General features: G+C 68.6%; 188 protein-coding genes, 3 tRNA genes and 1 other RNA gene (1 of these 192 cut by a window edge). 102 read left to right on the top strand and 90 right to left on the bottom strand.

The genetic code is table 11. The annotated features are described in order from the left end of the window. The 8 genes from KUV67_09620 to KUV67_09585 all read left to right on the top strand — a co-directional run. A protein-coding gene (locus KUV67_09620; GenBank protein MBY6205138.1) for an HAD family hydrolase crosses the window boundary here: on the top strand, positions 1 to 543 show its 3' portion. It extends 12 nt beyond the left edge of the window; only the last 543 of its 555 coding nucleotides appear in the window; its start codon lies off the left edge, out of view; it ends in the stop codon at positions 541 to 543. Further along, positions 540 to 1,157, top strand: a complete 618-nt coding sequence (lptC, locus tag KUV67_09615; GenBank protein MBY6205137.1) for an LPS export ABC transporter periplasmic protein LptC — start codon at positions 540 to 542, stop codon at positions 1,155 to 1,157. Before KUV67_09620 ends, lptC begins: the two co-directional genes overlap by 4 nt. Continuing rightward, positions 1,099 to 1,935, top strand: coding sequence for a lipopolysaccharide transport periplasmic protein LptA (gene lptA, locus KUV67_09610; GenBank protein ID MBY6205136.1), 837 nt, complete (start codon positions 1,099 to 1,101; stop codon positions 1,933 to 1,935). Before lptC ends, lptA begins: the two co-directional genes overlap by 59 nt. After that, on the top strand, positions 1,935 to 2,654 hold the full coding sequence (gene lptB / locus KUV67_09605) for an LPS export ABC transporter ATP-binding protein (protein ID MBY6205135.1): 720 nt from the start codon (positions 1,935 to 1,937) through the stop codon (positions 2,652 to 2,654). Before lptA ends, lptB begins: the two co-directional genes overlap by 1 nt. An 11-nt stretch (positions 2,655 to 2,665) precedes the next feature. Further along, on the top strand, positions 2,666 to 3,610 hold the full coding sequence (locus tag KUV67_09600) for a class I SAM-dependent methyltransferase (protein MBY6205134.1): 945 nt from the start codon (positions 2,666 to 2,668) through the stop codon (positions 3,608 to 3,610). After that, the gene (locus tag KUV67_09595; protein MBY6205133.1) at positions 3,592 to 4,485 is read left to right on the top strand and encodes a glycosyltransferase family 2 protein; all 894 of its coding nucleotides are present in this window, start codon (positions 3,592 to 3,594) and stop codon (positions 4,483 to 4,485) included. Before KUV67_09600 ends, KUV67_09595 begins: the two co-directional genes overlap by 19 nt. Then, on the top strand, positions 4,482 to 5,348 hold the full coding sequence (locus tag KUV67_09590; GenBank protein ID MBY6205132.1) for a hypothetical protein: 867 nt from the start codon (positions 4,482 to 4,484) through the stop codon (positions 5,346 to 5,348). The genes KUV67_09595 and KUV67_09590 overlap by 4 nt, the downstream gene beginning before the upstream one ends. A gap of 390 nt (positions 5,349 to 5,738) precedes the next feature. After that, positions 5,739 to 6,401 carry a DUF480 domain-containing protein gene (locus KUV67_09585; protein ID MBY6205131.1) on the top strand — a complete coding sequence of 221 codons (663 nt, stop codon included), beginning with the start codon at positions 5,739 to 5,741 and terminating at the stop codon, positions 6,399 to 6,401. 64 nt (positions 6,402 to 6,465) lie between these two features. Here the strand turns inward: KUV67_09585 and ettA are convergent, their stop codons facing one another. Further along, the gene (ettA, locus tag KUV67_09580) at positions 6,466 to 8,136 is read right to left on the bottom strand and encodes an energy-dependent translational throttle protein EttA (GenBank protein MBY6205130.1); all 1,671 of its coding nucleotides are present in this window, start codon (positions 8,134 to 8,136) and stop codon (positions 6,466 to 6,468) included. Positions 8,137 to 8,303: 167 nt separating this feature from the next. Here ettA and KUV67_09575 point away from each other — a divergent pair, with 167 nt between their 5' ends. Beyond that, entirely contained in the window at positions 8,304 to 9,284 is a 981-nt protein-coding gene (locus tag KUV67_09575; GenBank protein MBY6205129.1) for an NAD-dependent epimerase/dehydratase family protein, read from the top strand. 193 nt (positions 9,285 to 9,477) lie between these two features. Here the strand turns inward: KUV67_09575 and KUV67_09570 are convergent, their stop codons facing one another. Then, the gene (locus KUV67_09570; GenBank protein ID MBY6205128.1) at positions 9,478 to 10,176 is read right to left on the bottom strand and encodes a hypothetical protein; all 699 of its coding nucleotides are present in this window, start codon (positions 10,174 to 10,176) and stop codon (positions 9,478 to 9,480) included. Between the two features lie 131 nt (positions 10,177 to 10,307). Between KUV67_09570 and KUV67_09565 the strand changes: the two genes are divergently transcribed. From KUV67_09565 to KUV67_09550, 4 genes are all read left to right on the top strand, one after another. Next, positions 10,308 to 10,631 carry a zinc ribbon domain-containing protein gene (locus KUV67_09565; protein MBY6205127.1) on the top strand — a complete coding sequence of 108 codons (324 nt, stop codon included), beginning with the start codon at positions 10,308 to 10,310 and terminating at the stop codon, positions 10,629 to 10,631. An 85-nt stretch (positions 10,632 to 10,716) separates the two neighbouring features. Further along, complete coding sequence (gene aspS, locus KUV67_09560) at positions 10,717 to 12,480, top strand: aspartate--tRNA ligase (protein ID MBY6205126.1); 1,764 nt, start codon at positions 10,717 to 10,719, stop codon at positions 12,478 to 12,480. A gap of 134 nt (positions 12,481 to 12,614) precedes the next feature. Then, complete coding sequence (locus tag KUV67_09555; protein ID MBY6205125.1) at positions 12,615 to 13,433, top strand: DUF4397 domain-containing protein; 819 nt, start codon at positions 12,615 to 12,617, stop codon at positions 13,431 to 13,433. A gap of 141 nt (positions 13,434 to 13,574) precedes the next feature. After that, positions 13,575 to 14,219: an alpha/beta fold hydrolase gene (locus KUV67_09550; protein MBY6205124.1), complete on the top strand. Its 645-nt coding sequence runs from the start codon at positions 13,575 to 13,577 to the stop codon at positions 14,217 to 14,219. Between the two features lie 508 nt (positions 14,220 to 14,727). On the opposite strand, the gene KUV67_09545 is transcribed toward KUV67_09550, so the two are convergent. Further along, positions 14,728 to 15,243 carry a DUF456 domain-containing protein gene (locus KUV67_09545; protein MBY6205123.1) on the bottom strand — a complete coding sequence of 172 codons (516 nt, stop codon included), beginning with the start codon at positions 15,241 to 15,243 and terminating at the stop codon, positions 14,728 to 14,730. Between the two features lie 80 nt (positions 15,244 to 15,323). On the opposite strand from KUV67_09545, the gene KUV67_09540 reads away from it, so the two are divergent. The 5 genes from KUV67_09540 to KUV67_09520 all read left to right on the top strand — a co-directional run bounded on the left by KUV67_09540 (position 15,324) and on the right by KUV67_09520 (position 18,720). Then, positions 15,324 to 15,923 carry a carboxymuconolactone decarboxylase family protein gene (locus KUV67_09540; protein MBY6205122.1) on the top strand — a complete coding sequence of 200 codons (600 nt, stop codon included), beginning with the start codon at positions 15,324 to 15,326 and terminating at the stop codon, positions 15,921 to 15,923. A gap of 158 nt (positions 15,924 to 16,081) precedes the next feature. Next, positions 16,082 to 16,897: a pilin gene (locus KUV67_09535; GenBank protein ID MBY6205121.1), complete on the top strand. Its 816-nt coding sequence runs from the start codon at positions 16,082 to 16,084 to the stop codon at positions 16,895 to 16,897. Between the two features lie 109 nt (positions 16,898 to 17,006). Next, entirely contained in the window at positions 17,007 to 18,173 is a 1,167-nt protein-coding gene (locus KUV67_09530; protein ID MBY6205120.1) for a cystathionine gamma-synthase, read from the top strand. Positions 18,174 to 18,218: 45 nt separating this feature from the next. Continuing rightward, positions 18,219 to 18,509: a coiled coil domain-containing protein gene (locus tag KUV67_09525; protein ID MBY6205119.1), complete on the top strand. Its 291-nt coding sequence runs from the start codon at positions 18,219 to 18,221 to the stop codon at positions 18,507 to 18,509. Continuing rightward, the gene (locus KUV67_09520; protein ID MBY6205118.1) at positions 18,502 to 18,720 is read left to right on the top strand and encodes a hypothetical protein; all 219 of its coding nucleotides are present in this window, start codon (positions 18,502 to 18,504) and stop codon (positions 18,718 to 18,720) included. Before KUV67_09525 ends, KUV67_09520 begins: the two co-directional genes overlap by 8 nt. 394 nt (positions 18,721 to 19,114) lie before the next feature. On the opposite strand, the gene rpiA is transcribed toward KUV67_09520, so the two are convergent. The 6 genes from rpiA to KUV67_09490 all read right to left on the bottom strand — a co-directional run bounded on the left by rpiA (position 19,115) and on the right by KUV67_09490 (position 22,295). Continuing rightward, entirely contained in the window at positions 19,115 to 19,768 is a 654-nt protein-coding gene (rpiA, locus tag KUV67_09515; protein MBY6205117.1) for a ribose-5-phosphate isomerase RpiA, read from the bottom strand. Continuing rightward, positions 19,765 to 20,241 (bottom strand): EVE domain-containing protein, encoded by a 477-nt coding sequence (locus KUV67_09510; protein MBY6205116.1) that lies wholly within the window; start codon positions 20,239 to 20,241, stop codon positions 19,765 to 19,767. The genes rpiA and KUV67_09510 overlap by 4 nt, the downstream gene beginning before the upstream one ends. Before the next feature lie 586 nt (positions 20,242 to 20,827). Further along, complete coding sequence (locus tag KUV67_09505) at positions 20,828 to 21,418, bottom strand: 5-formyltetrahydrofolate cyclo-ligase (GenBank protein MBY6205115.1); 591 nt, start codon at positions 21,416 to 21,418, stop codon at positions 20,828 to 20,830. Positions 21,419 to 21,459: 41 nt separating this feature from the next. Next, a non-coding RNA gene (gene ssrS, locus KUV67_09500) (6S RNA) lies at positions 21,460 to 21,646 on the bottom strand. A 116-nt stretch (positions 21,647 to 21,762) separates the two neighbouring features. Beyond that, complete coding sequence (locus KUV67_09495; GenBank protein MBY6205114.1) at positions 21,763 to 22,074, bottom strand: cell division protein ZapA; 312 nt, start codon at positions 22,072 to 22,074, stop codon at positions 21,763 to 21,765. Then, positions 22,074 to 22,295 (bottom strand): TIGR02449 family protein, encoded by a 222-nt coding sequence (locus tag KUV67_09490; GenBank protein MBY6205113.1) that lies wholly within the window; start codon positions 22,293 to 22,295, stop codon positions 22,074 to 22,076. Before KUV67_09490 ends, KUV67_09495 begins: the two co-directional genes overlap by 1 nt. A 185-nt stretch (positions 22,296 to 22,480) precedes the next feature. Here KUV67_09490 and KUV67_09485 point away from each other — a divergent pair, with 185 nt between their 5' ends. The 5 genes from KUV67_09485 (at position 22,481) to hrpA (ending at position 31,190) form a co-directional block, all read left to right on the top strand. Next, positions 22,481 to 23,011 carry a UPF0149 family protein gene (locus tag KUV67_09485; GenBank protein MBY6205112.1) on the top strand — a complete coding sequence of 177 codons (531 nt, stop codon included), beginning with the start codon at positions 22,481 to 22,483 and terminating at the stop codon, positions 23,009 to 23,011. Then, positions 23,011 to 24,384 (top strand): aminopeptidase P N-terminal domain-containing protein, encoded by a 1,374-nt coding sequence (locus KUV67_09480; protein ID MBY6205111.1) that lies wholly within the window; start codon positions 23,011 to 23,013, stop codon positions 24,382 to 24,384. Before KUV67_09485 ends, KUV67_09480 begins: the two co-directional genes overlap by 1 nt. Then, a complete protein-coding gene (locus KUV67_09475; protein MBY6205110.1) occupies positions 24,381 to 25,580 on the top strand; it encodes an FAD-dependent monooxygenase in 1,200 nt (399 codons plus the stop codon). Before KUV67_09480 ends, KUV67_09475 begins: the two co-directional genes overlap by 4 nt. Further along, a complete protein-coding gene (locus KUV67_09470) occupies positions 25,577 to 26,809 on the top strand; it encodes an FAD-dependent monooxygenase (protein ID MBY6205109.1) in 1,233 nt (410 codons plus the stop codon). The genes KUV67_09475 and KUV67_09470 overlap by 4 nt, the downstream gene beginning before the upstream one ends. 520 nt (positions 26,810 to 27,329) lie before the next feature. Further along, positions 27,330 to 31,190 (top strand): ATP-dependent RNA helicase HrpA, encoded by a 3,861-nt coding sequence (hrpA, locus tag KUV67_09465; protein MBY6205108.1) that lies wholly within the window; start codon positions 27,330 to 27,332, stop codon positions 31,188 to 31,190. Positions 31,191 to 31,326: 136 nt separating this feature from the next. Here the strand turns inward: hrpA and KUV67_09460 are convergent, their stop codons facing one another. Beyond that, on the bottom strand, positions 31,327 to 32,376 hold the full coding sequence (locus KUV67_09460; protein MBY6205107.1) for a glycosyltransferase family 9 protein: 1,050 nt from the start codon (positions 32,374 to 32,376) through the stop codon (positions 31,327 to 31,329). A 39-nt stretch (positions 32,377 to 32,415) separates the two neighbouring features. On the opposite strand from KUV67_09460, the gene KUV67_09455 reads away from it, so the two are divergent. Beyond that, positions 32,416 to 33,063, top strand: a complete 648-nt coding sequence (locus KUV67_09455) for a 3-deoxy-D-manno-octulosonic acid kinase (GenBank protein ID MBY6205106.1) — start codon at positions 32,416 to 32,418, stop codon at positions 33,061 to 33,063. A 163-nt stretch (positions 33,064 to 33,226) separates the two neighbouring features. On the opposite strand, the gene KUV67_09450 is transcribed toward KUV67_09455, so the two are convergent. Next, a complete protein-coding gene (locus tag KUV67_09450) occupies positions 33,227 to 33,871 on the bottom strand; it encodes a sterol desaturase family protein (GenBank protein ID MBY6205105.1) in 645 nt (214 codons plus the stop codon). A gap of 211 nt (positions 33,872 to 34,082) precedes the next feature. On the opposite strand from KUV67_09450, the gene KUV67_09445 reads away from it, so the two are divergent. Further along, on the top strand, positions 34,083 to 35,741 hold the full coding sequence (locus tag KUV67_09445) for an acetolactate synthase large subunit (protein ID MBY6205104.1): 1,659 nt from the start codon (positions 34,083 to 34,085) through the stop codon (positions 35,739 to 35,741). Positions 35,742 to 35,836: 95 nt separating this feature from the next. Here KUV67_09445 and KUV67_09440 read toward each other — a convergent pair whose 3' ends face one another. After that, positions 35,837 to 37,801, bottom strand: coding sequence for a S8 family serine peptidase (locus KUV67_09440; GenBank protein MBY6205103.1), 1,965 nt, complete (start codon positions 37,799 to 37,801; stop codon positions 35,837 to 35,839). A gap of 75 nt (positions 37,802 to 37,876) precedes the next feature. On the opposite strand from KUV67_09440, the gene KUV67_09435 reads away from it, so the two are divergent. From KUV67_09435 to KUV67_09415, 5 genes are all read left to right on the top strand, one after another. Beyond that, on the top strand, positions 37,877 to 39,694 hold the full coding sequence (locus KUV67_09435) for an integrin alpha (GenBank protein MBY6205102.1): 1,818 nt from the start codon (positions 37,877 to 37,879) through the stop codon (positions 39,692 to 39,694). 129 nt (positions 39,695 to 39,823) lie between these two features. After that, on the top strand, positions 39,824 to 40,471 hold the full coding sequence (locus KUV67_09430; protein ID MBY6205101.1) for an isochorismatase family protein: 648 nt from the start codon (positions 39,824 to 39,826) through the stop codon (positions 40,469 to 40,471). Then, the gene (pncB, locus tag KUV67_09425; protein MBY6205100.1) at positions 40,468 to 41,634 is read left to right on the top strand and encodes a nicotinate phosphoribosyltransferase; all 1,167 of its coding nucleotides are present in this window, start codon (positions 40,468 to 40,470) and stop codon (positions 41,632 to 41,634) included. The genes KUV67_09430 and pncB overlap by 4 nt, the downstream gene beginning before the upstream one ends. Before the next feature lie 971 nt (positions 41,635 to 42,605). Next, positions 42,606 to 44,363 carry a M28 family peptidase gene (locus tag KUV67_09420; GenBank protein MBY6205099.1) on the top strand — a complete coding sequence of 586 codons (1,758 nt, stop codon included), beginning with the start codon at positions 42,606 to 42,608 and terminating at the stop codon, positions 44,361 to 44,363. 119 nt (positions 44,364 to 44,482) lie between these two features. Beyond that, positions 44,483 to 46,189, top strand: coding sequence for a diguanylate cyclase (locus KUV67_09415; GenBank protein MBY6205098.1), 1,707 nt, complete (start codon positions 44,483 to 44,485; stop codon positions 46,187 to 46,189). A gap of 583 nt (positions 46,190 to 46,772) precedes the next feature. Here the strand turns inward: KUV67_09415 and KUV67_09410 are convergent. The 4 genes from KUV67_09410 to KUV67_09395 all read right to left on the bottom strand — a co-directional run bounded on the left by KUV67_09410 (position 46,773) and on the right by KUV67_09395 (position 49,964). Further along, complete coding sequence (locus KUV67_09410) at positions 46,773 to 47,072, bottom strand: hypothetical protein (GenBank protein MBY6205097.1); 300 nt, start codon at positions 47,070 to 47,072, stop codon at positions 46,773 to 46,775. A gap of 618 nt (positions 47,073 to 47,690) precedes the next feature. Further along, positions 47,691 to 48,629, bottom strand: coding sequence for a patatin-like phospholipase family protein (locus KUV67_09405; GenBank protein MBY6205096.1), 939 nt, complete (start codon positions 48,627 to 48,629; stop codon positions 47,691 to 47,693). A 175-nt stretch (positions 48,630 to 48,804) separates the two neighbouring features. Continuing rightward, positions 48,805 to 49,419: a YceI family protein gene (locus KUV67_09400; GenBank protein ID MBY6205095.1), complete on the bottom strand. Its 615-nt coding sequence runs from the start codon at positions 49,417 to 49,419 to the stop codon at positions 48,805 to 48,807. Beyond that, positions 49,410 to 49,964, bottom strand: a complete 555-nt coding sequence (locus KUV67_09395) for a cytochrome b (GenBank protein MBY6205094.1) — start codon at positions 49,962 to 49,964, stop codon at positions 49,410 to 49,412. Before KUV67_09395 ends, KUV67_09400 begins: the two co-directional genes overlap by 10 nt. Before the next feature lie 45 nt (positions 49,965 to 50,009). On the opposite strand from KUV67_09395, the gene KUV67_09390 reads away from it, so the two are divergent. The 4 genes from KUV67_09390 to KUV67_09375 all read left to right on the top strand — a co-directional run bounded on the left by KUV67_09390 (position 50,010) and on the right by KUV67_09375 (position 55,133). After that, the gene (locus KUV67_09390) at positions 50,010 to 50,792 is read left to right on the top strand and encodes a YceI family protein (GenBank protein ID MBY6205093.1); all 783 of its coding nucleotides are present in this window, start codon (positions 50,010 to 50,012) and stop codon (positions 50,790 to 50,792) included. 165 nt (positions 50,793 to 50,957) lie between these two features. Beyond that, positions 50,958 to 52,553: an AbgT family transporter gene (locus KUV67_09385; GenBank protein MBY6205092.1), complete on the top strand. Its 1,596-nt coding sequence runs from the start codon at positions 50,958 to 50,960 to the stop codon at positions 52,551 to 52,553. Beyond that, positions 52,550 to 52,918 carry a DUF971 domain-containing protein gene (locus tag KUV67_09380; GenBank protein ID MBY6205091.1) on the top strand — a complete coding sequence of 123 codons (369 nt, stop codon included), beginning with the start codon at positions 52,550 to 52,552 and terminating at the stop codon, positions 52,916 to 52,918. Before KUV67_09385 ends, KUV67_09380 begins: the two co-directional genes overlap by 4 nt. A gap of 73 nt (positions 52,919 to 52,991) precedes the next feature. Then, a complete protein-coding gene (locus KUV67_09375; GenBank protein ID MBY6205090.1) occupies positions 52,992 to 55,133 on the top strand; it encodes a bifunctional (p)ppGpp synthetase/guanosine-3',5'-bis(diphosphate) 3'-pyrophosphohydrolase in 2,142 nt (713 codons plus the stop codon). 638 nt (positions 55,134 to 55,771) lie between these two features. Here the strand turns inward: KUV67_09375 and KUV67_09370 are convergent. Continuing rightward, positions 55,772 to 60,163: a glycosyltransferase gene (locus tag KUV67_09370; protein MBY6205089.1), complete on the bottom strand. Its 4,392-nt coding sequence runs from the start codon at positions 60,161 to 60,163 to the stop codon at positions 55,772 to 55,774. A gap of 220 nt (positions 60,164 to 60,383) precedes the next feature. On the opposite strand from KUV67_09370, the gene mrcB reads away from it, so the two are divergent. The 6 genes from mrcB to KUV67_09340 all read left to right on the top strand — a co-directional run bounded on the left by mrcB (position 60,384) and on the right by KUV67_09340 (position 69,249). Then, positions 60,384 to 62,726, top strand: coding sequence for a penicillin-binding protein 1B (gene mrcB, locus KUV67_09365; GenBank protein ID MBY6205088.1), 2,343 nt, complete (start codon positions 60,384 to 60,386; stop codon positions 62,724 to 62,726). Positions 62,727 to 62,917: 191 nt separating this feature from the next. Beyond that, entirely contained in the window at positions 62,918 to 63,385 is a 468-nt protein-coding gene (locus KUV67_09360) for a tetratricopeptide repeat protein (protein MBY6205087.1), read from the top strand. Between the two features lie 62 nt (positions 63,386 to 63,447). After that, the gene (locus KUV67_09355; GenBank protein ID MBY6205086.1) at positions 63,448 to 65,352 is read left to right on the top strand and encodes an ATP-dependent DNA helicase; all 1,905 of its coding nucleotides are present in this window, start codon (positions 63,448 to 63,450) and stop codon (positions 65,350 to 65,352) included. Then, a complete protein-coding gene (gene tsaB, locus KUV67_09350; GenBank protein ID MBY6205085.1) occupies positions 65,349 to 66,002 on the top strand; it encodes a tRNA (adenosine(37)-N6)-threonylcarbamoyltransferase complex dimerization subunit type 1 TsaB in 654 nt (217 codons plus the stop codon). The genes KUV67_09355 and tsaB overlap by 4 nt, the downstream gene beginning before the upstream one ends. Positions 66,003 to 66,223: 221 nt before the next feature. Next, entirely contained in the window at positions 66,224 to 67,126 is a 903-nt protein-coding gene (locus KUV67_09345) for a serine/threonine protein kinase (GenBank protein MBY6205084.1), read from the top strand. Beyond that, entirely contained in the window at positions 67,123 to 69,249 is a 2,127-nt protein-coding gene (locus tag KUV67_09340; protein MBY6205083.1) for a hypothetical protein, read from the top strand. The genes KUV67_09345 and KUV67_09340 overlap by 4 nt, the downstream gene beginning before the upstream one ends. Before the next feature lie 254 nt (positions 69,250 to 69,503). Here KUV67_09340 and KUV67_09335 read toward each other — a convergent pair whose 3' ends face one another. The 4 genes from KUV67_09335 to KUV67_09320 form a co-directional block, all read right to left on the bottom strand. Further along, the gene (locus tag KUV67_09335; protein ID MBY6205082.1) at positions 69,504 to 70,658 is read right to left on the bottom strand and encodes an acyltransferase; all 1,155 of its coding nucleotides are present in this window, start codon (positions 70,656 to 70,658) and stop codon (positions 69,504 to 69,506) included. After that, on the bottom strand, positions 70,658 to 71,716 hold the full coding sequence (locus tag KUV67_09330) for a hypothetical protein (GenBank protein MBY6205081.1): 1,059 nt from the start codon (positions 71,714 to 71,716) through the stop codon (positions 70,658 to 70,660). The genes KUV67_09335 and KUV67_09330 overlap by 1 nt, the downstream gene beginning before the upstream one ends. A gap of 74 nt (positions 71,717 to 71,790) precedes the next feature. Further along, positions 71,791 to 72,213: a pilin gene (locus KUV67_09325; protein MBY6205080.1), complete on the bottom strand. Its 423-nt coding sequence runs from the start codon at positions 72,211 to 72,213 to the stop codon at positions 71,791 to 71,793. 493 nt (positions 72,214 to 72,706) lie between these two features. Further along, positions 72,707 to 73,555: a methylated-DNA--[protein]-cysteine S-methyltransferase gene (locus KUV67_09320; GenBank protein ID MBY6205079.1), complete on the bottom strand. Its 849-nt coding sequence runs from the start codon at positions 73,553 to 73,555 to the stop codon at positions 72,707 to 72,709. A gap of 287 nt (positions 73,556 to 73,842) precedes the next feature. Here KUV67_09320 and folP point away from each other — a divergent pair, with 287 nt between their 5' ends. The 4 genes from folP to KUV67_09300 all read left to right on the top strand — a co-directional run bounded on the left by folP (position 73,843) and on the right by KUV67_09300 (position 77,189). After that, on the top strand, positions 73,843 to 74,637 hold the full coding sequence (gene folP / locus KUV67_09315) for a dihydropteroate synthase (protein MBY6205078.1): 795 nt from the start codon (positions 73,843 to 73,845) through the stop codon (positions 74,635 to 74,637). A 269-nt stretch (positions 74,638 to 74,906) separates the two neighbouring features. Continuing rightward, positions 74,907 to 75,512 carry a hypothetical protein gene (locus tag KUV67_09310; protein ID MBY6205077.1) on the top strand — a complete coding sequence of 202 codons (606 nt, stop codon included), beginning with the start codon at positions 74,907 to 74,909 and terminating at the stop codon, positions 75,510 to 75,512. A gap of 464 nt (positions 75,513 to 75,976) precedes the next feature. Further along, on the top strand, positions 75,977 to 76,402 hold the full coding sequence (locus KUV67_09305) for a DUF4124 domain-containing protein (GenBank protein ID MBY6205076.1): 426 nt from the start codon (positions 75,977 to 75,979) through the stop codon (positions 76,400 to 76,402). Between the two features lie 406 nt (positions 76,403 to 76,808). Then, entirely contained in the window at positions 76,809 to 77,189 is a 381-nt protein-coding gene (locus KUV67_09300; GenBank protein ID MBY6205075.1) for a transposase, read from the top strand. A 166-nt stretch (positions 77,190 to 77,355) separates the two neighbouring features. On the opposite strand, the gene KUV67_09295 is transcribed toward KUV67_09300, so the two are convergent. From KUV67_09295 to KUV67_09280, 4 genes are all read right to left on the bottom strand, one after another. Next, the gene (locus KUV67_09295; protein MBY6205074.1) at positions 77,356 to 77,976 is read right to left on the bottom strand and encodes a hypothetical protein; all 621 of its coding nucleotides are present in this window, start codon (positions 77,974 to 77,976) and stop codon (positions 77,356 to 77,358) included. A 325-nt stretch (positions 77,977 to 78,301) separates the two neighbouring features. After that, a complete protein-coding gene (locus KUV67_09290; protein MBY6205073.1) occupies positions 78,302 to 79,471 on the bottom strand; it encodes an ABC transporter permease in 1,170 nt (389 codons plus the stop codon). Then, positions 79,468 to 80,208, bottom strand: coding sequence for an ATP-binding cassette domain-containing protein (locus tag KUV67_09285; GenBank protein ID MBY6205072.1), 741 nt, complete (start codon positions 80,206 to 80,208; stop codon positions 79,468 to 79,470). Before KUV67_09285 ends, KUV67_09290 begins: the two co-directional genes overlap by 4 nt. Beyond that, positions 80,205 to 81,695: an alpha/beta hydrolase gene (locus KUV67_09280; protein MBY6205071.1), complete on the bottom strand. Its 1,491-nt coding sequence runs from the start codon at positions 81,693 to 81,695 to the stop codon at positions 80,205 to 80,207. The genes KUV67_09285 and KUV67_09280 overlap by 4 nt, the downstream gene beginning before the upstream one ends. Positions 81,696 to 81,775: 80 nt before the next feature. On the opposite strand from KUV67_09280, the gene KUV67_09275 reads away from it, so the two are divergent. Then, on the top strand, positions 81,776 to 82,714 hold the full coding sequence (locus KUV67_09275) for an ABC transporter ATP-binding protein (GenBank protein ID MBY6205070.1): 939 nt from the start codon (positions 81,776 to 81,778) through the stop codon (positions 82,712 to 82,714). Continuing rightward, complete coding sequence (locus KUV67_09270; protein MBY6205069.1) at positions 82,711 to 83,496, top strand: ABC transporter permease; 786 nt, start codon at positions 82,711 to 82,713, stop codon at positions 83,494 to 83,496. The genes KUV67_09275 and KUV67_09270 overlap by 4 nt, the downstream gene beginning before the upstream one ends. A gap of 400 nt (positions 83,497 to 83,896) precedes the next feature. Here KUV67_09270 and KUV67_09265 read toward each other — a convergent pair whose 3' ends face one another. Beyond that, positions 83,897 to 84,430, bottom strand: a complete 534-nt coding sequence (locus tag KUV67_09265) for a hypothetical protein (protein ID MBY6205068.1) — start codon at positions 84,428 to 84,430, stop codon at positions 83,897 to 83,899. 73 nt (positions 84,431 to 84,503) lie between these two features. On the opposite strand from KUV67_09265, the gene KUV67_09260 reads away from it, so the two are divergent. From KUV67_09260 to KUV67_09250, 3 genes are all read left to right on the top strand, one after another. After that, complete coding sequence (locus KUV67_09260; protein MBY6205067.1) at positions 84,504 to 85,688, top strand: sensor histidine kinase; 1,185 nt, start codon at positions 84,504 to 84,506, stop codon at positions 85,686 to 85,688. Positions 85,689 to 85,736: 48 nt separating this feature from the next. Then, positions 85,737 to 86,393 (top strand): response regulator transcription factor, encoded by a 657-nt coding sequence (locus KUV67_09255; protein MBY6205066.1) that lies wholly within the window; start codon positions 85,737 to 85,739, stop codon positions 86,391 to 86,393. A 333-nt stretch (positions 86,394 to 86,726) separates the two neighbouring features. Beyond that, the gene (locus tag KUV67_09250; GenBank protein ID MBY6205065.1) at positions 86,727 to 87,989 is read left to right on the top strand and encodes a serine hydroxymethyltransferase; all 1,263 of its coding nucleotides are present in this window, start codon (positions 86,727 to 86,729) and stop codon (positions 87,987 to 87,989) included. Between the two features lie 749 nt (positions 87,990 to 88,738). Here KUV67_09250 and metG read toward each other — a convergent pair. Continuing rightward, positions 88,739 to 90,760, bottom strand: coding sequence for a methionine--tRNA ligase (gene metG / locus KUV67_09245; protein MBY6205064.1), 2,022 nt, complete (start codon positions 90,758 to 90,760; stop codon positions 88,739 to 88,741). A gap of 146 nt (positions 90,761 to 90,906) precedes the next feature. Between metG and KUV67_09240 the strand changes: the two genes are divergently transcribed. After that, positions 90,907 to 91,641: a peptidase gene (locus KUV67_09240; GenBank protein ID MBY6205063.1), complete on the top strand. Its 735-nt coding sequence runs from the start codon at positions 90,907 to 90,909 to the stop codon at positions 91,639 to 91,641. Positions 91,642 to 91,876: 235 nt separating this feature from the next. Here KUV67_09240 and KUV67_09235 read toward each other — a convergent pair whose 3' ends face one another. The 3 genes from KUV67_09235 to KUV67_09225 are packed head-to-tail and all read right to left on the bottom strand — an operon-like array spanning position 91,877 to position 95,297. After that, positions 91,877 to 92,920: a putative zinc-binding peptidase gene (locus tag KUV67_09235; GenBank protein MBY6205062.1), complete on the bottom strand. Its 1,044-nt coding sequence runs from the start codon at positions 92,918 to 92,920 to the stop codon at positions 91,877 to 91,879. After that, positions 92,917 to 93,855 carry an alpha-E domain-containing protein gene (locus KUV67_09230; GenBank protein ID MBY6205061.1) on the bottom strand — a complete coding sequence of 313 codons (939 nt, stop codon included), beginning with the start codon at positions 93,853 to 93,855 and terminating at the stop codon, positions 92,917 to 92,919. The genes KUV67_09235 and KUV67_09230 overlap by 4 nt, the downstream gene beginning before the upstream one ends. After that, positions 93,852 to 95,297 carry a circularly permuted type 2 ATP-grasp protein gene (locus KUV67_09225; protein MBY6205060.1) on the bottom strand — a complete coding sequence of 482 codons (1,446 nt, stop codon included), beginning with the start codon at positions 95,295 to 95,297 and terminating at the stop codon, positions 93,852 to 93,854. Before KUV67_09225 ends, KUV67_09230 begins: the two co-directional genes overlap by 4 nt. 132 nt (positions 95,298 to 95,429) lie before the next feature. Between KUV67_09225 and rlmE the strand changes: the two genes are divergently transcribed. The 13 genes from rlmE (at position 95,430) to KUV67_09160 (ending at position 107,263) form a co-directional block, all read left to right on the top strand. Then, on the top strand, positions 95,430 to 96,038 hold the full coding sequence (rlmE, locus tag KUV67_09220; GenBank protein MBY6205059.1) for a 23S rRNA (uridine(2552)-2'-O)-methyltransferase RlmE: 609 nt from the start codon (positions 95,430 to 95,432) through the stop codon (positions 96,036 to 96,038). Positions 96,039 to 96,107: 69 nt separating this feature from the next. After that, complete coding sequence (ftsH, locus tag KUV67_09215; GenBank protein MBY6205058.1) at positions 96,108 to 98,000, top strand: ATP-dependent zinc metalloprotease FtsH; 1,893 nt, start codon at positions 96,108 to 96,110, stop codon at positions 97,998 to 98,000. 121 nt (positions 98,001 to 98,121) lie between these two features. Further along, positions 98,122 to 98,700 carry an electron transport complex subunit RsxA gene (gene rsxA, locus KUV67_09210; GenBank protein MBY6205057.1) on the top strand — a complete coding sequence of 193 codons (579 nt, stop codon included), beginning with the start codon at positions 98,122 to 98,124 and terminating at the stop codon, positions 98,698 to 98,700. Beyond that, positions 98,697 to 99,278, top strand: coding sequence for an electron transport complex subunit RsxB (gene rsxB, locus KUV67_09205; protein MBY6205056.1), 582 nt, complete (start codon positions 98,697 to 98,699; stop codon positions 99,276 to 99,278). Before rsxA ends, rsxB begins: the two co-directional genes overlap by 4 nt. Continuing rightward, on the top strand, positions 99,271 to 100,821 hold the full coding sequence (gene rsxC, locus KUV67_09200) for an electron transport complex subunit RsxC (GenBank protein MBY6205055.1): 1,551 nt from the start codon (positions 99,271 to 99,273) through the stop codon (positions 100,819 to 100,821). The genes rsxB and rsxC overlap by 8 nt, the downstream gene beginning before the upstream one ends. Then, complete coding sequence (locus KUV67_09195) at positions 100,818 to 101,861, top strand: RnfABCDGE type electron transport complex subunit D (protein MBY6205054.1); 1,044 nt, start codon at positions 100,818 to 100,820, stop codon at positions 101,859 to 101,861. The genes rsxC and KUV67_09195 overlap by 4 nt, the downstream gene beginning before the upstream one ends. After that, a complete protein-coding gene (locus KUV67_09190; protein ID MBY6205053.1) occupies positions 101,858 to 102,535 on the top strand; it encodes an RnfABCDGE type electron transport complex subunit G in 678 nt (225 codons plus the stop codon). Before KUV67_09195 ends, KUV67_09190 begins: the two co-directional genes overlap by 4 nt. Positions 102,536 to 102,603: 68 nt before the next feature. After that, positions 102,604 to 103,356: an electron transport complex subunit E gene (locus tag KUV67_09185; protein MBY6205052.1), complete on the top strand. Its 753-nt coding sequence runs from the start codon at positions 102,604 to 102,606 to the stop codon at positions 103,354 to 103,356. 28 nt (positions 103,357 to 103,384) lie between these two features. Further along, positions 103,385 to 104,026, top strand: coding sequence for an endonuclease III (gene nth / locus KUV67_09180; protein MBY6205051.1), 642 nt, complete (start codon positions 103,385 to 103,387; stop codon positions 104,024 to 104,026). A gap of 391 nt (positions 104,027 to 104,417) precedes the next feature. Then, complete coding sequence (locus tag KUV67_09175) at positions 104,418 to 104,759, top strand: hypothetical protein (GenBank protein MBY6205050.1); 342 nt, start codon at positions 104,418 to 104,420, stop codon at positions 104,757 to 104,759. 55 nt (positions 104,760 to 104,814) lie between these two features. Then, positions 104,815 to 105,678 (top strand): DUF692 domain-containing protein, encoded by an 864-nt coding sequence (locus KUV67_09170; protein ID MBY6205049.1) that lies wholly within the window; start codon positions 104,815 to 104,817, stop codon positions 105,676 to 105,678. Then, positions 105,662 to 106,450, top strand: a complete 789-nt coding sequence (locus tag KUV67_09165) for a putative DNA-binding domain-containing protein (protein ID MBY6205048.1) — start codon at positions 105,662 to 105,664, stop codon at positions 106,448 to 106,450. Before KUV67_09170 ends, KUV67_09165 begins: the two co-directional genes overlap by 17 nt. Before the next feature lie 156 nt (positions 106,451 to 106,606). Beyond that, on the top strand, positions 106,607 to 107,263 hold the full coding sequence (locus tag KUV67_09160) for a DoxX family protein (protein ID MBY6205047.1): 657 nt from the start codon (positions 106,607 to 106,609) through the stop codon (positions 107,261 to 107,263). 25 nt (positions 107,264 to 107,288) lie between these two features. On the opposite strand, the gene KUV67_09155 is transcribed toward KUV67_09160, so the two are convergent. After that, positions 107,289 to 108,239, bottom strand: a complete 951-nt coding sequence (locus KUV67_09155; GenBank protein ID MBY6205046.1) for a TraB/GumN family protein — start codon at positions 108,237 to 108,239, stop codon at positions 107,289 to 107,291. A 20-nt stretch (positions 108,240 to 108,259) separates the two neighbouring features. Between KUV67_09155 and rnt the strand changes: the two genes are divergently transcribed. Further along, complete coding sequence (gene rnt / locus KUV67_09150; protein MBY6205045.1) at positions 108,260 to 108,889, top strand: ribonuclease T; 630 nt, start codon at positions 108,260 to 108,262, stop codon at positions 108,887 to 108,889. A 19-nt stretch (positions 108,890 to 108,908) separates the two neighbouring features. Here rnt and KUV67_09145 read toward each other — a convergent pair whose 3' ends face one another. After that, positions 108,909 to 110,483 carry a hydantoinase B/oxoprolinase family protein gene (locus KUV67_09145; protein ID MBY6205044.1) on the bottom strand — a complete coding sequence of 525 codons (1,575 nt, stop codon included), beginning with the start codon at positions 110,481 to 110,483 and terminating at the stop codon, positions 108,909 to 108,911. Positions 110,484 to 110,593: 110 nt separating this feature from the next. Here KUV67_09145 and KUV67_09140 point away from each other — a divergent pair, with 110 nt between their 5' ends. From KUV67_09140 to KUV67_09130, 3 genes are all read left to right on the top strand, one after another. Then, positions 110,594 to 111,175, top strand: coding sequence for a superoxide dismutase [Fe] (locus tag KUV67_09140; GenBank protein ID MBY6205043.1), 582 nt, complete (start codon positions 110,594 to 110,596; stop codon positions 111,173 to 111,175). A gap of 170 nt (positions 111,176 to 111,345) precedes the next feature. Continuing rightward, the gene (locus KUV67_09135) at positions 111,346 to 112,545 is read left to right on the top strand and encodes an aspartate aminotransferase family protein (GenBank protein MBY6205042.1); all 1,200 of its coding nucleotides are present in this window, start codon (positions 111,346 to 111,348) and stop codon (positions 112,543 to 112,545) included. Next, positions 112,542 to 113,633 carry an ABC transporter ATP-binding protein gene (locus tag KUV67_09130; protein MBY6205041.1) on the top strand — a complete coding sequence of 364 codons (1,092 nt, stop codon included), beginning with the start codon at positions 112,542 to 112,544 and terminating at the stop codon, positions 113,631 to 113,633. Before KUV67_09135 ends, KUV67_09130 begins: the two co-directional genes overlap by 4 nt. Before the next feature lie 46 nt (positions 113,634 to 113,679). On the opposite strand, the gene KUV67_09125 is transcribed toward KUV67_09130, so the two are convergent. Together KUV67_09125 and purE are read right to left on the bottom strand one after the other, a co-directional pair. Further along, entirely contained in the window at positions 113,680 to 114,825 is a 1,146-nt protein-coding gene (locus KUV67_09125; protein MBY6205040.1) for a 5-(carboxyamino)imidazole ribonucleotide synthase, read from the bottom strand. Then, positions 114,822 to 115,319 carry a 5-(carboxyamino)imidazole ribonucleotide mutase gene (gene purE / locus KUV67_09120; protein ID MBY6205039.1) on the bottom strand — a complete coding sequence of 166 codons (498 nt, stop codon included), beginning with the start codon at positions 115,317 to 115,319 and terminating at the stop codon, positions 114,822 to 114,824. The genes KUV67_09125 and purE overlap by 4 nt, the downstream gene beginning before the upstream one ends. Positions 115,320 to 115,432: 113 nt before the next feature. Between purE and KUV67_09115 the strand changes: the two genes are divergently transcribed. Then, complete coding sequence (locus KUV67_09115) at positions 115,433 to 115,699, top strand: hypothetical protein (protein ID MBY6205038.1); 267 nt, start codon at positions 115,433 to 115,435, stop codon at positions 115,697 to 115,699. A 66-nt stretch (positions 115,700 to 115,765) separates the two neighbouring features. Here the strand turns inward: KUV67_09115 and KUV67_09110 are convergent, their stop codons facing one another. After that, positions 115,766 to 117,292 (bottom strand): cryptochrome/photolyase family protein, encoded by a 1,527-nt coding sequence (locus tag KUV67_09110; GenBank protein ID MBY6205037.1) that lies wholly within the window; start codon positions 117,290 to 117,292, stop codon positions 115,766 to 115,768. 308 nt (positions 117,293 to 117,600) lie between these two features. On the opposite strand from KUV67_09110, the gene KUV67_09105 reads away from it, so the two are divergent. After that, entirely contained in the window at positions 117,601 to 117,924 is a 324-nt protein-coding gene (locus KUV67_09105) for a tetratricopeptide repeat protein (protein MBY6205036.1), read from the top strand. Here KUV67_09105 and KUV67_09100 read toward each other — a convergent pair. After that, on the bottom strand, positions 117,890 to 118,777 hold the full coding sequence (locus tag KUV67_09100) for a hypothetical protein (protein MBY6205035.1): 888 nt from the start codon (positions 118,775 to 118,777) through the stop codon (positions 117,890 to 117,892). The genes KUV67_09105 and KUV67_09100 overlap by 35 nt on opposite strands. A gap of 50 nt (positions 118,778 to 118,827) precedes the next feature. Here KUV67_09100 and dtd point away from each other — a divergent pair, with 50 nt between their 5' ends. Next, positions 118,828 to 119,268 carry a D-tyrosyl-tRNA(Tyr) deacylase gene (dtd, locus tag KUV67_09095; GenBank protein ID MBY6205034.1) on the top strand — a complete coding sequence of 147 codons (441 nt, stop codon included), beginning with the start codon at positions 118,828 to 118,830 and terminating at the stop codon, positions 119,266 to 119,268. Between the two features lie 42 nt (positions 119,269 to 119,310). Here dtd and KUV67_09090 read toward each other — a convergent pair whose 3' ends face one another. From KUV67_09090 to KUV67_09075, 4 genes are all read right to left on the bottom strand, one after another. Further along, positions 119,311 to 119,889, bottom strand: coding sequence for a DUF4124 domain-containing protein (locus KUV67_09090; protein ID MBY6205033.1), 579 nt, complete (start codon positions 119,887 to 119,889; stop codon positions 119,311 to 119,313). 276 nt (positions 119,890 to 120,165) lie between these two features. Then, complete coding sequence (gene glnA / locus KUV67_09085; protein MBY6205032.1) at positions 120,166 to 121,575, bottom strand: type I glutamate--ammonia ligase; 1,410 nt, start codon at positions 121,573 to 121,575, stop codon at positions 120,166 to 120,168. Between the two features lie 106 nt (positions 121,576 to 121,681). Continuing rightward, positions 121,682 to 122,476: an undecaprenyl-diphosphate phosphatase gene (locus KUV67_09080; GenBank protein ID MBY6205031.1), complete on the bottom strand. Its 795-nt coding sequence runs from the start codon at positions 122,474 to 122,476 to the stop codon at positions 121,682 to 121,684. A 113-nt stretch (positions 122,477 to 122,589) separates the two neighbouring features. Beyond that, on the bottom strand, positions 122,590 to 123,237 hold the full coding sequence (locus KUV67_09075) for a YbhB/YbcL family Raf kinase inhibitor-like protein (GenBank protein ID MBY6205030.1): 648 nt from the start codon (positions 123,235 to 123,237) through the stop codon (positions 122,590 to 122,592). 105 nt (positions 123,238 to 123,342) lie between these two features. Here KUV67_09075 and KUV67_09070 point away from each other — a divergent pair, with 105 nt between their 5' ends. Then, positions 123,343 to 125,913 carry a hypothetical protein gene (locus tag KUV67_09070; GenBank protein ID MBY6205029.1) on the top strand — a complete coding sequence of 857 codons (2,571 nt, stop codon included), beginning with the start codon at positions 123,343 to 123,345 and terminating at the stop codon, positions 125,911 to 125,913. Positions 125,914 to 125,977: 64 nt separating this feature from the next. On the opposite strand, the gene fnr is transcribed toward KUV67_09070, so the two are convergent. The 12 genes from fnr to ccoN all read right to left on the bottom strand — a co-directional run bounded on the left by fnr (position 125,978) and on the right by ccoN (position 137,661). Further along, entirely contained in the window at positions 125,978 to 126,736 is a 759-nt protein-coding gene (fnr, locus tag KUV67_09065; GenBank protein ID MBY6205028.1) for a fumarate/nitrate reduction transcriptional regulator Fnr, read from the bottom strand. A gap of 93 nt (positions 126,737 to 126,829) precedes the next feature. Next, entirely contained in the window at positions 126,830 to 128,290 is a 1,461-nt protein-coding gene (gene hemN, locus KUV67_09060) for an oxygen-independent coproporphyrinogen III oxidase (protein MBY6205027.1), read from the bottom strand. A 123-nt stretch (positions 128,291 to 128,413) separates the two neighbouring features. Then, the gene (locus KUV67_09055; protein ID MBY6205026.1) at positions 128,414 to 129,127 is read right to left on the bottom strand and encodes a sulfite exporter TauE/SafE family protein; all 714 of its coding nucleotides are present in this window, start codon (positions 129,125 to 129,127) and stop codon (positions 128,414 to 128,416) included. After that, positions 129,124 to 129,312 (bottom strand): cbb3-type cytochrome oxidase assembly protein CcoS, encoded by a 189-nt coding sequence (ccoS, locus tag KUV67_09050; GenBank protein MBY6205025.1) that lies wholly within the window; start codon positions 129,310 to 129,312, stop codon positions 129,124 to 129,126. Before ccoS ends, KUV67_09055 begins: the two co-directional genes overlap by 4 nt. Next, positions 129,309 to 131,822 (bottom strand): cadmium-translocating P-type ATPase, encoded by a 2,514-nt coding sequence (gene cadA / locus KUV67_09045; GenBank protein ID MBY6205024.1) that lies wholly within the window; start codon positions 131,820 to 131,822, stop codon positions 129,309 to 129,311. The genes ccoS and cadA overlap by 4 nt, the downstream gene beginning before the upstream one ends. Before the next feature lie 30 nt (positions 131,823 to 131,852). Further along, a complete protein-coding gene (locus KUV67_09040) occupies positions 131,853 to 132,377 on the bottom strand; it encodes a FixH family protein (GenBank protein MBY6205023.1) in 525 nt (174 codons plus the stop codon). A gap of 96 nt (positions 132,378 to 132,473) precedes the next feature. After that, positions 132,474 to 133,865, bottom strand: a complete 1,392-nt coding sequence (gene ccoG / locus KUV67_09035; protein ID MBY6205022.1) for a cytochrome c oxidase accessory protein CcoG — start codon at positions 133,863 to 133,865, stop codon at positions 132,474 to 132,476. 216 nt (positions 133,866 to 134,081) lie between these two features. Beyond that, entirely contained in the window at positions 134,082 to 134,447 is a 366-nt protein-coding gene (locus KUV67_09030; GenBank protein MBY6205021.1) for a hypothetical protein, read from the bottom strand. Then, positions 134,444 to 135,400 (bottom strand): cytochrome-c oxidase, cbb3-type subunit III, encoded by a 957-nt coding sequence (ccoP, locus tag KUV67_09025; GenBank protein ID MBY6205020.1) that lies wholly within the window; start codon positions 135,398 to 135,400, stop codon positions 134,444 to 134,446. The genes KUV67_09030 and ccoP overlap by 4 nt, the downstream gene beginning before the upstream one ends. Further along, entirely contained in the window at positions 135,397 to 135,582 is a 186-nt protein-coding gene (locus KUV67_09020; GenBank protein ID MBY6205019.1) for a cbb3-type cytochrome c oxidase subunit 3, read from the bottom strand. The genes ccoP and KUV67_09020 overlap by 4 nt, the downstream gene beginning before the upstream one ends. Continuing rightward, positions 135,579 to 136,217, bottom strand: a complete 639-nt coding sequence (ccoO, locus tag KUV67_09015) for a cytochrome-c oxidase, cbb3-type subunit II (protein ID MBY6205018.1) — start codon at positions 136,215 to 136,217, stop codon at positions 135,579 to 135,581. The genes KUV67_09020 and ccoO overlap by 4 nt, the downstream gene beginning before the upstream one ends. 22 nt (positions 136,218 to 136,239) lie before the next feature. Next, positions 136,240 to 137,661: a cytochrome-c oxidase, cbb3-type subunit I gene (gene ccoN / locus KUV67_09010; GenBank protein ID MBY6205017.1), complete on the bottom strand. Its 1,422-nt coding sequence runs from the start codon at positions 137,659 to 137,661 to the stop codon at positions 136,240 to 136,242. Between the two features lie 136 nt (positions 137,662 to 137,797). Here ccoN and KUV67_09005 point away from each other — a divergent pair, with 136 nt between their 5' ends. From KUV67_09005 to KUV67_08985, 5 genes are read left to right on the top strand one after another with little or no spacing between them, the layout of a single operon-like run. Beyond that, positions 137,798 to 139,183 carry a DUF2868 domain-containing protein gene (locus KUV67_09005; GenBank protein MBY6205016.1) on the top strand — a complete coding sequence of 462 codons (1,386 nt, stop codon included), beginning with the start codon at positions 137,798 to 137,800 and terminating at the stop codon, positions 139,181 to 139,183. Position 139,184: 1 nt separating this feature from the next. Continuing rightward, entirely contained in the window at positions 139,185 to 140,585 is a 1,401-nt protein-coding gene (locus KUV67_09000) for a GTPase/DUF3482 domain-containing protein (protein MBY6205015.1), read from the top strand. Further along, positions 140,582 to 142,477 (top strand): ATP-binding cassette domain-containing protein, encoded by a 1,896-nt coding sequence (locus KUV67_08995; protein ID MBY6205014.1) that lies wholly within the window; start codon positions 140,582 to 140,584, stop codon positions 142,475 to 142,477. The genes KUV67_09000 and KUV67_08995 overlap by 4 nt, the downstream gene beginning before the upstream one ends. Positions 142,478 to 142,534: 57 nt before the next feature. Next, positions 142,535 to 144,433: a hypothetical protein gene (locus KUV67_08990; protein ID MBY6205013.1), complete on the top strand. Its 1,899-nt coding sequence runs from the start codon at positions 142,535 to 142,537 to the stop codon at positions 144,431 to 144,433. After that, positions 144,433 to 145,650, top strand: coding sequence for a hypothetical protein (locus tag KUV67_08985; GenBank protein ID MBY6205012.1), 1,218 nt, complete (start codon positions 144,433 to 144,435; stop codon positions 145,648 to 145,650). Before KUV67_08990 ends, KUV67_08985 begins: the two co-directional genes overlap by 1 nt. Here KUV67_08985 and KUV67_08980 read toward each other — a convergent pair. Both KUV67_08980 and KUV67_08975 read right to left on the bottom strand, forming a co-directional pair. Next, positions 145,640 to 146,341: a M48 family metallopeptidase gene (locus KUV67_08980; GenBank protein MBY6205011.1), complete on the bottom strand. Its 702-nt coding sequence runs from the start codon at positions 146,339 to 146,341 to the stop codon at positions 145,640 to 145,642. The two genes, KUV67_08985 and KUV67_08980, sit on opposite strands and share 11 nt — an antisense overlap. A gap of 52 nt (positions 146,342 to 146,393) precedes the next feature. Further along, complete coding sequence (locus KUV67_08975) at positions 146,394 to 149,174, bottom strand: hypothetical protein (GenBank protein MBY6205010.1); 2,781 nt, start codon at positions 149,172 to 149,174, stop codon at positions 146,394 to 146,396. A gap of 145 nt (positions 149,175 to 149,319) precedes the next feature. Here KUV67_08975 and KUV67_08970 point away from each other — a divergent pair, with 145 nt between their 5' ends. Next, positions 149,320 to 152,457 (top strand): hypothetical protein, encoded by a 3,138-nt coding sequence (locus KUV67_08970; protein MBY6205009.1) that lies wholly within the window; start codon positions 149,320 to 149,322, stop codon positions 152,455 to 152,457. Between the two features lie 32 nt (positions 152,458 to 152,489). Here KUV67_08970 and KUV67_08965 read toward each other — a convergent pair whose 3' ends face one another. Continuing rightward, a complete protein-coding gene (locus KUV67_08965; protein ID MBY6205008.1) occupies positions 152,490 to 153,113 on the bottom strand; it encodes a sigma-70 family RNA polymerase sigma factor in 624 nt (207 codons plus the stop codon). A gap of 84 nt (positions 153,114 to 153,197) precedes the next feature. Between KUV67_08965 and KUV67_08960 the strand changes: the two genes are divergently transcribed. From KUV67_08960 to KUV67_08945, 4 genes are read left to right on the top strand one after another with little or no spacing between them, the layout of a single operon-like run. Next, a complete protein-coding gene (locus KUV67_08960) occupies positions 153,198 to 155,594 on the top strand; it encodes a serine/threonine-protein kinase (GenBank protein ID MBY6205007.1) in 2,397 nt (798 codons plus the stop codon). Positions 155,595 to 155,604: 10 nt separating this feature from the next. Beyond that, positions 155,605 to 156,507 carry a cation diffusion facilitator family transporter gene (locus KUV67_08955; GenBank protein ID MBY6205006.1) on the top strand — a complete coding sequence of 301 codons (903 nt, stop codon included), beginning with the start codon at positions 155,605 to 155,607 and terminating at the stop codon, positions 156,505 to 156,507. Positions 156,508 to 156,525: 18 nt separating this feature from the next. Continuing rightward, positions 156,526 to 157,773 carry a metallophosphoesterase gene (locus KUV67_08950; GenBank protein MBY6205005.1) on the top strand — a complete coding sequence of 416 codons (1,248 nt, stop codon included), beginning with the start codon at positions 156,526 to 156,528 and terminating at the stop codon, positions 157,771 to 157,773. Continuing rightward, complete coding sequence (locus tag KUV67_08945; protein ID MBY6205004.1) at positions 157,770 to 161,171, top strand: hypothetical protein; 3,402 nt, start codon at positions 157,770 to 157,772, stop codon at positions 161,169 to 161,171. Before KUV67_08950 ends, KUV67_08945 begins: the two co-directional genes overlap by 4 nt. A gap of 517 nt (positions 161,172 to 161,688) precedes the next feature. Here KUV67_08945 and KUV67_08940 read toward each other — a convergent pair. Genes KUV67_08940 through KUV67_08930 form a run of 3 tightly spaced genes read right to left on the bottom strand, consistent with a single transcriptional unit; the run spans position 161,689 to position 164,664 of the window. After that, a complete protein-coding gene (locus KUV67_08940) occupies positions 161,689 to 162,381 on the bottom strand; it encodes a polysaccharide deacetylase family protein (GenBank protein ID MBY6205003.1) in 693 nt (230 codons plus the stop codon). Between the two features lie 7 nt (positions 162,382 to 162,388). Next, positions 162,389 to 163,483, bottom strand: coding sequence for a glycosyltransferase (locus KUV67_08935; GenBank protein ID MBY6205002.1), 1,095 nt, complete (start codon positions 163,481 to 163,483; stop codon positions 162,389 to 162,391). After that, complete coding sequence (locus KUV67_08930) at positions 163,480 to 164,664, bottom strand: sulfotransferase (protein MBY6205001.1); 1,185 nt, start codon at positions 164,662 to 164,664, stop codon at positions 163,480 to 163,482. Before KUV67_08930 ends, KUV67_08935 begins: the two co-directional genes overlap by 4 nt. Before the next feature lie 319 nt (positions 164,665 to 164,983). Between KUV67_08930 and KUV67_08925 the strand changes: the two genes are divergently transcribed. Then, positions 164,984 to 165,187, top strand: a complete 204-nt coding sequence (locus tag KUV67_08925; protein ID MBY6205000.1) for a cold-shock protein — start codon at positions 164,984 to 164,986, stop codon at positions 165,185 to 165,187. 279 nt (positions 165,188 to 165,466) lie between these two features. On the opposite strand, the gene KUV67_08920 is transcribed toward KUV67_08925, so the two are convergent. Both KUV67_08920 and KUV67_08915 read right to left on the bottom strand, forming a co-directional pair. Then, a complete protein-coding gene (locus tag KUV67_08920) occupies positions 165,467 to 166,012 on the bottom strand; it encodes an alpha/beta hydrolase (protein ID MBY6204999.1) in 546 nt (181 codons plus the stop codon). An 8-nt stretch (positions 166,013 to 166,020) separates the two neighbouring features. Then, positions 166,021 to 166,791, bottom strand: coding sequence for an NRDE family protein (locus tag KUV67_08915; protein MBY6204998.1), 771 nt, complete (start codon positions 166,789 to 166,791; stop codon positions 166,021 to 166,023). Positions 166,792 to 166,907: 116 nt separating this feature from the next. Here KUV67_08915 and KUV67_08910 point away from each other — a divergent pair, with 116 nt between their 5' ends. From KUV67_08910 to KUV67_08900, 3 genes are all read left to right on the top strand, one after another. Continuing rightward, entirely contained in the window at positions 166,908 to 167,630 is a 723-nt protein-coding gene (locus tag KUV67_08910; protein ID MBY6204997.1) for an SIMPL domain-containing protein, read from the top strand. A 92-nt stretch (positions 167,631 to 167,722) separates the two neighbouring features. Beyond that, positions 167,723 to 169,177, top strand: a complete 1,455-nt coding sequence (locus KUV67_08905) for a nodulation protein NfeD (protein MBY6204996.1) — start codon at positions 167,723 to 167,725, stop codon at positions 169,175 to 169,177. A 71-nt stretch (positions 169,178 to 169,248) separates the two neighbouring features. Next, complete coding sequence (locus KUV67_08900) at positions 169,249 to 170,001, top strand: slipin family protein (protein MBY6204995.1); 753 nt, start codon at positions 169,249 to 169,251, stop codon at positions 169,999 to 170,001. A 493-nt stretch (positions 170,002 to 170,494) separates the two neighbouring features. Here the strand turns inward: KUV67_08900 and KUV67_08895 are convergent, their stop codons facing one another. The 3 genes from KUV67_08895 to KUV67_08885 all read right to left on the bottom strand — a co-directional run bounded on the left by KUV67_08895 (position 170,495) and on the right by KUV67_08885 (position 175,933). After that, entirely contained in the window at positions 170,495 to 172,453 is a 1,959-nt protein-coding gene (locus KUV67_08895; protein ID MBY6204994.1) for a S9 family peptidase, read from the bottom strand. 51 nt (positions 172,454 to 172,504) lie between these two features. After that, positions 172,505 to 173,485, bottom strand: a complete 981-nt coding sequence (locus KUV67_08890) for an NADPH:quinone oxidoreductase family protein (GenBank protein MBY6204993.1) — start codon at positions 173,483 to 173,485, stop codon at positions 172,505 to 172,507. A gap of 117 nt (positions 173,486 to 173,602) precedes the next feature. Beyond that, complete coding sequence (locus KUV67_08885) at positions 173,603 to 175,933, bottom strand: nitric-oxide reductase large subunit (GenBank protein ID MBY6204992.1); 2,331 nt, start codon at positions 175,931 to 175,933, stop codon at positions 173,603 to 173,605. Between the two features lie 209 nt (positions 175,934 to 176,142). Between KUV67_08885 and KUV67_08880 the strand changes: the two genes are divergently transcribed. From KUV67_08880 to KUV67_08870, 3 genes are read left to right on the top strand one after another with little or no spacing between them, the layout of a single operon-like run. Then, positions 176,143 to 176,511 (top strand): YbaN family protein, encoded by a 369-nt coding sequence (locus KUV67_08880; GenBank protein MBY6204991.1) that lies wholly within the window; start codon positions 176,143 to 176,145, stop codon positions 176,509 to 176,511. Beyond that, positions 176,508 to 177,659 carry an NnrS family protein gene (locus tag KUV67_08875; GenBank protein MBY6204990.1) on the top strand — a complete coding sequence of 384 codons (1,152 nt, stop codon included), beginning with the start codon at positions 176,508 to 176,510 and terminating at the stop codon, positions 177,657 to 177,659. Before KUV67_08880 ends, KUV67_08875 begins: the two co-directional genes overlap by 4 nt. A 13-nt stretch (positions 177,660 to 177,672) precedes the next feature. After that, positions 177,673 to 178,128 carry an Rrf2 family transcriptional regulator gene (locus tag KUV67_08870; protein ID MBY6204989.1) on the top strand — a complete coding sequence of 152 codons (456 nt, stop codon included), beginning with the start codon at positions 177,673 to 177,675 and terminating at the stop codon, positions 178,126 to 178,128. Here KUV67_08870 and KUV67_08865 read toward each other — a convergent pair. Beyond that, a complete protein-coding gene (locus tag KUV67_08865) occupies positions 178,121 to 179,065 on the bottom strand; it encodes a YeiH family protein (protein ID MBY6204988.1) in 945 nt (314 codons plus the stop codon). The two genes, KUV67_08870 and KUV67_08865, sit on opposite strands and share 8 nt — an antisense overlap. A gap of 113 nt (positions 179,066 to 179,178) precedes the next feature. Between KUV67_08865 and KUV67_08860 the strand changes: the two genes are divergently transcribed. Further along, entirely contained in the window at positions 179,179 to 179,604 is a 426-nt protein-coding gene (locus KUV67_08860) for an OsmC family protein (protein MBY6204987.1), read from the top strand. A gap of 9 nt (positions 179,605 to 179,613) precedes the next feature. Here the strand turns inward: KUV67_08860 and KUV67_08855 are convergent, their stop codons facing one another. The 4 genes from KUV67_08855 to KUV67_08840 all read right to left on the bottom strand — a co-directional run bounded on the left by KUV67_08855 (position 179,614) and on the right by KUV67_08840 (position 183,234). After that, positions 179,614 to 180,099 (bottom strand): GNAT family N-acetyltransferase, encoded by a 486-nt coding sequence (locus tag KUV67_08855; protein MBY6204986.1) that lies wholly within the window; start codon positions 180,097 to 180,099, stop codon positions 179,614 to 179,616. After that, entirely contained in the window at positions 180,092 to 181,702 is a 1,611-nt protein-coding gene (locus KUV67_08850; GenBank protein ID MBY6204985.1) for an integrin alpha, read from the bottom strand. The genes KUV67_08855 and KUV67_08850 overlap by 8 nt, the downstream gene beginning before the upstream one ends. Before the next feature lie 331 nt (positions 181,703 to 182,033). Beyond that, positions 182,034 to 182,110: transfer RNA gene (locus tag KUV67_08845), tRNA-Arg, on the bottom strand. A 38-nt stretch (positions 182,111 to 182,148) separates the two neighbouring features. After that, complete coding sequence (locus KUV67_08840; protein MBY6204984.1) at positions 182,149 to 183,234, bottom strand: alkane 1-monooxygenase; 1,086 nt, start codon at positions 183,232 to 183,234, stop codon at positions 182,149 to 182,151. Between the two features lie 182 nt (positions 183,235 to 183,416). Between KUV67_08840 and KUV67_08835 the strand changes: the two genes are divergently transcribed. The 6 genes from KUV67_08835 (at position 183,417) to KUV67_08810 (ending at position 191,174) form a co-directional block, all read left to right on the top strand. Continuing rightward, the gene (locus KUV67_08835) at positions 183,417 to 184,640 is read left to right on the top strand and encodes an alginate export family protein (protein MBY6204983.1); all 1,224 of its coding nucleotides are present in this window, start codon (positions 183,417 to 183,419) and stop codon (positions 184,638 to 184,640) included. Positions 184,641 to 184,797: 157 nt separating this feature from the next. Further along, entirely contained in the window at positions 184,798 to 186,864 is a 2,067-nt protein-coding gene (locus KUV67_08830) for a c-type cytochrome (GenBank protein MBY6204982.1), read from the top strand. 114 nt (positions 186,865 to 186,978) lie between these two features. Further along, positions 186,979 to 189,180, top strand: a complete 2,202-nt coding sequence (locus tag KUV67_08825) for a TonB-dependent receptor (GenBank protein ID MBY6204981.1) — start codon at positions 186,979 to 186,981, stop codon at positions 189,178 to 189,180. 46 nt (positions 189,181 to 189,226) lie between these two features. Further along, entirely contained in the window at positions 189,227 to 189,562 is a 336-nt protein-coding gene (locus tag KUV67_08820; GenBank protein MBY6204980.1) for a DUF4281 domain-containing protein, read from the top strand. Positions 189,563 to 189,603: 41 nt separating this feature from the next. Beyond that, positions 189,604 to 189,957, top strand: coding sequence for a DUF4281 domain-containing protein (locus KUV67_08815; protein MBY6204979.1), 354 nt, complete (start codon positions 189,604 to 189,606; stop codon positions 189,955 to 189,957). 86 nt (positions 189,958 to 190,043) lie between these two features. After that, positions 190,044 to 191,174 (top strand): beta-lactamase family protein, encoded by a 1,131-nt coding sequence (locus KUV67_08810; GenBank protein MBY6204978.1) that lies wholly within the window; start codon positions 190,044 to 190,046, stop codon positions 191,172 to 191,174. A 70-nt stretch (positions 191,175 to 191,244) separates the two neighbouring features. On the opposite strand, the gene KUV67_08805 is transcribed toward KUV67_08810, so the two are convergent. The 12 genes from KUV67_08805 to pcnB form a co-directional block, all read right to left on the bottom strand. After that, positions 191,245 to 191,454, bottom strand: a complete 210-nt coding sequence (locus KUV67_08805; protein ID MBY6204977.1) for a cold-shock protein — start codon at positions 191,452 to 191,454, stop codon at positions 191,245 to 191,247. Between the two features lie 424 nt (positions 191,455 to 191,878). Then, entirely contained in the window at positions 191,879 to 193,021 is a 1,143-nt protein-coding gene (locus KUV67_08800; GenBank protein ID MBY6204976.1) for a PQQ-dependent sugar dehydrogenase, read from the bottom strand. Positions 193,022 to 193,594: 573 nt separating this feature from the next. Then, positions 193,595 to 193,684: transfer RNA gene (locus tag KUV67_08795), tRNA-Ser, on the bottom strand. Positions 193,685 to 194,430: 746 nt separating this feature from the next. After that, positions 194,431 to 194,521, bottom strand: a tRNA-Ser gene (locus tag KUV67_08790). A 504-nt stretch (positions 194,522 to 195,025) separates the two neighbouring features. Beyond that, positions 195,026 to 195,889: a methyltransferase domain-containing protein gene (locus tag KUV67_08785; protein ID MBY6204975.1), complete on the bottom strand. Its 864-nt coding sequence runs from the start codon at positions 195,887 to 195,889 to the stop codon at positions 195,026 to 195,028. Next, the gene (locus tag KUV67_08780; protein ID MBY6204974.1) at positions 195,886 to 196,773 is read right to left on the bottom strand and encodes a class I SAM-dependent methyltransferase; all 888 of its coding nucleotides are present in this window, start codon (positions 196,771 to 196,773) and stop codon (positions 195,886 to 195,888) included. The genes KUV67_08785 and KUV67_08780 overlap by 4 nt, the downstream gene beginning before the upstream one ends. A 278-nt stretch (positions 196,774 to 197,051) precedes the next feature. After that, entirely contained in the window at positions 197,052 to 198,542 is a 1,491-nt protein-coding gene (locus KUV67_08775; protein ID MBY6204973.1) for a hypothetical protein, read from the bottom strand. A gap of 29 nt (positions 198,543 to 198,571) precedes the next feature. After that, positions 198,572 to 198,952, bottom strand: coding sequence for an aspartate 1-decarboxylase (locus tag KUV67_08770; protein ID MBY6204972.1), 381 nt, complete (start codon positions 198,950 to 198,952; stop codon positions 198,572 to 198,574). A gap of 215 nt (positions 198,953 to 199,167) precedes the next feature. After that, complete coding sequence (gene panC / locus KUV67_08765; GenBank protein ID MBY6204971.1) at positions 199,168 to 200,037, bottom strand: pantoate--beta-alanine ligase; 870 nt, start codon at positions 200,035 to 200,037, stop codon at positions 199,168 to 199,170. A gap of 1 nt (position 200,038) precedes the next feature. Further along, positions 200,039 to 200,839 carry a 3-methyl-2-oxobutanoate hydroxymethyltransferase gene (gene panB / locus KUV67_08760; protein MBY6204970.1) on the bottom strand — a complete coding sequence of 267 codons (801 nt, stop codon included), beginning with the start codon at positions 200,837 to 200,839 and terminating at the stop codon, positions 200,039 to 200,041. Beyond that, positions 200,836 to 201,375 (bottom strand): 2-amino-4-hydroxy-6-hydroxymethyldihydropteridine diphosphokinase, encoded by a 540-nt coding sequence (gene folK, locus KUV67_08755; GenBank protein ID MBY6204969.1) that lies wholly within the window; start codon positions 201,373 to 201,375, stop codon positions 200,836 to 200,838. The genes panB and folK overlap by 4 nt, the downstream gene beginning before the upstream one ends. Next, complete coding sequence (pcnB, locus tag KUV67_08750) at positions 201,372 to 202,733, bottom strand: polynucleotide adenylyltransferase PcnB (GenBank protein ID MBY6204968.1); 1,362 nt, start codon at positions 202,731 to 202,733, stop codon at positions 201,372 to 201,374. The genes folK and pcnB overlap by 4 nt, the downstream gene beginning before the upstream one ends. Before the next feature lie 107 nt (positions 202,734 to 202,840). Here pcnB and KUV67_08745 point away from each other — a divergent pair, with 107 nt between their 5' ends. Beyond that, positions 202,841 to 203,164 (top strand): ferredoxin family protein, encoded by a 324-nt coding sequence (locus tag KUV67_08745; protein ID MBY6204967.1) that lies wholly within the window; start codon positions 202,841 to 202,843, stop codon positions 203,162 to 203,164. 889 nt (positions 203,165 to 204,053) lie between these two features. Here the strand turns inward: KUV67_08745 and bamC are convergent. Both bamC and dapA read right to left on the bottom strand, forming a co-directional pair. After that, positions 204,054 to 204,563 (bottom strand): outer membrane protein assembly factor BamC, encoded by a 510-nt coding sequence (bamC, locus tag KUV67_08740; GenBank protein ID MBY6204966.1) that lies wholly within the window; start codon positions 204,561 to 204,563, stop codon positions 204,054 to 204,056. Positions 204,564 to 204,710: 147 nt separating this feature from the next. Continuing rightward, positions 204,711 to 205,595 carry a 4-hydroxy-tetrahydrodipicolinate synthase gene (dapA, locus tag KUV67_08735; GenBank protein ID MBY6204965.1) on the bottom strand — a complete coding sequence of 295 codons (885 nt, stop codon included), beginning with the start codon at positions 205,593 to 205,595 and terminating at the stop codon, positions 204,711 to 204,713. A 150-nt stretch (positions 205,596 to 205,745) separates the two neighbouring features. Between dapA and KUV67_08730 the strand changes: the two genes are divergently transcribed. From KUV67_08730 to KUV67_08720, 3 genes are all read left to right on the top strand, one after another. Further along, positions 205,746 to 206,207: a peroxiredoxin gene (locus KUV67_08730; GenBank protein ID MBY6204964.1), complete on the top strand. Its 462-nt coding sequence runs from the start codon at positions 205,746 to 205,748 to the stop codon at positions 206,205 to 206,207. A 44-nt stretch (positions 206,208 to 206,251) separates the two neighbouring features. Then, on the top strand, positions 206,252 to 207,643 hold the full coding sequence (locus KUV67_08725) for a PhoH family protein (protein MBY6204963.1): 1,392 nt from the start codon (positions 206,252 to 206,254) through the stop codon (positions 207,641 to 207,643). 63 nt (positions 207,644 to 207,706) lie between these two features. Beyond that, positions 207,707 to 208,627 carry a DMT family transporter gene (locus KUV67_08720; GenBank protein ID MBY6204962.1) on the top strand — a complete coding sequence of 307 codons (921 nt, stop codon included), beginning with the start codon at positions 207,707 to 207,709 and terminating at the stop codon, positions 208,625 to 208,627. A 43-nt stretch (positions 208,628 to 208,670) separates the two neighbouring features. On the opposite strand, the gene KUV67_08715 is transcribed toward KUV67_08720, so the two are convergent. From KUV67_08715 to KUV67_08705, 3 genes are all read right to left on the bottom strand, one after another. Then, positions 208,671 to 211,460 (bottom strand): insulinase family protein, encoded by a 2,790-nt coding sequence (locus KUV67_08715; GenBank protein MBY6204961.1) that lies wholly within the window; start codon positions 211,458 to 211,460, stop codon positions 208,671 to 208,673. A 154-nt stretch (positions 211,461 to 211,614) separates the two neighbouring features. Continuing rightward, positions 211,615 to 213,858, bottom strand: a complete 2,244-nt coding sequence (parC, locus tag KUV67_08710) for a DNA topoisomerase IV subunit A (protein ID MBY6204960.1) — start codon at positions 213,856 to 213,858, stop codon at positions 211,615 to 211,617. Between the two features lie 62 nt (positions 213,859 to 213,920). Further along, the gene (locus KUV67_08705) at positions 213,921 to 214,964 is read right to left on the bottom strand and encodes a sodium:calcium antiporter (protein MBY6204959.1); all 1,044 of its coding nucleotides are present in this window, start codon (positions 214,962 to 214,964) and stop codon (positions 213,921 to 213,923) included. Between the two features lie 250 nt (positions 214,965 to 215,214). On the opposite strand from KUV67_08705, the gene KUV67_08700 reads away from it, so the two are divergent. Beyond that, complete coding sequence (locus KUV67_08700) at positions 215,215 to 216,354, top strand: alcohol dehydrogenase catalytic domain-containing protein (protein ID MBY6204958.1); 1,140 nt, start codon at positions 215,215 to 215,217, stop codon at positions 216,352 to 216,354. Here KUV67_08700 and KUV67_08695 read toward each other — a convergent pair. Then, positions 216,279 to 217,112, bottom strand: a complete 834-nt coding sequence (locus tag KUV67_08695) for a polysaccharide deacetylase family protein (GenBank protein ID MBY6204957.1) — start codon at positions 217,110 to 217,112, stop codon at positions 216,279 to 216,281. The two genes, KUV67_08700 and KUV67_08695, sit on opposite strands and share 76 nt — an antisense overlap. Before the next feature lie 13 nt (positions 217,113 to 217,125). Beyond that, complete coding sequence (locus KUV67_08690) at positions 217,126 to 218,004, bottom strand: NYN domain-containing protein (protein MBY6204956.1); 879 nt, start codon at positions 218,002 to 218,004, stop codon at positions 217,126 to 217,128. Positions 218,005 to 218,093: 89 nt separating this feature from the next. On the opposite strand from KUV67_08690, the gene mnmC reads away from it, so the two are divergent. Further along, a complete protein-coding gene (mnmC, locus tag KUV67_08685) occupies positions 218,094 to 219,902 on the top strand; it encodes a bifunctional tRNA (5-methylaminomethyl-2-thiouridine)(34)-methyltransferase MnmD/FAD-dependent 5-carboxymethylaminomethyl-2-thiouridine(34) oxidoreductase MnmC (protein MBY6204955.1) in 1,809 nt (602 codons plus the stop codon). A gap of 87 nt (positions 219,903 to 219,989) precedes the next feature. Here the strand turns inward: mnmC and KUV67_08680 are convergent, their stop codons facing one another. After that, positions 219,990 to 221,360 (bottom strand): HD-GYP domain-containing protein, encoded by a 1,371-nt coding sequence (locus KUV67_08680; GenBank protein MBY6204954.1) that lies wholly within the window; start codon positions 221,358 to 221,360, stop codon positions 219,990 to 219,992. A gap of 127 nt (positions 221,361 to 221,487) precedes the next feature. Between KUV67_08680 and KUV67_08675 the strand changes: the two genes are divergently transcribed. Continuing rightward, positions 221,488 to 222,129, top strand: a complete 642-nt coding sequence (locus tag KUV67_08675; GenBank protein MBY6204953.1) for a glutathione S-transferase family protein — start codon at positions 221,488 to 221,490, stop codon at positions 222,127 to 222,129. A gap of 9 nt (positions 222,130 to 222,138) precedes the next feature. Here the strand turns inward: KUV67_08675 and KUV67_08670 are convergent, their stop codons facing one another. Then, entirely contained in the window at positions 222,139 to 223,785 is a 1,647-nt protein-coding gene (locus KUV67_08670; GenBank protein MBY6204952.1) for a DUF11 domain-containing protein, read from the bottom strand. A 76-nt stretch (positions 223,786 to 223,861) separates the two neighbouring features. Further along, positions 223,862 to 230,686: DUF11 domain-containing protein (locus KUV67_08665; GenBank protein MBY6204951.1), on the bottom strand; the 6,825-nt coding region annotated here is incomplete at its 5' end.

Raw genomic sequence — 230,686 nt, 5'->3', positions numbered from 1 at the left:
ACGCCGACGCCCACCCCGGTCGACGAGGCCCTGCTCGAGCGTGCGAAGCCGGTCCGTCTTGCCGTGTTCGACATCGACGGCGTGATGACCGACGGTCGCCTGTACCGCGACGACGCCGGCCAGGAGATCAAGGCCTTCTATTCCCGCGACGGCCTCGGCCTGAAGGCGATCATGCGCTACGACGTCAAGGTGGCCGCGCTGACCGCGCGCGACTCGAGGCTCGTGCGCAAGCGGATGTCGGAACTCGGCATCGAGCACCTGATCCAGGGCCGGCACGACAAGGGCGTGGCCCTCGGAGAACTGCTCGAAGCCACCGGCGTTGCCGCCGAACACACCGCCTACATGGGCGACGACCTGGTCGACTGGCCCGCCATGAAGACCGTCCACCTCAAGTGCTGCCCGCTGGACGCGGACGCCTGGATCGCCGGGCAGTGCGACTTCGTCGCGGCGCACGCCGGCGGCCGCGGCGCGGTTCGCGACCTCTGCGAACTGCTGCTCGCCGCCCGCGGCAAGCTGTCGGAGTGGCGGACCTCGTTCGGGTGAAGCGCAAGCGCACCTGGCTGCTGGCAAGCGTGGCGCTGCTGCTTGCGGTGCTGGGCAACTGGTGGCTGAACCAGCGCGGCGACCGCGACGCCGACGCGACCGATCGACCCGAGGCTACCTTCGACTACGCGCTCAGCGACTACCGGGCCACCCTGTTCGATGCCGAGGGCCGGGTCTCGCTGCGAGTAGCCGGTCCGCGCCTGGAGCACGACCCGGCCACGCGCGAGGCCCGGCTCGAGCAACCGCGTTTCGAACTGCCGACAGACGATGCGGCCTGGACGGGCCGGGCCGACCGCGGCGTGCTGTACCGCGACGACGAGACGCTGGCCCTGATCGGCAACGTCGTCGCCGAGCGGCCGCACCCGCGCGGGACGGTGAGGATCGACGCCGAGCGTCTCGACCACGACCGGCGTGCCGGGGAGCTGCGGTCCGACCGCCCCGTGCGTGTACGACAGGCAGGCGACGAACTGACCGGTGGTACTCTTGTCTACTTCATGAACGATGACCGGGTGGAGCTTGAAAACGATGTGCACGCGATCTATCGCGACGCTTCTGATGATGAGTCTCTGGGCGACCGCGACCCCGCTCCTGGCGCAGGAACGGACGACCGCTGAATCGACCCCGGCTCGCCAGGCAACCGGTCCGGCGACCGGTCCGACCATCCGTCCGGCGATCGTCATCGACGCCGAGCGAAATTTCTACGACCTCCGCTCCGGCGTGACCCGCTTCGAGGACAACGTGTCCATCACGCGCGGCGCGATGGAGGTGCAGGCCGATCGAGGCATCATCCGCCAGGCCGAGGGGCAGATCACGGAGGTCGAGCTCGAAGGGCAGCCCAGCACGTGGCGGGACCGGCTGGAGGACGGCTCGGTGGTCACCGGGGAGGCCCGGATGATCCATTTCGACGTCATCGCCAACATCGTCACCCTGACCGGCAACGCGATCATCCGCCACGAGCAGGGCGAGTTCACCGGTGACGAACTGGTCTACGACCTGACCGCTGAAAGCCTGGCGGGGCGCAGCACCGGCAACGAGCGCGTCCGCGTGGTCATCGAACCCGACGCCATGTCCGATCCGCGCCCGGCGCCCGCCCCGAACGGCGGCGAGCCCGAAAGCGAACAGGATGCCGAAGGTGGAGCCGAAGGGCCGGCAGCAAGCAATGCGGACACCGGGGAAGAGACCGCCGAGCCCCCCGGCACCGGATCGACCGATCCCGAGGCCAGCGGGGTCGAGTCCGCGGCCCCGGATTCGTCGGACCCGGCGTCGACGGACCCGCAATCGATCGACTCCGAACCGTCCGATTCGGAATCGCCGGACGCGACCGATGACGACGTCGAGGACGACTCCGACGGCGAAGGCGGCGGCAACGAACCGGACTCGGACGGCCGCTGATGCTGGTCGCGGAGAACCTGGTCAAGCGCTACCGCGGCCGCGCCGTCGTCCACGGCGTGTCGCTCGAGGTCCGGCGCGGTGAAGTCGTCGGCCTGCTCGGACCGAACGGCGCCGGCAAGACCACCTGCTTCTACATGGTCGTCGGCCTGGTGCCCGCCGACGGCGGCACGATCCGGCTCGACGACACCGACATCACCCGGGCCAACATGCACCGGCGCGCGAGGCTGGGCCTGGGCTACCTGCCCCAGGAAGCCTCGATCTTCCGCAGGATGACCGTGCGCGACAACATCGTCGCCATCCTCGAACTGCGCAAGGACCTCGACCGCGACGGTCGCGAAGCCGAACTGAGCCGGCTGATGGACGAGTTCAGCATCGGGCACCTCACCGACCAGCTGGGCGTGAGCCTGTCCGGCGGCGAACGGCGCCGGGTCGAGATCGCCCGCGCCCTGGCCGCGGACCCGCGCTTCATCCTGCTCGACGAGCCCTTCGCCGGCGTCGACCCGATTTCCGTCGGCGAGATCCAGCGCATCGTCGCGCATCTCCGCGACCGGGACATCGGCATCCTGATCACCGATCACAACGTGCGCGAGACGCTGGGCATCTGCGATCGTGCCTACATCATCTCCGAGGGCCGCGTCCTGACCCAGGGGCCGCCCGACGCGGTGCTCGCCGACGAGGACGTGCGCAACGTCTACCTCGGCAAGGAATTCCGCCTCTAGGGGCCGTCTCGATGTCCGCCGAGCCAGAACACGACGACGCGCTGGAGTTCACCGGCGAACGGTTCACCCCCGAGTGCGTCCGCGAGATCGTCTACGAGCACTGGCACCGCTACGCCTGGGCGCGTGGCCTGGTGGCCGGCAAGGACGTGCTCGACTGCGCTTGCGGCGAAGGCTACGGCAGCCGCTTGCTCGCCGGCCGCGCGCGCTCGGTCGTCGGCGTGGACGTTGACCCGGAGGCGATCGCCCATGCCCGCCGGCGGTATTCGGCCGACGGGCTCGAATTCCTCGAAGCCGACGCGCTCGACCTTCCGTTCGAGGACGATCGCTTCGACGTGGTGGTCTCCTTCGAGACCCTCGAGCACCTCGCCGGACACGACGAGCTGCTGGCCGGCTTCCGGCGCGTGCTCAGGCCCGGCGGCGTGCTGCTGCTGTCCTCGCCGGACAAGCGCACCTACTCCGACCTGACCGGCTACGACAACGAGTTCCACGTCCGCGAACTCTACCGCGACGAGCTCGAAGCCCTGCTCGGTCGCCATTTTCCGAACCATCGCCTGCACGGCCAGAAGCTGATGTTCCATTCGCTGCTCTGGTCCCTGGACGACGACTCGGGCACCGAACACCTGACCTTGTCCGACGACGGTACGGTGACCAAGGATCGGCGCCCGGCCGCCGAGCCGCTGTACTTCCTGGCCATCGCTGCCGCCGACGGCGTGGACCTGCCGGAACCGCCGGCGCTGTCGCTGTTCACCGACGAAGCCGAGAGCGTGTACGCCCACTACAACGAGGAAGTGCGCAAGCACATCGCTGCCGGTCACCTGCTGGCCGAGCGCGAACGCGAGATCGAGCGGCTGCGCGCGGCGCTCGAGCTCGCTCGATCGAACTCCGACGCCCCGGACGCTTCTACGGACACCTCCTCCACCTGGACGCGGCTCCGCCGGTGGCTGACGAAGCGCTGAGCCTGCGCGACGCGCTCCGACGGGTCGGCGTGCTGATCGTCAACTACAACGCCGGACCGTGGCTCGAGCGCGGAGCCCGACGACTCGCCGAGGGCCACGGCGCCGCGCTCGAAATCGTCATCGTCGACAACGGTTCGACCGACGACAGCCTTGCCGGCCTTTCCGGTCCGAACCTCCGCATCGACCGGGCCAAGGCGAACCTGGGGTTCGGCCCGGGCATGAATCGCGCCGCGCGCCTGACCGAACGCGAACTGTTGCTGCTGCTCAATCCCGACGCCGCGATCTCGCACGACGACCTGGGCCGGCTGGTCCGGGAGCTCGATGCCCACCCGGAGTCCGTGCTGGTCTCCGGACGGGTGATCGACGACGCGGGCCGCGAGCAGCGCGGCAGCCGACGCCGAGCGCCGACAGCGGGCCGAGTCCTCGCCGAGCTGCTGCCCGGCGCCTCCGGGCGCGGTATCGACCTGACCGGCACACCGGCGCCGGACCGGCCGACCGAACTCGACGCCGTGTCCGGGGCCTGCATGCTGGTTCGCGCCGCCGCCTTCCGCGCGGTCGGCGGCTTCGACGAGGGCTATCCGCTGCACTTCGAGGACCTGGACCTGTTCGCCCGCTTGCGCGCTGCAGGCGGCCGCCTGCGCTGGGTCCCCGACGTGACGATCCGCCACGTCGGCGGCGTCTCGTCCCGCGGCCGATCACTGCACGTCATGCGCTCCAAGCATCGCGGCCTCATGCGCTACATCCGGCAGCACATCGCGACCGGCGCAAGCGCCTGGCAGCGCCCCTTCTGGTGGCTGGCCCTGACCGGCAGCCGGCTCCTCCGTACGCCGTTCGCCGCTCTCCGGGATCGCCGCTTCCGGCCGGAGGCCGCGTGATCCCCGGCCTGGCAAGCGGACCGGCCCCGGTCCTGGTGCTCGGCGCCACCGGCGCGGTCGGCCGGTGCCTGCTCGCTCGCCTGGCCGAGGCCGCGGTGCCCGTGATGGCCGTTTCGCGCCGGGTGCCGGATGCCGATTGGCCCGGCGTGCTGTGGTTGCAGCACGATCTCGCCCGGGAACCCCTGCGCGCCGAGTCGCAGGTGATGCTCAGCGCCGGCCCCCTGACGCTGGCGCGCCGCCAGCTCGAGCGCCTGCCGTCGGTCCGCCGGGTCGTGGTGCTGGGCTCGGCCAGCGTGCGCTTCAAGCAGGACTCCCCGGACCCGGCCGAGCGCGCGATGATGCGCGAACTGGCCGACGCCGAACTGCGGCTGGCCGAGTGCGCGGAGCGCCGCGGTATCGACGTCACCCTGCTCCGGCCGACCCTGATCTACGGCGGCGACCACGACCGCAACGTTTCGGTGATCGCCGAGGCGGCCCGGTCGCGACGGGTGCTTCCGATCGCCGGCCGCGGACTGCGCCAGCCGGTCCACGCCGAGGACCTGGCGCGGCTGATGACCCGGCTGGTCGCGCGCCGCGGGCACGGCTTCGAGCCCTTCGACCTCGGCGGCGGCGAGACCCTCCCCTACCCCGACTTCGTCCGCCGCATCGCATCCGCGGCCGGCGCCGACCCGAACATCGTCCAGGTGCCCGGTCCCTTGCTGACGGCGCTCGTGCGCACCGGCCGGGCCTTCGGCCGATTCCGGTCCGTGACCCCGACCATGATCCGCCGCCAGCGCATGGACCTCGTCGTCGACGACACCCCCGCGCGCGAACACCTCGCCTGGAACCCCCGCCCGTTCCGGCCATCCTTTTCGTCGGACTGATACGGCTTCGGTCGAACGGAATCGCCAGCGACCTGTAGAGGATGGGCGCGAATGCGCGAAGGAGCAAAGGACGCGACGAAAGAGATTGAAAGAATCCGGACAGCGTTTTCTCGCAGAGACGCGGAGCCGCAGAGGAACAGCACGAGGGTCCCGAAGCCAGGACGCCTGTGGGAGTGAGCTTGCGAGCGATCTTGTTCTCTACCCGAACTCTTCGCTCGCAAGCTCACTCCCACAGACGTTCGCTCTACGGTCTTGTCTACCGGCCCGACAGCCTATGCGAGACATCGCCTTCCGATCTTTCCATACGATGCTTCGCGCCCTTCGCTCCTTTTTCTCCTGGCGTCTATCATCTACAGGACGCTGCCCCTTGAACCGAACGGAGCTCCGACCATGATCGACGATGCGCCGCTGCCGCTGGACGAGCCGCTTTCGCAGCAAGAAGCCCGGGTGCTGGGTTGCCTGATCGAGAAGGAGGCGACGACGCCGGAGACGTATCCGTTGACCGAGAACGCGGCGCGTACGGCCGCGAACCAGAAGACCAGTCGGCACCCGCAGATGAACCTGAGCGAAGGCGAGGTGGGTCAGGCGCTGCGCAGGCTGGAAACCCGCGGCCTGGTCAAGAGCGAGTACGGCGCGCGGGCCTCCCGCTACGCCCACCGCGTGGAATCGGGCCTGAAGCTGACGCGTGAACAGAAGGCGCTGCTTGGCCTGATGCTGCTGCGCGGGCCGCAGACCCTGGCCGAGCTGTTCAGCCGGTCGTCCAGGCTGCACCGCTTCGACGAGCTCGAGGACGTGGACTACGCGCTGGAGCGCCTGTGCTCCGGCGAAGCGCCGATGGCCGTCCGCATTCCGAAGGGCCCGGGCCAGCGCGAGGACCGCTACATGCACCGCCTCTGCGGCCCGGTGGCCGCCGATGCGGGTCGCGCGGCGCCGGGCGCCGACAGCCGCCCCGCGGAGGCGTCGGGTGCGCCGTCTGCCGACGCCGACCTCATCGCCCGCCTCGAAGCCCTCGAAGCCCGCGTCGCCGACCTCGAATCGAAGCTCGACGACTGAGGCCTCGCTCGAGCTCGGCGCCAGAGTCCTCTAAGGAAATCGGCCACAAAGCCGAAACGAAGCCCTACCCGTCGATGCGCTTGTACTTGATGCGATGCGGGCCGGCCTGGTCGCCTTTCCGGCGCTTGAGGTCCTTTTCGTAGTCGGAGAAGTTGCCTTCGAACCACTCGACGTGCGAATCGCCCTCGAAGGCCAGCACGTGGGTGGCGATGCGGTCCAGGAACCAGCGATCGTGCGAGGTGACCAACACGCAACCGGGGAAGGCCAGGATGGCCTCTTCCAGCGCGCGGAGCGTCTCGACGTCGAGGTCGTTGGTCGGCTCGTCGAGCATCAGCACGTTGCCACCGGAGCGCAGTACCTTGGCCAGGTGGACACGGTTGCGCTCACCGCCCGACAGCTGGCCGACCCGCTTCTGCTGGTCCGAACCCTTGAAGTTGAAGCGGCTGGCGTAGGCGCGCGCCGGGATCGAGTAGTTGCCGACCTGGATGGTCTCGGCGCCTTCGGCGATCTCTTCCCACACCTGGCGGTCATCGGCGAGGCTGTCGCGCTTCTGGTCCACGTAGCCGATCTCGACCGTCGAGCCGATCGTGATGCGTCCCGAGTCCGGCTGCTCCTCGCCGGCGATCATCCGGAACAGCGTCGACTTGCCGGCGCCGTTGCCGCCGATGATGCCGACGATCGCGCCCGGCGGCACCTGGAACGAAAGGTCCTCGATCAACAGCTTGTTGCCGAAGGCCTTGGTCAGGTTCTCGACCTCGATGACCTGGTCGCCGAGACGCGGACCCGGCGGAATGTAGATCTGCTGGGTCTCGTTGCGCGCCTGGAACTCCTTCGAGTTGAGTTCCTCGAACTGCTTCAGGCGGGCCTTGCTCTTGGCCTGGCGGCCCTTCGGGTTGCTGCGCACCCACTCCAGCTCTTCCTTCAGTGCGCGCTGGCGCGACTGCTCCTGCTTCTCTTCGCGGGCCAGGCGGGCTTCCTTCTGCTCCAGCCAGCTGGTGTAATTGCCCTCGAAGGGGATGCCGTGACCGCGGTCCATTTCGAGAATCCAGCCGGCGACGTTGTCCAGGAAGTAGCGGTCATGGGTCACCGCCATCACGGTGCCGGAGAAATCGTGCAGGAAGCGCTCCAGCCAGGCCACCGACTCGGCGTCGAGGTGGTTGGTCGGCTCGTCGAGGAGCAGCATGTCGGGCTTGGACAGCAGCAGGCGGCACAGCGCGACGCGGCGGCGCTCGCCCCCCGACAGCACCTTGATCTCCGTGTCCCAGGCCGGCAGCCGCAGCGCATCGGCGGCGACTTCGAGCGTGCGGTCCAGGTCCCAGCCGTCGGCCGAATCGATCCTGTCCTGCAGTTCGGCCTGCTCGGCCAGCAGCTCGGTCATTTCCTCGTCGGACATCGGCTCGGCGAACTTCTCCGAGATCTCGTCGAAGCGCTTGAGCATGTCGCGCAGTTCGCCGAGGCCGTCCATCACGGCCTCCCGAACCGTCGCCTCCTCGGGCAGTTCGGGCTCCTGCGGCAGGTAGCCGATGTTGATCCCGGGCTGCGGACGCGCTTCACCGTCGAACTCGGTGTCGACCCCGGCCATGATTCGGAGCACGGTCGACTTGCCGGCCCCGTTCAGGCCGAGCACGCCGATCTTGGCGCCGGGAAAGAACGACAGGGAGATGTCCTTGATCAGCGTGCGGTTCGGTGGAACCACCTTGCTGACGCGATTCATGGTGTAGACGTACTGAGCCATTGGGTAAACCTTCGGAGTTGCAACGGGAGGGGCCGGCATCGTGTCGAGCGGACTTGCCGACCGGGCAAACCGCGTAGCATACGAAATCCCGGCGCGCGGCGGGGCGATCGGCGGAAAGATCGTTCCCGGCCAGCCGTTGACAGCCATCGACAACGGAGAGGCATCGAATGAAGATCCTGATCACCGGAGGCGGCGGCTTTCTCGGCCAGGCCGTGGTCCGAGCGCTGCTCGACCGCGGTCACGAGGTCGCCACGCTGAATCGCTCGGCCTACCCCGCGCTGGAGGCGCTGGGTGTGGCCCAGCATCGCGGCGACATCGGCGATGCCGACGCCGTGGATGTCGCCTGCCGCGGGTGCCAGGCAGTGATCCACGTCGCGGCCAAGGCCGGACCCGGCCTGCACGCCCCGGACTTCGTTCGCGCCAACGTCGACGGCACCCGCAACGTGGTCGACGCCTGCCGCCGGCACGGCATCGGCGTGCTCGTCCACACGTCCTCGCCCAGCGTGGTCCACGCCGGCGGCGACATCGAGGGGGGCGACGAATCGCTGCCGCTGGCCGACCACCACCCGGCGCCCTACCCGGCGACCAAGGCCGAAGCCGAGCGGATCGCGCTGGGCGCGAACGACGACGACCTGCGGGTCGCCGCACTCCGGCCGCACCTGATCTGGGGGCCGGGCGACAACCACCTGCTGCCCCGCCTGATCGAGCGCAACCGCAGCGGACGGCTGCGCCTGCCTGCGCCCGGGAAGAAGATCGACACGGTCTACATCGAGAACGCCGCCGCGGCCCACGTCGCCGCCCTCGACGACCTCGCCGGCCCGGGCCGCTCGGCCGGGCGCGCCTACTTCATCACCAACGGCGAACCCCGGCCCGTGGCCGACATCCTGCGCGGCCTGCTCGACGCCGCCGGCGAACCACCCCGGATCGGGACCGTCAGCCCGAAGGTCGCGACCGCCGCGGCCTACGCGGTCGAAGGCGTCTGGCGCGCGCTGCGCCTCAGGCGCGACCCGCCGATCTCGCGCTTCGTCGTCGAACACCTCGCCACCGCCCACTGGTTCTCGATCGACGCGGCGAAGCGGGACCTGGGCTGGACCCCGACCGTCTCCATCGACGAGGGCCTGGAACGCCTGCGTCGATCATTCGAATGAAAGCCGATGATTTACCGCGGATGATCGCGGATGGACGCAGATCAGTGCGAGAAACGGAAGAGCGAGAATGCGGCCCGGCGTTCGAGAGACGAGGGAGATGGGGCCAGGGGCTAGTGGATCGACCCCATCAAAGAATCGTTTTTCATCTGCGTTCATCCGCGTTCATCTGCGGTAATCCAGCGTTGCCCAGTTTTCATCTCCGTCGGAAGCGACGCGCGATCCGTTCGGGCCAGGTCGGCCGGAAGAGGTGTCGATCGGCCTCGTCGATTCCCTCGTAGCCTCCGTACTTGAGCTTGACCCAGGCGTTGAGGTCGGTCTGGGCCAGGGTCCGGAACAGCGCGTGGTTGAGCGGCGCGAAGCGATCCCGGCGCAGCACGGCGGTGCCGAGGTCGACGATGCGGGGCCGGCCGTCGTCGCCGACCAGCAGGTTGGACTTCCGCTTGAGGTCGCCGTGGGCCACGCCGCGGGCGTGCATCGCGCGGATCGTCTGCAACAGGCCGTCGAAGAAGCCGTCGTCGGGCTCGACCTCGCGGTAGGGGCGAGCGACGAGTTCGTCGAGCACCAGCCACCGACCGTCGAACAGGCCGTGACAGGTCGCGAAGCCGGACAGCCCCTGCAGCCGCGCGTAGGCACGCGCCTCGCGGGCCAGCGCGCGTCGATGCACGGCCGAGGCCACACCGCCCGCCGGGGTCTTGACGATCAGGCGCCGGCCGTCGATCGACAGCCCGAACACCCACCCCTGGTTGCCGCGCGCGAGCGGCCGCGCCGATTCCATCGCGCCGGCGCGCAAGGCGTTCCGGACCCGTTCCGGATCGAGCCGGTCGCCGTCGGCATGCGCGTTGGCCGAGGCGACGGCATCGCGGGACGACCGGTCGGCGGGGGCATCGTCCACGGGCGGCAGGCTCCGGAGGCGTGGAAAAGCCGTCATAATAGCGGGTTGACGGATTTCCGCGTCGCGCCGGACTCGAAAACGGTGCGCCGGGACCCCAGATTGGCGCCACCTGTCAGGAGGAACCGACCGCCATGCCGATCTACGAATACGAATGCAAGAACTGCGGCCACCGCCTCGAGAAGCTCCAGAAGATCTCGGACGCCCCGCTGACCACCTGCCCCGACTGCGAGGCCGACGCCCTGGCCAAGCTGGTCTCGGCCGCCGGTTTCCGGCTGAAGGGCGGCGGCTGGTACGAGACCGACTTCAAGAAGGACGGCAAGAAGAACCTGGCCGGCGACGACAAGGCGGGCAAGCCGGCCGACTCCGGCGACGGCAAGTCGTCCGGCTCGGACGCCCCGGCCAAGCCCTCGAAGTCCGACGCGGCCTCGAGCAGCACGTCCACGGCCGCCGCCTGATTCCACCCTTCATCGCGAGCCGGACCGCCGGCTCGCGCGCTTTCTCGAGGGCGCGGCTCCGCGCCCGACGAACCAGGAGTTTTCCATGCGTAGCCATCTCTGCGGCCAGGTCAACGAATCCCTCGACGGCGGGACGGTCACTCTATGCGGCTGGGTCGACCGCCGTCGCGACCTCGGCGGACTGGTCTTCATCGGCCTGCGCGACCACGCCGGCATCGTCCAGGTCGTGGTCGAGCCCGACAACCGGAGTGGCTTCGAGGTTGCCGAGACGTTGCGCAACGAGTTCTGCGTGAAAGTCGTGGGCCGGGTCCGGATGCGTCCCGAGAGCCAGTGGAACGCCGACATGAAGACCGGCAAGGTCGAAGTCGTCGCCGAATCCATCGAACTCCTGAACGCCTCGGCCGCACTGCCGCTGCTGATGACCGACGAGGACGGCGAAGAAGTCCGCCTGAAGTACCGCTACCTCGACCTGCGCCGTCCGCGCATGCAGAAGAACCTGCGGCTGCGCTCGAAGCTGACCTCGGCGATCCGCCGCCATCTCGAGGACCGCGACTTCCTCGACCTGGAGACCCCGATCCTGACCCGCGCCACGCCCGAGGGCGCGCGTGACTACCTCGTTCCCAGCCGGGTCAACGGGGGCCGCTTCTACGCGCTGCCGCAGTCGCCGCAGATCTTCAAGCAGCTGTTCATGATGAGCGGCATGGACCGCTACTACCAGATCGCCCGATGCTTCCGCGACGAGGACCTCCGCGCCGACCGGCAGCCCGAATTCACCCAGCTCGACATCGAGATGGCCTTCGTCGAGGAAGCCGACGTGCAGGGCCTGGCCGAGGGGCTGGTTCGCGATGTGTTCTCCGACGTGCTCGACGTCGAGCTCGCCGATCCGTTCCCGCGCATGACCTGGGCCGAGGCGATGCGCCGCTACGGCTCCGACAAGCCCGACCTGCGCATTCCGCTGGAACTGGTCGACGTCGACGACCTGGTCGTCGAGTCCGACTTCAAGGTCTTCTCCGGCCCGGCCGCGGACGAAAGCGGACGCGTTGCCGCGCTGCGCGTGCCCGGCGCGGCCGACCTGTCGCGCAAGCAGATCGACGAACTCGCCGCCCATGCCGGCAAGTACGGCGCGAAGGGCCTGGCCTGGATCAAGGTCAACGTCGCATCCGCCGGCCTCGACGGCCTGCAGTCGCCGATCGCGAAGTTCCTCGACGCCCCGACCGCCGCCGGCATCCTGGAACGCACCGGCGCCGGTGACGGTGACCTGTTGCTGTTCGGCGCGGGTCCGGCGCTGACCGTCGCCGCCTTCATGGGCGCGGTCCGGCTCAAGGTCGGCCGCGAACGGGGACTGGTCGAGGACGGCTGGAGGCCGCTCTGGGTGGTCGACTTCCCGATGTTCGAGTTCGACGAGGACGACCAGCGCTACTACGCGCTGCATCACCCGTTCACCGCGCCGTCCGAAGCCGATCCGGACGCGCTTCGCGCAGAGCCGGCCGATGCCCTTTCGCGCGCCTACGACCTGGTCCTCAACGGCGCCGAGATCGGCGGCGGCTCGATCCGTATCCACGATCCTGCGCTGCAGCAGGCGGCCTTCGACATCCTCGGCATCGACGAGACGGAGGCCAGGGCCCGCTTCGGTTTCCTGCTCGAAGCGTTGCGCTACGGCTGCCCGCCGCACGGCGGCATCGCCTTCGGCATCGACCGGATCGCCGCGCTGATGGCCGGTGAGGATTCGATCCGCGAAGTGATCGCGTTTCCGAAGACGACCACGGCGGGCTGCCCGCTGACCGGCGCACCGTCGGTGATCGAGCCGCAGACGCTGACCGAACTGTCGATCCGCACCCTCGCCGACTGAGCGCCGCCCATCGCTTGCGTCGGCCATCGACGCAAGTGAAGGTAATTTCACGTTTTTTTGCCGCGGGATTCACGCTCGGCGGCGATTCTCCATGCTCGCGTTCCCAACGAACTCAAGCTTGCGTGGAGACCCCGATGAAGCCATTTGCCCGTTCGATCGCCGCCGCCGGAGCGGCTCTGATGCTCGCCGCCGGCGCCCAGGCCCAGACCCGTGTCAACGTGGCGCATCTCGCCCCGTTCGCGCCCGACCTGTCCGACACCGCAGTCTCGGTCGATGTCGACGGCACCGAAGTCCTGACCGGTGTCGAGTTCAACCAGACCTCCGGCTACCTGACCCTGACGCCCGCCGGCACGGCGCCCGGCGTGACCCAGGTCGACGTGCGCACGCCGCCGGGCGGTCCCGTCGCGATCACCGCCTCGCCGGACCTGGCGGCCGACACCGACTACACCGTCGCCGCGATCGGCGACGGGGCCAACCAGCCGCTGGCGCTGCTGCCGCTCGTCGACGACCTGTCCGCACCGGCGGCCGGCAACGCGAAGCTGCGCATCGTCCACACCGCACCGTTCGCCGACACCTCGGCGGCGACCGAAGTCTCGATCCGTCTGCAGGACGGAACCGTCGTCGCCGGCCTGACCAACGTGCCCTACGGTGCCGACTCCGGCTATCTGGAGTTGCCGGCCGGCGTGTACGACCTGGTGATCGCCACGCCGGACGGATCGACCGAGTTGATCGACCCGGAGCCCGTGCGCCTGAACGACGGCGATGTGATTTCCGTCTTCGCGGTCGGCGACGGCTCGAACCAGCCGCTGGGCGTGACCGCGGTCTTCGCCGACGGCACCTCGGCCGCACTGCCGCTCGATTTTCCCTACGAACCCATCCCGGTGCTCGACCCCTGGGGCCTGGCGCTGCTGATCCTCGTGCTCGCCGGTCTGGCAGTGCGTCGCCTGGCCTGATCGCCCGACGGGCAACGCCATTGCATCTGAAAACGGCCGCGCCCCGCGCGGCCTTCTTCGTTCCGGAAGACTGCGTTCCGGCAGACTGCCATCGGCCTGCTAGGCTGGAGCCACCGTCTTCCCTGAACGCGCGCCCGATCGATGCCCGGAACCGCTCACGTCGTCCTGATCCACGGCCTCTGGTACGGGCGAATCAGCCTGAAGCCGATGGCCTCGCGTCTGCAGTCCCGGGGTCGGTGCATTCACCGATTCGGCTACCCCACCGTCCGCCGTTCGATCGACGCCAATGCCGAGGCGCTGGCGTCGTACCTGAAACGGCTGCTGGCCGACGACCGGGCTCATGACGGGCCCGTCCACCTGGTCGGACACAGCCTGGGTGGCCTGGTTGCCTTGCACGCGATCGAGCGATTCGACATCCGCCCGGCTCGCCTCGTGCTGCTGGGCAGCCCGGTCAACGGCTCATCGGTCGCGCACCGGCTCGGGCGACTCGGTCCGCTGAAGCGGCTGGTCGGTCGCGCCGCCGGCCCGCTGGAGACGGGAGGGCGACGTGCCCCGGCCGGCTGGGAGGTCGGCATCGTGGCCGGTAAGCAGGGGCTGGGCGCCGGCCGCCTCATCGCCTCCTTGCCGTGCCCCCACGACGGCACCGTGGCCGAGGCGGAAACCCGACTGGAGGGCGAAACCGACCGGCTCCTTCTGCCCGTCTCCCACACCGGCCTCGTCCTCTCCCCCACCGTCGCCGACGCCGTCGCCCACTTCCTCGAGCACGGGTTCTTCGAACGAGGTTAACGGCTGGTGTCGTTTGGAGGATGGACGCAACGGCGCGAAGGAGCGAAGGAACGCAAAGAAACGAGAAGCGAAAAAATCAGGGGCCAGAGAAAAGCAGGAACCGAAGAGGGTCAGAAGCGATTTCTCGCAGGGACGCGGAAATCGGTACAGACTCGGACAGGCTCCCGATTCATCAATGACTCCGTCATCCCGGGGCCGGCGAAGCCGGAACCCGGGACCTCGTGACGAAACTCCAGCGCCTCGATACCCGCACTGTCTTTCCCTGCGTCTCCGCGCCTCTGCGAGAAAACAGAACGCTTGTTGTTGGTTGTTGGTTGTAGGTTCTGGCTTTTCCTGAAACCTGAAACCCGAACCCTGTTTTCCGTTCTTTCTCTCTGCGCCTTTGTTTCACTGCGCGAGATCGCTTTTCTAATCCACTTTAAGGCTTTTCCTTCGCGTTTCTTCGCTCCTTCGCGCCTTCGCGTCCATCCTCTAGGAACATGGCACGACGTCCGGTACGTCGCGAGAGCTAGAACCACCAGGCGAGGGCGAACCAGAGGATCATGACCACGCTGATGACGACCTTGGCCAGGGTGCCGACGAGGACGCCGACGCTGGCGCCGACGCCGGCGCGGAGGGAGTCGTCGACCCGCGCGCGGCCCGCCAGGTGACCGAGGACGGCGCCGACGAACGGGCCGAGCAGCAGGCCGGGCAGACCGAAGAAGATCCCGACCAGTACGCCCAGGGTGGCGCCGAGGATCGCGCCGCGGCCGGCGCCGAAGCGGCGTGCCCCCTCCGCGGTGGCGATGAAGTCGACCAGTATCGAGAGGATCGTGAGCAGGGTCAGCCACAGCAGCGTGCCGGCGCCGACGTGGGCGAAGTCGTCCAGCCAGGCCATCAACACCAGTCCGCCGAGCACCAGCGGCGTGCCCGGAAGCGCCGGCAGGATGGCCCCGGCCACCCCGACCAGCACCAGCACGACGGCGACCAGCCAGCCGAACCAGACACCGCCCTGCGCCAGCCATTCAACCAGTGCGTCGATCATTGGACCGCTTCCATTGCAAACCCGGGTCCATTCTCGCATCCTGACCGACCCGAATCGAATCACGCCGACGGAGACCACGCATGGCTTTCATGGAACCGCTGCCCCCCGAGACCACCCCCGAGCTGGCCGAGACCTTCGACCACTTCGCCGACATCCTGGGTTTCGTGCCGAACAGCCTGCTGACGATGCAGCGCCGGCCCGAAATCGTGAAGGCCTTCGGCGTATTGACCTCGGCCGTCATGGACCCGGAGGGCGCGGTCGACCCGGCCACCAAACGCCTTCTTGCGCACTTCGCCAGCCGCGCGGCCGGCTGCCAGTACTGCGAGGCGCATTCCCTGATCGCCGCCGGCATCAGCGGCCTGTCGCAGGAAAAGCTCGACGCGATCTGGGACTACCAGAGCAGCGAGCTCTACAGCGATGCCGAGCGCGCCGCACTGGACTTCGCGCTCGCGGCCGGCAGCGTGCCGAACGGCGTCGACGCCGAACTGATGGAACGGCTGCGGAAGCACTGGAGCGAGGACCAGATCGTCGAGATGCTCGGTGCGATCTGCCTGTACGGCTTCCTGAACCGCTGGAACGATTCCATGGCCACGGACCTCGAGGATGCGCCGCGCGAGCTCGGCGAGCGACTCCTCGACCGGGGCGGGTGGACCGGGGAGCGCCACGGCGTCAAACGCTGACGCTCAGCGTCGGTCGGGGCGCGCTCCGCGCGCGCACGTCCGCTGGAAACCACGGCCCGTGCAGCGCTTTCGTGCCCGGCAGGGATGCGCTGGAACGCAACTTGCATTGATCGCCGCAGAGATTCAATCTGCGGTTCGATCCGCCAAGGGGTTCCAGCATGCAGCATCCATCGTCTTCGTCCGTTCGGGGGTTCACCCTGATCGAACTCATGGTCGTGGTCGGCGTGATCGCGATCCTGCTCGGCATCGCGGTGCCGAGCTACACCAACTACTCGATCCGCGCCAAGGTCTCGGAATGCCTGGGCCTGGCCGGCCCCGCGCAGGCCGCGGTGGCCGATGTGGCAACGCGCCGGGGCCGCGCACCGACCGGGTCCGACGAGGCGGGTTTTTCCTTTACCGCCACCGAGAACTGCGCGGATGTCCGCGTTGCCGGCGACGGCTCGGTCGTGATCGAAACGCAGAACACCGGGGCGACCATCGACCCCGTCGTCCAGTTCCGACTGAACTTCGAGAATGCCTTTTCCGGGATCGACTGGAACTGCCAGCTGGTCTCGGGTGACCCGGCGCACGTGCCGGGCGGATGCCGTGAACAGGGAACCGCCGCACCGGGCGGTTCGGGCGGTTCGGGTGGCTCGGGTGGCTCGGGTGGCTCGGGTGGCTCGGGTGGCTCGGGTGGCCCGGGTGGCTCGGGCGGCGCGGGCGGCGCGGGCGGCTCGGGCGGCTCGGGCGGCTCGGGCGGCTCGGGCGGCTCGGGCGGCTCGGGTGGCTCGGGTGGCTCGGGTGGCTCGGGTGGCTCGGGTGGCTCGGGTGGCTCGGGTGGCTCGGGTGGCTCGGGTGGCTCGGGTGGCTCGGGTGGCTCGGGTGGCTCGGGTGGCTCGGGTGGCTCGGGTGGCTCGGGTGGCTCGGGTGGCTCGGGTGGCGGTAGCAATCACCCTGCGTGCCAGCGGCCCAACCCGCCTCCGTTCTGCCGCTAGGCAACTCCTGCCCGGCGCACCGGCCCTCGAGGTCCGGTAAAGGATCGGCGTCGCCCGTTCGACGCCGATCCAGTACGATACTCGGCTGCCTCTCAACGCCGAGTTTTCCATGTCCCAGAACAGCACGCACGACAAGCTCGCGACCCGCGTGATCCACGCCGGCCAGACGCCGGACCCGTCGACCGGCGCGATCATGACGCCGATCTACACCACCAGCACCTACGTGCAGTCCTCTCCCGGTGACCACCAGGGCTACGAGTACTCGCGGACCCATAACCCGACCCGCAAGGCCTGGGAAGCCTGCATCGCCGATCTCGAAGGCGGCGCGGCCGGCTTCGCGTTCGCTTCCGGCATGGCCGCGGTCGATACGCTGATGCACCTGCTCGAGCCGGGCGACCACGTGGTCGCCATGCACGACCTCTACGGCGGCACATGGCGCCTGTTCGAGCGTGTCCGCCGGCGCTCCTCGGGGCTGGACTTCACCTTCGCCGACCTGGGCGATCCCGACGCTGCCGCAGCCGCGATCACCGACCGGACGAAGATGATCTGGGTCGAGACCCCGACCAACCCGATGCTGCAGCTGGTGGACATCGCCAGGATGGCCGAGCTGGCCCACCGCCACGACTGCAAGCTGGTGGTCGACAACACCTTCGCCACGCCGATGCTGCAACGTCCGATCGCATTGGGTGCCGATATCGTGCTGCACTCGGTCACCAAGTACCTCAACGGCCACTCGGACATGGTCGGGGGCGCGCTGGTGGTCAAGGACGACGACCTCGCCGAGCAGATCGGCTTCCTGCAGAATTCCGCCGGCGGCGTCCAGGGCGCGTTCGACGCCTGGCTGGCCATGCGCGGGGCAAAGACGCTGGCGCTGCGCATGAAGGCGCACTGCGAGAACGCCCAGCGGATCGCCGAGTGGCTGGTCGAACAGCCCAAGGTCGGCAAGGTGATCTACCCCGGCCTCGACAGCCACCCGCAGAAGAAGCTCGCAGAGCGCCAGATGGCCGGCTTCGGCGGCATGGTCAGCTTCGATCTGCAAAGCGACCTGCCGACCGCTCGACGGTTTCTCGAGAACACCCGCCTGTTCGCCCTGGCCGAATCGCTCGGCGGCGTCGAGAGCCTGGTCAACCACCCGGCGATCATGACCCACGGCACCGTGCCGAAGGATCGGCGCGAGGAGCTGGGCATTACCGATTCGCTGATCCGCCTGTCGGTGGGCATCGAGGACATCGACGACCTGATCGGCGACCTAAAGACGGCACTGGCCGCGGTCTGAAGGCCACGCTAGACTCGGAGTCCGTCCCTTCGCTGGAGGCAGGAGATGTCCAAACGCGACGCATGGATCGACAAGATCAAGGCCCGGCTCGACGAGGCCAATGCCGAGATCGACAAGTACGAGGCCAGGGCCCGGCGTGCCCACGCCGATGCGCGGATGAACTACGAGGACCAGGTCGACGAACTGCGCCAGCGGCGCGACGGCCTGAAGAGCAAGCTGCGCGAACTTCGAGATGCCAGCGACGACGCCTGGGACGAAGTGAAGCACGGCGCCGAATCGGCCTGGGACCATCTCTCCGAGGGCCTGAAGCGAGCCAGGGACCGCTTTCGTGACTGACCCGACCCGCACCCTTTCCGGTGCCGCCGCCCTGGCGGCACTGGTCCTGCTGCTGACCGCCTGTGCCGCCACCGACACCCAGGGCCCGCCCCCGCTCGACGAGGACAGCGCGCGAAGCCTCGAGATGATCGAGTGCCAGCAGCGGGCCCAGAACCGCCCCGACGAAGCCCAGCGCCTCGCCGAATGCAACCACCCCCGCATCGGCGGCTAGCGCCCTTGCTCATAGCGGTTATTGCGGCAAGTTCCTTTAGAGGATGGACGCGAAGGCGCGAAGGAGCAAAGGGCGCGAAGAAAAAACAAGAAATGGTTGAAAAGCGGTAAAGCAAAGAACGTGGAAAAGGCGTTCTCGCGCAGAGACGCGGAGGCGCAGAGAACGGCAAGCATGGTTGAGAGCCTCAAACCCATTGCCCCGGACTTGATCCGGGGCGACGGGTTTGGAATATCTTCCAATTTTTTTGAAGTTCTCTGCGTCTCTGCGTCTCCGCGAGAAAACGCTTTTCCGCAGTTTTAAAGATTCAGAATCCTCGTTGCGTCCTTCGCCCCTTCGCGCCTTTGCGTCCATCCTCTAAAGGGTCGAGGCACCGAAGCCGAACGAAGCCCGAGCCTCAGATCGTCTCGATGCCGCTTTCGGTGGCCATGAGGACGAGATCGGCCGGGCGGTGGGCGAAGAGGCCGCAGGTGACGACGCCGGGGACCTGGTTGATCTTCGTTTCCATCTGCACCGGGTCGACGAGGTCGAGGTTGCGCACGTCGAGGATGACGTTGCCGTTGTCGGTGGTGAAGTCCTCGCGCAGCTCGGGCTGGCCGCCGAGCTTGATCAGCTGCCGGGCCACGAAGGACCGGGCCATCGGCAGGACTTCCACCGGCAGGGGAAACTCGCCGAGCACGTCGACCTTCTTGCTCGCATCGACGATGCACACGAAGCGCTTGCTGGCGCCGGCGATGATCTTCTCGCGGGTCAGCGCGCCGCCGCCGCCCTTGATCAGTCGGCGATGGCCGTCGAACTCGTCGGCGCCGTCGATGTACAGCGCCAGGTCGCCGGTGCGATTCAGTTCCAGCACGTCGACGCCGATCGACTTCAGCTTCCCGGTCGTCGCTTCGGACGAGGACACGGCACCCTCGAGGCGGATACCGCTGGCACCGAGTTCGTCGATGAACGCATTGACGGTGGATCCGGTACCGACGCCGAGCAGCATGCCGTCCTCGACGTGCTTCAGCGCGGCACGGGCCACTTCGATCTTCAGGCGTTGCTGGCTCATGCAGGGTTCTCCTTTTCCATTTTCAGGACCTGGTCCCACTGGTCTTTCGACACCGGAAGGATCGACAGGCGGTTGCCTCGGGCGAGCAACTGGAAATCGCCGAACTCATCGGCGCGCGCCTTCATTTCCTTGAGCGTCACGGTTCGCTTCAGGTCACGCACGTGCTGGATGTCGACCAGCACCCAGCGCGGATCGTCCGGGTCGGATTTCGGGTCGAAATAGTTCGAGCCGGCATCGAACTGGGTCGGGTCGGGATACGGCTGCGAGGCCACCTTCGCGATGCCGACGATGCCCGGCGTCGTGCAGTTCGAGTGGTAGAAGAAGACCTTGTCACCCTTCTTCATGTCGTCCCGGATGAAGTTCCGGGCCTGGTAGTTGCGGATTCCGTCCCAGGGCTCGGTCTTGTCCTTGCAGGCCTTGAGGTGCTCGATGCCGAACACGTCCGGCTCGGACTTCATCAACCAGTAGTTCATGCGGGGCGGACTCCATCGACAACGGTCCACGATGGTAACGCGTGTCCGGTGGACGGGCAGTGGCTTCGTTCCGAACCCTGGCCAGATTCCCTTGAATGATCGGCACGAAGAGGAGCAAGGAGCGAAGAACGCGAGGAACGTACCGGACCGAACGCCCGAACCGAATCAGAAGGCCCTGTGGGAGTGAGCTTGCGAGCGAAGGGTGGAGCGGCCGGCTCGCGACCGGGGGCTGAATCGTTCGCCTGCGAGGCAGGCTCCTACAGACCGGGGTCAGAAGGCAACGGCGATCCTGTAGGAGCGGGCCTTGCCCGCGAACGCGCCCGATTTCTTCTCGCCTGCAAGGCTGGCTCTCGTTGGCGGTTCGGATAAAGCCTTCGCGCGCAAGCGCCCTCCAACAGACTCGAGCCCCCGATCACGGGCCCATCTGTGGGAGTGGGCTTGCGAGCGAACGAGCGAATCGAATTCGCTCGCAAGCTCACCCCCAAAGTCGGTTCGATCCGCGTTCAGTCATGGCCCTTCGCGTCTTCGCGTCTTCGCGCCCATCATCTGGAGGACCGGGCACGAGGCCAGCAAAGAACGCAGAGCTCTACTCGCGGAAGACCTGCAGGCCGCGCTCGGTCAGCACGGCGGCGAGCGGGACGTCCCACGGGTCGGCGGGGAGGCTGTCGACCTGCTGCAGGGCGTAGGCCACGCCGACCAGCCAGGGGCCGGCTTCTGGATCGCGACGCAGGAAGTCGAAGGCACGGTCGTAGTACCCGGCCCCCATGCCGAGGCGCATGCCGGTGGCGGAGAACGCGACCAGCGGCGTCAGTACGATCTCCAGGCGTTTCGGGTCCCGGAACGGGCCCTCGGCGGGCTCGGGGATGCCGAAGCGGTTCTTCGTCATCGCACTCCCGGGCTGCCAGCGCCGGAAGCGCATGTCGCGGCCGTCGACGACCGGCAACCAGATGCGCCGGCCCGCCTCGGCCAGCACGTCCAGGGCGGGGGTGAGGTCGGGCTCGCCGCGAAAGGGCTGGAACGCGGCGAGGTCCACGCAATCGCGCTCGCCGAGCACGCGCAGCAGGTGGCTGGCGATCTGACGGTCGGCGCGGCGTCGCTGGTGCGGATGGAGTGCGGTCCTCGTTTCGAGGACCCGGGTGCGCAGAGCCTGTTTGCGGGCGTCGGGCGTCTCGGTCACGGGCTCGTGCCGGGGCCGGCTGCAAGGTGCAGGGAAAGGGGGTGCTCTCCGCAGATGCCGCTGCGAAACCGGGGACCTTGAACCAGAGGTTCAGGTGGGACAGCTCTTCGCGCCTTCAGGCGATTCGCATTCAGCGATTCGCACACCAGCATCGAAAGGCACCGTCCCGAGGTCGATAAGTAGGGACAAGGCATAATGCGATTCCGCTGGCGAACACCGCAGAGAGCACCACGGGAGAAACTATACCACCGCGACGGCAAGGCTCGGGAAAATCCCTTCACTCCGGCGTGACTTCCCGGTTGGAATCGGATCGCGAGGGCGGGGAACCGCAGGCCCCGAGGCGGTCAATCGCCCGTGCCGTCGGCCCGGGGCGCGGCCTGCTCGAGGCGTGTGGCGAGGTCCAGGAGGCGCTGGTCGATCTGCTCGTCCCGGGCTTCGTTCTCCTGGCGGATCTTCAACAACTCGTCGGCCAGGTTCAGGGCGCACATCACCGCGACCTTCTCCATCGAGGTCAGCTTGCCGCTGTCGCGGATTTCCCGCATCTGGCCATCGAGAAACAGCGCCGCCTCCATCAGTGCACGCCGCTCCCCCGGCTGGCACATGACCTTGAATTCGCGGTCCAGGATGCGGACCGATACCGGCTCCGAGTCGGCCATCAGGTTGCATTCTCCAGCGATTTCAGCCGTTCGATCATGGCTTCGACCCGGGTCCGCGCCTCCTCGTTGCGCTTGACCAGCCCGGCGCGTTCGGCGACCAGCGACTCCTGCCGGGCCAGCAGGGAACGGTTCTCGCGCTCGAGGGCATCCACGCGATCGATCAGGCTCGACAGCCGCGACTCGATCGTGTCGAGCGCCGCCCGGGTCCGTTGCATGCTCATCGGAAGATCCCCCGAATTTCACTGGAAATACAACGCAATGATAGAACTTCATCAGGCGAATTGCCAAGTGGCACGTCGCGGGCGGTCGAAAACCGGCTCACGGGCCGCGCTGGACGCCGCACCCCGCGACGCTCGACCGCACCCCCCGGTGCTACCATGACGCGCTGCTCGCAACTCCTTCTGGCATGAACGACAACGAATCCAAACTGGCCTGGCTGCTCGCCCTGTCCGCCGACGCCGACCCGGCGCGCGTGGCCGAGACCCACGGCGTGGTCATCGGCCTGCTGGTCGCCGGTCCGAAGCAATCCGACCAGGAACTCGCCGACCAGCTCGCGGCGCTGCAGGTGGGCGACTGGGACTCGGAGAAGATCCAGCAGCAGCTCGGACCCGCGATCTCGACGCTGCGCAGCGAACTCGGTTCGCCCGACATGGACTTCAAGCCGCTGCTGCCGACCGACGACCGTCCCCTGGAGGAGCGCACCCGCTGCCTCGCCACCTGGGTCACCGGCTTCCTCGCCGGCTTCGGGACCTCGGGTCGCCGCATCGATGGCGGAGATGCCGCCGAAGCGCTGCGGATGCTGGAGCAGATCGCCCGCGCCGGCCTCGACCCGGAGGCCGACGACGAGGCCCAGGAAGAAGCCTTCGCGGAACTCAGCGAATTCGTCCGAATCGCCACGCTGCTGCTTCGCGAGGAGAGCCTGCGGCAGTCCGCCTGATGAGCGCTCGGCCCCGTCACGTGCCTGCCGCGACGGCGCCGAAGAGCGCCGAACCGCACATTCGACGCCGCCGCGACCTGATGTCGCTGGCGGAGCCCGGGTCGGTCGTGATCGTGCCCGGCGCGCACGAGGTGCTGCGCAACGGCGACAGTCACTTCGCGTTCCGCCAGGACAGCGACTTCCTCTACCTGACGGGCTTCGACGAACCCGATGCGGTGCTGGTCCTGGTGCCGGGTCGGGAGGCGGGCGAACAGCTGCTGTTCTGCCGCGAGTCCGATCCCGATCGGGAGCGTTGGGACGGTCCACGCCTGGGGCTGGACGCCGCCCGCGAGCGGCTGGCCGTCGACGACTGCTTCCCGATCGACGATCTCGACGAGATCCTCCCCGGCCTGATGGAAGGGCGGGAGCGCATCTACCACGCGGTCGGACGCAACCCCGCCTTCGATCGGCAGGTCATCGAGTGGCGAAACGAACTGCGCAACCAGAAGCGCAACGTCCGGGCCCCCGAGGAGTTCATCGGCCTCGACCACCTGCTGCATGAGCTGCGCCTGATCAAGTCGCCGGACGAGCTGCGCTCGATGCGTCGTGCCGCCCGCATCTCGGCCGATGCGCACGCCCGGGCGATGCAGGCCTGCCGGCCGGGCCTGAGCGAAGCGGAGCTCACCGCCGAACTGCTTCACGAGTTCGCCCGCAACGGCTGCCCGCCCTCGTACCTGCCGATCGTCGCCAGCGGGGCGAACGCACTCATCCTCCATTACGTGAAGAACGACCAGCCGCTGCCCGACGACGGCCTGGTCCTGATCGACGCCGGCTGCGAGGTCGACGGGTACGCTGCCGACATCTCGCGGACCTTTCCCGTCTCGGGGCGGTTCACCCCGGCCCAGCGCGCGATCCACGACCTTGTCCGGGCCGCGCAGCTGCAGGCCATCGACCAGGCCCGTCCGGGCCGGGCCTTCGACGACATCCACGACGCTGCCTGCCGGGTACTGACCGAGGGCCTGATCGACCTGGGCCTGCTGACCGGCTCGCTCGACGCCAACCTCGAGCAGCAGGCCTACCGCCGCTTCTACATGCACAAGACCGGGCACTGGATCGGACTCGACGTTCACGACGTCGGCGACTACCGGATCGACGGCCAATCGCGCCAGCTCGAGAAGAACATGGTCACCACCGTCGAGCCGGCGCTCTACATCGGCTTCGACGACGACATCCCCGAGGAATTCCGCGGCATCGGCGTGCGCATCGAGGACGACATCCGCGTGACCGACGACGACCCGGAAAACCTGACCGGATCGGTCCCCGCCGATGCCGCGGCGATCGAGACGCTGATGGCGTCCAGCAACCGCGCGGACGGTCGCGGAGGCGGTCGGTGAGCGCCCGCATCGAACACGACGTGGTCATCGCCGGCGGCGGCCTGGCCGGCGCATCGCTGGCCGTGGGGCTGGCCCGGCAGGGCTTCGACGTGGCCGTGATCGAGGCCGTCGACCGCGAAGCCGATCACCAACCGAGCTATGACGACCGCACCCTGGTCATCAATCGCGCGTCGCTGAACATTCTCGGCGCCCTCGAGATCATCGACGACGACCTCGCGCGCTGCCCGATCCGCACGATCGAGATCACCCGCGCCGGCGGCTTCGGTCGCGTCCGGCTCGAGGCCGAGCGGCACGGCGTCGATCGCTTCGGCGAGGTGGTGGTCGCGCGCGAACTCGGCAACCGGCTGCTCGCCGCGATGAAGGCCTGCGCGGAAATCACCGAATACTGCCCCGAACGGCTCGAGACCTTTGCCGCCGACGACGACGGCGTCGACGTGCGGCTGGCCTCCGGGACCCAGCTGCGGGGGCGCCTGCTGGTCGCCGCGGACGGTACACGCTCGTCGATCCGCCAGGCCGCGGGCATGGCCTCGGACCTGCACGACTACCGGCAGTCCGCGATGATCTTCAACGTTCGACCCCGTTCCGCGGCCGAAGCGACCGCCCACGAGCGCTTCACGCCGGCCGGGCCCCTGGCCTTCCTGCCGCAACCCGAAGGGCGGCTTGGCGTGGTCTGGATCGACGCGAACGAGCGGATCGACGAGGCGATGGGCTGGTCCGACGACGAGCTGATCGCCCGCCTGGTCGAACGCGCCGGCTCCGCCTTCCAGGGCTTCGAGCGGCCCGGCAAGCGCGCCCGCTATCCGCTCGTCCTGCTGCGCACGCCGACCCCGATCGGCGCGCGCACGGTCGCGATCGGCAACGCGGCGAACACGGTCCACCCGGTCTCGGCCCAGGGGTTCAATCTGGGCCTGCGCGACGTCGCCGGCCTCCTCGATGCGCTGGCCGACGCCCGCGACCCCGGCGCGCCGGCCTGGCTCGCCCGCTACGTAAAGCTGCGGGCCGACGACCAGGCCGAGACCGTGCGCTACACCGACACGCTGGCGCGGACCTTCACCAACCCCAGCCTGCCGTTCCGTCTCGGCGCCGGCCTGGGACTTGCCGCCCACGGCGTGCTGCCCGGCCTGCAGCGCCGCTTGGTGCGGGCGGCGATGGGCTTCCGCGAACCGGTCCCGACGCTGGCCCGGGAGCGCGCGTGACCGACCGCTGCGACGTCCTGGTGGTCGGCGGCGGAACCGCCGGGGCCGCGGCCGCCCTGGCGCTTGCCGAGCTCGGCCGCGACGTTGCCCTCGTCGACCGGCGCGAACCGGCCGGCATCGGACGCGATGCACCGCTCGACCCCCGAGTGGTCGCGATCAGTCCGGGCTCGCGCGCGCTGCTCGAGACGCTCGGCGCGTGGGACCGTCTCGACACCGAGCGGATCGCGTCCTATCACCGCATGCAGGTCGCGGCCGGGCGCGGCGAAGTCACCTTCCAGGCCGGCGACCACGGGTTCGACGCGCTGGGCTGGATCGTCGAGATCCCGGCCCTGGTCGATGCCCTGTGGGCCGGCCTGCGCGGTCACCGGCGCATCCGGATCCATGCGCCGGCCGAGCTCGAGTCGATCTCGCTTCTCGACGACTCGACCGGCGCAACGGATTCGCGAGGCGCCCGCGGCGGCGCCCGGGTCCGGCTCGCCGGCCGGACCCGGATCGAGGCCGACGTGCTGATCGGTGCCGACGGCGCGCGCAGCCGGGTCCGCGCGGCGGCGGACATTCCGGCGACCGTCGACGACTACAACCAGCGCGCCCTGGTCACCCACCTGACGACGCAACGGGCCAACCCGGGCACCGCGTGGCAACGCTTCACCGCGCTCGGCCCGATGGCCCAGCTTCCCCTGCCGGACGGGCGATCCTCGCTGGTCTGGTCGGTGCCGCGAATCGACGCCGATCGCCTGATGTCACTGGACGATGATGCGTTCCTCGAGCAATTGAACGGCCACGCCCAGGGCGCGCCCTTCGGCGAGGTCATCGCCGCCGAGCCGCGCCACGCCCTTCCGCTGATCCGCCGCCGGGCCGAGACCCTTGCGGTCGGCTGCATCGGCCTGGTCGGCGACGCCGCCCGCACCGTTCATCCGCTGGCCGGACAGGGGCTGAACCTGGGCCTGGCCGACGTCGCGGTCCTCGCCGAGACCTTCGGCCGCCACCGCAGCGATCCCGTGCAGGCGCTGCGCAGCTACGCGCTGCGGCGCGGTTCCGACGCCGCCCTCGTCGCCGGCGGCATCCATGTGCTGACCGAACTGCGCGGCTTCGGGCCGATGGCCCTCGAAGGCCTCGGTGCGGGGTTTTCGGTCATGAAGCGCTCTCGCTTCGCGCGCGGCCTGTTCGTCCAGCGGGCCTGCGGCATGGCCGAGATCGAAGGCGGCGTGCGGGCGTTGCAGGGCCGCTGAGCCTCCCGGGCTTCCCGACACGGATCCCCCGGTCCTGGACTCGCCCGAGGTAATCGACCCTCCAGGGCAAGACGAGGGGCGCTCGCACGCTCTTTCCTACAGGCGCCCTTTCCATCCCGTCGCCCCGGGGCCCGACCCCGAGGCCTGATCCCGGTTCGGTGCGAGAGGCTGGCGAACCGGCCGAGGCGGTGCGACTTTGCCTTTGACTTGTCCCGCCGTCAGCGCCGCCGAGAAGCGGAGGGGCGAGCGGACGGAGGCAAAAAGGTGTCTGAGCGAAGCGAGTTCTTTTTGCCCCGCTCGCACCGAGCATCGCAGGGGACCCGCGCAGCGGGCGGCGATGTTCGCGCAGCGATTTTGGTTACTTTTGGCGCCACAAAAGTAACTCGCAGAAGCCAGCGAAGCAGGCGTGCGAAAGGCCTTTGACACTCAGAGCCGAAGCTGGAGACAGCGTCAGATCGATCGGCGACGACTTTGCCCACCTCGAGAAAACTCCCGATCCATCTGCAAGAATACGCCGGCCATGACCCTCCCCGAACTCAACCCCGACGAGCTCCTGCAGCGCGACGTGGGCCGCCTGGTCGGCCAGCGCAAGCGCCTGCGGAAGATGGCCGCCGACGACCCGAAGCGCGCGAAGTCGCTGGCCGACTTCGAGGCGAAGGTCGCTTCCTCGAAGGCGCGCGTGGCGGCGAGGGACCAGGCAGCGCCGACGCCCGCCTACGACCCCGACCTGCCGATCACCGCGCGCCGCGCCGACATCGTCGAGGCGATCCGCGAGCACCGCGTGGTCGTCGTCGCCGGGGCGACCGGGTCGGGCAAGTCGACCCAGCTGCCGAAGATGGTGCTCGAGGCCGGGCGCGGCCGGCGCGGGCTGATCGGTTGCACCCAGCCGCGGCGGATCGCGGCGCGCAGCGTGGCGCGCCGGGTCGCCGAAGAACTCGGCACCGAGCTCGGCGACGCGGTCGGCTTCCAGGTCCGGTTCACGGACCGGGTGTCGGACGCCACCTTCGTCAAGTTCATGACCGACGGCATCCTGCTCGCCGAGGTCCACGGCGACCGGCGGCTCGACCGCTACGACACGCTGATCATCGACGAGGCGCACGAGCGCAGCCTGAACATCGACTTCCTGCTCGGCTACCTCAGGCAGCTGCTCGACCGCCGGCCCGACCTGAAGATCGTCATCACCTCGGCGACGATCGACACGGCGCGCTTCGCCGAGCACTTCGGCGACGCGCCGGTGATCGACGTCGAGGGCCGCAGCTACCCCGTGACGGTCGAATACCAGCCGCCGAACGAGGGCGAGGCGCTCGAGCAGCAGGTCCGGCGCGCGGTGGCCCGGGCCACGAAGATCGATCCGCGCGGCGACATCCTGGTGTTCCTGCCCGGCGAGCGCGAGATCTTCCAGGCCTCGCGCGCCCTGTCGAAGGCGGGCCTGGCCGACACGGAGATCCTGCCGCTCTACGCGCGCCTGCCCGCCGGCCGCCAGGACGCCATTTTCAAGCCCGGCGCCGGCCGCCGCATCGTGCTGGCGACCAATGTCGCCGAGACCTCGCTGACCGTGCCCGGCATCCGCTTCGTGATCGACTCGGGCCTGGCGCGCATCTCCCGCTACGCCAGCCACTCGAAGGTGCTTCGCCTGCCCGTGGAACCGGTCTCGCAGGCGTCCTGCAACCAGCGCGCGGGCCGCTGCGGCCGGGTCGGGCCCGGCACCTGCATCCGGCTCTACGACGAGGCCGACTTCGACGCGCGGCCCGAGTACACGGAACCGGAGATCCAGCGCGCCGGGCTCGTCGGCGTGGTGCTGGAGATGCTGGCCCTGGGCCTCGGCGACCCGGAGGACTTCCCCTTCATCGACCCGCCGCCGCGCAAGCTGGTCAACGAGGCCTGGTCGACGCTGGTCGAACTCGAAGCTGTCGACGATGCACGGTCGCTGACGCCGCTGGGCCGGCAACTCGCCGCACTGCCCGTCGACGCCCGTCACGGCCGGATGCTGATCGAGGCCGCCGAGCGCGGCGCGCTGGCCGAGGCGCTGGTGCTGGTCGCGGCGCTCGGCGTGCAGGACCCGCGCGAACGCCCGCCCGACCAGCAACAGGCCGCCGACGAAGCGCACGCGCAGTTCCGGGTCGCCGGCTCGGACTTCCTCGGCCTGCTGAAGCTCTGGTCCTGGTGGCAGCAGCAGCGCAGCGAGAAATCGCGCAACCAGGCCGACAAGCTGGCGAAGCGGACCTTCCTGTCGCCGCTGCGGCTGCACGAGTGGGGCCAGCTGGTCGCCCAGCTCAAGGAACTGTGCCGCAGCAACGGCTGGACGACCGGCCGTGTGCAGAACCTCGATGACGCGGTGGCCGAGTCGGTTCACCGCGCCCTGCTCTCGGGCCTGCTGGCGCAGGTCGGCCGTCACGACGAGGACGGCGAGTACGTGGGCGCGCGGGGCCACCGCATGCGGATCTTTCCCGGATCCACCCTCGGCCGCTCCCGCCCGGGCTGGATCATGTCCGCCGAACTCGTCGAGACCAGCCGGACCTGGGCCCGCACGGTGGCGGCGATCCGGCCCGAGTGGCTGGAGCAGCAGGCGAAGCACCTGACCCGCTCGCGCGTGTTCGACCCGCACTGGGACCGGCGCTCCGGTCGGGTCATGGGCTACCAGCAGGTCACGCTCTACGGCCTGACCCTGGTCGAGAAGCGCCGCGTGCACTACGGGCCGCACGATCCGGCAACGGCGCGCGAGTTGATGATCCTCCATGCGCTGGTGCGCGGCGAGATGAACCTGCAGGCCGGTTTCCTGAAGCGCAATCGACGGCTGGTCGAGGAGCTCGCCACCCACGAGCACAAGCGCCGGGCCCGGGACGTGCTGGCCGACGAGTCGGCGCGGGTCGCGTTCTTCGACCGGCGCGTCCCGCCGCAGATCTTCACCGTCAAGGCCTTCGGCCGCTGGTACGAGGGCCTGGACGAGAAGGAGAAGAACCGGCTGCTCTACGACCATGCCACGCTGCTGCGCGAAGATGCCGAGACCTCCGGCGAGGAGTACCCGGACCGGCTCGAGCTCGACGGCGAAGTGTTCGCCCTGGACTATCGCTTCGAGCCGGCCCACCCCGCCGACGGCGTCACCGTCGTCTGCCCGCTCCACCGCCTGAACCGCCTCGACGGCGATCGGCTGCAGTGGCTCGTGCCCGGCCTGCGTGCCGACGCGGTCAAGGGGCTGATCGGCACGCTGCCCAAGTCGAAGCGGCGCGCCTTCGTGCCCCTCGCCGACTACGCGCAGGCTGCCCTGGAGGCCCTCGGCGAACCCGCCGGCAGCCTGCACGAGCGCCTGGCCGCCGAACTGACCCGGATCGGCGGGCTCGAGATCGCGCCCGGGGACTTCCAGCTCGACCGCCTCGACGACCACCTGCGCTTCAACGTCCGGGTCCTCGGCGAGGGCGGAAAGGTGCTGACCGAATCGCGCGACCTCGAGGCGCTCCAGGACGACCTGGGCGAACGGGCCCGGCGCGAGTTCATGGCCCGCCAGGCCGACGAGTGGCAGCGCGACGGCCTCGCGGGCTTCGACGATCTCGAACTCCCGACGCATGTCCGGACCCGCGCCGGCGACCCCGCCTGGCCGGCGCTGATCGACCAGGGGACGAGGGGTCAACGGCCTGCGGTCGGCCTGCGCCTGTTCGACGACGAGGGCGAGGCCCGCACGGCGCACCACGGCGGCATCCACCGGCTGCTTCTGGGCCGACTGGGCGACAAGCTCAAGTACATCGCGAAGAGCCATCGGCTTTCGCAGCAGGCCGCGCTGGCCTGGACGCGCATCGAGGACGTTTCCGTGCTGGAGCGGGCATCGAACGAACGGGTCGTCGGCGACGCGATCGACGACGCCTGGTCGATCCGGTCCGACACCGATCTCGACGCGCTGGAGGCCAGGCTCCGGCCGGAGATCGTCGATCGCTGCCGAACGGCGATCGACGCCCTGGACCGGACCGTCCTTCGCTGGCACGAGGTCCGTCGCAGGCTCGACGCGATCGGCCCCGCCCAGCCGTCGGCCCACGAGGACATCCAGTCGCAGCTCGACGACCTGGTCTACCCGAGTTTCGTGACCGACGTGGCCAGCGACCGCCTGCCCCACTACCCCCGTTACCTCGACGCCGTCGACGCCCGGCTCGACGCGCTGGAACTGGATCCGCGGCGAGACGTCCAGCGCCAGGCCGAGATCGACCCCTGGTGGCAGCGCTACCTCGACCACCTCGCCGGAGGCCACGCGTGGACCGAGGCGCTGGATCGCTACCGCTGGCTGGTCGAGGAATACCGCGTGCAGGTCTTCGCCCAGCAGCTGGGGACGGCGGAGAAGGTGTCGAAGAAGCGGCTGGAGGAGGCGTGGGAGGCCGTCCGGGCCGAATCCGGCTAGCCGGGCTCCCGCAGACAAGCGCCCGCTAACTTACCGACAACCCCGCCCACGGACGACTCTGCCGGTTTCCTTTACCGCGGTCCGGTGCTGAACAACCGGGTCGAGACCGGAAAAGCGGACTCGATGAACGCTCGGACTACGCCAGCAGCGCATCGATCCGTTCAACGACGTCGTCCACCGTGACCAGGTCCATCACCCCGTCCCGTTCGATGCGCTTGCCCCACCTGACGTCCTCGGGCGCCTTGCCGAGGAACTGCCGCGCCGCCTCGGGAAAGCGATCGACGCAGTGCTCGAGGCTGCCGAGCGGACCCGTGCGCTTCGACCAGGTCGCCGCGTACAGCCCCACCACCGGCGTGCCCAGAGCGGCGGCGAAGTGGGCCGGGCCGGAGTCCGGTGCGACGAGGCAGGCGGCCCGCTCCATCATCGCCAGCGCCTGGCCCAGGGTGTCCTGGCCGACCAGGTCGACCAGGGGACGCTTCGCCCAGGCCTTGATCCCGTCGGCCATCGTCCGCTCGATCGCCGACGGTCCACCGACCAGGATGACCGGCCGGCCGTGCCGCTCGATCACGTGGTCGGCGATCGCCGCGTAGCGATCGGCCGACCAGTTCCGCTGCGGATGACTCGAGCAGGGACTGATCAGCACCGCCCGGCCCGGATCGGGTTGGTGGGTGCGGGCGAATTCCCGGTCCGTATCGTCGATCGGCGGCGCACGGTCGATGCCTTCCGGGTCCGCACCGAGCACGCGGGCGAACTCCAGCATCGCCAGGGCCTGGTGCTGGAACGGGACGGCCCGGATTCGCTCGTTGATCACCAACCCGTGGCCCTCCCGGGAACGCGCCCGATCGAAGCCGACCCTGCGCTTCGCCCGAACGGACAGCGACAACCAGTTGGCGCGCGCCGACACCTGGGCCAGCAGCAGCACGTCGAAGCGCCGGCCGCGAAGCGCGCGTCGCAGCGCCTTGCGACCGGCGCGGCCGGCCGTCTTGTCGAGGACGACGAAGTCGACGCCGTCCAGGCCGTCGACGAGCCGGTGCTCGGCCTTGCCGATGATCCAGGTGATGGACGCGTCCGGGAAGGCGCGACCGAGCGTTCGGACCAGCGCGATGCAATGGCAGACATCGCCGAGCGCCGAAAGGCGGAGCAGCGCGATCGAACGCGGCGGGTCACCGGGCGCCGGTTCGCTCAATGGACAGCCCGACGGGCAGCGGAGACAATGCGATACATCATGGAACGCATTCTACGTACCGGCCCCGACACGGTGCTGTTCGATTCCGAGCGCCTGGACGCGCCGGCCATCGACTGGTTCGATCCCGCCCACTGGCAGGCGCAGGGCGCCGTGGTCGAGCGATTCGGCGGCCGCGGCGAAACCGTGGCGATCGACGGCCCGTTCGGTAAGGCCGTCCTGAAGCGCTACCATCGGGGAGGCCTGGTTCGTCACGTCGTCCGGCGGCGCTACGCCTGGGCCGGCCTGGAGCGAGCGCGAAGCGTGCGCGAGCTGCGCGTCCTGCGCGCCCTGTTCGACGCCGACCTGCCGGTGCCCGAGCCGCTCGCCGCCCACGTCCGGCGCGTCGGCCCGGTCTACGAGGCCGCCCTGCTGACCGCCAGGATCGAGGGGGCCCGCCCACTGAGCGAGGTCGCATCGGACTTCGATGCAGCGCGCTGGGCCGACGTCGATGCCCTGGTCGAACGCTTCGCCCGTGCCGGCCTGCGGCACCCCGACCTGAACGCCACCAACCTTCTCGTCACCCCGGACGACCGACTGTGGATGGTCGATTTCGATCGGGCGACCATCACCCACCGCCCCGTCAACCCCGCCCCGATGCATGCGAGGCTGGCGAGGTCGCTGGACAAGCTAGGGATCCATCGAAACTAGGCGCTCACCGGAGCCGCCGGACTGTGGGAGGCCGCTTGCGGGCGAACCGCCAGACCGCAGCCCTGTGGGAGTGAGCTTGCGAGCGAACCGCCAAGCCGCAGGCCTTCGCTCGCAAGCTCACTCCCACAGCCTGGGCCTACTCGAGGCTTGCGGAATCGGGCGCTCAGCGTCGCGTCCGAAATACCCAGTCACAGATCGGCCAGGTGATGTTGAAGTTGCCGTGTGCCATCACCGTCGGATCATGGTGCGTGCGGTGCAGCCGCTGCAGGCGTCGCAGGCCGGGAACACGGAACACCCGCGAGTCGCCCGGCAGGTGGTAGGCCAGGTGCAGCACTTCGTAGCTGAAGTAGTAGCCCAGCGCGGTGACCACGAACAGCCAGGCGACGTTGGCCGACAACAGCCAGGTCAACAGCAGCCCGGCCGGCAGCGCGAAGGCGCCGAAGAAGAACACCAGCAGCGACGGCGGAAACAGGATCGCGCGCAGGTCCGTCAGCCCGTCCATGTCCATCTCCTCGGCGGTGAAATAGCGGTGGTGCTGCACCGTGTGCCGTTCGTGGATCAGCCCCAGGCCCCGGCGACGCCGGTGCATCACGAAGCGGTGGCCGAGGTATTCGGCGAGGTTGGCGTAGAGGAAGGTCAGGGGAACGGCCAGCCATTCCCGGGGCTCGACGGCGTCGAGCATCACGATGCCGGCCGTCATGCCGCCGATGCAGAACACGGCGATGAACAGCATGTGGCGCAGCCCCGAGTAGCCGGGCGGCAGATAACGCGCGCAGTACTCCGGTCGATAGGCGCGGCCAGTGGCCATCGGACGCTCGTTGCGTTGAATCCCCCGGCGATGCTGCCACGGCCGACCCCGCCGGGCAAGCCGTGCCGTGAGCGGCGCGCCCCGGCAGCGTCCATCCGGCCCGAAGCTTCGCTTGCCGGCACTCGGTGAACGCGCGCCGACCGGCGAAGGCCGAGGCGCGCCACCCACGGTCGCCCGCTACACTGGGCCCATCATCGCAACGGAGTCGACCATGTCCCAGTCCGTCAGCGGCGCGAAGCGCCTGGTCGAATGCCTGGAGGCGGAGGGGGTCACGCGCATCTACGGCGTGCCGGGCGAAGAGAACCTGGACCTGCTCGACGCCCTGCGCGAGTCGTCGATCGACGTGGTGGTCACCCGCCACGAGCAGGCCGCGGGCTTCATGGCCGCCGCCGAAGGCCGCCTGACCGGCCGACCCGGCGTCTGCCTGTCCACGCTCGGACCGGGCGCGACCAACCTCCTCACCGCGGCCGCCTACGCCCAGCTCGGCGCCATGCCGATGGTGATGATCACCGGCCAGAAGCCGGTCCGCACCTCCAAGCAGGGCCACTTCCAGATCCTCGACGTGGTCGACTTGATGCAGCCCGTGTCCCACTACACCCGCCAGATTCCATCCTCGGAGCTGATCCCGTCCCACGTCCGCGAAGCCTTCCGCAAGGCGTCGGAAGAGCGGCCGGGCGCCGCGCACCTCGAACTGCCCGAGGACATCGCCCGCGAAGCGACCGACGCGCCGGTCATCCGGACCAGCCTGACGCGCCGGCCCGTGGCCGAGGAGAAGGCCGTCGCCGCTGCGGTCGAGGCGATCGAGAAGGCCGAGCGTCCGCTGCTGATGGTCGGCGCCGGCGCCAATCGCAAGCGACCCTCGCGGATGCTCCGCGCCTTCGTCGAAAAGACCGGCATCCCCTTCTTCTCGACCCAGATGGGCAAGGGCGTGGTCGGCGAGACCGAGTCCTGGATGGGCACCGCCGCGCTGTCGGACGGCGACTACGTCCACCGCCTGATCGACCAGTCCGACTGCATCGTCAACGTCGGCCACGACGTGATCGAGAAGCCGCCCTTCTTCATGCACGAAGACGAGACGCGCACGGTCATCCACGTCAACTTCTTCACCGCCGAGGTCGACCCGGTGTACTTTCCCCAGCTCGAGGTCACCGGCGACATCGCCAACGCCATCTGGCAGATCACCGAGCGCATCGAGGTCCAGGACCACTGGGACTTCGGCTTCGCGAAACAGGTTCGAAAGGCGCTGCTCGAAGACCTGGAAGCCGGCCGATCGATGGACGATTTTCCGATCCACCCGCGCCGCCTGGTGCACGCGGTGCGCGACGCGCTGCCGGAAGACGGCATCGTGTCGCTGGACAACGGCCTGTACAAGGTCTGGTTCGCCCGCAACTTCCGCACGATCCGGCCGAACACGCTGCTCCTCGACAACGCGCTGGCCACCATGGGCGCCGGACTGCCGGTCGCGATGAGCGCAAAGATGGCCCTTCCCGACCGCAAGGTGCTGGCGGTCTGCGGCGACGGCGGCTTCATGATGAACTCGCAGGAGCTCGAGACCGCCGTCCGGCTCGGGCTGGACCTGGTCGTGCTGATCCTCAGGGACGACGCCTACGGCATGATCCGCTGGAAGCAGGCCGACATGGACCTGCCCGACTTCGGCCTCCAGTTCGGCAACCCGGACTTCGTGCGCTACGCGGAAAGTTACGGCGCCCACGGCCACCGCGCCGAGAGCGTCGAGCATCTCGAGCGGCTGCTCGCCGACGCGCTGGGCGGCTCCGGCGTCCACGTCATCGACTGCCCGATCGACTACGCCGACAGCCAGCACGAACTGTTCGAGGCGCTGCCCGAGCGCAGCGAGAAACTCAGTCCATAATCGACGATCTTGCGACAAACAAAGTCGATTGCTTTTTGTGGGGGAGGCTCAACAGCGATGCGCAGTTTGAGCTGCGCATCGCCTTAGAACCGAGGTCAGCTCGACGATTGACCGGAACAAAGCACTGTGATTTGGTCACCATCATTCGCACTCACAGGATCGTTCAGCAGACCCAGCAACGCTGCGTCGGAATCGAGCTGGAACGACTCGTTCGGGCCGCATTGAACCTCATGCTGAATGATGAACTGCTGGCCACGGGCGGCATTATCGAAGGTGCACTCAAGCAAGCTGGGGCATTGGCCGAGACAGGAATGACCCGGAGGAATCGGCGGGTTCGGATTCCACTGACACCCTGCCGGGACGGTAACCGGCGAAAGCGTATAGGCTGTGACCCCGCCGAATACGATGTCCACGTCGATGGTTTCCGCTTCGCGCGGGCCATGATTTATTACCGTCGTCGTTATAGTCACTCCGGACTGAGCATTGGCGATCGATACATCGGCATCCGCGACTTCCGTCACCGCTCGGCGCACATCCACAAATGGCCCGACGTTTCCTGTAATTGAGGTGCCCTGCGGAATCCCGGTGGCTGCCAAGAACGACCTCATCTGCCGTGAATCTAGCGCCGGAATGCCCAAAGAAAGCGCGGATTCCTGAGCCAGAACTGCGGCACCGGCCACCATGGGCGTCGCCGAACTGGTCCCGTTGAAAATCCCGGTATACGCTCGGTTGATGTCTCCGCCAACCTGCGCGAGCTCCCCGTAGCCGGCGGCGACTACACTCTCTCCCCACCCCTGCAGGTTGACTCGACTACCGAAAGTGGAGAAAGAGAGTCGATCGTGATTGGTATCGGCACTCCCTGCTCCGACGATAATTGCCCCGGAATCCGGCCGTGCTCTCCAGCTTTGGATCAGGGACTCGTTGCTTGTATCCAGATTGGTTGCCCCGTTGCCCGCGGGAGCGAGAACAACAACGCCAGCATCTGTGCCAACCACAGTGATCATGTAGATGCTCGAAAGCACTTCCAGTGGCGCCAACCATGACCCCGGCGTGCCTACCTGAAACTCGAGATAAACCACTTGCCCATCTCCGGCAACTATCGAATCACCAAGGGCATTGCAGAACGCCTCCTCAATCTGGAAGTCAATATCCGTGCCCGTCCAGACACCCGCGCGATAGAATTGCCCATCGGCACCTCGCGTCATCCCAGTAACACCGAACCCGTTGCCCGGGGCCAGGTTTTGGCTTAGCGTCGCAGTTCCGTGATCGACCCAGCCATCCCACAATGAGTTCCCCACGTACCGATCAAGACCGGTCGCTGGATGGCTGATCAAATTTCCCCCAATATCCTCATGCTGAAAGTTATAGGCAATTGACACCTCTGAAAGCCGAACCCCAGTTCCGATTAAGCCGAGATTGTTAGCAAAGTCGAAGTCGCCGCCCGGGTTCGGACCGCGATACAAGGTTTGACTCGGCGGCGGTCCGCTGGAGAAATCTGGAGTTGTGCCGCCACTGGGTGGCGGCCCAGGCGAGGCCTCACGAAGTTCAACAAATTCGACATCGCTATGGAAGACAAGATCATCATATAAGTCCAGCAGCTGCTGCCCACTGAGGGTTGGCGGAAACTCGACCTGGTGCAAGCCTTCAAGGTCCGGCTGAGCCCGACCGGAACGAGTCTCTGCCTGACCCAACAGCGCGTTGATATTCGGGCAAGCACCGCCATTGAGGAGCTGTTCAAAACTAGCCCCGTAATTGGCCGCGATACTTTGCAGTTCTGCCATTGGGGCTTTCGAAGTCAAGGAAACCAACGCCCCTTGCTGCACCCGAGCCTCGACCGAATCGTCGAATTTGACCAGGAGCTCGTATTCACCATTGACCGCCGAAAGCGGCGTGATATCGTTGACGAGTTGCGAGGGGATCGGGACCTGAGGGATTGGCTGGCGCGGCGAAGAAGCGTGCGCGAGCCCAATCGTGATTAGCAGGGTCGAGAGGAGGCAGTAATGTCTAAGCGTTGCGAAGCGTTGCGAAGCGTTGCGAAGCGTTGGATGCCTGAGATTCATGCGAAAATCCTCCGAAGGCGGCAGCGGGCCTGCGGAACTGTCGCAAGATGTGTATTCAACAAGAAAACGATATCGATGACCATTGCCATGGTTATCGCTGCAAGCCCCATTTTTGAGAGTAGCGCCGCAGTAAACCGAACGCAAGTTCATACGTTTCCGCCATCCCTAGGCGGAACCGATTTTCTGCCAGCGCAGAACCCCGGCGGGAGCACCGGGCTCGTCATCAACGGTGCCTTCGGCGTGCAGGAGTTTGGTTGGGGCCTGGCCGCTGGCGATTTCAACGCCGACGGCGTCGACGACCTGCTCGCTGGTTTCGCGCCGAATTCCCCGAACCCGGGCCAACCGCCCGGCGGGGCGGCGCTGATTTTTGGCGGTTCGGATTTGTCCATGGGCCCGGACGGTGTCGAGCTGCTGAACGCATTCCAGGGAACCATCGGCCCGGAGCAGATCGCACTTGCGCTGCATCCGGAGCAGACCGGCTATCGCGTTCGCAACCTCGGTGATCTCGACAACGACGGCATCGACGACCTGGGCTTCAACAAGCGCACGCCGGTTGTCGGCGGTGGATTCCAGGACGGACAGGTGTTCGTCGTCTATGGGGGCCCGACCGTGGCGCAGGACTTTGCCGACTATGAAGCCCTGCTGCCCGAGAACGGCGGCGACGGCACGCGCGGCTTCGTCCTGAGCGGTAGCGACGCCGAGTTCCTCGGCCGCGACTTTTTCGGCGGCGAGGACATCAATGGCGACGGGTTGGACGATTTGATCGTGCTGAGCAACCGCGAATTCGAAACAAATCGGGGAATGGGGATGGCGTGGGTGATTTACGGCTATGGCGACCGAACCTGGCCGGCACAGATCGACCAAGCGGCCCTGAGCACTCTACCTCCGGAACGCGGGTTCGCAATCGTGCCGCCAGTTCTCGAACACATCCCGGCGAGTGACGATGGTTTTTACGACGCCCGATTTGTCGACGATCTGAATCAAGACGGCATTGGCGAGATTGTCTTGTGTCGATCAATCTCGCAGTACCCGGGAACGGATTTCAACGGCAGCTGCTTCTTGTTATTCGGACGGACCGGATCGCAACCGTTTCCCAGCGTTGTGGACCTTGGCATGCTTCTAACTCAGAACGGCGGCGATGGGGCTTCCGGCATGGTGCTGACCGGCGCGAATCGGGCCGCGCTTGGCTCGAACAGTTTGAGTAAAGAGCGTGGTGGATTTGATGTTGGCAATGCCGGCGATTTCGACGGTGACGGTTTCCCGGATCTGGTTATCAACGCGCCGGGCGTCAATGTTCAGAGCGAGGCCTACCTGATCTTCGGCGGTCAACCCTTTCCGGCCGAAATCGATTTTCGCGACGGTTTCGATGCTGTGGCCGGCCAGATTCGGCTGACTCGCTTTCGCTCTGACCAAGAGGCCCCAAGCTCGCTGCTTCACTTCGGCACTGCCATCCAGGGGATCGGCGACGTGAACCACGATGACTTCGATGATGTGGCCATGACCGGCGAATTCGGAATTGACTTGGAAAACACGGGCGCCTGGATCGTGTTCGGCCAGCCGTCGCCGCCGCAGGAGTTCGTCGTCGACAGCTTGCTGGCGCATAACGGCGGTGATGGTCAAGGCGGGTTGTTCGTCCGGGATTTTCCGGACGAGGAGGGCCTTGGCGTTGGGCTGGCGCACGGAGACTTCAACGACGACGGCATCGACGACGTTGCGATCGGCGGGCCTTTGTCCGATCCGGGCGGACGATCCAATGCCGGCAGGGTAGTGATTCTCTACGGCCGCGGGGGCGCAAGGGGCGTTCCCTCGCTGAACAGCCTCGGATTGCTGATGCTGGCCGCCTTGCTTGGACTGCTCGCGGTGGGCGCTCTGCGACGATTCAATACGCTGTAGCCGAGGCATCGGCCGAACGGCGACTTTCAGACTCTGCGCTCACTGCGCCGTCGGCGTTCTGGTGTACATTTCACGACCATTCACTCGAATGACTCGAAGACCATGAGCGCATTCTTCGAGTCAAGTCCCATGCAGCTACCCCCGAAGGACCGCATCGCGAGTTTCGACGTCGACGCCCAGCGGACCTTCACGCCGCTGTGCCCGGACGAGCTTCCCGTGCCCGATGGGGATGCGATCACCTGGGAGCTGAACCGGCAGGCCGAACTCGCCCGCGTCCGCGTCGGCTCGAAGGACGCGCACAGCCCGAAGGCCGCCTGGGTGACCGACGACGCGACAAAGATCGGACAACCCGGCGTCGAGGGCGACAACGTCGAGGAGCACTGGCCGGTTCACGCCGTGCCCGGCACCGAGGGATTCGAGCTCCTGCCGGGCCTGCCCCGCCCCGCCGACTACGACTTCTTCGTCTGGAAAGGCGTGGAGCTCGACATGCACCCCTACGGCGCCTGCTATCACGACCTGGCCGAAACGATGAGCACCGGCGTGATCGAGTGGCTGAAGGCCAGGGGCGTCACCCACGTGCTGGTCGGCGGGCTGGCCACCGATTACTGCGTGAATGCCACCGCGCGCCAGCTTGCCGGGGCCGGCTTTCGAACGATCCTGAACCGGGCCGCCTGCCGCGGCATCGCGCCGGAGACGACCGAAGCCGCCCTCGCCGAGCTGCGCGCCGCCGGCGTGGAGATCGTCGAGTCCAGCGACCACCTGGAACCTTCGACATGATCATCGAATCGCTGCTCGATACGGACATCTACAAGTACTCGATGATGCAGGCGGTGCTGCACCAGTTCCCGGGGGCGGAGGTCGAATACACCTTCAAGTGCCGCAGCGAAGGTGTCGACCTGCGGCCGTTGAAGAAGGACCTGGAGCGCGAGATCGAACACCTCTGCTCCCTGACGCTCGATCCCGACGAGCTGAACTTCCTCGCCTCGCAGCGCTACTTCAAGCGCGACTTCATCGAGTTCCTGCGCCTGTTCCACCTCCAGTCGCGTTTCGTCGAGGTCGGCGAAGCGGACGGGCAGCTGACGATCGCCATCCGCGGTCCATGGCTTCACACGATCCTGTTCGAAGTCCCGCTGCTCGCCATCGTCAGCGAGCTGTACACCCGGCACAGCCACCCGGACCTCGACTTCGCGGACGCACGCGAACGCCTGAAGACGAAGATCGAACAGGTCCGCGCGCTGGATCGCCCGGACGACTTCGTGTTTGCGGACTTCGGCACGCGCAGGCGGTTTTCCCGCGAATGGCACGACGAGGTCGTCGAGACCCTGGCCGACTCGATCCCGAACAGCCTGCGCGGCACCAGCAACGTCCGCCTGGCGCGCGAACTCGGCCTGGTGCCGATCGGCACCATGGCCCACGAGTTCATCCAGGCCGCCCAGGCGCTGGGCCCGCGCCTGGCCGAGACCCAGCGCTTCGCCTTCGAGGTCTGGGCGCGCGAGTACCGCGGCGACCTCGGCGTCGCGCTGTCGGACACCTACAGCCTCTCGGCCTTCCTGAGGGACTTCGACATGTACTTCTGCAAGCTGTTCGACGGCGCCCGGCAGGACTCGGGCGACCCGTTCGAATGGGGCGAGGCCATGATCGAGCACTACCGGAACAACCGCGTCGACCCGAATACCCGCAACCTGATCTTCTCCGACTCGCTCGACATCCCGAAGGCGGCCGAGATCTGGCACCGCTTCCGCGACCGGATCAACGTGTCCTTCGGCATCGGCACCAACCTGACCCACGACACGGGCACCGCGCCGATCAACATCGTGATCAAGATGACCCGCTGCAACGGCCAGCCCGTCGTCAAGCTGTCCGACTCGCCGGGCAAGGTGGTCTCGACGGACCAGCACTACCTGGCCTGGGTGCGCCAGGCCTTCGACGTCCCGGAATAGGTCGACAACCGGGCGGACGCTCGAATCCCGCAGACCATGGCGGCCTGTGGGAGTGAGTTTGCGAGCGAATGCTGGCGAGTGAGCGACACCCGAAGTCGCTGGATCCCGCATCAAGTGCGGGACGACCGGGAGAAGCATCCTGCTCTATCTCCCCGGCCCCCGAGCCGGTCCCAGCGACGCTTTCCTTTCGGTTTCGATCAAAGACACTGCCCCGCATCGAGCGCGGGACGACAGAGTAAAGCCACCCCCTACTCCGTCGCCCCGGCCCCCGAGCCGGGGCCCAGCGACGTTTCAGGATTCAATCAAAGACACTGGGTCCCGCATCGAGTGCGGGACGACAGCAGAGCACCTGTGGGAGCCTGCCTGCAGGCGAACGGGGAATCCGGACCAGCCATCGCGGGCAAGGCCCGCTCCCACACGAGTCTCCCCCGCCTGTCGGGCAGTGGACCAGCATCCAGCAACGGCCCCCTGCATTCGTCGCCCTGAGCTTGACTCAGGGCCCAGTGTCTTCGCGGGTCCGCGTCGCCCCGGCCCCCGAACCGGGGCCCAGCGACGTTGCAGGTTTCGATCGAAGACACTGGGTCCCGCATCGAGTGCGGGACGACAGGGAGAAGCTTCCTGCTCCGTCGCTCCGGCCCCCGAGCCGGGGGCCAGCGACGTTTCAGGTTCGGATCAAAGACACTGGGTCCCGCATCGAGTGCGGGACGACGGGGGACAGCAGTCCTCCCACTCCGTCGCCCCGGCCGACGAGCCGGGGCCCAGCGACGTTTCAGGATTTGATCATAGACACTGAATCCCGCATCAGGTACGGGACGACAGCAGGGAGCCTGTGGGAGCGAGCCTGCTCGCGAACGCCAACATGGCCGGCACCATCGCCCGATTCCGACCTCGACCGGCGGTGCCGGCGGCCGACCCGCGCCGCGTTAGAATCGGAGACTTGTCACTATTGCCTTCGCACGCGGAGAACCCCGATGAACCGATTCACGATCCCGGCCGCCCTGGCCGCGCTGATGCTGCTGTTGACCGCCTGCGACCGGACCCCGCCCGACGAGCCGGCACCGGCTGCCGACGCGGCCGGCACCGTCGCTGCGACCAGCGAAGACGCTGCCGGAGCCGATGGCGAAGCGAGCGGCGACATCGCCATCGATCTGCCCGAGCCGCCGGAATCCGGCTTCGTCACCGACCGCTTCGTCGAGGACCTCGAGACCCTGTCTTCCGACGAGTTCGAGGGTCGGGCGCCCGGGTCGCGCGGCGAGCGCCTGACCGTCGACTACCTGGTCGACCAGTTCGCCGAGGCCGGCCTGGCGCCGGGCTACGGCGACAGCTACCTGCAGCCGGTGCCGATGGTCGAGCTGACCAACCAGGCGCGTTCGGCGCTGTTGATCGAACGCGACGGCGAAGCGCGGGAACTGACCTTCCCCGAGAACATGATCGTCGGCAGCCGCCGCCTCGGTACCGATCCGCACGGCGTGACCGATTCGGAACTGGTCTTCGTCGGCTACGGCGTGGTCGCTCCCGAGTACGACTGGAACGACTACGAGGGCCTGGACGTGGCCGGCAAGACGGTCGTGATCCTGGTCAACGACCCGGGTTTCGCGAATCCGGACGGCGAGCGCTTCAACGGCCGCGCGATGACCTACTACGGCCGCTGGACCTACAAGTACGAGGAAGCCGCCCGCCAGGGTGCGGCCGCGGCGCTGATCGTCCACGAGACCGAGCCGGCCTCCTACCCCTGGGAAGTCGTGACCAACTCCTGGTCCGGGCCGCAGTTCGAGCTGGCCGAGCGCGGCGACGACCCGATCATGGCCCTGGAAGGCTGGATCAACGTCGAGGCCGCCCGCGAACTCTTCGCCAACGCGGGCCTGGACTACGAGGAACAGAAGGCGCGCGCCGCCGAGCCCGGGTTCGAGGCCGTACCGCTCGGCGCGACGGCGACCGCCGAGGTCCGCAACTCCGTTCGCGAGGGCATGTCCTACAACGTGCTGGCCAGGCTCGAAGGCACCGAGCGTCCGGAGGAGACCGTCGTCTACATGGCGCACTGGGACCACCTCGGCCGAAACATGGCCCTGCCCGGCTCGGCCGGCATCTTCAACGGCGCGATCGACAACGCCTCCGGCACCGCCGCCGTGCTGGAACTGGCCCGCATGCACGCCGCGGCCGGTGCGCCCGAGCGCAGCGTGCTGTTCCTGGCCGTGACGCTGGAGGAATACGGCCTGCTCGGTTCCCGCCACTACGTCAACGACCCGATCGTGCCGCCTTCCGAGCACGTCGCGGCGATCAACCTCGACGCGGTCAACTTCATGGCCGGGCCGACCGAGGACATGGTCGTGGTCGGCATCGATTCCTCCGAGCTGGAGCCGATCCTGGAGGCCGCCCTCGACGAGGACGGCCGCGTGATCGTCCCCGAGCCCACCCCGGAAGCCGGGTACTACTACCGCTCCGATCATTTCAACTTCGCCCGCGCCGGCATCCCCGCCCTGTACGCCAAGAGCGGCTTCACCCATGTCGAGGAAGGTGAGGACTACGTGCTGGCGATCGAGCGCGAGTACCGCGACAACCGCTATCACAAGGTCGGCGACGTGTTCGACCCCGACTGGGACTTCCGCGGCGTGGCCGAGGACGCCACCGTGCTGTACCGCGTCGGCCGCTACCTGGCCGAAAACGATGTCTGGCCGAACTGGTACGACGGCAACGAGTTCCGCGCCATTCGCGATCGGCAGCGCCCCTGACCGCCGGCCCCGTCGTCTCGCGTCGGTTCCCGGGCCCGCTCCCGGGAACCGCAGTCCGTCGAGTGTGGCCGATCGATGCCGCGCCGGCGTTCCCTTGAAACACGCCGTGAGCTCCGTCCATGAGTAGCGAATTTCTCGATGCCTTGTCGAGAGTGACCCTGCGCGCCAGCGTGGGGATCGGCAGCATTGACGTCGTCGGCCGTTGGCTGGGCGGCAACCCGGCGCTGCGCGAGCTGTTCGGCGGCCCCGGCAAGGCCGGCGGGGCTCAGGGACACGACGACGGCGCACTGCCCGGCAACCTCCCCGACCTGTTCGAGGGCGAGCATCGTCGAACCGTTCTGGACGCGCTGGAGGGCCTGCGCTCCGGCCGGCGGCTGGCCGACGTGCGCGACCTGGAGTGCCGCCGGCCCGACGGCAGGATCGTCCAGCTGAGACTCGACCTGAGCGTGATCGGCGAGCGCGAGGGCGCGGCCCCCGAGGCGCTACTCGTGCTGGTCGAGGACATCACGGTCGCCAACCGCATCCAGCGCGAGCTGGAGACCAGCGAGGTCCGGCTGCGATCCGTCATCCGGGCCATGGCCGACGGTGTCCTGCTGATCGGCGCCGACGCCTCGGTGGAACTGGCCAACGACCGCGCTGCCGAACTCCTGGGCCGTCCCCTCGACACGCTGCGGGCTAGCTCGCTGGGCGATTTCAACGACCTGGAGTTTCTCGACGCCGAAGGGCGCACCCTGGCCCAGGAAGAGCGTCCCGTCGCCAGGACGGTGCTGACTCGGCAGCCGCAACGGGACGTGCCGCTGGGTCTGCGCCACAGGGACGGCTCCGTTCGCTGGATCGAGATCAGCACCGAGGTGATCGAACTCCAGGGCACCGATCAGCCCTTCTCCGTGGTCGCCACCTTCTCCGACATCACGCGCCGCTACAACGCCGAGCGGCAATTGCGCGACCGGGAAGAGCAGCTGTCGCTGGTCATCGAGGGCGCCAAGCTGGGCTTCTGGGACTGGGACCTGGAGAGCGGGGAGTTCGCCTTCAGCGACGCGGCCGCCGAGCGCCTCGGCTATTCGCCCGACGATGTCGCCCCGCATCGCGACGCGCTGCTCGACCTGGTTCACCCGGACGATCGGCAGGCCCTGATCGAGCGCTGGGCGGCGCACCTCGACGGCTCCAAGCGCGAATTCCAGATGGACGTGCGCCTGCGGCGAAAGTCCGGTGGCTACGAGTGGCGCCTGGTGCGCGGCCGGGTGGTCCGCCGGAACGAGAACGACGAGCCGAGCCGCATGGCCGGCACCGTGATGGACATCGGCGAGCGCAAGCAGCTCGAGGCCAAGCTGCAGGAACTGGCCACCGTCGACGGCCTGACCGGCGCGTTCAACCGCCGGTACGGCCAGGAACGACTCGAAGCGGAGGTGGACCAGTCCCATCGACTGGGCCACCCGGTCGGCTTCGTCCTGCTCGACATCGACCATTTCAAGCAGGTCAACGACCGTTTCGGGCACGGCGTCGGCGACCGGGTCCTTGCGCGCGTGTCCGAGTTGCTGCGCGATCGCGTCCGCCGGACCGATACGGTGGCGCGCTGGGGCGGAGAGGAGTTCGCGATGATCCTGCCCGGCACGGACGCCGACGGTGCGGCCGGCTTCGCCCAGACCGTGCTCGACGGCATGGCGGCGATCGAGACGCCCGACGGCGTGCCGCTGTCGGCCTCGCTGGGCGCGGTGTCGCTGCGCAAGGACGAGAGCGCCACCGAGCTCGTCCGGCGTGCCGACCGGCTCATGTACCGGGCCAAGCAGTCGGGGCGGGCGCGCGTCGAGGTCGAGAAGGACGACTGAGCGCCGGCGCCGCACCAGCCGCGCGACCCCAGCACAGAGCCTGTGGGAGCCTGCCTGCCGGCGAACGGGGAATCAGGACCTTCCATCGCGGGCAAAGCCCGCTCCCACACGGGTCTCCCCGGCCTCTCGGGCAGTGGACCAGCATCCAGCGACGGCCCCCTGCATCCGTCGCCCTGGGCTTGACTCAGGGCCCAGTGTCTTTCCGGATCCGCGTCGCCCCGCCCCCGAGCCGGGGTCCAGCGACGTTTCAGTTACCGATCAAAGTCACTGGGTCCCGCATCGAGTGCGGGACGACAGGGTTCAGGAGATCTCGGCACTGCAGCACGCACGCGTCGACGGAATGGCTTCCATCGGCCCTCTTGCACCGTCGCGCCGGCCCCGAGCCGGGGTCCAGCGACGTTTCAGGTCTGGATCGAAGACACTGGGTCCCGCATCGAGTGCGCGACGACAGCAGAGCGCCTGTGGGAGTGAGCTTGCGAGCGAAAGATTCTTCCCGGGAGGCGAGCAAGGGCCTTCGCTCGCAAGCTCACTCCCACAGAGCCCTTCTCCTGGATGCCGCAGATCCTGGGTGCCGGAGCCGACCTCAGGCGCGGCCGGCGTCGGCGTCGTGCGGCGAGTGGAGGTATTCGCTTTCCAGCGCCGATTCATGCAGCAGGCGGGTCAGCGTTTCCAACCGCTCGGCGGCGGTCCGGTGGCCCTCGAGATCGTCTTCGTGGCTGATCGATTCCGGTTGGTGGGCATAGAGCCAGAAATGCACGGCCCCGGCGATCAGCCCATCGGCGATCGCCCAGAGGTCGGCATCGGGGTTGGCGTCGGCAATCTCGTTACCGAGATCGACCACCTGGTCGGCGGCGTCATCGAAGAGCTGGTCGTCGTCATTCATGCCGCTAGTGTACCCCCGGGATCGGGCGGGCGACGCGTGCCGAATCGATCGTCGCATCGAGCGTCGTTGGGTCGCCTAATCGGTCCTCGAACACGACAGCGCCTGCAACACCGCATGGGGTGCGGCTCGAAGGAGCAGGAGCGAGTGATACCCCTACGCCTTCGCCCATGGCCTCGATCCGGATCCCGCATCGAGTGCGGGACGACAGGTTGCAGGAGAGAACGCCACCCCGCACGTGCCGACGGAATCGCATCCGCCGGTCCCCTTGCTCGGTCGCCCCGGACCCGGATCCGGGGCCAGTGACCTATGCAGTCTCGATCGAAGTCACTGGATCCCGCATCGAGTGCGGGATGACAGAAAGCCTGATCACCTGCCCGGGCCCATTGCTTCGGACCCGGATCCCGGGCCAGTGACCCATGCAATCTCGATCGAAGTCACTGGATCCCGCATCGAGTGCGGGACGACAGAAAACCCGATCACCTGCCCGGTCCCCTTGCTCCGTCGCCCCGGACCCCGATCCGGGGCCAGTGACTTCTTCGGGATCGACGCGTTGTCGCTCGGAATGACGCATCGATGTCCGGCCGGGTCCGCGCCGCGTTCCGCATGCCCTCCCCGGGCTCAGCGCGCGGGCGCAGCGCCGGTCGCCGCTAGGGCCTCGAGCGTGACCCGGGTCCGTTCGCGACCCAGCTCGATCAGCTCGCCGGCGCGGTGGAACTCGTGGATCATGCACGCATCGCGGGGAATCTCGACCACCAGGTCGGGGTGGAAGACCGCCAGGTGCTGGCGCGTGATGACCGATTCCATGGTTTCCAGCGATTTGATCAGCACCGCGACCAGGCCCGGCGAGTCGGGCTCCGGCTCGTCGTCCCGATCGGTCAGCCCCGAGAAGAACCGGCGCATCCTGCCCATCATGCCGTCGTCGTCCGGAGTTGCGGCGGCCTTCGATCCGCGTTCACCACCGCGGGTCCGGGTCGCCCGCTCGGGCGTGCCGCGCGGGCGGCCGTTGCAGTTGACCACGAAGGTCGAATCGGTCAGGCAGCGCAGGGTCGGTGCAACGGGGATCGGGTTGAGAATCCCGCCGTCGACCAGCAACCGGCCCCGGTGGCGATGCGGCGTGAACAGGCCCGGAATGGCGATCGAACTTCGAATCGCCTCGAACAGGGACCCGTGATCGAGCCAGATCTCCTTGCCGTGCTCGATATCGACCGCGATCGCGGTGAAGTCGATCGGCAGCGACTCGATATCGGTGTCGCCGACCATCTCCCGCAGCCGGCGGATGATCCGGTCGCCGCGGATCAGGCCGCCGCCCGACAGGGTCCAGTCGACCAGGCGGAACACGTCCGACTGCTGCAGCGACGTGGCCCATTCGGTGTAGACGTCGAGCTTGCCGGCGGCATACATTCCGCCGACCAGCGCGCCCATCGAACACCCGGCGATCGACCGGATCTCGTAGCCGGCCTCTTCGAAGGCCCGAATCGCGCCGATGTGGGCGAGCCCGCGGGCGCCGCCGGCGCCGAGGACGAGGGACAGGGTGCGTGGTCGAGTCTCGGGGTCCATGCCGCTAGTCTAGCGACCCGCGGCCGGCTCGCTTCGCTGTCGAGGCCTCGATGAGGATCCCCGAAAGAATTTCACCTGTTGGAGGGCGCCTGCGCGCGAAGCTCCTGGCCACCCCACGCTTCGCTCGCAAGCTCACTCCCCCAGGAAAGCCGATGATCGAAGCGCCGAGCCCCGTTCAGTCCGGGTCGGCCGTCAGGCGGACCTCGAAGCGCAGGTCCACGCGGTTGCGGACGAACTCCGGGTCGGCGAATTCGCCGGTGCCGATATCGAAGCGCAGGCGCTCGATTTCCGTGGTCCCGGCCATCGCGAACTCGCCGGCCGCGACCATCGCTTCGCCGTCCGGCGTCAGTTCGAAGGCGATCGACTGGGCCGCGGTGATGTCGCGCAGGGTCAACTCGCCGTCGGCCTCGTAGCCGTCGGCGGCTTCGCGGATGGCGGTGCTGGACCAGGTCGCTTCGGGAAAGCGCTCGACGTGGAAGAATTCGGGTCCCACCAGGGTTTCATCGCGGTCGTTGTTGCCGCTCTCGGCCGACGCCGGGCGGACCGCGACCTCGATCGAGCCCTCGGCCGGCGCGCCGGCGGGCATGCAGTAGCGCACGTCGAAGTCTTCGAAGCGGCCCGTGAATCCGCTGCCCTCCACGGCGCCGCGGAACTCGATGAATCCGCTGTCGCTGCCTCCGGAAAAGCAATCGTCGGCCAGCGCGGGACCGGCGGCCAGCAGCGCGACGCCAACGGAGGCGGAGCGCGTGAGTTCGGCGATCGAGCATCGCGTCGTTACGTTCAGTTCCATTTCGGCAGCATTCTCTTCAATACGGTGTCCTTGCGGACGAAGTGGTGATGCATGGCGGCGGCGACGTGAATGCCGACGAGCCCGAGCAGGACCCAGCCCAGCGCCCGGTGGACCTGGAACCCGGCAGCTTCCACGGCCTCGCTCTGCCCGACGAGGTCGGGGATCTCGACCCAGCCGAACAATTCGGCCCCGTAGCCCGCCGCCGACGAGTAGACCCAGCCGCTGAGCGGGAGGAACAGGATCAGGCCGTACAGTGCCCAATGCGTGAAGGCCGCCGCCCGGCGTTCGCGTCGCGCCATCGCGGACGGGAGCGCCGGCGGTGCGTTGAACAGCCGCCAGGCGATCCGCAGCAGGGCGAGAATCAGCACGGTCATGCCGATCGACTTGTGCTGGATGACCAGCTGATACTCGAGCCGGATGGAATCGGCCTGATCGATGCGCCACGCCCAGATGAACTGCAGGACGATGCCGATCGCGACGGTCCAGTGGAACAGTTGCGCCACCAGTCCGTAGCGGGTCTCCGTGTTGCGAAGGATTCCATCCATGCCCGTGGTCTACCCTGTCGGTCGAGACCAGATTGGACCATGCCGATGAACGCCGTGTTGCGCCACCTCTTCTTGCCGTTCCTTGCCGGCGCAACGATCCTCGCATCCGCCGGCTCGCGAACACGCCGTCCGGCCGTCCGGACCGCCGGCCTGCTCGCCTGCCTGCTCGTGCTCGCCGCGTGTGCATCCCCGGGAAGCAAGCCGGCCGACCCGGACCGGCGGCCGGACTGGCCACCGGCGTTCGCGGCCGACCATCCGCAACGGATCTTCGAGATCGACCCCGACGCCTCCTCGCTGCGGGTACTCGTCGCGCCGGCCGGATCGCTGGCGCGGCTCGGTCACCGCCACGTGATCGGCGGCCCGGTGCTTTCGGGGCGGATTCTGCTCGGGGACACGGTCGAGGACAGCCGCGTCGACCTCGCCGTGGACGTGGCGAACCTGGTCGTCGACCGGCCGGCCTGGCGCGCCGACGAGGGGCTCGAAGCGCTCGACGACGACACGATCGAGGCGACCCGGGGCAACCTCCTCGGCCCCGAGGTGCTCGCCGCCGAGGACCATCCGCGGATCGAGGTCCGGTCCGTCTCCGCGGTCGGTCCGGACTGGCAGGCCGACGTCACGGCCCGGGTCCGGATCCGCGGCGTGGTCAGCGAGCTGGTGGTCCCCGCAGCGATTCGGCGCAAAGGCAACCGCCTGGAGGCCGTCGGCGCCTTCGACGTCGACCAGACCGCGCTCGGCCTGCAGCCCTTCTCCGCCGCCGGCGGCGCGCTGCGGGTCGCCGATTCGATGCGCGTCCGGTTCCGCATCGTGGCCCGGCCGGCCACCGGCTGAACGGGCGGCACGAGCCGCCCGGAAGACCGCCCCGAGCGGTCCGGCGCCAGCGCTCGACCAGCCGCCCCGGCCCGTCGGTGACGCCGCCGCCGGGAATTCGACCCGCGGCGACCGGCCGGGGGTTGTTGCTATGATGCGCGGTCGAATTCCCCAGGACGACCGCCCGTGAGCGACCCGACCCCCGCCGCTACCGCGCAGAAGCGCAACTGGTTCACCCGATTCCTCGACGTCGTCGAATGGCTCGGCAACCTCCTGCCCCACCCGGTCACGCTGTTCGCGCTGCTGGCCACCGCGATGGTGTTCCTTTCCGGCCTGTTCGGCTGGCTCGGCGTCAGCGTGGAGGACCCGCGTCCGGCCGCCGCCGCCGGCGCGACGATCGAGGCGGTCAGCCTGCTCAACGGCGAGGGACTGCGGCGCATCCTCGGCAACCTGGTCAACAACTTCGTCAACTTCGCGCCCCTCGGCGTCGTGCTGGTCGCGATGCTCGGGGTCGGCGTGGCCGAGAAGTCCGGTCTGCTGTCGGCCCTGGTCCGCGGTATCGTGCTCAACGCACCGAAGCACGTCGTGACCGTGGCGATCGTGTTCGCCGGCGTGCTCTCGAACACCGCGTCGGAAATGGGCTACGTGGTCCTGGTCCCGCTCGGCGGCGCCATCTTCCTGGCCCTCGGCCGGCACCCGCTGGCCGGCATGGCCGCGGCCTTCGCCGGGGTCTCGGGCGGCTATTCGGCCAACCTCCTCCTCGGCACGATCGACCCGCTGCTGGCCGGCATCACCGAGGAAGCCGCGCAGCTGATCGACCCCACCTACGAGGTCTACGCCACCGCGAACTGGTACTTCATGATCGTCTCGACGTTCATGATCACCGCGATCGGCTCCCTGGTCACGATCTTCATCGTCGAGCCCAAGCTCGGCGCCTACGACGACTCCAACGCCGACCCTCGGGTCCTCGACGACAGCCAGATGCAGCCGCTGCGCAGCGACGAGAAGCGCGGCCTGGGCATCGCCGGCATCGCCATGCTCGGCGTGCTGGGCCTGATCGCCCTGCTGGTCCTGCCGGCCGACGGCGTACTGCGCGACCCGGCCGCTGCCGGCGGCAGCTTCCTCGAAAGCTCCGGTCCGTTCTTCCGCTCGATCGTGGCGTGGATCTTCATCTTCTTCCTTGTCACCGGCTTCGCCTACGGGCGCGTGGTCGGCACGATGAAGAACGACCGCGACGTCATCGACGGCATGGCCTCGGCGATCTCGACCCTGGGGCTGTACGTGGTGCTGGTGTTCTTCGCCGCGCAGTTCGTGGCCTTCTTCGGCTGGTCCAACCTGGGCCTGATCACCGCCGTGACCGGTGCCGACTTCCTGCGCGAGATCGGCCTGACCGGCCCGATGGTGTTCGTGCTGTTCATCATCATGTGCGGCATCGTCAACCTGTCGCTGGGCTCCGCCTCGGCCCAGTGGGCGGTCACCGCGCCGATCTTCGTGCCGATGCTGATGTTCATCGGCTACTCGCCCGAGGTCATCCAGGCGGCCTATCGCATCGGCGATTCGACGACCAACATCATCACCCCGATGATGAGCTACTTCGGTCTGATCCTCGCCTGGGCCACGCGCTACGACAAGAAGTTCGGCATCGGCACGCTGATCGCGACGATGCTGCCCTACTCGATGTTCTACTTCATCGGCTGGTCGCTGCTGTTCCTGCTCTGGGTCTTCGGCCTGGACCTGCCGGTCGGCCCCGGCTCGCCGACGTACTACGACGGGCTGCCGTGAGCGAGCCGGTTCCGACCGAGCTGACCTACCAGCGCGGTCGGCGCGTGCTCGTCGTCGCCTTCGACGACGGCACCCGCTTCGAGCTGCCCGCGTCGTACCTGCGCACCCACTCGCCCTCGGCGGAGGTACGCGGCCACGGGCTGTCGGAGCCGAAACTTCTCCCGGGCAAGGGCAGCGTAGAGATCGAGCGGATCGAACCGGTGGGCAGCTACGCAGTGTCCCTGGTGTTCGACGACGGACACGACTCCGGCCTGTACGGCTGGGGTTTCCTGTATTCGCTCGGCGAGCGCATGGAGGCCAACCTGCAGCGGTACCGAGCGCGGATGCGCGAGGCCGGGATGGACGATGCAGCCGACGCGCCCTAGCGGGCCGGACGACCCGCGCGGCCGACTAGAATGACCGGTCCGCTTCTCCATTGACGCCGACCGCACCCGAACCGTGTCCACGCCCGCACCGAACCCGATCCAGCGCCTGATCGGCGACCGACCGATCGCCGACCGCCATCGCGCCCTGATCGACGACTGCGCCCGGCGCCTCGAGTCGTCCGATGCCGAGGTCGACGGCGGCCTGCCCGGTCGCATGCTGCGTGCGCTCGGCGCGCTGTCACCGGACAGCGCCACGCTGGCCGCTGCGCTGGTCATCTGTACGGCTCACGCAACCGATGCCGACGGCTCCGGCGAAGCACCGGACGCCTCGCGGACGGACTGCGACGACGTCAAGGCGCTGGTCGAACAGTTCGGCCAGGTGGTGCGCTTCGACCAGCGCTACGTGCCCGACTCCGAGCACCGTGCCGAAGGCTTGCGCCGCCTGATCCTGGCCCTGATCGAGGACGTCCGCGTCGCGCTGCTGGTCATCGCCTGGCAACTGGCCCGGATGCAGGTCGCGCGCGATGTCGACACGCGCCGCGCGCTGGCCCGGGAGACCCGCGCGATCCACGCGCCGCTGGCCAACCGGCTCGGCGTCTGGCAGCTGAAGTGGCAGCTCGAAGACCTCGCCTTCCGCTTCCTGGAACCGGAGGCCCATGCGCGGATCGAGCGACTCGTCGCCGAGCAGCGTGCCGATCGCGAGCGGGCCATCGACGACTTCATGAAGCGGGTCGACGAGACCCTGAGCGCGGCCGGCATCCGGCACGAGATCTCCGGCCGGGCCAAGCACATCTATTCGATCTGGAAGAAGATGCAGCGCAAGGGGCTGGACTTCCACGAACTGTTCGACGTTCGCGCGGTGCGCGTGCTGGTCGACGGCGTGGCCGACTGCTACGCCGCCCTGGGCCTGGTCCATGCCAACTGGCAGCCCGTGCCCGGCGAGTTCGACGACTACATCTCCAACCCCAAGCCCAACCTGTACCGCTCGCTGCATACCGCCGTGCGCGGACCCTCGGGCCGCGTGTTCGAAGTCCAGTTCCGGACCTTCGAGATGCACGAGCACGCCGAGCTGGGGGTGGCCGCCCACTGGCGCTACAAGGAAGGCGGACCGGCCGACAGCGCGCTGGAAGCCCGGATCGGCCTGATGCGCCAGCTGATCGAGGGCAGCGAGGACAACGAGAGCCTGGTCGAGAGCTTCGAGAGCCTGACCAGCGAGGACCGGGTCTACGTACTCACGCCCAACGGCGACGTGGTCGATCTCAGCCAGGGTGCGACGGTGCTCGACTTCGCCTACCAGGTCCACACGGAGGTCGGCCACCGCTGCCGCGGCGCCAAGGTCAACGGACGCATCGTGCCGTTGACCCACTCGCTGGCCAACGGCGACCGGGTCGAGATCCTGACCGCCGGGCAACCCCGCCCGTCGCGCGACTGGCTCAACCCGCAGGCCGGCTACCTGAACTCCGGCCGCGCGCGCAGCAAGGTCCGCCACTGGTTCCGCCAGCAGGCCTTCGACGACAACCTGGCCGCCGGCCGGACCGCCGTCGAGGCGGAAATGAAGAAGCTCGACATCGCCGACGCGCCGCTCGACGAGGTGGCCGCGCACTACCACTTCAACCGTATCGACGACCTGCTGGCCGGCGTCGGCGCCGGCGACCTGACCGCCAGCCAGGTCGCCCAGGCCGTGCTGCGCTTGCGGCCCGAGCCGGACACCGCAGAACAGGCCCTGCCCGTTCGCCGGCCCGAGCCGGGTGCGACCGAAGCCCCCGGCAGCGAGATCCGGATCGAGGGCGTCGGCAACCTCGTCTACCAGCTCGCCAGATGCTGCCAGCCGGTCCCCGGCGACCCGATCGCCGGCTTCATCACCCGCACCCGGGGGGTGAGCATCCACCGCGAGGACTGCCGCCAGTACCTGCGCCTGGCCGACCAGCACCCCGAGCGACGGATCCGGGTCGACTGGACCCACCGCACCCGCACCCGCTACCCCGTGCGGATCCGGATCGAGGCCTGGGACCGGAAGGAACTGATCAAGGACATCGGGTCGATCCTCGCCGCCCGCGGCCTGAGCGTCTCGGCCATGAGCGCCAGCCGGGGCGACGTGCCCGAGGCCGTGGTCATCGACCTGACCGTCGACGTGGCCGACCTCGACCAGCTCTCCGGCCTGCTCGACCGGCTGCAGGCGATCACCAATGTCACCGATGTGCGGCGGGTGAAGTAGGGCTCGAGCGCAGCGCCCTGACCCCGAGCCGCATTTCGCTCGCAAGCTCGCTCCCAAAGGAAAACGCTTGATCGGGGGGTCGAGTCTGTCGGAGGGCGCTAGCGCGCGAACCCTTCGGCCATGCCGACCTTCGCCCGCAAGCGGCCTCCCACAGGAAAACCCTTCATCGAAAGGTCGAGTCTGGTGGAGGGCGCTTGCGAGCGAAGCGTTCGGCCGCCCCACCCTTCGCTCGCAAGCTCACTCCCACAGTCCGAACTCCAGCCTGGCCTCGGTGCCGATCCCTGGGCTCGCTTGAGGGAGTTGGCGCGCGAGCGACAGGTGTGCCGGTAGGAGTGAGCTTGCGAGCGAAGGGGATCCTGTGGAAGCGAGCTTGCGACCGAAGAGGGCTCCTGTGGGAGTGAGCTTGCGAGCGAAAGGTTTCCCTGTGGCAGTGAGCTTGCGAGCGAAAGGTCTGCCTGTGGGAGCGAGCTTGCGAGCGAAAGGTCTGCCTGTGGCAGTGAGCTTGCGAGCGAAAGGTTTGCCTGTGGGAGTGAGCTCGCGAGCGAAAGGTCTGCCTGTGGGAGTGAGCTTGCGAGCGAAGGGGCTCCTGTGGGAGTGAGCTCGCGAGCGAACAGACCGAACTCGCGACCCCTCACCGGTCAGCCGAGCAAACGCTCCAGCGCGCGCCGCGCGGCGTCGACCGAGAAGTGCCGCCGCACGTTCTCGCGCCCGTTGGCGGCGATCTTCGTCCACAGGGCCTCGTCGCGGTAGAGCCGGACGATTTCGGCGGCGAAGGCCTCGGCGTCGTCGGCCATGAGGATGTCGTGCTCGTGGGTGGTGAACATGCCCTCGGCCGCGCAGGAGGTCGCCACCACCGGCAGGCCGTGGCTCATGGCCTGGTTCACCTTGCCCTTGACGCCCGCGCCGTAGCGCAGCGGCGCGACCGAGATGCGGCAGCCGGCGAGAAACGGCTCGAGGTCGGCGACGAAGCCGTGGCAGCGCAGGCCGGGGGCGCGGCGTTCGGCCAGCGATTCGGGCATCTTGCTGCCGATCAGGTGCAGTTCGACATCGGGAAGTTCCTCGCGGACGCGCGGCAGGATGTCGTCGAGCAGCCACTCGGCCGCATCGAGGTTCGGCGGATGCTGGAAGCCGCCGACGAACAGCAGGTCGGCGCGCTCGTCGAAGGGCCGGCCCGGATCCTGCAGCGAGTGGATGTTGGACACGACGTGGACCTCCGCGTCGGGCACACGCGCGGCGAGCAGGTCGCGCTCGTAGGCGCTGACCACGAGCGTGGCGTCGGCCTCGTGGATCAGGTCCATCTCCCGCTGTTCCGTGCGGGCGGCCGCGCGGCGGGCCGCCGCCGTGCCGGCCAGCTCGGCCTCGCGCCGCTCGCGCAGGAAATGCAGGTCGACCGTATCGAACACCAGTTTCGCCCTGGGGCAGTACTCCCGGATCAGCCGGACCAGCGGGTCGAGCACGTAGTGCCGGCTGACCAGCACCAGGTCGAGGTCGCGGCCGTGCTCGCGCAGCCAGTCCTCGATGTCGGCGACCCAGGGCGCGCCGAGCACTTCGATCCCCGCCTGCTGCAGCGCCACCGAATGGCGCCCCGCCCAGGATCGGTTCTCGGGCATGAAACTCGTCCTGTAGCCCAGTTCGTCGAGCAGCTTGAGGAGCGCGAACATCCGGACCGAGCCGGAATCGTGGTCGGGCATCGGCGTCGTCGCGTCGACGACCAGCGCCCGGTGCGGCTTGCGGTGATGGCGAAGCGCGCCGACCGGGTCCGCGCGGTCGAAGTCCGGCGCGTTCGGCGGCTGGTCGGCGAGCCGGGCCTTCCAGCGCTCGGCGAACTTCTCCCGATTGATCTTCTGGAATCGCTTGGTGCCGGTCTCGGCGTCGACGTCGGTGCCCGAGGTCGCCCCCTCGAAGTGCACGATGGTCGCGGCCGGCTGGACGTAGACCTTCGCGCCCTGCTCGCGGACCTTGAAGCACAGGTCCGTGTCCTCGTAGTAGGCCGGCGCGTAGTGGCTGTCGAAGCCGCCCAGCGCCTCGAAGCGCTCGCGGGCGATCGCCAGGCAGGCCCCGGACACGTAGTCGCACTCGGCGACGAACTCGTACTGCGGCCGACCGGGCTCGTCGCCGCGGCCGTAGTTCCAGCCGCTGCCGTCGTCGAACACGATGCCGCCGGCCTCCTGCAGCGTGCCGTCGGCGTAGACCAGCTTGCCGCCGACCACACCGGCGTCGGCCCGCTGCCTGAACACGTCCAGCAGCGCGTCCAGCCAACCGTCGCGGACCCGCGTGTCGTTGTTCAGGAACACCAGGTACTCGCCGCGCGCGGCCGCGGCCCCGCGGTTGCAGGTTCCGATGAAGCCGAGGTTGCGCTCGTTGCGGATCGTCCGGATGCCGCGGCATTTCGCCAGCCATTTCGCGGTGCCGTCGCTGGACGCGTCGTCGACCACGATCAGCTCGAAGGCCGTCTCGTTGGACGCGCGGATGACGCTGTGCAGGCACGCGGCGGTGAAGTGCAGCTGGTTGTAGACCGGGATCACCACGCTCATGCGCGGCGCCGCGGGCTCGTCGAAGCGGACCGGCGCGGCGACCCGGTCGGCGGTCGGCACGGGGGTGGTGCCGACGGGCTCCGGCGCCGCTTCCTCGGGCGTCGGCGACTGCATCATGATCAGGGTCTGCTTCAAGCCGCGCAGCCGGACGTGGTGGGCGAAACGACCGATCAGTGCCGGCCAGTTGAGCGGGTTGGCCAGCCGCTTCAGGCGCCCGCCGCCGAACAGCCGGCTGGCCACGCGCAGGGGGCGGGTGATCCTCCAGGACCGGCTGCCGAGAATGCGTTCGCGCTCGGCCCGCAGGTGGTCGAGTTCGCCGGCCAGCGTGTCGCGCTGGCGCTGGACCTCCGACAGCGCCCGCCGGTGTTCCCGGTCCATCCGCCCGATCGTCGCCTGCTGCTCCTTGCGGGTGGCTTCGAGCTCCTCGGCCCAGCGGCTGCGTTCGCGGAACTGGCGTTCCATCGTCTCGGCCCAGCGGGTGCGCTTGTCGAGGTCCTGCTCCAGCGCATCGCGCCGTGCCTCGGCGCGGTCGGCCCGCTGGCGGGTGCGCGCCAGCGCCGAGGCCACGCGACCGTAGTCGGCGTGCGCCGCGGACGCGCCCCCGTAGGACGCGGCCCGGGGAGCAGCGGCCGGGCACAGCGCGTCGTAGGCCGCGACCATGGTGGCCAGGTCGTCCTGCGGCGGCACGTTCGCGGCCATCTCCACCAGCCGCTCCGGCGCGTCCAGCAGCCGCTCGATGCAGTCGACCAGCGCGTCCGCGTCGGGCTCGAACAGCAGGCCGTCGCGGCCGTCGTCGATGCGCTCGGCGAAGCTGCCGACCCGGGTCGCGGCCACCGGCAGGCCCAGCGCGCGCATCTCGCTGAGCGTGTAGTTCCAGGTCTCCGGAACCGTCGACAGGAGCAGTGCCGCGTGCGGGTGGAGGGCGGCGATCAGCGTCGGCAACTCGTCGCGCCGGTAGCCGGGGACGACATCGATGCCCGAGCGTCCGAACAGCCGGTAGCCGTCCCGACCGCAGCCCAGCGCGGTCAGACGGACCCGGCCGGCCAGCCGCGGCAACGCGGCTTCGAGCAGGTCCAGGCCCTTGCCTTCGGTCAAGCGGCCCGGAATGACCAGCCGCAACGGTTCGTCCGAACCAGTCCCCGGCGGCGGGGCGTCGATCGGCGCCGGCTCGGAGGCAAACGGCCGGAAGCCATGCGGGACCAGGTCGATGTCCAGGTCGGCATCCGGGTGAAGCGCCTGCCAGCGGCGCGCCACGTGCGCCGTCGGCGCGACGCAGCGCACCGGCCCGCTCTGCACCGCCTCGAGCCAGTCCCGGTCCAGCGCGTTCCAGAACGCCGGATCCGGCGGCTGGAGGCGCATCGTCGATCGCTGGGCCTCGACGGCGGCCGCGCGCGCCGCGTCCGGATCGCCGTCGTTCGCATCGAGAAACGGTTGCGGATCGTGCCCGAGCAGGGGCCAGGCCGGGTAGAAATCGTGCAGCACCTGGATCGTCGGACGCCCGGAAATCAGCGCGGCCAGCGAATGGCCGACCAGCGACGAGACGACGACCCGCCCGACCCCGTAGCGCTCGAGCACGGACGCCAAGGCCGCTTCGTAGCCCTCGTGGTGGGCCACGCTGCTGGCGATCTGCGGCGCCAGCGCCAGTTCGCGGATCACCCCGCGGCCCGGTCCCAGTGCGCACAACTGGAGCCGCCGGCCGCAGACCGTCCCGGGGCCGTCGGACACGGCGACCAGGACGAGCTGGGGCGCGTCGCTGCCGTCGATGAAGTCCTCGATCCAGCGCCAGACCCCGCCGCCCCAGCTGTGGGCGATATGCAGCGTGACCGGCCGGTCGTCCGGGTAGGGGAGTTCGCGGACGCCTTCGTCCACCAGGCCGCGCACGCGCTCGGCGAGATGGCCGTGCGGGGGCTCGGGTCCGACATCGTCGTCCGCTGCCTGCGCCGCAGGCCGCTTCGCGACCAGGTACCCATCGTCGAGCAGCGCGGCCGGTCCGTGACGGTCGGCCCCGGCGCGCAGCCAGAGCGCGTCGGCAAGGGCGGCCTCGGCCGGTCCGCCGTCGACGGACTGCCACACGCGATCGCAGGCCCAGGCGACCAGCGACGGGCGATCGGCATCGCCCGTCTCCAGGCCGCGCAGCGGATCGCAGGCCGGCGCGTGATCGCCGGGAAACAGCAGGCGCGCGGGCCGATCCTCGAGCCCGGCGAGGGCCCGGACCAGGTCGGGGAAATGATCGGGAAGGACGAGATCGGCGCGAAGCACCAGCAGGTCCCGGTCTGGATGCGCGGAACGGACGGCTTCGATCGCCGAGTCGACGCCCCCGGTCAGCGACTCCGCGCAGGGCGGCGCGTCGACGCCGACCACGTGCGCCTCGAGACCCAGCGCGTGGATGCAGTCGGCGACGGCGGCAGGGTCCGGACGATCGCTTCGTCCATCACCGGGTCGCGCCCACAGCAGCAGCCGTGGAAGCGGGGCCTCGGGCGCGCCGGGCCTAGCCATCGGCCGGGAGCCCGCAGGCGTCGGCCACGCCATCCATCCACCGTCGCCGAGCGACGCGGCGCACGGGCAATGGTGTTCCTATAATGCGGCGCATGAATCCGGGACCCATCGAAACCAGCGACCTGTTCCACGTCGAAATGCAGCCGGCAATTATCGGCCATCGCTCCGCGCTTGTCATGGGCGCCCGGAGAACCATGGACGCCCGGAGAACCTGAGCCCCGTGGCCCGCAAGAAGGCGTCGAAGAAGAAACGCAGCCGCCGCGCCGCGCCGCGCGGCCGAAGCTCCGCCACCGGGAACCGGCGCCGCTGGCCGTGGCGGGTCGCGCTGTTCCTGCTCGGTGTCGCGATCGGCCTGTTCGGTCCGTGGATCGTCTACCTCGACCGCGAGGCCGCCACCCGCTTTGCCGAGCGCCAGTGGACCCAGGCCAGCCGGCTCTACGCGCGCCCACTGGAACTGCACGTCGGCCGACCGATCTCCGCCGCCGACCTCGAACTCGAGCTGAACGCGGCCGGCCTGGTCGAGAGCGAGCCGCTGCTGCCCGGCCGCTGGCGCGAGCGCGACGGCCGCTACACGATCGCGCTGCCCGAGGCCCGCTTCGCCGACGGCCTTCAGCCCGCGACCACGCTGGGCGTCACCCTGCGCGATGGCCGCATCCGATCGCTGGAGTCGATCGACGACACGGGCCGACGCGACCTCGCCCTGGCCCGCCTGCCCCCGGCCGAGCTCGGCAGCCTGCTGCCGCTGGACGAGCGCGACCGCACGCTGATCCCGATCGCCGAGTTCCCCACGCTGCTGGTCGCCGGCATCCAGGCCGTCGAGGATCGCCAGTTCGGCCGGCACCACGGCGTCGATCCGAAGGCGATCGTCCGCGCCGCGTTGCGCAACCTGATGTCGCGCGACGTGGTCCAGGGCGGCAGCACGATCACCCAGCAACTGGTCAAGAACCTGTTCCTGTCCAGCGAGCAGACCCTGCTCCGGAAATTCAACGAGGCGGTCATGGCGATCAGCCTCGAGGCGCGCTTCAGCAAGGCCGAGATCCTCGAGGCCTACCTGAACGACGTGTACCTCGGCCAGAACGGCAACCAGGCCATCCACGGCTTCGGCCGGGCCGCCGAGCACTATTTCGGGTTGCCGGTGCAGTCCCTGTCCACCGACCAGATCGCGCTCCTCGCCGGCATGGTCCGCGGCGCGTCCTGGTACCACCCCGCGCGCAACCCGGAGCGCGCCCGGAACCGGCGCGACCTGGTCCTGCAGGTCTTCCACGACACCGGCCTGATCGATGGCGCCGAGCTGGAGCGGGCGCGGGTGCGTGAACTCGGCGCCGACGTGCGCGACCTGGCCCCGCGCCGCGCCCATCCGGCGTTCATCGACCTGGTGCGGCGCCAGCTCCGCGCCGATTACCGCGAATCCGACCTGCGCGTCCAGGGCCTGCGCATCTTCACCACGCTGAGCCCCTCGGCCCAGCATCACGCCGAGCGCGCGCTGGCCGAGGGCCTGCCCGCGGTGGAAGCCGAGGCCGGATCGCTGCAGGGCGCGATCGTGCTGGCACAGCCCGACTCCGGCGAGGTCCGCGCCCTGGTCGGCGACCGCAACTACCGTCGGCCGGGCTTCAACCGTGCCCTGGACGCGCGGCGGCCGGTCGGTTCGATCCTGAAGCCCTTCGTCTATCTCCTGGCCCTCGCGCAGCCGGACCGCTACACCCTGGTCACGCCGGTCGAGGACGCGCCGCTTTCCGTACCGCAGGCCGGCAAGCCCGACTGGACGCCGAGCAACTACGACGGCCTCAGCCACGGCACCGTGCCGCTGCTGACGGCGCTGGCCAACTCCTACAACCAGGCCACGGTCCGGGTGGGCCTGGAGATCGGTGTCGACCGGCTGTTCGGCCTGCTCGAGAACCTCGGCATCGAGCCCGGCGGGCAGCGCCACCCGTCGGCGCTGCTCGGCGCGGTGGACCTGACCCCGCTGCAGGTCACCCAGCTGTACCAGGCGCTGGCCGCAGGCGGCTATTCCACGCCGCTGCGCGCGATCACCGACGTGGTCGATCCCGGCGACGGCGCGGTCGGCCGCTACCCCGTTCGCCTGCGACCGATTCGCGAACGCGACGCGCTGGCGCTGCTGGACTTCGCGCTCGAAGAGGCGGTCGCGCGCGGCACCGGCCGGTCCCTGGCCGCGCGCCTGTCCGCCCCGGCGGCCCGGCGCGCGGTCGTCCGCGGCAAGACCGGCACCACCAACGACCGCCGCGACGCCTGGTTCGCCGGCTTCACCGAACGCTGGCTGGCCGTGGTCTGGGTCGGCCGCGACGACAACCGGCCCGCCGCCGTCAGCGGCGCAACCTCGGCGCTGCCCGTGTGGGCCCGCCTGTTCGACGCCCTGCCGCACCAGCCGACGCCGCGCCAGTGGCCGGACAGCCTGGAATGGTTCTGGATCGACTGGCCCAGCCCGCTGCTGGCCGACGAGGACTGCGAAAGCGCGCGCGCCGTGCCGTTCGTTTCCGGCTCGCAGCCCGACGCCTATTCGCGCTGCGTGCGGCGCGGGCTGCTGGATCGCTTCCGAAGAGATTGACCCGTTCGCTCGCAAGCTCACTCCCACAGCCAGGGCCCTCGCCCGCAAGCGAAGGGGCCCCCTGTGGGAGTGAGCTTGCGAGCGAAGAGGACTCTCCAGGAACGACTGCACCACCCTCATCCGGTATCCTTCAAGACATGACATCGACGCCCCGAATCCCCGTCCTGCGCCCCGCCCTCGCAGCCCTCGTCGTGCTGCTCCTCGCCGCCTGCGCGGCCACGCCCCCGGCGCCCGACGAGCGCCGCACGGTCGAGGACCGCGTGCGCGCGCCGGCGGTCGAGAACGACGACGCCGAACTGCAGGTCTACACGCTGCGCAACCCGGCCGTCGAATCGCTCGAGCGCCAGGCCAGGTCCGCCGAGGCCGAAGGCAACCTGAACCTCGCCGAGCAGCTGCTGGAACGCGCATTGCGAATCGATGGCCGCGACCCGGCCGCGCTGCAGTTCATGGCCGAGGTCCAGCTGCAGCAGGGCCGCGTAGACCAGGCCGGCAGCTACGCCCAGCGCGCCTGGGACGCCGGGCCGCAGGTCGGCGCGATCTGCCAGCGCACCCTCCGCACCCTGATCATCGTCCACGAACGGGCGTCTGACTGGGACCGGGCGCAGCGCGCCCGGGACCGGCTGTCGCAATGCCGGGTCGCGCCGCCGGAGCGCTTCTGATGCCCCGCCGCGGCGCTGCGGCGCCCCGGGTGCGGGTCTCCGGTCCGCGCTAGGCCGTCGCCATGCAAACCCTGGATCACGCCTTCGACCGGGACGGCGCGCTGGCAGAGTTGCTCGAGGACTTCCAGCCGCGGCCGGGCCAGGCGCGACTTGCCCGGCGAATCGCCGACTGCCTGGAGCACCGGCGCGACCTGGTCGCCGAGGCCGCCACCGGCACCGGCAAGACCCTGGCCTACCTGTTGCCGGCGCTGGCCCGCGGCGAGCGGGTGATCATCTCCACCGGCACGCTGAACCTGCAGGACCAGCTGTTCCAGCGCGACCTGCCGCTGGCCCTGCGCGCGACCGGGGCCGAACTCGACGTCGCACTGCTCAAGGGCCGCGCCAACTACCTGTGCCCGCAGCGCATGGACCGCGCCGACGACGGGCCCGTCGAGCTGGACCCGGACACCCGCGACGACCTCGACACGGTGCGGCGCTGGGCCCGCCGGACCGTTACCGGGGAGATCCGCGAGGTGTCCGGCATTCCCGAACGGGCCCGGATCTGGCCGCTGGTCACCTCCACGGTCGACAACTGCCTCGGCTCCGAGTGCCCGAGGCTGAACGACTGCTGGGTGCTGCGCGCCCGCCGCCAGGCCCAGGACGCCGACGTGGTCGTCGTCAACCATCACCTGCTGTTCGCCGATCTCTCCCTGAAGCAGACCGGCTTCGGCGAGGTGCTGCCCGGCGCCGACGCGATCATCGTCGACGAGGCGCACCAGGTGCCCGATGTCGCCACCCGGTTCTTTTCCCGCAGCGTTTCGGCGTGGCAGCTCCGCGAACTGGCCCGCGACACGCTCAAGGCCTGCGGCACTGCGGAGGGCACGCTGCACGTGCTGCGCGAACCGGTCGACGGCCTGGAGCGCGCCCTGCAGCACCTGGCCAGCGCCGCGCACCGGCTACCCGAACGCGGCGACTGGGGCCGCCTGCGGCCGCTGCTCGATGACCTGCACGGCCTGCAGCAGGCGCTGCATGCCCTGGCCGATGCGCTGGCGCCGCTGGAGGGCGGCTCGCGCGAACTGGCCAGCTGCCACGACCGGGCCCGGGCCCGGTCCGAGACGCTCGACCTGCTGCTCGCCGACGATGCCCCGGGCGTGCGCTGGTTCAGCTGCCGGCGCGGACGCCTGTCCCTGACCCTGACGCCGCTGGACATCGCCGAGGAGTTCCGCAAGCTGCGCTCGGAACGCACCGCGACCTGGATCATGACCTCGGCGACCCTGGCGGTGAACGGACGCTTCGACCATTTCACCCGCCGCCTCGGCCTCGACGACCCGGAGACCGAGGTCGTCGAAAGCCCCTTCGACTATGCCCGGCAGACCCGCCTCTGGCTTCCGGACGGCCTGCCTGAGCCGGGCGACCCGTCGCATACGGAAACGCTCCTCGAGCAGGTCCTGCCCTTGCTCGAAGCGAGCCGGGGCCGTGCGTTCCTCCTGTTCACCTCCCACCGGGCGCTGCAGCGCGCTGCGGCCTGGCTGCGCGCCAACAGCCGCTTCCAGCTGCTGGTCCAGGAAGACGCGCCGCGCGACGTGCTGCTCGAGGAGTTCCGTGCCGGACCCAATCGCCTGCTGCTGGGGGCGGCGAGCTTCTGGGAAGGGGTGGACGTGCGCGGCGAAGCGCTGCAGGTCGTGGTCATCGACAAGCTGCCGTTCGCCGCCCCCGACGACCCGGTGCTTTCGGCCACGATCCGCGCGGTGCGCGAGTCCGGCGGCAACCCGTTCGCCGAGCTCCAGGTTCCGAACGCGGTCCTGGCGCTGAAGCAGGGCGCGGGCCGATTGATCCGGCATGCCGCCGACCGCGGCGTGCTGGTGCTCGGCGATCCGCGCATCCTCGGCAAGTCCTACGGCCGCATGTTCATCAAGAGCCTGCCGCCGATGCCGCGCGTGCGCTCGCGCGACGAGGCCGTCGCCTTTCTCGAGGACTGGTCCGCATGAAGCGCCTGGCGATCGAGACCGCCTTCGAGACCTGTTCCGTGGCCCTCGACATCGACGGCGAGGTCCGCGCGCGTTCGCGGACCGAACCGCGCGCCCATGGCCGCCTGCTGCTGCCGTTCGTCGACGAACTGCTGGCCGAGGCCGGCATCGTGCTGGGCGAGCTCGACGCGCTGGTCGTCGACCGCGGACCGGGCAGCTTCACCAGCCTGCGGATCGGCCTGGGCGTGGCCCAGGGCCTGGCGATGGCCCACGACCTGCCGGTCCATCCGGTCTCCAGCCTCGCGATGATCGCTGCCGCCGGCCGCGACCCCGACGGCCCCGGTCCCGTACTTGCCGCGATGGACGCGCGCATGGGCGAGGTCTACGCCGCGATCTACCGCTTCGACGACGGCCGGGCCGAACTGCAGGGCCGCGAGGTCCTCTGCGCACCGGGTGACCTGCCCGACCCCGGAGGTCCCGCCCGGGGCGCCGGCAGCGCGTTCGAGGTGCACGGCGACCGCCTGCCGGCGTCGATCGTCGGCGAACTGGCCTCGATCCGCGCCGATGTCCGGCCCGACGCCGGTGTGCTGCTGCAGCTCGGTGCCCACGTCGAACCGGTCGCGGCCCACGAGCTCGTGCCGGTCTATCTCCGTGACCGGGTCACCCACTGAGCCATCCCTTCCCTGCATGGGCCGATGGCCGGACGCCGACGGTCCCCGGGAGCTCACAGTGAATACCGGATTCAGCGCCATATCGAGCGACAGCCCGTCCTTCCCGTCGTGACGCCGGGGCAGTAGAATGTCGAGTTCGTCACAGGCGGCCAAGGCGCGTCGGTCGAGCAGCATCGACCACCCGGCCGATCGCACCACGGGGCAACAAGGGGCTGCCTTCCATGAACAGCGCTGTCGAACCCATCGACCAGAAGCACGTGATCGGCCGGTCCTTCGGCAACGTCACGATCGTGCGCGAGCTGGGTCGCGGATCGATGGGTGCGGTGTTCATCGGCTTCCAGAAATCGCTGAAGCGCCAGGTCGCGGTCAAGCTGCTCCCGAAGGGCCCCCAGACCGCCGACTGGGGGGCACGCCAGTTCCAGGACGAGGCCGAGACCGTCGCGGTGCTCGCCCATCCGAACATCGTGCCCATCTTCGAAATGGGCGAGGACGACGACTACTACTTCCAGGTCATGCAGCTGGTCGACGGCGCCGACCTCGGCCGGATGATCCGTCACCGCCTGAAGCACCCGGTGCCGTCGAAGCGCCGCATGGCGCCGCAGACCGCGGTGGGCCTGGTCATGCAGGTGCTCGAAGGGCTGGGCTATGCGCACAAGCACGGCGTGGTCCACCAGGACATGAAGCCGGCCAACATCATGGTGGACCGCGCCGACCTGCGGCCGATGATCGTGGACTTCGGCATCGCGCGCACCGCCCGCACCGAGTACTGGGCCGAGGGCATGGTGGTCGGTTCGGCGCTGTACCTGTCGCCCGAGCAGGCGGCCGGGCGCGAAACCGACGCGCGCACGGACCTCTACGCCATGGGCGTGGTCCTGTTCGAGGCGCTGGCCGGCCAGCTGCCGGTGCGCCAGGAAGACGACACGGACCTCCTGATGCGCAAGATGGAGCGCCCGGACACGCTGTTCCTGACTCGACCTTCGGAAACCGCACCCGGCATCGACTCGGAGCTGGAACGCATCATCGTCAAGTCCACCGCCGCGCTGCGCGAGGACCGCTTCAGCAGCGCGGAGGCCATGCGAGCGGCCCTGCGCGACTGGCGCGTGCACCAGGGCATCGGGGCATGAGCGAAGAGCAGCCCGCCCTCGATCAGCGCCGCGCCGAGATTCTCGGCCGGCAGTTCAATGCCATGCTGATCAACGCCACCGCCTACGGCACCGAGCATCCGCAGATGCTGCGGGCCTGCACGACCTTCCGCGAGAACCTGGTCCCGGTGGCCGAAGCGCTCGGCGAAGTCACCCTGATGCTCGATCGAGGGGCGCTGTTCATCGAGGACTTCCGTGCCGACGAGAACTTCAGCGCCAACCGCATCCAGACGCTGTTCCGGGCCCTGGGCCTGCAGTCGTTGACTTTTTCACCGGCCCTGAGCGACGAGGAACTGGCCTCGGCGATGGAACACCTCGTCCGCGCCGATGAGTTGGGCGACGCCGATGCCTACAAGGCCGCGCTCGGCGAGGCCGACGTCACGTCGATCAAGGTCAACCACATCGTGCTCAAGCGGATGACTTCCGACGACGAGGTGATCGAGCGCGACGGTCTGGCCCAGCTGACGGACCTGGCCGAACAGGCCTCGGCCGAAGGCGCGTCGACGCGCGACGACCTGGCGACCGGCGACCTGCTCGCGCGCATCGAGCAGGTCTTCGCGATGCGCAACCTGATCGAGCCGCCCGAGGAGTCCGACGAGGACGCCGACGACGCCGCCACCGCCCAGCGCGTGGCCGCGCAGATCCGCGCGCTCGGCGACCAGGTCGGCGAAAGCCGCGGAAACCTGTCGCTGGACGTGGTGCTTGAAGCGGTCGAGACCATGAAGCGCGACCTGGCTGGCGCGCTGGAGGACCAGAAGGAAACCGCCCGCTTCCTCGCCGAGAACGGCGGCATCATCGACGAGGTCGACCAGCTCACCTACCGCACCGTCGTCGCGCTGGTCTGCGAGGAATACCAGGCCGGCCAGACCTCCCCCCGCCGGCTGGCCCAGATCATTCGCCGCCTGTTGCCGGATTCGCGCGACATCAAGCGCCTGCTGCCGCTGCTCAAGCAATCCCTGATGGACGACGGCATGCCGCTGGCCACGTGGCTGAAGTTCGTCAACGAACTGACCGCGGAGCTCAAGAGCGAGAACCTGGTCCAGGTGCTCGCCGAAGGCGCCGACGAGATCGGCATGGGCGTCGACGAGCTCCTGGCCGAGATCCAGCACCACCCGGGCGAGGCGGCGCGGTTGATCGTCCTGGCCGCCGAACTGCGCCGGTCCAGCGACGACGACGGCGACCGGCTCTCGAAGGTTCTCGCCGACCACATCGAACATGCCACGGTCGGCATGCTGCCCGACCCCGGCGGCCGCGTGACCCGCTTCAACCGCGAGTCGATCCGCAAGGTCCAGAGGGACCTGCTGGAAAAGGTCCGCTCGCAGGGCCTGGACGAGGAGACGACGCGGCGCGTCTCCGAAGCGCTCGACGGCCGCTTCGAGAATTTCGTCATCACCGCCCGCTCGAAGCACGTCTCGGACTTCCTGAAGACCTCCAGCGCCGATGCCAAGACCCTGGTCGGCGCGCTGGACGGCATGGTCGAGAACCGCGCCGACCTGGAGCGCATGGACGGATCGCTGCGCCGTGCGTTGAAGGACCGCGGCATGGAGGACGACGAAGTCCAGAGCGTGCTGGACCAGGCCGTGTCGCGGGTGCGCAAGCGCAACCGCATCGAGTTCATCCCCGGCGACGCGCTGGCGCCCATCGCCACCATGTACTTCCTGAACCGCGAAGTGCTCTCGGCGGTCCGCTACGGCACGCACTTTTCCGGGCTGATGCTGATGATCGCGCAGGTCTGCCACGAGGACGGCGACTGGCGGACGATCACCCCCGACGAGATCGAGGCGGTGATGCCGCGCATCCTCGACGCCCTGCCCCTGCACCTGCGCGACCTCGACCTGCTCGGCATGCTCGGCGACAAGTTCAGGAACGTGCCCCTGGTCCTGCTGCCGATGACCCCGCAGGAGGGGGCCTCGCACGTCCTCGAGCGCATCGTCGAGGGCCTGAACGACTCGGAGTTCCACCTCGAGGGCGAGACGGTGAAGCTCAAGGTCGTCGGCACCGCCATGCAGTTCGACCCCGAAGTCACCCCCGACGCCAAGCGCTACATCCAGCGCCTCCGCGGCACGCTTGCTTCGCACCTGGTCTCGGCGCTGCGCAATACCTGATCGCCCGGCCCGGGCGACCCGCCGCAGACCGTGGATTTTCCCCATTGCCTCGCAGTGACATCCTGCTGGAGGGGGCTTGCGCGCGAACGGTTCCTGCCTCGCCCCACCCTTCGCCCGCAAGCGGCCTCCCACAGGAAAACCGGCGCTCGGTGCTGCCAGCCTATTGGAGGGCGCTTGCGCGCGACCCGGGAGAGCCTCGGAGATTCGCGCACATTTCTTTCAGGTCGAGGCCGCGGCACCGTTCGGACTTCCAGCTATCGAATCCTGGCCTTGAGCCGAAGGAATGGCCGCTCGATCGCCAGGTGAAGGACGACGGCGTAGGCAAACGACAGGAACAGATAGAAGATCAGAAACAGGGGGACGAATCCGGCCGAGCCGCCAGCGAGCCCCTCCGCCCAGGCCACGCTTGCTTCGATTGTCGTGTAGTGGGTGAGATAGAGCGCATAGGAAAGCCGCGCTAGCACCCGGAGGCTGCGTGAGCCCATGAAGCGTAAGCCCCTGCCCTTGATGAACAGCGAGGCGAGAAGCGCGGCACCGCAGCAGACCGAGAAGGCCGGGATGGCCAGAAGGGTCATCCCCATGGTTCCGGGCTGCGCCCATTCCCGCGCACCGAGGATCACGATGGCCGCCCCGGCAGATGTTGCGAGAACGACTCCCGCACGATGTTCGATCACACGCTTGCACACTGCAATCCGGGAGAGTTCGAAGCAGATGACACCGACCATCAGCCCGTCGAGGCAGCCATGGAATGGAGCGCGTACCTGCCAGAAAAATTCCGGATAGTGGTCCGGTGACAACACCATCCAGTTCATCGCTCTCGCGGCGACCGACAGCATCATCAGGAAAGACAGAAACGCCAGACGCTTGCCGGCGTGATCCTGTCGCCAGACAATCGCGACGAGAAAAGGGGCAAGAAGATAGAACTTTTCCTCTGTCGCGAGCGACCAGAGGGGAACCAGTAGTTGCGTACCCAGATAGTCCTGAAGAAAGACCGCGTGGATGGCCAGTTCGACCAAGGGGCGGTCTACCTCGATCGAATAGCCTGGCAGCACACCCAGCATGCAGATCGCGATGATGGCGTAGTACAAGGGAAAGGTCCGCAGCACGCGTTTCTTCAAGTAGCTCGATGGAAAGCCGCCGGTCCAACCGCGATGCCGCTCGTGGCTCAAGGTTCTGGCGATCAGGAAGCCGCTCAGGACGAAGAACAGATCCACTCCCAACCAGCCGTTACGAAGCACGAGCCAGGCGACGCCTTGCACAGCCGCAAGTGAATCGGAATCGAAGTTTGCGAAAGGCAGCGTGGCATGCCGCGCGAGCACCAGAAGGATCGCGAATGCCCTGAGACCATCCAGCGCCGGATAGGCGCCCGGCTCCCCGATCAGGCGGGCACCGATCCAACGCAACCCCATCAGCCTTCCTGGCTTCCGATTCCCAATCTCTCTCGAATCGGTTTACGCCGAAGCTTCCAGATCAGCGAATCGACGATGTAGTGATGGAAGTTGATGGCCTGGTAGAACACGATCGTCAGCGGAATCGCGTATGAGCCCTGGAGGAGATCGATCACGCTGTCGACGGAGAAGTAGAACACCGTGGTGATCGTGAACAGCGCGAGGAAATACAGCCACCACCGACCGGGCTGGCTGAGGAAGGAAATCAGCCAGCCGCGACGGGAGACGCCGTCCTTGTAGCGCCGCTGGTTGAACAGGTAGACGAACAACAGGTACTGGGCGTTGTGCCAGATGTTGATGGCGAGCCAGCCGTGGTTGATCGACTCGGTGCCCGCGTAGGCGACCAGGAAGATCGCCAGGTGCGAGGCCACGAACGTCGGATAGGCCCAGCGGAACGCGCCCGATCGCAACTCCTTGCGCCAGCGCCACGCAAACACCAGTACCGCGCCGATGGACACGGACCACAGGAGCTGCAGCAGCAGGTCGTGGACCGGGAAGGTCCAGATCGGCATGTTCAGGAACAGCTTCGGCTGGCGGTCGATCATGGTCAGGAACGACGCCAGCGGCAGGCCGTAGAACCCGATGCGAAGAAAGGGATCCGCGCCGGCCCGGCCCATGCCGGCCCGGCCGAGGTAGGCCTTGGAAATGCCCTCGCTCTGGCGCAGGTAGTGCCACCACTGCCAGTAGAGGTAGGTGCTGGCCACGGCGACGATTCCTATCGTGTTGGCCATCAGCACCACGGCCCCGAGCACCAGCAGCGGCAGGACGAAGATCAGGAAGCGATGCTCGCGGACGGTCTGGAGGTCGGAGGCCAGCCGCGTGTAGGTCGCGATCACGTGGTGGTAGCCGAGCAACCAGAGGTCGAAGGCCAGGATCGGCCAGAACAGGTCGGGGTCGGCGTAGACCGCCGCCCAGGCCGCGAGTGCCAGGGTCAGCGTGCCGGCGATCAGGGTCGCATCGAAGGTCGGCCCCTTCAGGAGCCCGAGTCGATCCTGGATCGTGGTCGTGGTATTCGTCATCGGCCTGCCCCGGAAACAAGAAGGCCCCTGACGGGGTCAGGGGCCTTCGAGCGTACTACGATGCTACGCCGAAATTACGGAGCAGCGGCGTTGCGGCACTCGTTCGGGACCTGGTTGGCCTGGAAGCCAGCCTGCGTGCATTCCCACTCGATCGCGTCGGTGATCGCAGCCTGTTCCGGGGTCAGCGTGAACGTGCCACCCGGGCCTGCGGTCGACGTGATGGTGATGACGCCATTTCCACCCAGGGCCAGCGTGCAGAAGTCGGTAGCGCTCGGCGGGGTGTAGCCGGTGAAGTCACCTGCAGCGACCACGACGCCCTGCGACGAAGCCGACTCGGCGACGAAGGTCTTGGCGCCGCCGGCGATGCTGATGCACTCGGAGTTCTGAGCGCGGACCGTGTAGTCCTGGTAGGCCGGAATGGCGATGGCCATCAGGATGGCCAGAATGGCGATCACGATCATCAGTTCGATGAGGGTGAAACCGCCCTGGTTCTTCAGGTTGCGAATGTTGTTCATTGTGATGCTCCTGGTCGTAAAAGTTTCAAAGTTTCGGCGAATCCGGGAACACTGCAAGCTCCCTACGCACGGATGGTAATGCAGGTTTCGTGCCACGAGCAAGACGCCCTGATGCCCTAGAACGCTCGACTCGCGATGTGTGACCTTCGACCCAGATCGGCATCGAAACCACGTCCGCCATGCAACAGCCACTGACAAAAAACGTCAGCATGTGCCATCCATGGTCAGAAAAACCACCTGCCGGCCGTCGAGGCTGCAGATTTTTCCTCCCTGAACGTGATGCGCGTCACAACTTCGGCGCGAACCCGGCGTCGCGAAACCTTGACGCCACCCTTGTAATGCAATCCACGCGCCAGAAGGCAGGTGCACGGGCGGATTCCGGTCGGACGGTCGGATTTGCGCGACCAGCGGTTCGGCACACCGTGGGCCCGCATCGGGGCAGGTGACCAAATTGGTCCGCACCGGCGTCTTTTCGTCACACGGCCTGCGACTGCGAGCCCGCTGTCGTCCGCCGTTCCGCGTCCAGCAGCGCCTGCTTCCGCGCCAGGCCCCAGCGATAGCCGCCCGGCCCGCCGTCGGACCGCACCACCCGGTGGCACGGCACGACCACCGCCAGCGGATTGGCCCCGCAGGCCGAGGCCGCGGCCCGGTGAGCGCCCGGATGCCCCATGCGGTCGGCCAGCTCGGCGTAGGTGATCGTGCTGCCGGCCGGGATCTGCTGCAGCGCTTTCCACGCCCGCCGCTGGAACGCCGTGCCGTGGACGTCCAGCGGCAGGTCCGGACAGGATGCGGGACTCTCGATGAGCGCGACCACTCGCTCCAGCGTGTGCTGGAACGCCGGGCTGCCCGGTACGATCTCGGCGCGCGGAAAGCGCCGTGCGAGGTCGCCGCGGAGCGCCTGGTCGTCGTCGCCGAGCTGGACGGCACACAGCCCCCGGCCCGTGGCGGCGACCAGCACCCGGCCGAGGGCGCAGGCCGCGGTGCCGAACTCGATCCGCTCTCCGTGGCCGCCGGCGCGTGCGCGCGACGGCGTCATCCCCAGCCCTTCGCCGGCGGCCTGGTGAGCGCGACTGGTCGATCCGTAGCCGGCCGCATGCACGGCGTCGGTCACCGAGAGGCCGGCTTCCAGCGCGTCGACGAAGCGTGCCAGGCGCCGGGCGCGCAGGAACTCGCCCGGCGGCAGCCCCACCGACTGACGAAACGCGCGCTGGAAATGGCCGGTGCTCATGCCGACGGCCGCGGCCAGGTCGCTCACCCGGGCGTCGGGATCGTCGAGCGCCCGGCGGCAGGCAGCGAGGAGGCGGGGGTCGAGGGGGGCGGTCATGTCCGGGTTCCTTCGCTCGCAAGCTCACTCCCACAGGCGCTGGCAAGCTCATTCGCACAGGCGCAGGAATCGCGGGCGCCGCAGGGGGCAATGGGAGTGAGCTTGCGAGCGAAGCAGACGGTGGAGTGCATGCCTCCAATCTACTCCAGCCCGGGACCGACGACATTCCGATTCCTGACCCGATAAGCTTGCGGCTTCTTCCAGGAGCATCCGCCATGCATCCGAAGTCCATCCACCCGCTGGCCGAACGCATCCACGACGCCGCGCGCCGCGAGGTGCCGCTGGTGATGGGCATTCTCAACGTCACGCCCGACTCGTTCTCCGACGGCGGCCGGTTCCACGGCGTGGACGCCGCACTCGAACACGCGCGCCGGATGGTGGCCGACGGCGCCGACCTGCTCGATGTCGGCGGCGAATCGACCCGGCCGGGCGCCGAGCCGGTCGACGCCGACGAAGAACTCGAGCGCGTGGTGCCGGTGATCGAGGCGATCGCCGCCGAGCTCGATGTGCCGATGTCCATCGACACCATGAAGCCGGAGGTGATGCGCGGTGCGGTTGCGGCCGGCGCGGCGATGATCAACGACGTCAACGGCCTGCGAGCCGAAGGCGCGATCGAGGCGGCCGCCGAGCTCGGCGTGCCGGTCTGCGTGATGCACATGCAAGGCGAGCCGAGAACCATGCAGTCCGACCCGACCTACGAGGACGTGACCGAGGACCTGCTCGGTTTCTTCCGCGAGCGGATCCGCGCCTGCACCGATGCCGGCATCGACCCCGCCCACCTGGTCCTGGACCCGGGCTTCGGCTTCGGCAAGTCGCTGGACCACAACCTGCAGCTGCTGGCGGAGCTGGCCCGCTTCCGCACCCTGGGCCACCCCTTGCTGATCGGCATCTCGCGCAAGTCGATGCTGGGAAAGATTACCGGGAGAGAGGTCGCCGAGGACCGCGTCGCGGCTTCGGTGGCGGCAGCCGTGCTGGCGGCCGAGCGCGGCGGCAACATCCTGCGCGTCCACGACGTGGCCGAAACCGTCGATGCAGTGCGGGTGCTGGCCGCGATGCGAGAGCGGGGGGGCGCTCGGCCCTGAGATCGCTGGGCACCGGCCAATTGGAGGGCGCGTTCGCGCGAACTCTTCCGCCGGCCCCCTTCGCTCGCAAGCTCACTCCCACATGAATCACGGCTGTCGAACCCAGGCGCCTTTTCGAGGGCGCTCGCGTGCGAACCGGGCGGACGCTCGAATTCGACAGACGAGGGCCGCCTGTGGGAGGGCGCTTGCGAGCGAACGCCCCGGCGACCCGCTTCCTCTCCCGCCAGGAACACCCTAGAATCTGCGGACCCCCTTCCAGGACGCCTGCCATGCTGCGCTCGACCCTGCTCGCATTCCTCCTGATCTACGCGCTGCCGGCCCCGGCCCAGGATGCGACCGCCGTACCGGAATCGGCGGCGTCCGTCGAACCTTCGACGGCCGGTGAAAGCGCCGGAAATGCACCCCCCACCGGCCTCCTGCCCCGGCAGGAACGGATGCTGCGCAGCGGCCACGGCATGGGCCTGGCCCGCGCCGCCGAACTCAACGGCTACCCAGGACCGCGCCACGTTCTCCAGCAGGCCGATGCCCTGGACCTGACCGACGAGCAACGCGCAGCGACCTCGGCCCTGGTCGAGCGCGTGCGCAGCGACGCGGTCGCTCTGGGCCAGCGGATTCTCGACGCCGAGGCCGAACTGCACGCGATGTTCGCGACCGATACGTCCGAGGGACGCGGTGCGCCTTCTCCCGATGCGGTCGAAGCCCAGCTCGCCGAGATCGCCGAGCTGAGTGCCGAGCTGCGCGCGGTGCACCTGCTCGCCCACCTTGAACAGGCCGCGCTGCTGACCGAAGCCCAGAAGGCGGCCTACCGCCCGATGTACGGCGACGCCCGCGAGCGCCGACGGGGCCGCGGAGCGGGCAACCGGGACGGCGATTGATCGAATCGGGTTCGGCGCTGTCCGTGTAAGGGCGACCCTCGCCCCCAAACGTCTCGGGTCAATCTCATTCGCCTGCGAGGCAGGCTCCCACAGAGGCCGGCCAAAGGCGGGAGGAGTTCCTGTAGGAGCGGGCCTTGCCCGCGAACGTCTCGGGTCAATCGCGTTCGCCTGCAAGGCAGGCTCCCACAGAGGCCGGCCAAAGGCGGGAGGAGTTCCTGTAGGAGCGGGCCTCGCCCGCGAACGCCTCGGGTCAATCTCATTCGCCTGCGAGGCAGGCTCCTACAGACGAGGACAGGCGGGCGATTCCTGTTTCACCACCCCGCCATCCCGATCGATCAGGAGGACCGCCGTCAGCGATTTCCTACCTGCAATCGAGCCTATTTCCGATGACCTCAACGCCGCGCCGGCCTTAGACTGAACGGGTTGGCAAGAGCGGCCGTTCGACGGCCAATGAGGAGAGACGCATGCAATCGATCGAGGCAATCTTCGGGCTGGTCATGCTGCTGGCCGGCGCTACCATCTACCAGTGGGTCGACGAGGACGGCAACCGCCACTACTCGGATCGCAAACCGGACGTCGAGCAGTTCGTGGAAGTCGAACTGGACGAAGGCTCGATCTCCACCTACCGCGCGGTTCCGACCCCGGCTCCGGCGGAAAACGGCGAGGGCCCCGAGAACGCCGGGGCAGCCGGACCCGAGACGCCGGAGCGTGCCGCGCGATCGAACGCCGCCGCGCGGCGCGACGAGCTCGAGCGCTATTGCAACGACCTGCTCGAGGACCTGGACGCCGTCCAGGACCAGCTCCGCCGCGGCTACCGCGAACCGCGCGGCCAGCAGCTCCGCGACCGCCGCCGCGAGCTGCGGGCGGCGTATCGGCGGGAGTGTGTCTAGCGGGGATTCCAAGTGGCCGGCCCGCTTCAACCCGACTTCCACGAATGCTCGAATTCGGCAGGACAAAGCCACCTGTGGGAGTGAGCTCGCGAGCGAACCCGGTGGATGCTCGCAATCGGCAGATTAAAACCGCCTGTGGGAGTGAGCTTGCGAGCGAACCGGTCGGTCCAAGGAAGGAGCAGGACAGACCCACCTGTGGGAGTGAGCTCGCGAGCGAACCCGGTGGATGCTCGCATTCGGCAGATTAGAGCCGCCTGTGGGAGTGAGCTTGCGAGCGAACAGGGCTCGACGACATGCAATGACATCGATGAATCCTGAGAAGGCCAGAAGCGCCGACCCGGTGTTTCATAGCAGGAGACTGCGGACCGGTCGAACCTCCAGTCCTGGCGGCGTTTACCTGGTCACGATCGTCACTCGTCAGAGGACGACCGTTCTATCCAACCTTGCCGCCGGCCGAGCCGTTGTCGGGGCGCTGCGGTCTTGCAGGAACGATGCGGAAACGATCTGCTTCGTGGTGATGCCCGACCACCTTCATTGGCTTCTACAGCTTGGCCCGAGACTGTCGATTTCCCAAGTCGTCTCGAAAACCAAGTCGGCGGTTTCGAGGAACTTCCCTGTGCGGCTCAGGGGACGTTCGCCGATCTGGCAGAGAGGTTTCCACGATCGCCGACTTCGGCCCAGTGAGGACCTGCGATCGGTGGCCCGATACGTGATCGAGAATCCTGTTCGCGCAGGACTGGTCCAGTCGATCCGGGACTATCCTCATTGGGATGCAAGCTGGCTTTGACCTTCGCTCGCAAGCTCACTCCCACAGGAGTCACCCTGGTTCCGGTCGCCTGCGAGGCTGCCTCCCACAGGAGTGATGACCCTTGCCTGCAAGCAAGGGCCCACAGAGGTGATGGCTTTCGCTCGCAAGCTCACTCCCACAGGAGGTGCTTCCCGTCTCCGCGCCCTTACAGCCCCCACCAAGCCAGCACGTACGACTCCATCAGTTCCTCGCGGTGCGGTTCGACCATGTCGATGGTCTCCTGCGGGACGGTCTGGGTGAACTGTCCGGCGTTGCCGCTCTGGGCGATGGCGGCGACGGCGACGCCCTCGCCGAGCGCGCGGTAGACGCGGTCGCGGGTGTAGTTGTATTCCTCGATCGAGAATCGGTGCGTGTTCAGCGCTTCGACCTGGGCGCGCTTGCCGGCGATCAGCAGGTCGGCGAGGTCCGCGTAGGCGCCGACCATGTCGCCGATGCCGGCCTGGCCGCCGCGCTCGTCGATCTCGGCTTCGAGCTCCTCGTACTTGGTCTTCAGCTCGGTCAACCGGCCTTCGAGTTCACCCCGCATCTGGCGCTGGGCGGCCAGGAAGCGCTGGAAGCGCGCCTCGTCGAGCGTGCCGTCGCCGGGCGGGGCGAAGGACTCGCGATTCTCGATCGAATCGTTGAGCTCCTGGAATTCCTGGCCGAGTTCGGCCATGCCGCCGACGAACTCCATGCCGGGCTTGATGACCTTGACGTAGGTGACGATGCCGCCGGCCACGGCGACGAGGACGAACACGCCCAGGCATCCGATGAGTACTTTCTTCATGGTGATGCTTCCTCCCGTTGATGCCTACAAGGTACGGGAAACGGGGGCGGAACGGGACATCTTCGCTCGCGAGCTCGCGCCCACCAGAGCGATGGCCTTCGCTCGCAAGCTCACTCCCACAGGAGTGATGTCCTTCCCTCGCAAGCCACTCCCACAGGATTGATGACCCTTGCCCGCTAGCTCGACCCCACAGGAGTGATGGCTTTCGCTCGCGAGCTCACTCCCACAGGAAAAGCCCTAGACCGAAGCCTCGAGTCTGTTGGAGGGCGCTTGCGCGCGAACGGAACGGCCCCGACCCGGCGAGGCCGGGCCGGGGCCGCCGTCCCTAGTCGGAGGTGAAGATCAGCTTCGGCCGGTTGTACAGGCCGCCGGCGATCCAGGCCAGGACCAGCGCCAGCAGCGTGGTGCTGGCCAGGGTGGCGCCGACCCAGGTCCAGTTGGTCGGCTCGCCGCGGACCAGTTCCAGGATCATGACGTTCTGGTTCAGCAGCGGCACCCAGCTCATCCAGGTCTCGGCCTTGGTCGGGTCGATCAGCAGCCAGAAGCTCGGGATCATCGGCACGAAGATCACCAGGCCCATGTAGCTCTGCGCTTCGCGGAAGCTCTTGGCGAAGGACGCCAGGATCGTCAGCATGGCCGCGGCCAGCAGGGCGGCCGGAGCGACCAGCAGGAACGCCATCGCGGCGACCCGCGCGTCGAGGTTCAGCGCCACGCCCATGTCGGCCGTCGGCAGCATGCCCATGGCGTAGACGAAAGCCACCAGGCCGAGCGCCAGCGTGGCCAGAGCGAAGAAGGTGGTGGCCATCAGCTTGCCGGCCATGATCTTCCAGCGCGGCAAGGGGTTGATCAGCAACGGCTCCAGCGACTTGCGCTCGCGTTCGCCGGCGGTGGTATCGACCGCCATGTGCATCGACCCCATGAACACCGTGATGAGGATGAAATACGGCAGGAAGGCCAGGATCTGGCCGCCTCGCGACGTCGGGGTCGACAGGTCGACGACCTGGGTGTCGATCGGCCGAGTGATCTCCGGATGCACCCCCCGAAGCTGCAGTCGAAGCTGACTGATCTGCGCGCTGTAGGTGTTCAGGTAGCTGTTGACCCGGGAGATGGTGGTCCCGGTGTAGCGCAGGGAGCGATCGGCGATGATCTCCACCGGCGCGGGCCGCCCCTCGCTCCATGCCTCGGCGAAGTCTGCCGGAATGCGCAGCACCACTTCCTCGTCCTCGGCGCGGACCGCGGCCTCGGGATCGTCCGGCGCGTCTTCGATGATCACGCCCTGGCGCTCCAGCCAGCCGACCAGGTTCGGCGCGTGTTCGGCGCCGACCACGGGCAGTTCCAGCGCCGATTCCAGGCGCTCGGTGGTCTCGCGGGCCATGAACGAGATCATCAGGCCGAAGATCACCGGCCCCATCAGCGGCCCGAGGATCAGCGTGTTCAGCACGACGCGACGGTCGCGGAAGTTATCGAGCAGTTCCTTGATGAATACCGCGATCATGCGAGAAGCCCCTCGTCGGTTCCGATCAGTTTCACGAATGCATCCTCGAGATTGGCTTCACCGCTCTTCTCGAGCAGCTGCTGCGCCGTGCCCTCGGCGGCGATCCGTCCCTTGGCGATGATCACGATGCGATCGCACAGCGCCGCGACCTCCTGCATGATGTGCGTCGACAGCACGACGCAATGTCCGTCCATCTTCAGCTTCAGGAGAAACTCGCGCAGCGCGCGGGTGGTCATCACGTCCAGGCCGTTGGTCGGCTCGTCGAGCAGCACGGTGCCCGGCTCGTGGATCAGCGCGCGGGCGATCGCGACCTTGACCCGCTGGCCCTGGGAGAAGCCGTCGGTCTTGCGGTCGATGAAGGCGCCCATGTCGAGGATGCCGCTCAGTTCGTCGATCCGGCTCTCGATCTTCTTCTTGTCCAGCCCCTGCAGCCGACCGTAGTAGCGGATGTTCTCGCGTGCGGTCAGCCGGTCGTAGAGGCCTCGCGAATCCGGCACCACGCCCAGCTTCTGCTTGACGCCGATCGGGTCGACCAGCGGATCGACGCCATCGACCTGCATCGATCCCGAATCGGGCTGGAGCAAGGTGTAGAGCATGCGCAGGGTGGTCGTCTTGCCCGCGCCGTTGGGCCCGAGCAGGCCGGTGATCTGCCCGTCGGGCGCGTGGAAGCTGACGTCGTCGACCGCCACGACCTTGCCCTTGTTGAAGGTCTTGCGAAGATTGTTTGCTTCGATCATGGCGACGGTCCCAGCAGGTCGAGGAAGAACGGCTCGGGGCCGATGGATTCCATGCATTCCGTGTCCAGGTCGTCGACCGATCCCGCGTCGACGAACTGCGTGGCGATGCCGGCGATGCAGCCGTTGGTCACGACGATGTGGCCGCGGCCCTCGGCGACCAGGTGCAGGCTGTTCGCGTACTGGCGGGCCGCTTCGTCGCCGTACTCCGGTGGCGTGACCGGGTCGCGCTCGCCCGACAGCAGCAGCACGGGCACGTCGGAGGAGAAGGCCTCGAAGAACTCGACTCCGACCGGGTCGGCCGGCCACCAGGCGCAGATGCGGCCGTAGAGCTCCTGCATGCTGTTGCCGAGCAGCGTGCCCGAAACGTCGCGGCCCGCGGGCCAGTGCGGCCAGTCCTCGGCGCAGCCGACCGAGAAGTTCAGGCCGATGGCCAGCGTGTCGGTCAGCTGGTCGCCGACGATCAGCGCCTGCGCGGCGAGCCGCTCGGGGCTGCCGGTGGTCGCCGCCTCGTGGATCAGGTACGGGATCATCATCTGCGACTCCGGCGCGTAGGCCAGAAAGCGCAGCGAACCGGCCAGCGTTTCATCGGAGAAGTCGATCGACTCGGCCACACCGGTCCGCGGATGGGTCACCTGGATGGCCAGCGGCTGCTCCGCGTACTGCGCCTTGAGCTCGACGAAGCGGTCGGCCAGCCCCGGGAAGCGCTCGGCACAGGCCGCGTCGTCGGCGCAGGCCTCGAACAACCGTTCGAGCGCCTGGTCGAGCTTCTCGGCATGCTCCGAGCCCAGGCGAAGGCGGCTCGGCACGACGCCGTCGAGGACCATGCTGCGAACCCGGTCCGGGTACTCGCGAAGATAGACCTGGGCCATGCGCGTGCCGTAGGAGCCGCCGACGAGGTTCCAGTTCTCGATACCGAGCTCGGCGCGCAGGGCGTCGAGGTCGGCCGCGCCGTCGCGGGTCGCGTAGTGCTCCACCTCGGCGTCGAGCTCGTCAAGGCAGCTCCTCAACTGGCGCTCGAGCTCGTCGAAGTCGTCCTCGGCCATCATCAGCTCTTCGTCGAACTCGCACGCCAGCGCGTTCGAACCGCCGGTGCCGCGCTGGTCGAGGAAGATCAGGTCGCGAGTCCGGTTCACGTCGCCGAACGGGCCCTGCATGATCGGCGCGATGTCGCGGGCCGCCTGCCCCGGCCCGCCGGCGAGGAAGACGACCGGGTCGGGCTCGACCGTGCTGCTGCGCGCCGGAATCACGGCCCAGGCCAGGTCCAGCGTCCGGCCGTCCGGCTGCTCACGATTTTCGGGTACGCTTAGCGTCCCGCAACGTGCCGAGACCGTGATCCGGCCGCCGGCGGCGGACAACTCGCATTTCTCGAGGTCCGGCCAGCGGTCGTCCTGCCCGATCGCCGTGCCCGTGCCTGCGAGCAGCAGCCCGGCAAGCAGCGCATGGACGATCGGCCCGGCCGCAGCGGCCGCATTCGATTGGATTCTCAAGGTTCTGCCCCAAGGATGACGGGATTGCCAGACCGGTTACGGTACGAAGCCGGCGTGACGAAATCAACAGGCCAGAGGTCATGAACGCACTCGACGTTTCCAACCTGAAGAAGACCTACAAGAACGGCGTGGAAGCGCTCAAGGGCATCGACCTCCAGGTCGAGGAAGGCGATTTCTTCGCCCTGCTCGGCCCGAATGGCGCCGGCAAGTCCACCCTGATCGGCATCGTTTCGTCCCTGGTCAACGCCACCGGCGGCGAGGCGAAGGTCTTCGGCATCAGCGTCCAGAAGGAGCGGTCGCGGGCGATGTCGCAGATCGGCCTGGTGCCGCAGGAAGTCAACTTCAACCAGTTCGAGAAGCCGTTCGAGATCTGCGTCAACCAGGCCGGGTACTACGGTGTGCCGCGCGCGGTCGCCCGGGAACGCGCCGAGAAGTACCTGAACCAGCTCCAGCTCTGGGACAAGGCGCACCGCCCGTCGCGGCAGATGTCCGGGGGGATGAAGCGGCGGCTGCTGATCGCCCGCGCGATGATGCACGAGCCGAAGCTGCTGATCCTCGACGAGCCCACCGCCGGCGTCGACATCGAGATCCGCCGATCCATGTGGGAATTCATCGAAGGCATCAATGCCGCCGGCACCACCGTCATCCTCACGACCCACTACCTCGAGGAGGCCGAGAACCTCTGTCGCAACATCGCGATCATCGACCACGGACGGATCGTCGAGAACACCACGGTCAAGGAACTGCTCGGCAAGCTCGACATCGAGACCTTCGTGCTCGACCTCGGCGCGCCGATCGACGAGGCGCCGACCGTCGAGGGCATGGAAATCGTGCTGCGCGACGCCACGACGCTGCTGGCCAGCCTGCCGAAGTCGAGCAGCCTGAATTCGCTGTTCAAGACCCTCGAGGAGCGCGACATCCAGGTCAAGTCGATGCGCAACAAGGTCAACCGACTCGAGGAACTGTTCCTCCGCCTGGTCGAGAAGCCGCAGCAGGACGCGGCGGGAGCGGCGGCATGAGCGTCGAAGTCTCGGCAAAGAGCTACTGGATCGGCTACCAGACGATCGTCATCAAGGAGGTCTCCCGGATCCTGCGGATCTGGGCCCAGACCCTGATTCCCCCGGCGATCACGATGACCCTGTACTTCGTGATCTTCGGCCAGCTGATCGGACGGCGCATCGGCGAGATGGGCGGCATGCCCTACATGGATTTCATCGTGCCGGGCCTGATCATGCTGTCGGTGATCACCAACTCCTACGGCAACATCACCAGCTCGTTCTTCGGCGCCAAGTTCGGGCGGCACGTCGAGGAGCTGCTGATCTCGCCGCTGCCGCCGATCCTGATTCTGGCCGGCTACGTCACCGGCGCGGTGTTCCGCGCGCTGATGGTCGGGGCCCTGGTGCTGCTGGTCGCCGCGTTCTTCTCCGACCTGCGGATCCACAGCTGGAGCATCACCGTGGCGGTGGTCGTGCTGACCTCGATCGTGTTCGCGCTCGGCGGGTTCATCAACGCCACCTTCGCCCAGAAATTCGACGACATCTCGATCATCCCGACCTTCGTGCTCCAGCCGATGACCTACCTCGGCGGGGTGTTCTTCTCGGTCAGCCTGCTGCCCGGAATCTGGGAGACGGTGGCGCTCGCCAACCCGATCCTGTACATGGTCAACGCCTTCCGCTACGGCATGCTTGGCGTCACGGACGTCCCGCTGGCCCCGGCGTTCGCGATCATCTTCGGCTTCGGCATCGTCCTCGGCGCGATCTGCCTGACGCTGCTGAAGCGGGGAACGGGGCTTCGGACCTAGCTCCCGCGGGTTGCCATCCCACCCTATGCCCGCAAGCGGCCCCCAACAGGCAAGGTTCCGATCGGAGCCTGTAGCCGGTGGGCGTGAGATTGCGAGCAAACTCGATCGACCCCCCTTTTTTCGCTCGCAAGCTCACTCCCACAGGAGAAACATTGCTCTTGAGGGGTCCAGGGCATTCCAACGACGCCGCGGGAAGCCGATGGTGCCTGCAACCTGTGGGAGTGAGCTTGCGAGCGAATCGCTCCGGTCCCGGCCACCCTTCGCCCGCAAGCGGCCTTCAACAGACACGGGTCCGATCGGAGCCTGTCGCCTGTGGGAGTGAGCTTGCGAGCGAACCGATCCAGTCCGCCTTACCCGACCCCCTCACGCAGATTTCAGAACGGACCCCAACCGAAAACCGTCAATCCACCTCGTTGACCACGCCCAGCGGCCCCAGTCCGCGCTCGGCGAGCCAGGCCTCGGCATCCTCGGCGTCGCGCTCGAACCAGGCTCGCGCCGAGCCCAGGCGAAAGGAATAGCCCCAGGCGTCCATATCGGCCATGCAGCGGTCGCGGCCGTAGCCGGCGATGTGCTCGGCGAGCAGGATCTGCAGGTAGCAGACGCCGTTCTCCTCGTCGTAGCCGCCGCCGGCGTCCGTGTGCAGGCCGGCGCGGCGCCGCGGGTCCATGCAGATGTAGTGGCAGGACTCGTGCAGGATCGAATGGATCGGCGTATCGGGCCGGACGTGCACCTGCGCCCCGACCAGGCCCGCCTCCTCGTCGCCCCAGAAGCTGCCGGGAATGTCCTCGTCGACCGCGCCGACGACGAGGTCCAGGCCGAACGCGGCCAGCAGCCGGCGCACCGAAGCCTGGTCGGCATCGGCCCAGCGCAGGACGTCGGGCGCGTCGATCGCGCTCGGGGTCGTGTCCGGAGTTACGTTCCCATTGGCACTCATGCCGCGCAGTCTAGTGGATTCGCCGCCGTGACTTCTCGGCCATGGGCCGGCCCGCCCGATGCCGATACACTAGGTGCCCTACGTCCTCGTGAGCCTGGCCCGTCGATCGATGCGCGAGATCCACCCCACCAACTGGCTGCGCTATGCCGGCATCCTGACCTGGAGCCTGATCGGCATCGCGCTGCTGCTGGTGCCGTTCTATGCACGTCAGACGCCGACCGCGGCCGACCTGATCGGCGCCTGGTCGGCGATGGCGCTGTTCCTCCTGGCCTTCCTGCATCCGGCGGCGCGGATGCGGATGATCGCGCCGTTCTGGCAGCGCGTCGTGGTACTGGCGATCATGACCGGGGCAGTGATCGCCGTGTCCTATTTCACCCGATCGGTCTTCGGCGCGATCCTGTCGACGGTGATCGCCGGCGTGCTGCCGTGGTTGCTGCCTCGCTTCATCGGGCTCGCCTGGCTGTTCGGCGTTTCTCTGGTCTTTGCCGTGATGGTCGCCCTGCTCCCGCAGTTCGGCTGGATCTTCCTGATTCCGCAGCTGATGACCCTGCTCGGCATGCAATTGTTCGCGTTCGCCGCCTCGACGCTGGCGCTGAACCAGCTGCGGGCCCGCGACGAGGTCCGGCGAGTCAATTCGGAGCTGCGCGCGACCCAGAGCCTGCTGGCCGAGAACACCCGGATCGCCGAGCGCGTGCGGATCGCGCGGGAACTGCACGACCTGGTCGGTCACCACCTGACCGCGCTGAGCCTGAACCTCGAGGTGGCCAGCCACACGAGCCAGGGCAAGGCCAAGGAACACGTCGATCGCGCCGGCTCGATCGCCCGCTTGCTGCTCTCCGACGTGCGCGAAGTCGTTTCCGACATGCGCCAGGACGATCGCGTCGACCTGCGCGAGGCGATCCGCCAGCTGGCCTCCGGCGTCCCCGAGCCGGCGATTCACCTCGACATCCCCGACGAGCTGTCGCTGACCGATCCGAAGCGTGCCCAGATCCTGCTGCGCTGCGCCCAGGAAGTGATCACCAACGCGGTCCGTCATGCCCGGGCGCAGAACCTGTGGATTTCGCTGACCGCCGACGAGCACGGTCTGCGGCTGGAGGCGCGCGACGACGGCTGCGGGGCCTTTGAACTGCTGCCCGGCAACGGCTTGAACGGCATGCGCGAGCGGATCAAGGAGCTCGGCGGCCGCCTCGAGATCATGACCCGTCCGAATCACGGCTTCCGCATCAACGCCTGGATGCCGCCCGAGACGGCGGCGTGACGGCCGGACCCGACCCCATCCATTGACCCGAACCTGGAACCTCCCTCGATGAACGAACCTTCGAAGATCCGCGTGATGCTGGTCGATGACCAGAACCTGGTCCGCCAGGGCGTCCGCTCGCTGCTGGAGCTCACCGAGGACATCGAGGTCGTTGCCGAGGCCAGCGATGGCCAGGAGGCCGTCGACATGGCGCCCGAGGTCGCCCCCGACGTGATGCTCCTCGACATCCGCATGCCGAACAAGAACGGCCTGGACGTCCTGAAGGAGTTGAACGAGGCGGAAACGCTGCCGCCGACCATCATCCTGACCACCTTCGACGAGGACGACCTGGTCCTCGACGGCATCCGCACGGGGGCACGCGGCTATCTGCTCAAGGACGTCTCGCTCGACGAACTGGTCGGCGCCGTCCGGGCCGTGGCCGACGGCCAGACCATGGTCAAGCCCGCCGTCACCGAGCGCCTGCTGGCCGGCCTGGGCAAGTCCCGGCTCGAGTTCACGAGCCTCGACCGCCCGGACCCGCTGACCGAGCGCGAGACCGAGATCCTCCGCCTGATGGCCGGCGGCTATTCGAACAAGGAAATCGCCAACGCCCTGAGCGTGGCCGAGGGCACGGTCAAGAACCACGTCTCGAGCATTCTCAGCAAGCTCGGCGTCCGGGACCGGACCCGCGCCGTGCTGAAGGCCTTCGAGCTGGGGGCGCTGTAGGGCTGGGAGGGACCAGGGGTCAGGGACCAGGGGCTAGTGGGTGGCCCTCGGCATCGAATGCGTGGATCCAGAGCGCCTACCAGTCCCTGGCCCCTTTCCCCTCGCCCCTTTTCCCTAGCCCCTCTTGCCTGGCCCCAGCTCCCCCGCCCGAACGGCGGCCCGCCTGTGGGAGTGAGCTCGCGAGCGAATTCCCCGGTCGACCCCTTTCTTTCGCTCGCAAGCTCACTCCCACAGGCGGGGCTCATCGCCGACGCGTGCCTGCGCTCCCCCTGCCCGCCCCGACGACCCCAACCCTGCTAAAGTCGCAGACCAGTCCCGCACCCCCTGATCCGAATGTTCGACGACACCTACACCATCGCCGGCTTCGACGACGAACTGGCCGCTGCGATCGAGAAGGAAAACCAGCGCCAGGAAGACCACATCGAACTGATCGCCTCGGAGAACTACGCCTCCCCTCGCGTCCTCGAGGCCCAGGGCTCCCAGCTGACCAACAAGTACGCCGAGGGCTATCCCGGACGGCGCTACTACGGCGGCTGCGAGTTCGTCGACATCGCCGAGAACCTGGCCATCGAGCGGGTCAAGAAGCTCTACGGCGCCGGCTACGCCAACGTCCAGCCACATTCGGGCTCGCAGGCCAACCAGGCCGTGTACCTGGCCCTGCTCAAGCCCGGCGACACGATCCTCGGCATGGACCTGTCCGAGGGCGGCCACCTGACCCACGGGTCGAAGGTCAACTTCTCCGGCAAGATCTTCAACGCCGTCGCGTACGGCCTGGACCACGAGACCGGCGAAATCGATTACGAGCGGATGGCCGAGCTGGCGAAGGAACACCAGCCGAAGATGCTGATCGGCGGCTTCTCGGCCTACTCCAAGGTGGTCGACTGGGCCCGGATGCGCGAGATTGCCGATTCCGTCGGCGCGTTCTTCATGGTCGACATGGCCCACGTCTCCGGCCTGATCGCCGCCGGCGTCTACCCGAACCCGGTGCCGCATGCTCACGTCGTGACCTCGACCACGCACAAGACGCTCCGAGGCCCCCGCGGCGGCATCATCGTCGCGAAGGGCGACGACGAGAGCCTGACCAAGAAATTCCAGTCGCTGGTCTTCCCCGGCTGCCAGGGCGGCCCGCTGATGCACGTCATCGCCGCCAAGGCCGTGGCCTTCAAGGAAGCACTGCAGCCCGAGTTCCGGGCCTACCAGGAGAACACCGTCGCCAACGCCCGCGCCATGGCCCGGGTGATCATCGACCGCGGCTACAAGGTCGTCTCCGGCGGCACCGACAACCACCTGTTCCTGGTGGACCTGATCGACAAGGACATCACCGGCAAGGACGCCGAAGAATCCCTCGGCCGCGCCCACATCACGGTCAACAAGAACACCGTCCCGGGCGAACCGCGCTCGCCCTTCGTCACCTCCGGCCTGCGCATCGGCACCCCTGCGATCACAACGCGCGGCTTCGGCGAAGAAGAATCACGCGAACTGGCCGGCCTGATCTGCGACGTGCTGGATGCCGTGGGCGACGAGGCCGTCGAGGCGAAGGTTCGCGAGGCCGCATCGGCACTGTGCGCGAAGCATCCGGTGTATCGGAAGAGTTGATTGGTTCTCTGCCCCGGAGCGCGGGGCGGACACTCCTCATCCCCGGCAACACTCCACATCTGTCGCCCCGGGCTTGACCCGGGGTCCAGTGACCTTGCCTTTGCCTTTGCCTTCGTAGCCCGGGTAAGCGAAGCGCACCCGGGGATCGGGTTTCTAGTGTTCTAACGTCAAAGGCGTTTCGCCGCCCCCTCCGCCGGCTTCCTCGATTCCGGGCCAGCCCCTTCCCGACCGGTGAACCCCTTCGCCAACCTCTCACCCGTCGCCCCGGACCCCGATCCGGGGCCCAGCGACTTTCAGGGTTTCGATCAAAGTCGCTGGGTCCCGCATCGAGTGCGGGACGACAGCCACAGGCAGAGAGTGCGGAGCAAGGCCCTTGACGTCCCCGCCGTCAGCGCCGCCGAGAAGCGGAGGGGCGAGCGGCGCTTGTCATGACAATCGGCAAAAAGGTGTCTGAGCGGAGCGCCGGAGGCGTGTGGCGAGTTCTTTTCGTCCCGTCGGATTCGAGCATCGGAGGGGCCCCGCGCAGCGGGCGGGCGAAACGGTTTTGACGTTGAAGGGAAGAGCGAAAACTCCCGGGTGCGCTTCGCTTACCCGGGCTACGAAAAGCGAGAAACGAAGACACCGGGTCCCGGGTCAAGCCCGGGATGACACCGTTGGAATTGGCCGGGGCGACAGAACTCAGTGGCCGGGGCGACGGAAAAAGGCGAACGCCGAATTGTTCGGGGCCCGGGGCAACGCCCCGGAAAAAACTACTTCACCCGCATGCCCGGCCGGGCGTCGGAATCCGGCGCCAGCAGGTACGGTCCGCCCTCGCCACCGCCGGCGGCCAGGACCATGCCTTCGGACATGCCGAAGCGCATCTTGCGCGGCTTGAGGTTGGCGACCATGACGGTCAGGCGGCCTTCGAGGTCGGCCGGGTCGTAGGCGCCGCGGATGCCGGCGAAGACCTGGCGGGTCTCGCCGCCGAGGTCGAGGACCAGGCGCAGCAGCTTGTCGGCACCTTCGACGAAACCGGCTTCCTGGATGCGGGCGACGCGGAGGTCGACCTTCATGAAGTCGTCGATGGTGATTTCCGGCGCGAGTTCCAGCGTCGATGCCGGGGGCGCTTCTTCGGTGGTGTCGCTGGACTGCAGCGATTCCTTGGCGTCGTTCATCAGTGCCTCGATCTGTTTGGCTTCGACCCGTCGGGCCAGCGGTTTGAAGTTCTCGATGGCGTGGTCGGTCAGCGGCGTGACGAGACCGTCCCAGGTCATCAGGTCGTCGTTCAGGAATTCGCCGGCCTTGCCGGCAATCGTCGGGATCACCGGCGACAGCCAGGTGGTGAGCACGCGGAACAGGTTCAGGGCCTGGGTGCAGACGGCCACGACTTCGGCCTCCCGGCCGTCCTCCTTGGCCATCTTCCAGGGCTTGTGCTCGTCGACGTACTGGTTGGCGCGGTCGGCCAGGGCCATGATCCGGCGAATCGCCGAGGCGAAGTTGCGCGCCTCGAAATCCGCGGCGATGTCCTCGGTCGCCTCGACGAACCCGGCGTACAGCGCCGGGTCCGGCAGCTCCGCTGCGAGCTTGCCGCCGCCGAACTTGTGGATGAAGCCCGAAGCCCGGCTGGCGATGTTGACCAGCTTGCCGACGAGGTCGGAATTGACCCGGTTGGTGAAGTCGTCGAAGTTCAGGTCCAGGTCCGAAAGCCCCGGCCCGAGCTTGGCGGCGAAGTAGTAGCGCAGCGTATCCGGCGGCAGGTGGTCCAGCCAGGTGCGGGCCATGATGAAGGTGCCGCGCGATTTCGACATCTTGGTGCCGTTGACGGTCAGGAAGCCGTGCGCGTGGACCGTGTCCGGACGCTTGAACCCGGCGCCCTCGAGCATGGCCGGCCAGAACAGGCAGTGGAAGTAGATGATGTCCTTGCCGATGAAGTGGTGCATCTCGGCATCGCTGCCGGGACGGACCCAGGCGTCGAAGTCCAGCCCGCGCTCGTCGCAGATTTCCTTGAAGCTCGAAAGGTACCCGACCGGTGCGTCGAGCCAGACGTAGAAGTACTTGTCCTCGGTCCCGGGGATGCGGAAACCGAAGTACGGCGCGTCGCGGGTCACGTCCCAGTCGCGCAGGCCGCCCTCGAACCACTCCTCGAGCTTGTTGGCGACCTCGTCCTGCAGCGGGCCGGAGCGCATCCAGGCCTTCAGGCCGTCCTCGAAGGGCTTGAGCGTGACGAAATAATGCTCGGTGGACCGCATCACCGGCTCGGAGCCCGACAGCACGGAGCGCGGCTCGACCAGGTCCGTCGGCTCGTAGGTGGCGCCGCAGCTTTCGCAGGAATCGCCGTACTGCTCCGGGGTCCGGCAGCGCGGACAGGTGCCGCGGATGAAGCGGTCGGGCAGGAACATGTTCTTCTCGGTGTCGAAGAACTGTTCGATGGTCCGGGTGACCACGCTGCCGCCGTCGACCAGCTTCTGCCAGATCCGCTCGACCAGTTCGCGGTTGGTCGCGCTGTGGGTCGACGAGAAGTTGTCGTAGGAGATCGAGAAATCGGTGAAATCGCGCTCGTGTTCCCTGCCGAAATGCTCGATCAGCGCCTCCGGGGTCATGCCCCGCTTCTCGGCGTTGAGCATGATCGGCGTGCCGTGCGCGTCGTCGGCCCAGGCGAACACCACGTCGTGGCCCCGGGCGCGCTGGAAGCGGGTCCAGATGTCGGTCTGCACGTATTCCAGCATGTGGCCGATGTGGATCGGCCCGTTGGCGTAGGGCAGCGCGGCGGTGACGAGGATGCGTCGCGTCATGTCGGTCGAGGAGCCTGCGGGAAACGTGCGGAATTATCGCATGCACGCAACCCCTCGCGATCACCCGCGACCCGCGTCGGCGTCGAAACCCGCTGGTATACTTCGCGCCGTTCCTCCGACCCGCTCGAACACCGAGCACCCGCTGAATGACCTACTGCGTTGCAATCCGGCTCGAGGCCGGGCTCGTCCTGGCATCCGATTCGCGCACCAGCGCCGGCGTCGACGACATCAGCATCTACTCCAAGATGCACCATTTCCGGACCGCCGGGGACCGCGTGGTCGTGCTCATGTCGGCCGGCAACCTCGCGACGACCCAGGCGGTGATCAAGCAGATCGAGCGCGACCTGGCCGACGACAGCGCGGAGCGGACCGTCGACAAGCTGGCGCACCTCGACGAGATCGCGCGCTACGTCGGCGAGATCAGCAGCCGGGTCCAGGGCGATTTCAGCGGCCAGGCCGAGCAGAACGGCGGCCTGATGCAGGCCTCCTTCCTGCTGTCCGGCCAGATTGCAGGCCAGCCGCACGAGGCGTTCCTGGTCTACCCGGAAGGCAATTACATCGCGGCCTCGAAGGAGAAGCCGTTCCTGCAGATCGGTGAGACCAAGTACGGCAAGCCCATCCTCGACCGCATCATCGAGCCCGGCGTCAGCCTGGCCCGGGCCGCCCGCTGCGCGATGCTGTCCATGGACGCCTCGATCCGCTCCAACCTCAGCGTCGGTCCGCCGATCGAGCTGGTCCTGATCGAGGCCGATTCCACGTCCGTGACCCGTCGCTGCAAGTTCGACGCCGACGACGCCTGGATGAAGGGCCTGAGCGAAGCCTGGTCGGATGGCCTGAAGAAGCTGTTCCTGGAACTGCCGCGGTTCGACTGGGAGGAGTGAGGGGCGATGGGCCCGGGGCCCACCCCTCGCGCTCGAAGGCTTCGACCGGATCGCCGTCCCTCCTTTCGCGCGCAGGCGGCCTCATTCAGGCAAGGTTCCGATTGCAGCCAGGGGCCAGGAACTAGGGGCCTGTGGGAGTGAGCTTGCGAGCGAATCGACCCAGGGTCGCTGGACCCGGGGCCGAGCCCGGGGCGACAGGAAGGAGGAAGGCGCCGAAGGAGACGCCGCCCGGAATCTACCCCCGGGTCTCCCGGATCACCCGGTCGACCAGCAGCAGCTTGTCGACGACCTGCGGCGAGAGCAGGTACGGGTACGGGTCCGGCTGATCCAGCGAGCGGCTCAGCACGTTCAACTTGACCGACAGGTCGATCCAGTTCCCGATCCTGGATTCCAGGTCGCCGTCGGCCAGTTCCTCGTCGACCAGCCCGATCGCCGCCGCCGTTTCCAGCGTATCGGTGATCTGCAGCAGGTGCCCCCAGCACTCGGCCCAGTCCTCCCAGGGGTGCGCGCTGGCGTAGGCGCTGACGTACTGGCCCTGCCAGTCGGGCGGCGGGCCCTGCTGGTAGTAGCGATCCAGTGCAGTGGAGTAGTCCTGCCGCTCGTCGCCGAAGAGCGCGCGGACCTCCGAGAGCAGCGGCTGGCCAATCAGCAGCCGCTGCCAGTAGTAGTGACCGCTCTCGTGCCGGAAATGGCCCAGCAGCGTGCGCTGCTGTTCGTTCATCTGCACCCGCATCCGCTCACGCTCGACGTCGTCGGCCTCGGCGACATTGATGGTGATCAGGCCGTCGGCATGCCCAGTCAGCACCTGGCTGGACTGCAGATCGGCCGTGAACTCGAGCCCACCCGGGTTGTCCTCGAGGAACGCGAAACCGAGTCCGCGGCCCGACGCGCTCTTGCGCGGCTCCACGGGTAGCTTGCGCCGCAGCAAGTCGTGGACCAGCCGCCGCTTGCGCTGCTCGATGCGGATCCAGCGGGTCCGGTTGCCCGGCTTGTCCAGGTTCGGGATGACTTCGTTCAGACGGCAAGCAACGCAGTAAGGGTCGGGGTCGTCGGCCGGCACCATCCAATTGCAGGCATCGTCGCGAGCATAGTGCAGGCACTTGCGATAGCTCGACGCCGCGTCGCCGCCGATCATCGCCTCGTAACGGCCGTCGTCGGACGTCTCGAGCGCGGCCAGGCGCATGCGATCGGGAAGGAAGCCGAGTTCGCGCCGACAGGACAGGCAGCGCACGTTCTCGAAGTAGACGACTTGGCCGCAGGCGCAGCGGAAGGTCTTCACCCGGCCAGGAACCAGGTCTGGCGGATGCACCGATCGATGTCGGCAACCTCGAGCTGCAGCTCGTCCATCAGTTCGCCCAGCCGCTCGCCCTTGATGCCCTCGAGATTCATCTCGTTGAGCCGGCGCTCCATCCGGGTGACCGCGCGCAGCGCCTGGTCGTCGTCACCGGGCAGGTCGTGCAGGAGGCTCTCGAGAGCACCGAGGCCGAACAGGACCGAGCGAGGGAAGTGCGGATCGCGCAGGAGGAATGCCAGCACATCCGGGCCCGAGACGCGCGTTCGGACATGGCGCCGGTACATCTGGTAACCGGTCATCGATTTCAGCACGCTCATCCACTGGATCGCGTCGAAGGGCGGCAATTCGCCCAGTTCATCGGGAAGCAGGTCGTCGGCGCGGACGTCGAGAATCCGCGTGGTCATGTCGGCGCGCTCGAGGTAGCGGCCGATCAGGATGAAATCGTAGGCATGGTCCTGGCTCATGGTGCCGAGCAGGGTTCCGGCGATCTGCTGGCAGTCGAGGATCAGCTCGCGCAGGAACTCGTGCCGGCGGCGCTTCGACAGCGGGCCGGTCAGCGCGTCCTCCCCGGCCAGGTAGAGGGAATTCATCTGCTCCCAGACCTCGCGCGGCAGCAGGTCGCGCGCCGAACGCAGGTTCTCGCGCGCGTACTCCAGCGTGTTTCTCAGCGAGCCCGGATTGTCCGGGTCCGACAGCAGGAAGCGCACAACGGTCCGTTCGTCGGTGTCGTCGTGAAGCTCCGCGAAGGTCGCGGCGGCACCGGTGATGCGCACCAGCGGCTCCCAGCCCGGCGCGATGCGCTTCGGCAGGTCGAGGTTCAGGTTGGCGTTGACGTTGATCAGGCGCGCGAGGTCCTCGGCGCGCTCCAGGTAACGGCCATGCCAGTAGAGGTTCTCGGCGAGACGGGACAACATGCTCATGCGCCCTCCGTATCGACGATCCAGGTGTCCTTGCTGCCGCCGCCCTGCGACGAGTTGACGACCAACGACCCGGCCTTCAGCGCCACCCGGGTCAGGCCGCCGTTGGTCACGAAGGTCTCGGCGCCGGAGAGGATGAAGGGCCGCAGGTCGACGTGCCGCGGCGCGACGTTCGACTGGGCAAAGGTCGGACAGGTCGACAGGGCAAGCGTCGGCTGGGCGATGTAGTTGCGCGGATCGGCCTTGATCCGGCGTGCGAACTCGCGCTGCTCCTTCTTCGTCGAACGCGGACCGATCAGCATCCCGTAGCCGCCGGATTCGTTGGCCGGCTTGACGACCAGCTGGTCGAGGTTCTCGAGCACGTGGGCGCGCTCGTGGGGGTTGCCGCACTTCCAGGTCGGCACGTTGTCAATCAGCGGTTTCTCGCCGCAGTAGTACTCGATGATCTCCGGGACGTAGGCGTAGACCACCTTGTCGTCGGCCACGCCCGCTCCGGGTGCATTGGCGATCGCCACGTTGCCGGCCTTCCACGCGCGCATCAGGCCCGGGCAGCCGAGCATCGAGTCCTCGCGGAACACCTCCGGGTCGAGAAAGGCGTCGTCGACCCGGCGGTAGATCACGTCGACCGACTCGGGCCCGCTGATCGTGCGCATGAACACGCAGTCGTCGTCGTCCACGAACAGGTCGCGACCCTCGACCAGTTCCACGCCCATCTGCTGGGCGAGGTAGGCGTGCTCGTAGTAGGCCGAGTTGTACATGCCCGGCGTCAGCACCACGATGTTCGGGTAGTCCGCCGGCCGCGGCGAGATCGACGCCAGCGTGTCGAACAACTGCCCGCAGTACTCGTCGACCGGCTGGATGCCCGAATCCTCGAACAGCTCCGGGAAGACCCGCTTCATGATCTGACGGTTCTCGAGCATGTAGGCCACGCCCGAGGGGATCCGGAGGTTGTCCTCGAGGACGTACATGGTGCCGTCGCCGTCCCGGACCAGATCCGATCCGCAGATGTGCGCCCAGACGCCCAGCGGCGGAGAGAATCCGCGGCACTCGGGCCGGAAGTTCTCCGAGTTTTCCAGCAGCTCGCCCGGAAAGACGCCGTCGGCGATGATCTGCTGGTCGTTGTAGAGGTCGTCGATGAACAGGTTCAGGGCGCGGACCCGCTGGCGCAGGCCGGCCTGGATCTGGGCCCATTCGCTTGCGGCGATGATCCTCGGGATCAGGTCGAAGGGCATCGCGCGATCGACGCCGGCATCCTCGATGTAGACCCGGAAGGTGATGCCGGCGGTCAGCGACGCCAGCTCGCAGGCCGCGCGCCGGTCGGACAGCTCGTCCGGGTGCAGCCCCTTGAGATATTTCCAGAGGGCGCGGCTGGCAACGCGCGGCCGTCCGGAAGGTCCGGTGAGTTCGTCGAAGAAGCCTTCGACGCGATAGTTGCTCAAGTCCATGATTTCACGGTACCAGAGCCGGGGAACGGTTTCGAGGACACCGACGCCGGTGGAGGGGTGGTCCGCCGCGGCCGGAAGCCGCGGTCGTTCGATGAGATAATCCCGGCATCTCCGACCCTGCGGGAGCGACCGATGAGCTCGAATCGCTGGCTGGCGCGCCAGGACAAGGACCCCTACGTGAAGCAGGCGAAGGCGGCCGGCTACCGGGCGCGCGCCGCGTTCAAGCTGCTCGAGATCGACGAGAAGGACCGGCTGCTCAAGCCGGGGCTGAAGGTGGTCGATCTCGGTGCCGCACCCGGCAGCTGGGCGCAGGTCGCTGCCGAGAAGGTCGGCGATTCGGGCCGCGTCGTCGCGCTCGACATCCTGCCCATGGACGCCCTGCCGGGGGTCGAGATCATCGAGGGCGATTTCCGCGAGGCCGAGGTGCTCGAGGCGCTCGAAGCCCGAGTCGGCGAGCGGGTGGACCTTGTGCTTTCGGACATGGCACCCAATCTCTCCGGTATCGCGGCCTCGGACCAGGCGCGCAGCATGCACCTGGCCGAGCTGGCGATGGACTTCGCGCGCCAGTGGCTGGCACCGAACGGACGCTTCGTGGTCAAACTCTTCCAGGGTGAAGGCTTCGACGATTTCGTTCGCGACGCGCGTGCTACATTCAAGTCCGTTCGCGTGCGCAAGCCCAGGTCCTCGAGACGCGAGAGCCGCGAGGTCTACCTGGTCGCCGACGGCCTGAAGAAATCCTGACCGGCCGCCGCTTGCGGCCCGTCCACGAAGCAGGAGCAACGCTTGAGTCAGTTCGCCAAGAATCTGTTGATGTGGATCATCATCGCGATGGTCCTGATGAGCATCTTCCAGCACTACGCCGAGACCGAAGCGCCGGCGCAGAGCATCGAGTATTCCCAGTTCCTCGAGGACGTCCGCAACGGGCAGATCGAGACGGCCCAGATCCAGGCCGAGGCCGGCGGTCAGAAGATCACCGGCCAGACCACCAACGGCCAGGCCTACGAGACCTTCGCGCCGCCGAACGACACGGGGCTGATCGCCGACCTGGAGAACAACGGCGTCCGGCATTCCGCCGTTCCGCCCGAGGGCCGTTCGATCCTGGTCGACATCCTGATCAGCCTGCTGCCCGTGCTGCTGCTGGTGTTCCTGTTCGTCTACTTCATGCGCCAGATGCAGGGCGGAGGCGGCGGCCGCGGCGGCGCGATGAGCTTCGGCAAGTCGCGCGCCAAGCTGCAGGGAGAGGATCAGGTCAAAGTGACGTTCAAGGACGTCGCCGGCGTCGAGGAGGCCAAGGACGAGGTCGTCGAGCTGGTCGAGTTCCTGCGCAACCCGTCCAAGTTCCAGCGCCTCGGCGGCAAGATTCCCAAGGGCGTGCTGATGGTCGGCCCGCCCGGCACCGGCAAGACCCTGCTGGCCCGCGCGATCGCCGGCGAGGCCAAGGTGCCGTTCTTCTCGATCTCGGGTTCGGACTTCGTCGAGATGTTCGTCGGCGTCGGCGCATCGCGCGTGCGCGACATGTTCGAGACGGCCAAGAAGCACGCGCCGTGCATCATCTTCATCGACGAGATCGACGCGGTCGGTCGCCACCGGGGCGCCGGCCTCGGCGGCGGACACGACGAACGCGAGCAGACGCTGAACCAGCTGCTGGTCGAGATGGACGGCTTCGACGGCCACGAGGGCATCATCCTGATCGCCGCGACCAACCGGCCGGACGTGCTCGATCCGGCGCTGCTGCGCCCGGGGCGCTTCGACCGCCAGGTGGTCGTGCCGCTGCCCGACCTCAAGGGCCGCGAGCAGATTCTCACGGTGCACATGCGTAAGGTGCCGATCGACGACAACGTCAACGCCCGCAACATCGCGCGCGGCACGCCCGGCTTTTCCGGTGCGGACCTGGCCAACCTGGTCAACGAAGCGGCCCTGTTCGCCGCCCGCGAAGACTCCAGCACGGTGACCCAGGACCACTTCGAGCGGGCCAAGGACAAGATCATGATGGGCGCCGAGCGCAAGTCCATGGTGATGAGCGAGGACGACAAGCGCCTGACCGCCTACCACGAAGCCGGCCACGCGATCGTCGGCCGGATCGTGCCCGAGCACGACCCGGTCTACAAGGTCACGATCATCCCGCGCGGTCGGGCCCTGGGCGTGACCATGTTCCTGCCCGAAGAAGACAAGTACAGCCAGAACAAGACCCAGCTGGAGTCGCAACTGGCCAGCCTGTTCGGCGGCCGCGTCGCCGAGGAACTCATCTACGGCATGGCCAAGGTCACGACCGGCGCCAGCAACGACATCGAGCGCGCCACGGCGATCGCGCGCAACATGGTCGCCAAGTGGGGCCTGTCCGACGTGCTCGGCCCGCTGTCCTACGAGGAGAACGAAGACGAGGTCTTCCTCGGTCGGTCCGTGACCCAGCACAAGAACGTCTCGGACGAAACGCACCGCCAGATCGACAAGGAAGTGCGCAAGATCATCGACGAGGCCTACCAGAAGGCCAAGAAGATCCTCACCGAGCACGACCGCCAGCTGCACCTGATGGCCGACGCGCTGATGCGCTACGAGACCATCGACTCGAAGCAGATCGACCAGATCATGGACGGCAACGAGCCCGACCCGCCCGAGGGCTGGAACGACAGCGGCAGCCCGCCCTCGTCCGGACCGGGCGACGACGAGCGCGAGCCCTCGGGCACGCCGGCCGAACAGACCTGATCGACCGGCCGGCACATCCCCGGCATCCGACCTGAACGACCCCGCCCCGAGCGGGGTCGTTCGCGTTCGGGCGTAGGGCACCGGGCAGCGATTCGGCTCGACCGATGGCACAATTCCCGCCATGGACCTCCTGCTCATCGTCGTCAGCGCGGCACTGGTCAACAACTTCGTGCTGGTCCAGTTCCTCGGCCTGTGTCCGTTTCTCGGCGTGTCCGGCAAGCTGGAGGGCGCGGCGGGCATGGCCATGGCCACGGCCTTCGTGTTGACCCTGGCCTCGGTGGCCAGCTACGTCCTGACCGCCTGGGTGCTCGAACCGCTCGGCCTCGAATACCTGCGCATCGTCGCGTTCATCGTCGTTATCGCCGGCCTGGTCCAGCTCACGGAACTGGTCCTGCGGGCCACGGCCCCCCTGCTGCACCGGGTGCTCGGCATCTATCTGCCGCTGATCACCAGCAACTGCGCCGTGCTCGGCGTGGCGCTGCTGAACGTGCGCGAGCAGCATTCGCTGGTCGAATCGGCGCTGTACGGCCTCGGCGCGGCCGCGGGCTTCGGCCTGGTGCTGGTCCTGCTGGCGGCCGCGCGCGAGCGACTCGAACTGGCCGACGTTCCGGCCAGCTTCCGCGGCGCGCCGATCGCGCTGGTGACCGCAGGCCTGATGGCGCTCGCCTTCATGGGCTTCGCCGGGTTCGCGCGCCTGTGAGCGACCTGCTGCTCGCACTGCTGGTGCTCCTGGGCCTGGTGACGCTCATCGGCCTCGTGCTGCGCGTCGGCGCCCGCCGCTTCGCGTCCGACGAGGACGCGCTCGTCGAGGCGATCAACGGCGAATTGCCCCAGACCCAGTGCGCCCAGTGCGGCTACCCCGGGTGCCGGCCCTACGCCGAGGCGATCGCCCGCGGCGACGCCGACATCAACCGCTGCCCGCCCGGCGGCGAGGCCGGCGTTCGCGCGCTGGCCGACCTGCTCGGTCGCGAACCGGTTCCGCTCGACGCCTCCTGCGGCGAGACCAAGCCGCCCCAGGTCGCGCTCATCGACGAGGACCGCTGCATCGGCTGCACCCTGTGCATCCAGGCCTGCCCGGTCGACGCGATCCTCGGCGCCGGCAAGCGCATGCACACGGTCATCGAGGCCGAGTGCACCGGCTGCGAGCTGTGCCTGCCGCCCTGCCCGGTCGATTGCATCGACCTGGTCCCCCGCCCAGCACCCTTCGTCTGGCCGAGGCCCGAGAGCGCCGTGGGCCGGACCGGCCCGGTGATCCCGATCGAGGTCCGCCATGGCTGACTTCGACATCGGCAACCAGCTGCACCGCTTCCCGGGTGGATTGAAGCTGCGCCACCACAAGCAGATCGCCTGCCGCGAACCGCTGCGCCCCGCGCCGCTCCCGAGCCGCCTCGTGCTCCCCCTGGCCCAGCACCAGGGACCCGCTGGGGAACTCCTGGTCGAGGTCGGGGACCGCGTGGCCGGCGGTCAGCCGCTGACCCGGGCGCGCGGCGATCGCGAGGTGCCGATCCACGCCCCGACGTCGGGGACGGTGGTCGGCCTGGACGACGTCGAGGTCGCCTGGCCGCCGGGCGGCCGAGCGCCCGGCGTGCTGCTCGAACCGGACGGCGAGGACCGCTTCGATCGCTCGGACCGCCCCGCGGATTGGAAGAGCGAAGCGCCCGACGCCCTGATCGAGTGCCTGCGCACCGGGGGCCTGGCCGGCCTGGGCGGCGCGATGTTTCCGACCGCGGCCAAGCTGCGCGGCCCGTTCCCGCCGATCCGGGCCCTGATCCTGAACGGGTCCGAGTGCGAGCCCTACATCTCCTGCGACGAGATGCTGATGCGCGAGCGACCGGCAGCGATCGTCGAAGGCGCCCGGATCCTGGCCCGGGCGATCGGCGCCGAAGAGGTGGTGATCGCCATCGAGGACCAGATGGGCGCGGTGCGAAAGGAATTGAACGCAGCGATCCGGGCGACCGATCCCGACGTTCCCGTCCGGGTCGTGCAGGTCACGACGATCTACCCCGAAGGCGGAGAAAAGCAGCTGATCCAGGTCCTGACCGGGCAGGAAGTCCCGCACGACGGCCTGCCGCAGGACCTGGGCCTGGTCTGCCTGAACGTCGCCACCGCCGCTGCGGCCCGCGACATCGTCGTCGACGGCCGGCCGGTCGTCGAACGCATCGTGACCGTCAGCGGTCCCGGCATCGCGCGGCCGTGCAACCTGGTCGCGCGGCTCGGCACGCCGGTCGCGGCGCTGATCGAGGCGGCCGGCGGCACGACCGGGCCGATCGACCGGCTGGTCCTCGGCGGTCCGATGTCCGGGCTGCCGCTGGCCAGCGACCGGGTGACGATCACCAAGGGCAGCAACTGCATCCTCGCGCTGCGTCAGGAGGACACCGCGCGACGCCAGCCGGTGATGCCGTGCATCAACTGCGGCGAGTGCGTGCGGGTCTGCCCGGCCAGCCTGCTGCCGCAGACGCTGTTCAAGCACCTTGCGGCGGAGGACTACGAGGAGGCCCGCGACCTGAACCTGTTCGACTGCATCGAATGCGGCTGCTGCGCCCACGTCTGCCCCAGCCACATTCCGCTGGTCGATCACTACCGGCACGGCAAGGGCGTGCTGCGCGAGCGCGGCATCGAGGACGCCCGCGCCGAGCTCGCCCGGGCCCGCTTCGAGGCGCGCGAGCAGCGGCTGACCGAGCGCGAGGCCGAGCGCCAGCGCAAGCGCGAGCAGCGCGAGCGGAAACTGCGCGACGCCGACGCGGCGAAGGACGAAGTCCGGGCCGCGATCGAGCGCGCCCGGGCGCGGGCGCGCGGCGGCAGCACGGGAGACGGTGAATGAACCTGACCGTCGCCGGCGCCCCGCACCTGCCGCCGATCACCACGGTCGGCGCAGTGATGCGCCAGGTGCTCTACGCGCTGGTGCCCGCCGTGGTCGCCCACGTCTGGTTCTTCGGTCCCGGAATCCTGTTCCAGATCACCCTGGCGGTCGCCTTCGCGCTGGGCTTCGAGGCGGCCATGCTGCGCCTGCGCCGGGTTGCGCTGCGGCCGTTCCTGACCGATTGCAGCGCGATCGTCACCGCGGTGCTGTTCGCCCTCAGCGTGCCCCCGCTGGCGCCGTGGTGGGTCGCGCTGACCGGCATGCTGTTCGCGATCGTCATCGCCAAGCAGCTCTACGGCGGGCTCGGCCACAACCTGTTCAATCCGGCCATGGTCGGCCTGGCGGCGGTGATCATCGCGTTTCCGATCGATCTCTCCCAGTGGCTGGCACCGCGCTCCCTGTCGGCGGGTCTCCCGGGCGTCTGGGAGAGCGCGGTGGCGATCTTCACCGGGCGCCTGCCCGACCCCATGAGCTGGGACGCGATCAGCCAGGCCACGCCGCTGGATGCGCTGAAGACCGGCGTGGCCGAGAACCGGATGGTCGCCGAAATCCGGGATGCGCCGATCTTCGGCGATTTCGGCGGCCTGGGCTGGGAGTGGATCGCCAACTTCTACGCCCTGGGCGGTTTCTGGCTTCTGTACCGCCGCGTGATTTCCTGGCACGTTCCCGTCGCCGTGATCGGAACGACGATTCTCGTGTCCACGCCGATGTGGCTGATCGGCCCCGACATCAATCCCTCGCCCCTGCAGCACGTGTTCTCCGGCGCCCTGGTGTTCGCCGCCTTCTTTATCGCCACGGACCCCGTATCCGGCTGCGGCACGATGCGCGGCCGCCTGCTGTTCGGCGCCGGCGTCGCGCTCCTGACCCTGGCGATCCGGCGCTTCGGCGGCTACCCCGACGGCGTCGCCTTCGCGGTGCTGCTGATGAACATGGCGGCGCCGATGATCGACCGCCTGACCCGGCCGCGCACCTTCGGCCACCCGCGCGGGGAACGACCGTGAGCCCGTCGACGCAGACGCCGGAGAACGACCCGCAGGTCCGCCGGAGCGCGTCCCTCCGGATCCTGGTCCTGGTCGGCGCGGCCGCGGCGCTGCTGCTCGCCGGCGTTCACCTCGGCACCGCCGACCGGATCGAGCGCCAGGCCGAACAGCGGGCCCAGCGCACCCTGACCCAGATGCTGCCGTCCGGCAGCTTCGACAATCGCCCGATCGACGATCGCTTCGAGGCCCGGATCGCCGGCCTGGACGGTCCCTCGACGATCCACGTCGCTCGCCTCGACGGCCGGCCCGTCGCCCTGCTCGCCGACGTGACCACCCCGGCCGGCTACAGCGGCCCGATCCGGCTGCTGGTCGCGATCGACCCGGCCGGCGAGGTGCTCGGCGTCCGCGTGCTCGAGCACCGTGAAACGCCCGGCCTGGGCGACCGCATCGAGCTTCGACGCTCCGACTGGATCGAGCAGTTCGACGGTCGTTCCCTGGGTCGGCCGCCCCTCGAGGAATGGCAGACCGACCGCCGCGGCGGCGAGTTCGATACGCTGTCCAGCGCGACGATCACCTCGGCGGCGGTCACCGAAGCGGTCCGCCGGGTGCTGGTCTGGTTCCGCGACACGGGGCAGGAAGCCCTCCGCGAGCAGCCTGCCGACGCGACGGCGAGCCGCCGGGCGAGCGAGCGATGACCGAGGCCCCGAGACACGAGATTCCGATGGAGACCGAGATGACCGGGGCCGCGACCAACGGGGATTCGATGGCAGGTCGTTCGACAGCGAGGAGCGCGGCGTCCGCGAACCGGCGAGCCATCTGGCACCAGGGCCTGTGGTCGGCCAATCCGGGCCTGGTCCAGCTTCTCGGGCTGTGTCCGCTGCTGGCCGTGACATCGACCGCGGTCAACGGGCTGGGCCTGGGCCTGGCCACGCTGTTCGTGCTCGCCGCGAGCAACGTGGCCGTATCGTCGATCCGTACCCGACTGGCCCCGGAACTGCGCATCCCGGTGTTCGTGCTGATCATCGCGACCCTGGTCACCGTGGTCGACCGGGTCCTGGCCGCCTGGTTCCACGACCTGTCGCGCACGCTCGGCATCTTCATTCCGCTGATCGTCACCAACTGCACCCTGCTGGCGCGCGCCGAGGCCTTCGCGTCGCGACGCCCGGTGCTCGATTCGCTGCACGACGGCCTGGCCCAGGGCACCGGATTCCTGGCCGTGCTGGTCGTCCTCGGCAGCCTGCGCGAGCTTCTCGGCCAGGGCACCCTGGGCGCCGGCGCCGGTCTTCTCCTCGGCGACTGGGCGGCCGGCCTCGAACTGCGGGTCTTCCCGGAGCGCTTCGGCCTGCTGCTCGCGATGCTGCCGCCCGGAGCCTTCATCGGCCTGGGCCTTCTGGTCGCGCTTCGCCAGCACATCCAGCGGCGCGCCGAAGATGGCCGGTCCGTCGGGATGGCCGCGTCGACCGGCACGGCAGGCACCGATCCTGCGGAAACGCCACCGGAAGCGCCCCGACACTGACCGTCACGAGACCGCCATGCCCCGCCCGATGAATCCCGAAAAGCGTGCCGAGTTCTTCCGGCGCCTCGCCGAGCTCGATCCCGAGCCGACCACCGAACTGGAGTACGACTCCACCTTCGAACTGCTGATCGCGGTGATCCTCTCGGCCCAGGCCACCGATGTGGGCGTCAACAAGGCGACCCGCAGGCTGTTTCCGGTGGCCAATACACCGGAGGCCATTCTCGCGCTCGGCGAGGACGGGCTGAAGGCGCACATCCGGACCCTCGGCCTGTTCAACTCGAAGGCGAAGAACGTGATCAGGACCTGCCGGGCGCTGGTCGAGCACCACGGTGGTGAAGTGCCGCGCCGGCGCGAGGCGCTGGAAGCCCTGCCCGGCGTGGGCCGGAAGACCGCCAACGTGGTCCTCAACACGGCGTTCGGCGAACCGACCATGGCCGTCGACACGCACATCTTCCGCGTCGCCAACCGCACCGGCCTGGCCGCCGGCAGGACGCCGCTCGCGGTGGAGAAGGCCCTCCTCGCGCGCGTGCCCGAGCCGTACCTCCAGCACGCCCACCACTGGCTGATCCTGCACGGCCGCTACATCTGCAAGGCCCGGACCCCCGATTGCCCCCATTGCCCGGTCGCCGACCTCTGCAACTTCAAGGACAAGACCCCGGGCAAGGCCTGATCGAATCTCTAGCTGCAGGAGTGAGCGTGCGAGCGCACCCGAACGGCCGCCCCACACTTCGACTGTGGGAGTGAGCTCGCGAGCGAACCCGATGGATTGCCTCACCCCTCGCTCGCGAGCTCACTCCCACAGGGGAAGCCTTCCCCCGGAGGCCTCCGCTCGCAAGCCCACTCCTGCAGTCAGGCCTTCGCTCCACCGCGGCGCCCGGGCGAAGGCCCCGATTGTGCCCGCAGCCCGGACTGTGGTATTCCTGTTCCCCCGCGCGCCGGTGAACGGACCGTGAAAGAAAATTCGCCGGCGGACGGTCTGATCGAACAAGCGCACTCACTGCGCCGATCGAACGGGGCCGGTTCGCACCGGTCCTTTCACCCATAGCTGTTGGAGGCTTTTCATGAAGAAGACGAAACTCGTTTCTGCCATCGGTGCCGTCGCCGGCGCTTCGTTCGCACTGTCCGCGGTCGCGGCCGACCAGACCGGCAACCCGTTCCAGGCCGATGACCTGAACGCCTTCACCGGCGCCGGCCAGGTCGGCTTCGGCGGCCACGGCGAAGACGGCGACGACAAGGAAGGCAAGTGTGGCGAAGGCCACTGCGGCGAAGACCACGACCACGAAGAGGGCGAAGGCGCCTGCGGGGAAGGCTCCTGCGGTGAAGGCGACGACTCCGAGGGGTCCTGTGGTGAAGGCTCCTGCGGTGAAGGCTCGTGCGGCGAAGGCTCCTGCGGCGCCGTCTGATCGGCCCGCGGATCTCCTCGTACATCACGCCGGGAATTCCTACGTGAGTCACGACGTGAAGCACGACCAGAGTCCGTTCCCCGTGCAGGGAGCCGGACTCGGGCTCCGGCGGGCCCTCCTGGGCCCGCTCGAGCACGCCGACCTGTCGCCGGTGGACTTCATGGAGGTCGCGCCGGAGAACTGGATCGGCGTCGGCGGCGCGCGCGGCAAGGCGTTTCGCCGATACACGGAGCGGCTGCCCTTCGTCTGTCACGGCCTCTCGCTTTCGCTGGGCGCGCCCGAACCGCTGGACGAGACCTTCCTGAAGCGCGTGCGCCGCTTCCTCGATACGCACGACATCCGGATCTATTCCGAACACCTGAGCTACTGCTCCGAGCACGGCCACCTCTACGACCTGATGCCGATTCCCTTCACCGAAGAAGCGGTGGACTGGGTCGCCGGGCGGATCCGCCAGGCCCAGGACCTGGTCGGACGGCGGATCGCGGTCGAGAACATTTCCTACTACGCCCAGCCGACCACGGAGCTGAGCGAACTCGAATTCATCAACGCGGTCCTCGAGCGCGCGGACTGCGACCTGCTTTTGGACGTGAACAACATCCACGTCAACAGCGTCAACCACCGCTACGATGCGGCCGCGTTCCTGGCCGGCCTGCCCGCCGAACGGGTCGCCTACATCCACGTCGCCGGTCACTGGAACGAAGCCGACGACCTCATCGTCGACACGCACGGCGCAGACGTGATCGACCCGGTCTGGGACTTGCTCGACGCTGCCTATGCGAAGCTCGGTCCGGTGCCGACGCTGCTCGAGCGCGACTTCAACTTCCCGCCGGTCGAGCAACTGCTCGCCGAAGTGCAGACGATCCACCGCGTGCAGTCCCGCCACCGGCAGACCCCGAACCGGTATGCCCACGCCTCCTGAACGCCTGGCGGCGCTGCAGAAGCGCTTCGCCGACCATATCCGGGATCCCGACACGAACCCTGCGCCGGAAGGCATCGAGGATCGGCGCCTGGCGATCTATCGCCGCCTGTTCTTCAACAACGTCTCGAGCCTGTTCGAGAAGAACTTCCCGCTGGTCCGCAAGACGGTCGGCGCCCAGCGCTGGAAGGCGCTGATTCGCGCTTTCCTGGTCGAGCACCGCGCGACCACGCCGCTGTTCCCCGAAATCGGGCGCGAGTTCGTCCGATTCCTGGCCGATCACCCCGAGCATCACTCGGATCGGCCCTGGCTGGCCGAACTGGCGCATTGGCAATTCCTGACCACCACCGTGCGCAATGACGAACGCGACCCGGCCGACGTCGAGGTCGTGAGCGACGGCGACCCGGTCGAGGGCCGCCCGCGCCTGAACCCGACGCTGCAGCTGGCCGCCTACCGTTGGCCCGTCCACGCGATCCGGGCGCCCTCGCCGTCCGCGGACGAATCGCCGTACCTGGAGGAATCACCGACCGCGCTGGCGATCTGCCGAACCGTCGACGATCGGCTGGTCCGCCTGAAGATCAACCCCGTCACCGGTCGCCTGCTCGAGCTGCTGAAGTCCGACGCATCGCTGACCGGCCGCGATGCGCTGCAGCGGATCGCCGGGGAGCTGGATCATCCCGATCCGGCAGCGCTGGTCGAGCACGGACGCGCACTGCTCGAGGACCTTTGCCGCCAGGGCCTGATCTGCGGGACCGCGCACGAGCCGCCGGACTGAACCGGGCTCGCACGATCGAGAACCGCCCGGACCCGGGCATCGAACAAGCACCCGAACCGACCGGAAGAACAGCGAACATCAACCATCCCGCCATTGCCGGCTCGCTGAAACCAGCGGGTATCCGGCCCGCATACCCGCCCAAGGAGAACCGTTCCGATGAATGGATTGATCGAAGCCTACGACCGCCTGACCGACCGCCTGCGATCCGCCGGCGACTGGGTCGCTCCGCTGGGCCTGCGCCTGCTGCTGGGCTACGAGTTCCTGTCCGCCGGCCTGCGCAAGGCGGGCGTCGAAGGCGTGCCCGGCTGGTTTGCCGACAAGGGCTTTCCCCCCCCCTTCGACTGGTTCCCCGCCGGCATGAACTGGGCGATGGTCACCTGGATCGAGGTGCTGGCGGCGATCGCGCTGATGCTCGGTCTGCTCACGCGCTTCTTCGCCTTTTCGCTGTTCGTCGTCACCACGATCGCGATCGTCTCGACCCACTGGCCGAGCGACTGGAACTCGCTGTCGGAGCTGTGGAAGGGCTACGCGGTGAGCAACGACGGTTTCGGCAACTACCGCATTCCGCTGCTGTTCATGGCGATGCTTCTGCCGCTGGTGTTCATGGGCGGGGGCAAGCTCAGCCTCGATCACGCCCTGGTCAAGCTCGGCGGCCGCGCGGACCTGGTCGATACGCGCCGCGACGACCTGCTCGCCCTCGCGCTGGCGCTACTCGTCCCCGGCATCGCGTTGGTCTACCTGATCCCGCTGTGGGGGGTGCTGTTGATCGTCGCCGCCGCGCTGTCGGCCTTCGCGCACTCGCTTCGCGGTTGACGCGACGGCGCCCGCAGGCGCCGATTCAGTAGACGGGCTCGACGACGTAGCCGCGCGAGCGGAGAAGCTCGACGAGGCCGTACTCGCCCGGCAGGTGCAGGGCGCCGACCGCGACCAGGGTGCCGCCCCGGTCGTAGAGCGGCGCGGCACGTTCCGCCATGCGGCGATTTCGCGCGACGATGCCCTCGGCCTCGAAGCGCGCGCGGATCTCCGGGCCCATGCGCTCGAGCTCGCGCTCGGCGAGTGCGCGCAAGCGCTCGCTGTCGCGCGCGAGGTAGGCCTGAATCAGCGCCTCGAACAGCGCGCGACCGCCGTCGCTGTCGGCCACCGCCAGTTCGAGCATCTCGATGTGCGCTTCGCGACCCAGACCGGTCAGGAATGCGAGCTGCTCGTCCAGCGTCTCCAGCGCCTCGACCTCGGCCCCGAGCCGCGCGGCCCGGAAGGCCAGGGCCATGTCCATGAACAGCCCGGTCTCCGGCGGCGGCAGGGCGAGCGTCATCGCCACCGCCCAGGGACGCATTCGCTCCACCGCCGGGGCATCCAGCCCGTAGTCGTCCAGGACCGCGAGCACGTCGGCGTAGAGCGCCGGGCTGAGCACCTCCGACAGGCGTTCGCCGCGCGGCAGCAGCATCGCCTCGCTCAGCGCGGCGAGCATGGCGGCATCGGGCACGAGTTCCAGCGCGACCCGGTCGGCGTCGTCCAGGGCCTGCTGCAGAGCCGGCGGGAAATCGAGGACGCGGGGATCTTCCGTGTGGATCGTGCCGAGCAGCCAGCCGAGCTTGCCGTCCGGCGTTTCGACCGTCCAGAACACCTGCGAGGCGGCAGGTTGCGGCGCCGAAACCAGGATGAGCGCGAGAAACGATGCGAGCAGGGCCGGAGCGACCGCGTTCCAGCGCTCGTGTCGCCTCCGTCGATTCGGTCGTACGAGTCTCCGCAGCATGCCGGTGGCGCCTCCGATCTGGTAGCGTATGCTCACTCTCTCCCCGTCAACACCGAATGATGGATATCAAGGTCCGCTTCCGCGGATTCCTGCCCGTGGTCGTCGACGTCGAGACCGGGGGCTTCAACGCCGAAACCGACGCGCTGCTGGAACTCGCCGCGTGCCTCATCGACATGGACGACGAGGGACGACTGGTGCCGGGCGACATGATCATGCGCCATGTGGAACCCTTCGAGGGCGCGAACATCGAGCAGGCGGCACTGGAATTCACCGGCATCAAGCCCGATCACCCCCTGCGCATGGCCGTGCCGGAGCGCGAGGCCCTGGCCGACGTGTTCCAGCCGATCCGCCGTCGCCTGCGCGAGACCGGCTGCAAGCGTGCGATCCTGGTCGGCCACAATCCCTCCTTCGATCTCGGTTTTCTCAACGCAGCGGTCGCCCGGGTGGACTACAAGCGCAATCCGTTCCATCCGTTTTCCAGCTTCGATACCGCCACCCTCGGCGGACTGGCCTACGGGCAGACCGTGCTCGCTCGCGCGGTGCAGGCGGCGGGCCTCGACTGGGATTCCGACGAGGCCCACTCGGCCCGCTACGACACGGAGCGCACCGCCCGCCTGTTCTGCACCATCGTCAACCGGTGGCAGGAACTGGGCGGCCTTGATCCGGCCACGCTGGCCAAGGGCTGATCCGCCGGCCGATCGGCGCTCACGCCTCCGCCGCACCGAAGCCGCCACCGCCCGGCGTCAGGATCGTCAGTCGCTGGCCGGCCTCGGCCCGCAGTCCGACCTTCGCCGGCAGACGCTCACCGTCGAGCCGGTTCTCGCCCGGCGCGCCGGCTGAACCGCCGTCGAGCCCCCAGGGACCTTCCCCACGGCGCTCGGTGATCAGGGTCACGTCGGTGGTCTCCAGGAACTCGAAGGTCCGGACCAGTCCGTCGCCGCCCGCACGACGGCCCCGGCCGCCGCTGTCGCGGCGCACGCGGTATTCGACCAGGCGCAGCGGAAAATGACTCTCCAGCACCTCCGCCGGCGTGTTCAGGGTGTTGGTCATGTGGCTGTGGGTGGCCGAGCGACCGGCGCAGGCCGCGCTGGCCCCGCAACCGCCGGCCAGGGTCTCGTAGTAGCTCCAGTCCGAGGCGCCCAGGCCGACGTTGTTCATCGTGCCCTGGCTGGCGGCGGGAATCCGTTCCGGGAGCGCATCGGCCAGCGCCCGAAGCAGCACGTCGACGATGCGCTGGCTGGTTTCGACGTTGCCCGCCGCGGTGGCCGACGGCGCCTGCGCGTGGACCAGGCACCCCGCCGGCGCGACCAGCTGCAGCGGCGCCAGCGCCCCCGCGCAGGACGGCGTCTCGTCGGGCAGCAGGCAGCGAACGACGTAGAACGCCGCCGCCGCGGTCACGCTCATCGGGCAGTTCAGGTTTCCGGCCACCGCACCGTCGGTGCCGTCGAAGTCCATCCTGAGGCTTCGCCCGCCGTCCGCCGCATCGACGACATCGACCCGCACGCGGATCACCGGGCCGGGCCCGCCCGCACCGTCGTCGTCCATCGCGTCCTCGGCTCGATAGGTCCCGACCGGCAGAGCGTCGAGGGAGGCGCGGGCCAGCCGTTCGGCGTAGGCGTTCAGCCCGTCGCACAGCGCGCCGAATCGGTCGATGCCGTAGTCCGCGACCAGGCGACCCAGCGCCCGCTCGCCGTCGGCCGAGGCCGCGACCTGGGCCTGGAAATCGGCCGCGGCGAGCGCAGGGTTTCGCATCGGCTCGCAGATCGATTCGAACACCGCGTCGTCGCGACGACCGTCGCGGTAGAGCCAGGTCGGCGAGATCAGCACGCCCTCGTCCTCGAGCGAGCGGCTGAGCGGCATGGATCCCGGTGTTTCGGAGCCGATATCGGCATGATGGGCGCGATTGGCGACGAATCCCACCAGGTCGTCATCGATGAACACCGGTGCAATCAACGTCACGTCGGGCAGGTGCGTGCCGCCGGCGTAGGGGTCGTTGAGCAGCAGCCGGTGGCCCGGCGCCCAGTCGAAGCGGTGGACGAGGTCGCGCATCGCCCAGGCCATGGACCCGAGGTGGACCGGGATGTGCGTGGCCTGGGCGAGAAGCTCGCCGCCGGCGTCGAACAGCGCGCAGGAGAAGTCCAGCCGGTCGCGGATGTTGGGCGAGAACGCGGCGCGGCGGAGCACCGCGCCCATCGTCTCGCAAAGCGCCGCGAGACGACTTTCGAACACCGCCAGTTCGATCCGGTCGTCGGGGTCGAATCGCTCGGGTTGCCGCGCCATCGGGTCGTCCTCCGGGACTGACGCCTTGATCTCGATGGCTACGGTACCATCTTGACTGTCGTGGGCCGAGGTCCGGCCCTGCCCTTCGAATCCAACCCGAGGAGTTCGTCATGTCGTTCACGCTTCCCGACCTTCCCTACGCGAAGAACGCGCTGGAACCGCACATTTCCGCCGAGACCCTGGAGTACCACTACGGCAAGCACCACCAGGCCTACGTCGACAAGCTGAACAACGCGGTCGAGGGCACGCCCGAGGCCGACAAGTCGCTCGAGGAGATCATCCGCAGCGCCTCCGGCGGCACCTTCAACAACGCCGCCCAGGTCTGGAACCACACGTTCTACTGGAACTGCCTGAGCCCCAACGGCGGCGGTGCGCCCGACGGCGCCCTGGCCGACGCGATCGAGCGCGACTTCGGCTCCTTCGACAACTTCAAGGAGAAATTCAGCGACAGTGCCGTGGGCAACTTCGGTTCCGGCTGGACCTGGCTGGTGCAGAACGAGGACGGCACGCTGGCCATCGTCAACACCGACGACGCCGATACCCCGCTGACCGGCTCGGCCACGCCACTGCTGACCTGCGATGTGTGGGAACACGCCTACTACATCGACTACCGCAATGCCCGGCCCAAGTACATCGAGGCCTTCTGGAAGCTGGTCAACTGGGAGTTCGTCGCCGGCCGGATGAAGGGCTGACCCTTCCTCCCTTCGGCACGCCGGACGGTCGACGAGCGTTCGATCGCGTCGGCAGCCTCGACCCCGGATCCACCTCCGATCCTCGCGCCGGCCCGGCCCCCGGGCCGGCGCTCGATTCCAGACCCCGCCCCGCTGCGCGTAGAATCGACGTCGTGAACTCGACCTTCCTGATGAACACCTACGCGCGGATGCCCATCGCGTTCGAGCGCGGCGACGGCGCCTGGCTGTTCGACGAGCACGGCACCCGCTACCTCGATGCGGTCAGCGGCATCGCCGTGTGCAGCCTCGGCCATGCCGACCCGGTGCTCGCCGAAGCGATCTGCGACCAGGTCCGGACCCTGGTCCACACCGCCAATCTCGGGCACATCCGCCTGCAGGAGCGGCTGGCCGAACGGCTCTGCGCGCTCAGCGGCATGGACCGAGCGTTCATCACCAACACGGGTGCCGAGGCGATCGAGTGCGCGCTGAAGATCGCTCGTCGCCACGGCTTCGAGCGCGGCATCGAATGCCCGCGAATCCTGGTCGTCGACGGCGCCTTCCACGGTCGCACGCTGGGCGCGATCAGCGCTTCGGCGCCCGGCAAGCTGCAGCACGGCTTCGCCCCGCTGGTCGACGGCTTCGTCCGGGTACCGTTCGGCGATGCGCCGGCCGCCGCCGCGGCATTGGCCGCCGACCCGACGATCGTGGCCGTGCTGCTCGAGCCGATCCAGGGCGAGGGCGGTGTCAGGATCCCGCCCGACGGATACCTCGCCGCGTTGCGCAGCGCCTGCGACGAACACGCGGCGCTGCTGATGCTCGACGAGATCCAGACCGGCCTGTGCCGGACCGGCGCATGGTTCGCCCACCAGCACGAGCCGGATTGCCGGCCCGACGTGCTGACGTCGGCCAAGGCCCTCGGCAACGGCGTTCCCGTCGCCGCCTGCGTGGCCCGCGGAGGGGCCGCGGACGTGCTCACGCCGGGCAGTCACGGCACGACCTACGGCGGCAGTCCCCTGGCCTGCCGCACCGCGCTCACGGTGCTGGAGCGGATGGAGGCGCTGGACCTGAACGCACGGTCGCACGAGCTCGGCCGGGCCCTCGTCGACCGCCTGCGCGAACGCCTGAACGGCTGCGCGCGGGTCGTCGACATCCGCGGCCGCGGCCTGATGATCGGGGTCGAGCTGGTCGACAGCGCGATGGACGTGCGCGACCACGCGCTCGAGCGGCAGGTGCTGATCAACGTGACCCACGAGCGCGTGATCCGCCTGCTGCCGCCGCTGATCATCGACCGGGAGCAGGCGATGACGATCGCCGACACGGTCGCCGACGGCATCGTCGACCCCGACGTCGGTGCGCGCGTCGGTGCAGGCAACAAGGACGTCGCTCGATGATGCTGCACGTCGAGGACATCGAGCTTGGCTATGACGGCACGCCGGTGGTCTGCGGCCTGGATTTCCAGCTCGAGGCCGGCGAGATCGGCTGCCTGCTGGGCGCCTCCGGTTGCGGCAAGACCACCGCGCTTCGCGCGATCGCCGGTTTCGAAGACCTGTCGCGCGGCGTCATCCGGATCGACGACCGCCTCGTCAGCGCGCCGGGGACGCGGGTCGCACCGGAGCGACGCAGCGTCGGCATGGTGTTCCAGGACCACGCCCTGTTCCCGCACCTGACCGTCGAGGCCAACATCGGCTTCGGCCTGCGGCGGCTTTCAGCATCCCGGCGCCGCGAGCGGATCCGCGAATTGCTTGCGCTGACCGGGCTGACCGGACTCGACCAGCGCTACCCGCACGAGCTTTCCGGCGGTCAGCAGCAACGCGTGGCGCTGGCGCGCGCGCTGGCGCCGGAACCCGCCGTGCTGCTGATGGACGAGCCGTTCAGCAATCTCGATGCCGGCCTGCGACGCCAGATGGGCGACGAGATCCGGAGCCTGTTGAAGGCGCGCGGAACCGCGACGCTCATGGTCACGCACGACCAGCAGGAGGCCTTCGCCCTGGCCGACCGCATCGGCCTGATGTTCAACGGCCGGATGCTGCAGTGGGACACGCCCTACCAGCTCTACCATCGGCCGATCTGCCGCTACGTGGCCGCCTTCACCGGCCGCGGCAGCTACATCCGCGCCGAGGTCGAGGCCGGCGGCCACGAGATCCGGCATGCGCTCGGCATGTCGCCGCTGCCCGACGAGATCGAGGCCGGCCCCGGCCAGGCGCTCGAACTGCTGGTCCGGCCCGACGACATCCGTCCGGACCGCAACGGCTGTCCGGCCCGGGTCGTCAATCGCCAGTTCCAGGGCGCCGACATCCTCTACAAGCTCGAACTCGAAAGCGGCGAGCGCGTCGGGGCGTTGTTTCCGAGCCACGACAACTTCGCCGAGGGCGAGACGGTCGGCATCGTGCTCGACGCCGACCACCTGGTGCTGTTCGACCCGAAGCAGTCCGCAGCGATCGAGCGCACCGGTCGGCCCGGCGCACCGGTCGCCGGCTAGGGTCGCAGGCCGGGGCCGTGCCCGATCCGCGGACCGGCGGGTCGGGTCAGGAAAGGATCGAATCCAGCGCCTCGCGCACGGTCGCCGAGAGTTCTCCGTCCAGTCCCGCACGCAGGGCCTTCAGCGATCCGACATCCGGAGCGCTGAGGGTGGCGTGGCCGACCTTGCGTCCGGACCGCGCCGTCTTGCCGTAGTCGTGCCAGGCCAGGCCGTCGACGGCCAGCCAGACCGACCGGTCGGGCAGATCGCCGATGAAGTTGAACATGACGCTGATGCCTTCGCGCAGCCCGGGGTCGCCCAGCGGCCAGCCGCAGACCGCGCGCAGGTGGTTCTCGAACTGCGAGCAGCGCGCGCCCTCGATGGTCCAGTGGGCCGAGTTGTGGGCTCGCGGCGCGAACTCGTTGGCCAGCAGGCGGTCGCCGTCGGCGAACAGTTCCAGCGTCAGGCAGCCGACGTAATCGAGATCGTCGGCCAGCGCGCCGGCCATCCGCTCGGCCTCGGCGCGGAGGCGGTCGGCGGCCGGGCAAGGCGCCACGGCCAGGCGCAGGATGCCGTCGGCGTGCCAGGTGCGAGTCAGCGGGTAGAAGCGTTTCGCACCGTCGGTGCCCCGGACCACGGTGATCGAGCATTCGTGGTCGAAGGGCACCCACTGCTCGAGGATCAGCGGGCGGTCGCCCAGGGCCTGCCAGGCGGGTTCGAGGTCCTCGGCGGTCTTGAGCACGAACTGGCCCTTGCCGTCGTAGCCCATCCGCCGGGTCTTCAGCACCGCCGGCAGGCCGATCCGGTCGATCGCCTCCAGCAGTTCCGGGCGGGAGTCGACCCGGGCGAACTCGGCGGTCGCCATGTCCAGCGCCTGGAAGCGGTTCTTCTCGACCCAGCGATCCTGCGCGGCCGCGAGCGCCCGCGCCGAGGGACGGACCGGGACCCGCGCTTCGAGCGCGGCCAGCGCATCGGCGGGCACGTTCTCGAAGTCGCAGGTCACCACGTCGCAGTCGGCCAGCGCCGCCAGCGCGTCGGTGCTGTCGTAATCGGCGACGACCTGCTCCGTGACCCGGGAGGCGCTGGCGCCGGGCTTGGGGTCGACCACCCGGAACGCGAGCCCCAGCGGATGGCCGGCCTCGGCCAGCATCCGCGCCAGTTGCCCGCCGCCGAGAATGCCGACGGTCGCGGCCGGAGGCGCCGAGGACGTCACGACGCGCGCGGGTCGGGCTCGGCCAGTACGCGGTCGGTCTGGGCCGCGCGCCAGGCACGGTAGCGCTCGGCCAGGGCCGGGTCGCCCAGCGCCAGGATCGACGCGGCCAGCAAGCCGGCGTTCGCGGCACCGGATTCGCCGATGGCCAGGGTCGCGACGGGAACGCCGCGCGGCATCTGGACGATCGACAGCAGTGAATCGAGGCCGTTCAACGCACGCGACTTGACCGGAACGCCGAGCACCGGCAGTTCCGTCGCCGCGGCGACCATGCCCGGCAGGTGCGCCGCGCCGCCGGCCCCGGCAATGATCACCTTCAGACCGCGAGAGGCGGCCGCCCGCGCGTAGTCGAGCATCTTGTCCGGGGTCCGGTGGGCCGAGACCACCTCGGCCTCGTAGCCGATGCCGAGCTCGTCGAGCAATTCGGCGGCCTTGACCAGGGTCGGCCAGTCGCTCTTCGAACCCATGATCAGGCCGACGCGCACAGTCGTGGACATGGCAGGAAACCGCTTGCTTGAAGGGAAGTGAGCGATGGTAGCAGAACGCGCCGCGCGGCCGCATCGGCGGCCGGGCCGACGACACGCTGCAGCCGCGCGGTTAGAATGCGCCCATGACGATTCCCGACTCGCTACTCGACATTCTCTGCTGCCCGGTCAGCCACGAGCCGCTGCGGCCCCTGGAGCGGTCCCGCCTGAAGACACTGAACGCGGCGATCGAAGCCGGCGGCGTGCTGTTCGTCGACGGCAGTGCGGTGGAAGCGACGTTGACCGAGGCGCTGATCACGCGCGACGGCAAGGTCATCTACGCGGTGGACCAGGGAGTTCCCGTGCTGCTCCCGGATTCCGGCATCGGCACCACCCAGTTCGACGACGCCTGAGTCGCCGGAAGCCTCGAAGACCCGGACAGCCCGCTCCCCGGCGCACCCGTCCGGATGCGCCGATCGTCAGAGCGTCTCGATGTGGTCGCGGATCCAGTTCGCGCGGCGGGTGATCGCGGCCTTGTCGGCGGGCTTCAGGCGCTCGACGTTGCGATACATCATGGTCATCCGGCCGTTGTCGGAAAGCCGATCCTCGTTGCGCATCAGAAAATCCCAGTACAGCGCGTTGAAGGGACAGGACTTCTCGCCGGTCCGCTCGCCGACGTCGTAGCGGCAGTTCGCGCAGTGATCGCCCATGCGCTGGATGTACTTTCCGCTGGCCGCGTAGGGCTTGGACGCGAAGCTTCCGCCGTCGGCGTAGATCGCCATCCCGAGGACGTTGGGTAGTTCGACCCACTCGTAGGCATCCGCATACACGGCCAGGTACCAGTCGGCGACCTGGCGCGGCTCGACGCCGAGCAGCATCGCGAAATTGCCGGTCACCATCAGGCGCTGGATGTGATGCGCGTAGGCGTTGCGACGGGTCGCGTCGATCGCCCGATGCAGGCAGCGCATCTCCGTGTCCCCGGTCCAGTACCAGCCGGGCAGGTCCCGGTCGACGCCGAAGAAGTTCTCCTCCGCGTAGTCCGGCATCTTCAGCCAGTAGACCCCGCGGATGAACTCGCGCCAGCCGATGATCTGCCGGATGAAGCCCTCGACCGCGTTCAGCGGTGCATGGCCGTCGCGCCAGGCCTGCTCGGCAGCCTCGCAGACCTCGATCGGATCGAGCAGGCCCAGGTTCAGGCTGGTCGACAGGCGACTGTGGAACAGCCAGTCTTCGTCGTCGGGCAGTGCGTCCTGGAAATCACCGAAGCACGGCAGGGCGTGTTCGACGAAATGCGCGAGCGCCCGTCGCGCCTGGCCGGTGGTCACCGGGAGGTCGAAGTCGTCGATCTCGCCGAAGCCGTCGAAGTGTTCGCCGACCGTGTCCAGCACCTCGCGGGTGACGTCGTCGGGCGTGAACCGCATCGGCCGGGCGGCTTCCGGCTCGCCGGTCCACTTCCTGCGGTTCTCCTGGTCGTAGTTCCACTGCTCGCCGACCGGCTCGCCGTCGTCCATCAGCAAGCCGGTGCGCTTGCGCATGGACCGGTAGAAGAACTCCATCCGGAGCGTCTTGCGGTCCTCGGCCCATTCGGCGAACTCGGCCGGCGTGCTGACGAAGCGGTCGTCCTCGAGGACCGTGACCGGCAGACCGAATTCACGTTCGAAGCCCTCGAACATGTCGAGCACGCGCCACTCGCCCGGCCAGGTGAGCACGATCTCCTCGATGTCGTGCTCGTCGAGGTGTGCGCGCACCGCATCGGTGAAGGACCGGATCTCGGACGACGGATCGAAGCGCCGGTAGAACACGCGGTATCCGTCGTCCTCGAGCAGGCGGGCGAAATGGCGCATGGCGGAGAAGATCAGCGCCGTCTTCTTGCGGTGGTGCTGGACGTAGGTGGCTTCGTCGGCCAGCTCCGCCATCAGCACATGGTCCTGGTCGCGATCGAGCGCCCGGAGCGAAGCGAGTTCCGCGGAAAGCTGGTCGCCGGTGACCAGGCAGAGTCGTGCCATGGGTTCCCCCCGATTGCTGATCGATCGCCGATGCCCAGTATGCCGAGCGCCCATGCCCCCCCTGTCAACGCCTGTCGGGCGGGCGAACGAATCGGGCAACCTCGCCGCGCGACCGTGATCGAGCCGCTCTTGCGTGCCCCTGTACTTGTCCAGGGGCTAGAAGCCAGGGGCTAGGGGTCAGGGACTAGTGGAGCAATAGCAAGGTTTTACTGGCCCCTAGCCCCTAGCCCCTAGCCCCTAGCCCCTAGCCCCTAGCCCCTAGCCCCTTCCCTGGCCCCTGAACCCGTTCCCGTGCTAGCGTTTCCTCCATGGACCCCCAAGCCATCGAAAAACTGATCGACAACGGGCGCGACGGCTACGAGGCGCGCCTCGCCGCGGGCCAGGCGCGCCAGGCGTCCGGCGACCTGGATCGCGCCATCGCGCACTTCGAGGCCGCCACCGCGTTCAAGCCCGGCAACACCATGGCCTGGCAGGCGCTCGGCCGCGCCCGCCACGAGCAGGGCGACGACGAGCAGGCCAGGACCGCCTGGGAGCGGGGCCTGGCGGCCGCGCAGGCCAACGGCGACAAGCAGTCCGAGAAAGTGCTCGCGGTCTGGCTCAGGCGCCTCGAGCGCGCTGCGTCGGACGATTGATCGGATCGAAGCGGCGGTAGCGCCAGAGGTACTGCTCGGGCGCGCGACGGACCTGTCGCTCGAGCGCTTCGTTCAGCCGGGTCGCCGCCTCCACCGGGTCGTCGATGGCTGCGAAGTCCTGCAATTCTTCGAATCGCGGCTGCCAGCCGCGTCCGTCCCGGAGCACGTGGCCGATCACCACGCGGCATCCGGTTCGACGTGCGAGACGCCACGCCAGGGTCATGGTCGGCGCCGGCCGGCCGAAGAACGGCGCTTCGACGAACTCGCCGCCGCGCGGGAGCTGGTCGAACAGCAGGCCGACCGCCCCGCCCTGCCGAAGCCGTCGCAGGGCGCTGCGCATCGCCGCGCTTCCGGTCGCGACGAACTCACCGCCGAAGCGGGCCCGGTAGCCGGTCAGGGCGCGGTCCAGGGCGGGGTCGTCGGGCGGCTTGTACAGGTAGGTGATCGGCCAGTGGGTCGTGCCGTAGAGAATGCCGGCCTCCCATTGGCCGAGGTGGCCGCCGAGCAGCAGCGTTCCGCGGCCGTCGGCCACCGCCGCATCCACGGCCTCGCGTCCTTCGGCCGCCCGCCACCGGGAGGCCAGCCAGGTCGAAGACCGGTGCCAGAGCGGCGCGCATTCCAGCGCGGTGACCAGCATGGCGCGCCGGTTGCGCCGGGCCAGCGCCCGCCGTTCGGTGTCGCCGAGTTCGGGATAGGCCTGCTCGAGGTTGGCCCGGACGCGCGCCCGCCGCCCCCCGACCGGCAGCGTACCGATCAGCTCGCCCAGGGCCCGGAGCACCGGTAACGGCAGCCAGGCCAGGGCGGCCAGCAGGGCCCGGTAGACGGCGGTCTTCATGGCGGGGAATGCTACCATCCGGTCCCGGCGAGGGCCCCCTCGCCGCGAGCCATGACCGGACTGCCCTGATGATCGGACTGCTGCAACGCGTCACGAGCGCGCATGTCGAAATCGAAGGCCGCACCGTCGCCCGGATCGAGCGGGGCCTGCTGGTCCTGGTCGGCTTCCGCGACGGCGACCGCGAAGCGCGCATCGGGCGGTTCCTCGAACGGCTGCTCAACTATCGCGTGTTCGCCGACGACGCGGGCCGGATGAACCGGAGCCTGCGCGATACGGAAGGCGGCTTGCTGCTGGTCCCGCAGTTCACGCTGGCCGCGGACACGAATTCCGGCAACCGCCCCAGCTTCACGCCGGCCGCGACGCCGGAGGACGGACGGGCGTTGTTCGACGCACTGAAGCGGGAAGCCAGCCGGGCCTGGCCGGGCTCCGCGTTCGGCCAGTTCGGCGCCCACATGCGGGTCGGCCTGACCAACGACGGCCCGGTGACCTTCTGGCTGGAAGTGGATTGATCGCCTGCGGCGGGAGCGAAGGCCGCCCCTCGCGGGCGGGCCTCAGCCCGGCCGGTTGTAGAGCGCGGAATGCTGCCGCATGAAGAACCCGACCGGCTCGGCCACGCCGATCACCCGGCCGTCGCGGAGGCGGATTTCCGCCGACACTTCGTGCGGCCCCCGCTCGATGCCTTCGAGGGTGACCGACGTCTCGCGGCTGACCAGCTTTTCCTCGCCGTCGACGCGGTAGACGATCTCGGCCCCGTTCGGGAGCTCGCTGTCGATCTCGAGCTCGACGTCGAGCCGGTAGGCGGTGTTGACGATGATCTCGTCGGCCAGCGGGGAGACGATCGAGAACTCGAAGGGTTCGAACTCGGGCGATTCGGTGTTGCGCGCGGCCGACGGGTCGCCGATGTCGACCGGGTCGACCACGGTCAACTCCGGCAGCGGGATCGGCTCTGCGTCGTCGGACGGCTTGCGGTCGGTGTAGACCACGTTGCCGTCCTCGTCGACGGTCTTGTAGATCTGCTGCGCGTCGGCGAACGGGGCGATCCCGATCAGCAGCAGGGCTGCGACGCCGGACGCGAACAGGGATACGGGCACGGAAACGAGCGTGCGAAGGGATCGAGTTGGGTCGAGCATTGCGAGCGACTCCTGTGGCCCGTCTGGCCGTCGTTGTGCATGGTCACGGTTCGGGGCGCTGCGGGTCGCCGTGCCCGTTCGCCCTGTTCGAAGACTTGGACGCCTTGCAGCGCCCTTTGTTCCGGCGCCTTGCTGCGCGTGGTCGCGTGCAGCTTCGTGCGACCGCCGAGCGATCGTCCTGGAGCGATGGTCATGAGATCGCCCAGCGATGGTCATGAGATCGGCCAGCGATCGGCGGCGGCCCCGGTGGCCGGGACCGCTGCCGTTCCGCCCGCTTCAGGCGGAGTAGTACATGTCGAATTCGACCGGGTGCGTCGACATCCGGAACCGGGTGACTTCCTTCATCTTCAGCGCGATGTAGCCGTCGATCAGATCGTCGGAGAAGACGTCGCCGGCCTTCAGGAATTCGCGGTCCTTGTCCAGCGCCTCGAGCGCCTGGTCCAGCGCGTGGCAGACGCGCGGCAGGTCCCGCTCTTCTTCCGGCGGCAGATCGTACAGGTCCTTGTCCATCGGGGAGCCCGGGTCGATCTTGTTCAGGATGCCGTCCAGACCGGCCATCATCATGGCCGCGAAGGTCAGGTACGGGTTGCCGGCCGCGTCGCCGAAGCGGACTTCGATGCGACGGGCCTTGGCACTGGCGACCCACGGCACCCGGCACGACGCGGAGCGGTTGCGGGCCGAATAGGCCAGCACCACCGGCGCCTCGAAGCCCGGCACCAGCCGCTTGTAGCTGTTGGTGGTCGAGTTCGAGAAGGCGTTGATCGCCCGGGCGTGCTTGAAGATGCCGCCGATGTAGTGCAACGCGGTTTCCGAAAGGCCGCCGTAGCCGTCGCCGGAGAACAGGTTCTTGCCCTCCTTGGCCAGCGACTGGTGGACGTGCATGCCCGAGCCGTTGTCGCCGACCAGCGGCTTCGGCATGAAGGTCGCGGTCCGGCCGTGCATATGGGCGACGTTGTGCACGATGTACTTGAACACCAGCATCTCGTCGGCCTTGCGGGTCAGCGAATTGAACCGGGTGCCGATCTCGCACTGGCCGGCGGTTCCCACCTCGTGGTGGTGGACCTCGACCGGAATGCCGCAGGCCTCCAGCGTCAGGCACATCACCGAGCGCAGGTCGGCCAGTCCGTCGACCGGCGGCACCGGGAAGTAGCCGCCCTTGACCCGCGGCCGGTGACCGGTGTTGCCGTCTTCGTATTCCTTGTTCGTGTTCCAGGCCGCTTCTTCCGAATCGATCTGGAAGGAACTGCCGGAGATGTCGTTCTTCCAGCGCACGTCGTCGAACACGAAGAACTCGGGCTCGGGGCCAAAGAAGGCCTCGTCGGCCACGCCGGAGGCGGCCAGGTACGCCTCGGCGCGCTTCGCCAGGGAACGCGGGCAGCGGCTGTAGGCCTGCAGCGTGTCGGGCTCGAGCACGTCGCAGCGGAGGTTGAGCGTCAGGTGTTCGGCAAACGGATCGAGAAAGGCGGCCTCGGTGTCCGGCATCAGGACCATGTCGGACTCGTTGATGCCCTTCCAGCCGGTGATCGACGAGCCGTCGAACATCTTGCCTTCGGCGAGGGTTTCTTCGTCGATGGTCGAAGCGGGCACGGTCACGTGCTGTTCCTTGCCGAGCGTGTCGGCGAACCGCAGGTCGACGAATTCGATTTCTTCATCCTTGATGCGTTTAAGGATGTCTTCAGCGCTCATGGGACGGTCGTCCTTGTTGAATGGGAGGCGCGATCATGGTAGCGGATCGCCGTGGGTGCCGCGCGACCCGTTTCGTCCGCGGCCCGCGACAGCTCCGCGAAACAGGCTAGCCGCGCGGCCAGAACACGACCAGCAGAACCGTGCCCAGCACCAGCCGGTAGACCACGAACGGCATCATGCCGGCGCGCCGCAGCCAGGCCAGGAAGGCGGCGATGGTCAGCCAGGCGAACAGGCCGGACAGCACCGCGGCCAGCGCGAACTGGGCCAGCTCGAAGGAGCCGCCTTCGCGCAGGCCGGTCACGAAGCCCCAGCCGCCGGCCGCGGCGATGATCGGGATCGACAGCAGGAAGGAGTACCGGGCCGCGGCCTCGCGTCCCAGCCCGAGTGCGCGGGCGGCCGTGATCGTCACCCCGGAGCGCGACGTGCCGGGCACCAGGGCCAGCACCTGGGCCAGGCCGATGGCGACCGCCGAAGCGAGGCCCACGTCCTCCAGCGGCCGCGCCTGCCGACCCCAGCGATCCGCCGCCCCGAGCAGCAGGCCGAACACGATCGTCGTCCCGGCAATCAGCAGCGGGTTGCGCAGCCAGATCCCGATCCATTCGGCGGCCAGCGCACCGACCGCCAGCGCCGGCAGCGTGGCCAGCGCGAGGCCGATCAGCAGCGTGCGCTGGATCGGGTCGCGACCGGCCAGGCCGCCGCGCGCCAGTCCAGCCAGCTCCGGGCGCAGGTGCAGCACCACGGCGACCAGGGTGCCGGCATGCACGGCGGCATCGAAGGCAAGCCCCTGGTCGGCCCAGCCGGTCAGCGGCGCGACCAGCGCCAGGTGCGCCGAGCTCGACACGGGCAGGAATTCGGTGACTCCCTGGAGCAGCGCCAGCAGGACGAGTTGGAGGAGGGGCATGGTTGAAAGCAGGGATCAGGGGCGAGGGGAAAGGGGCCAGGGACGACTGCCGCTCGATTCGATTGACGGTGGGACTACCATCCCCTCTCGTCCCCGGCGCCCGCGCCGTTCCCTCAATCCCGCTCCTGGCCGCGCTCGATGGCTTCGGGGTTCAGCGTATAGGTCCCGGTGATGCTGGCCTGGCCGAGGACATGGTCGCGCAGGGCCTCCATCGCCTCGCGGCCGTCGAAGGAGGGTGAGACCGGAAGGGTCTCGACGTCCAGGGCATAGACGGTGAACCGGTAGTGGTGAACGAGCTCGTCGTTCCACGGCGGGCAGGGTCCGTCGTAGCCGTAGTATTCGCCGGCCATCTCCTCGTCGCCGGCCAGGAAGTCGGTGTAGTCGTTGAGCCCCTGGCGGCTGCCCTCCGGGCCCGGGGGCTGCTTCCGGCCGCCCGCGGTGACGCCGCTTCCGCACGCGCCCGTCGCCAGCTCGGTCACGTCGGGCGGCACGTCGATCATCACCCAGTGGAAGAAATCGACCCGCTTGAGCGTCGAGGGAATGGTCCTGCCTTCCTGGTTGACGTCGTCGGCGACCGACGGCACGTCCGGATCGACGCACAGCACGGCGAAGGACCGCGTCCCGTCGGGCGCGCCGGACCAGGCCAGGTGCGGGCTGACGTTGTCCGACAGCGCCATGTGCTGGTCGGCATCGGGGCGGGCGAAGGCAAACTTCGGTTCGATGGCCTGGCCGTCGCGGATATCGTTGGATTTCAGCTGCATTCGAGCCTCCTCTGGGGTGGATCGGGTTCGCTTCGACAAGGGGACGCGGTCGCGCGACATGATGTCGGTATCCTATCAGCCCCCCTGCACCGGACCGACCTCGATATGCGCCCGTTCCCGCTTTCCCGCGCCCTGGCGATCACCGCCCTCGCCCTCCTCCTTCCGCTGCTCGCGACGGCCACGCAGGCGGCCGACCTGCCCGGGCTGGACCGGACGCTTTCGGCTCGCGGCGATCTGCCGTCGGTCGAGGACCTGCTCGGCTTCTCGCCCGGCGAGCGTCACCCGCGGAACCACGAGCTCGTCGCCTATTACCGCGAACTGGCCGAGCGCTCGGAGCGGATGCGGGTCGAGACCATCGGCACCAGCAGCGGCGGCAACGAGCACGTGCTGGCCTACTTCGGCCGGCCCGACCGGCTCGAGCAGCTCGATGCGCTGCGCGCCGGGCGGATCGAGGCCAGCCGCGACGGCACCGGTCCCGTGATCGTCTGGCTCGGCTACTCGGTCCACGGCAACGAAGCCTCGGGGGCTTCGGCCGCGCCGATCGTCGCGTGGTTCCTCGCCGCGTCCGACGCGCCGGAGCTCGACGACTGGTTCGAGCACGTGATCGTGGTCATGGAGCCGGTCATCAACCCGGACGGCGTGGATCGCTTCGCGCACTGGGCCAACATGCACCGCGGCCGCCATCCGTCGGCCGACCCGAACGACCGCGAACACGCCGAGGGCTGGCCGAACGGCCGGACCAGCTACTACTGGTTCGACCTGAACCGCGACTGGCTGCCGCTGACCCACCCGGTCTCGAAGCAGCGAATCCGTCATTACCGTCAGTGGCGGCCCCATGTCCTGACCGACGCCCACGAGATGGGCCACCGCAGCACCTACTTCTTCCAGCCCGGCATCCCGGAGCGGAACAACCCGGACACACCGCCGCGCGTGTTCGAACTGACCGAGCGAATCGCCGAATACCATGCCCGTCGGCTCGACGCGGCCGGCGAGCCGTACTACAGCCGCGAGAGCTTCGACGACTACTACCTCGGCAAGGGCTCGACCTATCCGGACCTGACCGGCGGCATCGGCATCCTGTTCGAACAGGGCACGGCGCGCGGCCACGTCATCGACACACCCTACGGCCAGCGCCGCTTCGTCGACGCGGTCGCCAATCAGGTGCGCACGTCCCTGTCCACGCTGGAAGCCAGCGTTGCGCTCCGCGACGAGCTCCGCGCCTACCAGCGCCAGTCGTTCGTCGACGCGCGCGACGCCGGGCCGCGCCGCGGCGGCTGGCTCATCGGCGACGGCGGCGACCCGCAGCGTGCGCTCCGGCTGCTCGAGACGCTCGTCGGCCACGGCATCGAGGTGCGCCCCGTCGACGGCCGCGTGACGATTTCCGGTCGTGAACAGGCCGACGGCACGGCCTGGGCGATTCCGGCCCGCCAGGACCTGGCCCGCTTCGTTCGGGCGATCTTCGCCACCCCGCGCGACCTGCCGATGGAAACCTTCTACGACGTGTCCGCGTGGCCGCTGCAGCACGCGTTCGACCTTCCCTTCGAAGCGGTCGATCGACTGCCGGCCACCGGCGACGCACTGGCCGAGCCGCTGGCCGCCCCGTCGGCGCCGTCGGCGGTCGACACGGACGCCCTGGCCTGGGCGGTGGACTGGAGCCAGCACCGGGCGCCGGCCCTGCTGTCCGCGCTGCTCGCCGACGGCTACCGCGTGCAGGCGGCCGAGCAACCCACGGCGCTGTCGACGACCGAGGGCGAACGGACCTTCGGCCGCGGCAGCCTGGTCGTGCATTCGGGCATCCAGCCGGCCGACCTGCCCGACATCGGCGCACGGCTGGCCGAGCTGTCGGAACGGTTCGGCGTCGAGGTCGCGTCGATCGGGTCGGGCCTGGCCCGGGCCGGCCTCGACCTGGGCAGCCCGAGCGTGGCCGTGATGGACACCCCGAAGGTCGCGATGCTGACCGGGCCGGGCATCAACCCCTACAACGCGGGCACCGTGTGGCGCTGGTTCGACGTTCACCTTGAACAGCCCATGACCATGCTGAACGTGAATCGCTTGCCGGCCGATCTCGACCGCTACTCCCACCTCGTGCTGCCTGACGGCAACCACGAATTCCGTGGAGAAGCGTTCCGGACGGCGCTGGTCGATTACGTCCGTTCGGGCGGAACGCTGGTCGCCCTGCGCAGTTCGGCCCGCTGGGTCGAGGACCTGGAGCTCGAATGGAGCTTCGTCGAAGAAGGCGACGACCCGGAGGAGGATCGCGACGAGCCGGCCGAGCGCAAGCGCTACAGCGATCACGAACTGGACTTCGCGCGCCGCCTGATCGGCGGCTCTGCGCTGACCGTCGAGATCGATCCGACCCACCCGCTGGCCTGGGGCTACGACACCGACGACCTGGTGCTGTTCCGTCAGGGAGCGCACGTGCTGCGCACGTCCACGAACGTCTACGCCCGGCCCGGCGTGTACGGAGAGTCACCGCTGGTTGCCGGCTACCTGGCCGACCCGGTGGCCGAGGACCTGGCCGGCACGACCGCGCTCGGCGCCGACCGCCTCGGCGACGGCCTGGTGATCCGGATGGCCGACGACGTGCTGTTCCGCGGCTACTGGGCCGGGGCCGAGAAGCTGTTCGCCAACGCCCTGTTCCACAGCAAACGGATCGGCCGCACGCAGTTGCAGTAGCCGGTCGGATCATCGGCGCCGGGACCGGAGGTCGGTCCGGCGCCTGCTGTAAGCGGGAGAGCCTTCAGGCGGTGCCGACGAGCAGGTCCTCGTGATCGCGGCCGGCGACGTCGAGCAGTGCGTCGGCGTCCTCGATCGAGACGAGCTTGCCGCGCACGGCGAGCATGCCGTCGCGCTGCATCGCGCTGAGGGTGCGCGAGACGGTCTCGATCGTCAGTCCGAGGTAATTGGCGATATCCCGCCGATCCATGCTCAGGCGGAATCGATCGCCGTCCTTGCCGCGACGGGTCAGGCGGCGCGAGAGGTTCATCAGGAACGTCGCGACGCGCGCTCGCGCGTCCATGCGGCTGATCACCAGCATCAGTTCGCGCGTCTCGGCCATGTCCAGGGACAGGAGCTTCAGGATCAGCTGGTTGAGTTCCGGGCTCTCGTCGAGAATGCGCTGGAACTCGCGGAACGGGATCTCGCAGTAGCGGCTGTCCTCGAGCGCGACGGCGAACTCCGGGTGTGCGTCGCTGCCGATCGCGTCGAGGCCGATCAGTTCGCCGGGCAGGTGGAAGCCGGTGACGATCTCGTCGCCGTCGCGGGAAATCTGGTACGTCTTGACCGTGCCGCTGCGGACCACGCAGATGCTCTTGAGCTTCTGGCCGGCGTGGAACAGGTGGACGTCGCGCGACAGCGGGCGCTGGCGCCGGATGATGCGGTCGAGCTCCTCGCGACGGGACTCGGCCACGTCCTGGGCGAAGCACAGGTCGAACAGACCGCAGTCGCGGCAAGAGGCCTGCGCCTTGCCGGCTTCCTTCAACGGAATGGGATCACTCATCGCTCGACCTCGCGCACGCGCCGACCGTGCGCAGGATAGCAGAGACGGTCGCCGATTCCCCGAAGTACCGAGCCGCCGGGCGCAGGCGCGCCGTCATACGATGCGGGAATAGCGCGTCGTGCGCCCGGAGGTGGAACGGGCTTCCGCAGCGCTCCGACCGCCAGCCGGCCGCAGGTAGGCATCGAACGGCATCGCGATGGCGCGCAGGAACAGCCGCCCGTCGGCGCTGGCCCGGAAGCCGCCGTCGAAGCGCTCGACCAGGCCGTCCTCGACCAGCGGATTCAGCGCGGCCAGCGCACCGGCGAAGTACGACTCGAACCGAAGCTCGTAGTCGCGCTCGTAGCGGCGAAAGCGGATCTCGCCGCTGCACATGATGTCGCTGATGACCTCGGCCCGTAGCCGGTCGTCGACGGATCGATTTCGACCGCGGGCCACGGGCAGCCGGCCCGAGGTCACGTCGATCTGCCAGTCCGGCAGCGCGCGATGGTTCTGGGCAAAGGCGTCGCCGACCTGGCTGATCGCGCTGGGACCGAAGGCTAGCAGGTCCAGTCCGCCGTGGGTGGAGTAGCCCTGGAAGTTGCGCGTCATGGTCCCGGCGCGACGGGCCCGGGCCAGCTTGTCGTCCGGCCGCGCGAAGTGGTCCATGCCGATGAACTCGTAGCCCGCGTCGAGCAACCGGTCGAGGCTGTTGCGAAACAGCGCGAGCCGGGTCTCGGGCGACGGCAGGTCCTCGCTGCGGATCTGCCGCTGGGCCTTGAAGCGGTCGGGCATGTGGGCGTAGTTGAACAGCGAGATCCGGTCCGGGTTCATCGCGACGATGTGTTCGATGGTCCGTGCAAAGGCCTCGGTGGTCTGAAGCGGGAGGCCGTAGATCAGATCGACCGAGATCGAGTCGAAGCCCGCGCCCCGTGCGGCGCCCAGCAGCCCCGAGACGCAGGCCAGATCGTGGACTCGGTTGACCGCGGCCTGGACGGCGGGGTCGAGGTCCTGGATGCCCATGGAAAGCCGGTTGAAGCCCGATTCCCGCAGCGCGCGCAGGTCGGCCGGCTCGAGCGAGCGCGGGTCCGCCTCCAGGCCGATCTCCGCGTCGTCGGCGAAGTGGAAGTGCGAGCGCAGCAGGCGCATCAGCTGGTCGATCTGCGGCGGCGTCAGGAAGGTCGGTGTGCCGCCGCCCAGGTGGACCTGTCGGACCACGCGATCGTCGTCGATGTGCGGCGCGACCAGGTCCAGCTCCCGTTCGAGGTGGACCAGGAACTCACTCCCGGCCGACGCCGACCGGGTGATGACCCGGTTGCAGCCGCAGTAGAAGCACGGGTTGGCACAGAACGGCACGTGGACGTAGAGCGACAGGTCGGCGGGAATCGGCAGGCGGTTGCTCTCGGCAAGCGCCGCGGTCCAGTCGATCGGCCCAAAGGTCTCGGCGAACTGCAGCGCCGTCGGATACGAGGTGTAGCGCGGCCCCTCCCCGCCGTGACGCGCGATCAGGTCCCCGTCGAAGCGCGGGCGGACCGCCGAAGGGTCGGGGCGGAGGGAACGGGGATTCGGAGCATTCATCGGAGGGGCCTCATCGCGAGCGGACCGGTCGAGTCGATGGGTCCAGTCTAGGAGCGCGCGACCCGGCGGGAGTTGACCACCATCAACTTTGGCGGCCCGGGCCGGGCCGCGGCACTGGACGCGTCAGGCGGCGACGCAGTCGACCAGGAACCGCACCGCCGAGTGGTCCAGTTGCGCGGCCAGCCACGGACCCGCAGCCACCAGCACGCCGGTGCCGGCCATCACGACCGCCGCTGCGCCGCGCAGCCCGCCCGCGCGCAGCCGGCTGCGCAGGCGTGCGGCCACCAGCCCGCCGCCGAGCAGCAGCGGCAGCGTGCCGGCACCGAAGCCGAGCACCAGCGCGATCGTGGCGCTCGCGTCGCCCAGCAACCACGCCGCGGCCAGTACGCCGTAGAGCAGGCCGCAGGGCAGCACCCCCCACAGCAGGCCCAGGCCGACGGCCTTGTCGAAGCGGTCGGCCGGCAGCAGGCGACCGAACAGGGGCAGCACGCGCCTGGTCAGCGGCGCGACCGCTTCGCCGAGCGGATCGCGCAGGCGGCCGGGCAGCGCGATGTAGGCCGCGAGCAGCACCAGCAGAAGGCCGAGGACGACACGCAGCCCGCTCGCGGCACCACCGGGCAGGATGCGTTCGGGCAGGGCCCCGAGCGCGGTCAGGAGGAGGCCCAGCAGGAGGTAGCTGGTCAGCCGGCCGACGTGGAAGCCCACGGCCAGGCGGTCGCGTCCGCGCGGAACCTGGCCGTGCAGCACGGCGAGGATGCCCCCGCACATGGCCGCGCAGTGCAGCGACCCGAACAGCCCGGCGAGCAGGCCGGTCACGAGGGCGGCGCCGGGCGTCATCGCTCGCGGCCGTCGTCGGCCGACCTGGACGCCGTCCGAGCGGCCGGATCGTCGTCGTCCAGCACGTCCAGCGCCGGGGAATCGAGGTCGTCGAACTGGTCGTTGCGAACGGCCCAGAAGAACGCCCACAGTGCGAAACCGAGCAGCAGCAGGGACAGCGGAATCAGCAGGTAGATGATGCTCATGCCGCGCCCGCCATCGGTGCGTCGGCGACGGCCTGCTGCGGCGCGGCGCGATGCCGTCGTCGCCGACCGAGCCGCTGCGCGTTCAGCACCACGGCCAGGGAACTGGCCGACATGCCGATCGCCGCGGCCCAGGGCGGAATCCAGCCGGCTGCGGCCAGCGGCAGCGCACAGACGTTGTAGGCCAGTGCCCAGGCCAGGTTCTGGCGGATCACGCGGCGCACCGCGGGCGCGCGGCCGAACAGCGCGAGCAGCGGCTTCAGGTCGCGCCCGGTGGCGACCAGGTCGGCCTGGGTCCGCGCGATCGCGGCGCCTTCGGCCAGGGCTATGGCGATATCGGCGCCGGCCAGCACCGGCGCATCATTTATGCCGTCGCCGATCATCGCCACGCGGGCGCCGTCGGCCTGGAGCGCGGCGATCCGGTCCAGCTTTCCTTCGGGCGAGAGTTCTCCTTCGGCGTGGCGAATCGCGAGCCGCTCGGCCATGGCCGCCACGTTCGCCTTCCGGTCGCCGGAGGCCAGGCGCACGTCCACGCCGGCAGCGTGCAGCGTCGCAACGAGCTCGCGCGCCCCGGGACGCAAGCGGCTGTCGATCCGGAACCCGGCCGTGCCGGCACGGTCCACGGCCAGCGCGATCCAGAGCCCCTTCTCCGGCAGGTCCACGCACTGCCCGCTGCGTTCGGTGACCCAGGCCGGCGTGCCCAGCCACGCTGTGGCGCCGCCGACCTCGCCGTGGATGCCCGCCCCGGCCACGCTTCGGGCGTTCGCCACGGTGCGACCGTCGTCGTGGGCCCGGAACGCACTGGCGATCGGATGGTTGCTGGAACGCTCCAGCGCGGCGGCGACAGCCAGCATCGTGCCGGGATCCTCGGCGCGGACCTCCGCGAGGTCCATCCGCGGCTCGGTCAGGGTGCCGGTCTTGTCGAGCATCACGTGGGTGATCCGCGGCAGCGCCTCGAGCGCGTCCGGGTCGGCGGTCAGCACACCCTGCTCGGCGAGGCTCCGGGTCGCCGCGGCAAGGGCCGTCGGCGTGCCCAGCGCAAGCGCGCAGGGACAGGCGACCACCAGCATTGCCAGCACCACCGGGATGACGCGATCAGGCTCGTGAAGCCCCCAGGCGATCCCGGCCGCCAGGGTCGAGAGCAGGATCACGGCGATGAACGCTCCAGCGACCCGGTCGGCCAGCCGGGCCAGCTCCGGCCGCCGTCGGCGCGCCTCGCCGAGAAGATCGGCGATCCCGGCCAGCACCGTGCCCTGCCCGACGGCTTCGACCTCGACCGTCAAAGATCCGCCGGTGACCAGGCAGCCGGCCAGGACCGCATCGCCGGCCGCCCGCCCTCGGGGCTCGGACTCGCCGGAGACCAGCGACTCGTCGACCCGGCCGCGGCCCTCGATCACCGTCCCGTCCGCGGGCACGACCTCGCCGTCGCCGACCAGCACGCGATCGCCGGTGCGCAGTTCGACCAGGCCGACACGTTCGACCGCGCCGCCGTCGCGATCGACCAGGCGGCGCGCCTGGTCCGGAAGGGCTCGGGCCAGTGCGCTGTGGACGGCGCCCGAGCGCTGGCGCGCAAGCAGCACCGCGAAGCGGCCGAGCAGGAGGAAGAACAGGAACATCACGACCGAGTCGAAGTAGACCTCGCCATGGCCGAACAAGGTGATGATCACACTGGCGAACAGGGCCAGCAGCATGGCGGCGGCCACCGGCACGTCGATGCCGAGGCGGCGCCGGGCCAGGTGACCCGCCGCGGAGCGGAAGAACGGCTGCCCCGCATAGAGCGTGACCGGCACCGCGACCAGCATGCTGATCAGCTTGAAGAAGTGCTCCGTTTCGGCGTCCATGCCGCCGAAGGCTCCGGCGCCGAGGTAGTTGGCCAGCGCATAGCTCATCACCTGCATCATGCCGAGCGCGGCGACGACCAGGTAGCGCAGCATCCGGCGCCGCTCGTTGCGATCGCGATCGATGGCGGCGTCCGGCGAATCCAGGTGCGGTGGGTAGCCGAGCCGGTCCAGCGCACCGGCGATCGAGGACAGCGGTGTGCGTGCGGGGTCGAACTGCAGCCGGAGTCGGCCGTCGCCGACGTCGAGCCGGGCGTCCGTGACACCGTCGAAGGCCTCGAGGTAGCGTCGGACCAGCCACGCGCAGGCCGCGCAGTGGACGTTCTCGAGCACCAGGACCATGCGGACGGCGGACGGCGCCGCACGCCGATCCTCACCCCCGGCCGCGGCACGATCGCTGCCGGCACCGACCGCCCTGGCGTGGTGCGACAGCACGGCGTCCCGGTCCCAGGCGGCAAACCTGCCGGGAGCCGTCCCGGACGGTTCCGGGTCGGGCCGCTCGGGCAGCCGGTCGCGGAATTCGTAGTAGCGCCCGAGTCCGGCGTCGTGAATGATCGAGGCGACAGCCCGGCAGCCGCTGCAGCACATCGGGCGCGCCCGGCCGTCGATCTCGACCGAGAGCTCGACGCCCGCCGGCACGGGTTCGCCGCAGTGGAAGCAGTCCTTCGTGCTCATCGGGGCGCGCTCATCGGAATCCGGGCCGGGCTACAGCCGCTCGGGCTCGAGGCGGACCGCCAGCTCGTCCCCGGCCAGGCGGTAGTCGGACGAGATCCACCAGTCCTGGTCGAGGTTCGAGACGATCAGCCGGCCACGCGCCGGCCAGTCCCTCGCCGGCGCGGCGTAGCGCACCTCGCCTGCGCGCCTGAGCACGACCTGCAGGTCGCGGGCGGCGTCGGTGGGGTGCTGGACCAGGAGCAGCAGGGAATCGCCGAGTGCGGCCGCGCCTTCGGCCGGCAGCGACACCGCGACCTCGCCGGCGGCCAGCGTCAGCTCGCCGACCAGCCCCAGGGCCGCCGCACGGTCCGCCCGCTGGTGCGTGTCGACCAGCGCCTTGCCCAGGCGAGCGTAGTCGCCGGTCATCATGTGGGGCGGGTTGCGGACCGCAACGGCCAGGGTGATCGACGCCGAGACGACGCCCCAGCCGAGAATGGCCAGGATGAACCAGGGCCAGAACTGGCGGTACCAGGGGGACGATTCAGCGCTTCGCGCGGTCGGGGTTTCGGAAGACATTCGGTGTTCTCCAGTCGTCCGGACATGATCCCTCGGGAGGGCGGCGTCCGACTTGATGCCGATCAAAGCTTCACGTTGGCGATGGACTGCGCGTCCTCAGCGGCCCGAGGGCACGAAGAAGCGGGTCTCCGCCGTCGTCTCCGGCGCGTCCTCGCCCTGCCCGGCCAGCCGGACCTCGATGGCCCGCATGCCCGGACCGACCCGGTCCGCCGGCACCGCGAGCGTCATCGGCCGGTTGACCACCTCGCCCGGCGGCACCTCGATCGAACCGGCCGGCGTGACCACGCGCAGACCGTCGAGGCCCGATGCCGAGACCGTCAGCGACTGGACCTGCTCGGTGCGATTGGTGATCTTCAGCGCGAACGGGTTCTCGATCTCGGGCCCGGCCAGCCGGTAGAGCGCGGTGCGGTCGCGCAGGACGTCGACGTGGATCGCCTCGCGACCGGTCAGCACCAGGCCGAACAGCGTGGTCAGGGCCAGCAGCACCCCGGCGTAGATGAAGATGCGCGGCCGCAGGATGCGCGTAGGCCGGCCGGTCAGCGCGTTTTCCGTCGTGTACCGGATCAGACCGCGCGGATAGCCCATCCTGTCCATGACCTGGTCGCAGACATCGATGCAGGCCGCGCAAGCGATGCACTCGATCTGCAGGCCGTCGCGGATGTCGATCCCCGTCGGGCAGACCTGGACGCAGCCCTGGCACTCGATGCAGTCGCCGAGCCCGAGCGCGTCCCGATCGGCATCCTTGCGCCGCTTGCCGCGAGGCTCGCCGCGTTCGCGGTCGTAGGAAATGATCAGGCTGTCGTCGTCGAACATCGCGGACTGGAAGCGCGCGTACGGGCACATGTACTTGCAGACCTGTTCGCGCAGATAGCCGGCATTGCCGTAGGTCGCGAAGCCGTAGAACAGGGTCCAGAACACTTCCCAGCCGCCGGCGCTGAACGTGGCCAGCGCCGGCACCAGTTCGCGGATCGGCGTGAAGAAGCCGACGAAGGTGATGCCGGTCCACAGGGAAAAGATGACGTAGAGGAACTGCTTGGTCGCCTTCTTGCGCACCTTCTCCGCCGTCCACGGCCCCTTGTCCAGGCGCATCCGCCGGTTCCGCGGCCCCTCGACGGTGCGTTCCATCCACAAAAAAACCTCGGTCCAGACCGTCTGCGGACAGGCGTAGCCGCACCACAGGCGCCCGGCCAGGGCCGTGAAGAAGAACAGCGTGATCGCGGCCATGGCCAGCAGCAGGGCCAGCATGAAGAAGTCCTGCGGCCAGAAGGTCAGGCCGAAGACGTGGAACTCGCGCGCGGGCAGGTCGAACAGCACGATCTGCGTGTCGCCGAGGTGGATCCACGGCAGCACGTAGAACAGGCCGAGCAGCACCCAGGCCGCCACCACGCGCAGGCGCGAGAACCGCCCCTCGGTCTCGCGCGGATACACCTTCGGCGCCTTGACGTAGAGCTTCAGCTCCTCGGGGGTGTCCGAGCCCGGATTGGTCATGTTCGATCACTCGCAAAGCCGGAACCGCAGATGGACGCAGATGAACGCAGACAGAAACAAGAAACCACGACCGCAGTCGAATTCGACCCATGACGACGAATGAAGCGTATCGGCCGATCCGACCCTTGCATTGCACACGATCGAATGCTGCCTCGTTCAGGAAGCATTCGACCGATGCCGTAAGCACTTTCGCTTTTCATCTGCGTCGATCTGCGTTCATCTGCGGTTTCCTGTCCCCTGCCTTGCCGACGAGCCTCCGCGGTTCGCACAGTGGAACCTGGACCGCGGGCGGAGGAGGAGCCAGGTGAAGGTGCAGGCCGAGGCGAAGCCGAGCCAGAACCCGAGAAAGGCGATCGTGTAGCCCGCCTGGCGCGAGATCTCGAGCTCCGGCACGCTGATCGCGGCCAGCTCGAGCGGGTCGACGAAGGCGAACAGCACCATGGTGGCGACCCCGGCGGCGAAGAACGACGGCCACAGGATGGCCCCGAGGCGATGCGCCAGGGGACGCGGCGGGTGCTCGACGCGATCGGAACGCGGTCGCGTCGTGGCCTCGCTCGGCGCCGGATGCGGGCCGCCGCTCAAGGCGCTTCGGTCCTCTGGCCTTCGGCCGACGCGTCGTCCGCCGACTCGGCGGCGAAGCGGTCCTGCATGCTCAGGATGTAGGCGGTGACCAGACGGGTCCGGGTCTCGCCGATCAGGCCCTCCTGGGCCGGCATCACGCCGTTGCGACCGCTGCGGATCGTCGCGCGGATCGTGTCCAGGTCGCCGCCGTAGGTGTAGACGCCGGCGGTCAGGTCCGGTGCGCCGAGCACCGGATTGCCCTTCCCTTCGGCCCCGTGACACGCCGCGCAGACCTGCTGGTACTGCTGCCGCCCGGCCGCGGCCATGGCGGCATCGACCGGCTTGCCGGCCAGTTGCTGCACATAGACCGCGGTGCGCGTCACGCCCTGCTCGCCGAGCGCTTCGCCGAACGCCGGCATGGCCGCCCGGCGGCCGCCCAGGATGGTCTGGTAGACCTGCTGCGGAGCGCTGCCCCAGATCCAGTGATCGTCGGCCAGGTTCGGATAGCCCGTGGCACCGCGCGCATCGGAGCCGTGGCAGGTCGAGCAGTTGTGGGCGTAGAGGTTGCGACCCATCTCCACGGCACGGTCGTTGACCGCGAGCTGCTCCAGGTCCATTGCGGCCAGTTCGGCGAAGCGCGCTTCGAAGGCTTCACGGGCCGTCTCCATCTCCTGCCGGTACTGCTTTTCCTGCGACCAGTCCAGCACGCCGTCCCAGCGGCCCAGGCCCGGGTACAGGATCAGGTAGCCGACCGAGAACACGATCGTGATCCAGAACAGGCCCAGCCACCAGCGCGGCAGCGGGTTGTTCAACTCGCGCAGATCGCCGTCCCACACGTGACCGGTGGTCTCGGAACCGTCCTCTTCCTTCGTCGATTGCACGCGAAGCTTGCTCGACCAGACCAGGAACCAGGCGGTGACGATCAGCGAGCCGACCGTCAGGACGATGATGTACCAGTGCCAGAACGTGCTCATGACTCGTGCTCCCCGTGCTTGGTTTCGGCGTGACGCTTCGTGCTTTCCGAGTCCTTGTCGGCGTCTTCCAGCGGCAGGTTGGCCTGTTCGTCGAAGTCGGCCTTGCGCTTGATCACGAACACCCAGACCACGATCGCCAGGAAGCCGAGCAGCGAAAGCAGCGTGACGATGCCGCCGCTCACTGCGAACCTCCTGCCACCTGCGACGCCACGCGCTGACCGGTCCAGTCCGTGCCGAGGCCCTGAAGGTAGGCAATGGTTGCGTCGAGTTCGGTCACGCCGATCAGGTCGTCGGCGGCCGCGGCGATCTGCTCGTCCGTGTAGGGCGTGCCGACCTTGCGCAACGCGCGCATGCGTGCCTGAATCTCGGTCGGGTCGACGAGCCGCTCGGCCAGCCATGGATAGGCCGGCATGTTCGAATCCGGCACGACGGCACGGGGATCGAGGAGGTGCAGTTCGTGCCAGTCGTCGGAATATTTTCCTCCGACCCGGGCCAGGTCCGGCCCGGTCCGCTTCGAGCCCCACTGGAAGGGCCGGTCGTAGACCGACTCGCCGGCCACCGAGTAATGGCCGTAGCGCTCCGTCTCGGAGCGGAACGGACGGATCTGCTGGCTGTGGCAGCCGTAGCAGCCCTCGGCGATGTAGACGTCGCGACCGGCCAGTTCGATGGCGCTGTAGGGTTCGACGCCCTCGGCCGGTTCGACGATGGTCGCGCGGAACATCAGCGGGATGATCTGGGTCAGGCCACCGACGCTGATCACGACGAGCACCAGGACCGCCATCAGGCCGATGTTCTTCTCGATCGTTTCATGGTTCATCTTTGCCACGGTCGTGTCTCCTTCAGGCCGGCTGCGGGATCGGGGTGGCTTCCGCACGCTTCGGCGCGTTCTGCCAGGTCTTGTAGACGTTCCAGACCATGAAGAACATGCCGCTCAGGAAGACCACGCCGCCGAGCAGGCGCAGCATGTAGAACGGCTCGGTGCGCTTGAGCACCTCGATGAAGGTGTAGGTGAGCGTGCCGTCATCGTTGAAGGTCCGCCACATCAGGCCCTGCATCAGGCCGGCCGCCCACATCGCGGTGATGTAGAGCACGGTGCCGATCGTCGAGGTCCAGAAGTGCCACTCGATCGCCTTGATCGAGTGCATCTTCTCCACGCCCCAGAGGCGCGGAAACAGGGTGTACAGGCTGCCGATCGAGATCATCGCGACCCAGCCAAGCGCACCGGCGTGCACGTGGCCGATCGTCCAGTCGGTGTAATGCGACAGCGAATTGACCGTCTTGATCGACATCATCGGACCTTCGAAGGTGGACATGCCGTAGAACGACAGCGCGACGATCATGAACCGGAGGATCGGGTCCGTGCGCAGCTTGTACCAGGCGCCCGACAGGGTCATGATCCCGTTGATCATGCCGCCCCAGCTGGGCGCGAGCAGGATCAGCGAGAACACCATGCCGAGGGTCTGCGCCCAGTCCGGCAGCGAGGTGTAGTGGAGGTGGTGCGGGCCGGCCCACATGTAGATCGCGATCAGCGACCAGAAGTGCACGATCGAAAGTCGGTAGGAGTAGATCGGACGATTGGCCTGGCGCGGCACGAAGTAGTACATCATGCCGAGAAAGCCGGCGGTCAGGAAGAAGCCGACCGCGTTGTGGCCGTACCACCACTGGACCATCGCGTCGACCGCCCCGGCGTAGACCGGGTAGCTCTTCCACAGGCCGGCCGGGATCGACAGATTGTTGACGATGTGGAGCACGGCGATGGTCAGGATGAACGCACCGTAGAACCAGTTGGCCACGTAGATGTGCTTGATCCGCCGTTTCGCGATCGTCCCGAAGAACACCACCGCATAGGCCACCCAGACGATCGCCACGAGGATCGCCAGCGGCCACTCCAGTTCGGCGTATTCCTTGCCCATCGTGATGCCCAGCGGCAGGGTCACGGCCGCGCCGACGATGACCGCCTGCCAGCCCCAGAACGTGAACGCGACCAGCGGGCCGCCGAACAGCCGTGCGTGACAGGTGCGCTGGACCACGTAATAGCTGGTCGCGAACAGCGCCGAACCGCCGAACGCGAAGATCACCGCGTTGGTGTGGAGCGGACGCAGCCGGCCGTAGCTCAGCCACTCGATGCCGTAGGTCAGGTCGGGCCAGATCAGCTGGGCCGCGATCAGCAGCCCGACGGCCATGCCGACGATGCCCCAGACCACGGTCATGACCGCGAACTGGGTGATGACCCGGTCGTTGTAGGTAGGTGCTTGTTCCATGAGTTCGAAAGTCCGATGGCAGCGTTCGAGCGGCATTCTCGCGGCTGGCCTCGCCGGGAGAGTTGATTCGGATCAAGTCTTCACCGAGCGCGCCCGCGCAGCGCCGGACCGGGCCCGCCCCGGTATCATGCGCACGATGACCGCAAGCCGCCCCGAACCGCCGCTGTCCCCCGCCGACTGGCTGCAGTGCGAAGCGCTGCGCCGACTCGAGGAGCGCGAAGGCCGCCCGAGCCTGGATGACCCGGCGACCCGGCGAGCGACCCGGACCGACGGGACGCTGGTCGAGCGCATTGCGGTGCGCGCCCGCCTGCATGTCGAGGGCAAGCGCCTGGCGGCGTCGGTCGGCCGTGCGCTGGCCGGCGTCGGATGGACGCTGGCGCTGCTGACGCTGCTCGGCGGCCTGCTCGGTGCCCTGGCCGCCCGCGCCCAGCTCGACAACGGCGTGGTCCAGCTGTCGTGGGCGCTGCTGACGCTGCTCGGATTGCCGACCCTGCTGCTGGCCCTGTGGCTGGTGGTCTGGGCGTGGCCGAAGCGGGCCGCCCGCGGGCTGCCGGGACGTGCCCTGTGGGCCGCGATCGCGGGCCTGGCGCGGCGCTTCGATTCCAGCGGCCACGGCCGGGCCATCGGCGCCGCCCTGGCCGACTACGGGCGCGCCGGCGGCGCGCGCATCGCCAGTGCGGCGACCCACCTGTTCTGGGCCGGCTACCTGGCCGGCGCGATCGCGCTGCTCGCCGCGGCCTTCGTCGGCCTTCGCTTCGATTTCGCCTGGGGCTCGACGCTGCTCGGCACGGAAACCCTCGCGCCGGTGGTCGACGGCCTGGGCCGCATCGCCGCCCTGTGGCCCGGCATCACCGCACCCGACGATGCAGCGATCCGGGCCCTGCTGATCGACCGCTCGCCGCCGGCCGACCGCGGCGCGTGGGCCGGCGTGCTGCTGGCCGTGCTGGCGCTCGGCGGCCTGCTGCCGCGGCTGCTGCTGGCCGCCGGCTTCCTAGTCGCCCACCGGCGCCAGCGGCTCGCGCTGGACCTGTCGCGCCCGGGCTACGTCGCGCTGGCCGGCGTGCTGCGCCCGGACGATGGCGGGTCGACCGGCCGGGTCGGGCCGAAGCCACCGGCGCGCCTGAGCCAGCGCACCCTTCCGCGCGCGTCGCCCGGCAACGGCCCACGGGTCGCCGTCGGCCTGGAGCTGAACACCGACCACGCCGCCCAGTCCGAGCTCGTGCCCGACGCCGAGTGGTTGGGCGCCGCCGACGACCGCCGCGCGCGGCGCACGCTGCTCGAAGCGATCGGCACGCGCCGGCCTCGGCCCGAAGCCGTCGTCGTGCTGTGCTCGATGGCGCGCACCCCGGACCGCGGCGCCGGCGCCTGGCTGGCCGAACTCGACGCGATTTCGCCGGTGGCGATCCGGCTGGTGGAAGCCCGCGAGGCGCGCGAGCGCGGCGACGATCTCGACGCCCGCGCCGCCGACTGGGCTCGCCTGGCCGACGACTACGGCCTCGACGCCCCGGAGCGGGACGACTGAGATGACCAAGCGATCTACCAGGCCGCTGACGCTGGCCGTCGTCGGCCATACCAACACCGGCAAGACCTCGCTGCTGCGTACGCTGACCCGTGACGCGACCTTCGGCGAGGTCGCGCCGACCGCGGCGACCACCCGCCAGGTCGAGGGCGCCGCGCTGGCCGTCGACGGTCGGACCGTGGTCGAGCTGTTCGACACTCCCGGCATGGAGGACGCCGGGGCCGTGTTCGATGCGCTCGAGGCGACAGGCCCGGGCCGTCACGACGGCCCGGACCGCGTCCGCGCACTGCTGGATGATTCGGAGGCCCGTCGCCGCTTCGACCAGGAATGCCGGGTCCTGGAGCAGCTGCTGGCCAGCGACGCCGCACTGTTCGTGGTCGACGCGCGCGAGCCGGTCCTCGGCAAGTACCAGGACGAACTGGCCGTCCTCGCGCTGTGCGCCCGGCCGATCCTGCCGGTGCTGAACTTCGTCGGCGCGCCGGGCCGTGCGACGGCGAACCGCGCCGACGAATGGCGCGAAGCCCTGGCCCGCGTCAACCTCCATGCGATCGCCGAGTTCGACACGGTCGCATTCACGCTCGAGGCCGAAGCCGGCCTGTGGAAGAAGCTCGCCACGTTGCTGGACGACCGCGCCGGCGGGCTGGAGGCGCTGGTCGACGAGCGCCGCGAGCGGGCCGCGTGGCAGCACGCCGCGGCCCTGCGTTCGGTTGCCGAACTGCTGGTCGATGCCGCCGGCGCCCAGCACAAGGTGCCGATCGACGACCCACCCGCCGCCCGCAACGGACGCGACCTGCTGAAGAAGCGGATCGAGGCGCGCGAGCAGCGTTGCGTCGATGAACTGCTGGCGCTCTATCGCTTCGACGACGCGATCTACCTGGCGGTGAAACTCCCCCTCGACGACGGCCGCTGGACCGCCAGTCCCTTCGACCCCGCCCTGCTGGCCGACAGCGCCCGCCACTCGGGCACCGGGGCCGGGGCCGGCGCGGCGGCCGGGGCCGCGCTGGACCTGGCCGTCGGCGGCATGTCGCTGGGCGCGGCCACGGTCACCGGCGCGCTGATCGGCGGCGGGCTCGGCGCGGCCTGGATCCCGGGCCGCAACCTGCTCGACAAGGCCCGCGGCACGCTGCGCCTGCAGGCCGACGACCCCGCGCTGCTGCAACTGGCCGGACGCCAGCTGGCCCTGATCGCAGCGCTCGAACAGCGCGGCCATGCGAGCACCTCGCCGGTCGAAGCCGGCCTCGCCGAGCTGGAAGAATCGCGAATCGCGGCCCTGCGCGGCCTGCTCGCCCGGGCCCGGATCCGCCCGGGCGATTCGATGCTCAACAATGCCGATGCCGACCAACGCGGCAGCCGGGCACGGCGCATCGACCAGTTGCTGGACATGCTCTCCGGCCGCGACGAATGATCCAGCTCGAGAACATCACCCTGCGCCGTGGCGTCGAGCCGCTGCTTGCCGAGGCCGACCTGACCGTCCACGGCGGTCAGAAGATCGGCCTGGTCGGCGCCAACGGCTGCGGCAAGTCGAGCCTGTTCGCGCTGCTGCTCGGTCGGATCGATGCCGACGCCGGCGCGGTCCGCATCCCGAGGGACTGGACCGTGGCCCACATGGCCCAGCAGATCACCGAGCTCGATCGTTCGGCGCTGGACTACGTGCTCGACGGCGACGTGCGGTTCCGAAAGGCCGAAGCGGAGGTGGACGCCGCCGACGCCTCGGGCGACGGCGAGCGCATCGCCCACGCCCACCAGGCCTTCGACGACGCCCGGGGCTTCGATGCGCGAGCGCGCGCCGGCGCGCTGCTGAACGGTCTCGGCTTTTCGGCGGACGAGCACTCGAAAGCCGTCGGCGAATTCTCCGGCGGCTGGCGGATCCGGCTGTCCCTGGCCCGGGCCCTGATGAGCCCGTCGGACCTGCTGCTGCTCGACGAGCCGACCAACCACCTCGACCTCGAGACCGTGGTCTGGCTGGAAGACTGGCTGAAGCGCTACCCGGGCACGCTGGTGCTGATCTCCCACGACCGCGACTTCCTCGATGCCGTGGTCGACGACATCGTGCATATCGAACACCGGTCGCTGAACCGGTACAGCGGGGGCTACTCGGACTTCGAGCGACAGCGCGCCGAGAAGATGGCGCTGCAGCAGGCCCAGTACGCCAAGCAGCAGCGGCAGCGCGCCCACCTCCAGTCCTTCATCGATCGCTTCCGCGCCAAGGCCACCAAGGCCAGGCAGGCCCAGGCGCGGATCAAGGCGCTGGAGCGGATGGAGAAGATCGCCCCGGCCCATGCCGACAGCCCGTTCGATTTCGAATTCCCCGAACCCGGGCGCGCCGCCGACCCGCTGATCAAGCTCGACGGCGTGGCGCTGGGCTACGGCGATCACCGTGTGCTGGACAACGTGTCGCTGAACCTGTCGGCCGGCGACCGGATCGGCCTGCTCGGCGTCAACGGCGCCGGCAAGTCGACGCTGGTCAAGGCGCTGGCCGGCGATCTCGAACCGATGGCCGGCGACCTGCACACCGATCGCCGCCTGACCATCGGCTACTTCGCCCAGCACCAGGTCGAGCAGATCGATACCGAGGCCAGCCCACTGCTGAACCTCTCGCGCATCGCCGGCGACACGCCGGAGCAGAAGCTCCGCGACTTCCTCGGCGGCTTTGCGTTCTCCGGCGACCTCGCCACCGACCCGTGCTCGCGCCTGTCGGGCGGCGAGCGCGCGCGCCTGGTGCTGGCCATGATCATCTGGCGCGCACCCAACCTGCTCCTGCTCGACGAGCCGACCAACCACCTCGACCTGGAGATGCGCCACGCACTCACCGTCGCGCTGCAGGGCTTCGAGGGTGCCGTGGTCAACGTTTCCCACGACCGCCACCTGCTCAACGAAACCGTCGACGCCTACTGGCTGATCGAGAACGGCAACGTGCACCCCTTTCCCGGCGGCCTGCCCGCCTACCGCCAGCGACTTTCCGGCGGCGGCGAGACCGGCAGCAAGCCGTCCGGTGGGTCGAGCAACGACGGCGGATCGAAGAAGGACGAGCGCCGCCGCAAGGCCCGGGTCCGCGAAAAGCTCAAGCCGCTGACCAACAGGGTCAACAAGCTGACGAAGGACATGGAAACGCTGGAAGCCCGCCGCAGCGAAGTGCAGCAGCTCCTGACCGACACCACGCTGTACGAGTCCGACCGCGCCGACGAACTGCAGCAACTGCTGGCCGAGAACGGTGAACTGACGACCAAGGTCGAGGCGCTGGAGGCCGAGTGGATGGAGGCCGAAGAGCAGCTCGAGGCGTTGAAGGCCGAGGCCTGAGCTTCAGCGTTCAGCGTGCTAGATTGTCTGGACGTTGGCACGTAAGGGAATCGCTCGATGCTCCGATCTGTTCGTTCTTCCCAACCCTGGTACTCGGCCTGCGCTCACTCCGTTGCCCTGTCGCTGCTGATGGCCTTGGTCCCGCTCGACGCTGGATTCGCCAGCGACGACGATCCGACTTCGGGAGGCGAAGCATCGGCCCCCGCAGCCATCCCCGGGCCGATCCTGGACACCGCCGAGTGGATGCTGAACCGGCCCGAAGCGCGCCAGCGCGCTGCCGGCCTGGTCGTGCTCGCATTCGATGCTGACCGGGATCGAAGCGCCGTGATCATCGAGAACGTGCGCGCGACGACCGACGTCGCAGCGATGCTGTGGCTGGCCCACGCCTGCCGTGCCGCAGGCATCCAGCGTCAGTGCCTCGACGCCGGCCTCGATGACGCGATCGTCCGCTATGACAGTGCCAACCTCTTCGCGCGAGCCGAACTCTATCCCCGCGACCGCATTGCCGACCTGATCATCGAATCCAGGCGCGAGTCGATGCACGTTTTCGCATTGGTCGAAGCCTGGTACGAAGCGCTGTCCAAAGGACCGGCTGCAGCGACGAGCGAGAAAGCCTATCAAGACCTTGCCCATGCGTTCGCGATCAGCGCCGCCTGGACCACGCCGGCGCTCGCGCCGCTGGTCGAGACCTGCCGAGGCGCCACCCCGGGTGCCGAGCTCGACAGCGCCTGCCAGCAACTGGCCGGCCGCTTGGTCGAGGGCGGCGAGTCGATGCTGGGCGTCATGATTGGCCGCGCCATCCAGCGACGCGGCGAGCCTGCCGGGGACGACGAACGAACCGCCGCCACAATCGCCAGCGACCGCGCGGCATGCCAGATGGGCGCGCTGGAGCCGGAACTGATGGCAATCGGCGACGAGGGCATTCGAGAATTCATTGGTCTTCTGAAGCGCCACGGCGAATTCGAGGCCTGGGAGCGGCTGGCCGCAAAGCACGAAATCGACTGCTCCGACCCACCTTCACTGCTCCTCGAGGATCAAGGCCGAGATGAACGAGACCAAGCGTTCAACGCCATCGTCGCCTCCGTTGCGAAGGACATGGTGGCGTCGACGGACGATCGAAAGCGCGCCGCAGGTCTGGCCTGGCAACTGACCAACTTGTTGCATCCGATCGAAGCACCCGATGAAAAGCTCGACGAACTCGAGGCGCAGATCCAATCCATCACCGACCCGGCCGCATTGGCCTGGTTGGCCTCTTCCTGCAGCCACAACAATATCGAGAATTTCTGCTTGGCCGCAGGATTGGACGCAGCGATCGTGAAACACGATTCCGGCAACCTGCTGCCACGCCTTCCGCTGCTTGACGAGACGACCATCGAGTCCGCCCTTCTGCAGAGCACGCGAGTCCGCTCGTACTACGACGAAGCCGGCGCCACTTGGTATCCCGAGCTATATCCCGAGCTAGAGACGCTCCGCGATGACGAACAGTTCGAACTGGAGATGAGCTATCCGATGTTCGTCATGTCCGCCGCCATCATTCAGTCTTCTTTCGCCGTGCCCAGCTTCGGCCCACTCGCGCAATTCTGTGAGTTGCGGGAAGACCCGGAGGACGACGCCACCGCAGCCTGCGCTCGATTCGGCGATGAATTCGTCGAAACCGGTCGGACGTTGTTCGAGCACATGGTCGGAATGGCCTTGCGTCGCCAATTGGCTGAACGCGCCGGCAATGCGGAGGAGGACGAGATATTGAAGGGCCAGTCAGAGGATGTCTACGCTACTCATATCTGTAACTCGGAGGCACTCCGATCGACTTGGGAAACCATGACTCGCGACGAGGTCGAGGCCTGGATCGCCGAGCAGCTTGAGTACGGCGAACTTCGCGCCTACGCCCGCGCCGCCGAGCGCGCTGGCGTCGATTGCTCGAACCCGACGCTTCTGTCCGAGAACGCATCACATTGATGGACGCTCCACACCCTCGATGTCCGGCATTTCTTTCGAAGGCGCGACGGCCGAGCGACGGAGCTTTTGGAGACACGGAGTCGCCGAAATGCACTCACATACTGCGATCGATCATCGCGCTGGTTGTTTTGCTTCCGACACTTAATCCGGCAATCGCGAGTGCCCGGCAGGATCGAACTGCAGGTACGAAGATTGAAGGAATTGATCCGGCAAGCGACACCGGCTCCCACTCGACGGAAACCTACTTCCATACCGACCTCAGCGACAAGGATAGGCAGCTCTACGAGACGATGCGCACTCTGGCCGAGGCCATGCGCGACGAGACCTCGGAGCGAACGCAAGCCGCGGCCCTGGCGTACCTTCTCACCGCGATGGACCGTCCGAGAATGCCCGACCCGGAGGTGATTCGGGAATTCGTGGACCTCTCCGCAACCGCCCACGACGGTCCAGCCTTGCAGTGGGTTGCAACCGTCTGCGGCATTCTTAGTCCAGAACCGGCATGGTGCGAATCATGGTTGCTGGACGAAACGGCTATCCGCTTCGACGGCGCCAATCTGCTTACCCGGGCGTGGGTCGCCGAATCGGATGCGCTACTGGGCTCGCTGGAGCAAGAGCCGAAGATTGCGTGGTACCACGCCGAACTGACGCAGGTCTGGTTCAACGCATTGCAGTCCGTGGGCGAAATCAGCGGTTTGGAGAGCCCCGGTGAGCGCATGCAATTTGCATTCGAATTTGCACGCACACAGAGCCACCCCCGGTTGAGCCGTTTCTACGACCTATGCGAGGGTCGGGTGATCCTCGATTCGATCGTGAATGAACCTGTCCTTCGGCAGTGCGAGAGACTGTCCGATCGCTTGATCAACGAACACCGTTCGATCGAAGAATGGCGGCTAGGACACCGACTTTCGGACATGATCGGCAATGTTCGAATGTTCGGAGACACCCGCGAGCGCCCGAATGCGTTCGGCCGTCTCCCGCCGGTGGAACAGGAAGTGGCGCGGTACCGATGTCGAGAGCGCTGGGTCCGTCGCCGAATGCCCGACTGGACGTCCGCCGCGGTCAAACTGTGGCTGGATAAGCTCATCGAGGTCGGCCCGCTCGAGGCCGTGAATCGAGCCGCAGAGCGGATGGACATCGACTGCGAGAATCCGTGGTCCGAAGCGAACACCGAAGACCACATTACGACGCGGTCCTCGAGTTCGGAGATCAGCCCGTAACCCACACCGGCATCGCTCTCGATGCCGCCTTCAGTGCGCGCTCCCTGAGCTTGTAGTCGGGACACATCGCTTCGACCTTCGCCCAGAACGCCCGCGAGTGGTTCGGGTGCTCGAGGTGGGCGAGTTCGTGCAGCAGGACGTAGTCGCAGACGTCGCGGTCGAGCAGCAGCAAGCGGACATTCAGCGAGAGATTGCCGCTGGCGGCACAACTGCCCCAGCGCGAGACCTGGTTGCGCCAGGTGATCCGGCCGGGCTTCAGGCCGTGCCGTTCCGCGAACTCCAGCACCCGCGGTTCCAGCGAACCGCGCGCCATCGCCTTCAGAAGATCGATCAGCAGCGCACGGGCATCGTCGGACGCCTCCGCGGCCTGCAGTTCGATGCAGTCCACACCCCGGGCACGCCAGCGGGGACGGTCGCCTTCCGCGTAGCGGATGTCCAGTACGCGCCCGATGGCCGGCAGCTCGATCGTGTTCGGGTGGGTATCGTTCAGATGCTCCGGTCGTTGGTCCCGCACGGCCTGCAATCGTCCCCTCGCCCGCTCGATCCAGTCGGCGCGCTCGGCGAGGAAGTCCCGGATCACCCGCTCGGGCACGCGCGGCGGCGCGGTGACGACCAGGCTGGCGTCGGCCTTGACGCGCAGCGTGACGCGGCGCGCCCGGCGGTGGCGGCGGAGCTGGAAGGCCTCGGACATGGCCGGCAGTGTAGCCGGCCTGCCTTCGGCCCGGGGCGCGAACCGAGGGCCGTCAGCGCGCCCCGGGCGACTCGAATCCGTCGCGGAACAGGATCTCGGTCGGCGCGGGAACGATGGTCACGTCGACCTGGTCGATGCCGGCCATGCCGTCGCTGTCGATCGCCCGGGCCGAGACCACGTGATCGCCGACGACCAGCTGGTCGGTCTGGAACGTCGAACCGTTGCCGATCGGTCCCTGCAGGTTCGACGACCACTGCAGCGCGCCGTCCAGCACACCGTCTTCGGCATCGAAGGCCTCGCCGTCGAAGATGACCGGGACACCCGCCTCGAAAGTCTCGCCGTTCAGCGGGCTGTCGATGAAGACCTGCGGCGGCGTCAGCGACGCGACGATCACCACGTCGACGAAGTCGGTCACCGGCACGCCGTCGTTGTCGAACACGCGGGCCCCGATCCGGTGCGCGCCGCTGCTCAGCGAGTCGACCTGGATCGAAGCACCGATCCCGAGCGCCCCGTCGCGATCCGACCCCCACTCGACCTGCGACGAGATGTTCATGCCGCTGCCGTCGAAGGCCTCGGCGCTGAAGGTGACCGGTACGCCGGCATCGAAGCTGCTGCCGTCGCTCGGCGACTGGATCGTCAGCGTCGGCGGCATCCGGTCGGAGTACAGCAGCACGTTCGCGGCGTCCGACGCATCCACGCCCCCGTTGGCCGTGCCACCGTCGTCGCGCAGCACCACCTCGTACAGCGCGTGGCCCGATCCCCCCGGCGCAAGGTCGAAGTGCAAGCGGCCGGTGACCGGATCGATGGTCGGTGGGCTGTTGAAGAAGCCCCCATCGCCGTCGATCAGGGTCAGCTCGAAGGACAGGGTCTGCCCGGCCTCGTCCGGTGCGCCGGCGTCGATGTCGACGGCGTAGCCCGCGCTTCCGCCTCGCGCCACACCCACATCGATCGAGTTCGTGATCGCCTGGAACGACGGCGCGTCGTTGACCGGCAGCACGGTGATGTCGGTGAACGATCCACTGGTCCAGAGCCCTTCCGTGACGCGATGGAAGAACTCCGCCGTGCCGGACTCGTCGGCGGGCGGCGTGTAGACCAGCGCGCCGTCGAACGACAACTCGAATACGCCGCCGTCGCTCATGTCCGTGGACGTCGCGGCGAGGGTCCCGACGTCGTAGACCACCAGGGAGAGCCCGCTGTCGTGCGTATCGTTGACCAGCACCCCGTCGTCGTCGGAATTTCCGGGCGTCAGGCTGCCGTCGATGTCGTCGACGATCAGCACGCCGTCTTCCAGCACGGTGTAGGCATCCGGGTCCGGTCGCGGTATGGCCGCCGGCGTCGCGCCTTCTTCGTAGGCGCCGATGTCGCAGCCGTCGAACAGGTCGTCGATGTCGGGCTGATCGACCGCGCGGGTCTGCGCCGTGCTGTCGTGCGTGTGCCGCTGGTCGATGGCCTGCGAACCGCAACGGCCCTGGTCGAGCACCAGCGCGTCGTCGGTCAGCGGGTGCGTGGGCGTAGGCCCGCCGTCGTAGGTCAAAGGCTCCAGGCCCGGGTCGAGATCGGGCTGGGAGGCGAAGTCGTTGTTCGCATTGGGGATGCCGAAGGGGAACAACGATTCCACCCCCGTGTTGTTGCTGACGAAATTGTGCCCCAGCGATTCGAAGACCCCGGTCAGGTTCGGACCCGGCGAGGTGGACTCGTCCACGTTGCGCGCAATGATGGTGTTGTACAGCACCACGTCGTCGGAGGCCGACGAGTAGATGCCTCCGCCGCTGCGGAAGTCCGCGTCCGAGTCGCTGTCGGAGACGTTCAGGGTCAGCGTGGAATGGCGGATGCCGACCACCGAATGGTCGGCGGGAAACACCGGGCCGCCGATCGCGATGGCCCCGCCGACGCCGGTCGTCGTGTTGCCGCTGAACGTGCTGGAGAACACGTCCAGCGTGGACACGGCCGCGGCGCTCGACGAGAGCATCCAGATCGCACCGCCGCCCGCGTCCGATCCAGGGTTGTTGCTGGACGTGCCCAGGGCATCGTTCTCGACGAAGCTGCATCGCTCGATCGTCACCGACTGGGAGCCGCCGATCCAGATGGCACCGCCGCCACCGTCGTTCACGTCGGCGATGCCCTGGGCGGTGTTGCTCTCGAACACGCTGTCGACGATGGTCGTGGTGCCGTTCGAACCATAGGCGATCGCCAGCGCGCCACCGGCGTAGGACGCGCCGTTGTTGCTGAAGCGCACTTCCTCGATCCTCAGTTCGACCACCGAGTGGCGGGCGTGGATCGCACCCCCGATGCCCAGCAGCGGGTCGCTGGCCCCGGCGTAACCGCCGTCGAGGGTCAGGCCCCGGATCAGGAAATCGCCGGACGCCGACTGCGTGCTGATGTCGAGAATCCGGTCGTTGGCGATGCCCTGCAGCGTCATCAGGTCGCGGTGCGGCCCGACGATCTCGACCGGGTCGGTCACCACCAGGGCCGTCTCGACCGTGATCGCCCCTGGGATCAGCGAAGGATCGAACACGATCCGGTCGGCGACCCCCGCTTCGCCGGCGATGCACTCGCCCGGCAGGGTCCCGCTGGGCTGGTTGTCGTTCGCCGACGCCACCGCCTCGAACAGCGTGCACTGACCGTCGTCGGCGTACCCCGGCGACGAAAGGGTGCCGGTGGAGTTGACGACGATGGTGGCCGAATGGGCCGCCGCCAGCGGCAACCCGGCGGCCAGGGCGAGCGCGATCAGCTGCGCGCGGGCGCGGCCGACGGCGAACCGGGAAAAGCGCAGGGGCCGGACGGGACACCGGGGCGAGACGAGCGAACGGAACGGGGCGAACAGGCGATTCATGGGCGGTCCATGCAGGGGGCTCGTCCGGTTACGCACCCCCGGTCGCGAAATCGGGTCAGCGGATGGTCCGGCGTTTGTCGAGGTTGACCCGAAGGACCGCGTCCCGGTGCGTGACTGGTCAGGACCCTCGTATTCGGAGCCGATCGTGTCGCACCGCGCCCCTGTCGTTCTGCTCGCGCTCACCACCTCGCTTGCCGCCCTGCTGGCCGCGACCCCACCGGCGCAGGCGCTTTCCTGCCCGACGATCCCGCCGCCCGATTGCGCGATCGATTCGCAGTTCGCCAGCGGGCGCTGGGACCTGTCGTCGATCAGCGGCGCCTACACGCTGAGCGGCCTGGAGGTGTTCGACGTCTATGCCAACGATCCGGACGGCGGAGGCGAACTCTTCGACGATTACCAGACCGACGGCGTTCTCTCGGTCCAGAGCGTCGGCGGGCCGTCCGCGAATTTCATCGACGTGGCCTGCGACGGCACGGTGACCGGACAGGCCTCGGAGCGCATCAGCGGCACCATCGCAAAGATCGCGCAGCATCCTTTCCACTACTGGAGCGACTTCTGCTTTCCCGTTCCCTACGACATGAACTGGACGGTCACGATCGACCGCAGCTATTCGATCACCGGCAACGTGACCGGCAGCGGCACGCTCGAACTGGATTACGACGTCCTGGACGCGACGATCCAGGCCTCGGGCAACTACGCCTGGAGCGACGACTGCCTGTTCTTCGAGGATCCGATGAGCGGCCTCGAGAACTTCGACATCGGCGGCGATACGGAGCAGGTGCTGCTCAGCGGGCCGTACGACCCGTCCTCCGGCAGCTGGCAGCCCACCGTGCAGCCGCGGTCGGGATCGAGTTGGGTCGACGACGTGCTGCACCGCCTGCAGGTCAACGGCGCCAATACCTACTACAACCCGTCTCCCTACCAACCCGTGCTGATGGCGCCGGCCAGCGCCCAGTCGAGCCCTCAGCGCCACAACGAGTACTTCGTCCAGGACGTGGTCACCGTCGCGCAGAGCGTGTCGCTGTCGGCCGAGGCGAAGACCCCCGTCGTCACCGCTCTGGCGCTGACCGAACCCAGCGCGTTCCTGGCGGGAGTCCCGGCGATGACCGAGGTCGTGGCGACGATCGACTGGCGCGGGCAGCCGCCCGGCAGCGTTCGCTTCACCCACGGCGGCACGATCGAAACGGTGGCCGGCGCGGACACCGTGCCCTGGACCTTCGACGCCGGCCAGCCCGGCACCTCGATCACCGCCGTCGCGATCGCGGGAAGCGGCGAGGAATCGCTGCCCTACAGCGTGGCCACGCCGAAGGTCGAATTGCCGCCCTGGGCCGGATCGACCGGCAACTGGACCGGCAGCGGCGGCGTGACCTACTCGGGCACCATCGACTGGCCGGCCTCGTTCGATGCGGCGAGCAGCGTCGGCGGCATGCCGCTGTTCGACGGCCCCTACGGCTTCAGCGGCGGGCTCAGTTCGGAATACATCGCCAACGCGAACTCCAGCGGCAGCCCGGCTGCGGGGACGTCGACCTTCACGGTCTCGGCCCAGCTCGCCGGGCGCGGCGGCTCGCTGACCATGGCGGGATCGAACACGAGCACGCTGAGCTGCACCGCGCTGACGACCGAAGGCTCCGGCGCCTTCAGCCTGCCGCCGGCCAACTGGCAGAAGACGGTCAATCCGCTCACGGTGATTCCCGGCCTGGAAGCGGCCGCCTGTTCGCTGAGCGGGTTCCTCTGCGACGTGATCGGCAGCTTCGGTATCAAGGGCTCGGCCTCCGCCTCGCTCGGCGGCAGCGGCGACTACGCCGGCAACAGCGGCCCCATGCAGTGGACCGCCGGCTCGCTGAACGGTGAACTCGGCGGCGGCATCAGCTTCGGCGCCGGACTGCCGACGCCGATCGGGTCGATCGCGGGCGTGCGCGTCTACGGCAGCGCCACCGGCTGCATCGATGTCCAGGTCGCACCCTCGCCCAGCATCGACACGCTCGGCGGCTCGCTCGAAGCCGGCGCATCGGTCCATTTTCTCGGCGCCAGCGCCAGCGTCGACGAGACCCTGCCCTTCGGCGACAGCTGCGGGCGCCGCGCCCCGCCGAGGCCGACCCGGGGCACCGGCTGGGTCGAGGTCGACGGTCAGCCGGCCATGGACGCGATCGTCGAAGCGGACGGCGTCCTGGGCGCCGTGGCCTGGTCCACCCTGCCCGCCGGCCAGTCGCGGCCGGACGGCCGGATCGACGTCCGCCTGTTCGAGGATCTCGCCTGGGGCGATCCCGTGTCGATCGACATCGGCGACGATGCCGCCCGGGCTCCCGTGGCGGCCTTCGACGCAACCGGCCAGCTGCTCGTCGTCTACATGCGCAACGCCCTGGCTGCGCCGGCCGATCCTCTCGATCCGGCAGCGCAGGCGGTCTATGCCAACGGCTACGAGCTCGGCTGGTCGACGATCGACCCCGGAACCGGCACCGTCACGGCCTCCGGCACGCTGACCCAGAACGCATCGACCGACTTCGGCCCCTCGCTCGTCCGGGACGAGAGCGGCGGTGTCCACCTGTTCTGGCAGCGCGCCGACGGCATCGAGATCACCGGAACGCCCGCGTCGCCGACCTCGCTGCATACGGCACGCTGGACCGCCGGCGGCGGTTGGAGCAGTGAGGAGACGGTCGTCACCGGGCTGGCCTGGACCTTCGGCTGGACGGCCGCGGCCCATTCGGCCGACGAACGGACGGTGGTCTGGGTCGAGGACGCGGACGCCGACTACCGCACCGAAACCGACCGCGAGGTCCTCGCGATCGGCTCCGACGCCAACGGCTGGTCCGCGCCGGTCGCGCTCTCGTTCAACTCGGTCGTCGACGACAGCCCCCACGCGTACTACGACAGCCTGGGCGTACCGATGGTGCTCTGGCGATCCGGCAACGAGGTGGTCAGCGGTTCGCCCTCCGGCGGTGGGAGCACGGTCGCCTTCTCCACCCCGGACCCGTCGATGGACGACGGGGTCAGCGCCGCCTTCGCCCGTGCGCGCGTGGCCGGCGGCGAACGACCCGGCGTGACCTGGTCGGAGGACGGCGTGCTGTGGTCGACCTCCCTCGAAGGCGCCGCGTGGACCGTGCCGGAACGGATCGGCACGAGCGATCGGGCCCTGCAGGCAAGCAGCCTCGCCGGAGCCCCGGGCCTTCGCGTGTTCGGCGTGATCGAGTCACCGCCGGGCCTGGACGGTCGCGACGCGCCGACCGAGCCCCGCTTCCTGGTGTTCGACGAGGTGTTCGTCGACGGCTTCGAGAGCGTGCCGTGACGCGGTTCGGTCGGCCCCGGCGGAACGCGGCGTCAGTCCGGCGCCGGGCCGCTGCGCGCGCCGGCGGCTCCTGCACCGGCATCGACTTCGCGCGCCATCCAGGCCCGAGCCAGCCGCCAGGCCCGCTTGACCGTGGCTTCGCTCACGCCCAGCGCCTCGGCGGTCTCCGGCGACGTGTAGCCGGCAAAGTAGCGGCATTCCGCGACCTGGGCCGCGCGCGGGTCGATCGCGGCGAGCCGGCCAAGCAGTTCGTCGACCAGCAGCACCTCTTCACAGCGGTCGTCGGCGATCAGTCCGGCCTCGGCCGCGGGGCTGTCGAGATCGATCCGCTCGGCGTCGCCGCCTCGCTTGAGGCGGCAACGGTCACGCGCATGGTTGACGAGAATCCGCCGCATGGCTGTGCTGGCCACGGAGAAGAACTGGGCCCGGTTGGCCCAGCGCGCACGATCCTGTCCAGCCAGCTTCATGAAGGCCTCGTTGACCAGTGCGGTCGCCGAAAGCGTGTGGCCGGATCGTTCTCGCCCGAGGTGGTGCTGGGCGAGCCGGCGCAGTTCGCCGTAGACATGCTCGAAGGCCGCTCCCATGCGCTCCGGGGCGGGATCATCGGAATTCAGCAGTGCCGTCAGGCCCGCGTCGGGAGTGTCTTGAGGATCCACGGGCGATTCCGCAACGGCTCCCCTGCAGTCTACCGAGTACCCGCCATGGCCTGCAAACGGGCCCGGCGGCGCTAGACTCCACCCATGGATCGACGCGACACGGAAGGCCGGGGCTTCGACTGGAACGAGCTCTCGCTCGAGTTCGACCGCCTGGCCGAGGCGGCCCCGGCCGAGCGCGCCGAGCGCCTCGCCGACCTGCGCGCGGATCATCCCGACCTGGCCCGCGAGCTCGAATCGCTGCTCGACAGCCTCGATCGCGCGCCGGGCTTTCTCGAGCGCCCGGCGCTGGACCTCGCCGACGCCGACCCGCTGCCGGCGTCGATCGGACCCTACCGCGTGCTCGAACGGCTCGGCCACGGCGGCATGGCCACGGTCTACCGCGGCCGGCGCGACGAGGCCGGTCTCGAGCAGCAGGTCGCCATCAAGGTGGTGCGGACCCGGCCCGGCGACACGGCCCTGCTCGATCGCTTCGCCCAGGAAGCCCGGGTCCTGTCGCGACTCGACCATCCGGGTATCGCGCGCCCGCTCGACGCCGGCATGCTCGATCCCGAAACCGCGTGGCTGGCGATGGACTACGTCGACGGGCAACCGGTGGATCGATACTGCGAGGCCCACGGAATCGATCGCGAGGCGCGCATCGAACTTCTGATCCGGATCTGCGAAGCGGTCCAGTTCGCCCACCGCAACCTGGTCGTCCACCGGGACATCAAGCCCGCCAACGTGCTCGTCGACCGCGACGGCCGCCCGCGCCTGGTCGACTTCGGCATCGCCCGGATCCTGGGGGCCGACGAGGACGTGCGACTGACCCGGACCGGCGAGCTGGCGCTGACGCCGCAGTACGCGAGCCCGGAGCAGTTCGCCGGCGAGCCGGTCACCACGGCTACCGACGTCTATGCCCTGGGTGCGCTGGCCTACGAGCTGCTCTGCGGCCGCCCGCCGCTGGCCTGCGACGGCATGAACTTAGCCGCCCTCCTCGAGCAGGTCCGCGGCACGCTCCCCGAGCGCCCCAGCCAGGCGGCCGGCGACGCCTCGATGCGCGGCGATCTCGACGCCATCCTGATGATGGCGCTGCGCAAGGAACCCGAGCGCCGCTACGCCAGCGCCGGCGACCTGGCCGCCGACCTGCGCCGTCACCTGCGCGGCGAACCCGTCCTGGCGCACCCCGACCGCGTCGGCTACCGGGTCGGCAAGTTCCTGCGCCGCTACCGGACCGGGGTCGCCGCGTCGCTGCTGTTCGTGATCGCGCTGGCCGCGCTGGCCGCGGTCGCGACCGGACAGGCGTGGCGGGCGCAGCAGGCCCGGGCCGACGCCGAACGCGAAACCGAGCGCGCCGTGCAGGTCCTCGCTTTCTTCCAGGACATGCTGCAGTCGGCCGATCCCTCGATCGCCCAGGGGGAATCGCCCACGGTCCGCCAGCTGCTCGAGCGCACGGCCGCCGAACTGGACGACGCCGACCTGCCGCCGCTGGCGCGGGCCACGGTGGAGGAAACCGTGGCGTCCACCCTGCTCTCCCTCGGCGAGCCGGATGCCGGTCTGCCGCTGGCGCGCGCGGCGTCGAACCGCCTCGCCGCCGCCCTCGGCGAACTCCACCCGAGGACGCTGGCCGCCCGTCATGCTGAGGCGCGGTTCCACCTGTACCTCGCCGACTACGACGCGGCCATCGACCTCCTCGAGCCGACGTTCACCCGTCGCATGCAGGTGCTGGGTCGCTCGATGGACACCATGTCGACGCTGCACAACCTGTCGTATGCCTACGCCGGCGCCGGCCAGATCGAGCGCGCGCTGGAACTCGACCGTGTCCAGCTCGAGATCGTCGAGTCGATCAGCGGACCCGGCAGCCCCGAGGCGCTGACCACGATGCTCAGCATCGGCCACGGACTGTTCGAGCTGGGCCGGCTGGACGAAGCCCGCGACGTCTTCGAGCGGGTCCACGACGGACAGCGCGCACATCTGGGCGATCGTCACCCCACGACCCTGAGCGCGCTGCACAACCTGGCCACGGTCACCCGCAGGCTCGGCGAGATCGAGCGGGCCGAGGCCATGTATGCCGACCTCGTCGAGCTGCGCATGGACGTGCTCGGCGAGCGGCACGCGCAGACGCTCAATACCATGAACAACCTCGGCGAGTTGTACCTGCACAGCGGTCGCCCGGCGCAGGCGGCGCCCTGGATCGAGCGAACGCTGGCGATCCGCCTGGAGGCCCTCGGCGAGGCCCATCCCGACAGCATCGATTCGCGCCTTGCGGTCGCCAGCCTGCGCCGCGCCGAGGGGGACGTCGAAGCGGCGCGCGAGCACGTCGTCGCCGCCCTGGCCCTCGCCGAGGAGCACCTGGGCGAGACCTCCGAACTGGCCGCCGAAGCGCGGGACGCCCTGGCCGGCCTGGAGAGCGGATCGACCAGCGACCTCGACGCATCGCCGGGCGCGGTGCCGGACGTCGACTCGACCGCAGCGGCGACTGCAGTGGAGCGCGGAAGCGAATAAGCTAGGTCGGGTGTACGAACACGATCACCATTCCCACGATCACGGCTCCGGCCGGGCCCTGCGCTGGGCGCTGCTGATCACGCTGGCCTTCGCCGGCGTGGAGTTCGTGGTCGGTTGGTGGGGCGGCTCGCTCGCGCTGATGGCCGACGCCGGCCACATGCTCACCGACTCGACGTCCCTGGGCCTGGCCGCGCTGGCCGCCTGGATCGCGACCCGGCCGGCGGACGCCGGTCACAGCTGGGGCCACGGCCGCGCCGAGATCGTCGCCGCCCTGATCAACGGCACCGCCATGCTCGTGCTGGTCGGGGTCATTGTCTACAACGCGATCCAGCGGTTCCAGAATCCCGTCGAGGTCCGGGGGCTGGCCGTGCTCCTGGTCGCGGCCATCGGCCTGGTCGTGAACCTGGCCGTCCTCAAGGTGCTGCACGGCGGCGAGGAGAACCTGAACGTCCGCGGCGCGATGCTGCACGTGATCGGCGACCTGCTCGGGTCGGTCGCCGCGCTCGCGTCCGGGGCGATCATCCTGCTGACCGGCTGGACGCCGATCGACCCGATCCTGTCCTTGCTGATCTGCAGCCTGATCCTGGTCGCCGCGACCCGCCTGCTGCGGACCGCGTTGCGGATCGTCATGGAAGGCGTGCCGGGACCGATCGACCTCGAGGACGTGCGCGCCGCGATGAGCGAGGACCGCGACGTGGTGGAGATCCACGACCTGCACATCTGGCAGATCAGCAGCGAGCGGATCGCGCTGTCCGCCCATGTCGTGGTGCACGACCTCGAGGCCTGGCCGGGGTTGCTGGATCGCTTGAATACCCTGCTGCTCGACCGCTTCGGCATCGACCACCCCACCCTTCAGCCCGAGCCGGACGAGGGCCTCGCCTGCAACCATGCCAACCATCAATGCCATGGCTGACGCGATGAGGATGCCGCGGTGAAGCTGCTCGCCGTCGGCGACATGCACCTCGGCCGCGTGCCGGCGTCGCTGCCCGAGGCGCTGACCGGCGACGCACGCCGGCTGGGTCCCGAGATCGCCTGGCGCCGCGCGGTCGACGCCGCGATCGAGCACGGCGTCGAAGCCGTGCTGCTGGCCGGCGACGTGGTCGACCGGGAACGCGACTTCTTTGCCGGCTACGACCCGCTGCGCGAGGGAGTCGAGCGACTGCTCGGCACGGGCATCCGCGTACTCGCCGTGGCCGGAAACCACGACACGCACGTCCTGCCGCGGCTGGCCGACCACGTCGACGGTCTGGAGCTGATCGGGCGCGGTGGGCGCTGGGAGTCGGTCGCCCTGTCGGCCGGCTCGGTGATCGGCTGGTCGTTTCCGAGCCGCAGGGTGACCCGCTCGCCCCTGGCCGAATGGACCGAAGCGGACGGCGCGCGCCCGCGCATCGGCCTGCTGCACTGCGATCGCGACCAGGCGAACAGCGCCCATGCGCCGGTGACCTCGCGCCAGCTGGAGCGCGCCGGTCTCGATGCCTGGCTGCTCGGCCACATCCACAAGCCCGACCTCGGCGACGACCCGGACCGCCCGTCCGGCTACCTGGGCTCGATCAGCGCGCTGCGCGCCACCGAGACCGGGGTGCGCGGACCGTGGCTGATCGACGTCGAGGAGCGGCAGGTGTCGGCCCGTCAGCTCGCACTGGCACCGCTGGCGTACGAAGCGCAGGACATCGACGTCGGCGCCCTCGACCACGCCGACGCGCTCGACGCGTTGATCCTCGCCGAGGGACGGCGCACGGTCGCGCGCCGGGCCGAGCGCGATGCGCTGCCCGATGCGCTGGGCCTGCGCATCCGCCTGGTGGGCGAGCACGCCGAGGCGTCCGCCCTGACCGCGACCGTACGCGCGCTGCTGGACGCCTCGCCGGTGTTCGAAGAGCGCGGCTGCCGGGTCTTCATCGATCGGCTCGACGCCGCCTTCGCTCCGCCCCTGGACCTGGACACGCTGGCCCAGGAAGCCAGCCCCGCCGGCCTGCTGGCCCGCGACCTCCGGCTCCTGGCCGGTCCGGACTGCGAAGACCGGCGGCGGCTGGTCGCCGACGCCCGCACAAGAATGGAGGCCGCCGGCGGCATCAGCGACCTGCACGCAGTCGCCGGCCCGGTCGGCGAGGCCGATGCGATCGACGCGCTGGAGCGGGCCGGTCGCGCGGCGCTCGCGGCACTGCTGGAGCAGCGGCGATGAAGCTCGTCCGGCTCACGGTTCGCACGCTGCCCGGCCTGCATCGCCCCATCGAGATCGCCCCCGACCCCGCTCGCGCCTGCATCGTGCTGGGACCGAACGCTTCGGGCAAGACCAGCCTGCTGCGTGCGCTCGGCCTGTTGCTCGATCCCGATCCGAAGGCACTGCAGATCGACCTGGAAGCCGAATTCGACGACGGCGGATCGACCGTGTTCGGCCGGGCCCTGGGCCCGACCCGCAGCTGGCGGATCGACGGCGCCGACGCCGAACGGCCCGACTGGCCCGGTCCCGCCGCCCTGGCCGCCTACCTCATCCGCGCCGATGCCCTGAGCGCCGCCGGCGAACCGGAAAGCGAGTTCGCCGCAACGCTGAAACGCGCCATGGCCGGTGGGTACGACCTGGACGCGCTGGCGGCCGCGCCGGGCTTCTCGATCCCGGCCAGGCCCCGCGGCCTGGCCCGTTCGCTCGCCGAGGCCGAGCAGGCCGTGGATCGCCTGGAGCACGAGCAGGCGCGTCTGGCCGAGCAGGTCGATTCGCTCGACGACCTTCGCCTGCAGCGTGACGCGAGCATAGAGGCCGGGCGAAAACTGGCCCTCGTCGACCGAGCGACCGAGCTGCTGCGCATCGAGCGCTCGGCCGGCACGATCCGGGACGCCCTGGACGCCTTTCCGGACGGCATGGAGCGGCTCGACGGCAGCGAAGCCGAGCGACTGGCCCAGCTCGGCGAGGACGAGACCCGCCTCGAGCTCGAACTCGAAGAGCGCCGTCGCGAACGCGAACAGGCATGGGAGGCGGCCGCCGCGATCGGCATCGACGACGTCGACGCGGCGGCGGCGTTCAGCGCGGAAATCGCCGAGCGGCGCCAGACCCTGGAGCGCGACGAGCGGCGCCTGGCCGATCTCGGCGAGCGGGTCGCCGCCCTGGAAGACGACGAGCGCACCGCCGCCGAGCGCGCCGGCGGCCGTCCCGAGGCGGCCCGGCAGGCGCTGGATGCCGATCGGCTCGGCGCCCTGGAGCGGGCAGCGGAGCGCTGGAGCGCGGCGCGTGCGGAGTGGGAACAGCTGCAGCGCAGCCGCAGCCGCTACGCCGAGCAGGCCCCCGACCGCGACGCACTCGCCGCGACCGAGTCGGCGGTCCGATCGCTGCGTGCCTGGTTGCGCACGCCTGCACCCATGCCGGCCGCCGGCGTGGCCTGGGCGCTGCTGCTGGTCGCGGCCGTGGCCGGCAGCGCGTGGTTGGAGGTCGCAGCAGGACTCCGCTGGCCCGCGATCGCCGCGGCCTGCGCGGGCCTTCTTCCGCTCGGACAGCTGATCCTGCTGGCCGGCCGCGGGCTGACCGCGCGCCGAACGCGCCGCCACTTCCCGGTCTATGCCGTCGAGCCCCCGAAGCGCTGGCGCATCCCCGACGTGGCCCGGCGCCTCGACGAACTCGAGCGAAAGCGGGCCGGATTGCAGCGCCAGGAGGCCGACGCAGAGCGCGCACGCGACCTCGGTCTCGAGCTTGCCGCTGCGCGCGAACGCGTGGCGGGCGCGCGCAAGGCCGTCGATGCCGCCGCCGGGGCCGCCGGCCTCGATGCGGAGACCGTGCTCGACGCGGGCGGCCGCCTGCGACTCCAGGCGCTGTCCGACTGGCGAAGCGCCGGCGATCGCCTGCACGCGGCCCGCCGCGAGGCCGCCGCCTGCCAGCGCGCAATCTCCGAGCAGCACGAGGTGCTGCAAGCGCGCTTCGAACGAGCCGGGCACGAACCACCCTCCGATTGGAGCGCCGAAGCGCTGGGGGTCTGGCGCGTGCGCTTCGACCAGCGGGTGGAGAAGGCGCGCGGTGCGCGGGAGCGTGCGCGGAACGCCGGCAAGGCGATCGAACGCAACGAGCAGGCGCTGCGCGAACTCCACGCCCGCCGCAGCACGCTGTTCGGCAAGGCCGGCGTCCGCGACGCGGACGCGCTGGCCGAACGCATCCGGCTGCACAGCGAGTACCGCGCCCGGCAGGACGAGCTGCGCGGACTCGACCACGCGCGTCGGACGCATCGGGAGGAGCTGGCCGCCTACCCGGATCTGCTCGAGCGGGTCGACGCCGGCGACGAGGCCGCGCTCGGTGATCTCCGCGCCGAGCTGGAGGCACGCGCCGACGCCCGCGACGAACTCGGCGAGCGCATTGCCACGATCGAGAGCGAACGACGCACCGCCCTGACCGAGCGCCGGCTGGAGGCCCTGAACACGGAGCGCGAGCGGCTGCGCGCGGAACTCGACGACGCGCGCCGCGAACGCATGGACGCCGAGGTCGGCCGGTTCCTGATCGAGCGTGCCCGTTCCGGCCACGGCCGCGACCACCAGCCGGCGCTGCTGCGTCGCGCGGCGCACCTGTTCGGCCGGATGACCCGATCGCGCTTCGAACTGCACTTCGACGGCAGCGACTTCGGCGCCTCCGATGCCCGGACCGGGCTCCAGCTCGGCCTGGCCGAGCTGTCGACCGCGACCCGCATCCAGCTGCTGCTGGCACTGCGCCTGGCCTGGATCGAGCGCAACGAGCACGGCGGGCCCGACCTTCCGCTGTTCCTCGACGAAGTGCTGGCCACCACCGACCCCGAACGCTACCGCGCCGTGGTCGACGCCGTGCAGGAGCTGGTCCGCGAGGGCCGCCAGGTCCTCTACCTTTCCTCCCAGCCCGCCGACGCCGAAGCCTGGCGCCGCTTCGCCGGCGACCCCGAGCCCCAGGTCATCGAGCTGGCGCCGATGGGCGAGGAGACCTTCGACTTCGCGCTCCCGGACCGACCCGACCTGCCCGACCCGAAGCGGGCGGCAAGCGACTGGGCGAAGCGCGCCGGCGTGGCGCCGCTGGACCCCTGGGCCGATGTCCGCACCGTGCCGCTGTTCCACCTCCTGCGCGACGACCTCGAGGCCCTCGTCGCCCTGGCCCGGCGGGGCATCGAGACGCTGAGAGAGTACGAACATGCGCGCGAAATCGGCCTGCGGCTTCCGATCGATGACCGACTCGCCGCGCAGATCGACGGGCGCGCCGCCGCGGTCCGGGCATGGATCGAGCGCTGGCGCCGCGGTCACCCCGCGCCGGTGACCGACGCCGACCTGCAGGACTCCGAGGCGATCACGCCGACCTTCTTCGAGGCCGTGTCCGACCTCAACCGCGCGCTCGGCGGCGACGGGCCGGCCCTGATCGACGCCCTGCGCGACGGCCGGGTCAAGCGCTTCCAGACCGCGAAGATCGACCAGCTCGAGGACTATCTGGCCCACCGCGGCGTGCTCGCCGCCGACCGCGAAGTCACCACCGCCGAACGCCTCGCCGCCCTGATCGACGCCGGCGACCTCGACGACGCCACCGCTCGCCAACTCGAAACCTGGCTCGTGGCCGGGGTTCGGGGCTCTGATCGAAGGTCTGAGACTTGAGCCTTTAGAGGATGGACGCAAAGGCGCGAAGGGGCGAAGGAACGCGAAGGTCCCATTCCGGGATCGAATTCTGTTTCTCGCAAAGACGCGGAGATACAGAGAAGAATCAACGACCGACCTGCACCGCAACTCGTTCGCTCGCAAGCTCACTCCCACAGAGCGTTTTTCTATCGATGGCTTGGTGGCTCGACTGAGCTGGGAAGTCGAAGAGAGCAAGAACTGCAAGAGCAGAGGATGGGCGCGAAGACGCGAAGGCGCTAAGGGCACACCTGAATACCTGGAACTTCAAGAAACATCGAACCGAGGCGGCACGAGCACTGCGAATTGAGTTCTTCGCTTCCAAGCACTCATCTTTTTTTTCTTCCAGCATTTCTCTTCGCGCCTTCGCGTCTTCGCGCTCATCACCTGCTCTTGACCTTGCAGTTGAATCGACCTTCTTCTTTGTTTTCCTTTGCGTTCCTTCGCCGCTTCGCGCCTTTGCGTCCATCCTCTAAACGGCCGAAGCCACCAACCAGGATCAAGCCAGTTCGCGATAGCTCAGGCACTCGCCGCCGGCGGCGATCATGGCCTCGAGGTCGTCGGCCAGACGGAGCTCGAAGTCGTCGGGGTGGATTCCGAGGCGCAGCGGTCGGCCCGAGCGGCGGGCCCAGAACCGGTTGAGGGCGTTGAACGGGCGGACGACGGCGGCGCGGAAGGCGGTGTCGGTCTCGAAGCCGGCCATCGGCAGGCGGAGGAAACGGTCGGCCGTCGCGTCATAGACGCCGCCGGTGGTCTCGTAGACATCGAACGGCAGGCGACGCAGCAAGGTCCGGGGCACCGGGCCCATGGCCCAGGCGGGCGGCACGTAGAGCCTTGGAGCCGGGAGGCCCTGCGTCTCGAACCAGGCCCGGTTCTTCAGCATCAATCGAAGAATCCCGATGCGCGACAGGGCCAGGTGCTCACCGGCACGGCGCGAGATCAGCGCGCTGTGCAGCGCGTGCTTCACGCCGTTGATGCGCTCGACCTTGTGCGTCCAGCCGTGGCCGGCGAGTTCGGCGCCGTGCGAGACCATGGTGCGAAGCTCGTCGATTGCCGCCGACGACCAGTCGCGGCCGGGCACGACCAGCAGCGTGACGGGCTGCATGCGCGCGTCGATCAGCCGATCGAAGATGCGGCGAACCCGGTCGATCGTTTCGGGCATCACGTCGTGGATCGACACCAGGAGCTTCATCAGGATCTCAGGCGTCCGATCCGAGCGGGTCACGGAGCAGGTCGACCCAGTCGTCGAGGCTGCGCTCGTTCAACGCGTGTGCGGCCCGGCATCCGGCCTCGGCGCGCTCGCGACGCGCCTCGACGGGCTCGTCGGCCAGCGTCTTCAGCACGTCGGCGAGTTCGTCGTCCAGGTCGAAGACCACCAGGTGGTCGGCCAGCGCGGGCCAGTCGACGATGCCGCAGGTCGAGGTAACGACCGCCTGTCGTCCCCGCGCCATCGCTTCGAGGGCGACCGTGCCGAAGGACTCGACCTCCGACGGCAGCACGAGCGCATCGGCGGCGTCCATCTGTTCGAGGAGCTGCGAGCGGGTCAGCCAGCCGGTGGCGGTCAGGTTGTCGAGCTCGGATGCCGCCCGCAGGACCTCGGCACGCAGCGGCCCGTCGCCGGCCATCACGAACTCGATCTGCGGCAGGGCCCGGGCCGCATCGATCACCGTGTGCAGGCGTTTCTCGGCGGCCAGGCGACCGGCATACAACACGCGATGGAACCGGTCGCCGAGGGGCCGGCGTTCAGTCCGGAGCACCGCACGCGGCACGAGCGTGCCGATCCGGCGCGTGTCCTTCGCGCCGAGACGATCGGCGAGTTCGGTCATGTCCTCCGAGTTGCCCAGCACGCGATCGCCGTAGCGGAACAGCGTGCGGTCGGCGAAGCGGAACCACCCGCGCGAGAAGTACTTCAGCAGCGATTTCCCGTAGAGGTCGGTCACGCCGGCGTAGTGGGTGTGGAACCCGATCAGCAGCGGAATGTTCTTGTCGTGCGCCCACTTCGACGCGATCAGGCCGTAGGGTCCCGGCGTGGCGACCACCATCACGGTCGGCCGGAACTCGCGAAGCGCCCTCCACAAGCGTCGCGGCGACGGCAGGTAGATCCGTTGCGTCGCATCGCCCGGCAGCGGGAACGAGAAGCCCTTCTGACCGCTGCGTCCCGGGCAGACGAAGCGGGTGTCCACGCGGCGATCGGCAAGCTGGTCGATCAGGTCGGCGTAGTAGGCGCCGACGCCGTTGCGCTCGGGCTCGGAGTCGGAGACGAAGGCGGCACGCACTTCCGTGGCCCCGTTCATGCCGCGGCCTCCGCGTTGCGCAGCACGCCGTCGCGCGCCGACTCACCGAAACGGTAGCGCGCGTAGACCGGCTCGAACATCGTCCGCAACGAGACCTCGTCGAGGCCGTAGTCGGCCAGCGAATAGCGGTGACCCGAGCTGAAGCCGCGCGAGGCGCGGGACGCCTCGTCCAGGGACGCAGCGAACTGCGGCGTCATCTCCAGCCCTACCTGCTCGAACGCATCGGTCACGGACTCGGCCAGGCGATCGCGCAGCGCGTGGTTGTCCAGCAGCGCGACGCGCTGCGGGTGGCGTTTCGCCACGTCGGCCTGGTGCAGGTAGTAGAACCGGAGCAGGTCGGCGAGGCGGTCGCGCAGTTCGTCGGGCATGTCGGGAAACCCGACGGCCCGGAGGCCCGGTTCCAGCGAGCTCATCTGCGACGGCACGGTCTTGATCGGATCGCGGGAGCAGCCGAGCAGCACCGCGTCCGGAAACTTGTCGAGCAGGGTCTCGAGGCTGCCCGTGAACGAGGCGTTCTTGGACAAGAAGCGCGCCCCGGGGCCGGCGGCGTGGAGGTGGCGCCGCACGCAGTTGGCGTAGTAGCGCGCCCAGGCCCGACGCACCGCTTCTGGTTGCTCGTCGAGCCGGGCGATGCGCCACAGCCACGGTGCAGCGGGAAAGACCGCGACCAGGATGAAGCACTGCATGACCGGCATCAGGGCCAGGAAGTCCTCTTCCGGCGCGTCGAGCGCGAAGGGGTGGACGTCGTCCATGTCGGCCAGCCACCGACGCCCGATCCAGCCGCCGAGGCGACCGACCGGGCGCCCGATCGCGCGGTCGACGGCCGCCGCGCCGCGCAGCAGCTTCCGCGCCGTCACCGAAAGGCCGAACAGGCATTCCCAGGTGCGGAAGGTCGTGAAGCGTTCGTCGGCCGACAGCACGTGGTGCAGGTGCGTGGTGCCCGAGCGCGGCGGGCCGACCACGAACACCGGCCGCTCGACGTCGACCCGCCGCCAGCCGCGGAAGAACACGTCGTCGAGCAGGAACCCGATCGCATGCAGCAGCTGGAGACCGGCGAACAGCGGCCAGGCCAGGACCAGCAGCACGGCACCCCGGAGCCGCCGTCCCTCGGTGAACGGCGAGACCATGGCCGACCCCCAGAGGCGGATCGCCCGGGCCACGGCGGAGGGAAACAGGTTCATGAAGTCAGCCAGTCGACCGGCGGGAATTCGCGGCGAGTATCGCACAGCGCTTCGGGGCGTTCGATGGCGCGACGGCGGCCGAAACCCCGAATCGGGGCCCGCGCGGGGGCGTTCGGGCCGTCATCGAAAATTCATCCGGGCCACTCGCAATTCGCCATGTACAGGCGTATAGTAGGAGACGCTGCGCAGCACGGCAGTGGAAAGTTCGGCGGTACCCTTCGACAGAAAGATCCTCCAGACGACCCTCTCGACCTTGCACGACGCTTCAGAGCAGTTGGCAGCATTTCACCCATTTGTTATATGAAAAGGTAGTAGAAAAATGGTTACAGGAACCGTGAAGTGGTTCAACGACGCCAAGGGCTTCGGCTTTATCTCCCAGGACAACGGCGGCGCCGATGTGTTCGTGCATTTCAGCGCGATCCAGGGCTCCGGCTTCAAGTCGCTGGCTGAAGGTCAGAAGGTCGAATTCGAACTGCAGGATGGACCGAAGGGTCCGCAGGCCGCGAACGTCAACCCGGTCTGATTCCCGCTTCGAATTGAAGCAAGGAAGACCCCCGCCCCGTGCGGGGGTTTTTCGTTTTCGGGGGGAGTACTCGATCCCGGATCCGGGCTGGACCGTGGGAGCGGGCCGTGCCGGCGGTCGAGTCCGGTGAGGGTTTCGCTCGCAAGCTCGCGCCCACAGGAGTTGCCTGTCAGCCGCCTCGATCGCCTGATCCCTCGCCGACTGTGGGAGTGAGCTTGCGAGCGAACAGGCAGAGAATGGCTTCGGGCGCAAGAACCCTCCGACAGGTGTCTCCGTCCATCATCCGCCGCGAGAAACCACCCTTCCCAGAAATGCCTCGAGCTCCCGCTTCAATTCGGGGATCACGCTCTCCAGTCGGTGACCCGCATCCAGCAGGCGAATCGAGGCCTTCTGCTGCTCGGCGAACTTCAGGCCGTGCGACCAGGGAATGACATCGTCTCGCCAGCCGTGCACCACGTGGATCGCGCCCGCCTTCGGGCTGTACCGCTCCCGGGTCACCGCTCCCGGATGGCGGTGCTCGAGGTAGAGCGCAGGCGCCATCACGAACAGGCCGGCGACCTCCACGCGTTCGGCGGCCATCACCGAAACGAAGCCGCCCATCGACGAGCCCACCAGCACGGTCGGGCGATCGTCGGCTTCGATCCGCGCTACCAGCCGGTCGATCCGCGCGACGGGGTCGTCGTTGACGTCGCGATCGTCGACCGCCTCGGTGGCCCAGCCGCCGGCGTCGGCAATCGGGCGCAGGGCGACGATCTTGTTCGCCCGGGGCCCCGAATCCAGTCCATGGCTGAAGATCACGCGACCGCGCGCTTGCCCTTCGCTCATCCCATCCTCTAGCTGAACGCGCGCTCGCCGATCCGCGTCCCGTCCGCATCGAAGACCCGTTCGGCCATCCGCGCGGTCCTGCCCAGCACCAGCGCCGACGATGAACGCGTGCCGTAGCGGTCACCGACGATGAACGGCGCCGACAGGAGCCGCTCGAGGTCCAGGCCCACGCCCGTTTCGGGCAGCTCGTCGTCGGCCGCCGGGTCGCGGTCGTCGAGCAGTCGCAGCAGGGTCCCGATCGGCAGCGAGGCATCGTCCAGCGGGGCATCGTCCAGCGGGGCGCCGTCCAGCGCCGCCTCGAGCCGGCGGACCGCGCGGATCGACTTCGGCCACGGCGTATCGAGCGCCTGGTTCGACAGGGCATGCAGACCCGGTGTCACGCGATCGGGCGCGGAATGGCTGCCGACCTGCCAGAGCCGCTCGGGGCTTCCGACCAGCAGGTTGAACGGACCGTAATCGTGGCGCCGGGCGTGCACGTCGAAGACGAACGTCTCGATGTCTCCGTCGCCCACCAGCGCCTCGACGACCAGCTCGCCGCGCGAGCGCTCTCCGGACGGTGCCGCCGGATCGCGCACGTTGGTCAGCGCTGCGAAGCGCCCGTCGCGGCGGACCGCCAGCCAGGTGCCGCCGGCCTGCTCGTCGCGCCCGGCCAGCGGCCCCGTCGGCCCGCTCCACCAGTGCAGGGCGCGGGTCGGCCGGGCGTGGAATTCGTCGCGGTTGGCGACCAGCACCAGGGGCCGCTCCCGGTCGGGGTGCCAGTCGAAGGCGATCAGGCACATGGCACTTCGCCTCGTCGCCGGAGTCCAAGCCCTGCACGGACACGGCCTGCAAGCACGGGCCTTGCGACTATGATGGAAACGATCATGGACTCGATTGTTGCACGGGAGGTTCGTCGATGACGCAGGAACGAACGACAGCCCGCGAACGCGATTGGTTCGGACCGCTGCTTCTGGCCATCGGGCTGGTGCTGGCCAGCCTGTTCCTGGCCGACGCGGTGCGCGACTTCGCGGTGCGCGATCGCTTCGTCGAGGTCAAGGGCCTGTCCGAGCGCGAGGTCCGAGCCGACCTGGCGATCTGGCCGATCACCTACTCGCTGTCCGCCGAGACACTGGAGGCATTGCGCGCCGGAATGGACAGGACCGACGAATCCGTGGTGGCCTACCTCAAGCTCAACGGATTCAATGACGACGAGATTCGCCGCAATCCGCCGCAGGTCACCGACCGCTGGCTGAACGCCTACGACAACCAGCGACCGGCCGAGCGCTATGCAGCGCAGCGAACGCTGACCCTGCGCACGACCAAGGTCGAGGCCACCCGCCAGGCCATGGACCAGGCCGCCGAGCTGATCAGCCAGGGCGTTCCCTTGATGCCCGACTGGGGCAATGCCTCGCAGTTCCTGTTCACCGGCCTGGACGACATCAAGCCGGAAATGATCGCCGAGGCCACCGCCGACGCGCGACGCGCCGCCGACCAGTTCGCCGAGGATTCGGGCAGCCGGGTCGGCGCGATCCGCTCGGCGCGCCAGGGCTATTTCACGATCACCGAACGCGACCCGACGTCGCCGGAAGACAAGCTGGTCCGCGTCGTGACGACGATCGACTACATGCTCGACGACTGAGCGACGCGGCGACGGGACGGCGCGTCGACGAACACGGGGCCCGGCTGCACGCACCGTGCACACCGGTCCGGGATGATGGAGTCATGCGAACGATGTCGAAGCCATCGACTCGGGGGTTTCGCCGACGCCTGGCCGCCGGCGGCCTGCTACTGGCCGGCCTGCTGCTGCTCGCGGGTGCCGCGGCGCAGGACGACGAGACCGACCGGGTCCTCCAGCTGACCGTCGCCGACGCGATCGGCCCGGCGACCCGCGACTTCATCGTCCGCGGGATCGAGCGCGGCGAGGAGGAGGACGCCGCCCTGGTCGTACTCAAGCTTGATACGCCCGGCGGGCTCGACGCCTCGATGCGGGACATCATCTCGAAGATCCTCAACGCCGACGTCCCGGTCGCGACCTGGGTGGCACCCGACGGCGCGCGCGCCGCCAGCGCCGGCACCTACATCCTCCTGGCCAGCCCGGTGGCGGCGATGGCGCCGGCCACCCACCTCGGCGCCGCCACCCCGGTGCCGATCGGTGGCACCTCGCCGGCGCCGGCAGGTGAAGACGAGTCAAGCGACGACCAGGCCGGCGCGAACGAAGATGACCCGGAAGCCAATGGGTCAACGGCGCCCGATCGACAACCGGCCGATGCCTCCGGCGCGAAATCACTCAACGACGCGATTGCCTATATTCGCGGCCTGGCCGAGCGGCACGGTCGCAACGCCGACTGGGCCGAGGCCGCGGTGCGCGACGCCGCCACGCTGACCGCCCCCGCAGCGCTGGAGGCCAACGTGATCGACGTGATTTCCGAGAACGTCGATGAGCTCCTCACGGCCATCGACGGCCGCGAGGTCAAACTCCACGACCGCAGCGTGACGCTCCGGACCCAGGGCCTTCCCGTGACCGACGTCGAGCCCGACTGGCGCTTCGAACTGCTGTCCATCCTCACCAACCCGACCCTGGCCTACATCCTCTTGCTGGTTGGCGTCTACGGACTGCTGCTCGAGGGCTACAACCCGGGCGCCCTGGTGCCCGGTGTCATCGGCGGCATCAGTCTGTTGCTGGCGCTCTACGCGTTCCAGATCCTGCCCGTGAACTACGCCGGCCTCGCGCTGATGGCCCTCGGCCTGGCATTGATTGCCGTGGAACTGTTCGTGCCGTCCTTCGGCATCCTTGGCATCGGCGGACTGATCGCCGTCGTGTTCGGCTCGGTGATCCTGTTCGACGAAGACATCCCCGGCTTCGCGGTCAACGACGGTCTGATCGCCGGCCTGGCCGTGTCCGGCGCCGTCCTGTTCGGCATGATCGTGTGGATGGCCCGGCGCGCGCTGCAGCGGCCCCGGATGACCGGGCGCGCATCCTTGATCGACCACACGGCCGAGGCGATCGACGATTTCGACGAAGGCCGCGGCCGCGTGCACGTCCAGGGCGAGGACTGGTTCGCCCGGTCCCGCGATGCCGTCCGGCGCGGACAGCGAGTACGAATCGTCGGCATGAAGGACGAAGGCTTCGTGCTCGAGGTCGAAGCCGACGACCCCCGGACAGCGGGCGAATCGAAAACGCCCTGAACGCAAGGGATCGACCGGGCCGGCGCCCGTCGTCGATCCACCACCGGCATCACGTACGACAGGAGAATCGCATGAACATCGACGTCCTGAGCTTCGCCGGCGTGATCGGCTTTCTGCTGATCCTGCTGCTGGCCAACACGATCAAGATCCTGCGCGAGTACGAGCGCGGCGTGATCTTCACCCTCGGCCGCTTCGACAAGGTCAAGGGCCCCGGCATCATCCTGGTCATCCCGATCGTCCAGCAGATGGTGCGCGTCGACCTGCGTACGGTGGTCATGGACGTTCCGACCCAGGACGTGATCTCCTTCGACAACGTATCGGTCAAGGTCAACGCCGTGGTCTACTACCGCGTGGTCGATCCGGAGAAGGCCATCATCAACGTCGAACGCTTCATGGACGCGACCAGCCAGCTCGCCCAGACCACGCTCCGCTCCGTGCTCGGCAAGCACGAACTCGACGAGATGCTCGCCGAACGCGACAAGCTCAACGAGGACATCCAGGTCATCCTCGACCGACAGACCGACGGCTGGGGCGTCAAGGTGACCAACGTCGAGATCAAGCACATCGACCTCGACGAATCGATGATTCGCGCGATCGCCAAGCAGGCCGAGGCCGAACGCCAGCGGCGGGCCAAGGTCATCCATGCCGAAGGGGAACAGCAGGCCGCCCAGAAGCTCGTCGAAGCCGCACAGAAACTCGCCGAGAGCCCGAACGCCATCCAGCTACGCTACCTCCAGACCCTGGGTGACATCGCCGGCGAGAAGAACTCCACCGTCGTGTTTCCCGTACCGATCGATACGATCAAGAGCCTGCTGGGCAAGTAGTGCCGGCGGTGAATCGCAGCGGGCGCAGGCGATGGTTCGCCCGGTGTCGAAGTCCTCACTCTCCCTCGGAGACGCACCGGAGTGATCATGGCCTGTTGGAGGGCGGGGCGCTTGTGGGCGGGGCCTTGATCTGTGGGAGTGAGCTTGCGAGCGAATGCGCCGGCCTGGCGCCGGATTGCGGGAGGTTCGCTCGCAAGCTCACTCCTGCAGGCGTACCACCGTCGCCCCCGACCCCAATCGCCATCACCGTCGCCCCGGCCTCCGAGCCGGGACCCAGTGACTTTCAGGGGGTTCCGTCAAGGCTCCTGAATTCCTATCGGGCTCGTTCGCGAGCAGGCTCGCTCCCACAGGACCTTTCCGCCCTCGATCATCATGCCGGTCACCCCGGCCTCCGAGCCGGTGCCCAGCGACTCGCAGGAGGTTCGGTCGGAGCCCCCTCCAGCAGGCAAAGCGGGCGGGAGCCGTCACTTACGGGCCCGCCGCTTCCTGCGCTTCAATCCAGCAGATAGGTCTCCAGGAACAGCACCACCGCCTCGGCGTACAGGTCGCGGTTCTCCTTCTTCCGGTAGCCGTGTCCCTCGTTCAGGGCGTTCATGTACCAGACGGGGCTGCCCTGCTCGCGCAAGGCGGCAACGATCTGCTCGGCCTCGGTGACCGGCACCCGGGGGTCGTTCTCGCCCTGGATGACGAACATCGGCACGTCGATCTTCTCGACGTTGTTCAACGGGCTGATGGCCTCGAGGTGGGCCCGCATTTCCGGATCGCGTTCGTCGCCGTACTCGACGCGGCGGAGGTCGCGGCGGTAGTCCTGCGTGTTCTCCAGGAACGTCACGAAGTTGGAGATGCCGACGACGTCGACGGCGGCCTTCAGGCGGTCGCTGTAATGCACCGCCGAGGCCAGCACCATGTACCCGCCGTAGCTGCCGCCGTAGACCGCGACGCGGTTCTCGTCGAGCTCCGGCTGCTCGGCGATCCAGTCCAGCAGGGCGCCGATGTCGCGCACCGAGTCCTCGCGCTTGAAGCCGTTGTCGAGCTGCAGGTAGCTCTTGCCGTAGCCGGACGAACCGCGCACGTTCGGCACCACGACCGCGGCACCGACGCGGTCGATCCACAGCTGGTAGGTCGAGCTGAAGGTCGGGCGGGCCTGGCCTTCGGGGCCGCCGTGGATGGAAATGATGACCGGGTGCGGCCCCTCGCCGTCCGGACGATAGACGAAGGCCGGAATGCGGCGGGCTTCACCGTCGACCTCGTCGAAGGTCGGGTAGTCGATGAGTTCGGGCATGACGAAGCCGTCGGGGTCCAGGCCCCCGACTTCGCTGGCGGTCCAGCGCGTGCGCTCGCCGCTTGCCCAGTCGAAGACGTAGACGTCGCTCGGCGAACGGGCGTTGTTGACCACCATCGCGATCCGGGAATCGTCGGGGCTGAACACGCCACCGCCGACCACGCCCTCGGGCACCGAGTCGATGCGTTCGTACTCGCCGGAGGCCGGATCGAAGCGATAGACGCGGCTGATTCCGCCTTCGTTGGTGACGAACACGCCCGCATCGCGTGCATGGTTCAGCTGCACGCCGGCCACGGACCACGGGATGTCCGCGGTCAGCACGGTGGTCTCGCCGGTGTCCAGGTCGAGGCGCGCGAGCTGGGCGAATTCGCTGCCGGCATCGGTGGCCAGGAACACCGATTCGCCGTCGGCCGAGAAACCCGACGGCAGGTTGCGCGACATCGTTTCACCGCCGCCGGCGATCCGCTCCCGCTCGCCCGATTCAAGGTCGAGCACGTGGATGCGCGAATCGTTGGCGCTGATGTACTGGACGATCAGGAGCTTCGAGTTGTCCGGGGCGAAATCCACCGGACCCCACCAGCTGCCGTCCGGCGACTCGAGCACCATCCTCGGCTCGCCGTCGGATTCCATGTCCATCAACCAGATATCGTTCGAACGGCCGTTGCGGCGCGTGGACTGGAAGGCCAGGTAGCGGCCGTCGTCGGACCACTGGAGCCCGCCGTTGCGCGATTCGCCGTCGCTGATCATGCGGTGCGTCGCCGTCGACGGATCGAACAGGAAGATCTGCGCGAACTCGCTGCCGCCTTCGTCCATGGTGAAAGCCATCTGGTCCGACCCCGGCCGCCGCGCGACCTGGCCGACCGGTTCGTCGAACCAGGTCAGCTGGCGGCGCATGCCCAGGGGCTGGTCGACCCGGTGCAGCTGGCTGACCTCGCCGAAGCGGGTCTCGATGTAGATCGACTCGCCGTCGGCGCTCCAGCCGGCAACGCTGGCCGAGCGCACGTTCTGGTAGCGCGTCAGCGCTTCGCCGATCTCGGCCGGAATCTCCGGCACGTCCTCGAGCACCACGTTTCCGGAATTGGCGGTCCGGCGGTCGACGTCGGCGGCGACGGCCGTCGACAACGCCAGCAGGCCGGCGGTCGCCAGCATGAATTCGGTTCGAAGGGGCATGGATCGTCCTCGTTGCAGCAATCGGTAGACGGCGAGCATACGCAGCTTGCGTCAAGCGCGTGGGTCGACGACCCGCGCGCCGGTGGATTCGCGCGAGAACAGCGCCGCGAACGCGTCCCCGGTTCGAGCCAGCGGGTAGACCTGTGCCGGTGCCGCATCGATCGTTCCCGAGGCCGCCCACTCGACCAAGGTCGACAGCACCGGCGGCACCACCGACGGATCGGCCATGACCGATCCGCCCCAGTTCACGCCGTGGATGCTGCAGCGCTTGAGCAGCGGCAGGTTGAGGGGTATCTTCGCGATGCCGGTCACGAAGCCGACCACCAGGTAGCGCCCGCCCGGCGCCAGCAGCCTGAGCGCCGGTTCGGCGGACTCGCCGCCGACCGGATCGTAGACCGCGTCGACACCCCTGCCCCCGGTCATCGCCTTGACCTCGTCGCGCCAGCCGTCCGCGGTGTAGTCGACCACCTCGTCGGCGCCGTGGTCCCGGCAATGCACGCGCTTGGACTCCGTCGATGCGGCAGCGATCACCTTCGCGCCCAGCGCTTTCGCGCATTCGATCGCCGTGGTCCCGGTGCTGCCCGCCGCGCCGAGGATCAGCACGGTCTCGCCGCCCCGCACCTTGCCGATCTCGCGCAGGCCGTACAGACCGGTGGCCCAGGACACGAAGAAGTTGGCCGCGGCGTGCGGGTCCACCGATGCCGGCAGCGGCACGCAGGACGCGGCGGGCAGCACGACGCGCTCGGCCAGGCCGCCGTGCAGGGCGAAGGAAGCGACCGGCTGACCGGCCTTCAGGTGCGTCACCCCGTCGCCGACCGATTCGACGATGCCGGCCATCGAACTGCCGGGCACGAACGGGAGCTCGGGCCGGATCTGGTACTGCCCGCTGACCAGCAGACCGTCGAAATAGCCGATGCCGACGCCGGCCACCGTCAGCCGCACCTGACCCCGTCCGGGCTCGGGGGCGTCGTCGATCTCGTGGACTTCGACCTTCGACGGGTCGGCGAATTCGTGAACCTGGATGGCGCGCATCGGAATTTCCTGGAAAAGCGGCCAACCAGTATGCCAAGCCGGATCGCTCGACCGGATACGAAAACGCCGCCCGGGAGCCGGGCGGCGTGAGGTGCAGGTGACGGGCCGTCGGGAGCGCTACGGCTTTCCGACCGACCGGACCACGGCCGGCTCGGCACCGGCCTCGCTGTCAGCCGGCCGTTGCGGTGCAGAGGTGTCCACCGGCCGTGCTTCGAGGCGCCCGCCCCGCCACAGCCCGAACACGAACCAGGCCAGCAGCGCCCCGCCGGCGGCGAACAGGATGTCACCCGGCACGCGCAGCCAGACCAGCGTTTCCATGACGGTCGAATGGATGATCTCGGGAGAACGCGCGTACCACAGTCCCTCGGTGATGGACCAGAACGCCTGGTAGACGCCGGCCGGCAGCAGCGAACCGAACACCATGGCCGCCAGGCCGATGTTGAGCAGCCAGAAGGTCGGCTTCAGCAGGCGGGAGTTCCATCCGGCATCGCGAGTCAGCCCGCGCAGGCCGAACAGCAGCAGGCCGATGCCGAGCATGCCGTAGACACCGAACAGCGCGGCGTGGCCGTGTGCCGGGGTCGTGTTCAGGCCCTGGATGTAGTACAGCGAGATCGGCGGGTTGATCAGGAAACCGAGCAGCCCGGCACCGACCAGGTTCCAGAACGCCACCGCGACGAAGAACAGGATCGGCCACTTGTAGCGAGCGACCCAGGGGGCGGCCCGCCGCATCTGGAAGTTCTCCCAGGCCTCGAAGCCGATCAGCACCAGCGGCACGACCTCGAGGGCGGAGAACACCGCACCGATCGCGATCACGCTCGTCGGCGTGCCGGCGAAGTAAAGGTGATGGAGCGTTCCCAGGATGCCGCCGAACAGGAACACGATCGTCGCGAACAGCACCGCGTGGGTCGCCAGCTTCGCGCGGACCAGGCCCATGCGCGTGAACAGCAAGGCCACCACGGCGGTCGCGAACACCTCGAAGAAGCCCTCGACCCAGAGGTGGACCACCCACCAGCGCCAGTAGGTCACCATCGAAAGATGCGTGTGCTTGCCCCAGGTCAGCCCGGCCGCGTAGAAGAGCCCGATCGCGATCGTCGACAGGAACAGGATGACGATCAGGGCCCGGTTCTCCGACGGCTGCTTCAGGGCGGGCCAGAGCGACCGCCCGACCAGCCCCAGCCAGATCATCAGGCCGGCGAACAGCAGGATCTGCCAGAACCGGCCGAGATCGACATACTCCCACCCCTGGTGCCCGAGCCAGAAGTTGGTGTCGAGATCGAAGCGTTGCATCACCCCGAACCACTCTCCGGCCATCGAGCCGACGACGACGACGAGCAGGGCGACGTACAGCACGTCCACACCGAGCTTCTGGAACTTCGGTTCATGGCCGGAGATCACCGGCGCCACGTACAGACCCGTGGCCAGCCAGGCCGTCGCGATCCAGAACACGCCGAGCTGGGTGTGCCAGGTCCGGGCGACCGAATACGGCAGGATTTCGGACAGGTTGAAGCCATAGAAGCCGTGGCCCTCGACGGCGTAGTGGGCGGTGATCATCCCGAGCAGCATCTGGGCCAGGAACAGCCCGATCACCGTGTAGAAGTACTTCGCCACCGCTCGCTGGGAGGGCGTGGGACCTCCACCGAGCAGCGGATCGTTGGCCGGCGGCGTGGGCAGCTCGCCCTCGTGGCGCGTGGCCACGTAGTACCAACACAGGGCGCCGACGCCACCGAGCAGCAGGATGATCGAGGCCATCGACCACATCGCCATTCCGGTACTGGGCGTGTTTTCGACCAGCGGCTCGTGGGGCCAGTTGTTGGTATAGGTGATGTCCGAGCCCGGGCGCTCCGTGCTCGCCGCCCAGGAGGCCCAGAAGAAGAACGCCGGCAGCAACTCCTGCCGCTCCGTCGAAGCCAGGGCGCCGTCGGCGATCGCGTATTGCTCTCGCAGGGTGTGAAACTCCGGGTCGCTTCCGAACAGTGCCTGGTAGTGCCCGTGCACCTGTTCGATCGCTTCGGCCCGGTCGACCGACACCACGACCGTGCCGTCGGCCGGATCGAAGGTGTTGGTCCGCATCTCGGGCACCAGCCGGGCGCGTAGTGCGGCCTGCCGCTCGCCATCGAGGCGGTCGAAGGACGTTCCGAACTCTCCTTCGGACCAGATATCGAGGATCGCGACCGCCTCGCGGTGCAGCCAGTCGGCCGACCAGTCCGGCGCCACGTAGGCGCCATGGCCCCAGACGGAGCCGGTCTGTTGACCCCCGAGCGTCTGCCACACCTGGCGACCGCGCTGGATGTCGTCGCGGGTGTAGATCGTCGATCCGTCCTCGCTGACCACCTGCTCCGGGATCGGCGGCATTTCGCGGTAGATCTCCGAGCCGATGAACAGCAATGCGCCGAACGAAAGCGCGAACATCACGCCGAGAATCCACCAGAGTCTTCGTGTCGGATCCATCGTTGTCTCCTTCCCTTTTCTCGTTAACGCGCCCCAGCGGGGCTTCCTTGTTGGCCGCCCGGCATCGGGGCCAGGTCGGGGATCGCCGGACCGCCGACGACTCAAGATGCATTATAGATACTTTTTTACTAAAGATGTATACTGTGCGCATCTTTTTTCGGGAGACCGGCAATCCGATGAGCGTTCACGATCCAGGGTCTCGACGAGGCATGCAGCGGGTGCACCGTGCGCTCGCGCTGGTCTGCCTGACCACCGGCGGTATCGGCCTGGTCCTGCCCCTGCTCCCGACCACGCCCTTCCTCTTGCTGGCGGCCTGGTCCGCCTCCCGCGGAGCACCCGAACTGGCCGAACGAATCCGCCGGCACCCGCAGTTCGGGCCGGCCGTACGCGACTGGGAAGACCAGCGCGCCGTTCCCCGGTCTGCCAAGTGCCTCGCGCTGACCCTGCTGTCGGCCAGCGCGCTGGTCCTGGTCGTGACCGACCTTCCGCAAGCGGCGCGGGCGATCGTCCTCCCGCTTCTCGCCGCGATCGCCGCCTGGATCGCAAGCCGACCAGCGCCGCGTCGAGGTGCGCAATGAAGACCTTGCTGGCCACCGGCTTCCGACCGTTCTTCCTGCTCGCCGCCGTCCACGCGGTGGCCAGCATCGCGCTCTGGGCGGCGATGATCGCCGGCGTGCTTCCGCCCGCCGCCGAGCCGACGGTGTTCTGGCATGTCCATGAAATGCTGTTCGGTTTCACCCCGGCGGTCGTCGCCGGCTTTCTCCTGACCGCCGTTCCGAACTGGACCTCGACCGCACCGTTGAGCGGTCGATGGCTCGCCCTGCTGGTCGCGGCCTGGCTGGCCGGCCGGGTCGCGACCTGGAACCTGGTGCCGGGAACCCTCCACACCATTGCCGTCCTCGGTGCCTTGCTGTTCCTCCCCGCCCTGGCGGTGGCCGTCGCCCGGCCGATCCTCGGCGAGGGCAATCGCCGGAACTACGCGATGCCGGTCCTGCTCCTGGTCCTTGCCGGCGCCCAGGCGATGTTCCTGATCGGCGACCACCCCGTGCGCGCCGAGACCCTGGCCCTGGACATCTACCTCGTCATGCTGCTGGTCGTCGGTGGTCGCATCACGCCGCTGTTCACGCGTAACTGGCTGAAGCGCAACGGCCTGCCCGCCGACGACGTAGGCAGTCCGATGCCCCTGGATCGAATTGCCCTGGCCGCCGTGCTGGTGGCCGCCGCGCTGGCCCAGTTCGATGTGCCGCTCCGGCTGGTCGGTACCGCGTGCCTGGCCGCTGCCGCGCTGCAGGCGGCCAGGCTTCCCTTCTGGCGGGGCTGGAGGGCGCTGCGCGACCCACTGGTCGTCGTCCTCCACCTCGGCCACGCCTGGATCGTCCTGGCCCTTCTGTTGCGTGGCGGAGGTCTGATGACTGCCGGCATCCCCAACCGGGCGTGGATGCATGCGCTGGGCATCGGCGCGATGGGCACCTTGATCATCGGGGTCATGGCGCGGGTCACGCTCGGTCACACGGGTCGCCCCCTGCAGGTCTCCGGACTCACCGCGTTCGCCTTCGGCGGCATATCCCTGGCTGCCCTGCTGCGAACCCTCGTCGCCGTCGGCACGTTGCCGCGCGACCCGGTGCTGGAAGCCTCCGCGCTGGCCTGGATCGTCGCGTTCTTGCTGTTCGGGCTATCCTTCTATCGTCCGTTGACCCGTCCTCGCGTCGACGGTCGACCCGGCTGACCGGAGTGCAACGATGCGCCTGACCCAGTACACGGATTTTTCCCTACGCGTCCTGATCTACCTCGCGCTCCGCCCGGGCCAGCGGTGTCGGATCCGCGAAATCTCCGAGGCCTACGGAATCTCCAACAACCACCTGATGAAGGTCGTCCAGCGCCTGGCCGCCGCCGGCTTCGTCGACTCCCGGCGCGGCGCCGGGGGCGGACTCCAACTGGGCCGGCCGCCGGCCGAGATCAACCTCGCCGACGTGGTTTCCGAAATGGAGCCGGACTTCGGCATGGTCGAGTGCATGCGGCCGGATAACGCCTGCGTGATCACTCCGGCCTGTGCGCTTCCGCCGCTCCTGGCTCGCGCGACCCGCGCCTACCTCGACGTCCTGCGCGACCACACGCTGGCCGACCTGCTGCCGAACGGCAAGGTCGGGCCGCTGAAGCAACTGCTGAAGATCGGGAACGAACCCGCGGTCATGTGACCCAGGCGAGCACCGCCGCGAGGCTCGCTGCGGTCGCGAGCAGCCACAGCGTCAGCCCGTGCGCGAACGGGCGCCAGCCGACCCGGGCCAGCAGATCGCGGGACAGCCCCGCGCCGACCAGGAACAGCACCAGCACCAGTCCCTGTCGGGCCGCGAGATACAGGGCATCGAACAGGGGCTCGCCGGAGGGCAGCAGCGAGCGCGCCGCCGCCGCCAGCACGAACACGCCGATGAAGACCGGCGGCTTGAAGCCCGCGAGCCGCGACGTGCCGTCGTCGCGGGCGACCAGCAGCGCGAAGCCGAGCACCAGCGGCAGGATCCACAGCGCGCGGGCCAGCTTCAGTACCGTCGCCTCGGCCAGCGCCTGGGGCCCGTACGCCGAGGCCGCGCCGACCACCGAACTGGTGTCGTGGATCGCGACCGCCGCCCAGAGCGCGAACTGCGATTCGCTCAGGCCCAGCTGGCGACCGGTCCACGGATACAGGTACAGCGCGACGGCATTGAGCACGAACACGCAGGCCATCGCGGTGGAGATGGACTCCGATTTCGCCCGCAGCACCGGCGCGACGGCGGCGATCGCCGTGCCGCCGCAGATCGCCGTGCCGGCCGACACCAGGCGACCGGTGGCCGATTCCACCCCGAAGGCGCGTGCCAGGAGAAGCCCCGTGCCGAGGACCAGGATCACCCAGAGCCCCATCAGCCAGAGCCCCGTCGCGCCCGTTTCCAGCACGGCGGGCAGCGACAGGCCGAAGCCCAGGCCGACGACGCAGACCTTCAGAAGCTGGCCGGCCAGTTTCCCGGTTCGCTCTGCGTACGGATTGCCGAGCAGCAGGCCGAAGACCGCACCGGCCGCCAGGCCGATCGGCGCCGTGAGCCACGGCAGCAGCATCGCGGCGGCGGCGACGAGAAACAGCACGCGGAGGGCGGTCGGGTTCATTGCGGCGATCGGTGCAAGGACGCCCGGGATTGTAGCGGGCCAGGAGCCGGACACCGGGACCGCCTTGATCCGTGCTTGTTAGGCTGGGATCAATTCGTATCGGAAAACACGCAATGAAACGTTCTGCATCCGCACAGTGGAAAGGCAACCTGGAAAACGGTCAGGGCACGCTGACCTCCGACAGCGGCGTGCTCGATTCCACGCCCTACTCCTTCAAGACCCGTTTCAAGGACGAGAACGGCACCAACCCGGAAGAGCTGGTCGGCGCGGCCCACGCCGGCTGCTTCTCGATGGCGCTGTCGATGATCCTCGGCCAGCACGACTTCACCGCCGAGCGCATCGACACCCGGGCCACCGTCCAACTCGACGAGGTCGACGGCGGCTTCGCGATCACGAAGATCCACCTGCACTGCCGCGCGTCCGTGCCGGGCGCGAGCGCCGAACAGTTCGCCGAGGCCGCCGAGGCGGCCAAGGCGAATTGCCCGATCTCGAAGCTGTTCACCGCCGAGATCACGATGGACGCGGCGCTGGAGGGCTGATCGGTCGACTCAGATCGCTCGCGTCATGAATACGCTGTCGTCGTGCGGCGGCAGGTCGGCGAAGGGCTCGCAGGTCTCGAAGCCGTTTCGCGCGTAGAGCGCACGGGCGGCGTCGAAATAGTCCGACGTTCCGGTTTCCAGGCTCAGACGGGTCATGCCCTTGCCTCGTGCAACGTCGACCAGATGGTCGAGCAGGGCTCGGCCGACGCCCTGCCCGCGGGCCTCGTCGGCGACGAACATCGACTTCAGTTCGCCGTGGGTGGCATCGAGGGTGCGCAGCGCGCCGACGGCGACGGGTTCTCCGTCGAGCAGGAGGACGCGCACTTCGATGGATGGCTGACGCAGTGCATCGAGGTCGAGGGCGTGGCCTTCGCGGCAGCGGGCGTTGGCCAGGGCTCGAAGGGTGTGCGTCTCGAGGAGACGCTGCACCCGCGGGTCGTCGAGGTCCGCCTCGCGCGACTCCAGCGCCGATCCCTGAACCGCGCTGTCAGTCACTCTCGAAACCGTCGAGGAAGAAGGGACCGTCGGTCAGCAAAATGTTCACGCTGCCCCACTCCGGCGGGTCCCACGGCACGCCGATGACGAGATCGTCCTTGTCTCCGTAATTGAGCCGACCGGTGGCCAGCCCGGTGCCGAACTCGCTGGTCGGCTGAGGGTCACCGATGATGCCGGGCGTACCCGCATGCCAGACTTCGCTGCCCTCCGCCACCAGCCCGGCGTTCGACCCGTAGAGGATGTTCACGGCCCCCGAGTCGACCGGTCCACCGTCGTAGTCCTCGCCCGGTACGGACACGACCAGGTCGTCCCTGCCGTCGTCGTTGAAATCGCCGGTCGCCAAGCTTGTACCGAAGCGGTCGCCGGATTCCGTGTCTTCGGCCCAGCCGCCCGTAATGAACTCATCGTCGTCCGCGGTCAGGCCATTTGCAGACGATCCGTAGAACACCGCAACGGCGCCGGCCGTCGCGAGCGTGCTTACCGCCTCGAAGGGAACGCCCACGGCCAGGTCATCACACCCATCACCGTTGAAATCGCCACTGGCCAGTGACGAGCCGAGCCGGTCGCCCACCTCGGCGTCGCCTCGCACATCGCCCCGCCCCTGGTGGAAGGACTCGGTCGGCAGGACCTCGGTTCCAAGGCCCGACGGCCCACCGTACAGCACCACCGCCGCGCCGGCATCGGTCACGTCGCCGATGTCTTCCTTGTGAATACCGACCACGAGGTCGTCGTAGGCGTCGCAGTTGAAGTTTCCTGCGGCGAGTGCATGGCCGAATTCGTCTCCGGCTTCGGGCGCGCCCACGATTCCGGGCGTGCCCTGGTGCAGGAACTGCGCGTCGTCCTCGGTCAGCCCCGCTGGGGAACTGCCGTAGATCACGTTGACGGCGCCCGTGGCGTTCGCGGTGCCGTCCAGCGTCTCGCCGGGCACGCCGACGGCCACGTCGTCGATCCCGTCGCCATTGAAATCGCCGACCGCGAGCACCCAGCCGAATCGCTCGCCGTCTTCGGCGTTGCCCGGAACGATCGAGGTCAGCTGCGAATTCACGTTCGGAGCCGCCTGCCGCCAGATGCGCATGCGGTTCAGGCCGATTGCCGCATCGCCGTAGGCCACCGTGGCGGAGCCCAGGGAGAGGCGGATCGGCATTCCATCGACGGGAAAGTGATCGCCTGGCGCTCCGACCATGACATCGCTCTGGCCGTCGCCATCGAAGTCGCCCGTCGCGACCGCGTGTCCGAAGAAGTCGTCCTCGTCGACCCGCCCGATGAAGTTGGGCTGCTGCGATGTCGACTGGACGTACCGCTCCCAGAGAAAGGAGTCGGTCGGGAATTGGCCCTGTTGGTTGGGAATGATCGCGAGTTCGCCCGCATTCGGCAAATCGGAAAACTGGCCGAAGAACATCTTCTCCGGATTGCCGATCACCAGGTCCGGGAACCCGTCGCCGTCCATGTCCGCGATCGCGATGGCCGCGCCGAAGCTGCCGGACCCGGTCGGGTGGTAGAGCTTCTGGTTGTTCTCGACCAGGAGCTGAGCCGCGACCGGCCCGGCGAACGAGCCGAAGAACAGCAGCAAGAAGGGCATCGTCTGACCGACTCGTCCGCGCATCCCCGCTTCTCCGTCTCGTTGCATTCAAAGCACTATACGGACACGGGATTCGAGGTTCCAGCGGGCTGGAGGGAGCATCCTTCCGGGCGTGCCAATGAAAAAGGCCCCGCGCGGACCGCTTCTCCAACTCGGAGGACCATCAACGGAGCCGGTTTAGGAAGGGTCGCGGCTTCGCTCGGCGCGCCCGGAAGGATGGCTGAAGCTGCGCTTCAGCGAGCTTGGCCCGGAGGGCCTCGGTTCGAACCGCATTGTTTATTTTTTTCGGAGGTTCGCATCCTTCCGGGCGCTTCAACGAAAACGCCCCGCACGAGGCGGGGCGTTTTCGTTGAAATGGCGCGCCCGGAAGGATTCGAACCTCCGACCGCCTGGTTCGTAGCCAGGTACTCTATCCAGCTGAGCTACGGGCGCGTTGCAAGCCGTGCATTATCTCAATTTTTGCGCGATTGTCAACCGGACGAGGCCCGTTTTCGGGCATCCAGGCGCGGGTGGATGAGTCTCCGAAACACCGGCGGCAGGAGCGCGATCGGGAGCATCGCCGAGTAGCCCAGCGGCAGTTGCGGGGCCTCGGGCCAGCTCCTGAGCTGGGTGAACGGGCGGCCGGGGTTGGCGTGGTGGTCCGAGTGGCGCTGGAGCTGGAGCAGCAGGCCGTTGCTCAACCAGAAATCGGAGTTCCAGGAGTGCTGCGGCGTCGGGCGCTCGTAGCGGCCGTTTTCGAGTTTCTTCCGCTCCAGGCCGTAGTGCTCGACGAAGTTGATGACCTCCAGCGTCGCCGCGGCGACCAGGCCCTGGGCGAAGAAGCCCAGCACGCCGATCCCGCCGGCGACGAACCAGGCCGTGACGGCGAACACCGCGACGACGGCGGTCCAGCCAAGCATCTCGTGCTTCCACCACGGCAGGTCCATCCGCTTCAGGCGGGCCGTTTCCAGCGTCCAGCCGTTGAGCGTGTTCCGGACCAGGGCTCTTGGGACGAAGGTGTACGGCGTCTGGCCGCGCCGGGCCGAGGACGGGTCGTGCTCGGTGGCGACCCAGACGTGGTGGCCGCGGACGTGCTCGATCTTGAAGGTCGCGTAGTTGACGCTCGACAGCAGCAGGCCGCCGACCGTGCGGTCGAGCCTCGATTTCCGGTGGATCAGCTCGTGGCCGACGTTGATCGCCATCACCCCGCCGACGTAGCCCAGCGACGCGATCCACAGCGCACCGGCCCACCACGGCATCTGCGGCAGCAGCCACAGGGAGCCGAAGATGGTGATCAGGTGCACCGGAAGGCACAGCCAGGGAATGAATCGGCGGTTCAGCCAGGTGTCCTGCGCGAGAACCGGCGGCGCGCGATCGCGGCCGATCAGCACGTCGGCGACCGGCAGCACGCCGTACAGCCAGACCAGTGGCAGCGCGGTGCACACGTAGGAGCCCGTGGCCTGCACCAGCCACCAAGCCGCCGGCATCAGCGCCGGCACGGTGAAGATCAGCCAGTAGCCGAGCGGCCGAAGCCGGGATTTCCGGCCGGAGGCATCCGGGGCCATCGTCGCGTCCATTGCCTGCTCCCAGCTGCTGTGCGCTCCGGATCAGTATAGACATGAACTGGCCGACCGGTCAATTAACGGGCTCGGTGCCGTGCACGACTCGCGGAAAGGATCGGGTACGGAATTGACCGGGATCAATCTTCCTGAAGATGTATCAGGGATACTTTTTGCAACCGCGCAAGAGGATCGTCCGGATGAAGGTACGAAAACCGCCCTCGCCCCTGCCGCTGGTCGCGGCGTCGATTCTCTTGGGGGTTCTCGTTCTCGCCACCGGCGGCACCCGCGCCGACGAGGCAGGCTGGTTCGCCGACGCGCGCTACCGCTTCGAGTGGGTCGATGAGCAGAGCTTCGACGAGGACGCGACGGCATCGACGCTGCGCAGCCGTCTCGCCTATCGCACCCCTCGCCACAACGGCTTCGAGTTGCTGGCCGAGCTGTCGAACATCGTCGCGATCGGCGCCGACGACTACAACGCCGGAGCTGGCGCCACGCCGAATCGCACCCGGTTCCCGGTGGTTGCCGACCCCGAGGACACCCGGCTGGCGCGCGCCTGGCTCGCCTGGACCTCGTCGGCCGGCACGCGCATCCAGGCCGGACGCCAACGCATCAAGCTCGACGACGACCGCTTCGTCGGCAACGTCGGGTGGCGCCAGAACGAGCAGACCTACGACGGCGTGACGCTGCGCCGAGCCATCGGCGACTGGTCTCTGTTCTATGGCTGGGTCGGCCGGGTCAACCGGATCTTCGCTTCCGACCTCGATGCCGGCCGGCACGACCATCGCACACACCTTCTGAACTTCTCCCGGGACCTGGCATCCGGCCACCGCCTGGCCACGTATCTCTACCAGATCGAGGATCGCGAGCAGCCGAGCTTGTCCAATCGCACGCTGGGGCTGCGCTACGCCGGCCGCACCGAGTGGGGTGAACGGCCGGTCCGCTGGCTCGCCGAAGCCGCGCTGCAGAGCGATGCCGGCGACGCCGCGCCGGTCGACTACTCGGCCGGGTACTTCCGGGTGGAGGTCGGCACGGTACTCGCATCCACGCTCTCGCCGCGAATCGGCTTCGAACGCCTGGGCGGCAGCCGTCGGCCCGGTCGCGCCTTCCGCACACCGCTGGCCACGCTGCACGCGTTCAACGGCTGGGCCGACCGCTTTCTGGTCACGCCCGACGGCGGCCTCGACGACCTGTACGCCGGGCTCGGCGGACGAGCCGGCCGATTGACGTGGCAGTTGACTGCGCACGAGTTCCGCGCCGAAGCCGGTGGCGACCGCTACGGCCGGGAGCTGGATGCCTCCCTGGTCATCCCGCTGTTCGAGTCGACCTCGCTCCTGATCAAGGCGGCGCGCTTCGAAAGCGATTCCGCCGCGTTCCGGGACGTCACCAAGGTCTGGACGCAACTCTCGGTGGCCTGGCCCTAGTGCCGGCCGCCGACGTTCGTGGCACGTGGGCCGCATTTGAAGTGCAGCCGGCGCGCTTGTTAAGGTGAATTTGTAAGTCATCAATCGGGAGTCCGAAATGAAATCCGAAGCTTCGAACCTGTTGCATCCGCGCATGCGTGCGCTGGGCTGCGCCGCGATGCTGGCGCTCGGCGCGCCGCTCTGGGCCCAGGACACCGCCGTACACGACGCCGAAGTCGCCAAGGGCAGCGCAACCGGCGCCGAGGCCTCGGAAGCGGCCTACTCCGCGCACTGCGGGGCCTGCCACCAGCCATCGGGCCAGGGTCTTGCGGGCGCCTTTCCGCCGCTGGCCGGCAATCCGAACGTCACCGGTGACCCGAACTACGTCATCTCGACCGTGCTCAACGGCCGCCAGGGCGAGCTGGTCGTCGACGGCGTCACCTACAACGGCGTGATGCCGCCGATGCAGCACATGACCGACGAGGAAATCGCCGGCGCCGTCAACCACGTGCTGACCGCCTGGGGCAACGATGCCGAGCCGGTTTCACTGGACGATGTCGCTCGACAGCGCAGCCAGCTCGGCCAGACCGACCGCGCCGAGGGGCAGCGTCATCCCAGCGTCACCGAAGGGCAGATGAAGTACCAGGGCACGCCGACCACCGTTCCGCCCGGCGAAATGATCACCACCCCGGGCGCACCCGATATCAGCGAGGCGGAATTCACCCAGTCGCAGCAGCTCTACTTCGAACGCTGCGCCGGCTGCCACGGCGTATTGCGCAAGGGCGCGACGGGCAAGCCGCTGACACCCGACATCACCCAGGAACGCGGCACCGCCTTCCTCGAGGCGTTGATCAACTACGGCTCGCCGGCCGGCATGCCCAACTGGGGAACTTCGGGCGAACTCACCGCGGACGAGATCAACGCGATGGCGCGCTTCCTGCAGCACGAGCCGCCGGATCCGCCCGAGTTCGGTATGCCGGAGATGATGGAGACCTGGAACCTGATCGTACCGGTCGAGGATCGACCCACCGAACCGCAGTCCGAGCGCAATTTCCAGAACTTCTTCGCCGTCACGCTGCGTGACGCCGGTCAGGTCGCGTTGATCGACGGCGACACGAAGGAGATCGCGGCCATCATCGATACCGGCTACGCCGTGCACATCTCGCGCACATCCAGCTCCGGCCGCTACATCTACACCATCGGCCGCGACGGAAAGATCGATCTGATCGACCTCTACTACGAGACGCCGACCAAGGTCGCCGAATTGAAGATCGGCCTCGAGGCTCGCTCGGTCGAAAGTTCCAAGTTCGAAGGCTACGAAGACGAGATCGCGATCGCCGGAGCCTACTGGCCGCCGCAATACGTGTTGATGGACGGCCTGACGCTGGAGCCGCGCCGCATCGTCTCGACCCGCGGCATGACCGTCGACACCCAGGAATATCATCCCGAGCCGCGCGTGGCGGCCATCGTTTCGTCGCACGAGCACCCGGAATTCATCGTCAACGTGAAGGAGACCGGCAAGATTCTGCTGGTCAACTACGCCGACCTCGACAATCTTCAGGTCACGACGATCGATGCGGCGCGCTTCCTGCACGACGGCGGCTGGGATCGCACCAATCGCTATTTCCTGACCGCGGCCAACGAATCCGACCGCATCGCCGTGGTCGATGCGCGTGATCGAGAACTCGAAGCGCTGATTCCCGTAGAGCGCATTCCGCATCCGGGCCGTGGCGCCAACATCATCCACCCGGAGTACGGACCGGTCTGGGTCACCAGCGCGCTGGGCAACGCCAACATCACGATGATCGCGACCGATCCCGAGGGCCATCCGGAGCACGCCTGGCAGGTCGTCGAGGTGCTCCAGGGCCAGGGTGGCGGTTCGTTGTTCGTCAAATCGCACCCGGAATCGAGCAATCTCTGGGTCGATACACCGCTGCACCCGGACGCTGCGGTCAGCCAGTCGGTCGCGGTCTTCGACGTCAACGATCTCGACGCCGGTTACGAAGTGCTGCCGATCGCCGAATGGGCCGATCTCGGACCCGGCCCGAAACGCGTGGTCCAGCCAGAATACAACCAGGCCGGCGACGAAGTCTGGTTCTCGGTCTGGAGCGGCATGGAAGAAGAGTCGGCGATCGTGATCGTCGACGACGAGACGCGTGAACTCAAGCACGTGATCAAGGGCGATGAGGTCATCACCCCGACCGGCAAGTTCAACGTCTACAACACGGTGCACGAAGTCTACTGAAGCCTTCGCATCGCTTTCGACCCCGGTTCGCGCGCCGCGCGGCCGGGGTTCCTTTCTTTCGATTCGCCGAAGTTCTCGGTGCCGCATCCGGCATCGGCCTGGAGACCATGAACCATGTCTGAACGAACATCCGAAATTACCGTCGCCTTCCTCACTGCCCTGGTCATCGGGCTGGCGAGCGGAAGCGTCAGCGCCCAGCAGAACAGCGAGCGGGCCGATCAGGACGCGCTTGAAATGGACGTGGTCACCGTCGTCGCCTACCGGCAACCGCGCGCGCTCTCTGAAGTGGCCGGCACGGTCACGGTCATCGGGCCCGAGCGGATCGAGCGCGACCTGGCGCTGGACCTGCCGGGCCTGGTCCGCTACGAACCCGGCGTCGAGGTCGACGGCGGCGGCACGCGCTTCGGCTTCGGCGGCTTCCGGATCCGCGGCGTCGGTGGCAATCGCACGGCGCTGCTGGTCGACGATGTGCCGGCAGCCAATCGATTCTCGGTGGGTAACTTCGCCGACTCCGGTCGCGGGCTGCTGGAGCTGGGCCTGGTCGAACGCGTCGAAATCCTGCGCGGTCCCGCCTCGACGATCTACGGAAGCAAGGCGCTCGGCGGCGTGGTCGCCCTGTCCCTGATCGATGCCGACGACCTCCTGTTCGGCACCGACCACGCGACCCGAGTCGGCCTGTCGGGCGCCAGCGATTCCGATCGCCTGCGCGCGACCGCGGCCACCGCCGTGCGCAGCGGCCCCTGGTCGGGCCTGCTGGCCGCATCCGTCCTGCACGGCAGCGAGACGGACGTCGCCGACCGGCCGACCGGCACCCCGCTCGATCGACTCGATCGCGAACAGCAGGCCGCGCTGGTCCGCCTGACCCGCGATACGCCGCTGGGGCCGGTGCGGATGACGTTCGACGCGGTCCGCGAAGAACGCGACGCGGACCTCCGCGCCCTGCTCGGCACCGGCCGATTCCGCAACACCACATCGCTGCTCGGCGACGATCGCAATCAGCGCATCCGACTGCTGCTCGACCAGCAACTGGCGCCATCGACCATCGCCGACCGCGGCCAATGGCGGGCGTGGTACCAGGTCTCTGATACGCGCCAGGACACGCGGGAATCCCGGCCGTTGGCCTCGAATCCGGTCGACCTCTTCCGCCGCTTCGACTTCCGCGAGGACACGCGCGGCTTCGGCATCGATCTCGAAAAGGATCTCGATCTGTTCGACCGCGCGCATCGCCTCGGCTACGGGCTGGAACTGCAGGAAAGCGAACTTCGACAGCGCCGCGACGGACTCCAGACCTCCCTGGCCGACGGCACGACCACGGACGTGGTCCTGGGCGAAGACTTTCCCTTGCGCGACTTCCCGATCACCGAAGTCGTCGAATTCGGCGCCTACGTGTATGACGAAATCCGTCTCTGGAACGGCGGGCCGATGCTCAGCCCGGGCGTTCGCTTCGAATACTACGAGCTCGACAGCCGGTCGGACCCGCTCTATGCAGACGCCTTTCCCGACACGCCACTGACCGATCTCGATACCACGGCCTGGGCACCCCGACTGGGCCTGGTCTGGCCACTGGCCGACGGCCTCGAAGGCTTTGCCCAATACGCCCGCGGCTTCCGCTCTCCGCCGTTCTCGGACGTCAACATCGGCCTGGACATCCCGATGTTCAATATCCGGGCGGTGCCGAACCCGAACCTCGATCCCGAGCGCGGACACACGCTCGAAGCCGGCCTTCGCTATCGCAGCCGCGCGCTCCGCGCCGAGCTGGCCGTCTTCCGCAATCGCTACGAGGACTTCATCTCCACGCGCGCCTTCGTCGGCGTCGACCCGTCCACCGGCACGCTGCTGTTCCAGTCGATCAATCGCGAACGCGTGCGGATCGAGGGCGCCGAGTTACGCGCCCGCGGAAATCTGCCGGGGCCGTTCGCACTGGACGTGGCCGCCGAATGGCTGCGCGGCGAAGACCGAGAAACCGGGCGCTCGCTGCCCGAGGTCGGCCCGCCGCAAGCCGTCGTCGCGCTCGACTACGATCCCGATCCCCGCTGGCGAGTCCGCCTGGCCGCCACCCTGACGCGCGACCAGCGCCGGCTCGTGGATGAAGACGGCGAAGCGCTGTTCTCGGCCCCGGGGTCGACCGTGATCGACCTTCTCGGCCAGTGGATGCCGTCCGCCGACCTTTCCATCAGCCTCGGCCTGTTCAACCTGACCGACGAGTGCTACTGGAACCACGCGAACGTGATCGGACGGCAGCCCGACGACCCGGTCCTGCCGCTTCTCGCCGAGCCCGGCACGTCCGTCCGCGCCATGGTCGACTGGTCGTTCTGACCCGCCGGGGGCATGATGGACGGCACTCCTCGACGAGGCCGTCACGATGTCCCCGGAAACCGTGTTCGAGATCACCAACCCGCCGGCCCTGGTCGGCTGGCTCCTGCTGCTGTTCGCGCTGCTGTTCGCGCCGCTGATCCCGAAGTGGTCCGACCGGATCGCGGGCTACGCGATTCCCGCCCTGCTCGCGCTGGTCTACGCGGTGATGCTGGTCACCTATGCGCCGGACGGCGAAGGCCGCTTCGGCAGCCTGAACGAGGTCATGTCGCTATTCACCGTTCCGGGCCTGGTCATGGCCGGCTGGCTGCACTACTCGGGGAGCCTCGTGACCACGCTGCGAGGTCGCGACGGAGTCTTTGCGGGGTCGGCCGTGCTGCACTGAGCAAGCGTGGTTTGGTGATTCCAAATGAGCGCGATCAGACAGTGCGGCAGCCCCGCAAAGGCCCGTCCCTTCGGCTTCGGCCGGAGAAGCCGCATCTCGCGGCTTGCAGCCCTCGGCCGTGGCGACGGCCACTGTCACTCCGGCCGCAAACCACGATCTGCGGCTCCTCCGACCCAAACGCGCTCCTCGCAGCGTGGTCACGAGGCTCCCGGAGCTTCGATCTCTTCATCGGCGGCTGGGAGGTTCGCACGGCCCGGCGCGAAGGCATCGCACACTGGATGGTGATCCCCTTCCTTGCGCTGACGCTGTTCGCCGGCCCGATCGGACTGCTGCTGTTCCTTCTGCTGCAGTGGATGGTGCGCGCACGCCGGACGCCGGAGGCGCAGCCAGCATGAACAGGTGCGGGCCGGAGCAAATCGCTGCGACCATTGCCGCAACTCCCGCGTCAAGCCCTGAGTTCCGCAGACCAGCGAGCAGCCGCATGTCTGGACGCACAACCGCTTTGCTGATTCAGGCCCTTACCCTGCTCGTGCTCACCAGCACGGCGATTGCGATCGATCGGGAAAAGCTCGACCTGCTCCAGATGCTGCGCGACGAACACGCGGCCCAGTCCAATACCGGGTACGTGTTCCTGATGGCGCACGAGGGCGAGGTCGTCCTGGCCGACCATGCAGGCCTGGCCGTGGTCGAACACCAGGTGCCGATGGAGCGGAATTCGCGCTTTCCGGTGATGAGCATCACCAAGGCCTTCATCGGCACGGCACTGGCCGTCGCGGTCGACCGCGGCCAGGTCGATCTCGATGCACCGATCGCGGAGTACCTGCCGGATTACCCCGGTGACGGGGCCGACCGCATCACGCTGCGCATGCTGGCGGCGCACACCTCGGGTATCCCACACACCGGGCACCCGGATCGTCGGGCGCTGTATGCGCAGCATTTCGACGACGCGACCAGCGCGATCGGGGTCTACGCCGATCGCTCCTTGGCCTTCGAACCCGGCAGCGACTACCTCTACTCCAGCTCGGGCTACAACCTGATCGCCGCGGTGCTGGAGGCCGTGCACGAGCTACCGATCCAGCGAATCGTGGGGCGCGATGTGCTGCAGCCGCTCGAGCTTGTCGACACGGACCACGGCAGCGTCGAGCGGCCCGCATCGCGCCTGGTGCGCAACTACAGCCACATCGATCTCTGGACCTATGCACCCTCGGACGACCTGCTGCAGGTTCCGACCTGGGACTTCAGCTACAACCACGGCGGCGGAAACATGGTCTCCAGCGCCGACGACCTGCTGGCGTTCGGGCAGGCGCTGCTGGACGAGTCTCCGTGGTCGGAGGACCTCAAGGGCTACTGGACGAGCCGCGCCGTGCCGGAGCGCTCGCGCTGGTCGCTGGGCTGGATCCTCGGCGAGGACGACGCTGGACGGCGGACCGTCTCGATCACGGGCGCGACCCCGGGCGTGCAGGCCGCGCTGTACGTCTATCCGGACCACGAACTCGTCTTCGTGGCCCTGGCCAACTGCTGGGGCCGCGACTCGGCCGACGCCGACCTGGTCATCGGCGCGCCGCAGCGGATCGTCGACCGCTACCTGGCGTCGCTGGAACCGAACCCCTGAAACGAAAACGCCCCGCACGGGGCGGGGCGTTCTCAGCGTTACGCGCGGAACCGCGCGAACGTGGCCGCGATCAGATCGCGACGACGTTGGACGCCTGCGGGCCCTTGGCGCCGTCGGTCACGTCGTAGGTGACCTTCTGACCTTCGGCCAGGGTCTTGAAGCCCGATCCGGTGATCGAGCTGAAATGGACGAACACGTCCTTGCCGCCGTCGTCCTGCGCGATGAAACCGAAGCCCTTGGCTTCGTTGAACCACTTCACGGTACCCGTTGCATTGCTCATTGAATCTCTACTCTCTTTCAAAAATGGATAAAAACCGGGGCCCGAAGGCGAAAACCCGGGTGCTGCAGTCCGTACCGGTTCGGCACGGGGTCTTCAGGAGATGGAGAAATTCGAAGGGCAATCTCGAAACCGCCTTGTCGGGCCGGGCAGCGCGAAAATCGCGGGCCGGCAAGTCGAGCAAGGTGGCTGGAAGGTACTCTGGAAAATCAACCACGGCTGACATGCAGCGCCGTGCACTATACGCTCTTTTTCACTGGTTGCGCGAATTATTTTCGCGTCCGAGTTCACCGACCCACCGCAGCCGGACCGTGGGCCCGACCTCAGCGTCATTTTCTCAAGGCATCTTCAATCCTTGGCCTTTCGAGGCGTCGCCGCGCCCAGGAAACCGGAGCGGGCGCGGGCCGGCCAACCGCCGACATCGTGTTCAGTCAGCGGGGCTGAGCTTCAGCAGCCGTCCCCGGCTGTCCGCGCGCTCGTCCTCGAGCACCCAGAGACTGCCGTCCGGCGCTTCCTCGATGGCGCGGATCCGCGCGCCCATGGCATAGCGCGCGTACTCGGACGCCCCGTCCCCATCGAAGCGGATGTGCACGATCGCCTGCGAGGACAGGCCGGCCGCGAAGGCGTCGCCACGCCAGTCCTCGAACAAGTCGCCGCCATAGATCATCAGGTCGCCCGGCGAAATGACCGGTGTCCAGGTGATGACCGGCGCGGCGAACTCCGGCCGCGTGTCGTGGTCGGGGATTTCACGGCCGTCATAGTGGTCGCCGTTGGAAACGAGCGGGTAGCCGTAGTTCTCGGCGCGGACGATGCGGTTCAGCTCGTCGCCGCCGGCCGGGCCCATCTCGATCACCCACAGCTGGCCGTCGGCGTCGAAGGCCATGCCCAGCGGGTTGCGGTGACCCAGGGTCCAGATCTCGTCGTAGGGCCCCACGCCGTCGACCAGCGGATCCTGCTCGATGTAGTTCACGAACGGGTTGTCCTCGGGCGCCGAACCGTCCTCGTTCAGGCGCAGAATCTTGCCGATATTGCTCTGCATGTCCTGGGCCGGCGTGAACTTCTGCCGGTCGCCGGAGGAAACCCAAAGGAAACCGTCGTCGTCGAAGGCCAGGCGATGACCGTAGTGGCCGTCATCGAGCACCTTCGGATACTGGCGCCAGATCACCTCGACGTCGGTCAGCCGGCCGCCCCGCTCGCCGAGCTCGAGCACGCCGCGGGCAACCGCGGCGCCGCGCGTGTCGCCGACCCCGCTCTCGGCGTAGCTCAGGTAGATCATGCCGTTGTCGGCGTAGTCCGGATGCAGGACGACATCGCCGAGCCCGCCCTGTCCACGATAGTCAACGTCGGGCAGTCCCTCGATCGGCGAGGACATCGAACCCTCCTGGGTCACCACGCGAAGATTGCCGCTCTTCTCGGTCACCAGCATCCTGCCGTCGGGCAGGAAGGTCAGCGCCCAGGGCTGGTCGAAGGACGCGATCGGCTCGACCGAGAACGGGAGGTCGTCCTGTGCGTGTGCGGAGACGACGAGCAGCGCCGCAAGGAATGCGAGGAAAGCGTATCGCTTGGTCATGGCAGGCCTCTGGGAGATGGTTTTGGCGACCACTGTACTCCAGCCCCGTGGGCAGGCCGGTCGACGTGGAAGCTAACGGTGGGCGGGGCGGCCAAGCCGGGCCCGTTCGAGCCGGGCTTCGCGTCCGTGACACCCTCTCCGCCAGATAAAAAACCCCGCGGATGAGGGGCCTTTCGAAAGGCGGGTGGGATGACTCGCGCTGCGCGCTCGTGAGCTCGCCGCTTCGCGGCTCGGTTCGAACGGGGGTTCGCATCCGGGTCACCCTCTCCGCCAGGCACGAAAAACCCCGCGTTCGCGGGGCGTTTCGAAAGGCGGGTGGGATGACTCGCGCTGCGCGCTCGTGAGCTCGCCGCTTCGCGGCTCGGTTCGAACGGGGGTTCGCATCCGGGTCACCCTCTCCGCCAGGCACGAAAAACCCCGCGTTCGCGGGGCGTTTGATGAGGCGGGTGGGATGACTCGCGCTGCGCGCTCGTGAGCTCGCCGCTTCGCGGCTCGGTTCGAACGGGGGTCCGCATCCGGGTCACCTTCTCCGCCAGACACGAAAAACCCCGCGTTCGCGGGGCCTTTCGTGTCTGGCGGAGAGGGTGGGATTCGAACCCACGAAGGGCTTTCACCCTTGCCGGTTTTCAAGACCGGTGCATTCAACCGCTCTGCCACCTCTCCGGTGAACTGAATTGTGACCGAACCGGCGGCTCTCTGCGAGCCGCGAGACCGGTGCATGGACTGCGCGCCTGCGGCGCTTGCCCTACGCTGCGCTCCGGGTTGCTCCGGCCGCTGCGCGGCCTGCACATCGAGCTCGCTGCGCTCGGTTCAACCGCTCTGCCACCTCTCCGTATTCTGGATTGTGCCTTATTCGGCTCCGAGCCGCTGACGGGTCGAAGAAACTGCAATTCTGCGGGCCTCGGTTCGAACCCGGGTTCTCATCCCCTCCTCGTCGTTAGAAACGAAAAAACCCCGCATCGCGGGGCTTTTCCGTTTCTGGCGGAGAGGGAGGGATGGACGGCGCGACTGCGTCGCTTGCTCTTCGGGTGCGAGTCGCGCTGCGCGCGATCGCATCGAGCTCGGCCTTCGGCCTCGGTTCGAACCCCTTGTTCCGATGGGCTCAATTGCCTCTCGCAGATCGAAGCATCCTGAGAAGGTTCGGCTCATTCGAGCCTGCAGGGTTCGAACCGCCATCCCTCTTCGGTAGAAATGAAAAGCCCCGCACGGGGCGGGGCATTTTATTTCTGGCGGAGAGGGAGGGATGGACGGCGCGACTTTGTCGCTTGCCCTTCGGGTGCGAGTCGGGCTGCGCCCGATCGCATCGAGCTCGGCTCTGCGAGCCTCGGTTCGAACCGGGGGGTTCGCATCCGTAGTCTCCCTCTTCGGTAGAAATGAAAAGCCCCGCGCGAGGCGGGGCATTTCATTTCTGGCGGAGAGGGAGGGATTCGAACCCTCGGTACGGGGTTACCGTACACTCACTTTCCAGGCGAGCCCGTTCGACCACTCCGGCACCTCTCCGTAACTGCTCCAAATTGTCTCGCCACCCGGTCGATTGGGGGCGTCCTCCGGCCGGCGATCCTGCGGATCGCGAGAGGGAGGATGGCTGAAGCTGCGCTTCAGCGAGCTCGGCCCTGAAGGGCCTCGGTTCGAACCCTCGGTACGAGATTACAAGTCCCGTACCGTATTCGGCGAGGCAGGCGAGCCCGTTCGACCACGCGAGCACCTCTCCGAAACTGCACAACATCTCGCCACCCGGTCGATGGGGGCGTCCTCCGGCCGGCGATCCTGCGGATCGCGAGAGGGAGGGATGGCTGAAGCTGCGCTTCAGCGAACTCGGCCTTCGGCCTCGGTTCGAACCCTCGGTACGAGATTACAAGTCCCGTACCGTATTCGGCGAGGCATGCGAACCCGTTCGACCACTCGAGCACCTCTCCGAACCTGGGCGCTCCGACTTCCGCCGAAACGCAAGTCGAGCATTATAGCGGTCGAGCGGCCCGGTGTCATTCCCGGAGGCGCTCCAATTCAGTCGCCCCTGCCCTTCTCGAAGACGAAGATGCCCCAGGTCAGGTACCCCTTCTGGCCGCCTTCGATCCAGTGAGTCAGGCCGGACTTCATCCGTTCGATGTAGGCGCCGCTGACCCCCTTCTCTCGCAGGTCGCCCTCGTTCTCGATCAGCACCTCCCGGACGCGCGCGTAGTGGCGGGCGAGTTGGTCCGGGTGTTCGTCGAAGTGCATTTCGGCCAGCCCGAGCCGGCCCAGGGTCTCGCGATAGAACGCCGGCGACGCCAGGGAACCGAGGTGGATGCGGTCATAGATCGGCTGCAGGCGATCGGTCGGCGCGTCGTCGGTCTGCATCGGGTCGGTGAAGATCAGGCGCCCGCCGGGCTTCAGCACGCGGGCGGCTTCGGCGCAGACCGTCTCGCGGTCGCCGGAGTGCAGGATGGCGTCCTGGGACCAGACCAGGTCGAACTCGGCGTCGCCGAAGTCCAGGGCGGTGAAGTCGCCGTCCACGACTTCGATGTTCCGCTCCAGGCCGGCTTCGAGATTCATCCGACGATTGCGCTCGTTCTCCACCTCGGCGAGGTTCAGCGCCACGCAGCGGCAGCCGTACACCTCGGCCAGGAAGCGCATCGAGCCGCCGTAGCCTGCGCCGAGGTCCAGCACGCGCGTGGCCGGGGTCAATGCGCCGGCCAGTTCGGCCATCCGCCGCACGGTGCGCCGGCTGGCCTCGGCGATTGGCTCGGCAAGCTGCTCGTTGTCGGCCTCGTACAGGCCGACGTGGATGTCCTCGCCGCCCCAGACGTGGAAATAGAAGGTGTCGGCGTCGGCGCTGTTGTAGTAGTCGCGCGCCGTCTCGACCGCCTCGGTGTATCCGGTCTCGTTCATGCCTCCCCCGCCCCGTCGATCGGCTGGTCACCTGCATCCTCGATGGTCTCGTGGCCCTCGTACCGCTTCTCGGCGACGTGGATGTAGAAGTCGGGCGCGTCGGAACGCCCGGTGTCGCGGGCACGCTCGTCCTCGAAATCGGCATAGGTGTGGACTTTCTGGAAGCCGACGTCCTGCATCAGCTTGCGGGTGTAGTCCCGGCGGATCGGGCACATGTTCAGGTGATAGACCGAGCCGTCGGGGAACTCGTAGCGAAAGCGGGCCAGGCCCTCGTCCACGTGCTCGGGCTCGGCGCTGACCTGGTTGCCGCAGTAGTAGTACTTGTGCTTGGTCGAGAAGCCGTCGTCGAGGATGGCGTCGTAGTTGCGCTGGTCGAGGATCAGGCAGCCGTCGTGCTTGAGCACGGCGTAGAACTCGGCCAGTGCCTTGCGCCGATCGCGCTCGGAAAACAGGTGGTTGAAGGAGTTGCCGAGGCAGATCACGGCGTCGTAGCTGGCGTGCACGTCCCGGTTCAGCCAGCGCCAGTCGGCCTGGATCGTGCGCAGGATGTGCCCGCGCCGCTTGCCGTTCTCGAAGGCCTTGGCCAGCATTTCGGCCGACCCGTCGACGCTGCAGACTTCGAAGCCCTCCTCGATCAGGCGGACGGAATGGAACCCGGTTCCGGTGGCCACGTCGAGCACCCGCTCGGCGCCGCGCTCCTTGAGCAACCGGATGAAGAAATCGCCCTCGCTTTCGTAGCGGGCGTCCCAGTCGATCAGTTCGTCCCACTTGTCGACGAACTGCTCGATGTACTCGTGCCGGTAGTGATCGGACTCCCGGACTTCGACGGGATCTTCGCCGAAATCCTGCCGAACGGTTCTTTTATTCGCTGAACTTGATGCCAAAGTAGAATTGATGACTACCTCCTCGCCGATGCGGGATCAGGGCTACGGTCGTCATGCGGGCCGTACCGGGCCCGGCACGGCCACGGGATCCGGACGCGCGACTGCGCGGGCCCGCTCCGTGCGGTGGTTCCGGTTTGGCTTCTCGGGATGCATGACGATCGCTGGCGGAGCGACTCGGCGCGGCGGCCAGACCGCGTTCGTCGACCCGTCGTTTCGCGAAAACGCCGACCGCTCGCCGCGGCGACGTCCATTCACCATACCAGCCGGTCGGCCGACTTTCAGCCCGGGGGGTTCGACTCCGGCGCGCTCAGCCACGCCAGCAGCTCGTTCAGCGCGGCGTCGTCGGCGCGCTGCTCGCCATCGATCACGGCCCGGAACCGGGCCGCCTGGCGCTTGCCCTCCTCGACGCCCCACTGGTCGAAGGGATTGATGCCCCAGCGCACGCCCAGGAGGTAGGTGGCGTGCTCCCAGAGGGCCAGCAGTTCGCCGAGTGCGCGTGCATCGGGTCGGCGAGTCAGCAACGTGAGGACAGGGTTCCCACCGGGCAGGACCCGCTGTGCGTCGTCGTCGTGGCAACCGAGCGCAAGCGCGCGGGCCTGGCCGAGTAGATGCGCCAGCTGCTCCTGGCCGAAGCCATGCGCACTGTGCGATGCATCGGCCGCGCCGACCAGCAGCATCGGGTGACGCTGCAGCCCCTGGTGCACGGTCTGGAACAGCGAGTGCTGGAGATCGGTGCCGGCCCCACCGAAGACCAGCGGCGACGAGGGGCCGGCCAGGTCGTTACCGTCCGCGTCCACGCGTTTGCCCAGGCTTTCCATGATCAGCTGCTGCAGGTAGCCGGCCAGGCGACGGTAGGCAGGCTCGTAGGCGACCACGCCCAGGGTACCGAAACCGTGGTCGCGGATCAGGCCGTCGATCGCTTGCGCCAGGCGTCCGGCGAGCGAACCGGTCGGGTCCGAGGACACGGCATGGTCCGCAATGGCCGCACCGTCGAGAAACTCGGCCCAGCGCGCCGGGCCGATGGCGGCCGCGGCAGCCAGGCCGATCGAAGACCAGACCGAGAATCGCCCGCCGACCGACGCGTCGAAGGGCAGCACGTGCGCGTCTTCGACCCCCCACTCCGCGGCTCGCTCGGGACGCGCTGTCGCCGCCCAGGTCCGCTGGGCCCAGTCGGCGCCGAGCCAGGAACGCACGGCCCCGGCCTGCAGCAGCGTTTCGCGCGTGGAAAAGCTCTTCGACGCGACGACCAGGCCTGTCGTGGAGGGGTCCAGGTCGTCGAGCTGGCGGGTCAGCGCGCGATCGTCGAGCGTCGATAGCCAGCGAACGTCGACCGCGGACTCCTGCCGGTCCAGGGCGTCGAAGACCAGGCGGGGCCCGAGGTCGGAGCCCCCGATGGCGACGTTGAGCAGGGTCCTGACCGGTGTGCGGCCGGCGTACAGGGCATCCGCGGTCTCCGCGAGGCGTCGCTGGTCGGCACGGATGGACTCGGGCCGCCCGCTCCCCTCGCGGCGGAGCCACGGATGAAGCGCGGCACGCTGCTCGGAGGCATTGACGATCTCTCCGGAGAACAGCCGGCGCACGGCTGCGGTCTCGTCGACCGGGGGCTTCGCGGCCCAGTCCGCAACCGGGATCGGGGTCAAGCTGGCGTCGAGGCGCCAGCGGCCGCTCTCGGCGACCATGGTCGTCGAGCGCCCGGGCTCGGACTCGAGCAGGCGAGCGATCGGGTTGCCGCCCGAACGGGCATGCGAAGTGTTGTTTTTTTGCGACACGGCCGGGTTCCGGGGTCGCGGACGCCGGATCAGGCGGCCTGGACGGGAATTTCGCCGGCGATCCGGGCGACTCGGTTGTCACCGTCGGGGTAGACCAGGCGGGGCCGGTGAGCGTCGGCCTCGGCGCTGTCGTACTGCCCGTAGGCGCAGATGATCAGCAGGTCGCCGACCGAGGCCTTGTGGGCCGCGGCGCCGTTGACGCTGATCGTGCCGCTGCCGGCCTCGGCACGGATCGCATAGGTCACGAAGCGCTCGCCGTTGTCGACGTTGTAGATGTGAATCTGCTCGTATTCCCGGATGCCCGAGGCCTCGAGGAGGTCGTCGTCGATCGCGCACGAACCCTCGTAGTGGAGCTCGGCATGGGTCACGGTGGCCCGGTGGATCTTGGCCTTCAGTAGATTCAACTGCATCGCTTGTTCCTGTGCAGAACGCCTGCGTTCGGTCGGAAATGTCTAGATGGAGGCCTTCACCGCAAAAAAAAACCTCTCCCCGGTGAGGGGGAGAGGCAGCGTGTCGGAGTGATGTACCTCAATTCGCGCCCTGACCTTGATCGCCGTTGCTGGAATACCAAGGTTCGTGGTAACTGTACCACAACTTTTCGGCATTTCCAACCCCGATTTGCGATTTAGCGACGTGCTTGTGGCGAAATTGCAACATTGTCGATCAATCGCGCCCCGCCGAGCCTTGCGGCGGCCAGCAGGCGGAGGGGATGACCCGCCGGCGGACCCAACGACCGGGCGTCCCGGAACTCGACGTACTCGGTGTCGAACCCCATGGCGTCAAGACGCTCTTTTCCAGACTGCGCGAGGGCCGAGAAAGTTCCCGCAGGCGCGTCTTCGGGCAGTGTCCGGGCCCGCCGGGCGAGCTCGAGCAGCGTCGCATGCAGGCCGGGCGCGACGGCCCGCTCGCGTTCGGTCAGGTAGCGGTTGCGCGAACTCATGGCCAAGCCGTCGGCCTCGCGCACGGTCGGCCGCCCGATCATCTCGATGCCCAGGCCGAAGTCCTCGACCATCCGGCGGAGAATCGTCAGCTGCTGGAAATCCTTCTCGCCGAACACCGCGGCGTCGGGCCGCACTCGGTGAAACAGGCGCAATACGACATTGGCCACGCCATCGAAATGACCCGGCCGATGCGCGCCGCACAGGATGCCGCCCAGCGATTCGGACACGTGCACCGAGAAGCCGGCGTCCGGGCCGAGGGGGTAGAGGTCGTCGATGGCCGGCAACCAGACCGCGTCGCAGCGTCCGGCCAGGCGGGCGAGGTCCTCGTCGACGGTGCGCGGATAGCGATCGAAGTCCTCGTCCGGGCCGAACTGGGTGGGATTGACGAAGATACTGACCAGCACCCGGCCGCCGGCCTCGCGGGCCGCGTCGATCAGCGCGACGTGGCCGTCGTGCAGGTTGCCCATGGTCGGCACGAAGCGGACCGGACCGGCGGCCGCATCGCGCCACGCGGCCAGTTCGGCAGTGTTGCGCAGGACCTGCGGGCCGGCCATGTCAGTCGCCGTAGCTCTCGGCCGGGCCGGGGAAGGACCGGGAGCGCACGGCCTCCACATAGGCCGACAACGCCGCCGGGATCGTCCCCGAATCGGCCATGAAGTCGCGCACGAAACGCGGCACCCGCTCACCGCCCAGGCCCAGCGCGTCGTGCAGCACCAGCACCTGGCCGTCGACTTCGACGCCGGCGCCGATGCCGATCACCGGGATGCTCAGCGAAGACGCGATCTCGGCGGCCAGCGACGACGGCACGCATTCGAGCACCAGCAGCGACGCGCCCGCGTCCTCGAGCGCGCGCGCCTCTCGCCGCAGGCGGTCCCGGGCTTCGGCTTCCCGGCCCTGGACCTTGTAACCGGACAGCTGGTGCACCGATTGCGGCGTCAGGCCGAGATGGCCGCAGACCGGCGTGCCGTGCTCGGTCAGGCGACGCACCGCGTCGAGCACGGGCGCCCCACCCTCGAGCTTGACCATTGCGGCACCCGCCTGCATCACGCGGCGCGCCGATTCGACGGCCGCGTCGACGCCGGCATAGCTCAGGTACGGCAGGTCGGCGACCACCAGCGCGCGCTCTACGCCGCGGCGGACGCAGGCGGTGTGGTAGGCCATGTCGTCGACGGTGACCGGGACGGTCGTCGTCCGACCCTGCACGACATTGCCGAGCGAGTCGCCGACCAGGATGCAGTCGACGCCGGCGGCATCGACCGCTCGGGCCAGCGTGGCGTCGTAGGCGGTCAGCATGGCAATCGGCGTGCGCTCGCGCTTCAGCGCGGCCAGCGCCTCGATCGTCACCGGGCGACTCATGCCGTCGGCTCCCTGCGGCCCTCGACGTCCTCCGGATCGGTCTCGGGATCTTCCTCGGGCACCCGATCGATGCCGACCGGCCCCAGTTCGGCCAGCAGCGCATCGACCCGCCCCCGGGGCAGCTCGAGCCTCGGCTCCAGGTCGCACAGCGGCTGCAGCACGAAGGCGCGCTCGTGCATCCGCGGGTGGGGAACGGTCAGCCTCGGCGTGTCGATCTCCAGCCCGCCGAACCAGAGGAGGTCCAGATCCAGCACGCGTGGCCCCCATCGGTGCTCGGGGTCGCGGACGCGGCCGGCTTCGGTCTCGAGCCGCTGCAGTTCGTCGAGCAGCGCCTCGGGATCCAGCGCCGTGCGGAGTTCGGCCACGGCGTTGACGAAGTCCGGCTGATCGGTCTCGCCCCAGGGTGCGGTGCGATACAGCGGGGACCGGCGTCCCGGCTCCGTGTCGGGCAGTCGGCCGAGCGCGTCGATCGCGTCGAGCACCCGGCGTGCGGGGCCTCCCAGGTTGCTGCCGATGCCGACGAACGCGCGGGTCATCCCTGGGGTGAACCCGGATTCTTCTTGCGCTTGCGCGGAGGGTTCTTGCGCGGGCCGCCGAAGATCATCTCGTTGCGCGTTTCGTCGTCGACCTCCTGGACCTTCGTCCACCAGTCGGCCATCTCCTTCAGGTCCGGGTCCTCGAGCGCCCGGAGAAGCAGGAAATCGTACGCGGCGCGGAATCGCTTCTCGCCCAGCAATCGTGCGGCACGCTTGCCCCGCCGGCGCTCGAAGCGCGGCTGGAACATCCAGATCTCCTTGGCCATGGTCGAGAAGCGCCGGTGCACCGCGACATTCTTCGTGTACCGATCGAAGACCTTCTCGCCGGCGGCGGCCAGGGCCTCGACCGGCGGCTGGCCGTTGTCGATGCGTCGCCGGGCCTCGGCCTGCGCCTTGGGCCAGAACAGGGCCGCGAACAGGAATCCGGGCGTGACCGGCTTGTTCTGGGCGACCCGCTCATCGGTGTTCTTCAAGGCTTGTTCGACCAGCACCGGAGGCGCCGAGGGGTCGGCCAGCAGCTCGGGAAACAGCGGCTCCCACAGCCCGTAGCGGACCAGCCCCCGGAAGCCTTCCCAGGCCCGGCCGCCGAGCAGCAGCTTGAGCAGCTCGTCGAGGAGGCGGGCCGGCGGAATGTCGGCCAGCAGCGGCGCGAGCTCGCGGATCGGCGCCTCTGTGGCCGGGTCCAGCTCCATGCCCAGCTTGGTCACGAAACGGACCGCGCGCAGCATCCGCACCGGGTCTTCGCGGTAGCGGGTCTCGGGGTCGCCGATCATCCTCAGCCGGTTGGCCAGGATGTCGTCGTAACCCCCCACGTAATCGAGAATCGTCTCCGTGGCCGGGTCGTACATCAGCGCGTTGGCGGTGAAATCGCGCCGCATCGCGTCCTCGGCGACGCTCCCGCCGTAGACGTTGTCGCGCAGGACGCGACCGCCCTTTTCGACCGAGCGGTCACCGTCCTCGTCGCCGTCCTCCGCCAGGCCGCGGAAGGTCGCGACTTCGATGATCTCGCGGCCGAAGCGCACGTGGGCCAGGCGGAACCGGCGCCCGATCAGCCGCGCGCTGCGGAACACGCCGCGCACTTCCTCCGGCGTGGCGTCCGTGCCGACGTCGAAGTCCTTGGGGGAAACGCCGAGCAACAGGTCGCGGGCGGCGCCGCCGACGACGTAGGCCTTGAAGCCGGCTTGCTGGAGGCGTTCCGTGACCTGGGTCGCTTCACGGCTGATGGACTTGCGCGCGATGCCGTGCTCGGACCGCGGAATTTCTCGAAGTGAGGTGCTCAATGGGTATACTGCTTCATGTAGGAAATGGGCGGGGTGGCTGACGCCAGCCGCAGGTTCGCGATCCGGATCGGTATCCATATCGACAGATCGTGCAGCGCGCTAGTCTACCACCGCAGAGGCCTCGATCGCCCCGCGCCTGCTCCGCGCCGAACCCGACCGAGCCCCAAGCCAGGACGCGATCCGCCATGACTTTCGTGGTTGTAGAAAACTGCATCAAGTGCAAGTACACCGACTGCGTGGAGGTGTGCCCCGTCGATTGCTTCCACGAAGGCCCCAATTTCCTGGTCATCGACCCGGAAGAGTGCATCGACTGCACGCTGTGCGAACCGGAATGCCCGGTCCAGGCCATCTACCCCGAAGACGACCTGCCGGCCGATCAGCAGGATTTCCTGCAGATCAACGAAGAACTCTCGCGCGAGTGGCCGGTGATCACCGAGCGCAAGGACCCGCCGCCCGACGCCGAGGAGTGGGAAGGCAAGGAGAACAAGCGGGAGCTGCTGGAGCGCTAGTCGCCGGACTCCCGTTTCCGGAACCGTGTCCTTCGCCCGCAAGCGGCCTCCAACAGAAGGGCCCTGATCGAAGCCTCGGGCCTGTTGGAGGGCGCTTGCGCGCGAACCGCTCTCTCCGACCCCACCCTTCGCCCGCAAGCGGCCTCCAACAGGAATTCCTTCGATCTTGCCGGAGAGCGCAGCCATTGGCCGACTGTGGGAGTGAGCTTGCGAGCGAACAGGCCCCGGCCCCGGATTCGCTCGCAGGCTCACTCCTACAGTCACCGCCTTCGGTCAGCGCACGAGGATTCCGAGCACCGGACGGCGCAGGCGCTTCTACAAGAAAAATCGGTTCAGGGCGTAGCGAGCAAGGTCGCTGCCGGTGACGCCCGGAGCGCAGGAACCGGAATGCTGGGGACTGCCCGCGGCCCCCGCGTTCTGTTGCGGCTTCCTCGGGCGGCGCGCTCTCGAACCCGGCGTCAGTCTTGCGTCCTCGACGTGGGGCCTCCCACGCCTCCGGCGAACTCCATCCACCGACTTCAAGATCACACCACCCGAGAAACCCTCACGACGAAGCGCGGACCACGGACAGTCCCTGGGTGCATGAGAATTTCGAGCACCAGGTACGCAAACACAGCTACGGGGAAATCGCCGTAGCGCGTCGCGAGCAAGGGTGCGGTCAGCGACCGCCGGAACGGAGGAACCGCAGTGCACTGGGATGCGCATGAGTATTCCGAGCACCCGACGGCGCCGACGCTTCTACAGGAAAAATCGGTTCAGGGCGTAGCGAGCAAGGTCGCTGCCGGTGACGCCCGGAGCGCAGGAACCGGAATGCACTTGGATGTGCATGAGGATTTCGAGCACCGGACGGCGCCGGCAGCGACCTGCGCAGTAGCCCTGACCCGATTTTTCAGCCCAGGCGTTGCTGGAGGCGGCTGAGCACGAACTCCGCTCGCTCCATCGGCACGATGTTCCCCGCCTCGTCGAAGATCGCGACCCGGGTCGTGCGGCTGGATTCGGGCTGGACTTCGAACTGGTAGGTGCCGGAGAAGTCGATGAATTCGGGCGCCGACCAGAACAGGACCACTTTCTGGAAGAAGCCGCGCTTGGCGACCACGATCGGATCGTGCTCGAACGCGACGCGGTAGCGACGCTCGTCGGGCAGCACGTCCTGAACCGCCATCTCGCCGCGATTCAGCGCGAAACCGAGGCGTCGCCAGACGCTGGCCGGCTCGTCATCGACCTGGAGGTACAGCCCGTTGGACCCGAACAGGATGCGCGAGCGAGCGCGCTCGGCCTCGGCCGAGGTCAGCACCTGGGGCGGCAGCGATTCATCGCCCTGGGCGGCCAGTTCCGGCAGGGAATAGCCGGGAATCTCGAAGATCGGGCGAACTTCGGGCTCGGACAGGTCATCGGGCACTTCGATCGGCGCGATCTCCTCGCTGGAGACATAGGCCGGCCGCTCGGGGCGGAGGAAGCAACCGGCCAGCAGCGTCAGTGACAGCAGGGCCAGGATGCGGAATACGGTGGTCTGAGTGGAAATCGTCGTTCCCCTGTTGGATTCTCGTCAGTCGGCCAGTGCGTCGATCAGCGCCCGACCGGCCTGGTGATGCGCGCGGTCCAGCGGCACCAGCGGGAGCCGGATGCCGGCGCCGATGCGGCCCATCTCGCCGAGCAGCCACTTGGCGGGAATCGGGTTGGCCTCCACGCCGAGAAACGGATACAGCGCAGCCAGCTCCGCGTTCGCCGCATCGGCCTCGTCGTCGCGGCCGTTCAGCGCGGCCTCGCACATCGCGGCGAAGCGCGCCGGCGCGACGTTCGCGGCCACCGAGATCACGCCTCGCGCGCCGTTCCGGATGGCGTCGCGCGCCGTGGGGTCGTCGCCGCTGAGCACGCCGATACCGGCGTCGGCCAACCGGCGCACCCGCTGCATGTCGGCGACGGCTTCCTTGATGCCGATGATCCGTTCGTGCCGGCACAGCTCGATGGTCGTCCTCGGATCGAGATCGACCGCGGTCCGACCCGGCACATTGTAAAGGATGACCGGCGCGTCGCAGGCGTCCGCCACGGCGCGGTAGTGGGCGGCCAGGCCGCGCTGTGGCGGCCGGTTGTAGTACGGGGTGACGACCAGCACCGCGTGGGCGCCTCGTGCGGCGGCCCGGGCGCTCTGCGCCACCGCAACGGCCGTCGACGCCGCGCCGGTCCCGGCGACCACCCGGCAACGGTCCCCGACGCGCTCCAGGGCCCGGTCGAGCAGCGCATCGCGCTCCTCCGCGGACAGGGTGGCCGATTCCCCGGTGGTCCCGCCGACGACGATCCCCCGCGTGCCGGATTCGACGTGCCAGTCGAGCAGTGAATCCCAGGCGTCGAGATCCACGGATCCGCTGCCGTCCATCGGGGTCACGAGCGCGACCAGCGAGCCGGTCAGTCCAAAGTCGTCGAGGGTGGTCATCGGCAGGGCATACTACTTGCGGGTATCGGGTCTGACAAGTATTCTGCGGCGAACGTTCCCGCACGCGTCGGGACCCCCCAACCCAGGCAGCAAGCCTCTGATTCTGCAACACAAAGCCAGCATTCACCACTCAAACGACCTCACGAAACCATGGCAGACATCGAAACTCCGATCGAAACGCCCCGACTCCCGGCCACCGGCGATTCCGAGCTGGCCCTGCAGGATTTCCGCGGTCAGCCGCTGGTGGTCTATTTCTATCCGCGAGACAACACGCCGGGATGCACGCGTGAGAGCGAGGCCTTCCGTGACCTCAACGACCAGTTCGAAAAGCTCGGCGCGCGGATCGTCGGCGTCTCGCGCGACAGCGTGAAGTCGCACGAGAACTTCCGTGGCAACTACGACCTGCCCTTCCCCCTGATCGCCGATACCGATGAGCAGCTGTGCAGGCAGTTCGATGTGATCAAGGAAAAGAACATGTACGGGAAGAAGGTGATGGGCATCGAGCGGAGCACCTTCCTGATCGGTGCCGACGGCGACATCGTCCGGGAGTGGCGCAAGGTGAAGGTTCCGGGGCACGCCGAGGAGGTCCTCGACGCGGTGCGCGAACTGTGAGTTCGCCGGTCACCGCCTCCCCACCGACGCCACAGGAAGTGCCCATGACCGACTCCAGCAGGCTCTACCTGCTCGATACGAACGTGCTGATGCACGACCCGACCGCCCTGTTCCGCTTCGAGGAACACGACATCTACCTGCCGATGGTCGTACTCGAAGAACTCGACGCGGCCAAGAAGGGCATGACCGAGGTCGCGCGCAACGTCCGCCAGGTCAGCCGCTTCATCGGCCAGATGATGCAGGGTGGACCGGAGCTCGACGACGGCCTGCCGCTGGCCATGCCGGACGGCCTGAACTTCCGCATCGGTACCGGCCGGCTGTTCTTCCAGACCGGCGGCGAGGATGTCGACGACGCGCCGAGCGCGCTGCGCGCCAAGGCCGACAACGAGATCCTCCGCGCGGCGATGCAGCTGACCCAGCGTCATCCGGACCGCGAAGTCGTGCTGGTGTCCAAGGACATCAACCTGAGGATCAAGGCCGCCATCCACGGCATCCCCGCCGAGGACTATCACAACGACCGCGCACTGGACGACCTGAGCCTGCTCTACAACGGGCTGTCCGAGCACGACAACGATTTCTGGGACCGACACGCCATTGCCGACTCCTGGAGCGAAGGCGGCAACACCTTCTATCGGCTCCAGCGGGTCGAGGACGACGACTGGCACCCGAACCAGTGCCTGCGCCTGACCGGGGACAACGGCATGGAGGCCATGGTCCGCGACGTCACCGACGACCATTTCGTGATCCAGGTTTCGACCGACTACACCCACGGTCCGCACAGCGTCTGGGGCATCACTGCACGCAACCCCGAACAGAACTTCGCGTTGAACCTGCTGATGGACCCGGAGATCGACTTCGTCACCCTGCTCGGCACCGCCGGCACGGGCAAGACCCTCCTGACCCTCGCCGCGGGGCTGGCCCAGACCCTCGACGAGCCGATCTACCGCGAGATCATCATGACCCGCGCAACCGTGTCGGTGGGCGAGGACATCGGCTACCTGCCCGGCACCGAGGAAGAGAAGATGTCGCCGTGGATGGGTGCCCTGACCGACAACCTCGAGGTGCTGACCGAGTCCGACGAGCACGGCGGCGACTGGGGGCGCGCGGTCACCAACGACCTGATGACCTCGCGGGTCAAGATCCGCTCGCTGAACTTCATGCGCGGCCGGACCTTCCTGAACCGCTACCTGATCATCGACGAGGCCCAGAACATCACGCCGAAGCAGATGAAGACCCTGGTGACGCGCGCCGGGCCGGGAACCAAGATCGTCTGCCTCGGCAACGTCGAGCAGATCGACACGCCGTACCTGACCGAGACGACCTCGGGCCTGACCTTCGCCGTCGACCGCTTCAAGAACTGGCCGCACGCCGGGCACATCACGCTCAAGCGCGGTGAGCGGTCGCGCCTGGCCGACTTCGCCTCCGACGCCCTGTAGGGCAGCCGGTCGGGTCGCGCAAGGCGACGACGGCACGTTCCCGGTGCCGGTATGCTTCGCCGCATGCGCCCCACCGAACCCACAGACCCGGATCCGGAGGCCGCCCGCCGCCTGACCCTCAACGCCGTGCTGGTGACCGCCGGCGCGGTGATGATCAGCTTCGCGGCGGTGTTCACCCGGCTGGCCGACGTGCCGGCGACGACGTCCGCGGTCTACCGGATGCTGTTCGGCAGCGCTGCACTGGCGCTGCTCCTGGCGCTGGTTCCCTCGATGCGTGTCGGGCTATCGCGAAACTGGACGGGGTCGATCCTGATCGCCGCGTTCTTCACCGTCGATCTCTGGGCCTGGCACCGCTCGATCCTACTGATCGGTCCGGGGCTGTCCACGCTGCTGGCCAACTTCCAGGTCTTCGTACTGGCCGCCGCCGGCGTGCTGTGGATGAAGGAGCGGGTCGGCTGGCGCTTCGCCGGCGGCCTGGCATTGGCCATGCTGGGCCTGTGGCTGCTGTTCGGCCGCGACTGGGCCTCGCTGGATGCGGGCGCCCGCGTGGGCATCCTGTTCGGCCTGCTGACCGCCTGCGCCTACGGCAGCTACCTGCTCAGCCTGCGCGGCTTCCAGATTCGCAACCCCGGCATCCGGCCGGAGGCGCGCCTGCTGCAGGTTTCGATCGCCTGCGCGGCGATGCTGGTCGTGATCAACGGGATCGAAGGCAACGGCTTTGCCATTCCCGACCGGCAGACCCTGTTCAGTCTGCTCGGGCTGGGCATCGTCTGCCAGGTGGTCGGATGGCTGGCGATCACCCGGGGCATGCCCGGGCTGCCGGCGTCGGTGGTCGGCCTGCTGTTGCTGCTGCAGCCCGTGCTGTCGATCCTCTGGGACCTGCTGTGGTTCGACCTGGCGCTGGTCGCGCTCCAGGCCGTGGGCGCCGGCTTGGCGCTGCTGGGAATCTACCTGGGGATGCAGTCGCGCGCCGCGCGCCGCTAGACCACCACCCGGCGCCGGGCGCCGGGTGGCCGGGGTCGGCTCGTCAGTCCTCGGCCGGGGTCTCCCCGTCCTCGGAATCGTTGCCGGTGAAATCGCCGGCGATCGCGATCACCAGTTCGTCCGGATCGAGCCACTCGGACACCGCGTCATTGACCGCTTCGACGGTCAGGGCCTCGATCGCGGCCTCGCGCTCGGCGTACCAGTCCATGTCGCGGTCGAAGTACAGGCCCGAGGACAGGAGGCCGGCCAGCGAGCCGTCGTCGGAGCGCTGCAGCAGCAGCTGCTGCAGGTAGCCGGTCTTGGCCGACTCCAGCTCGTCTTCGGTGAAGCCCTCCTCGACCGCCCGCTCGAGTTCCTCGGCCAGCACCTCTTCGAGCCGATCGAGGTTCTCCGGCGCGAACATGGCGAAGGCGAAGAAGGTTCCGTTCTCGTCGATCGGGTGCGCGTTGATGCCGCCACCCACCGCGTAGCTGAGACCTTCCTCGTTGCGGATCCGGTCGCCGAGGCGCGAACTCAGGAACCCGCCGCCGAGCATGTGGCCGGCCAGCTCCAGCGCCACGAAGTCGGGATGGGTATCGCTCATCGGGAAGCCCTGGCCGGCGATCAACACGGCGCTGGCCTTGTCGTCGAGCTGGCGCAGCATGCGCGTGGGGGCGACGGGCTCGTAGTCGTCCGACCAGCGCTGGAACGTCTCGTCGGCCGTCCAGTCGCCGAAGTGCTCGTCGAGCTTGGCACGCAACGCGTCGGCATCGAAATCGCCGACGAAGGCGACCGTGGTTCCCGGCCCGAAACCATGGAAGCGGGCGTGGAAATCGCGCAGCTGCTCGACCGTCAACGACTCGATGCGGGCCTTCGCCTCCTCGAAGCTCGGGGTGTAGTCGGGATGGTCCGCCGGCTTGCTGTTCCGATACAGCGACAGTTCGCGCGAAGCGACCGATGCGGGGTCGTCGCTGGCCCGGTCGATGCCGGCCAGCGCCTGGCGCTTGTACTCCTCGAGCTCGCTCTCGGGGAAGGTCGGGCGCTTGCCGACCTCGGCCATCAGGTCGAGCACCGCCATCAGGTTCTCGCGCCGGGTGTCGATCGAGACCGAGACCGAGCGCGAGCCGCTGACGATCAGCCCGGACTGCAGCTCGTCGAGCCGGTCGGCGATCTCCTGCCGCGTCAGGTTCTCGGTACCGCGCGACAGCATGGACACGGTGGCGTCCGGGATCGAATCGAGGCCGCTCAGTGCGTCGAGGTTGCCGATCCGCATGACGACGGTGCCGCGCACGCGTTCGCCGCGGGTGGATTTCGGCAGGAGTGCGACCTCGGCGCCGTTGTCCATGGTGTAGCGCTGGACCCGGGCTTCGATGTTCTCCGGCGTCGGCTCGAACGCTTCGCCTTCGCTGCGGGTCTCGCGACCGGTGTAGCCGGCCAGCAGGGTCTCGGGATCGGGCGCGGCTTCGACCACGGCGCGTTCCGGGTCGCTGTCGGGAATGAAGCGGCCCAGGGTGCGGTTGTCACGCGTCACGTAGGTCGCGGCCGCGTCGGCCACATCGGCCGTTTCCACCGCTTCCAGTCGATCGCGGTGGAGGAACATCATCCGCCAGTCGCCGGTCGCGGCCCACTCGGACAGGCCGATGCCGACCAGCTGGCTGTCGTTGAGGTTCCGCTCCATGTCGCTGGTCAGCGAGGCCACGGCGCGCTTGACTTCCTCTTCGCTCGGCGGGTTGGCGGCCAGTCCGGCCAGGGTCTCGCTCAGCGCGGCCTCGGCGGCTTCGACATCGCCGTCTTCCGGCAGGTTGACGTAGGCCAGCAGAAGCGAGGGCTCGGGCAGGCGGAACACCAGCGCACCGACGTCGCTGGCCAGGCCCGGTTCGACCAGCGCCTTGTGCAGGCGCCCGGACGGCGTATCGCCGAGGACATGAGCCAGCGCTTCGACCGCGGCGAAGTCCTCGTGCAGCGCCGACGGCACGTGGTAGGCCGCCATCAGCGTCGGCGTGGCGCCGGAGCGGCGAACCGTGACTTCGCGCGGGCCGTCCTGGTAGGGCTCGCGGGTGTAGGTGTCCCACAGCTTCGAGTCCAGGTCGCGCTCGGGTGCTGGGATGGCGCCGAAGTACTCTTCGACCAGCGACAGCGCGCGCTCGCGCTCGAAATTGCCCGAGATGATCACCATCGCGTTGTCGGGCTGGTAGTACTGGCGATAGAAGCGCTGCAGGCGCTCGATCGGCACGTTCTCCAGGTCGGCGCGCGCGCCGATCGTCGAGCGGCCGTAGCCGTGCCACTCGTAGGCCGTGGCCATGACCCGCTGCAGCAGCACCCGGAACGGGCTGTTCTCGCCGATCTCGAACTCGTTGCGCACGACCGTCATCTCGCTTTCGAGGTCTTCGGCGGCGATGAACGAATTGACCATCCGGTCGGCCTCCATGCGGACGGCCCACTCGAGGTTGTCGTCGCCCTCACCGGTGTCGGCGGGCAGCGTCTGGAAGTAGTTGGTGCGCTCCCACCAGGTCGTGCCGTTGGCGAAGCCGCCCCGCTCGGTGATCTGCTGCTTGATGTTCTCGTGATCGGGCGTGCCCATGAACACCAGGTGCTCGAGCAGGTGCGCCATGCCCGACTCGCCGTAGCTCTCGTGCTTGGAGCCGACGAAGTAGGTGACATTGACGGTCGTGGTCGGCCGGCTCGCGTCCGGCATCAGAAGCACCTTCAGGCCGTTGTCCAGCCTGTATTCGGCGATGCCTTCGACCTCGGTGACGAGCTCGGGCCCATCGTCCTGGGCCGCAGCGGCGACGGTGAACAGCAGTGCGAACGCAGCGACAAGCCCCGCCGCGAATCGTTGATGGATTCGGATCATGGTTTCCTTCCAGTCTGGTTGACAACGCTCCCCTTGCGACAGCATGCCACCGCCGGGGTTCGACCGTCGTCGGCCAGAAGTCACGGATTCCCGGCCGATCGCCGCGTCGGGCTGCACCGGCGCCGCCGGACCGGGACGCGCCGACGCGACCGATTCAGTCCGCCAGGGTCAGCCGGTCGACGTTGCGGAAGCCGCGCGGCAGCAGGCCGCCGCGCTGCGCGCGCTCGCCCCAGTAGCCTTCCGTATCCGACCAGGAAAGGCGGAGATAGCGCTTGCCGGCCCAGACCAGGCAGTCCTGGCCCTTGACCAGCGCGATCGCCCCGGTCATCGCCTCGCCGTCCTTGCGGGCCTTGGGGGGAATATGGATCAGCTTGTTGCCCTTGCCTCGGGCCAGTTCCGGGAGCTCGCTCAGGTAATAGGCCAGCAGGTGACCGCCGCTGGTCGCGCAGACGATCACCGCCTCGTCGGCCTCGGCGACCGGCGCCGGCGGCAGGACGACCGCGCCGTCGGGCACGGTCAACAGCTGCTTGCCGGCCTTCTGGCGGGTGTAGAGGTTTTCCAGCCGCGTGGTGAAGCCGTAGCCGGCGCTGGTCGCCAGCAGGATCCGGTCGGACGGATCGCCGACGGCGACCCCGAGGAAGGCCGCGCCGTCGGGCGGCGCGAAGCGGCCGGTCAAGGGCTCGCCGAGGCTGCGCGCCGACGGCAGCTCGTGGGCCGGCATCGAGTAGCTGCGGCCGGTCGAATCGATCGCGCAGGCGAACTGGTTCGAGCGGCCGCGGGCGGCGTGCTGATAGCCGTCGCCGGCCTTGTAGTTCATCTCCGCCGGGTCGATGTCATGTCCCTTCGCCGCGCGGATCCAGCCGTTCTCCGAAAGCACGACGGTCACCGGCTCGGAGGGCACCAGGTCGGTTTCCTTCAGCGCCTGAGCGGCGTCCCGTTCGACGATCGGCGAGCGGCGGTCGTCGCCGTACGTCTCCGCGTCCTCGAGCAACTCGTCGCGGATCAGGCGGGTCAGCTTCTTCGGCGAGTCCAGCGTCGCTTCCAGCGTCTGGCGCTCGTCCTCGAGCTCGTCGCGCTCGCCGCGGATCTTCATTTCCTCGAGCTTCGCGAGATGGCGCAGCTTGAGTTCGAGGATGGCCTCGGCCTGCGTCCCGGTCAGGTCGAAGCGCTTCATCAGGACGGGCTTGGGCTCGTCGTTCTCGCGGATGATCGCGATGACCTCGTCGATGTTCAGGAACGCGATCAGGAAGCCTTCGAGCACGTGCAGTCGATCGACGACCTGGTCCAGGCGGTGCTCGAGGCGTCGGGTCACGGTCGCGCGCCGGAAGTCGATCCACTCGGCCAGCAGCTCCTTCAGGTTGCGCACGCCCGGCTTGCCGTCGTTGCCGATCACGTTCAGGTTGACGCGGTAGGTGCGCTCGAGGTCCGTGGTCGCGAACAGGTGCGCCATCAGGGTCTCGATGTCGACCCGGTTCGAGCGCGGCACCAGCACCAGCCGGGTCGGGTGCTCGTGGTCCGACTCGTCGCGGATGTCGGTCAGCATCGGCAGCTTCTTCGCCTGCATCTGCGCCGCGATCTGCTCGAGCACCTTGGCCGGCGAGACCTGGTGCGGCAGGGCGGTGACGATGACCTCGTCGCCCTCCTTCTCGTAGACCGCCCGCTGGCGGATGCTGCCGTGGCCGGTCTCGTAGAGCGCGCGGATATCCTCGCGCGGCGTGACGATCTCGCCGGCGGTCGGAAAATCGGGACCCTGGATGTGCTCGCACAGGTCGTCGAGACTGCTGCGCGGCTTCTCGAGCAGCCGGATCGTCGCCGAGACCACCTCGCGGAGATTGTGCGGAGGGATGTCCGTGGCCATGCCCACGGCAATGCCCTGTCCACCGTTGAGCAGGATGTTCGGCACCCGGGCGGGCAGCAGCTTCGGCTCCTTCAGCGTGCCGTCGAAATTGGGGACCCAGTCGACCGTACCCTGCCCCAACTCGGCCAGCAGCAGCTTGGCGTAGGGCGCCAGCCGCGACTCGGTGTAGCGCATCGCGGCGAAGGACTTGGGGTCGTCCGGCGAGCCGAAATTGCCCTGGCCGTCGATCAGCGGGTACCGGTACGAGAACGGCTGGGCCATCAGCACCATCGCCTCGTAGCAGGCCGAGTCGCCGTGCGGATGGAACTTGCCGATCACGTCGCCGACCGTGCGCGCGGATTTCTTGTGCTTCGACGCCGCCGACAGGCCGAGTTCGCTCATCGCGTAGACGATCCGGCGCTGCACCGGCTTCAGCCCGTCGCCGACGTGGGGCAGCGCGCGGTCGAGGATCACGTACATCGAGTAGTCGAGGTAGGCGCGCTCGGCGTACTGACGGAGCGGCATCTGCTCGAAGGGGAGGTTCGCGGTTTCGTTCGTCATCCGGCTATTGTCCACCAAACGAGCGCGCCGGCGGGACCAGCGGGCCGGCGGACGCGAGGTCCTCAGCCGCCGTCGACGATCATCAGCACCACGCCGAGCCCGTACAGCGCGATGATCGCGACGCTCTCGAAGCCGATGCCGGCCAGGCCGCGCTCCTGGCGCCGGACCAGCCCCATCATCAGCACGCCGCACATCAGCAGGGTCAGCGCGAGCCATTCGATCAACGCGCCGGGCATCGCGTGGTAGATGGATCCGTCGCGGTAGGCCACATCGGATGCCGCCGTGAACAGCGTATCGAACGCATTGCCGCCGATGATGCCGCCGATCGCCAGCGTCAGGGCCCCGCGGCGCACGGCGGCGATCGAGGTCACGAGCTCCGGCAGCGAGGTCACCACGGCGGTCATCAGCACCCCGACGACCGACAGGCTCACACCCAGGTCCGCAGCGATGTTCGACGCCGCCGACTCGAGCAACCACCCGCTCACACCCAGAACCCCGGCCAGGACCGCGAAGCTCGTCCACAAGCGGCCCTTCGGCGGCATGCGGGACGTGTCGTCCGGCGTATCGGGCTCGGTGCTGCGCGTCGACGAGGGGACCCACATCGGATCGCGCCGCGCCGTGCGCACCATCCGGATTCCGAACGCGTACAGGGCGAGCAACGCGGGCGTGACCGGATGGATGCCCCAGATCGTGGCGTCGGGCAGGTTCGGCGCCAGCAGGATCAGGGCCAGCAGGGAGATGAGCAGGGCGTTCTGCAGCATGTTCGCTGCCGAGGCCGCGGCGTGTTCGAGATTGGCCCGCCGGTGGAAGAAATCGGCCACGGCAAGGAACAGCGTCTGCACCGCGATGCCCCCGAGTGCATTGCCGACCGAGAGATCCGCGCTGCCGTTCGCGGCCGCGGTCACCGAGAGCACCGCTCCGGACAACGACGTCGCGGCGCCCAGCAGCAGTGCGCCGGCGACCGCCTCGCCGATGCCGGTGACGTCGGCGAGCTGATCGACGACCCGGGTGATCCTTGTTCCGACGACGCCGATGGAAGCGGCGCACAGAAGGAACACGATCACGCTCAGGGCCAACGACCAGTCTTCCGGGTTCAACAGTGCCATGGCGTCGATTCCTGCAGTCGGGGCCGGTCGTCGAAGTACGGATGATCGGGATGCGAGTCGCCGGGGCATCGAGTCCACGAGCCTTCGATGCACCGCCGATGCGTCGCCCCGCAAGATGGACAGCGGGACCACAGAACCCTACACCGAACGGCGCCTCGGCGCGACGCTCATGCGCCGACCGTCGATCGCTCGGCCGCTCCGGCCCGGTCGAGGGCCGGACCTCGGCGTCTTCGACGCTACACTTGCAGCCATGCGCGCCATGCGACTGGAACGGATCGCCCGGATCGACCGCGCTTCGAACCCGCTGTCCGCGGTCGAGGTCGAGGCCCCCTTGCCCGGCCCGGGAGAGCTTCGGCTGCGGGTGACCGCCTGCGCTGTCTGTCACACCGAGCTGGACCAGATCGAGGGCCGGGTCGACACGCCCGTTCCGCGCATTCCCGGACACCAGGTCGTCGGCACGGTCGATGCGCTCGGTCCTGGCACGGACGGTGACCTTGCGTACCGTCGGGTCGGCGTCGGCTGGATCGCCTCCGCCTGCGGCACCTGCCGCTGGTGCGAACGCGGCGAAGAGAACCTCTGCCCCATGTTCCAGGGCACCGGGCGCGATCGGGACGGCGGCTATGCCGAGTACATGACCGTTCGCGCCGCGTTCGCGGTGCCGATTCCCGACGGGCTCGACGATGCGCAGGCCGCGCCGATGCTGTGCGCCGGCGCGATCGGCTACCGCAGCCTGCAGCTGGCCGGCGTGCAGAACGGCCAGACCCTGGGTCTGACCGGCTTCGGCGCATCCAATCACCTGGTGCTGGCCCTGGCCGGCGCGCTGCTGCCCGACAGCCCGGTGATGGTCTTCGCCCGCAACCCGGACCAGCGCGAACAGGCGATCGAGCTGGGAGCGGCCTGGGCCGGCGACACCCACGACGAGCCGCCCGACGCCCCCGACGCGATCATCGACACGACTCCGGTCTGGGGGACCGTCCTGGCGGCGCTGAGCCGGCTCGCGCCGGGCGGCCGGCTGGTGGTCAATGCCATCGCCAAGGAAACCGGCGACCGCGACCGGCTCGCCGGACTCGACTACCCGAGCCAGCTCTGGCGCGAAAAGGAGATCAAATCGGTGGCCAACGTCACGCGCGCCGACCTTCGCGAATTCCTGGCCGCGGCGTCCGAGCACGGCCTCCGGCCCGAGATCACCGAACTGCCGCTCGAGCAGGCCAACGACGCCCTGAAGCGGATCCGGTTCGGCGCCGTCCGCGGCGCCTTCGTGCTTCGGCCCTGGATTTCTCGCGAGCTGCCACCGCAGGGCCGGAGCCCGTGCGATCAGGACCCCGCTGCGGCGTCCCGAAGCACGGCCTCGAAGCCCTCGGGCGACGACCAGTCGCGACCGCAGACGTAGCGCGGCAGGTACCAGCGGTCCGAGCCCCGCGTCACCGCACCGGGATCACAACCCAGCGCGGCCTCCAGGCCGATCGACTCACCGTAGCGCGGCAGGAACTCGCCGCGCAGGTAATCGCTGGCCTGGCCCCAGGGATAGGCGAAGTACCGGGGCCGACGGCCGGCGATGCGCTCGATGCAGTCGGAGGCCTGCTCGATCTCGGCCCGGCAGCTCGCCTCGTCGTCGATCGACAGGAAGTTCCGCGGCCGGTCGGGGTCACCGGCCGTACGAGCCAGCGACGGATGGTTGTGGTCCCAGCTGTGGTTCTCGACGGTCATCAGGCCGCTTGCATTCGCAGCGGCCCACCAGTCGTCGCCCCAGACGCCGAGCGAGAAATAATCGGTGCGATCGAGTTCGGCGCGCGCATCGGGCGAGGCCTGCACGAAGACGCTGGCATGGAGTCGATGCCGGCTTCCTTCCCGCCGTGCGGTCGCGAACGCCGACAGCCGCTGGTACGCGGATTGCTGCGGGCCGGCGGTGGGATGATCGAACGGGTGCCAGTCCATGATCGAACCGTCGTCGAGGGTCAGCACCGCGGTCCGGGCCGGGAGGTCGCCCGAGTCCAGCCCGGCCAGGGCATCGCCCAGCGGAAGGATCGTCCAGCCGTTGCGGTCGAGACCTTCCAGGTCCCGACCGAAAGCCACCAGGTCGTTGTTCGCGTAGTCGTTCCCGGTCACGTTGATCGAGTGCCAGGCGAGAACCAGGAAACGCGCGGTCATCGATGGGGTGCCTTCAGTCGTCCGACTCGAAGCTCTCGATGATGTAGCCGCCGGACTTCTCGTCGTGCCGGAGCTCGACCAGGCCCTCGGTCTGCATGTCCTCGAGCAGCTGGCCGAAGGACTTGAAGCCGTGGTAACTCTCGCTGAACCCGGGGCTGCGGCGCTTGAGCGTCTGCTTGACCATCGAGCCCCAGACCTTTTCCGATTCGTCGCGGTCGCGGAACAGCGCCTCGATCGTTTCCAGTACCTTGTCGAACCCTTCCTGGCGGCGCGTTTCCTCGCCGCTGCTCGATTCGCCGCCGCCCGAACCGGACGCGCCGGTACTGCCGCCGCCGTTCCCGTTCTTCGCCTGCGCCTTCTTCTTTTTCTTCTTCGACTTCTTCTTCGCGGCTTGCTGCCTGCGCTGGGACTTCTTCTCGCTGTCGCGGACCAGGTCGTCGTAGAAGATGAACTCGTCGCAGTTCGACGTCAGCAGGTCCGAGGTCGAACTCTTCACGCCAACGCCAATAACGACCTTGTTGTTCTCGCGCAGCTTGCTGACCAGCGGCGAGAAATCCGAGTCACCCGAAATCACGACAAAGGTATCGACGTGGGCCTTGGTGTAGCAGAGGTCGAGCGCATCGACCACCATGCGGATATCGGCCGAATTCTTGCCGGACATCCGGACGTGCGGGATCTCGATCAGTTCGAACGCGGCCTCGTGCATGGCCGGCTTGAACTCCTTGTAGCGAGCCCAGTCGCAGTAGGCCTTCTTGACCACGATGTTGCCCTTCAGCAGGAGTCGTTCGAGCACTTTCTTGATGTCGAACGCCGAGTAGCGGGCGTCGCGCACGCCGAGCGCGATGTTCTCGAAATCGCAGAACAGGGCGAGATTGCGGGTGGCAGGTTGCATACAGGAGGAACTCCGGCGAATCTGGGTGCACAGCATATCAGCCGGACCCGGCCCGCACGCGGATGCGCCGGGTGGGCGAGAATGGGCGAATGCAGCCCGACATGGACCCGATCGAGCTGGCGAAGATCGAATGGGACGGCGTCACGCCGGCCGCGCCGGCCTTCGAGGACACCTACTTCTCGATCGCCGGCGGGCCGGAGGAAAGCCAGCGGGTGTTCCTCGACGGCTGCGACCTCGCTGGCCGCTTCGATCGCCTGCGCGCCGGCGACGCCTTCGTCATCGGTGAAACCGGCTTCGGCACCGGACTGAACCTGTTGCTGGCCGCCGCCCTGTTCCGCCGGCACGCCGCGCCCGGCGCGCGGCTTCACCTGGTTTCTGCCGAAAAGCATCCCCTGCCCCGCGCCGACCTCGCGCGTGCGCTGGCTGCCTGGCCGGAACTCGCCGACTGGGCGCAGCCACTGGTCGATCAGTATCCGCCGGCGGTCTGCGGTTTCCATCGCTTGTGGCTGACCAGCGAGGTCGACCTTACCCTGATGTTCGGCGATGCGACCGCGATGTGGGCCGCCCAGGACGCGGCCGTGGATGCATGGTTTCTCGACGGCTTCGCGCCCAGCCGCAATCCGTCGATGTGGTCGGCGGCGCTGTTCGCGCGGATCGCTCGCCTGAGCCGGCCGGGCGCCGCGCTGGCCACGTTTTCCGCCGCCGGTGCCGTACGGCGTGGGCTGGCCGACGCCGGCTTCGCGGTCGAGCGCCGGCCGGGCTTCGGGCGGAAGCGGCATCGCCTGGAAGCGCGCTTCCCGGGGCGCTGGACGCCGCGAACGGTCGCTCGCGGCCACGCGCTCGTGATCGGAGCGGGCCTGGCGGGATGCACGACGGCGAACGCGCTGTCGGCCCGGGGATGGACGTGCCGCCTGATCGATGGCGCGGGGATCGCCGAGGGCGCCTCGGGCAATCGCAGCGGCGTGGTCTACACCACCCCGAGCGGCATGGCGACGCCGCAGAACCGCTTCTACCAGTCGAGCTGGCTGCACGCGCTGCGCCGATTCCGCCTCGCAGGCGCGGAGGCCAGGGGCATCGCGCGCTTCGGCGGCGTCGAGCAGGTGCTCACCGATGACCGCCAGCGCAGGAAGATCCTCGGCGCGCTGACTTCGGGCCACTGGCCATCCGACCTCCTGCAGCGGCTCGACGAGGACCGCGTCCTTCTTACCGGCGGTGGCGTCGTTCGTCCGCCGGCGTGGTGCCGTGCGCTGGTCGATCGTGCGGGCATCGAGGTGCAGTCCGGAACTCGCGTCGAGCGCCTCGAAGGAGAGTGCGCGGTCCGGCTGTCGAACGGCACGGTGCTCGAAGCCGACGCCGTGGTGTTGTGCACCAGCGGGGCCACGGCGGACCTGCTCGAGCGGCCCGGGCTGCCGATCCGCACGATCCGCGGCCAGGTGACCGAAGTCGCGGCCCGTCCCACCAGCCTTGCCTGGACGCGGGCCGTATGCCACACCGGTTACCTGGCGCCGGCGCTCGACGGCGTGCACTGTATCGGGGCGACCTTCGACCTCCACACCTCGACCGCAGCGGTCCGCGACGAGGACGACCGGGCCAACCTCGACGCACTGCGCCGTTGGTGTCCGGGACAGTGGGCGGCGCTCGGCGGCGAATCCTGCGAGGTGCGCGGCGCGCGGGTCGGCTTTCGGTGTACGTCGCGCGACTACCTGCCGCTGGTCGGTCCATGGCGACAGCGCTCGCAGGATGCCCCGGCGGGCACCTGGCTGAACATCGCCTTCGGCAGCCGGGGACTCAGCAGCACGCCGCTGGCCGCCGAGTCCATCGCCGACCGCCTGACGGGCGCACCGGCACCGATCGATCGAGCGATCCGCGAGGCGCTGGCACCGAGCCGGTTCGACTGAGCCGCAGCAGCCGCTGGCCGACGGACCGTTCGGCCATCGAAAGAGGCCTCGCAAGGACGAGACGCCGGCGCCTGGCCGGCGGCGGATTCAGTCGTGATCGATGTCGCCGGGATCGGCCACGTCGGTGACGTCCTGCGCTTCGTCGCGCAGCAATGCCTTGAGGTCGACATCCAGCGCGCCGTCGGGAAGCACCTCGGCGACCCGGATGCTCTTCTCCGGGTGGGCCTTGTTGTGCTCGGCCAGGTCGATGCGCCGGCCGGCCCGGAACCCGGCGCCCTCTCCGTCGCCGGTCGGGACGAGCTTGCGCACGATCGGCCAGAGACGATGTTCGGCGCTGGCTTGGAGGACGACCGCGTGGTCCTTGTCGGTCAGGCGGACCAGCGTGCCCGGCGTGATCCAGCCGAGGAACTGGATCAGCACCTCGACCATCTCGGCGTCGAACTGGCGGTCCCGGGTCTTCCAGAGGATGCCCAGCGCTTCGTGGTGCGATCGGGCGGCACTGTAGGGCCGGAACGAGGTGATCGCGTCGTAGGCATCGACCACGCTGACCAGCGACCCCAGGGGATGGAGACTGGTCCGGTCGCGACCCAGCGGGTAGCCCTTTCCGTCGGGCCGTTCATGGTGCTCGAGCACGGCCTGCCGGATGCGCGGATGGATCGTCTCGTCGGATTTCAGCATCTCGTAGCCGAGGCGCGAATGGTGCCGGATGTGCTCCTGCTCTTCCGGCGTAAGGCGACCGGGCTTGTTCAGGATGGCCTGGTCGAGCTTGGTCTTGCCGAGATCGTGGAGCAGTCCGGCCAGTCCGGCCTGCTCGACCTCCTCGGGCTTCCAGTTCAACGATCGCGCCAGGCCCATCGACAGGATGGCGACGTTCACGCAGTGCTCGGCCGTGTACTGGTCGACGTCCTTGATCCGGGTCAGCCAGACCATCGCTGCGATATTGTGTTCGAGGGTCTCGGCGATCTGGCGGATGCCCAGCCGTGCCGATTCGATATCCACCCGCCCGTGGCGCTGGATCGAATCGATCAGCGCGCCGGCACGCCGGTACAGCAGGTCGTGGCCGTCGATCGACCGGGGCACGGTGTCCGAATCGAGCCGCGCCCGGCGCAGCATGTTGACCGGCGCATCCGGATTCTCGGCATCGGTCCGGTTGCGCACGATTCGCCGATAGGGAATGTTCGCGCGCGGCGGGCGATAGCCGTTGCGGCTGCGCAGCAGGTCGATGACCAGCCAGTGGCAGTTCTCGAGGAACCAGGAACGCTGGTCTTCGGACAGGATCATCACGCCCTCGAGGGGGAACGGCGTGTCTCGCCAGCGCTTGTCCATGCGCGCGACGAAGTGTCCCACCTGCAGGTTCTGCGGCTCGATCAGGATTTCGTTGTCCCACAGCCACGCCACCGATTCCTCGTCCTGGGACTCGGGCGGCTTGTCGGCATCGGACTTGCGGGACCAGAACATCGGCGGCGATGGGCCTCGGAACGGAGAACCTGCATTCTACGACGACTGCGGCCGTAACTCGATGCTTTTCCTCGGTTTGACCCGCACGCGTTTGACCGGGACCGCGGCGCTGGCGCATGCTGACGCGATGAAACTCTACAGCGACGAACGCGCCCCCAGCCCCCGCCGTGTGCACCTGTTCCTCGAAGCCCGCGGCATCGAGTTGCCGGTCGAGACCGTCGACCTCGCCTCAGGGGGCCAGCTCGAGGCCGGTTTCCTCGAGATCAATCCCGACGGCACGGTGCCCGTGCTGGAACTCGATGACGGTACACGGATCAGCGAAGTCGTCGCGATCTGCCGCTATCTCGACGAGATCTCCGAGGGCGTGCCGCTTTACGGCCGCACCCCGCTGGAGCGGGCCCGCATTCTCGACACGGACCACTGGCTGGAAATGCAAGGCCTGCTCGCGGTCATGGAGGGTTTCCGCAACGGTGCCCCGGGCATGAAGGACCGCGGTCTGCCGGGACCCACGCCGGTGGCCCAGCTTCCGGAGCTGGCCGAGCGCGGCCGCCAGCGCGTCGAGCGCTTCTTCGACCGGCTGGACACGCGCCTCGAGACCGGAGCCGACAGTGGCGCCTGGATCGCCGGCGGTCCGTTCTCCGGGGCAGACATCACGGCCTGGGTGATCCTGGAGTTCGCCGGCTGGGGCCTGAAGCTGCAACCGCAGCCGAGGCATCGGACGCTGCTGGAGTGGCGCGCCCGGGCAGCCGAGCGCCTGGGCGTCGGCTGACCGAGCCGATCAGGTCGCGCGCCGAACCAGCACGCCCAGGGCAAGCAGCAGGACCAGCGCGACCAGTCCGAGACGGTCGAGCGCCGGTACGCCGATCGCCTGGCCGATGACGACGATCGGCGCGATGCCGATGCACGGCGGCGGCCCACCGTGGGGCTCGCAGCCGATCAGGCTCGGCGGCGTGACGTCCACCACGTTCTCGATACCGTCCGGCGCGTCCATCGCGACTTCGGCCTCGACGGTGTAGACCACCTGTTCGCCGGCCGGAAGCGCCGGAATCATCTCGTTGATCGCGCCGGTGCCGCTGGGGTTCGGGCAGTAGCTGCCGGCACAGGTCCAGTCGAAGGAGACGATCCCGACCGGAATCGGATCGATGATGCCGACGTCGAACAGCGTGCCCGGGCCGGTGTTGGTCACCGTGATCGTGTAGATCACCGGTTGCCCGGCAACCACGACCGGGGGTTCAACCGTCTTGCTGACGGCCAGCGAGCCCGGGCCGGGCAGCACCAGCGAGGTGGCTCCGCTGCCGCTGATGCGGATCGCGAACGGATTCGTTCCGAACACCTGCACCAGGTTCAGTGCCTGCCCCGCATCGACGTCGCCCTGGCGGATCTCGTAGGTGGCCGTGCACAGCACCGAGTCGCCGCCGGCGAGAACGCCGGTACCGTTGCCGGTGAACGGGTTTCCATCGAAGGTCGTCGAACTGCAGACGATCGGCGTGTCGATCAGCGAAGGATCGGGCTCGACCAGTTCGACGTCGGTCAGCTCGTCGTCGTTGGTATTGGTCGCCACGAAGTCGTAGCGGACGATGTCGCCGAGGCTGGCGAAGCCGCTGCCGTCCACGTCGTCGGCCAGGAACGGGCTCTTGAGCACGGCAATGCCGCTGCGCCCAGCCAGATCGACCCGGATCACCAGGTCCGAGCTCTGTACCGGCAGGCCGAGCGCGTCCGAGCCGGTGGCCTCGATCACGTTCTCGACCCGTCCGGCGGCCGCCTCCACCGCCGTGATCACGTGGCTGCGCAGGCAGACCTGGTCGGCCCCGATCGCCAGCGTGGCCGCCGGGCAGGTCACCCCGCCATCGAGGTCCGTGACGGCGAGCGAGTCCAGGGCGAGCGAGCCGAGGTTGATCAGACGGTACCGATAATCGATCGTTTCGCCGGCATCCAGTACGCCGTCCAGGTCGGTGTCGACATGCACTCCGCTCGACACCAGCGCCAGCACGCCTTGCGGAACGGTTGCTCCACGCAGGCCGGACCAACGAAGGCTGCGGACCTCGCTCGTTCCGTCGTCGTAGCGCACGATCGCCTGCATTCCGGCGTGATCGATGCGGGCGGGCAGGGCCCAGGAGCATTCCGCCGCCCCGGCGGTCGCGATCCGGGCCGTCAGATCGCCGCAACCGTCGACGGTCCCGGCCGAGACATGAAGGTCGAGGGAGGCGGTGCTGCGCCCGTCCTGCGATGGCTCCGGCGCCACGAGTCTGACGTCGACCACGGCCGAACCGTCGGCCGCACGTGCCGCAGGCGTCGACTCCAGCGTGAACGCCGAGGCCTGCACGGCAGCCAGCATCGACCCGGCAACCATCAGCCAGGACAGCACCGAAACGACCAGCGGGGTCGAGCCGGACACCGGGGCATGAACGGACGGGGTTGATCGCATCGGGTCGCCGGTCCGGTCTGCGACCGATCGGGTCGACGTTGGCGTATCGAGCAGCGTCATGGTCGATTCCTCTCGGTCATTGGAACGAAGTGTAAACCGCGGTACTGACCGAACTGACGACTTCGCCGTTCGGCCCGGTGCCGAGCGCGGTCGCGGTGTTCTCGACGCGCCGTCGCGAGACGTCCTGCGCGGTCAGTTCGTGGGTGGCCGAACACACGATCGAGGCCGAAGGATTGAGGGCGCCCAGCCCGCCCTGCTCGAAGCCGTCGTAGCGAACCGCATCGTGCGGCAGCACCTGGAGCGGCTCGCCGTCGGAGGCCCGGGCCATGCACACGAGGTCGTCGACCAGCAGATCGATCAGCTGGACGTCGGTCAGCGGCTCGGTCCCGATGTTCGTGATCTCGAACGTGTAGAACAGCACGTCGCCGACGTCGCCGTAGTCGTTGCCGTTGAAGTCCACGCCAAGCTCGACGGTCTTGATCAGTTCGATCGCGACGTCCCCGCTCTCGTCGATCGACGCGCAGGCGTCCGCGCCGAGCGTCGGCGCGCCGGGAATCTCGGCCAGGTTGTACAAACCGTTCCCCGCCGACCCGTTGCAGGCTCCGTCCTGGAGCTGGCCGGCCACGACGCCGAAGGGAATCGCGAGCCGGTAGCGGTGGGTGGCACCGGCGCCGATGGCGACGTCGGTTTCCGAGACCTGGAGTGCGGTTCCGACGGCCGGCGTGAACTGACCCGAGGCGATCGCCGGGTCGAGCACACCGCCCGTGGTCGATACCAGGCCGGTCGCGCCGACCTGCAACCCGGTGGTAGTGAACCCGAGCGTGTCGATCAGCGTGTAGAGCACCGCGGTCTGACCAGGGTTGACGATCTCGATCTCGTAGTCGATGCGCCAGCTGTTCGGCCCCGTGGCGCTCAGAGACACGACCCGCTTGTCCAGCGACAGGGTACGGACCGGGTGCGTCGTCGTGCAGCTCGAGCACTCGGGATCGGGATCGCCGCCGCCGGAAGGCTCGACGCTGTTGCCGACGGTCGTTCCACCGGCATCGGCATCGACGGTCGCGCTGTAGTCGACCTGGTAGACCCCGGGAACCGTCCCCGACGGCAGCGTGAACGTCAGGACCGGCGCCGCCGAGCTATCGGACACGAACGCTCCGGGGTCGGTCACCGCGCCGAAGGTCAGTCCGCTTCCAAGCGTGTCCGTCAGCACGAGGTCGGACGTCAGCGCGGCATTGCCGACATCGACGGTGAGCGTGTAGTCGACGGTCTGACCGACGACAAGCTCGGTGCCGCTGGCCGGGCTCGATGCCTTGGCGACCACCACGACCGGGTCCGTCAGCGGGTGCGTGGTCGAGCAGTTCGCGCACTCGGGGGCCGGATCGCCGCCGTCGCCGGTCACGACCACGCTGTTGCCCACCGAACCGGTGGCATCGGCGTCGACCGTCGCGGTGTACTCGACCGCGTAAGTGCCTGGCCCGGTTCCGGCCGGCAACGTGAACGTCAGCACCGGTGCACCGCTCGCATCGGGCGTGAACGCGCCCGGTGCGGTCACGGCGCCGAAGGTCAGGCCCGCGCCCAGCGTATCGGTCAGCACCAGGTCGGCCGCCAGCGTGCCGTCAAGCACCGTCGCGGTGACCGTGTAGGTGATCGTGTCGCCCGCCGCCACGGTCGAGCCGTCGGCAGGATCGGACGCCTTCGCGACCTCGACGTTGAGGACCGGATGGCTCGTCGTGCAGCCGGTGCATTCCGGATCGGGATCGCCGCCGTCGCCGGTCACGACCACGCTGTTCCCGACCGATCCCGTGGCGTCCGGATCGACCGTCGCCGTGTACTCGACCGCGTAGGTGCCCGGGCCGGTCCCGGCCGGCAGCGTGAACGTCAGCACCGGCGCAGCGCTCGCATCGGGCGTGAACGCGCCGGGTACGGTCACCGCACCGAAGCTCAGGCCAGCTCCCAGCGTATCGGTCAGCACCAGGTCGGCCGTCAGCGTGCCGTCGAGCACCGTCGCGGTGACCGTGTAGGTGATCAGGTCGCCCGCCGCCACGGTCGAGCCGTCGGCAGGATCGGACGCCTTCGCGACCTCGACGTTGAGGACCGGGTGGCTCGTCGTGCAACTGGTGCACTCCGGATCCGGGTCGCCGCCGTCGCCGGTCACGGCGACATTGTTGCCGACCGAGCCGGTCGCATCGGCATCGACCGTCGCCGTGTACTCGACCGCGTAGGTGCCCGGTACGGTACCCGAAGGCAGCGTGAAGGTCAGCGTCGGTGCGCCCGAGCCGTCCGCGGTGTAGGCCCCGGCGCTGGTCACCGCGCCGAAGGTCAGTCCCGCGCTCAACACGTCGGTCAGGACCAGGTCGGACGTCAGCGCTGCGTCACCGACCGTCGCCGTGACCGTGTACGTGATCGTCTGCCCCGCCGCCACGGTGCTTCCGTCCGCGGGATCGGCGCTCTTCACGACCACGATTGCCGGGTCGGCGACCGGGTGGTTGGTCGTACAGCTGGTGCACTCCGGATCCGGATCGCCGCCGTCGCCGGACACCACCACGCTGTTGCCGACCGAGCCGCTGGCATCGTCGTCGACCGTGACGGTGTACTCGACGGCGTAGGTTCCGGGCACCGTGCCGCTCGGCAGCGTGAACGTCAGCGGATTCCCTGCGGTGTTGGCCGCGAACGCACCGGGTGCGGTCACCGAACCGAAGGTCAGGCCGGCCCCGAGCGTGTCGGTCAGCACCAGGTCGGCGGTCAACGCAGCAGCGCTGATGGTCGCCGTGAGCGTGTAGGTGATGGTCTGACCGGCGGTCACATCGATACCGCTGGCAGGATCGGCGCTCTTGACGACGACGACGGCGGGGTCGGCGACCGGGTGGTTGGTCGTGCAGCTGGTGCACTCCGGATCCGGATCGCCGCCGTCGCCGGTCACCACCACGCTGTTGCCGACCGAGCCGCTGGCGGACGCCGAAACGTCGGCGCTGTAGACCACGGTATAGCTGCCGGTCGCCGCACCCGCGGCCAGCGTGAAGCTGTACGGATTGCTGCCGGCGATCGCGAATGCCCCGGCGCTGACCACCTGGAAGCCGGTCAGGTCGGCGTCCAGCGTGTCGGACAGGACCACGTCGGCCGTGGTCGGACCGTTGGCGACGTTCAGGGTCAATGTATAGGTGATCGTGTCGCCGGCCTCCACCGTCGACCCGGAGACCGGGTCGGACGTCTTGGTCACGCCGATCTGCGGGGGCGAGACCGGGGTCGTCGCGGTATCCGACGTCGGGCCCGGCACCTGGGTCGTGGTGACAGTTGCGATGTTGACCAGGTCGGCACCGGCATCGACGTCGGCCTGCGTGACCGTGTAGCTGATCGTGTAGGTCCAACTCTCGCCAACCTCGAGTTGACCGTCGGCATTCAACGATTCGACCGGACCGGAGAGCGTGCCAGCCGAGCCGTCCGGAAGAACGTCGCTCGTCGAGACGCCGGTCTGGGTAACCGCGCCGGTGTTCTCGACCACGATCGTGTAGTCGATGACCTGCCCCGCGGCCGTGACCGGGTTCGGACCGCCCGTCTGGGTCTTGGTGATCGTCAGGCTGGCCGCCGCGTTGATCGGCGTGGTCGCCGTGTCCGTGGTCGGTCCAGGGACCTGCGTCGTGGTGACACTCGCCGTGTTGACGAGGTCACTGCCCGCGTCGATGTCCGCCTGGGTGACCGTATAGCTGATGGTGTACGTCCAGGTCTCGCCCACGTCCAGCTGACCGTTCGCCGAGATGGACTCGACCGGTCCGGTCAGCGTGCCTGCGGATCCGTCCGGAAGAACGTCGTTTGTCGAGACGCCGGTCTGGGTCACGCTGCCGGTGTTCTCGACCACGATCGTGTAGTCGATGACCTGCCCCGCGGCCGTGACCGGGTTCGGACCGCCCGTCTGGGTCTTGGTGATCGTCAGGCTGGCCGCCGCGTTGATCGGCGTGGTGGCCGTGTCGCTCGTCGGGCCCGGGACCTGCGTCGTGGTGACACTCGCGGTGTTGACCAGGTCGGCACCGGCATCGACGTCGGCCTGGCTGACCGTGTAGCTGATCGTGTAGGTCCAGGTCTCGCCAACCTCGAGTTGGCCGTCGGCATTCAACGATTCGACCGGACCGGAGAGCACACCTGCACTGCCGTCGGGCAGCGTATCGGAAGTGCTGACGCCGGTCTGCGTGACCGCACCGGTGTTCTCGACCACGATCGTGTAGTCGATGACTTGCCCTGCGGCGGTCACCGGGTTCGGGCCGCCGGACTGGGTCTTGGTGATCGTCAGGCTCGCGGCCGCATTGACCGGCGTCGTCGCGGTGTCGGTGGTCGGGCCAGGAACCTGCGTCGTGGCCACCGAAGCGGTGTTGACGAGATCATTGCCGGCGTCGACGTCCGCCTGCGTGACCGTATAGCTGATCGTGTAGGTCCAGGTCTCGCCGACATCGAGGTCGCCGTTGGAAGAGATGGACTCGGCCGGGCCGGTCAGGGTGCCTGCGCTGCCGTCGGGCAGCGTGTCGGAGGTGCTGACGCCGGTCTGGGTCACGCTGCCGGTGTTCTCGACAACGATCGTGTAGTCGATGACTTGCCCTGCGGCGGTCACCGGGTTCGGGCCGCCCGTCTGGGTCTTGGTGATCGTCAGGCTGGCCGCGGCGTTGATCGGCGTGGTGGCCGTGTCGCTCGTCGGGCCCGGCACTTCATTGGTCGCCACCGAAGCGGTGTTGACAAGATCACTGCCGGCGTCGACGTCGGCCTGGCTGACCGTATAGCTGATCGTGTAGGTCCAGGTCTCGCCGACGTCCAGCTGCCCGTTCGCGGAGATGGACTCGGTCGGGCCGGACAGCGTGCCAGCCGATCCGTCCGGAAGAACGTCGTTTGTCGAGACGCCGGTCTGGGTCACGCTGCCGGTGTTCTCGACCACGATCGTGTAGTCGATGACCTGCCCTGCGGCGGTCACCGGGTTCGGACCGCCCGTCTGGGTCTTGGTGATCGTCAGGCTCGCGGCCGCATTGACCGGCGTCGTCGCGGTGTCGGTGGTCGGGCCAGGAACCTGCGTCGTGGTCACCGAAGCGGTGTTGACGAGATCATTGCCGGCGTCGACGTCCGCCTGCGTGACCGTGTAGCTGATCGTGTAGGTCCAGGTCTCACCGACGTCCAGCTGGCCGTCGGCATTCAACGACTCGACCGGTCCAGTCAGCGTGCCAGCCGATCCGTCCGGAAGAACGTCGTTTGTCGAGACGCCGGTCTGGGTCACGCTGCCGGTGTTCTCGACCACGATCGTGTAGTCGATGACTTGCCCTGCGGAGGTCACCGGGTTCGGACCGCCCGTCTGGGTCTTGGTGATCGTCAGGCTCGCGGCCGCATTGACCGGGGTCGTCGCGGAGTCGGTCGTCGGACCCGGCACTTCGTTGGTCGCAACCGATGCGCTGTTGATCAGGTCCGCGCCGGCGTCGATGTCCGCCTGGCTGACCGTGTAGCTGATCGTGTAGGTCCAGGTCTCACCGACGTCCAGCTGACCGTTCGCCGAGATGGACTCGGTCGGTCCGATCAGGGTGCCTGCGCTGCCGTCGGGCAGCGTGTCGGAGGTGCTGACGCCGGTCTGGGTCACGCTGCCGGTGTTCTCGACCACGATCGTGTAGTCGATGGACTGGCCCGCGGCCGTGACCGGGGTCGGGCCGCCGGACTGGGTTTTCGTGATCGTCAGGCTCGCCGCGGCGTTGACGGGCGTGGTGGCCGTGTCGGTGGTCGGTCCAGGGACCTGCGTCGTGGTGACGGTTGCCGTGTTGACGAGATCACTGCCCGCGTCGATGTCCGCTTGGCTGACCGTATAGCTGATCGTGTACGTCCAGGTCTCGCCGACGTCGAGGTCTCCGTTGGAAGAGATGGACTCGACCGGACCGGAGAGCACACCTGCACTGCCGTCGGGCAGCGTATCGGAAGTGCTGACGCCGGTCTGGGTCACGCTGCCGGTGTTCTCGACCACGATCGTGTAGTCGATCGACTGGCCCGCGGCCGTGACCGGGTTCGGGCCGCCGGACTGGGTTTTCGTGATCGTCAGGCTCGCCGCGGCATTGACCGGGGTCGTCGCGGTGTCGGTGGTCGGGCCCGGCACTTCGTTGGTCGCAACCGATGCGCTGTTGATCAGGTCCGCGCCGGCGTCGATGTCCGCCTGGCTGACCGTGTAGCTGATCGTGTAGGTCCAGGTCTCGCCCACGTCCAGCTGACCGTTCGCCGAGATGGACTCGACCGGTCCGGTCAGCGTGCCTGCGGATCCGTCCGGAAGAACGTCGTTTGTCGAGACGCCGGTCTGGGTCACGCTGCCGGTGTTCTCGACCACGATCGTGTAGTCGATGACTTGCCCTGCGGCGGTCACCGGGTTCGGACCGCCCGTCTGGGTCTTGGTGATCGTCAGGCTGGCCGCGGCGTTGACCGGGGTCGTCGCGGTGTCGGTGGTCGGGCCAGGAACCTGCGTCGTAGTCACCGAAGCGGTGTTGACGAGATCATTGCCGGCGTCGACGTCCGCCTGCGTGACCGTATAGCTGATCGTGTAGGTCCAGGTCTCGCCGACATCGAGGTCGCCGTTGGAAGAGATGGACTCGGCCGGGCCGGTCAGGGTGCCTGCGCTGCCGTCGGGCAGCGTGTCGGAAGTGCTGACGCCGGTCTGCGTGACCGCACCGGTGTTCTCGACAACGATCGTGTAGTCGATGACTTGCCCTGCGGCGGTCACCGGGTTCGGGCCGCCGGACTGGGTCTTGGTGATCGTCAGGCTGGCGGCCGCATTGACCGGCGTCGTCGCGGAGTCGGTCGTCGGACCCGGCACTTCGTTGGTCGCAACCGATGCGCTGTTGATCAGGTCCGCGCCGGCGTCGATGTCCGCCTGGCTGACCGTGTAGCTGATCGTGTAGGTCCA

Source organism: Halomonas denitrificans, assembly GCA_019800895.1.
In the GTDB taxonomy this organism is placed as follows: Bacteria; Pseudomonadota; Gammaproteobacteria; order Xanthomonadales; family Wenzhouxiangellaceae.
Note: the sequence above shows the minus strand (reverse complement) of the source record. Positions and strands in the feature narration are given on the sequence as shown.

Excerpts from the sequence above, each read along its gene's own strand:
- lptA (MBY6205136.1), top strand. The coding sequence starts at position 1,099 with ATGATGAGTCTCTGGGCGACCGCGACCCCGCTCCTGGCGCAGGAACGG.
- lptB (MBY6205135.1), top strand. The coding sequence starts at position 1,935 with ATGCTGGTCGCGGAGAACCTGGTCAAGCGCTACCGCGGCCGCGCCGTC.
- KUV67_09600 (MBY6205134.1), top strand. The coding sequence starts at position 2,666 with ATGTCCGCCGAGCCAGAACACGACGACGCGCTGGAGTTCACCGGCGAA.
- KUV67_09585 (MBY6205131.1), top strand. The coding sequence starts at position 5,739 with ATGATCGACGATGCGCCGCTGCCGCTGGACGAGCCGCTTTCGCAGCAA.
- ettA (MBY6205130.1), bottom strand. The coding sequence starts at position 8,136 with ATGGCTCAGTACGTCTACACCATGAATCGCGTCAGCAAGGTGGTTCCA.
- KUV67_09575 (MBY6205129.1), top strand. The coding sequence starts at position 8,304 with ATGAAGATCCTGATCACCGGAGGCGGCGGCTTTCTCGGCCAGGCCGTG.
- KUV67_09565 (MBY6205127.1), top strand. The coding sequence starts at position 10,308 with ATGCCGATCTACGAATACGAATGCAAGAACTGCGGCCACCGCCTCGAG.
- aspS (MBY6205126.1), top strand. The coding sequence starts at position 10,717 with ATGCGTAGCCATCTCTGCGGCCAGGTCAACGAATCCCTCGACGGCGGG.
- KUV67_09555 (MBY6205125.1), top strand. The coding sequence starts at position 12,615 with ATGAAGCCATTTGCCCGTTCGATCGCCGCCGCCGGAGCGGCTCTGATG.
- KUV67_09550 (MBY6205124.1), top strand. The coding sequence starts at position 13,575 with ATGCCCGGAACCGCTCACGTCGTCCTGATCCACGGCCTCTGGTACGGG.
- KUV67_09545 (MBY6205123.1), bottom strand. The coding sequence starts at position 15,243 with ATGATCGACGCACTGGTTGAATGGCTGGCGCAGGGCGGTGTCTGGTTC.
- KUV67_09540 (MBY6205122.1), top strand. The coding sequence starts at position 15,324 with ATGGCTTTCATGGAACCGCTGCCCCCCGAGACCACCCCCGAGCTGGCC.
- KUV67_09535 (MBY6205121.1), top strand. The coding sequence starts at position 16,082 with ATGCAGCATCCATCGTCTTCGTCCGTTCGGGGGTTCACCCTGATCGAA.
- KUV67_09530 (MBY6205120.1), top strand. The coding sequence starts at position 17,007 with ATGTCCCAGAACAGCACGCACGACAAGCTCGCGACCCGCGTGATCCAC.
- KUV67_09525 (MBY6205119.1), top strand. The coding sequence starts at position 18,219 with ATGTCCAAACGCGACGCATGGATCGACAAGATCAAGGCCCGGCTCGAC.
- rpiA (MBY6205117.1), bottom strand. The coding sequence starts at position 19,768 with ATGAGCCAGCAACGCCTGAAGATCGAAGTGGCCCGTGCCGCGCTGAAG.
- KUV67_09510 (MBY6205116.1), bottom strand. The coding sequence starts at position 20,241 with ATGAACTACTGGTTGATGAAGTCCGAGCCGGACGTGTTCGGCATCGAG.
- KUV67_09495 (MBY6205114.1), bottom strand. The coding sequence starts at position 22,074 with ATGGCCGACTCGGAGCCGGTATCGGTCCGCATCCTGGACCGCGAATTC.
- KUV67_09490 (MBY6205113.1), bottom strand. The coding sequence starts at position 22,295 with ATGAGCATGCAACGGACCCGGGCGGCGCTCGACACGATCGAGTCGCGG.
- KUV67_09485 (MBY6205112.1), top strand. The coding sequence starts at position 22,481 with ATGAACGACAACGAATCCAAACTGGCCTGGCTGCTCGCCCTGTCCGCC.
- KUV67_09480 (MBY6205111.1), top strand. The coding sequence starts at position 23,011 with ATGAGCGCTCGGCCCCGTCACGTGCCTGCCGCGACGGCGCCGAAGAGC.
- hrpA (MBY6205108.1), top strand. The coding sequence starts at position 27,330 with ATGACCCTCCCCGAACTCAACCCCGACGAGCTCCTGCAGCGCGACGTG.
- KUV67_09455 (MBY6205106.1), top strand. The coding sequence starts at position 32,416 with ATGGAACGCATTCTACGTACCGGCCCCGACACGGTGCTGTTCGATTCC.
- KUV67_09450 (MBY6205105.1), bottom strand. The coding sequence starts at position 33,871 with ATGGCCACTGGCCGCGCCTATCGACCGGAGTACTGCGCGCGTTATCTG.
- KUV67_09445 (MBY6205104.1), top strand. The coding sequence starts at position 34,083 with ATGTCCCAGTCCGTCAGCGGCGCGAAGCGCCTGGTCGAATGCCTGGAG.
- KUV67_09440 (MBY6205103.1), bottom strand. The coding sequence starts at position 37,801 with ATGAATCTCAGGCATCCAACGCTTCGCAACGCTTCGCAACGCTTCGCA.
- KUV67_09435 (MBY6205102.1), top strand. The coding sequence starts at position 37,877 with ATGACCATTGCCATGGTTATCGCTGCAAGCCCCATTTTTGAGAGTAGC.
- KUV67_09430 (MBY6205101.1), top strand. The coding sequence starts at position 39,824 with ATGCAGCTACCCCCGAAGGACCGCATCGCGAGTTTCGACGTCGACGCC.
- pncB (MBY6205100.1), top strand. The coding sequence starts at position 40,468 with ATGATCATCGAATCGCTGCTCGATACGGACATCTACAAGTACTCGATG.
- KUV67_09420 (MBY6205099.1), top strand. The coding sequence starts at position 42,606 with ATGAACCGATTCACGATCCCGGCCGCCCTGGCCGCGCTGATGCTGCTG.
- KUV67_09415 (MBY6205098.1), top strand. The coding sequence starts at position 44,483 with ATGAGTAGCGAATTTCTCGATGCCTTGTCGAGAGTGACCCTGCGCGCC.
- KUV67_09410 (MBY6205097.1), bottom strand. The coding sequence starts at position 47,072 with ATGAATGACGACGACCAGCTCTTCGATGACGCCGCCGACCAGGTGGTC.
- KUV67_09405 (MBY6205096.1), bottom strand. The coding sequence starts at position 48,629 with ATGGACCCCGAGACTCGACCACGCACCCTGTCCCTCGTCCTCGGCGCC.
- KUV67_09400 (MBY6205095.1), bottom strand. The coding sequence starts at position 49,419 with ATGGAACTGAACGTAACGACGCGATGCTCGATCGCCGAACTCACGCGC.
- KUV67_09395 (MBY6205094.1), bottom strand. The coding sequence starts at position 49,964 with ATGGATGGAATCCTTCGCAACACGGAGACCCGCTACGGACTGGTGGCG.
- KUV67_09390 (MBY6205093.1), top strand. The coding sequence starts at position 50,010 with ATGAACGCCGTGTTGCGCCACCTCTTCTTGCCGTTCCTTGCCGGCGCA.
- KUV67_09370 (MBY6205089.1), bottom strand. The coding sequence starts at position 60,163 with ATGGCTAGGCCCGGCGCGCCCGAGGCCCCGCTTCCACGGCTGCTGCTG.
- KUV67_09355 (MBY6205086.1), top strand. The coding sequence starts at position 63,448 with ATGCAAACCCTGGATCACGCCTTCGACCGGGACGGCGCGCTGGCAGAG.
- tsaB (MBY6205085.1), top strand. The coding sequence starts at position 65,349 with ATGAAGCGCCTGGCGATCGAGACCGCCTTCGAGACCTGTTCCGTGGCC.
- KUV67_09345 (MBY6205084.1), top strand. The coding sequence starts at position 66,224 with ATGAACAGCGCTGTCGAACCCATCGACCAGAAGCACGTGATCGGCCGG.
- KUV67_09340 (MBY6205083.1), top strand. The coding sequence starts at position 67,123 with ATGAGCGAAGAGCAGCCCGCCCTCGATCAGCGCCGCGCCGAGATTCTC.
- KUV67_09335 (MBY6205082.1), bottom strand. The coding sequence starts at position 70,658 with ATGGGGTTGCGTTGGATCGGTGCCCGCCTGATCGGGGAGCCGGGCGCC.
- KUV67_09330 (MBY6205081.1), bottom strand. The coding sequence starts at position 71,716 with ATGACGAATACCACGACCACGATCCAGGATCGACTCGGGCTCCTGAAG.
- KUV67_09320 (MBY6205079.1), bottom strand. The coding sequence starts at position 73,555 with ATGACCGCCCCCCTCGACCCCCGCCTCCTCGCTGCCTGCCGCCGGGCG.
- folP (MBY6205078.1), top strand. The coding sequence starts at position 73,843 with ATGGGCATTCTCAACGTCACGCCCGACTCGTTCTCCGACGGCGGCCGG.
- KUV67_09310 (MBY6205077.1), top strand. The coding sequence starts at position 74,907 with ATGCTGCGCTCGACCCTGCTCGCATTCCTCCTGATCTACGCGCTGCCG.
- KUV67_09305 (MBY6205076.1), top strand. The coding sequence starts at position 75,977 with ATGCAATCGATCGAGGCAATCTTCGGGCTGGTCATGCTGCTGGCCGGC.
- KUV67_09295 (MBY6205074.1), bottom strand. The coding sequence starts at position 77,976 with ATGAAGAAAGTACTCATCGGATGCCTGGGCGTGTTCGTCCTCGTCGCC.
- KUV67_09290 (MBY6205073.1), bottom strand. The coding sequence starts at position 79,471 with ATGATCGCGGTATTCATCAAGGAACTGCTCGATAACTTCCGCGACCGT.
- KUV67_09285 (MBY6205072.1), bottom strand. The coding sequence starts at position 80,208 with ATGATCGAAGCAAACAATCTTCGCAAGACCTTCAACAAGGGCAAGGTC.
- KUV67_09275 (MBY6205070.1), top strand. The coding sequence starts at position 81,776 with ATGAACGCACTCGACGTTTCCAACCTGAAGAAGACCTACAAGAACGGC.
- KUV67_09270 (MBY6205069.1), top strand. The coding sequence starts at position 82,711 with ATGAGCGTCGAAGTCTCGGCAAAGAGCTACTGGATCGGCTACCAGACG.
- KUV67_09265 (MBY6205068.1), bottom strand. The coding sequence starts at position 84,430 with ATGAGTGCCAATGGGAACGTAACTCCGGACACGACCCCGAGCGCGATC.
- KUV67_09255 (MBY6205066.1), top strand. The coding sequence starts at position 85,737 with ATGAACGAACCTTCGAAGATCCGCGTGATGCTGGTCGATGACCAGAAC.
- KUV67_09250 (MBY6205065.1), top strand. The coding sequence starts at position 86,727 with ATGTTCGACGACACCTACACCATCGCCGGCTTCGACGACGAACTGGCC.
- metG (MBY6205064.1), bottom strand. The coding sequence starts at position 90,760 with ATGACGCGACGCATCCTCGTCACCGCCGCGCTGCCCTACGCCAACGGG.
- KUV67_09240 (MBY6205063.1), top strand. The coding sequence starts at position 90,907 with ATGACCTACTGCGTTGCAATCCGGCTCGAGGCCGGGCTCGTCCTGGCA.
- KUV67_09230 (MBY6205061.1), bottom strand. The coding sequence starts at position 93,855 with ATGAGCATGTTGTCCCGTCTCGCCGAGAACCTCTACTGGCATGGCCGT.
- KUV67_09225 (MBY6205060.1), bottom strand. The coding sequence starts at position 95,297 with ATGGACTTGAGCAACTATCGCGTCGAAGGCTTCTTCGACGAACTCACC.
- rlmE (MBY6205059.1), top strand. The coding sequence starts at position 95,430 with ATGAGCTCGAATCGCTGGCTGGCGCGCCAGGACAAGGACCCCTACGTG.
- ftsH (MBY6205058.1), top strand. The coding sequence starts at position 96,108 with ATGTGGATCATCATCGCGATGGTCCTGATGAGCATCTTCCAGCACTAC.
- rsxA (MBY6205057.1), top strand. The coding sequence starts at position 98,122 with ATGGACCTCCTGCTCATCGTCGTCAGCGCGGCACTGGTCAACAACTTC.
- rsxC (MBY6205055.1), top strand. The coding sequence starts at position 99,271 with ATGGCTGACTTCGACATCGGCAACCAGCTGCACCGCTTCCCGGGTGGA.
- KUV67_09195 (MBY6205054.1), top strand. The coding sequence starts at position 100,818 with ATGAACCTGACCGTCGCCGGCGCCCCGCACCTGCCGCCGATCACCACG.
- KUV67_09185 (MBY6205052.1), top strand. The coding sequence starts at position 102,604 with ATGGCAGGTCGTTCGACAGCGAGGAGCGCGGCGTCCGCGAACCGGCGA.
- nth (MBY6205051.1), top strand. The coding sequence starts at position 103,385 with ATGAATCCCGAAAAGCGTGCCGAGTTCTTCCGGCGCCTCGCCGAGCTC.
- KUV67_09175 (MBY6205050.1), top strand. The coding sequence starts at position 104,418 with ATGAAGAAGACGAAACTCGTTTCTGCCATCGGTGCCGTCGCCGGCGCT.
- KUV67_09165 (MBY6205048.1), top strand. The coding sequence starts at position 105,662 with ATGCCCACGCCTCCTGAACGCCTGGCGGCGCTGCAGAAGCGCTTCGCC.
- KUV67_09160 (MBY6205047.1), top strand. The coding sequence starts at position 106,607 with ATGAATGGATTGATCGAAGCCTACGACCGCCTGACCGACCGCCTGCGA.
- rnt (MBY6205045.1), top strand. The coding sequence starts at position 108,260 with ATGATGGATATCAAGGTCCGCTTCCGCGGATTCCTGCCCGTGGTCGTC.
- KUV67_09145 (MBY6205044.1), bottom strand. The coding sequence starts at position 110,483 with ATGGCGCGGCAACCCGAGCGATTCGACCCCGACGACCGGATCGAACTG.
- KUV67_09140 (MBY6205043.1), top strand. The coding sequence starts at position 110,594 with ATGTCGTTCACGCTTCCCGACCTTCCCTACGCGAAGAACGCGCTGGAA.
- KUV67_09135 (MBY6205042.1), top strand. The coding sequence starts at position 111,346 with ATGAACACCTACGCGCGGATGCCCATCGCGTTCGAGCGCGGCGACGGC.
- KUV67_09130 (MBY6205041.1), top strand. The coding sequence starts at position 112,542 with ATGATGCTGCACGTCGAGGACATCGAGCTTGGCTATGACGGCACGCCG.
- purE (MBY6205039.1), bottom strand. The coding sequence starts at position 115,319 with ATGTCCACGACTGTGCGCGTCGGCCTGATCATGGGTTCGAAGAGCGAC.
- KUV67_09115 (MBY6205038.1), top strand. The coding sequence starts at position 115,433 with ATGACGATTCCCGACTCGCTACTCGACATTCTCTGCTGCCCGGTCAGC.
- KUV67_09110 (MBY6205037.1), bottom strand. The coding sequence starts at position 117,292 with ATGGCACGACTCTGCCTGGTCACCGGCGACCAGCTTTCCGCGGAACTC.
- KUV67_09105 (MBY6205036.1), top strand. The coding sequence starts at position 117,601 with ATGGACCCCCAAGCCATCGAAAAACTGATCGACAACGGGCGCGACGGC.
- KUV67_09100 (MBY6205035.1), bottom strand. The coding sequence starts at position 118,777 with ATGGTAGCATTCCCCGCCATGAAGACCGCCGTCTACCGGGCCCTGCTG.
- dtd (MBY6205034.1), top strand. The coding sequence starts at position 118,828 with ATGATCGGACTGCTGCAACGCGTCACGAGCGCGCATGTCGAAATCGAA.
- KUV67_09090 (MBY6205033.1), bottom strand. The coding sequence starts at position 119,889 with ATGCTCGACCCAACTCGATCCCTTCGCACGCTCGTTTCCGTGCCCGTA.
- glnA (MBY6205032.1), bottom strand. The coding sequence starts at position 121,575 with ATGAGCGCTGAAGACATCCTTAAACGCATCAAGGATGAAGAAATCGAA.
- KUV67_09080 (MBY6205031.1), bottom strand. The coding sequence starts at position 122,476 with ATGCCCCTCCTCCAACTCGTCCTGCTGGCGCTGCTCCAGGGAGTCACC.
- KUV67_09075 (MBY6205030.1), bottom strand. The coding sequence starts at position 123,237 with ATGCAGCTGAAATCCAACGATATCCGCGACGGCCAGGCCATCGAACCG.
- KUV67_09070 (MBY6205029.1), top strand. The coding sequence starts at position 123,343 with ATGCGCCCGTTCCCGCTTTCCCGCGCCCTGGCGATCACCGCCCTCGCC.
- fnr (MBY6205028.1), bottom strand. The coding sequence starts at position 126,736 with ATGAGTGATCCCATTCCGTTGAAGGAAGCCGGCAAGGCGCAGGCCTCT.
- hemN (MBY6205027.1), bottom strand. The coding sequence starts at position 128,290 with ATGAATGCTCCGAATCCCCGTTCCCTCCGCCCCGACCCTTCGGCGGTC.
- KUV67_09055 (MBY6205026.1), bottom strand. The coding sequence starts at position 129,127 with ATGACGCCCGGCGCCGCCCTCGTGACCGGCCTGCTCGCCGGGCTGTTC.
- ccoS (MBY6205025.1), bottom strand. The coding sequence starts at position 129,312 with ATGAGCATCATCTACCTGCTGATTCCGCTGTCCCTGCTGCTGCTCGGT.
- cadA (MBY6205024.1), bottom strand. The coding sequence starts at position 131,822 with ATGAGCACGAAGGACTGCTTCCACTGCGGCGAACCCGTGCCGGCGGGC.
- KUV67_09040 (MBY6205023.1), bottom strand. The coding sequence starts at position 132,377 with ATGTCTTCCGAAACCCCGACCGCGCGAAGCGCTGAATCGTCCCCCTGG.
- ccoG (MBY6205022.1), bottom strand. The coding sequence starts at position 133,865 with ATGACCAATCCGGGCTCGGACACCCCCGAGGAGCTGAAGCTCTACGTC.
- ccoP (MBY6205020.1), bottom strand. The coding sequence starts at position 135,400 with ATGAGCACGTTCTGGCACTGGTACATCATCGTCCTGACGGTCGGCTCG.
- ccoO (MBY6205018.1), bottom strand. The coding sequence starts at position 136,217 with ATGAACCATGAAACGATCGAGAAGAACATCGGCCTGATGGCGGTCCTG.
- ccoN (MBY6205017.1), bottom strand. The coding sequence starts at position 137,661 with ATGGAACAAGCACCTACCTACAACGACCGGGTCATCACCCAGTTCGCG.
- KUV67_09005 (MBY6205016.1), top strand. The coding sequence starts at position 137,798 with ATGACCGCAAGCCGCCCCGAACCGCCGCTGTCCCCCGCCGACTGGCTG.
- KUV67_09000 (MBY6205015.1), top strand. The coding sequence starts at position 139,185 with ATGACCAAGCGATCTACCAGGCCGCTGACGCTGGCCGTCGTCGGCCAT.
- KUV67_08995 (MBY6205014.1), top strand. The coding sequence starts at position 140,582 with ATGATCCAGCTCGAGAACATCACCCTGCGCCGTGGCGTCGAGCCGCTG.
- KUV67_08990 (MBY6205013.1), top strand. The coding sequence starts at position 142,535 with ATGCTCCGATCTGTTCGTTCTTCCCAACCCTGGTACTCGGCCTGCGCT.
- KUV67_08985 (MBY6205012.1), top strand. The coding sequence starts at position 144,433 with ATGGACGCTCCACACCCTCGATGTCCGGCATTTCTTTCGAAGGCGCGA.
- KUV67_08980 (MBY6205011.1), bottom strand. The coding sequence starts at position 146,341 with ATGTCCGAGGCCTTCCAGCTCCGCCGCCACCGCCGGGCGCGCCGCGTC.
- KUV67_08975 (MBY6205010.1), bottom strand. The coding sequence starts at position 149,174 with ATGAATCGCCTGTTCGCCCCGTTCCGTTCGCTCGTCTCGCCCCGGTGT.
- KUV67_08960 (MBY6205007.1), top strand. The coding sequence starts at position 153,198 with ATGGATCGACGCGACACGGAAGGCCGGGGCTTCGACTGGAACGAGCTC.
- KUV67_08945 (MBY6205004.1), top strand. The coding sequence starts at position 157,770 with ATGAAGCTCGTCCGGCTCACGGTTCGCACGCTGCCCGGCCTGCATCGC.
- KUV67_08940 (MBY6205003.1), bottom strand. The coding sequence starts at position 162,381 with ATGAAGCTCCTGGTGTCGATCCACGACGTGATGCCCGAAACGATCGAC.
- KUV67_08935 (MBY6205002.1), bottom strand. The coding sequence starts at position 163,483 with ATGAACGGGGCCACGGAAGTGCGTGCCGCCTTCGTCTCCGACTCCGAG.
- KUV67_08930 (MBY6205001.1), bottom strand. The coding sequence starts at position 164,664 with ATGAACCTGTTTCCCTCCGCCGTGGCCCGGGCGATCCGCCTCTGGGGG.
- KUV67_08925 (MBY6205000.1), top strand. The coding sequence starts at position 164,984 with ATGGTTACAGGAACCGTGAAGTGGTTCAACGACGCCAAGGGCTTCGGC.
- KUV67_08920 (MBY6204999.1), bottom strand. The coding sequence starts at position 166,012 with ATGAGCGAAGGGCAAGCGCGCGGTCGCGTGATCTTCAGCCATGGACTG.
- KUV67_08915 (MBY6204998.1), bottom strand. The coding sequence starts at position 166,791 with ATGTGCCTGATCGCCTTCGACTGGCACCCCGACCGGGAGCGGCCCCTG.
- KUV67_08910 (MBY6204997.1), top strand. The coding sequence starts at position 166,908 with ATGACGCAGGAACGAACGACAGCCCGCGAACGCGATTGGTTCGGACCG.
- KUV67_08905 (MBY6204996.1), top strand. The coding sequence starts at position 167,723 with ATGTCGAAGCCATCGACTCGGGGGTTTCGCCGACGCCTGGCCGCCGGC.
- KUV67_08900 (MBY6204995.1), top strand. The coding sequence starts at position 169,249 with ATGAACATCGACGTCCTGAGCTTCGCCGGCGTGATCGGCTTTCTGCTG.
- KUV67_08895 (MBY6204994.1), bottom strand. The coding sequence starts at position 172,453 with ATGCCCCTTCGAACCGAATTCATGCTGGCGACCGCCGGCCTGCTGGCG.
- KUV67_08890 (MBY6204993.1), bottom strand. The coding sequence starts at position 173,485 with ATGCGCGCCATCCAGGTTCACGAATTCGCCGACCCGTCGAAGGTCGAA.
- KUV67_08885 (MBY6204992.1), bottom strand. The coding sequence starts at position 175,933 with ATGGATCCGACACGAAGACTCTGGTGGATTCTCGGCGTGATGTTCGCG.
- KUV67_08880 (MBY6204991.1), top strand. The coding sequence starts at position 176,143 with ATGCAGCGGGTGCACCGTGCGCTCGCGCTGGTCTGCCTGACCACCGGC.
- KUV67_08875 (MBY6204990.1), top strand. The coding sequence starts at position 176,508 with ATGAAGACCTTGCTGGCCACCGGCTTCCGACCGTTCTTCCTGCTCGCC.
- KUV67_08870 (MBY6204989.1), top strand. The coding sequence starts at position 177,673 with ATGCGCCTGACCCAGTACACGGATTTTTCCCTACGCGTCCTGATCTAC.
- KUV67_08865 (MBY6204988.1), bottom strand. The coding sequence starts at position 179,065 with ATGAACCCGACCGCCCTCCGCGTGCTGTTTCTCGTCGCCGCCGCCGCG.
- KUV67_08860 (MBY6204987.1), top strand. The coding sequence starts at position 179,179 with ATGAAACGTTCTGCATCCGCACAGTGGAAAGGCAACCTGGAAAACGGT.
- KUV67_08850 (MBY6204985.1), bottom strand. The coding sequence starts at position 181,702 with ATGCGCGGACGAGTCGGTCAGACGATGCCCTTCTTGCTGCTGTTCTTC.
- KUV67_08840 (MBY6204984.1), bottom strand. The coding sequence starts at position 183,234 with ATGGACGCGACGATGGCCCCGGATGCCTCCGGCCGGAAATCCCGGCTT.
- KUV67_08835 (MBY6204983.1), top strand. The coding sequence starts at position 183,417 with ATGAAGGTACGAAAACCGCCCTCGCCCCTGCCGCTGGTCGCGGCGTCG.
- KUV67_08830 (MBY6204982.1), top strand. The coding sequence starts at position 184,798 with ATGCTGGCGCTCGGCGCGCCGCTCTGGGCCCAGGACACCGCCGTACAC.
- KUV67_08825 (MBY6204981.1), top strand. The coding sequence starts at position 186,979 with ATGTCTGAACGAACATCCGAAATTACCGTCGCCTTCCTCACTGCCCTG.
- KUV67_08820 (MBY6204980.1), top strand. The coding sequence starts at position 189,227 with ATGTCCCCGGAAACCGTGTTCGAGATCACCAACCCGCCGGCCCTGGTC.
- KUV67_08810 (MBY6204978.1), top strand. The coding sequence starts at position 190,044 with ATGTCTGGACGCACAACCGCTTTGCTGATTCAGGCCCTTACCCTGCTC.
- KUV67_08805 (MBY6204977.1), bottom strand. The coding sequence starts at position 191,454 with ATGAGCAATGCAACGGGTACCGTGAAGTGGTTCAACGAAGCCAAGGGC.
- KUV67_08800 (MBY6204976.1), bottom strand. The coding sequence starts at position 193,021 with ATGACCAAGCGATACGCTTTCCTCGCATTCCTTGCGGCGCTGCTCGTC.
- KUV67_08785 (MBY6204975.1), bottom strand. The coding sequence starts at position 195,889 with ATGAACGAGACCGGATACACCGAGGCGGTCGAGACGGCGCGCGACTAC.
- KUV67_08770 (MBY6204972.1), bottom strand. The coding sequence starts at position 198,952 with ATGCAGTTGAATCTACTGAAGGCCAAGATCCACCGGGCCACCGTGACC.
- panC (MBY6204971.1), bottom strand. The coding sequence starts at position 200,037 with ATGGCCGGCCCGCAGGTCCTGCGCAACACTGCCGAACTGGCCGCGTGG.
- panB (MBY6204970.1), bottom strand. The coding sequence starts at position 200,839 with ATGAGTCGCCCGGTGACGATCGAGGCGCTGGCCGCGCTGAAGCGCGAG.
- folK (MBY6204969.1), bottom strand. The coding sequence starts at position 201,375 with ATGACCCGCGCGTTCGTCGGCATCGGCAGCAACCTGGGAGGCCCCGCA.
- pcnB (MBY6204968.1), bottom strand. The coding sequence starts at position 202,733 with ATGGATACCGATCCGGATCGCGAACCTGCGGCTGGCGTCAGCCACCCC.
- KUV67_08745 (MBY6204967.1), top strand. The coding sequence starts at position 202,841 with ATGACTTTCGTGGTTGTAGAAAACTGCATCAAGTGCAAGTACACCGAC.
- dapA (MBY6204965.1), bottom strand. The coding sequence starts at position 205,595 with ATGACCACCCTCGACGACTTTGGACTGACCGGCTCGCTGGTCGCGCTC.
- KUV67_08730 (MBY6204964.1), top strand. The coding sequence starts at position 205,746 with ATGGCAGACATCGAAACTCCGATCGAAACGCCCCGACTCCCGGCCACC.
- KUV67_08725 (MBY6204963.1), top strand. The coding sequence starts at position 206,252 with ATGACCGACTCCAGCAGGCTCTACCTGCTCGATACGAACGTGCTGATG.
- KUV67_08720 (MBY6204962.1), top strand. The coding sequence starts at position 207,707 with ATGCGCCCCACCGAACCCACAGACCCGGATCCGGAGGCCGCCCGCCGC.
- KUV67_08715 (MBY6204961.1), bottom strand. The coding sequence starts at position 211,460 with ATGATCCGAATCCATCAACGATTCGCGGCGGGGCTTGTCGCTGCGTTC.
- parC (MBY6204960.1), bottom strand. The coding sequence starts at position 213,858 with ATGACGAACGAAACCGCGAACCTCCCCTTCGAGCAGATGCCGCTCCGT.
- KUV67_08705 (MBY6204959.1), bottom strand. The coding sequence starts at position 214,964 with ATGGCACTGTTGAACCCGGAAGACTGGTCGTTGGCCCTGAGCGTGATC.
- KUV67_08700 (MBY6204958.1), top strand. The coding sequence starts at position 215,215 with ATGCGCGCCATGCGACTGGAACGGATCGCCCGGATCGACCGCGCTTCG.
- KUV67_08695 (MBY6204957.1), bottom strand. The coding sequence starts at position 217,112 with ATGACCGCGCGTTTCCTGGTTCTCGCCTGGCACTCGATCAACGTGACC.
- KUV67_08690 (MBY6204956.1), bottom strand. The coding sequence starts at position 218,004 with ATGCAACCTGCCACCCGCAATCTCGCCCTGTTCTGCGATTTCGAGAAC.
- mnmC (MBY6204955.1), top strand. The coding sequence starts at position 218,094 with ATGCAGCCCGACATGGACCCGATCGAGCTGGCGAAGATCGAATGGGAC.
- KUV67_08680 (MBY6204954.1), bottom strand. The coding sequence starts at position 221,360 with ATGTTCTGGTCCCGCAAGTCCGATGCCGACAAGCCGCCCGAGTCCCAG.
- KUV67_08675 (MBY6204953.1), top strand. The coding sequence starts at position 221,488 with ATGAAACTCTACAGCGACGAACGCGCCCCCAGCCCCCGCCGTGTGCAC.
- KUV67_08670 (MBY6204952.1), bottom strand. The coding sequence starts at position 223,785 with ATGCGATCAACCCCGTCCGTTCATGCCCCGGTGTCCGGCTCGACCCCG.